Below are 230686 nucleotides of genomic sequence, written 5' to 3'. Positions count from 1 at the left end.
GTCGGTCAGCGCACCCTGCGACGGTTGTTCGCCAACACCGTGTTGGTCAACGGTCTCATCATGGCCGGGGAACCCGTCCTCGCCGTTCTGATGCTCGGCCAACTGAGCTTCCCGATGTGGCAATACGGTCTGGCGTTCTCATTGCCGTGCGTCGGCGGACTCATCGGATCGCGGCTGGCAGGCGCCGTCGTCCACCGGCTGGGCCAATCCAGGGCGTTGCTGGTCACCGGCGTGCTGCGCGCATGCTGGCCGATCGGTCTCGCGGTGGTGGGACCCGGCCTCGGCGGCCTGGCAGTCGTCATGGTCGTCGAGCTGGGTCTGATCGTCTGCTGCAGCGTGTTCAACCCGGTATACGTCACCTACCGACAACAACTCATCGAGACCGAGCAACTCTCTCGGGTGATCGCGGCGTGGTCGATCAGCACCAGCCTGTGCATCGCGGCGCTCACGGCCGCCGGCGGGCTGCTCGCGACGATCACCACTCCTCGCACAGCCTTGGTGGTGGCGGGAGTCGCCCTGCTCGCCACACCCGCCCTCCTGATCAGACGCTCCGCCGACGTCGCTGTGTCACCCGAGGCGCGGCCGGCCGAGGCCTCCGGAGTCCACTGACCGGAGTCACATCTCAGCTACGGCGGAACGCGAGGACCGGAATGGTGCGAACCCCGGCGGTCTTCTTCTCGTAGTCCGCGAATCCCGGGTAGCGCCGGGCCTGTTCTGCGTAGATACGATCGCGGTCTTCGCCGGTCACTTCGGTCACCGAGACCGCCTGCGTGTCGGTGCCGAGTTCGATCTGGGCCCGCCCGGCCGTGGTGGCGTTGTAGTACCAGGCCGGATTGCTCGGCGCGCCCGCCTTCGATGCGAAGACGTACATGGTGGCGTCATCCTTCTCATCGGGCAGGTACATCATCGGTGTGACGGTCTCCCGGCCGGATTTACGTCCGACGTGGTGGAGCAACAGCATCGGAGCTCCCTCGAAGTTGCCGCCGACCTTGCCTTCGTTCGCCCGGAACTCGTTGATTATCTGGGTGTTCCAGTCGTCGTATTCGCTCATGTGGCCGCTCGCTCACGTCGAAGGGATGGTGACGTCGAGCCTACGGGTGCGTGCCATGCACTGTCTTCGGTCCGCGACCGGCGTGCGAGATTCCGGTCGACGTCTCCGCGAGTAAAGAGTCGGGAACACAGGCCGCGCGGGCGGCATCCAATCCTGGTGGCGAGCATCATCTGACCGGCCGCGTCGAGTTCACCTGCCACGCAGGCGCTGTGAGCCCGCACGCCGGAGAGGCGTGCGGACTCACAGATGGTCATGCGAAGTGGTCGTCAGCCTCGTGCCGACTCCAGCGCCTCGTTGAAGGTCTTGCTCGGACGCATCACGGCAGCGGCCATCTCGGGGTCGGGTGCGTAATAGCCCCCGATGTCCACCGAGGCGCCCTGCACCTCGTTCAATTCCGCGACGATGGTGTCCTCGTTCTCGGCCAGCGTGTCGGCCAGCGGGCCGAAGCGCTTCCGGAGTTCCTCGTCGTCGGTCTGCGCGGCCAGCTCCTGCGCCCAGTACATCGCGAGGTAGTACTGGCTCCCACGATTGTCGAGTTCACCGGACGTACGCGACGGACCCTTGTCGTTCTCCAGCAGCTTGCCGGTCGCCGCGTCCAGTGTCTTCGCCAGGATCTCGGCGCGCTTGTCCCCGGTCTTCTTCCCGAGATCTTCCAGACTGACCGCCAGCGCCAGGAACTCACCGAGCGAATCCCAGCGCAGGTGGTTCTCCTCGAGGAGCTGCTTGACGTGCTTGGGTGCCGAACCACCGGCTCCGGTCTCGTACAGACCGCCACCGGCCATCAGTGGCACGATCGAGAGCATCTTGGCGCTGGTCCCCAGTTCGAGGATCGGGAACAGGTCGGTCAAGTAGTCGCGCAAGATGTTCCCGGTCGCGGCGATGGTGTCCATCCCGCGGATCACCCGTTCGAGCGTGTACCGCATCGCTCGGACCTGCGACATGATCTGGATGTCGAGACCGTCGGTGTCCTCGTCCTTCAGATAGGTGTTCACCTTGGCGATCAGCTCGTTCTCGTGCGGACGGTAAGGATCGAGCCAGAACAGCACCGGCATACCGGAATCCCGTGCACGCGTGACGGCAAGTTTGACCCAATCGCGGATCGGGGCATCCTTCACGATGCACAACCGCCAGATGTCCCCCTCCTCGACGTTCTGCGTCAGCAGGACTTCACCGGTCGCGATGTCGGTGATGTTTGCGACGCCCGTCTGGGGAACCTCGAACGTCTTGTCGTGGGACCCGTACTCCTCGGCCTTCTGTGCCATGAGGCCCACATTGGGCACGGTACCCATGGTCGTCGGATCGAACGCGCCGTTGGTCTTACAGAAGTTGATCATCTCCTGGTAGATGCGCGCGAAGGTCGACTCCGGATTGACGGCCTTGGTGTCCTTCATACGGCCGTCCGCGCCGTACATCTTGCCGCCCGCGCGGATCATCGCGGGCATCGAAGCGTCAACGATGACATCGCTGGGGGAGTGAAAGTTCGAGATGCCACGCGCCGAGTCGACCATCGCCAGCTCAGGACGGTGCTCGTGGCACTTGTGCAGGTCATCGATGATCTCTTCGCGCTGCGCACTCGGCAGCGACTCGATCTTGCTGTACAGATCCGACAAACCGTTGTTGACGTTGACGCCCAGTTCGTCGAACAGTTCACCGTGCTTGGCGAAGGCATCCTTGTAGAAAACCTTCACGGCGTGACCGAACACGATGGGATGCGAGACACGCATCATGGTCGCCTTGACGTGCAGGGAGAACATGACGCCGGTCTTGTAGGCGTCCTCGATCTGATCTTCGTAGAACTCGACCAGCGCCGTCTTGCTCATGAACATGCTGTCGATCACGTCGCCGTCGTCGAGTTTCACCTTCGGCTTGAGCACGAGTGTCTCGCCGCCCTCGGTGATCAGCTCCATCTTGACCTCGCGGTCGCCGTCGACGGTCATCGACTTCTCACCGTGGTAGAAGTCGCCTTCAGTCATATGCGCGACATGCGTCCGCGATGCCATCGACCACTCACCCATGCTGTGGGGATGCTTACGCGCGTACGCCTTGACGGCCTTGGGGGCGCGCCGGTCGGAATTGCCCTCACGCAGCACCGGATTCACGGCACTGCCCAAGCACTTGGTGTACCGATCCCGGATCCTTGCCTCGTCGTCGGTCTTCGGGTTCCCGGTGAAGTCGGGGATCGCGTACCCCTTCTCCTGGAGCTCCTTGATCGCGGCCAGCAACTGCGGAACCGAGGCGCTGATGTTCGGCAGCTTGATGATGTTGGTGGCCGGATCCTGAGTGAGGCGACCGAGCTCGCCCAGGTTGTCCGGTAGCCGCTGCTCCTCGGTGAGGTAGTCGGAGAACTCGGCGAGGATCCGGGCCGCCACCGAGATGTCACTGGTCTCGACGTTGATGTCGGCCGCATCGGCAAAAGCGCGGATGACCGGCAGAAAAGCCTGCGTCGCGAGCATCGGCGCCTCGTCGGTCAGTGTATAGATGATGGTCGGCTGCTCCGCGCTCATAATCCTGCCTTCGTCTTCAGTTTCGGTCACGCACCACATCGGTCTGCTTGCCTCAGCTTTACCAGTATCGCGCCGGATGAGGCTGGGTGCCCACCAATGCGAGCGATGGTGGGCATCGCTCGGTGATAGATCACCTACGGTCTTACAAGAACCGACAATCGCTTCGACAACCGGGGGAACAATGGCGAGTGATGACGAGGTGGACCGCCCGACTATCGCAGCGTTGCTCAACCGGGCGTCGCGGGAGTTCGGGGACGTCGACTACACCGTCTCACCCAGTGACCGCATGACCTATGCCGAGGCCGAGGAACGCTCTGCGCTGATTGCACGGTGGCTGCTCACCCGGCACGTCGGCAAAGGCTGCCGGGTCGGTCTGTTCTTCACCAGCGGCGTCGAATGGACCGTCTGGTGGCTGGCCGTCAGCCGGATCGGCGCGGTCGCCGTGCCGCTGAGCACCCTGTATCCGCCGGCCGAGCTGGCGCGGGTGCTGCGCCTCGCGGACGTACAGGTGCTGGTCGCGCCGACCGAGATCCTCGGCGTCGACATCCCCGACAAACTCAAGGCCGCACTGTCCGGTCTCGACGGTCAGCGCGCCGGTCGGATCCAGCTCACCGCCACTCCCTTCCTGCGCGACATCGTCCTCACCGGTCGATCCGATCGGTCGTGGGCGACCCACTGGCGGCCCGACGACACGTCGTTGGTCGAGCGGGCACTGCTCGACTCCGTCGAGAGCGAGGTCTCGCCCGCCGACGTCGCCCTGATGATCCACACATCGGGCTCCACCGCACTGCCCAAAGGGGTGGTGCACACCCACGGCACCGTGGTTCGGCAGACCTCACAGTGGGTCCAGATGCTGCAGGCGAGCAACGGCGGGGCTGCCATGCCGGTCGTGTTGTGCGCGATGCCGGTGTTCTGGATCGGCGGCATTCTTGCCGCCGCCGGAGCCCTGCACGCCCCGGCGACGGTGCTGACGATTCCTCGTCACGATCCCGGCCCCGCACTCGACCTCATCGAGCGAGAACAGGCCACCGGGTATGTCGGGTGGCCGGCGTTCCTCCAGCAGTTGCGGGGCGACCCGTCGTTCGACGATCGTGACCTGTCGCGCGCCCCGATCCTCCGCGAAGGCCCTGCCGACATCGCCATGATCAACTCACCGCGAGGGCATCCGATCCACCGCACCATGACCGAGACCGCAGGCGGTTGGGCGGCCACCGAGAAGCGGATCGTCGACGGCGACGGTGCTGCGGTCCCGGTGGGCGCGATCGGCGAGCTCTGGATCCGAGGCACCGGCGTGATGGCCGGTTACAACAAGCGGGAACGGTCGGAGGTCTTCGACCCAGACGGGTGGTTCCGCACCGGCGACCAGGTCTACGAACTCCCCGACGACCCGCGGCTCTTCTACGTGGGACGCGACACCGAGATGATCAAGGCGGCGGGTTCGAACGTGTCACCTCGTGAGGTCGAGGCCGTCATCGAGGAGTTCCCGGATGTGGCGCACTGCCTCGTCGTCGGAGTCGACCATCCGACCCGAGGCGAGGAGGTGGTTGCTCTCGTGGTGCCGGCCGGCGGCGCGGTCGATGCCGCCGACCTGGATCGTCGCACCCGCGACCAACTGTCCCGGTACAAGGTGCCGACCACCTGGTTCACCGCGCGTCTCGACGAGCTCCCGCTGTTCCCGACCGGCAAACCGGATCGGCGCGCCCTACGGGCGAAGATGACCGAGGGAACCCTCGGCCTGCGACTCTGAATCGCGAACCCCCATCTTCCCCCCAACCCCAAAAACCCAGCCGCGACGGTTTCCCTCATCCGCGACCCCGAAATGCCGTCGCGGATGACGGGAACCGTCGCGGCTGGGCGAGGTGGGTTGTGGGAGGGGAAGAGGGGAGGCCTACCGGAGTGCGTCGGCGATTCGCCGCCACTGCGCGCGTGGGACCGCCCGCTGGTCTGCCTGCAGCACCTGCAGGCAGACGTGGTCGGCGCCCGCGGCACGGTGTTGGTCGATCCGCGCGAGCACGGCCGACTCGTCTCCCCACGCGATGATCGCATCGAAGAGCCGATCGCTGACGGAGTCCAGATCGTCGTCGGAGAAGCCGAGGCGGCGTAAGTTGTTCGCGTAATTCGGCATTGCCAGATAGCCGCGCAGCCATGGGGTGCCGATCGAGCGAGCCTCGTCACGATCGGTGGTCAGGACCACGGTCTGTTCCGGTGCGAGCAGGGGACCGTCACCGAGAGACGTTCGGGCGATCGCGGTGTGCTCCGGCGTCACCAGGTACGGGTGCGCGCCACGGCTGCGCTCGGCCGACAGGGCGAGCATTTTGGGACCGAGGGCCGCCAGCACCCGACTGTCGGTCGGGACCGGATTCTCCGCGTCGTCGAGCCCGTCCAGGAAGGCCTTCGTGGTAGCCAACGGCTTTCGGTAGCGCCCGGCTTCCTGCGCGTCGATCAGGGGCGCGTGACTGATCCCGAGCCCGAGCAGGAACCGGGCGCCGTGCTCGGACGTCAGTCGCGCATGCGCCGCAGCCACCTCGTGCGGCTCGTGCATCCACATGTTGAGAATCCCGGTCGCGATGACGACGTTCGTGGTCGCGCCGAGCAGATTGGCGACCGAGTCGAGAACCGGACCACCCACATCGGGGATCCACAGGGCCGTGAAGCCCAGTTCGTCCAGTTCCGATGCAGCGTCCGCGGCTTCGCCCGGATCTCCGTAGCGCAATGGCGAACTCCAGATACCTACCCCGTTGAGATTCACGTACCCGACCCTACTGGTCGACGGAGCCCCATTCTGGACAGATTCTTCGATCACCGATCTGACAAAAGACTTGAAGATGAAGCCGACTTCAACTATATCTCATAGGACTCAGATCACAGTGTCCGGTTCCGCCGCATTGCGTCACACCCATCCGCCCCGGACGGTCGCGACGCGCTCATCAACGAAAGTGGTGTCCTTCGTGAGCTGTTCACGGATCGGTGCGCGACCGCACCATCGAGTCCCCGGCCAGGGGACGACTCGCGATCGGGTGTCGACGTGACCCCGCCCCGGGAGCCCGGGCAGGCCATGTCGCTCTTCGACGTCGCCGGGAAGTCTGTCGTCGTCACCGGCGGAACCCGCGGCATCGGGATGATGATCGCGCGGGGCTTCCTGCAGGCAGGAGCGCGCGTGATCATCTCGTCCCGCAAGGCAGAAGCCTGCGAGCAGGCGCTCACCGAATTGTCCGCCTCGGGCGATGTGGCGGCCCTGGCCGCCGATCTGTCGACCCCGGTCGGTGTCGAGGCGTTGTCCCGGTTCGTGGCAGACGAATTCGATCGCGTCGATGTCCTCGTCAACAATGCGGGCGCCACCTGGGGTGCGCCAGTCGACGAGTTCCCGCAGAACGGCTTCGAGAAGGTCCTCAATCTCAACATCACGTCTGTGTTCGAGATGACGCAGGCACTGCTGCCGCTGCTCCGTGCCGCCGCTTCCGACGGACCGGCACGGGTGATCAACATCGGATCCATCGACGGCATGGTCGTCTCCCACACCGACAACTTCTCCTACGGAGCGTCGAAGGCGGCCGTCCACATGCTCACCCGCAAGCTGGCGGCCACGCTGGCCCCGGAACAGATCACCGTCAACGCGATTGCGCCGGGACCGTTCCCGTCGAAGATGATGGCGTTCATGCTCGACGACCCGGACATGCGTTCCCAGGTCGAAGCCGGCGTGCCGCTCGGACGAGTCGGCACGCCCGACGACATCGCCGGTACGGCGATCTTCCTGTCCTCGCGGGCGGGGGCATACCTCACCGGAGTGGTCATACCGGTCGACGGAGGAATGAGCGGCACCCGATGACCCCCCTGACGCGCACCAGCTCGACCATCTCGACAACCACAGCCGGACAACAGGTTTCGCGGACCTGCCGGATATGACCGACCCAATTCGACCCTTGCAGACGGGAAATCGCGTGACACAGACCAATGCAGAACCAGACAAGGAACGAATCGCAGGCTCGCCGACAGGCGGTCTACACTCGCTCTGGGACCGCAAGCTCGATCACTATCCGCTCCCGGCGGCACGATACCGATACCTGGCCATCACGGTGCTGGCGACGGTCATCTTGTACTACCAGCTCTACATCCAGGGCGCCGTGGCGACAAAGATCATCGTGTCGTTCGGCATGACCTTCACCCAGTTCGTCGTCGTCTCGATCGTCGGGAACCTCCTGGGCGCCTTCGCATCTCTGGCGGCGGGCCTGGCGGATCGTTGGGGCCGCGCCAACCTGGTGGTCATCGGCCTGTTCATCACCGGCCTGCTGGTGCTGTTCGCGCTCCCACATGCGCCGAACACCTTGTGGTACATCATCTTCTTCGCTGTGCTGAGCATTGTCGAGGGCATGATCCTGGTGGCGACACCTGCGTTGATCCGGGACTTCTCGCCGCAGGTCGGACGTGCTCAAGCGATGGGATTCTGGACGATGGGCCCCGTGCTCGGCAGTCTCGTCGTGACCATGGTGTCGAGCAATACACTCGACAACCACCCGGATTGGCGGTTTCAGTTCTACGTCTGCGGGATCGCCGGTTTGATCGTCGCGGTGATCGCGCTGGTCGGCCTCCGCGAATTGTCGCCAGGGCTCCGTGACCAGTTGATGGTCAGCCTGAACGAACGGGCCCTGATCGAGGCGCGGGCCGGCGGTCTCGACACCGAGACCGCCCTGCGCGGGCATTGGCGCCAGATGATGCGGTTCGACATCGTCGGACCGGCGATCGCGATCAGCCTGTTCCTCATGTTCTATTACATCGCGGTCGGGTTCTTCGTCGTCTACTTCGCCACCACATTCGGCTACTCGGAGGCTCGTGCCAACGCCCTGGCGAACTGGTATTGGATCGCCAACGCGATCGCCCTCATCGTCGCCGGTGTGGTCTCCGACAAGATCCGGGTGCGCAAGCCGCTCATGGCCATCGGGACCGTGATCTCCGTGATCGGCACCGCGATCTTCGCGATGCTCAGCACCCATGCCGATACGAGCTATTACACCTTCGCACTGGTGCTCGTGGTCATCGCGGTGGGTGGCGGCATCGCCTACTGCGCATGGATGGCCAGTTTCACCGAGACCGTCGAGCGCCACAATCCGGCCGCCACTGCGACCGGTCTGGCGATCTGGGGATGGACTGTTCGCATAACGGTGACGCTGGCACTCATTGTGCTGACCTTTGTGGTGCCGGCCACCTCGACTCTGGTCGACCAGGGAACGCGGGTCTCCCACATCGTCGCCGAGTATCCGGAACAAGTCGCGACCGCGAGTGCCGTCGAGCCGGCGACCCTGAGCGCGCTGGCCGCGAATCCACGCGATGTGCGGGCAGGCGTGGCCGCCGTGGGGCAGTTGATGGGTGCGGGCCTCGCGGCGACCCCGCGGGAGGCAGCGGCTCGCCTGCAACAATTGAGCACCGACCCGATTCCGCCGGGGGATCAGGCGTACCTGGCCGAACATGCGGCCGATGTCCAACAAGCCCAGAAGGACAACCCGGGTCAGTGGAAGATCTGGTGGTGGATCTGCGTCGTCGCCCAGATCTTGTTCGTGCCGTTCATCTTTGTGCTGAGCGGGCGGTGGAATCCGCGCCGGGCCCGGGAGGACGCACTCGCCCACGAAGCGATGATCCAACGCGAACTCGCCGCGCTGCACCGCGGCTGACCGCGGCGACGAGGGGTCACCGGAGGGCGTCGAGCAGTGCGGTCCGGAACTCCGGGTTCCGGACCGCACCCAGGTGGTCACCGGGCACTCGGATCAGTGTGGCCGACAGCCTTTTCGCGAGGACCTCGGGCCGATTCGCGAGATCGTCGTCGACACCGGCGATCACCACGGCGATCTGGACCGAGATCTGTTCGAAGGCGATCGGCTCGGTGTTGACCGCCTCGGCCTGCGCCGCCAGCGCAAGCCGGTCGTTGTCCGATGCGTCGGCGAACAGCCGGAATCGGCGGGCGGCCGGGTCGGTCACGGTCGCCGGGTCGTCGGCACGCAGGGCGTCGGCGAGGGCACGCTGGTCGATCACCCTGGTGTCGACACCACCGAGGTCCACCACGCCCGCACCGACACCGCCCACGACGAGCCGCCGAATCCGATTGTCGTGCACCGCAGTCAGCAATGAGACGATCGCGCCCATCGAGTACCCGACCAGATCCACTTCGGTCAGGTCCAGCGAGTCGAACAACTCCACTAGGTCCCGCGCCATGCGGCTCTCGCCGTAACTGGCGGAATCATGCGGTTTATCCGATTCTCCGTGCCCACGCGCATCGACCACTATCACCTGACGGCCTTCGGCCACAAGAGCATCCACCAGTCCGGCCGCCATCCAGTTCTGTGCACCACTGGACGCGAATCCGTGCTGCAGGACGACCGGTGGTCGGCCGGAGGCATTCCCGCCAGAAGCGTCCCCGAACGTGCGGTAGGAGATGGCGACCTGGTCGCCGACGATGAATCGATGCGCTGCCGTGTTCACGCTTTGCACCCTAGCGAATGGTTGACGATGTGAACCATCGTCGACCGTCGGCAATCCATCCCGCCCGCGTAGGCGCGGATCATGATGCGTGCCGTCTTACTCGATGCACCGGGCCCGCCGGAATCTCTGACCATCCGCTCGGTTCCGCCTCCCACACCTGCGGTCGGCTGGGTTCTCATACGAATCAGGTCATTTGGCCTGAACCGATCAGAGTTGCATTTTCGGCGGGGGATGGGATCGTTCGGCAGTTTCTCGATGACGTTGCCGCCGGCCGTGCCACCGTCCCGATCGCTCATTTTTACAATTCGACGAGGTCGCCACGGCACACCGCGACATGGAAGACGGCACGCTGCTCGGCAAGGGCGTTGTGCTGACGGAATGACCGACACGTCGGGGCGCGGCCGACCCGACCACGGAGGGCTGCAGACCCGCCTCAGTCGGTGAGGGACACCCGCGTGATCTCGGAAAGCTCTCCACCTTCACGTGGCTGTTCGAAGACGACCCGCGCGGTACGCCCGTCGGTCATCAGGGTGGCGATGGTGTTGCCGAACAACGGACCCCCGACGTCGGACCAGTTGATGGGCAGCGGGGGAGATCCGAGGTGCCGGGCCCACGCGCGGGTCAGGCGAGCGGCTCGCGGCGACCACGCATGCTCCAGAACCGGCTTGACGTATCCGGGGACATGATTGTGCACAGGCGAGCACACCAGCTGGTGAACTGCGGTCGCCGTCGTACCGGGGTGGTCGGCCCGTGCCACATAGCTGTGATGTACGTCGCCGGAGAGAACGCAGACGGTGGCAGGAGCACGGCCGGACTGCGTGGCCACGCCGATGATCAGGTCGCTGAGCCTCCGGAACGACTCCATGAACGCCGGCCAATGCTCGAAATCGGTTGCCTGACGAATCTTTTCGGCAAGCCGTCCGCGGAGGCCGGTGCGGTTGGCCGCGATCTCGTTGATCGTCTGCAGGTCACCGAGCGCAGGGGGCAGCAGCCACGGCAGTGATGACCCCAGGATCAGGTGGTCGACTCGGTCGACACCGTCTGTCATCTGTTCCTCGAGCCAGGCGAACTCCCGATCACTCAACATCTTTCGGGAACCGCCCGACAGGATTCGACCGTTGCGCGAGTCGATCATGACGAGTCTGGCCGTTCCCAGATCCCATCGGTAACTGAACCGCAGACCCTTTTCTCCGTCGGCGTCGTCGTCGGCCCGGTCGGCGAGAGCGACCAGCAGCGGCCAGCAGTCACCGGTGGAGTCGACGACCTTTCGGTAATCGTCGTCGACGGCGAGTTCGGTGGGACTGAGATTGCCGAGATGCTGATACACCCAGTAGGAGGCGAGTCCCGCCCGAATCCGTTCCCGCCACCACGGCACGGAGCTCATCGAGGCACGCCACGCGGCGGAGGTGTTCCAGTCGTCGCGGATGTCGTGGTCGTCGAAGATCATCGCGATGGGCACTGTGGACATGAGCCATCGGATCTCCGGATCGCCCCACGTGTGCCGATAGAGCCCCTCGTACTCGGTGAAGCTCACAACCTCGTCGGGTGGACGTTTGGTACGAACCGAGCCGCTGCGGCGGCCGGCCAGGCGACGACGCGCCTCCGGGGTCAGCTCGTCGGCGTAGACCTGGTCGCCGAGCAGGATCACGACGTCGGGCAGCGCCGACACCGGTTGCCCGGTCAGTCGTGTGGCGTAGCAATCCAGTGCATCCGAACCGAGCTTTTCGTCCAGCGCGGCGTCGCCGGTCTTGGGGTAGCGACACGACCCGAAGACCACCCGAAGACTTTTGTCACGGTCGGCTCCGCGGGTCCGGATCACGCTCGGTGGGTAGCGGGACTTCTGGTGCGGCCACTCCTGCGTCCCGTTGACGTGAAGTCGGTACTCGGTGGTCGAGCCCGGCGTCAGACCGTCGACCACGACCAGCGCGTAGTGGCAGCCCCGAACCTCGAACGTCGACGCACGGCAGCCCAGTACCTCGACCTCGGCACGTTCGTCGGTCTGAACCCAGATCGTTGCGGTGGTCTCACCTACGTGACGCAAGATCGGACCGAGGACGAGAGCCATCGGTACAGCCTAGGTGGCGCCGGCGAGGCCGCCTCGTCGGCGCTCGACGGGTCACCGTGTGAAGAATGCGCACTTGTCACGTATCCGCGCAAGTCGCCACTTGCGCGGATACGTGGCAAGTGCGCGGGAGCGTTGCGGCGTGCGCACGTATGGCCTCGACGTGCAGGTCAGGCTGCATCTTCCACACCCCGACCGAAAACGTCACAGTGCCCGTACTCGCGCGTAGGGAATCGATTCGCCACAATCGTGCGAGGTGCGTCGCCGGCATCCAGCGCCGGCACGGAGCACACCGACCCCGTCCTCGGGCGTATCGGTCGAGACGGGCGCCGCGACCTCCGCGGCCGACACGTAGGAATCGAAGAGATTGGAGTCGGTGATGTTCACACGCATTGCCATCGTGAACCGCGGCGAGTCCGCCATGCGACTCATCCATGCCGTCCGCGGCCTGTCCGCGGAGACCGGCCGACCGATCGAGGTCGTCGCTCTTTACACCGATGCGGATCGCAACGCGACATTTGTGCGTGAAGCCGACATCGCCTACGACCTCGGGCCCGCTGCCGCGCGGCCCTATCTGAACCTCGAGGTCCTCGAGCGCGCACTCCTCGCGACCGGTGTCGACGCAGCCTGGGTCGGCTGGGGCTTCGTTGCGGAGGATCCGCTCTTCGCCGAACTGTGCGAGCGCATCGGCGTCACTTTCGTCGGGCCTTCGCCGGAGGCGATGCGCAAACTCGGCGACAAGATCGGCGCCAAGCTGATTGCCGAAGAGGTCGGCGTCCCGGTGGCGCCCTGGAGCCGTGGCGCCGTCGCGACCATCGACGACGCCGTGGCGGCGTCGGCCGAGATCGGGTACCCGCTGATGCTCAAGGCGACCGCGGGCGGCGGCGGCCGGGGTATTCGCGTCGTGACGAATGACGGCGATCTCCGCGAGGCCTACGAGCGCACCCGCGACGAGGCGGCCCGAGCCTTCGGCAGCGGCGTCGTGTTCCTCGAACGCCTCGTGACCGGTGCCCGCCACGTCGAGGTCCAGGTGATCGCCGATGGTCAGGGCACCGCCTGGGCGCTGGGCGTGCGTGATTGCTCGGTGCAGCGACGAAATCAGAAGGTCATCGAGGAGTCCGCGTCGCCGGTCCTCTCTGGCGCGCAGGTGGCCGAACTCAAGGTGTCCGCCGAACGACTCGCCGTCGCAGTCGGCTACCGGGGCGCGGCAACCGTCGAGTTCCTCTATCACCCCGGCGAGCAGCTGTTCGCGTTCCTGGAGGTCAACACTCGTCTGCAGGTCGAGCATCCGATCACCGAGGCCACCACCGGCTTCGACCTGGTCCGGGCGCAATTGCATGTGGCCTCCGGTGGCCGTCTCGAAGGCGAGCCACCGGCAGAACGCGGGCACGCCATCGAGGCCCGCCTCAATGCCGAGGATCCCGACCGCGACTTCGCGCCGTCTCCCGGCCGCATCGCGCGCCTCGAACTCCCCGCCGGGCCCGGCATCCGTGTCGACACCGGGGTCAGCGAGGGCGACACCATTCCCGCCGACTTCGACTCCATGATCGCCAAGATCATCGCCTACGGCCGCGACCGCGACGAGGCACTCGGACGTCTGCGCCGGGCGATGGTGCAGACGCGGGTGATCATCGAAGGCGGCGCGACCAACAAGAGCTTCGTCCTCGAATTGCTCAACCAGCCCGAGGTGATCGACGGCAGCGCCGACACCGGCTGGATCGATCGGGTGCGGGCCGAGGGGCGACTGGTCGCCCATCGTCACTCGGCGGTCGCGCTGGCCGCAGCGGCCATCGACGCCTACGAGGAAGGCGAGTCGGTGGAACGTCATCGGCTGCTGTCCACCGCGTCGGGTGGTCGGCCACAGGTGCAGCACGACAGCGGGCGTCCGCTCGATCTCAAGCTGCGGGGTGTCGGTTACCGGGTCCGCGTCGCGCGGATCGGCGCGCACCGTTTCCGTATCGGCATCGAAGCCGGCGAGCAGACCCGCACCGCCGACGTCGACCTCGAACGTTTTGACGAGCACACCGCTCAGATCGTCCTGAACGGCGTCCGCTACCGACTGGTGACCGACACCCACGGACCGATCCACCTCGTCGACGTCGACGGGGTCACTCATCGGGTCAGTCGCGACGAGGGCGGCGTGGTCCGCTCACCCGCCCCCGCGCTGGTCGTCGCCACTCCACTGGAGGTTGGCGCCGAGGTCGAGGCAGGCGCACCCGTACTGGTGCTGGAGAGCATGAAGATGGAGACGGTCCTGCGCGCGCCGGTCCGGAGCCGCTTGAAGGAAAGCCTGGTGTCGGTCGGCACGCAGGTGGAGACCGGTGTGCCGTTGCTGCGCCTGGAACCGCTCAGCGATGACGACGAGGCCGAGACGCCCGACGACGCGACCGCCGACGTCGACATCGAACTGCCCGACGAGCCCGTGGACGTGTCACCGCAGGAGCGCACCGGACGCAGCCTGGAGGATCTCCGCAGCCTGCTGCTGGGGTACGACGTGGACCCACACGATCGCACCCGACTGCTCGACGACTACCTCACCACCCGCCGCGTGGCGATCGAGAGCGGTCGTCGCCCGCTCGCCGACGAACTCGAACTGATCACCGTATTCGCCGACCTCGCCAAGCTGAGCCAGAATCGGCCGTCGGGGGAGGCCATCGGCGACGAGCGCGTGCACAGTTCACGCGAGAGCTTCCACACCTATCTGCAGAGCCTCGACGTCGAGCGCGACGGACTGCCGGAGGCGTTCCACGCGCAACTGGGCCGAGCGCTCGCACACTACGGGGTGACCGATCTCGATCGCACCCCAGAGCTCGAGGCCGCGGTCTTCCGGATCTTCCTGGCCTTGCAGAACCCCGGCGACTCGGCCACCGTGCTCACCACCCTGCTGCGCGAGTGGCTCGGGGAGCCGACCCCGCGCGATGAGCTGAGGGATTCCGTCGGCACGGCGCTCGATCGGCTGGTGGCCGCGACTCAGGTGCGGTTCCCCGTCATCGCCGACCTCGCGCGTGGACTCATCTACGCGTGGTACGGACAGGAGCTGCTGCGTCGCAATCGCGCACGGGTCTACGACAATGTCCGCGATCATCTGCGCTATCTCGACGACAACCCCGATGCCGCAGACCGCGCCAAGCGCATCTCGGAGATGGTCCGCAGCACCGAGCCCCTGGTGCGGCTCCTCGCGCAACAGGTGGTGCGCGGCAAGGCCGACAACACCGTGATGCTGGAGGTCCTGACCCGTCGCTACTACGGGAACAAGGGACTCGCCGATGTGCGGATCCAGCAGGCGGGCGGCGCCCGTTTCGTGGTCGCCGAGCGGGAGGGCGCGAAGCTGGCGTCGGCGGCGGTCAGCTTCGACAATCTGGGACCTGCTCTGGCCGGACTGGCCGAACTGGCTCGCGACACCCCGTCCATCGATGCCGACATCTACCTGAGTTGGGAACAACAACCCGAGGACTTCGACGCGATGGCGTCGACTCTGCACGAGGTCATCGCGGCGACCCCGATGCCCAGCCAGGTACACCGCATCACCACCACGGTTGCCGGCAGTGGTGATGCGCTGATGCATCACCACTTCACCTTCCGGCCGTCTGCGACCGGCATGGCAGAAGAACGTCTGATCCGTGGCCTGCATCCCCACATCGCGCAGCGCATGCAGATGGAGCGCCTGCACAAATTCGATCTCACCCGGCTGAGCTCGTCCGACGACGAGGAGGTCTACCTCTTCCGGTGCGTCGCCCGCGACAACCCGTCCGACGACCGCCTCATCGCGTTCGCACAGGTGCGCGACCTCACCGCGGTGCGCGAACACGACGGCCGACTGCTGGCTCTGCCGACCGCCGAGACGATCCTGGCGTCGTGTGTCGATTCGATCCGACGGGCGCAGCGCCCGTCCGGCCGGACCGCCGACACCAACCGCATCATCATGTACATCTGGCCGCCGATGGACGTCACCGCCGAGGAACTCGCAGCGATCGCCGGATACATCCGGGCCATCGCTGCCGGCGTCGGGCTCGAGGAGGTTCAGCTGATCGCGCGTCGACGCGACCACGACACCGGGATCTTGTCGAAGGTCGCCGTGCGATTCTCGATCAACGCCACGGGTAGCTTCGACGTCAGCGTCGGTGAGCCTTCCGACGAGCCGATCGAACCCGTCGACGGGTATCGCCAGAAGGTGCTGCGCGCGGCGAAGCGCAACACCGTCTACCCGTACGAGCTGGCCGGCCTACTGGGCGAGTTCTCCGAGTACGACCTGAATGCCGAGCAGGTACTGGAGCCGGTGGACCGTCCGAAGGGCGGCAACACCGCCGCCATGGTGGTCGGGGTGGTCACCACACCGACCGACAAGTACCCGCAGGGCGTCACCCGAGTGGTGCTGCTCGGCGATCCGACAAAATCGCTCGGTGCACTGTCGGAACCGGAGTGCAGCCGGGTGATCGGAGCGCTGGACCTCGCCGGACGGATGCAGGTGCCGCTCGAGTGGTTTGCGCTGTCGTCGGGTGCCCGGATCTCCATGGACTCGGGAACCGAGAACATGGACTGGGTGGCGCGCGCACTCAAGCGCGTCGTCGAGTTCACCCAGGCAGGCGGTGAGATCAACATCGTGGTGGCGGGTATCAACGTCGGCGCGCAGCCGTACTGGAATGCCGAGGCCACGATGCTGATGCACACCAAGGGCATCCTGGTGATGACCCCGCATTCCGCGATGGTGCTGACCGGCAAGCAGTCCCTCGACTTCTCCGGTGGTGTTTCGGCCGAGGACAACTTCGGCATCGGCGGATACGACCGCGTGATGGGCCCCAACGGGCAGGCGCAGTACTGGGTGCCGAACCTGGGTGCTGCCAAGGATCTGCTGATGAGCCACTACGACCACACCTACGTCGTGCCCGGTGAGCAGACGCCGCGGCGGTCACTGACAAGCGACCCGGCCGATCGGGACATCTCCGATTATCCGCACGTTCTGGCGGGTAGCGACTTCACCACGGTCGGCCACATCTTCTCGTCCGAGACAAATCCGGATCGCAAGAAGCCCTTCGACATCCGGACGGTGATGCGCGCGCTGGCCGACCAGGACCACGTGGTGCTGGAACGCTGGGCGGGCATGGCCGACGCCGAGACGGCCGTGGTCTGCGATGTCCACCTGGGCGGGATCCCGGTGTGCCTGCTCGGGATCGAATCGCGGGAGGTGCAACGCCGCGGCTACAAGCCGACCGACGGTCCGGACACCTACACCGCCGGCACACTGTTCCCGCAGTCGTCGAAGAAGGCCGCGCGGGCGATCAACGTTGCCAGCGGCAACCGTCCGCTCGTGGTGCTCGCCAACCTGTCCGGTTTCGACGGTTCGCCCGAGTCGTTGCGGAAACTGCAGCTGGAGTACGGCGCGGAGATCGGTCGCGCGATCGTGAACTTCCAAGGGCCCATTGTGTTCTGCGTGATCTCGCGGTATCACGGCGGCGCCTTTGTGGTGTTCTCCAAGGCACTGAACCCGAGTATGACCGTGCTGGCCATCGAAGGCTCGTACGCATCGGTGCTCGGCGGCGCCCCGGCCGCCGCGGTGGTGTTCGCCGGCGAGGTCGGCAAGCGCACCGCAGCCGACTCACGCATCCGCGAACTCGAGACGCGGGTGGCGGAGGCCTCCGGCACCGACCGATCGACGTTGAGCGCGGAGCTCGCGGAGATGCGCCAGTCCGTCCGAGCGGAGAAGATCGGCGAGGTGGCCGCGGAGTTCGACGCCGTCCACAGCATCCAGCGCGCCGTCGAGGTCGGCTCCGTCGATGCGGTGATCCGTGCCGCCGAGTTGCGGCCCCAGATCATCGGGGCGATCGAGGCGAGTACCGCTTGGTCGGGACAGGGTGCACAGGTAGGGGTTTCGTAACGCGACAGCCTGTCGACAGTGCCATGTCCCGGTAGAACGGGGCATGGCATCTGTTCGGCTGGCTATGTTGGGTTGCTGATCGGGAAAAGACGGGACATTCGGGTGCGCAGCTATCTGGCGCTCGACGATCGCGTCTCAACTGCCGGTCTTGCGCTCGTCGGGCGGTTCCCCGTCCTCCGTCCCGCCTTGACGCGGGCACCGCATCGAGGTAGCGACCGGTGGAACATCGTGGTGCGCAACCGCACTACCGGGCAACAAGCCACCGCCCACGGTGCCGGACAGTCGGCAACGACCGGAGAGCTGGCCGCGCGAGCCGCCGTCGCGGCTGCCACGTCGCCGTCGTCGGGGAGCGTGACCGTCGCCGACCTGGCGACACCTGACGATCTGCGTCCCACACCGGGCGTCTCGGAGATCGTTGTTGGATGACCACGGGAGGCATGAGGCTCGGCAACTGTGCTGCCTCAACTCAGGTCTCTACCAGATTCGACGACCGACCACGGCGAGCCGCGTCGCGTCCTACCGTGTAATCGAGGGCACCTCGCGAGGAACTCGAGGACCTCCGAACCGCTTCCGACCACCAGGAGATCGAACATGACCGTCACCACCGAGTCGACCAGTGACCTCGTGGCCGAGCCGATGCGCTCGCGCCGCAACCACTGGAACAACCAGGTGCGTCGGCATGCGTTCATGACGCCCGACCGCACCGCTGTGACATATCTCGGGAAGGCGACCACGTGGCGAGAGCTCGACGAACGGTCGCGTTCGTTCGCCGCCGCCCTGCATCGCCGCGGCGTGCGGTTCGGCGATCGTGTCCTGATGGCCTTGCTCAATCGCACCGAGTACATCGAAGCGGTGTTGGGCGCCAACCTGATCGGCGCCATCCCAGTCCCGGTGAACATCCGGATGAGCCCAGCCGAGGTGGCCTTCCTCGTCACCGACAGCGGCGCCAGGGTGATCGTCACCGAGAAGCTGCTCGCACCGGTGGCGGAGGCGGTCAGTACATCCACGGGCGCCATCGACACCACGATCGTCGTCGATGGCGGGGACAACGGCACCCAACTGGACTACGAAACGCTCATCGCCGAGGACCCGACCGATCTGCCCGAGATCGACGTCCCGGAGGACACCGTCGCCGTGATCATGTACACCTCGGGAACAACCGGAAAACCCAAGGGTGCCATGCTGACCCACACGAATCTCCAGGCGCAGGCGGTGACCACGATCAGTGCGGCGCAGGGGAGCACCGACGACGACGTCGCCTCGGTGGTACCGCCCATCTTCCACATCGCCGGCCTCGCCGCGTTCGCGCCGGTGTTCTATCGCGGCATCCGGTCGGTGATACATCCACTCGGCGCATTCGATCCCGAGACGATGCTCGACACACTCGAACGCGAGGGCACCACCTCGGTCTTCATGGTCCCGGCCCAATGGCAGGCCGTGTGCGCCGCGCAGCAGGCCCGTCCTCGCGATCTCAAGCTGCGGACGATCAGCTGGGGAGCCGCTCCGGCGTCGGACTCCGTGCTCAACGCGATGAACGAGAACTTCCCCGCCGCACTCAACATGACCGCGTTCGGCCAGACCGAGATGTCGCCTGTCACATGCATTCTCGAAGGCAAGGATGCGCTACGCAAGATCGGTTCGATCGGTAAGGTCGTGCCGGCGGTGACCGCTCGCGTCGTCGACCCGATGATGAACGACGTGAAACCCGGAGAGGTCGGCGAGATCGTCTACCGCGGGCCGAACATGATGAAGGGCTACTGGCAGAACCCGCAGGCCACCGCGGATGCGTTCCGCGGCGGATGGTTCCACTCCGGCGACCTGGTGCGCCAGGACGACGAGGGCTTCCTCTACGTGGTGGATCGCGCCAAGGACATGATCATCTCCGGCGGCGAGAACATCTACTGCGCCGAGGTCGAGAACGTGCTGTACGGCCATCCCAAGATCGCCGAGGCAGCCATCATCGGCCGCGCTGATGACCGATGGGGAGAAGTGCCGGTGGGGATCGTGGTCCTCGCCGACGGCGTCGACGATCTCACCCTCGCCGAACTCGAGCCCTACCTCAATGAGAATCTGGCGCGCTTCAAGCATCCGAAGGATCTGGTCGTCCTTGATGAACTGCCGCGGAACGCCGGCGGCAAGGTGGTGAAACCCCGGCTGCGCGAAGCATATGGGAGCAAGGACGCCGGGCTGGCCGACTGATCACACTGCGCGAGAGTCAGCGGCGGGCGTCGATCAGGTGCCGGGTCGAATGCGCGACGAATGGCCGGCCTGCACGCATGTCCGCGGCCATCTCGCACAACGTGTTCGCATACGTGCCGATCGAGAAGTCGGCCACCCACCACACGCACTTGCGGAGAATCCACACCACGGCGGGCGTTGCTCGGTTGCGCGGCCGTCCAGCCAATCGAAGCCCCACCCACTCACGTCGGCGGACGCGGCCTCCGCGACGAGCGACTCGAAGGACCGCATCCCCACACCGCGTCCGCTACTTCGAGTAGTCGTAGAACCCCTTGCCGGCCTTCTTGCCGAGATATCCGGCATCGACCATCCGCTGCAACAGCGGCGGGGGAGCGAGATGCGGTTCGCGGAACTCCTGATACAGCGATTCGGCGACGTCGAGGACCACGTCGAGACCGACGGTGTCGCTCAACGTGAGCGGCCCCATCGGGTGTGCGCAGCCGTTGATCATGCCGGCGTCGATGTCTTCCTTTGTCGCGTAACCGCTCTCGTACATACGAATCGCGCTGACGAGATACGGGATGAGCAAGGCGTTGACGACGAAGCCGCCGCGGTCACCGGCCTGGATGGTCCGCTTGCCCAGATGGTCGCGGGCATACGTGGTGACGGTGTCGATCGCCTCGGTCGAGCTGGCGAGACTCGCGATGATCTCGACCAGGGGCATCACCGGCACCGGATTGAAGAAATGCACGCCCACCACCCGGGACGGATCGGCGACATTCTTCGCCACCCGGATGATCGGGATGGACGAGGTGTTGGTCGCGAGAATCGCGTCGGCGGCCGTCACCTGATCGAGTTCGGCGAAGAAGCCGACCTTCAGGGACTCGATCTCGGGCAGGGCCTCGATCACCAGTTCCCGGTCACCGAAGTCGGCGATGGACGTGGTGGTCCGCAGTCGGGCGAGCGACTCCGTGGCCTGCTCCTCGGTGATCTTGCCCGCCTTCGCACCGCGTGCCAGCGACTTCTCGATCCGAGCGCGAGCGGCGTCGGCCGCGTCCTGGTCACGTTCGAGAACCAGAACCTCGTCGCCCGCGCGTGCGGCCACCTCGGCGATCCCGGCGCCCATCGTCCCGCCGCCCACTACTCCCAGGTGTGTCACGTGTAAAGCCTCCCGTGTCGAGATCGGATATCGGCCGTCGACGGCTCTGCGCCGTCGACGCACTCTGATGACAACCTAACGGGCTCGGCCCGGCACGTCTCGATCGGATCAGGCAACCGGCGGTCCTGACCGCGGAACTTTTCATCGCGTGGCCGCATCCAACCCAGTGTTCACACCGACCGGAAGCGACGCGAGGGGCCAGAAAATGACAGTCAGCAGCATGAATGACGAGCCGAGCACCGAGCTCGATCGCACAGACGACCCATGCGTGGTGCGCAGGCACCCGCTGGAACGGTTACGCAAGCTGGTGGTCGCGGCACTGACCATGACCGCGCTGCTGATGGGTCTGGGTCTGTCGACAGCAGCTCCGGCATCGGCGGGCCCGCCGGATTGCTCGTCGTTGCCGGCCCGGATAGCCGCCCACAATCAGGAGGTCGAGCAGCAGACCGCCTATGCGCGATCGGTGAATGCATCGGGCGGGGGCACGCCGGCGCAGGTCGCTCAGTACGAGGCGCAGAAGGCGCGCGACAACGCCGAACAGAGGGCCCTGGCCGAAGAGCAGGCTGGGTGTAGCCGACGGGCCGGTGGCCCGGCGCAGGAGAGGGGCCGTGAAGCGACTGTCCCGCGACCCGAATGGCCCGCGGCCGGTCACGCGAATCAGCTTCCCAAGTCGGGCAGTATGCCCTATGTTCCGCCGAAGAGTGCCCACAGCCGCCCCAAGTCGGTCCGGAACGGCGGATTCGTCGACAACAAGGGCCGCACGTGGACGTGGGACAAGTCTCGTCATGGTGGGGAACACTGGGACGTGGTGGATCGCAGCGGTCACCATGTGAACGTGTATCCCAACGGCCATGTCCGCGGTTAGGAGAGGCAGGAACAAGTGATGGAACTTCTGACAGGCGTGGATCCCGGCCTCCTTCCCGATTGGGCCGATCCGAGGCTGGTCGTACGGATCAGCGGGTACGGCGACGCCCTCTTCGCAATCGTGGGGAACCCCCACACCTTCCGCGGTCTCGTCGCAGTCAACGATCTCGCGGCCGGACAGAACATGTCGGTACGGCCATCACAGATCCTCGATGCCACCGAATATGCGGAAGGCTGGCTTCAGGGATACCTCAGCGGCAACGAACCCTCGCCGCCACCCAACGATGCGCTGGAAGAGTTGCGCTGGGATCGTGAACGGGCATTGTTCCACATGTATGAACGCGAAATGCCGCCATCATCTCAGGGCCGGTACGTCGTGGACGCCATCCGATCCTCCGACGGTATCCCCGAGATCGAGGCTTATCGGGCGGTCGCGACCATCTTCGCCGAACTGTCTGTCTCGCATGGACTATGGCGTCACAACAGTTGGCTCCCGGTGACCGCGGACCGCGCATCGCTACCCGCGGTCGGGATGATCACCGCCGACGAGGTCGCTGCCGCCTTCCGGTGTGTCAATCCCGCTTACGCGACCGACGGCACTATCGACACGTGGCAGAGCACGCTGCGCGTGATCAACGTTCACAGTGGCGCGGTCGCGGCGGGCCTGGTCGAAATCCTTATCGAGCTCGACACCAGCGGGTCGTCGGTCGACCGGCTTCACGTCGTGGTCAATGTGGAACGGCCAGACCGGATCGCGGCCGACGACCACACGACTTCCGAGAATCTGCTCGAAGACGTGTTGAGGGCGGTCATCGTCGGCGTCGACCCCGACGTAGCGTCTGTGGCCCACGGTGCCGCCCTCTACGAGGGGGAGCCGTTCTCGATTGATCCGCCTGACGAATCCGACGACCCCACACCGCCCATACTGCCAGGATTCCTGACCTACGTCGCCACGCGGCTGCAACCCGACCTGGATCCGATCGCCCCGCTGCCGTTCGATCGTCAACCGGTCGGTTCTGGAGTCCTCATCCGGCACCGAGGTGGCCTCACCATGACCGCCGAGACCGCGAACGAGCTTTCTCGGGCACTGAACTCGAGTACATCGGCACGGTGATGACGACACCGGGCGGACACGACTACTCGCAGACGACGACTCACAGACATAGCCTTCGAAGCGCATCGAGAGCACTCTCGGCGTCGGCGATCTCATCGGCCATACCGAATTCCCCGCGCAAATGTTCGAGCGTAGCCATCCACTCCGGGATCCGCTGCGCGACAATGGCACGGTCCGGAGATGCCGTGGAGACCGAACTCAGGGTGGTCGCGAACTGCATGACGTGATACGGCCAATGGGTGCTGGTATTCCATTGCGACACAGCGAGGTCAACCCCTCCAGGAGTGTCGAGGGTGGAGCCGGGGATGACATACCCCCCGTATGCCTGCGCGACCCGGCCGGACGGATGATCCTCGGCCGACCAGTCGGCGATCTCGGCGATCGGCATGGTCTTCACGCGCTGGCCGACGTTGTCGATCGGACGGTCGAGTACGCGGTAGGACAACCCCCGATCGGAGATGCAGAATCCACCGAGGACCCAGCCGACGTCGCGGCCGCTCCCCAAACGGCGGAAGGTCGTCTCGCGCCAGACCTCACCCTCCGGGGTGATCACCGTCGGAGGGTTTCCCCACGCCCACGCACCGTCGCGGTAACCCCATCCGATGTACGCGTTGCCGTTGCCGATGTCGGCGGGCCGAACGGCACGCAGGATCATTCCTGAGCCTGATTGGAACGCGGTGGAGATGACGTAGACCCATCCGTCGTCCGGATCGAAATCCCACGTCCACGACTGCGCCAGGCCGTCGTGCAGGTCTGCCGCGAAGGTGGCCTCGGGTCCCATGTGGCCCCACGTGACGCCGTTGTCCGACGATCGCCATATCTCGGTCCAGTGCACGGTGGGGAAACCTCGTACGACGATGGCGTGCAGGTAAAGGTCGTCTCCCACGCGAAGCAGATCGCTCGGGATCACCGTGGAGAAACCACCGCGATGCCACGGGGGAGAGTCGTGGATATAGGGCCAGAGCTGGCGTGCATAGGTCGGATCCGGTCCGCCGGCGCGCTCCCAGACCACCTGCCCCTCGGTGCTCCGGTTCCCGATCAACACCACCGGCGAACGCCAGTCCGCCGACCCCGCCCGCGCCTTGCGGTAGGTGTCGCCGAACACGGCGACGATGTCGCCGTTGGGAGCCTGCACCATCGCACCGAGATCGGCAGCGCCCACACCGAACTGGGTGGACAGGCCCGGACCGGTGAGGTCTCCGACCTTCATACTCCCAGCTGTTCGACGACCTCGTTTCCATCTCATCAGCGCTGCCTCGGTGTCTCCATACGGGTTCGGCTGCCATCTGGCCGCGAGCCTACGCCGCTCGCGGTATGTCGTTCCATGAATCGCACGAGGGTTGACATACAACCATATGGTTGTATGTTTGAAGGGTGACCGATGCGGACGAGGACAGGGCAGACGCCCTGTTCCACGCGCTCTCCGATCGCACACGACGGGACATCATGCGTCGTGTACTGACCGGCGAGCATTCGGTCTCGGTATTGGCGGCCGAGTACGACATGAGCTTTGCCGCCGTACAGAAGCATGTCGCCGTGCTCGAACGCGCCGGCCTGCTCACCAAACGTCGCCACGGCCGCGAGCAACTCGCGACCGGCGACGTCACCGCGGTGCGCGCGGTGGCGACCCTGCTCACCGAGCTCGAGGCGGTCTGGCGGGGCCGGATCGCGCGCATCGACGAACTCATCGCAACGGAATCATCACAGGAGGACTGATCAATGCCTGTCACCAATGTCACCCATGACATCGACTCCCGCACCCTCACCATCACCGCCGAGTTCGCCGCACCGGCGGCACGTATCTGGCAGTTGTACGCCGATCCGCGCCAGCTCGAAAAGATCTGGGGCCCACCGACGTATCCCGCGACGGTCGTCGAACACGACTTCACTCCCGGTGGTCGCGTCACGTACTACATGACGAGTCCCGAAGGGGAGAAGTTCGGCGGCTACTGGGTGCTCAAGACGATCGACGAACCGAACGGGTTCACCTTCGAGGACGGCTTCGCCGACGACGACTTCAGACCGATCGAGTCCATGCCGGTGTCGACGAACACCTATGCATTCGAAGAACGAGACGGTCAGACGGTCGCGACCTACGTCAGCGCTTACGAAACCGCCGAAGCGTTGGAGAAGGTGCTCGAGATGGGCATCGTCGAAGGGGCGTCCGGAGCCATCAATCAGATCGATACGTTGGTCGCCGGATAGAGACCCATGTGGTCGAGCACATCCGGCCGTCGGCCAACCACTTCAGAACGCCCCGATCGCGTGCCGATATCGGTCGGCGACCTCCGAAAGGCATTGCGCCAGTTCGTCAGATCGTTCGATGGTGAAGTCGCCGTCCAGCCGTGTGAGAGTGGCCGCGACGCCGACGACGGTCTGGCCACCCAGCACGGCACGGGACGTGTGGTCGTCGATCGGGGTCACCGTGCCCTCGGCAGAGGCGATTTTGTCCGTCAACTCGTCGGCGGGCGCATGCAAGGTCACTCATTTCGGCCCCATGGGCGGCCAACGCGATCGGAGCCGGCGCTCAGGTCGTGTAGTGGAGGCGACCGGCCAATCCGGCAACGCAACCCTCGACCCACAGATCCGATGACTTCGGCCCCCGCGATCAGTCTGTCCTGTACGGGCAACAACGATCAGGAGCACACAATGGCTGCAACCACGCGAATCATCAGCGTTTCCATCCCGGTCGGGGATCAGGACAAGGCGATCGACTTCTACACCCAGACACTGGGGTGCGAGTTGGTCAACGATATGGAGCTGTGGCCGGGTGCAAGACTTGTGGAGGTCCGTCCACCCGGTTCGACCGTTTCGCTGCTTCTCCTCCCACCGAACAGCGAGATCCCGGTGGCCGTCCGACTCGGTACGACCGATGCGGATGAGGCGCACGCTCGCCTGACGGCAGCGGGCGCCACCGTGCACAACGACGAGCCGCTTCGCTGGGAGGGTGTCCCGCCGATGTTCGCCTTTGCCGACGGTGACGGCAACACGCTCGTCTACCTCGAAGAGGGCGAGCCGACGGGCGCCTGAGATCCGCAATCATCATCGAACTCCGTGGCATGCTCCTCGCCGGACAAGGCGTCGACGGTCCGGAACCGTGTCAGTCGACCAGCAGCACGATCTTGCCTCGGCCGTGCCCTTTCTCGCCGAATCGGTGCGCCTCGGCGACCTCGGTCAACGGGAATGTCTGTACCGGCGGGAGATCGAAGCGCCCGGAGGCGATCAGGTCGGCGATCCCGGCGAGCGCGTGGTGGGCGCGTCCGGAGTCACCGCGGCTGAACCGCACGCCATGTTCCTGGGCTCCGGCGAAATCGGCGATGGTCACGACGTGGTCCGCACCACCGGTGAGCTCGACGAGCTCGGGCAGGACACCGCTCCCGGCCACGTCGAGCGCGAGGTCGACGCCGGTGGGTGAAATCGCACGAACCCGCTCGACGAGTCCGTCGCCGTAGGCGACCGGCTCGGCCCCTATCGACCGGAGGTACTCGTGACTGGCTGGACTCGCGGTGCCGATCACGCACGCGCCGCGGGCCGCGGCGAGTTGGACCGCAGCACTCCCAACGCTGCCGGAGGCCCCGCTGATGAGGACCGTGCTGCCGTCACCAGCGCCGAGTTGGTCGAGCGCGCGCGTGGCTGTCTCGACGGCAGCCGGTAGAGCCGCCGCACCGGCGAAATCCAGCGATGACGGGATGGGTGCATAGTGTGACAGCACAGCAAGTTCCGCTTGGCTCGCACCGTCATCGGAGAATCCATACACGCGATCGCCGTGGTTCGCGTTGTCGACGCCGACGCCGATCTCGTCGACAACGCCCGCCGCCTCGTAACCGATGGTCTGCGGCAGATCCGGATCCATCAGACCGCTGCGCTTCTTCCAATCACTCGCGCTCACACCGGCCGCACGCACCGCAATTCGAATCTGGCCCGGACCCGGATGGGGGTCCGGAAGATCTGCGATCTCCAGGACCTCGGGACCGCCGAACCTGCTGAAACGTGCTGCCTTCATCGCTCGCTCCGATCTGCCCCCGGCCGTCGCACCACCCGAGGCTCAACCGTACCGGCTCTCAAGGGGGTATCAGTCCGGACACAGCGGCGTCGACGGCGCCGAGATCGTCGTGGGCGATCGCACCGATGTAGCCATCCGGTCGGATGAGAAACACCGTGTCCGAGGTGATTCCGTAGGTCGTCGCGAAATCACCGGCGACGTCCGCGAGGACCACAGTCGAGGCGTCGCGTTCGACCTCGGCCGAATTGATCGCCACGGTGCGCAGTTGCGCACCGACACTCGGCCATCCGAGCTGGCCGAGATACTCGGCGGCGGTCGGCCCGTGGCCGACCAAGGTGAAGTGCGGGCCCGCATAGAGATCGAAGAGGCGCACCGGGCCGCCATCGTCGGCTCGCAACAGCCGGGAGTCGGGGGCGCGGTCGCCGACCCGCAGCGTGCGGGTGGACTCTGCGTGCGCCGGGGCCAGTGGCCCGCCCCGATACGTGATGTTCAACTGGCGCTCGTCGTCGCCCCGCTTGAGTGCTGACGGATCGAGCTTGTTGAGCTTTTCATAGTTCTTGGTGGACAGCCCGAGCACACGCGCGGCGATCGGTTGTCGTTCGGCCTCATAGGTATCGAGCAGACTTGCCGGTGCGCCGGCCAGTACCTGAGACAGTTTCCAACCGAGGTTGTAAGCATCTTGGGCGCCGGTGTTGAGGCCTTGGGCCCCGGCCGGGGTGTGGACGTGAGCGGCGTCGCCTGCGAGAAATATGCGCCGGTCACGATAGTGCTGTGCCAGCCGAATATTGGGACGAAACACCGATTTCCATGAGATCTCACCGAGCTGTATCCGTCCATTGCCGGTGCGGGTGCGGACGAGATCGGTGAGTGCGTCGTCGGCGAGATCGGCGGTGTCGTCGTCGCGGATGCGGATCATCCATTGGAATTGCCCGGAATTGGGCAATGGGCATGCGCCGGTGAATTTGCCTCCCAGCGCCGGCCAGATATGCCAGCGATCGCGCCTCAGCCCGTGTGTCACGGCGTCGAGGATGATCATCCGGTCCGCATCATCGGTGGTTCCCTCGAACGGGATCGACTGCGATTTCCGGACACTGCTACCGCCGCCGTCCGCACCCACCGCGAACCGCGCGCAGGTCTCTGTGGTGCCGTCGGCGCCGACGATGGTCGCCGTCACCGATTCATCGTTCTGGTGGATGCCGATGAGTTCGGAGCGATATTCGACGGTGGTACCGAGAGCGTCGAGTCGTGCATGAAGGGCGGCGACAGTGCTGTGCTGGGCAATGAGCCAGGTACTGGGGTAGGGCACGTCGGTGCTCGGGTCCTCGACCGCGACCATTCGCTTCGGAATGGTGAGTGGGCCGAGGTGGATTCCCATCGACGGGTAGGTACTGCCCGCGGCCTCGATCTCGTCGATGACACCGAGGTCGGCGAACACCTCGAGACTGCGCGGCTGAATCCCCTTGGCGCGCGAGCCTTCGAAGCCGGCGGGGGCTCGATCGATGATCCGGACTGTGTGGCCGCGGCGGACGAGATCGATCGCGAGCGTGGTGCCGGTCGGCCCTGCTCCGACGATCAGGACGTCGACGGGTTCGTTGGAGGTCATCAGGATTCAGTGCTCGGAGAGTGAGGTGAGGAATGTGGTGAAGACGTCGGCGACGTCGTCGGGCCGCTCGTAGGAAGCCATGTGTCCACAGTTGGGGATGACGTGGGTGCGCGCAGGTCCGAGTAGCGCCTCCACTTCGGGCAGTCGGCCGACCGGAGTGACAGCATCGTCGGCGCCCCAGACCGGCAGAGTGGGGATACCCGACGACTGCTGGCGACGGTACAGGTCGTGCCGATTGACGAGGGGGTAGTCGGCGACTGTCGAGAGGAGTACAGCGACCCGACCAGTTTGTCCATCAGCACACCGACGCTGGCGTACGGCAGCAGACCGACACCACGAGGCAACCGCTGTTCCATGCCGGCGGGACCGACCAAGCCCACCGAGTGCAGCGTCGGCGAGTGGTGACGGACGTACGACATCGCAATCAGCACCCCAGCGATGATCGATGATCCGACGACATGACGCGGCTGTACATCTTCTACCGATCACCGCGCTCGCGAGCCATCGCCAAGCCACCGTTTCGCCCGGAATCACAACCCCTTGTCGCCGAGCCACGTCAGCGCGGCGCTCGCAACCTCTTCCCATCCGTCGTCGATCGTGAGTGAGTGTCCGCGACCGTCGAACTCCTGATATTCGGTGACCGACGCGCCACCGGAATACATCGCGAACACCTCGCGAGTGACCTTTGCCGGGACAGTATGGTCGTCGGAGCCCGAGGTCAACAGCAGTGGTCCCCGAACGGCATCGTGGGTGTCGACGGCAGCGGGAGATCCACGATGGAAGTTTGCGGTGGCGTCCTCGAACAGCGGACGGCCCGGTCCCGGGATGGTCCATTTCTCGTGCAGCTCGTCCGATGCCTCCTCACTGAGGGTGTTCCCGAAGGCGTAGTGGAATTGCTTGGCCGTCAACGAGACAGCCTTCTTTCGGTTGCCCGGATTGGACAACACCGGGAATGCCGACTTCAACTGAGAGAAGGGGAGTGCCTTGACACCCTTGATGGGCGCCGGGTCGATCGCGACCGCCGCCGCGACCAGGTCGTTGGCGAGCAACTCCTGCGCGATCAGCCCTCCGAACGAGTGCCCGATCGCGATCGGCTTGACGTCGGGTGTGCCGATCAGGTCGGCATAGTGCTCACATATCTGCTGTATCCCAACGTCGTTCATTCCGTCGGGGTTGGCACGGGTCAGCTCAACCGTCTCACTGTCTCCTGGCCATCCGGGTGCCGTCGCGGCGTAGCCATGCTTGCCGAAGTAGTCGATCCAGGGGTTCCAGGCACTCGAGTGGATCCACAGGCCATGGATGAACAGAATCGAGTTGCTCTTGGTGACGCTGGCGCTCATGGGTCGGTCCGATCGTCGATGGGTTGGGCGAAGTGGTGAAGGGTCTTGTGAGCGGCGCGATCACAGCGTGGTGATCAAGCCGCCGTCGATCGTGAAGTCGGCGCCGGTCACGTTCGCCGACCTGTCGCTCGCCAGGTACACGACGAGGTCGGCTACTTCTTGCGGCGTGGTGAAGCGTCCCGTCACGGACTCTGCCGCCGCGTGCTGCGCAACGTCGTCGGCCGATCCGCCTGCGGCGCGTGCAATCGACTCGGCCACCCCGCCTTTCCCGAGCCAGAGCGCGGTCGAGACGGGGCCCGGGCTGATCGTGTTCACCCGAATATTCTGCGCGCCGTACTCTTTCGACAGAGATTTGCAGAGGTTTGTCACCGCAGCCTTGACAGCGCTGTAGTCGACCACGCCGGGATCCGGCAGGAATGCGTTGACCGAACCGATGGTGACCACCGATCCACCACCGCGCCTGATCATCTGGGGTATCGCGGCCCTGGTGGTTCGCACCGTTGCCATCACCCCGAGAGTCCAGGACGCCAGCCATTGTTCGTCTGTGACACTGATGAAACCATCGGGACGTGGTGTCACCGCGCCGGCATTGTTGACGAGGATGTCGACACCACCGACCTCTTCGGCGCGGTTGATCAGCGCGATCGGTCCCTCCGGCGTCGACAGATCCACCGCCACATGAGTGACGAGGCCGGTGTCCTCCAGGGTCGCCAATTCGGGTCCCCGGCTTCGTGAACCGGCGATGACATGAACCCCCTCTTCGGTCAACGCGGTTGTCACCGCCAGTCCGATGCCTTTGCTCGCACCGGTGACAACTGCGAGCCTTCCCGCAAGACCGAGGTCCATCCCATATCCACTCGTCGAAGGTGGTCGTACGGTAAGCCGCCCCGGTGTCGCAGCGACCAGGCATGGAGCGGTCGGCCGGGTGCCTGAACCCGTGATGGCGCGACTACGTACTTGGGGACTTTAGCGCTGTTCGGGCCGCGAGGAGAACCAACGAGAGAGATCACCCCCAACGGGCGGGGGGCAGCGGCATCTCGCACTCTCGCAGACGATTACGCAGCGGTCATCGGCCACATTGTTCATCGGCCACATTGCGAGGGTCGATTGCGCCCCATCCGTGTCGAACGCGGATGGGGCGCAATCTGCGTGAGATCGATCGGCTATTGCGGCGCCACCACGGTGCCGTTCACCGTGACTTCAACCTGATCGGTCGACTCGGTCCAGGTGATCTTGCCGTGTTCGAACGTCGACGTCTTGACGCCATCCGCATCGGTTTCGTCGCTGGTGGCGACGCCGAGCGGTCCTTGCGACCCGCCCTTGCCATCGGGCGCAGGCTTGCCCGTCTCATCGCGGGTAACGTTCCACGCATCACGGATCTTGCCCCACGTTATGTAGGCAGGTGTGCCGGCGTCGGCGTCCTTGGCGGTGATGACCCCGCCGTCGAACTGCTGGAACACCACACCGTTGTCCCCGGTGCCCGAGGCATCCGTACCGGTCTTCGGAGCGCCGAGATCGGCCTTCTGCTTCTCCGTGGCCGTCTGATATTTCGCCGCGATCGGGCCGGACAGCGTCACCTTGGTGCCGTCGGCAGCGGTCAGCTCGACGGATCCGTTCGCGCCGGAAGCCTCGCCGGACGCCTCCGCGGAGCCCGATGCACCTGACTCCGAACCCATCACCGCCGATGATGCCGCTGACGCTGTAGACGAATCACTGCTGCTGTCATCGCTACAACCTGCCACACCGAGCGTGGCGATCGAGGCAGCCGCGGCAATGGCGACGACCCGTCGAGTGGTCTGCTTCATGATGTCCCTTTCGGTTTCTCAGAGCACTTACCTGATGGGTCGACGCACGAAGCGCACCCGGGACGACCGTAACGAGAACAACGTCGGCAAATACAGTGTTTGCCAGAAAGAATTCTGGAGCTCCAGACAGGCGCGTGCCGCGCAGGATTGGTGTCGAGGAACGTCCGACACGCCCTCGTAGGCAGCGATCCGGCGAATGCCTCAGTCGCACAGACAGGTTCGAATGGACGTGCTACCCGCCGCCGGTGGGATGGAAATCGTAGGCGGACTCAGCATGCTGGCCGTCGTCGATTCCGTCGATCTCGTGCTCTCGGTCGGCCCGCAGTCCGATCGTGTACTTCAGGGCGAGCCCGATCACGCAGGTGACCGCGGCGGCGTACCCGAGTACCGCAACCACGGCAACGGCCTGCCGCCAGAGTTGATCGACACCGCCGCCGTAGAAGAGGCCATCGACGCCGGCGGGCGCCGAGTGCGAGGCGACGAGCCCGATCATCAACATGCCGACGACGCCGCTGACGAAATGCACCCCGACGACGTCAAGTGAGTCGTCATACCGCCAGCGGAACTTCAGTTCGATCGCGTACGAACTGATCGCACCAGCGACCACACCGACCGCCAGCGCGCCCAGGGGAGTCACCGCCGAGCACGAAGGTGTGATCGCGACGAGGCCCGCGATCACACCTGATGCCGCGCCGAAGGATGTCGGTCGGCCGTGGCGGACCTGCTCGACGACGAGCCACGCAACCATCGATGCGGCCCCGGCCCCCAGCGTGTTGACCGCGATCATCGCGGCCGAACCGTTGGCTTCCAGCGCCGAACCGGCATTGAAACCGAACCACCCGAACCACAGCAGGCCGGCACCGAGCATGACGAACGGGAGGTTGTGTGGGCGCATCGGGTCCTTGGGCCAGCCCCTTCGGCGGCCCAGCAGGAGTGCCAGGATCAGTGCAGACGCACCCGAGTTGATCTCGACCGCGGTACCCCCGGCGAAGTCGATCGCCTTGAGGTGGGAGACGATCCAGCCGCCGTTCTCCTCGGTCAGGCCGGGTGCACTGAACACCCAGTGGGCGACGGGGACATAGACGACCAATGACCAGACCGTGGTGAAAACCACCCATGAGATGAAACGCATACGGTCTGCGACGGCACCCGCGATCAGCGCGACGGTCACCATCGCGAAGCCGGCCTGGAAGGCGACGAAGAGGATCGCCGGGATCGTCCCGACAAGGGGGATACCGGCCTGGTGTGCGGGGTCGTGGCCGTAGGTGTGATGCAGGCCCGGGAACGAACCGAAGCTGCCGATCAGCCCGGCGTGATCGTCGCCGAACGCCAGTGAGTAACCCACCACGACCCAGATGATCCACACGATCGGGATCGCCGACAGACACATCATCATCATGTTCAGAACACTCTTGGACCTGACCATGCCGCCGTAGAACAAGGCGAGGGCAGGAGTCATGAGCAGCACGAGCGCGAACGCCGTGAGCATCCATGCCGTGTCGGCGCTGTCGGGGACACCGTACTTCGGGAACATGGCCGCCTTCCGTCGCGTGCGAGCGTCGAGAGTCTATCGGCTCGATGACGTTGCGCAGCAGAGGGTTAGATGATCGCGAACAGGACAATCAGGACATACCGGATGCGTGCGTGTCCTCGAGTCGGCCGGTCATACGCACGATCCGCAGTCACTCGAATGCCGTCACCGACACCGTCTGCCACAGTGAGTGGTCGCAGCCGGCCGGCACCTCGACCACATCTGGCCCCGCGTTGGCGGCCTCCACACAGAGGAACCCCCGCCAGTGCGATCCGACGTCGGCCATTCCCGACGCCACTTCCTCACCCGGATTCCACACCACGGCGGTTTGCCCGCCGCGGACCGACACCTCGATGGTCCGTTGCAGTCCCGGATCGACCAGACGGTAGTGGCCGCCGGCCCGCGGGTAGACCCGATCACTGCGTGGGTCATCGTTCTGTAGAACCCAATCGCCGTGCTGGATCTGGGATCGCAGGCCGTCGAACTTGTCCAGGTAGGTCGAGCCGTCGAGACCTTCGACGCGAACACGAGCCACATCGGAGACCTGGAAGTAGTTGTGGAACGCCTCGGTCATCGTGACGGTCTCGGCACCCGGGTTGTGGGTGTGCAGTCCCTGCTCCAGTGTGGTGCCGACACGAACCGTCATCCGCAGATTCAGATGTAGGTGATTCAGACCTTCGGGTGTCAGTTCCAGTTCGGTATCGCCGGATTCGGTCGTGCGTCCCGCGACCACCGACCAGCGCGCGGTGCGTGCGTAGCCGTGCGAGGGCACCTCATCGGTCTGTCCCTCGCGCGCGAAGTACGGCCAGCACACGGGTGTTCCACCGCGAATGGGGGTCGGCGGGGGAGCGACGAGTGGAGACACCCAGAGCACGTCGTCGACCATGCCTGCCGGCATGAATGACAGCACCTGACCGCCGAACACCGAGATGGCAGCCGTGGCACGCGGGGTCGACACGAGGATTGCATCGAATCCGTGGACCGAGCCGAACCGCACGCCGTCGAGACCATCTGGTGCCGTCACGAATCCCAGCATGGCACAGCATCGTCTGCCCGGCGCCCGTGTTCGCGCGGTATCGGCACGACTATTGCTCGTCGTCACCCTCATCGGCGTCGGATCGGTCGGCGTTGCCTTCGCCGTCGCGCCGATGTTCGGGCGAGCTACCGGAGGGAGGATTGTCGAAGGTCACGTCGATCTCCTGGAATCCCTTGCTGCGCTGGGCCTGCGCTTGCGCCGAGTAAGCTGCTTCGTCTCCGGGCATGAGGACGACGTTGTCGGTGAACGGGGTCAGGAGCGACCTCGGATAGAGGCCGTCGACCCGCACCGCGTTGAACTCGAGGCAGATGACCACCATCACCGCGGCGAGATAGAGGAATGCCAGGAGGCCGAGCACGACTGCGAAAACGCCATTGGTGGCGCTCGCATTGGCGATGACGCGCTGGACAAAGACACTCCCGAATGTCTGTAACACCTGCCACCCGACAGCTGCGGCCAACGCACCCGGGAGCACGTCCCGGATGCTCACCGGACGGGCTGTGCCGAACCGGAACCCGACGACGAACACAGCGGTGTAGAGGATCAGCGACCCGAGCATCGCGAGCACTCGACCGTCGCCCCCGAGGTCGATGGCGGCGGTCACGCCGTTGAGCACCGTCAAACCGATGACCGCCAGGCCCACCGTCGACAGCAGCAACGAGCCCTTGATCCGCACCCGGATCGGATTCGGTCGCTCGTTGCGGGGAACCGCCCATACGATGTTCATCGCGTTCTGAATCGCCACGGAGACGCCGAGGGCACCGTATATCGCGCTCACCACGCCGATGGTCACCGCGGTCGTACTGCCGCTCAGCTGACCCGATTCGCCCAACTGATCGCCCACGACCGGGATCTGAGAGAGTGCCGAGTCGACGATGCGCTCCTGGAGGTCCGGGTTGTCCTCGAGCAGGAAACCGAGCACCGACGTGAGTACCAGCAGCAGCGGAAACAGCGAGATGAATCCGTAGTAGGTGATGAGTGCGGCGAGATAGCCGCCCTGATCGTCGAAGAATTTGTAGGCGACGGCCAGCGGAAAACCGGACTTCGGGTACTTGCGCTGGAAATTGTCGATGCGGTCTGACAGCGACACCCGCGCCACCTTTCCGTCGAAACCAACGCGTTCACCGCCGCAGGCGCCGGCAATCGGGGGCCGTGGCGGCGCCGAGTCTACGGGGTTTGCGTCGCTGAACGCGCAGTACACGCCGGTGGTAGCGAGCCGACAACTCAACGGGGCAATGACGCCCAGCGATCACGTCACCCCGGTGACACGGGCGCGGTCCAGACGCCCACCAGCAAGTCGACGAGGCCGAGGGCGAGCTCGTCCCAGGTGGTTCGCGCTGTGGGGATTCCGGCGGCGCGTGCACGTTCGAAGTCCGCGCACATCCCGACGGTGAGGAAGAAAGCACACTCCGCGCGCTCGGCACGCAGCTGTGGCGGCAGAAACGGCAACGTCTCCACCAGTCCCTGATAAGTGAGTAGGTTGGTCGGAGACGACACCAGCGATTCGTCGAGCAGGATGCTGCGCAGCTCGGGGTCAGCAATGAGTTGGGCACAGAATCTGGCGAAATAGGACGTCGCCCCGAGCTCGTCGAACCCGCCGGTGAAGGGGAGCACCTGACATTCGATCCACTGGCGGATACCGGCGTGGCGATCCATTCGATCGACCATTGCCTCGCGCTCGACCTCGATGCGCAGGTTGAACCTCTCGACCAAGGCCCGAACCAGATCGAGTCGGCTGTCGAAGTAGTAGCCGACCACCGCCGGATTGCCCTGGCCGGCCGCGTCGGCTATCTGCCGGTTCGACACTGCGTATATTCCACGCTCGGCAAACAGCCGTTCTGCTGTGGCCAGGAGCAGTTCCGTCGTTGCCCGGGCCTTGCGACCGCGCGTCGTGGTTTGCCCCTCGGCGTCATTACCGCCGACCTCGACCGTGTCTGTCATCCATCTACGTTCCCATGCGAATCGTTCGGCGAGCCCCCAGAACCCCCAGAACCCCCAGAACACACCGTAGGCAGGCGCCGCCCGGGCCCCGACAGGTGGCACGGGCCGGATTCGGTGGGTGCGCCTGAGCCACGCGCGGACAGGCGCTGTCTACCGTTGTCACATGACCGAACCGCATGAGTGGTCCGCGGAGTTCACGGCCAGAGCCGCGCGCCGGACGGCAGAGCCCGAGCCCGACTGGACGCATGCATCCCGATTACACCCCGCGGTGGTGCGGAGCGTGCAGAAGTTTCAGGTCGGAGAAAGCGGCGACGGCGCCCACCTGATCGCCAACGCGGCGACCGTGAGCGATCGAGATTACGAAACCGCCATCCGACTGTTTGTCGCCGAGGAACAGAACCACGCACGAATGCTTGCCGGGATACTCGGGTCTGCCGGAGCTCCGACGAAACGGGCGCACTGGTCCGATACCGTGTTCGTCCACCTTCGCCGACTCCTGGGCTTGAGACTCGAACTGATGGTCCTGGCAATCGCGGAGATCGTCGCGCTGCGTTACTACCGTGCGCTTGCCGATGGTGGAGACGATGAGCTGCTGACAGACGTTTCCGAGCGGATCCTCGACGACGAGCGGCACCACGTCCCGTTCCAGTGCCGTCGGCTCAACGTGGCCTTCGACGGAATGCGGGCGCCGGCCAGGATTCTTGTCAAAAACGCATGGCGCACACTCGCACTGGGCGTCGTGGTGGTGGTGGCAGTCGACCACGGTTCCGCACTCCGCGCGTGCGGGGTCACCCGGCGAACCTTTGTTGTCGACACGATGCAGCTGTTCGACGCCGCCGCCGCGATGGTCTTCGACGGCGTCCCGATGAGGGCCTGGAGCTACGACGAGGGATCAGGTCGTCGTAGGTGACACGTCGGCGGCATGCGCCCTCGACAACACGGACCTCATGAATGTTGTTCAGCACCTGAGGCTTCCGTCCTTCGACTGGTCGCGCGGGTTGTGTGCGCGCTCGGTCGTCGGTTCCTCTGAGTAGCTGGGCGGAGTAAGGTCCGTAAGGAAGGCCGTCCTCGTCCGTCACCAGAATGGGACGGTTCCGTCGAGGAGGCAGCCATGTCCACCACCGATCCCGGGACAGCGACCTCGTTCGTCGACGTGACCGACTATGTGTCCGGCCCATACGCACCGGTCGCCGATGAGATCACTGCATTCGATCTTCCCGTCGACGGAGAGTTGCCTGCCGAGTTGAACGGACGGTACGTCCGCAACGGGCCGAACCCTACCGACATCAGATCCCTCGATCTTCGCGCGCATCATTGGTTTACCGGGGACGGCATGGTGCACGGAATCCGGCTACGCGACGGCAAGGCAGACTGGTATCGCAATCGTCTCGTCGGGTCGGCGAAGATCTCCGCTGCTCGCGGCCTTCCGGATATCTCTGGCCCCAATTGGAGCGGGAACCAGGTCGGGCCGAACACAAATGTTGCCGGGTTCGCCGGTACCACCTGGGCCGTGATGGAGGCCGGTAGCTGCCCGGTCGAGCTTGACTACGAGTTGCAGACCGTGGGCCGCAACGACTTCTACGGAACTCTTCCCGGCGCCTTCACCGCCCACCCGAAGCGGGATCCGAGCACCGGCGAGCTGCATGCGATGGTCTACGCGTGGGCGCAATGGATGGATCATGTCCAGTACGTCGTCGTGGGTGCCGATGGCAGAGTGCGTCATACGCTCGACATCCCGCTGCCGGGCATGACGATGCTCCACGACATGTCCCTGACCCCCAACTGGGCGATCGTCTACGACCAGCCCTGCACCGTTGACATCGATGTCGCCATGACCGGCCGGTTCCCCTTCCGGTGGAATCCCGACTACGGCAACCGGATCGGTTTGCTGCCGCGCATCGGTGATGGCGGTACGGGTGCCACCGCAGCAGACATCGTCTGGATCGACGTCCCGCTCGGCTATGTCTTCCACCCCATGAACGCGTTCGAACGCGTCGACGGCACCGTGGTGATCGACGTCTGCAACTACCAGAAGATGTTCGCAGCAGATGTTTTCGGCCCGTTCGGGGATGGACTCAGTCGGCTGGAGCGGTGGGAGATCAATCCACGGCAACGCTCCTGTTCGGTCACCGTGATCGATGAGACCCCCAACGAGTTCCCGGTGCACCGGGGATCTGTGGGGCTCCAGGAGAACCGGTACGGCTACTGCTCAGCGCCTTCACTCGATCGTTCGCAGGGCTGGCCCACCCTCAAGCATGACCTCCTGACCGGCGAACGGCGCGTATTCGACCACGGGCCGGGCAGAGCGGCAGGGGAGCCCGTCTTCGTGGGGCGGCCCGGCGGCGACGATTCCGAGGACGACGGCTGGCTCATCACGTTCGTCCACGACATCGAGGCGGCGACGGCGGAGTTCGTCGTCATGGATGCACAGGAGTTCGACCGCCGCGGGTATGTCGCACGAGTGGCGCTGCCACAACGCATTCCGTTCGGATTCCACGGCAATTGGATCAGCGACGAATCGGTTCCGCCGCCTGGGTGATACACCCGCGTTCGCCGTCCGTTGTCTCAGTCCGGGTCAGCGAAGTGGGCGCCTCGACGTTCCATACCGGCAGCGACCGCTTCGAGTTGGTTGACCGAACCCATCAGTCCGACCTGCAGCTCACTCTCCAGCATCAGTGCCGTTGCCCTGTCCGCCCCGTTCCATGTCTCGTCGTAGAGTCGTTTGGCCGAGCGGACGGCATGGGGCGACTTGCCGGCGATCTCGTGAGCCAGTTCGAGTGCCGCAGCCAGCGGGTCGCCGACGACGCGGGTGGCGAGCCCCAAGCCGTGGGCTTCGGTACCCGAGATGATGCGGCCGGTGAAGGTGAGCTCCTTGGCGACGTCGGCAGCTACCAGGCGGGGGAGTGTCTGCGTGATGCCCATGTCCGGCACCAGGCCCCATTTGACCTCCATGATCGACAGCCGCGCATCCGGCGTCACGTAACGGATGTCGGCACCCAGGGCGATCTGGAGGCCGCCACCGAAACAATTGCCGGTGATCGCGGCGATGACCGGCACCGGGATCCGTGCCCAATCAGTCGAGACTCGCTGCGCATGGTTGGCCAGATGACCGGGCTCGCGTGTCAGCAGCGATGCTGCTCCGCCGCCCTGGCCCAGCGCCGAGATATCCAATCCGGAGCAGAAGCTCTTGCCCGCACCGTGGAGGACCACTGCACGGACCCGACGATCAGTGGCCAGGGCCCCGGTCGTGTCCAAGATCGCATCGAACATCGCGGGATCCAGCGCGTTGTGCTTCTCGCCGCGATCCAAGGTCACCGTGGCGACGCCGTCATCGCCGACGTCGACGCGTACCCGGTGTTCGCCCATCGACAATTCTCCTCGTTGGTTCCGTCAAGCCGTGTGCAAATGTTGCGAAGCGTGCTCGGCCATTCTAAGGATCGCGGCTGCCGAACCGTCTGCAAATGCGCCGGCAGACCTGACAGGACCGGCCCACCCACTCGCCGTTCCGTCGGTCGGGCGTGGGTTCTGCCTGGTCATCACCCCCTTCCGTGACGACGTTCACGGTCTTACACGTGCCGCCGGACGGCACGACAGCGCGCGACAGCCTGGCGACAGCGTGCGGCAGGACCACGACAGAGCCGGTCCCTAGCGTTGGCCGCAATTCCGCTACCCCTCCGGGAAGGAGATCCCGATGACCACCACCACCACACGAACCGCGACGTCGACAACGTCGCGCACCTACACCTCGCTCGCTGCGGCGTGGATTCCGCTCGCCGCCCTGTGCCTGGCCTTCTTCGTCGAGATGGTCGACAACACATTGTTGTCGATTGCTTTGCCGACGATCGGGCGCGACCTGGGCGGTAGCACCACGGCGTTGCAGTGGGTGACCGGCGCATACTCATTGACCTTCGGCGGACTTCTACTGACCGCAGGGTCGATCGCCGACCGATTCGGACGTCGGCGGGTGCTATTGGCCGGGCTCGCCGCATTCGGAATTCTGAGCCTGCTCGTCGTGGCCGTGTCCACGACCGGCGAACTCATTGCGCTGCGCGCCGCGCTCGGTATCGCCGCCGCGGCGATGGCCCCGATCACGAACTCACTCGTGTTCCGTCTCTTCGACGACGAGAAGCTACGGATGCGTGCGATGACGGTGATGATCGTCGTGGGTATGGCCGGCTTCGTCCTCGGTCCGCTACTCGGTGGCACCGCGCTGGCACACGTGCGGTGGGAGTGGCTTCTGGTCGTGAATGCCCCGATCGCATTGATTGCCGCGATCGGCGTCCGATTGGGCGTGGCCGCCGACCGACCCGACGGCCTCACCAAGGATGCGCTCGACCTTCCCGGCGCACTCCTCAGCATCACCACGATCGGGCTCGCGTGCTGGTCGATGACCAGCGGTGTCGAGCACGGCTGGCTGTCCACGCTCACCATCGGCTCCATCGTCGGTGCCGTCATCGCCGGCGCGGCATTCGTCCGGCACGAGTTGCGGACCGCATCGCCGATGCTGGACGTGCGACTGTTCGCCAACGGCACGGTCCGCGGTGCCACCATCGCCCAGGCCGGGACCGCGATCGCGATGGCCGCCACCATGTTCGGACTCATCTTGCACTTCCAGTACGCCTACGGCTGGAGCCCCGTCAAAGCCGGCCTGGCAAACCTGCCGATCATCATCACGATGCTTCTCGCGTCACCGCTCTCGGAGTGGCTCGCCGCACGTTTCGGTCATCGCATCGCCTGCCTGATCGGTGCGCTCTGCCTGGCCGGCTCGATGGGCGGCCTCGCTTGGGGCGTCGAACACGGCTACGCCGCCATCGCCGTCTCGATGGTCGTGATGACCATCGGCCTGCGCACCGTGATGACCATCTGCGCCGTTGCGCTGGTCAACGCGATGCCGGCCAACCGCACGTCGATCGGCACCGCTCTCAACGACACCGCGCAGGAAGTCGGTACCAGCCTGGGCACCGCCATCGTCGGTACTCTCATCGCCGCACTGGTCACCACCCAGCTGCCCGCCGGCATCTGGAGCGGCGATCTCATCGAGTCCTTCTTCCACGGCGAACGGATCACCTACGCCGTATTGGCGATCGTCGTCGGGGTGATCACCGCGATTGGCGCTCTCACGCTGACCAATTCGCGTGCCACCGAAGAATGACGCTGTGACGAGAACGCGACATCGAGAGCCTCAGGACACGAGTTCAGCGCCTCGCCCGCAGGATTCGGCTCGCGCGCAATGCATGCGGCGGGTCGCTCTCGAACTCCGCTGACCCGTCGAGATAGCTGTCGATGAGCTCGGCCGCGGAATGGTCTTCGATGTCGGTGAAGCCACGAGCACGCAGGTGGCCCGCGATGTCTGCGGGAGTGAAGTAGCTGAACCACGGCTCGGCGGCCGCAGCCACGCGATTCGCACGGTCCTGTAACTGCGCTCGATCTCGTCGGTGTCGGCCGGCTGCAGGTAGTCGAAGATGACTTCGGTCGGCGGGGTCTGACCGGCGATGTAGTCGAGGGTGGCGTGCACGGTATCCGAGGTCAGATAGAACACGACGCCCAGCCACACGAACACGGCTGGGTCAGACCTGCTGAATCCGCCGGACTCCAATTCTGTTGACAACAGATCGGTTTCGAAGTCGACCGGAACGAAGGTCAGGGCCTGGGGAACATCGACTCGCGCCTCGACGAGGCGATCACGCTTCCATTTTTGCGTGGCGGGATGGTCGACCTCGAACATTCGCAGGCACGGGTAGGGGTTGCGGTACGCGAAGGTGTCCAGGCCTGCGCCCAGGATCACGACCTGCCGCACGCCCGCTGCGGCCGCGGCGCCCACCCGGTCTTCGGCAAATCGAGCACGCGCAGCAAAGAACAGGCGACGCGGTCGAAAGGTGGCGCCGCTCCCGGGACGATCCTCCGTGGGCTCGGCCAGACCGGTCAGCTCGTCGGCGGTCACTCCGACGAGGCGCGCCACGAGTGGATCGGTGAGGATTGTTGGCCGGTCGGCGATTTGGTGGTACGCGCGAGCGTACGCGGTCGCGAGCGCCGTTTGGCTGGGCTGCTCGTCATCCATGGTCACGAACCTACTCACGAACGTCGATTCCAGCGAACCACGGCACGTCGAGATGGACCCGCACGTGCAGCTCCTCGCGCCACTGTCGATCTCAGGTCGGCGTCGAGGAGATCTTCTCCAGGAACTCGACGGCGACCTGGTATTGCGGTTCACCACAATTGGGGCATTCGTTGCCACCACCGGGGATGTTGAGCCAGTATCCGGTGGCACCGGCGGTTTTCGCGGCGTTGTAGACCTCGATCATGTCGTCGGCGGTCACCTGCCGGCCGTTGGGGTTGGTGCTGACTCCTGCCAATACCGGTGCACCACTGGGGTTGGCAGCGTAGGCGGCCTGTACGGCTTCCTTGACGAACGAGGTCGCGTACTGGGTCGCCTCCGTGCGCTGCGCCTGGATCTCGAAGCCGTCGGCGATCGCAGCACCCGGGGTGACCAACCGGTCGATGAACGCCTGGTAGAGCGCATCCCCCGACAACCCGGGTTCGAGCACATTCATCAAGTTGATGGCGGGCGCGAAGATCACGCCCTTGCCGTAGCGATGGGCCACATCCTCGGCACGACGCAGCGCGCCGATCGGATCGCGCTGCTCCGGTTTCGGCGTCAACGACCACGCCTCCAGATCCAATAACAGCCAATGCATGGAATCCGGTACCTGTCCGGTGCTCAGTGCGGTCCCCAGGTCGGCCGCGCTGCGAAAGCTGAAGGTCGGGGTTCCGTTCGGCAGGTGACTGTTGGCGTGGACCTTCTGGACCAGCATCAGCGTCGAATGATTGTTCAGATTGTCGAGCTCCGACCTCGGCAGGCCGGCGTCGGCCAGGCCGGGTACCGACCCGGAGACCACGATCCAACGCGGGGAGGGCACCGACGGCGTCGACGGGGCGGCATCCGCACACGCCCAGACCGCGTTCGCCGCAAGGATCAGCACGAGCGCAGCCACCAGCAGACGCCACTTTCGTCGCACCTCATACTCCCAACGATATCCGGCGAATGTTCTGACCAGACGGTCATGACGCCCACATCGGTAGTGCCAGTGACCTTACCGGGCTCATCCGATCTGAGGTGTAGCGGCGACGGGCTGATCTGGTCGGGTTGTGGGTCGAGGTCCCCTGATGATGTGGGTTCCTACCGCGCCCAGGGCCGCGTACCGATGACCGCGGTGCGTTCCGGAACGGAGCCGATAAATCGTTGGTACAGTCTCTTGGCCCCAGAATGTATCGTTGATATATGGAGTCAGGTAAGGCGCGCCTGGTGGCGGCGGCGCAATCGCTGCTGGCTGAGCATCCGCATCGCGAGCCGAGCACGCGCGAACTGTATGAGGCGGCCGGGGTGGCCGCGCCCACGCTGTACCACCACTTCGGCGACAAAGACGGTCTGCTCCAGGTCGTCACGGAGGACGCCTTCACCGCGTACCTGGAGCGCAAGCGCGCCGTTCCTCGCTCCGGTGACCTGCTGGTCGACTTCGCGGCGGGCTGGGACATGCACATCGGTTTTGGCGTGGAACACCCGGTCTTGTACGCGCTCATGCACGACCGCGAGGAGGAGCGCAGTACACGGGCGGCGCAGATCGCTGAGGAGGAACTGCGCCGCGGGCTGGAGCGCCTCGCCGAAGCGGGACTGCTCCGGATGGACGTGGACGAGGCAACCGCGTTGACGATGGCGATGGCGATCGGGTGCGTCACCCAGCTCAATCACAGCGGCGGGTCGGCTACTGGGCCCCTGGCACGTTCGATGTGCAGGGCGTTGTTGTCCGAGCTCACCGGCCGCTCATCGGAACCCACCGACGCCGAGCAGGCCGCCCGGCTACTGCTCGCCAGACTCGGCTCCGCCGCCGTCCTGTTCACCCAGGCCGAGGAGGCCCTGCTGCGGCAGTGGTTGCGCGTCCTGACCGAAGGCTCGGCACCTGTGCGGAACATACGAGAGGACGGACCAGACGAATGACAGATTCCACCAATGAGGAGTTCACCGGCACCCATCCGCTGGGAGGTAAGGATCGCGTCCCGCGTCTTGGGTACGGTGCCCTGCAGTTGGCCGGGCCCGGAGTGATCGGCCTGCCAGATGACGTCACCGGTGCGATCGAGATTCTGCGCCAGGCCGTGGACAAGGGGGTACGGTTCTTCGACACCGCAAACGCCTACGGTCCTCGTACGGTCAATCAGCTCATCGGACGGGCATTGAGTCCGCTCGCCGACGAGATCGTGATCGGGAACAAGGTCGGAGCATTGCGCGGTCCCGCCGGCGAGTGGCTGACCGACAGCCGACCCGACACGGTGCGAACGCAGGTCGAAGACGCCCTGCTCGACATGCGTACCGAGTCCAGCTCCCTCACCTACCTCCGGCTGTGGGGCGACAGCCAGGCACCAGGAAACACACCGGCCGAGAACGTGCCGCTCGAGGAGTCGCTCGGCGCGCTCATCGAGCTGCGCGAGGAAGGCAGGATCCGCCACATCGGGCTGTCCGGTGCCTCTCCCGAGATGTTGGAGCGTGCCCAACAGATCACACCCATCGCTGCCGTCCAGAATCGCTTCAACCTGATCGACCGCAGCGGCATCGAGGTCCTGGCGGCCTGCGAACGCGACGGCATCGCGTTCGTGCCCTACTTCCCCCTCGCCACCGGCGCCCTCGGCGAGCCCGAGGCGCTCACGCGGCCGGCCCGCCGACTCGGCGTCCCAACGTCCACGGTCGCTCTGGCCTGGTTGCTTCGACGCTCGCCCGTGATCATCCCGATCCCCGGCACCAAGTCCTCCGAACATCTGGCCGACAACATCCACGCGACCGAGATCGCACCGCACCTCACCGATGACGAGATCCGGGTGCTGACCGCGGTCGAGGACGAGGACTCCGCGACACTGAACACGATGTCCACGCAAATGGTCGACGCCCTGACACGGCGCCGGAGCGCGCCGGTTTGAGCTGACAGCGAGAGCGTTCAGGAGCCTTTTCGCGTGAACACCCGCGATCAGTGACCTCGAATCGGCCCCGCGGCAGATGACTGTCTGAGGGGGCGTCTGGGATGGCTCGGCTGTGCTGTTCGGTGAACTAGGGGCACCGTCACCGTGTGTTTCGGCGATGGCTCCTGTGACTGCGCGAACATCATCGAGGCGACCAAGGGCCAGAGGTATTACTACGGCATCCGGCTCTACCGGCCCCGCGACGTCGACCAAGCTCGCGTCTTCATCGACGCGATACGCGCCAATCCCATTGTGGCAAAGGTCAGTTGAACACTTCGCGACAGCACGTGTGATCGACCTACGTGCTCACCGTGGGTGGTTCGTCGTCAGGGTCCGAGTCTCGTTGCTCTGCTGCGCGGCGTTGTTCGCGTGCAGCTTGGCGTTGCTGTTCGGCCCGATCTCGTAGTCGTTGCAGGAATTCACGATCGGCATCGGGGTCTTCGGGGATGTAGCGTCCGGGCCGGTCGTACTCGGGAAAGTCGCCGGCCGCACCGGGCCGGTCGCGGCGGGGAAGGTCGTCGGCAGTGGGCCTGCCGAAGGCCAGCCACAGCAACGCGCCGATCAGGGGCACGATCACAACCAGCAATGCCCATGCCGGTTTCGGCATACCGCGCACCATCACGCTGTCAGTGGTGAGGATGTCGACCATCGCGAGCACCAGAATGACCAGGTAGATCAGACCGAGATAGGGCATCTGCCTTCACCTCCCGGGCGCGAAGTCGTGACCGCGGTCCAACTGAACCGCGGGCCCCGACCTTTGTGCGCCTGCGTCGTCATTCGACGAACAGCCCCCGCAGCGCTGCCCACACCGTTCACGCACACCGTTCCTCCGCCGAGGCCTCCGCGCACGCACGCCGCTGGCCACCATCATCGTCTCCCCACCGAAATCGCCCGCGGGCGCCAGCGCGTTACCGCACGCTGCCTGGCACTATCAGATGTGGCGTCAATGACCTGGCCATCGGTGGACTGTGGCGTCTGAGTTCGCTTGCAGAGTCGGTGAATCGTCTGCGACGGATACGATCTGCGCCGGGGAGGCGCACAGCGGAGGCCATAGCGCGGCCGCGTATCAGCGCGTCGGTGCCCAAGTCGCGGGATACGCCCGATAGGTACCGAATGGCAGACGGGCGTCATAGACCATTTTGCCGGACGGCGTGAACTCGGAGATATGTGGCGCCATTCCCCAGCCGACGAGAGTGTTCCCGTTCGGAATCGGCTGAGCGTCTCCCATCGCGAAAGCCACCAGGTTGTCGGGGTGGGTCTGGTTGCGCACCAGGGTGGCCTGGTGGGTCGCGTGGTTGAGGTGGATCCACTGCACACTCGACAGGCCGTCGGTCTCGAAACCGCTCGAGTTGTTGTTGAACAGCCGAATGGTGTTCGGGCCTGCGAACTCGGCGTCGTGCTGGAAGGCGAACTGCACGCCGCGTCCCAGTGTGAAGGTCGAGTGCTTACCGCCGAGTCGCCACTTGATCGCGCCGCTCCGGACGTCGACGTCGTAGACCGTGGACGTGTCCCGCATCGAGATCACCAGGTCCCCGTCGGGATCGAGGGCGATCGAGTTGATGTGGTAGGGGTCGTAGGCGTCGCTACCAGGGGTCTTGCCGGTGACCGTCGAGTCCGTCAGCGGCACATGCTGGGCAGCGCTCCAACGCATCAGCACACGCTTGGTGGCCACGTCGACGACCGAGGCGACAGCGTCGTACATCTTGGCGGTCTTCGGGCCACCGATCGCGGTCAGATCGGCGTCGACCTCGTGGTAGGAGGTGACCAGCGCGCGGCCATCGGGGGTCAGCCGGAATTCGTGCACATCGGTGGGAGCGCCACCGGCATCGAGCTTTTCGATGACATGACCGTGCTCGTCGGCGATGTAGTCGGCACCCGAGCCATGTCCGCCGACCGTTTCGCCCTGCCACCAGGTCAGCACCCGTTTGCCATGGTAGGTCTGGGTGCGGAAATTGGAGACGTCCTGACCCGCAGGCGGGTCGTAGCGCCAGACCTCTCGCCCGGACTTGTCGACGACGATGTTGGCCGATTTGGCCGCCGGGATTCCCGAGGCCGCTTTGCCGACGCCGGGCACAAGCGCCGCTGCGCTGATGCCGCTGCTGTAGTAGATGTAGCCGGGCGTGGCGCCCGCGTTCACATCAACGGTGTACTTCGGCGCCCCGATGGGCAGAGTGGGCAGGGGTGCTGCCATCGCGGTTCCGGCAAGCGGGCCCGCGCTGATGCCGATCGACAGCGCCATAGCGGCGGTAGCGGTGCGACGGAGTCGTCGGGAGATCCGGGCCATGGTCGTTCCTCACTGGTTGTTCCGTGTGCGTCGCCATTCACGTGCGTGAGGTGGTCTGTACCAAGCCGGCACTGGGCGGTCGTACCATAAGAGTGATACCACGCGAATCTGAGAGCCCGACGCCGCGCTTATTGATCTCTGCTTCGGCGTCGTCGGGCGTGTACACCCTGTCGAGTGGATGGCGCCGTAAGCGACGAGGTCGACTTCGGTCGGGGAGAGGGCTTCTCCAACAATGCCATTCGCGCCGGATCTACTCGCCACACCTTGCCGGTCTTGTCGCAATTGGGAGGTTTGGGCAGTACGGGTTCCATGGAAATGGTTACGCCCGTTGGGCTGTCGACGTTCAGAATGCGTGTAGTCACGTCGGTGATCGTCAATCAGGCTTGGGTGAGTATCCGAGAATGGCGTAGACCGACGAGGAAACCCGTTCGGCCACTGCCGCATCGGACGACATGTCGAGCTTGCCGTCGAGGTGGAGGAAAGCCAGGCCGTGAACGAGTGCCCAGACCGCGGTAGCCATCGGCTCCGACGCCGCGTCGGCTAAGGCCTGCTCGACGATCGAACCCAGGTAATCGTGAACTGCCGCGACGGCAGTGACGCGGTCGGGGCTGGCGGTGCCACATCCTTCGGTGAACATCACCCGGAAGAGACCCGGTCGGCGCAGGGCGAAGTTCACGTACGCAATCGCAACCGCGGCCAGATCCGCAGATGTGATGGGTGCCGGGTTGGCCTTGTTCAAGTCCTGCGCGAGTTCGGTGTAGCCCACGGCTGCAACGGCTGACAACAAGGCGTTGCGGTCAGGGAAGTGGCGGTAGGGTGCCGCGGTGGACACTCCGGCACGACGTGCGGCAGCGCGCAGCGACAATGCCTGTGCACCATCCGTTTCGAGCAACTCGACAGCAGCCCGTATGAGTGCACTGGGCAGATCGCCATGGTGGTAACGGGTGTCGGATGTCATGGCGCAGTGGCCGCACTTGTCGATGGTTCTGCGGGAATCAGCAGGACCTTGCCCACCGAGGCGGGGGAGTCGAGCATTGCGTGGCCGCGTTCGGCGTCCGCGAGCGGCAGGGTTGCCGAGATGACCGAGCGGATCAGACCCTGTTCGACGAGCGGCAATTGACCTCGCCGGTAAACCCGCCCTGCATACCGATGATCACCAGTCGGCCGCACACGGCGAGCGCGTCAACGTTACTGGAGAGGTAGCTACCGCCCATGATGTCCAGGATCACTTCGGCCTGTCGGCGAGTTCGGTCGCAAAGTCCTGATCCCGGTAGTTGATGACGATGTCGGCACCCAGATCCCGGCAGCGTTGCCACTTCTCCTCGGAGCCAACAGTCACATCGACCTTCGCGCCGAGTGCCTTACCGACCTGGATGGCATGTGTACCGTTGCCCCTGCCGCCGCCATGCACGAGCAGTGTCTCGCCTGCTCGTAGGCCGGCGGACCAGACCGTGCTGGCGACCTCGGGCAAGGCGCCGCCTCGACCAGCGAGAGACCGGCCGGCACCGGGAGCAGTTGATCAGCCGGGACAACGACGTACGTGGCATAACCGCCGCCTGCGATCAACACGCAGACCGGTTGGCCCAGTGCGAGACCGTCGACTTCGTTGCCGAGCGTGACGATCGTGCCCGACACCTCCATGCCCATGATGTCGGTGATGCCGGGTGGCGGCGGATACAAGCCCCGCCGTTGCATCAGGGCGGCACAGTTGACACCCGCCGCCGCGACCTGGACGAGCACCTCGCCAGAAGCTGGGACGGGTGTGGGCACCTCGTCGAGGAGAAGGTTCTTGTCGTCGTCGACGACGATCGCGTTCATGGTGGCGGGAATGGCGGGTGCGTTCATGCGATCTCCTCGGCACTCACGTGTTGACACTGCTCGCATGACGGCAAAGCCGGGATGTGAGCAGTGTCAACACACAGATTCGCGACCGCTCTTCGTCGACTCGCACATCTGTGCGAACATGGTCAGCGTGAAGTCGCGCAAAACGACAGGACTGACTCCCGATGACCTGGAATCTCTGTCCGCAGGACTCGCCGCGGGAAAGCGGGTCACTGTTTACCTACGTGATCCGATGCCGTCGCTGAACCTCGACGCCGGGACGTCGGCACGCGTGATGACCATCGACGGCTCCACGCTGACGGTCAGCCCGAAGGGCGTCGACGATCAGTTGCCGTTCGAGGCGGACGAACTGCAGAAGACTCGTGTGGCAGCCACTCCCGTCACGCCCTCGCGTCGACCACCGCCGAAGGCGAATCCGTTACCTGTGGCCACCTCGAATGCATCCAGATCCATTGCGAAGCAGCCGAAGTCGGTGCCTGCAGAGACGGGGACTGCGGAACCGAAGCCCGTCCCGGCGAAGGCGCCGCGACGTACGAGAGCGCCGGCCGCAGCAGTTGGCGTCACCATCACGTCAGCCGGCGAGGGCACGTGGACGATATCGGTCTCACACGGCAGCAAGAGGCAAGGCAGGCCCACCGAGGTGGCCTCGGACAGGGTGGCCAGGGCGATGCGCGAACTCGGTGACGACACCGCGATCACAGCGGTGGACGGAGTGATCGAGTCGGCACGGGTCGCGGCCCAGAAACGGATCGACGAACTCAGCCACGAACTCGAAACCGCACGAGCAGCACTGGCTCATCTCGAGGGTCAGGGACGAGACAGCTGATCGCGATGTCGCGCGGCGGCATCGTTCGCGGCTACCGAAGCGACTGCCCGGAGTCGCATCCGCTCCGCATTCCGCCTGGCACTATTGGAATACGTCCATCCACCATGTAGGGGAAAGAATGAAGCGACTGTTGTCGGTACTCGGATCGGTCAGCGCGCTCGCCTGCGTGGTCGCAGCGCCCGCACATGCTGCCGGCCCACCAGACGCGGTCAAGATCGCGAATGGTGCGGTCGCCGTCGCGCGAGGCTCCACGATGCTTCACACCAACACCTTCGGTCGCTATGGGTGCGAAGATTTCGTGGACGCCGCGTATGGCCGGACCACCGCCAACGGGATACCACACGATGGTGCGATGGCCTTCTATCACCGCCTCGCTGCGCGCGGGGAGGGGCACAGCCGGCTCCCCGCTCCACTGGGGGCGCTGGTGTTCTCAAAAGGTGAGGACGGCGATCACGTGGACATCTCCATGGGCAACGGCCAGTACATGAGCGGCGGTGTACAGGGCTTCGGGCCTGGTTGGGGTGACGGCACCAACAACCAGATCCTGCCGTCAGCGAATCTGGGGAACTGGCACCTCGTGGGCTGGGCGTACGCACCATGGAGCGCGACAGGATTCTGATCCCGACCGGCCGCTCGGCTATACCGCGCTGGGTAGGAATCGCGCCCCGCGGGGTACTCCGCCCGCACCGAACTCAGCGCTCGGACTACAGCCGCAGCGCCCGCAGGGTCACCTCTGCCATCTGCCGCTCGCCGAGAGCGTTGGGATGAACGGGGACCGTCTGGACATCGGTGATCAGGGGCTCAATCCAGCGCACACCCTGCGGCTTACAGCTGTCGTGGCCGACCGATGCGGTAGCGGCGTCGACATACTTGATCCCGGTCAAGAACGCGGCCCGCCGGATGGCGTCGTTGAGGGTTGCCTGGATTCCGTGCATGTACGGAATGTCGCCGGGTGCGATGGGGAATCCGGCGCACTGCTGCACCTTGTTGGGCAGAATCCACGGATAGGCGACGACGGCCGTTCGGGCCAGGGGAGCCCGGGACCGGACCGCGGTGAAGGCACGGAACAGCTTGGGGAATGTCTGCCGACGGACCTCGGAGGCGATTGAATCTCCGTACATGGCGCGGCACGGCGATCCTTGGCCGGCCGTAGTAGCGGCTGCGGCAACACATTTGGCGACAGTCGAACCGAACACGTCGCCATCGTTGCCGCCGATCATGAAGGTGACCAGCCGTGTTCGGAGGCTCAGGGCATCGAGTTGCGGGCGGAGGCCGGGGTACTGCGACCCAAAGAAGTCGTTGGTCTTTGCGCCGCCGCAACTCACGTCGGTCAGTCGCGCGCCCGTCCGGCCGGCAACGAGATGCGCGTAGTTGATGCTCGACTGGGCGCACTGCGGGAGTGTGCCCGGTGCAGTGGGCACAACACCGGAGCCGGCTGAATAGCTGTCTCCGAGATTCACGTAGTCGAGCGTCGGCCCGGGCACTCGTGGCGCCGCGGACACCGAACCGGCCGGTACCGACAGAGCGATGGCGGCGGCTGTGAGAATCGAAGCCCCGAGAGTCAATGCAGATGCGCGCAAGTTCACGAATCGAGATATAACACAGATCACATTCACTGGAAGTGATTCTGAAATTCGGATTCCTGGCTCGTTTGGACGGATCAGGTGATTTTCGGAGAATTGCCGGTCTCCGGCGATGGAATTGGTGCTCAACGGAAGCTTGCGTCCTGCACACCCACCACAGGGCAGTGCTGCAACTTGTCGCGCCTAGATCGCCGACCTTCTGAGCCATCCGCCCAGTGACGCCGCGAGCACGACGGGCCGTCACTTCAAAGGGCGCTCGACGGTCCTTGCAAGAATACCGAGCGTCGCACGCAAAGCCGCCTCGGGGATTATGGGAAAGATATCCATCTCGCGGTAACGACCCTCGATCTGGCTCCAGTCATAGTAAGAAGTGACTTCGGTTCCGGCTTCGTTCGGCTGCAATCGGTAGCCATACAGGTGTTTGATCGGGGGTTGTATTTGACCCGAGATCGTCCACTCGATCACCGAGTCCTGTTCGTACGCGGTGATGATGACAGTGACGTCGTACTTGCCCATCGGCAGGTCGTTGAGTGACTCGCGGTCCATATGGACGACGAAGGTGTCGCCGACGGCGCGGACCTGCTCGCCGTCGGCCGACTGCAACATTCCCGAACTGTCGATCTCGACGTGCCCGTCAGGGCGGGTGAGGATGTCGAACACTGCAGAGGGTGGTGCGGCGATCTGGCGGGCGACCTCGAATCGTTCTATCGTCATCACGACGACCCTGCCAGACAAATGGTTCGGCTGGGCCCACATTCACGGACACCGGCCCTGCGACTGAATGGGCGGCGGATGATGACCCACAGTCTGCAAGTTGAGCGTCGAGCGCACTGTTCCGCGCGCATGTACTTCAACTCTCTGGGGCACTGCAGTACCTGTTGTTTGCGGTGGATCGTCACTCGGATTCGATGGCGGATCCCGCTGGAATGCGAGCACCTTCAGGAAGTGGCTTGGTGCTCAGCTCTCCGCCAAGTCGACTGATCAGAGTCGCTGACCTGAACCCGACGGATCCTTCGGCGCGACAACTCCCCTCGTGGCTTCGATCGGCGTCGAACTCGACGCCGTCTAGGGACAGTCGCACAACCCTGGTCAGTTCTGCAGGACTGCCGTGTCGAAAAGCAGGCATGCCGCCTCGGCTGGCGAGGAAAATCTGCGAACATTCGCTCGGGTTCGATCGGGCGCGTTGTCCGTCGACAGGGCGAAGTCGCGTGCCCGACCCGATTACGCGAGCGCGAAAACGCGGACGGCGTTGTCGTGCAAGTAGAGCCGGCGGGTGGCCTCGTCGAGGCCGAGTTCGTCGAGGCCGTCCAGGGCGGCCGAGTGGGTAATCATGGGGTAGTTGGTGCCGAACAGGACCTTGCGACTGCCTGATCGGGTCTTCATATAGGAGACCAGCTCAGTGGGAATTCGGCGGCTGGTGTAGGCGGAGGTGTCGATGTAGACGTTCTGGTGTTTGCGGGCCACCGCAATCATCTCCTCGGTCCAGGGGTAACCGATGTGCCCGGCAACGATGACCAATTCGGGGAAGTCCAGGGCGACCTGATCGATATACGGGATCGGGCGGCCGGTTTCCGACGGCCGCAGCGGCCCGGTGTGTCCGACCTGGGTGCAGAACGGGACACCGAGCTCGACACAGGCCGCATACAGCGGGTAGTAGCGCCGATCGGTGGGCTCCACTTCCCACAACCACGGCACCACGCGCAACCCTTTGAATCCGAGTTCGGTGACCGCTCGACGTAATTCGCGTACCGCGGGCATCGGTGTGGCCAGATCGACAGCGGCCAAGCCGGCGAACCGATCTGGGTGCGCAGCCACCCAGGAGGCGACCTCGTCGTTGGAGATCAGCGCACCCTCACGGGGCGCGTGCCAGGCGCTGAGTAACCCGAAATCCACGCCGGCCTGATCCATTGCGGCGAGGGTGAAGTCGATCGGCAGTTCGTCGGTGAGGGCTTGCTGACCGGTCCAGCGGCGCAGCGAATCGAACATGTCGTGTTGGGAGAAGCGCACGGTGGGGTGTTGCATCCAGACGTCAATTGTCATGGGGCTTCGATCCTTTCGTTGCACCTGGACAGCGTCGGCCAGGCGGCTTCGCCGAGGATTTCGGCGAAGCCGGCGGATATTTATCCAGGCGGTTTGCCGCCGCAACCGGCCGATCTCGCGTGTTGAAGTGGGACGAGCAAACTGGGAAAGTCTGGGTCCGCAGGCTCCGGCCCTGAAGTGCTATGCCTGATCGCGATCGCGATGACAGCGACGATGAGTCCGCCGGGCCGTCCTATCCGATTGAGCGCCGCCGGCAACCACTGACCACATCACCACCTGGACCGACTTCGCCCTGGGGCGCAATCACCTCAGGAGCGCATCCACTCGTTGGCAGCCGCGTACAGTGCGTCGACATTCTCGGGTCGGTCGATACCGAGCAGGTCCTGACTCACCTCGGTGCCGACAAGCGCTCGCGTATGCGCGAGGAAGCGGTACGAGTGTCGCAGACCCTTGAGCGCCTCCGGGTCGACGCTGAGGTCAGTCCCCGGCACGGCGGGTTCCAAAGTGTCGGACTCGTTGACCGCGTGCATCTCGCTGATGAGCCACACCCCGGCGCGCCGCTCAACACGATAGATCAAGCGCATGTACGACGTGAGTATGGCCTCAACCCCGTTCACCGGCATCCAGACGATGGTTGCGGATGGGTACTCGACAACGCCCCTTGATCCGTGGTAATTGACCGCGGGCGGTCCACACCGGTTGAGCAGCGGACCGAAGTCGATATAGGGGTCGTTGTCGCCTTGGTCGAAGGTCTGTGGGCTACCGTTCATCCAACTCGTCTCTATTGTTGCATCCTGCGTGTAACACGCGCGGTTTTCCTCGGCGAGACGCCGCACACGTGTCTGACGCTCCCGGATGACCAGCTCACTGATCTCACTGACAACATCCATGACTTTCCCTTCGGTCGCCGGAACTGTACGTGGAACACCATCTCTGAAACCAGCAGCAGCATTGGGGATCTCGGCGCCGTCGATCGTGTTTCTTCACGCGCCGTTGGCAGCGTCGTCCTCGTGGGCACTACCGGCAACAATATTGCACTCGATAACCCTTTTGGGGAGCTTCAGATCAAGACGTACTACCCGATGCCCAAAAGATCGATGGCGGCGAAGACCCCTTGTGCGCACCTTCCGTGCGGCGAGCCGTCCGGGGTGACTGGCGAGCCTTTGGTGCGAGTCGCCACTGTATGGGACACCCTGGCGGCCGCCCACAAGCTTGCTCAGTATTCACAGCTGAGGGGTTGGAACTGTTATCGTCGCGCACCAGACGCACCGAATGCTTACTGCCCCCGCACATCCTGGTCGATGTGTGGGGGCAGTAGGTGTGTCAGAGGGTGGGGGAGTTCAGGCGAGGACGTCGTGGTCGTGGCCGCTGTCGACGTCGTCGTGCGGTGCGGGCGGCTCGTGGTCGTAGCTGTCGTCGGGGCCGTCGCTGTAGGAGTCGAGCTGTCCGTCGCCGTCGGTGTCGGTGCCGACCAGATCGGTGTGACCGTCGAAATCGGTGTCGACGGCGTAGGTGTCGAGCTGTCCGTCGCCGTCGGTGTCGGTGCCTACCGCGTCGATGCTGCCGTCGGCGTTGGTGTCGACCGACAGGGTGTCGGGGCTGCCGTCACGGTCGGTGTCGCTCAGCACGGTGTCCGCGCGGCCGTCGGCGTTGGTGTCGAGGGTTTGGGCGACCAGGTGCCCGTCCTCGAGGGAGTCGACCTGGGTGATGTCGCCGCCGGCGTTGAGGTGCACGATCTGGTCGGCCTGGCCGTCCGCGTCGACGTCGGAGGCCACCAGCACCTCACCGTCAGAGCCCGGCGCGGCGACTGTGTCGACGGTGCCGTCGCCGTCGGTGTCGGCCGCCACGAGGGTCACGTTGCCCGCGTCGTCGTAATGCACCTCGACGTCATGGCCGGCGGAGTCGGTGGTGTGCTCCACGCTGCCGCCCTGATCGCCCCCGGATGCCGTAGGTGCCGGGGTGCTCGCATCGTCGCTGGGGGCCGCGGGAGCCGGTGCCGACGCCGCGGTCGGGGCGGCGGTGTCAGCGGCGGCCGGATGCTGGGCGGTCGGATCGTAGGGGGCATCGGGGCTGATGATCGGCTGATCCGGGGTGGCGGCGGTGTCGGGGGTGGGGTTGCCGGACATTGCGTGGGCCTTTCAACTCGGTGTGTGAGCGTGTCGGGAGTCTGATGCAGCCCGGTGTGCGGAATGTTCCCACCCGATCGGAGCCGCGCGCACAAATTCTGTCGTCCCCCGACGCACGTCTGCGGATATCTGCTGGGTTACACCACACCTTCGCCACCGGCACCGCCGCTGGTGGCGAGTGTCTTCTGGCCGTGAACAGGCCCGCAACGCCTGCGAGGACGCCGGTGAGCGGGGCGCCCGCCACGGCTTGTCGTCGTCAGTCTTAGAGAACTCGGTGTGTGTTTATGCTCCGTCCTCCAGCAGGTCCGATCGTCGGAGGCCCAGGTCCTGCACTACACTGCATTTGATTTTTGGGGTTGGCGTTGAGTCCGTGGCGCGCCGGGATGGCGCAGCGATCGATAGAGGGGAATCGAACAGAAATGAAGATTTGGCAGCCAGCGGTGCGCTGGATATGGGTTGCAGTCGCTGTCGCCGTCCTTGCGGCGTGTTCGACCGATACAGATTCGGGCGGCGATCAGTCCGCCGCCGCGTCAAGCCAGGCATCGGACCCGTCGATTGACGTGTCGGCACTGAACACGGGCAAATATCCGACCGAGCCGCGTGCGGCGTTCGGCAAGACCACCGACGACAACATCATCCAGTGGGAGGGACAACGGATGACGCAGTTCATGGTGGTGCCGTTCGAGGTCGACCCAGATATGACGGTCTCGCAGATGCCGGTCGAGGTCGTCGGCGGACCGAATAACATGTCTGCAGTCCTCAACGAGAAGGCCGCCCACGTTCCCGGCAACGATGCGATCATCAGTGGCTTCGTCACCTCCGCCACCACGTCGGAGAACAAGCGCAACGGGAATCCGCGGTCGCTGCAGAACATGGTCGTGCGGTACCTGACTCGCGCCGACGCCACGACCGCGGCCCAGCAGATGGCGCAGGCGACGGCCGCCAACAACGAGTCGTCCACCACCAACGCACCTGGCCTGGACGGCACCAAGGTCGTCAAGACCGACGCCAACGGCAACAAGCAGATCGCCGCATTCACCCCGCACGGCGTCTACGTGCTCTACCAGTGGTATGAGGTCACTCCCGCCCAGGAGAATCTCCTCGACCCCACAATCAATAAGGCCGTCAAACTGCAGGCCAAGCTCATCGATCAGTTCCCACGCTTGCTGACCACCGATGAAGCCAAAGAGAAGGGCATCACTCGCGAACCGTCCATCACCGACCAGAACCACGTCCTGATCTATGCGCTGCCCTACAGTGACGACGAGATGAAGAACGGCACAACTTCGCTTCCGTCGGGCCTCGTCCACGCTGTCTATGGTCCCCGCGGGCTCGCCCAGTTCTGGCCGAACCCTGAGTCCACCTTCAAGGTTCTTTCCGAGGTCGGCTCCACCGCCAATGCCGTGGAACGGTCCAACGTGTACCGGGCCGATGACAGTGCCGGGGCGAAGAGGATCGTCGACACCTTCACCGCCGACAACAAGTCGACGGGGTGGGCGGATGTCCCCGCCCCGCAGGCGTTGCCAATCGCCAAGTGTCAGACCATGAGTCAGGGCATTGAAGGCATCAACGACACGAATTACAATTGCTTTGTACAAAAGGGCCGCTACGTCGGCGAAGTCAGCGCCAAGCAAAAAGAGGACGCCTACCAGCAGATTTCGGCGCAGTACGTGATCCTCACCAAAGCTGACCAGGACGCTCACTAGCTATAATTCGATCTGCCAGAACGAGCCGGGACCACACTGGTAGGTGGTCCCGGCTTGCTTTGCGTTGCGACCCAGTTGCCGTGGGGATTTGAGGTTTCCCCGAGTAGTGGAGGGTGGTCACGCTGGCAGATTCCCGATAGTCGGTCCAGGTGATGTGTTCCCCACGGTTTGGCAGAGGACAGGGTGTGCTCGACAGGTTGACCGCCTCGAAGCTCGAGCGCAACCGCACGACGGTCTCGTCGAGCTTTGGTGGCTCCCAGGACCAGGCGAATCGAGTTCAGCGCGGCGAATCTCCTGAACAGTGTCGATTTTCCTTCCATCACTGGCAGCGACGCGCCGATGTTCCCAACCCGAGCACGGCGGTTCCGTAGCTGACGACGGCGACAGCCTCGAAGCTTACGTGTGGGTGTCTGCGACGTTGAGATCGCGATGGATTGCGCGACTGACTTCGACAACGCCGGGGGGTATGCGATGGACAGGTCACTCCTGTCGCCGAGTGGCGCGGTCAGTTCCAGCTTGCCTCCCCGGTGCGCCCGGAAGTCTTACTCGTTGGTGAGGTCTATTCCGGTCGAGCGGGGAACAGAGACTGTCATGTAGTGTCCTGATCCGACCGAAGGGGTGGTCGACGATGTGCCCGTCAGACTCCTGCGGGTGCGAGGATGATGTCGAAACACGCTCGCGCCCAGGCGCTGTCGCCGAGATCGCGACCGTCCGGTGTCGGTGTGCCGGGTGCCTGCCTCGCGAACTTTTTGATGAGGGTGTCTTTGACGCCGAAGACGCTGTCGCCGATCTCGATCTGCGGGTCGCCGTTGACGAAGATGTGGGTCACCAGGGTCCGCAGGCCGTCGGCGGCGACCATGAAGTGCAGGTGCGGGGCGCGCACCGGGGAACGACCGACGGCGTCGAGCATGCGGCCGACGGGGCCGTCGTGCGGGATGGGGTAGGGCACCGGCGTTAATGCCCAGAACCGGAGCATAGGCTGTTCCCGCTCGATCAGGACGGAACCCACTCCTAAATGTGAGTTAAAACTTACTTTTACCGCGCAGATCAAACAGTGATCGACCGCCCTGATCGTCCGTCGCTCATGCCGCGCCCCTTGGTGTCCGTGACTTCAAGAGCGTCGCTGGAATCGCACTGGGCTGTGGACTCTGACACCTCGCCGAGGCGTTCCTCGCCCGGGACGGCGCCAAGGAAGACAACAAGATCCACACTGGCGACGATTGCTACTGAGGAAGTTCTTCTGACTCACAATGCTCGTGGCAGGTGCAGCAGTCCCTACTGCGTCGATCGCCTACTCGTGGGCTATGCAGAGGTGGGTAGTCAGGGCCACACATGCCCACTCCTCCCAGGCGTCGGGGGACCAGCCCCGGTCGCGGACGAAGATCAGGTACAGCTCCGGACTGAGCAGCCCGTACAGCAGGTCGGCGGCACGGGCGGTATCGACGTCGGGGCGGGCGTCAGGCTTGGAGGTCAGCGCCTTCGCTACGGCGTGCTGGACGGTATAGCGCGGGTCGGGGCCGGCGGGCCATTGCGCGGCGATCTCCGGGTCCGTGGCGGCTGCGGCCGCGATCAACGGCATGATCGGGGCGACCCGGCCGAGGATGTCGCGTACACCCCGTACGTGGGTGCGCAGTTGCCCGGCCGCGGTGGGCTCGGCGCACGCGGCGCGGAACCAGCCGCGGTCCATCGTGGCGACCGGTTCGACGTCGCCCGCGATGGTCGTGTCGACGACGTCCTTGAACAGCGCACGCTTGTTTCGGAACACGAAGTACACGGTCTGGACGGCCACACCCGCGCGATCCGCCACCTCCTGAAGGCTTGTCGCACCGTACCCCTGCGCGACAAACAGCTCCCGCGCCGCCACAACGATCTTCTCGCGGGTACGCCGCGAGCGCTCGGCCCGCTTGTCGGGGCGCTTGACGTTCTGTCCGTCGGATCCCTTGACCGCATCCATGCCGGAAGTCTATATCTAGAGTCAGTCACTAGAGATTAACTCTAATTTCTTGGAGAGGCAGCGATGAGTGAGACTTGGACGGCTGTGGAGCTCGAGCAAGAGGGTTTTGTGCGCCGCGTGTTGGAGGACTTCTACCGGGACGGCAAGCCGCCGTGGGACAGCGGCATCACGCCGCCCGAGCTGGTGGCCCTGATAGAGGGACCCGATGCGCTGATGCCGGGCCAGGTCCTCGAACTCGGCTGCGGCACCGGGACCAACGCGGTGTACCTGGCCCGGCACGGCTGGCGAGTGGCGGCCGTCGACCTGGTCGACCGCGCGGTACAGCAGGCTCGGGAGAAGACCCACGCCGCAGGAGCCGACGTCACGGTGCTGTGCGGGGACGCCACCCGTCTCGACGAGGTGGGCGTGCCCGGTCCGTACGACCTGTTCTTCGACCTGAGCTGCTACTGCGGGATTCCACCGCACCGCCGCGACGCCTACGCAGCCGGCCTCACCAAGCGTGCCGCCCCCGGTGCGCGATTGCTGATGTTCGGGTACGGGCCCGGAGCGTTAGGCGACTCGTGGTCCGGCGTCACTGCCGACGAACTCAGCGCCAGGTTCGCTGGGTGGCAGCTGGACGACGTGACACCCGGCACGAACCCGGTCCCGACTTTCTGGTTCACGCTGCGCCGCGGCGCCGACTCTGCATGAGCTCAGTCGAGCCGGGCATCTTCGCGCTGCGGCTGTCGCGCGCGGCCGTTCTCATAAATGCAAATCTGTGAGAGTTCTGCGAGAGCTCCGGAAGTGATCACGTTTCCGCAGGTCCCTAGCTGACTGGCGAGCCTTCGGAGCGAGTCATTATTCAGATATCGGCGACATACTGGGCGTATATCGCCGCTGAGGCCACTGCGCGGCGCTCGATGGTGGCGGGGGAGTAACCCAACGTTGCCATGCATCCAGATCCATCTGGGACAGGTCGCTGATCGAGACCTCGCGGGCGGTGAGCCAGTTCAGGAATTCGATCGTGACGGTGACAGCGTGTTTGCTTCGAAGGAAAGTTCCCTGTGAGACCGACTCCATCGAGTGCATCTGCCGCAGGTGGTGCAGCGGATATACCGGGTGGCGACGTCACGATGCCTGGGCATTCGACAGGTTGATCCCACGCGACTTCAGCAACGGGATGAGTTCCCTTGTCCTCCAGAGGTTGTGATTATCTGGACGTGTGACGTGTCGAAGTAGGACGAGTCGCGCGAACGGCCTGATCGACGGGGCCTATCCCAGACCCCAATTGATCAACGCCCCGAGTAGGGCGATCACGCCGGCCGTTGCTCCAACCGCGAGCGAGTACGCTCGGCCAGCCCGGCGGGTGCGTACCGGGATCATGAACGCGATCCCGAGAGCGAGTAGCGCCGCCCACGCCAGCAACCACGGAACCCAGTACGTGGCGATAAGCGGCCTGTCCACCGGTGCATCCAGGGGTGCGGCGGTGGGTTCCGGTAATCCCAGCCAACTCCGCGCCAGATGGGCAAGCGGGACCACGGTGACTATTCCAACGACGAAGCCGACGATAACGGCGGTGACCACCTGGATCCTGGCTGCACGCGTTGCGGTGGAGGTGGACGTCATCGATTCAGCTTACGGTGAGTCCGGCTTACAGTATTGCTCAGCCAGAACGCCGGGATCTTCTGCCACGATGTGGTGATGGATGCGGTGGCCGATGTTTCGGTGGGGCAGTGGATCACTCAACGGCTCACGGGGCGATGGGGATCAGTGACAGGTGTCGTTCCAGCCGGTTTTGACGCCTACGTCCGGGTGCTACATCCGGCATCAGACGTCGAGGAGCGCGCGTGGCGGTGGCGTGATGTGGCCGCGGTGACCGGCAGATCTGTGCATCCGCTAGTGCAGTGGTGGCGGCTCGTCGACGCTGAGATTCCGCACGATCCTGTGAGCGAATTGTGGGGCGGCTATCCTCCGGAAGATGGTGCCTTGAGCGAGCCGGATCGAGGCACGCTCCTGGAGATCCTGGGAGCACATACGCAGACACCCGACGAGGTGATCTTCGGTGTGTGGGCCGGGTATGCCAGCCTGAATCCCAACGGCAGTAAACTGTTCACCCTCGGCAAGCACGGCTATTCGCACACCGAGCACGTGGAGCCCACGGCAATGGCGGCGCGCCTGGCCGCGGGGCCACGTCTGCGACATCCTGGTCGCGACTACGTCCTGATGCGGGGTGCGCTCACCGAGGCTGACATGATTCCGGCACTGCTCGACGACTACGGGCCAACTCTATGGGCCAACCTTGTCTGGCCGGACGATCGTGCGTGGTGTGTGGGCTCGGAGATCGACTTCGATTCCACGCTTGTCGCATGCAGCGACGAGACCGCCACCGCCATCGTCTCCAACGACCTTCTCGAAGCGTTCCTGGTACGTCCCGACGACTCACTACAATTCGACGCCGACGTCATCAACGGCAGGCGGTGAGATTCCGAGACGTAACCGGTCATTATCGGCGCAACGTCCCGGGACTGGGCCCTCCCAGTTCAGCGTTCGTGCGGTGACGGATCGCCAGGGCCCGCGAGCGTGAGGAGGACGGGGCCGAATATGGGACTGCCCCCGGGACTCCTCTGCCTCTCTACGCTGCCTTCCTAAGACCTGGAACCAGGTGTTGAATGCCGAGCCTGAAGATGCACATAAGAGGAAGCTGGTGAACGCAGCAGTACAGTGAGTCGGTGACGGGACTTCGACTTTCACACGTACTGTGCGTCACCGCTGTCGCGTGGATGTTTGCCTTGACCAGTTGTGACGTCGACGTCGTCCCGGCTGAGTCAGACCTGTCTGCGCGCCCCCTGGACGTGACCCAGGCCGACGATGCCTTGTCGGCGACCAGAATCGCTCTCCCCCCGCAGTATCGGTTTACTGCGGGATACTCCGTGCCACCCTCATTCTCGGGGAAGTCGGCCTACTTCCTCCGATACGATCAGGCGGAGAAAGTGGATCTGCGCGCGTTGGCCGAGATGAACTCCGATCGTGAGTTCGGTCCGGTCCTGCGGGCGACGTGCGGCAGTGAACTATCCAGATATTCGCTGGTGTCAGCGATGGGTCTGCACTGCGAGGGTGCAACGTCGCTGATGGTGATTCGCAACGACGGATTAGGCGCGGGCGACCGCCTTGCAGCCGGCCGCCAGGCCATAGCCGTACCTGTAGGCGATGATCCACATCAGATCTACATCTACTCGGAAGGGACGTAGTGGGTTGCGCGGATGATCCCGGATGTGGTCGGCCGTATTGCGTTTGGCCCGGCCGGGGTGTCGCTGTGGGGGCGCGCCTTCGGTGCGCGGTTTGAGCCGAGGATGGTGGCGCGACAGCTGGCGTGGACCAGGCCGGGCGATGACCGCCGTGGTCGCGGATATCGAGTACCAGCCGAGTGCGTACCAGTGATCGGTGCCGGACTGTCCTCTGGTCAGGATCGTCCAGTCCAGATCTCCGCCGCTGTTGACCGACATATAGCAGCGATAGGTCCCGAGAACCAGTGGTGGTTTCGGGACCTATCGCTGCTTGTGTGTTGTGTGTGTTGAGGGCGTCTAGCGTGCGGGGACGCTCTCGTGGTGCGGCATCCACCGGTTGCGTGTCCAGAAGGCGATGGCGCCGGCGAAGGGGACAGCCGACACAACCAGGGCCCAGGCGAGTCCTCGGCTTCGTCCCGTTGGTTCAGCGATGACCGACCAGAGCGCGATCGGCCACATCACTAGCCAGACCGCGACGAGGCCGAGGCCGAGACCGCTCAACACGAGTTCCGTTCCGAGACCAGCAAACTTGTTCTCGCACGCGTTGGTGCTGGTCGCGCAGTCGGCAAGGGATGTAGCACCGCTCATATCTGCCGACGGTACCCGACCGGAGTCGTCGCGGGCCCTCGTGTGGCCGGCTGATCACGCCTGGTACATCGCCTCTGATGCCTGCTGGCCCGGATCGGTGCAGGCGCGGACAAGATCGCTCGACTCCTCGCCCAGACGGATCTGCACATCCTCACTGCCGACCCCGATGCCGGCGCCTCCGCCCACTATGCGAGGGCGCCAATAGCGTCCGTCACTGACCTCGCTGCGCTGGAGCGCAGTCGAGGTCCACGGCCAGCGCATTCCATCGGATGTCGCACCCATTGTCGATGAGCCCCGCGTTCCGGTACATGACGGGCCCGAAGTAGCTGACACTGAACCAGCCGTGATGGCTTGTCGGGGTCAGAATTCTTTGCTGGACGAGATGTCCACGTCGGATGATGCGCAGAGTGCCCGCCGGCTGCGTGCGATAGTCGATCCAAAGATAGCGGTCCCAGACGAGGCACCCGCTCAAAGTCACCTCAGGGGGTGTCAGATGGTCTGTGTAAGTCCAGTGCTCATCAGTGAGAGGAAGATCTATGAGCATGGCGTTAGAGGACTGAGGTTCCCCCCGAACCGTAGAGGCATCGATAATGAGGAGCACGATGCCAGAGAGGCGCAAGAAGTACGACCGGGAGTTCCGTGATGGGGCGGTCCGGATCGTCGAAGAGACAGGTAAGCCGATCGCCGAGGTCGCGCGAGATATGGGGATCAACGAGGGCACGCTGGGCAACTGGGTCAACCGTGCGCGCGCCGAGCGTGAGGGCCGTGGGGAGATGACCCCTGACGATGCCGCCGAGCTCAAACGGTTGCGTGACGAGGTCGCGGAGCTACGCATGGAGCGTGATGTCCTCAAGCGATCAGTGGTCCTGTGGGTCAAGGAGGCGACGAAGTGAGCGTGGCACGCTTCGTCGCCGACCAGAGGACCAACTATCGGGTGCCACACGCGGTGACATGCCGCCTGCTCGAGGTCAGCCAGGCGTGGTTCTACAAATGGCATCAGCGAGCACAATTGCCCGGCGCAGCAACAGGTTTGCACACCACGCGTGATTACCGTCGTGACACCGTCGACCGGGCGGTGAAGGTGGCCTTCGACAAGTCCCGCGGCCTGCATGGGTCGCCGCGACTGCATGCGGATCTGCGTGCTGATGGGTGGACGGTATCGGAGAAAACGGTCGCTGATTCGATGAGCCGCCAAGGCCTCATAGCGCGGCGGGTCCGTCGCCGCAACGGGCTGACCCGCCAGGACAAGACCGCCCCGAAGTTCCCGGATCTGCTGTGTCGTGATTTCACTGCGCAATGCCCGGATCGGCGGTGGGTCGGTGACATGACCGAGATCCCGACCGCGGCGGGCAAACTGTATCTGGCCACCGTCGCGGGCAACAGGACTCTAAACCAAAACGGCCCCGATCACTGGGGACATGCCAATTTCGTCACTGTGACTAAATTATGTAATGGTTTGGCGGCACAGGGGACTAACCGGAAACGACACGTGGTGAAGTAGGACGAGTAGGCCCCTGGGGCCGGTGTGCTCAAAGGAGTCGACCACGATTCACGCCGACCACGGCCAGCAGGGTGCGCGAGAATCTCTCATCTGTTTATATAAACCGACGCTGATCTGCAGCTCGAGTCACGTCGCCGTGACGGGCGAGCAAGCATCCATGCTTCGTGGCCTGCAGTTTCGGTTGAGATACACACCGGGACGAGTCTCTCATCTGTTTCGACTCGTCTCACCTAAGTGCCGATAAGATACATTATGTAAAGTAATGCTTTACCTGAATCGTAACGGATAGGTTGACACATCCCCCGGTGACTGTCGGATGACAAGCTATCTGAGACTTTGACACCCTAGTTGAGACTCAGTGACATCGACCTGAGACAAGACAGCCGACCAAACATTTTGTCGCGCCGCAAACACGTCCTAGATGTAGATTGCAAGCGGTAGGACCTGGACCAGCGGTCCCGCGAGTTGGCTAGGAGGAAGCGGCCGTACGAAACTGTCGTCAAAGGCATTCAGCATCTCGGCGATTGCGTCATACATTCCTTCCACCCTTGCTGATGCACCCCGCCGAATCAGCGAAACAGACTCGCTTGGATCGGAGACCGCGGGCGGCGTTGGCCGCAGCCTCCGCGCCGCGGTACTCACGGCCGGCGACGGGGTCGGTGGTCGATGCGTTCGAGCCGCAGATCCGGGTGTTGCCCCAAGAGTATCCGACGATACCGGCGACGGACTCGCGATCCCAGAACACGTGACCTATCCACTCAGGAGCCTGTCGCACGTCTGATGTGTGGTGCCATCCGGCAGCCAAACCCACACTCGGGCCTGGGATCAATCGAACCGGGAGCTATCGACATGTCAGTTGCGCACTGTCGATCGTCGCCGGTGTCGGCGTGTGGATGCGACAGCCATGTGTGCCGGAAATGGTTACCGAACTTCCGGCGGCGGAGATCCTCAATTGGTTCTGGTGTCGCACGAAACGAACGATGCGGTTCGGGTGGGTGTCGAACCGATACCTGAAACCCCACAACTCTCCGCGAGCGGCAACGGTGTCGTTCACCCAGGTGCTCGGATTCTCCGGTACGGATGCGAAGAAGTTCCAGGCGATGGCGTCGCGCAATTCGCGCCGGAAGTTGGCGAAATCGTGGATACCCGCGTGCAATTGAGCTGCAACCGGTACTCCGGCCGCGCGCAACGCCCTGGTGTATGACTCGAATCCCGGGCGTATCAATCCGATTTCACCGGGGTAGTCGCTCACGATGTTGTTGTCGTTGGGTTCTCCGTCACTGGTCGGAGTGCCATCTCCGCTCGCGACGAACACGCGCGTGTTCGTCAGATTCGCAGCGAGTCGCACTGGATTGTGTCCATGCGCATAAAAGCCCTCGAAGGGTCCGTAGACCTGGGTCAGGTCGAATGGTTTGCGTGCGTTGACTTGAGAGACCAGGCCGGCCGCATTCGGCATACCAGGGACGAGTTCGAGGTCGGTGAGACCGGAGATCGTCGCGATCGAACCGAAGAAGCCGGGGAGGCGCCCGCCGAGGTAGGCAGCCCCTAGGCCACCCATCGAAACCCCTGCGAGCGCGTGCCACCGCCGCTCCTCGCGGATGGGATAACGCTTGAGGATCTCCGGAATGACCACGTCGAGGTAGTAACTCTCCCAGGACGGTTGACCCCTTCGGCCGCCATTCCACCAGTCGGTGTAGAAGCCGGTCGCTCCCTCCGGCATGACGATGATGCCGGGGAAACCGGCGGCGGTCGTCCTGATCCGGCCCAGTTCTGGGTCAGACCAGGTCCGGTAGTCGCTGCTGGCACCGGCCAGCAGGATCAGAAGCGGATACTTCTTGTCAGGCGTGTATCCGCTGGGCAGTAGAACTTTGGCTCGTGGAGGTCCCGGGTAAGGGGCTGCGTGTTCGGCATTGAGGACTGACCCCAGCCACACATCCGCTACCTGACCCGGTTGTCCCGGAATCGTGATCTCGACGAGGCGGTTCGACGGCGCGGCCATCGCAGTCGCTCCCCCATTGGCGATCACCGCCAGCAGGCTCGCGACCACGCATAACAGCGTGGCTCCAACACGTCGACGCCACGAGCGTGAATTGGGCGCCGCCACCCATCGATTCCCTACCACGATGCGTCTGTGTGCCATTTTCCTCAAGCCTTTTCGAATCCGTGGGCCATCATGGTGCCGAACAGGACGGCGGTTTGCTCGACGTCGAGCTCATTCGACTCGTCCAGAACAACCCGGACGGCCGCGTCGCAGGATGCCATGAACAGCTCGATCAGCGCCGGTAGCTTGCGATCGAGTTGCTCAGTGTGCCACCAACGCGCCATCGCGGGTGCGATCCACGCCGTTGCGGCATCGAATACAGTCTTGCGTCCGGCGGCCACTCGTCGACCGGCCGCGGACTCCGGGTGGGCGTCGAAGATGAGACGCCAAGCCGCCGGACGATTGTCGACCGCGGTCAACAGTGCTCGATATCCGTTGGCGAATACATCCACAGGATTGTCACCCCGTGCACCATGAAGGGCCGCAAGGGTTTCGTCCACGAGGACACCCTTCTCGCGATCCAGCAGGGCGTCGAGCAACTCTTCCCGACCAGGGAAGCACGCGTACACCACGGGACGCGTCGCACCCAGCCTCGCCGCCACCTCGGCGATGCTGACTGCGGGCAGGCCTTGTTCCAAGGCGATCTCGAGGGCGGCGTCGAGGACGAACGGGCGTCGACGCTCGGGGCCGAGGTGGGGAGCCCGTTGCCGCGGTGGGGTGGCTCGGTTTGCCATGTCGCGAAGTTCACTGACCTTTCCTGCGGAGTGGTACAGCCCTGTTACGAGATCGGGCGGTTGGTCGGAAGATTGATGAAGCTCGGTGAACGGGGATCGATGACGATGGTCTGCGGGCGCAGTTGCGATTCGAGGAGAAGTGCGGGGATCATCATTCCCTTCGGAAAGTTGGCGGCAAAGATGTCTACCCGCAGCCGATGGCCTGGCTGTAGGACGAGATCTGTTGGGTTCAAGGCGATGTCGAGGACTGTCGGATCACCGGGAACGATCGGTTGGCGGTCTGCGAGTGTCGTATACGGAACGGGTTTGGTGTAGTCACCACCCGCGGATCTCGTCGATCGCGCACCATCGATCGCACGCAAGGATGCGGTCAGCTGACCCGATGTCACGACGGTGGATTGCCCGTTCGGTGCGACATCATTCAGGGTGGCGGTGAAGTATCCGTCGGTGGTCTGCAGTCGGGTGTTCAGGTGCAGGCTCACCGGCCCCGAGATCAAAGTTGGCGCGGTCACCGGGCGTGACGTGAACGTTGCGGCGGCAACCTCGGACATCCGGGCGTCTTTGGCGCAACCGTCGATGAAGCCCGCCGCGCCGGCGGTGCCTTGAGCCGCATCGCGGGAACACACGGTGGACAATCCCGGTGATACGACCGCATGCGCGCGATGGCCGGGTTTCGTCGGCGAGAGCGATCCGTCGAATGAGACGATACCGACGGTCCTGCTCGGGGCGCCGGTCAGATACTGACGCCCATAGGTCATCCCCGGTCGCGGATAGCTCGAAGGACTCGTCCACGTACCGCCCTGCTGGTAGAGGGTGGCCGGGCTGAATCGGTCGATGCCGTTGTCAATACCCTTGAGCCACTTGTCGAACCATGCGCGCTGAAGGACATCCAGACGCGGAGGTGCGCCGGGGGAACCGAGGCCGGAGCCGATGGTCGAGTGGTACCAGTCGCCCATCAAGAGTTTCTTCTGTGCAGGTGGCAGTCCGATGGCCGCCACGATGTCGGGTTCGGAGTTGGTGAACAGATCATGCCACCCGCCGACCAGGAACGTGGGCACTCGGATCCGTTCCGGATGCCCGAGTATCCCCTGCCGGAAGGGACGATTCGGGTCGATGATGCGTTTGACGTCGGGTGGAATGTCCTTGACGCTCGCGGTGAAGAAGGCGCGCAGCAACGTATCGAAGAAGGTGATCGGACTCGACACGCGATCGGCAAGCCACCTCCAATCGAACTGTCCGGTCACGATCGACTGGAGATCGGGTAACCACTTGAGGGTGTTGACCGCGGCGACCCACATCGGAATGAAGCCGACAGCAATTCCGCCACCGGGTGCGATGACGTCCTGGAGAACATCACTGCCGGGCGCTGCTGCGAATACGGCCTTGATGGCCGAGTTCGGCTGCTCTGCACCTTGAAGTGCATTGATCGCTCCGTAGGAGAGGCCGGTGGCTCCTATCGTCCCCGTCGACCACCGTTGGCGTGCTGCCCATTGGCTGACCTCGGCCACATCTCGTTGCTCTCGCTCGCCGGCACCGGTCCACACTCCTTGTGAGAATCCCGTGCCACGGACGTCGATCACGACCTGCACATAACCCGATCTGACCAACTGACGATCCACTGCGACGGTGCGGGCCACACCGCCGGTGAGCACTCGAATCTGCTCACCGACCGCAGAAAGCGGCGTGCCGGAAAGGTTGAACAGGTCGAATCGGTTGATCACCTGGGTGATCGGGTCGTACAGACCAGGAATCGCCGTGGCCGATTCCATCAGCATATAGAGCAGCTTGGTATACGGCGTCATGTTGATCACGGTCGGCAGTCGCCGGGTGACGACACGTCCGGACGCATCCATCGGCCGATACACGTTGGCCTTCAATACGGTTCCGTCGCTCATCCGGATCGGCACATCCCAGTCGATGTGCACCCCCGGATACTGCTGTGGCCGGTCCGCGGTCGCGGTCCACTGGGCCGCGAGTGCCACATCGGTGGCCAGCGGTGCAGCCTGCGATGACGGGGCCAGCGCCGGTGGGATCATGATGAGACTGATCGCCACGAGGCCTATCCCTAGGAGGGCCGCGGCCCGCGACCGCCGCCCTACCCCAGCGTCGAGCCCATGCGTGGTGGCCACGGCATCATCGTAACTCGATTTCCTTCAGCCGCGAAGGAATTTCCTACAGTGGTGAAGGAATTGGGTTTGACCAGTTGCGCGGTATGTTTCACGTCGGCCTGGTCGTCGGGTTGTCGTTCGGACCAATCCTGTGCGTGTACGTTCCACGTCTTGCTTCTATCGTGCAGTGATCGGCCAAGCCAGAGGACCCACGTCACCGTGGTCGACTGGTTCGGCTGGTCTACTTCAACCCGGACGGCACGACCTTGCCGTTGACCGTCACAGTGACCTCACCGGTCTGAGTGTTCTCGGCGACTGTGCCGTGTTCGAAACTCACCTCTTGCAGGGCATCATCATTGGTCACGTCGCTGGTGGGAACTCCCAGAGGTCCGGGCGAGCCGTTCTTGCCGGCGAGCGACGGGGTGCCGTCAGGGGCACGCTCAGTGTTCCAAGCGTCCCGAATCTTGCCCGACGTGATGAGGTACGCCGGCGTCCCCGAATCGTCGTTCTTCGCGATGATCACACCGCCCTGGAACTGCTGAAACACGACCCCACTCTCACGGGTCCCCGCGTTGTGATCGCCGGTCAGCGGCGCGCCGAGAGCATCCTTCTGAGCGTCGGTCGCCGACGCGTACTTGACGGCGATCGGACCATCCAGGCTCACCTCAACGTCACGTTCCCCCGTGACTTTCACTGCGGCGGGTTCGGCCTCGGGCGTCGTCTCCACAGCGGTGTCGGTGGTCGCATCTTCGCTGGTTGCTGCCGCCGACTCCGAAACCGCAGGCGCGGTGGACGAGACTTGCGACGCAGCGTCGTCCGACGTAGTCCCGTTACCGCAGGCAGCGGCGATCAGCGCGACCGCAAACAGGCCGGCGACGAGTTCAATGCGGCGGGAAGCGATCTGCCTCATGTGTTCCTTTCGACTCTTTCGACACATCACCGGTTCCGCCGTACGCGATCCGGAACCGGACATGCTGTTCGACCCTATCGGTACGAGGGCGCGGAGGCGCACCATCGCGGGTTCAGCAAACGTGCCCCCGTGACACCCACTGCACCTGATCTCACTTGCGGTCCCGTGCTACTCGGCATCAATGCACACCCGCCTGGGTCCACTCCCTCACCGACAAGATCTGGACAGCGAACCGAGCAGTCCTCAACAGCAACCGGTGTTCGCACCCAGAACACTGCACAGCGCTTGTAGCGATTCGGGCCGAGCCTGGTAGTACACATTCATCCCGCGGCGTTCGGGTACGACCATCCCGGCCTTGCGCAGCTGACCCAGGTGGTGGCTGGTGGTGGCCTCGGTCAATCCGACCGCCGCTGCGAGGTCGCACGTGCAGATCCCCTCACCCGGTTCATCGGTGAGCAACATCGACAACAGTTTGATCCGTGCGGGATCACCCAAGGCCTTGAGCCGCAACGCAATCTCGAGTGCCGCCTCATCGTCGAGCGGCGCCGCCGACACGGGGGCGCAGCAGATCGGTGCGCTGATATCGATCGTCGGCAATGTCTTCGGCATCCATTTACCCTACCTGCGGAGTTGACATATGTCGAAAAGGTGGCAGTCTGGAGCTCGTCCGATGGTTCGATATATGTCTCACAGGTGAAGGCGGTTGGTCATGTCCCGTATGCAGCTTGCGCTCAACGTCGACGATCTCGACACGGCGGTCGAGTTCTACTCGAAACTGTTCAATGTGGCTCCGGCCAAACTGAAGCCGGGATATGCGAACTTCGCGGTGGCCGAGCCGCCGCTGAAGCTGGTGCTGCTGGAGAACCCCGGGCAGGGTGGCACCATCAACCACCTCGGGGTGGAAGTCGAGTCCAGCGACCAGGTGCACGCCGAGATCGCCCGACTCTCCGGCGCCGGCCTGTTCACCGAGGAGGAGATCAACTCCACCTGTTGCTTCGCCACCCAGGACAAAGTGTGGGTGACCGGCCCGGCGAACGAGAAGTGGGAGATCTACACCGTGCTCGCCGATTCCGAGACCTTCGGGACAAGCCCGACACTGTTGCAACAGAACGTAGCTGACGACGCAGACGGAGGTTCGGTGTGCTGCGGCGGAAGCACCGCCACCTCGGCCGACTCCCGCACGGCGTGCTGCTGAGCCGGCCACACCGCGTCCCCTTGCCAACTATTCCAGGCGGTCGGCGAGGGCACGGATTCGGTCGGTGATGTCGTCACGGACCAGCCGCATCCGCTCGATGCCGTCGATGCCACGATCCGAGGGTTCATCGGTGTTCCACACCTGCAGATCAACCCCGGCTGGTGCGGTGACGTCTGCGGTACCGACAACGATCACCAGATCCGCCGCCAGCATCAGGTCCTGGGTGAGTCGGCGAGGCTGATGATGGCCACCGTCGGCACCGACCTCGGCAAGCACTTGAGCTGACAGCTCATTGATCTGGGCACCGGTCTTGGCGCTGGTGCCGGCCGAGGATGCGGTGATGCGGTCGGTGAGCGTGGGCGTGAGGCGTTCGGCCATCACCGATTTGCCCCGGTTGCTCACGCACACGAACAACACCTTGGTGGGTTCAGGCATCGCGAACCGTGTCCCTCAACGGGTCAGCGGGTTGGGCGAATCGACGGCGTAGCGCCAGGGACACGTAGACCAGGGCGACGAGGACGGGCACCTCGATCAATGGACCGATGACCCCGGCCAGCGCTTGCCCAGAGGTGGCACCGTAGGTGGCGATCGCAACGGCGATCGCGAGTTCGAAGTTGTTGCCCGCCGCGGTAAAAGCCAACGTGGTGGTCCGCGCATAGCCCAACCCCATCAGCGCGCCCAGAGCGAATCCGCCGCCCCACATGACGGCGAAGTAGACGAGCAACGGCAATGCGATCCGCACGACATCCCACGGTTGTGAGGTGATCTGGTCACCCTGCAGCGCGAACAGGATCACGATGGTGAACAGCAACCCGTACAACGCCCACGGCCCGAGTCGCGGCAAGAATGTGGCTTCGTACCAGTCACGACTTTTCGCCCTCTCCCCCAGCCGACGGGTGAGATAGCCCGCAACGAGGGGGATGCCGAGGAAGATCAGCACCGACTTCGCGATCTGCCACGGCGAGGTATCGATCGTGGTTTGCTCGAGGCCGAGCCAGCCCGGCAGCACCGACAGATAGAACCAGCCCAGCACAGCGAACATGACGACCTGGAACACCGAGTTCAACGCGACCAACACCGCTGCCGCTTCCCGATCACCACAGGCCAGGTCGTTCCAGATGATCACCATTGCGATGCAGCGGGCCAAGCCGACGATGATCAGCCCGGTTCGATACTCCGGCAGATCCGGCAACAGCAGCCAGGCCAGGGTGAACATCAACGCCGGGCCGACAACCCAGTTCAACAGCAGCGACCCCACCAACAACCGGCGGTCACCGGTCACCGAGTCCAGCCGGTCATAGCGCACCTTCGCCAGCACCGGATACATCATGATCAACAGGCCCAACGCGATCGGCAACGAGATCCCATCGACCTCCACCGCCGCGAGCCCGTCACCCAGGCCGGGCACACCGCGACCCAACAGCAGACCGGCCGACATCGCCGCACCGATCCACACCGGCAGAAACCGGTCGAGAATCGAAAGTTTCCCTGCCACAGCGGTATCCGACGATGTGCTCATTCGGGCACCTCGCACGACCGCGAAACCCCCACCACCGACGCCAAACCGCCGAGCAGGTCGGCCAACCCGGCCAGAGCATCGGCGTTCACCCGGTAGTACACCCAGGTGGCGCGGCGTTCACTGGTCACCAGACCCGCCTGTCGCAGCACCTTCAGATGATGCGAGATCGTCGGCTGCGACAAATCGAACGGCCCCGAGATGTCACACACGCATGCCTCACCACCTGGATGCGCCGCCACCTCCGACAACAACCGCAAACGCACCGGATCAGCAAGCGCCTTCAACGCCGGCGCCAGTACTGTCGCATCTTCGGCACTCAACCCCAGGCCGACGTCGGGGACCAACAGGTTCTGCTTCGACATGCATCAATATTGACGTACGTCGAATCAAATGCACAAATGAACAGTCGGCTACACCGACCGACGAGCCGCGTAACGGCACGATCGCGAGCCAAGGCGCACCCACCACGTCCCACTCTCACCCGCCGATGGAAACCGTCATGCTGCGGTGTCAGTGAAGTAGTCGCCGGTCTCGAGGTCCTCGAGAAGTGTCGCGTGGATCGGGACCCAATCGAGCAATTCACGGGTTCGAGCGCTGGAGACCGGTGCGTCGACCCCATAGGCAACGCCGAGGAAAGGGTTGTCGAAGTGCTGTGGAGCGTCCTCGGGTGCCAGCGAGCACGTAGATACGCCGAGCATCGCGCCGACTTTCTCGGCGATGTGCTTGAATACCACGCCGTCCTCACCAGCGCCGTGCAAAACGCTTCCGGCCGGGGCGTTTTCGACTGCGAGACGGAACAACAGCGCGGCGTCCTGCCGATGAATCGCCGGCCACCGGTTCTGGCCTTCGCCGATGTAGGCGGACACCCCGGTTCTGCGAGCAGTCGCCACAAGCGTCGGGATGAAGCCGCGATCCCTGGGGCCGTGAACCGTCGGCGCCAGTCGGACGACACTCGACCGCACACCGCGCCCGGCAAATCCCAGACAAGCCTCTTCACCTGGAATGCGGTGCGCGCCCAGTGCCGAGCTGTCCGTCGGATCCAGCTCACTGCCGTCGCGGCCCGCCGGCATGACGAGGGTGCCCGAGGTACTCACAAATGGCTTGTTTGTTCCGACCAGCGCATCGCCGAGCGCGTCTGTGGCGGCGACATTACGTCGTGTGAGGTCATCGAGATCCGAGAAGTCACCCGCGATACCCATATGCACCACACCGTCTGCGCGAACTGCTCCTGCATGAAGTACGTCAGCATCGTCCAAAGACCCACTGAGTGGTTTCGCCCCAAGCGCTTCGAGGCGTGCGGCGCTGGCGGTAGAACGGGCCAGTCCAGTGACGGCGTGGCCCGCTGCAATCAGCTCGGCGACGATGGCGGGACCCGTTTGGCCAGAACCGCCGGTAACGAAGATATGCATGAGAACTCCCAATCGCGGTACTTCAACTGTCGTAGTGTCTGTCACTGACACTACCACTGTTCAGTCAGTGACTGACACAACGCGTATGATCAGTACATGCCTCGAAGCGGAGAAGCAGCCCGGCAACGACTTCAAGCGGCGGCCCTCGACCTCTACGGTGAGCACGGATTCGACTCGGTCACCGCGGCAGAGATCGCCGCCAGAGCTGGAGTCACCGAGCGCACGTATTTCCGGCATTTCGCCGACAAGCGCGAGGTGCTCTTCGACGGTGAAGAACCGCTCCGAGACGCCTTGTCCACTGCAGTACAACGCGCTCCACGTGATCTGCCACCACTACCCACACTCTTGAGTGCCCTGCTTGCGGCCGCAGTTCCAAGGCTTGAGGCGAACCGCGCCCTGACCGTGGCCAGGCATCAGGTCATCTCGGCATCCCCCGCGCTACGCGAGCGCGATCTGGCGAAGGGGGAATCCTTGACGTCCGCTCTCGCGGCGGCTCTCGAGCAACGGGGTGTCGGCGAACGCACGGCACGCCTGGCGGCCGAGGTCGGCATGGTTACTTGGGGCCAAGCAGTGAACGTCTGGCTGATCGAGCCGTTGATACCTCTAGAGACCCACCTCACGAATGAGTTCGATGCCCTCGCCGAACTGACCAGGCACATCAGCACCGAACGCGACAGCACTGAAGAACTCAGTACGCGTTCTTGATGACGAAGTACGATCCGCGAATTGTGCCCGCGAGCTTCGACTTCTGCCGTGCGAACTTGAAGGTCGAAGCGAGTTCCTCGGGGATCTCCATGCCGTCGGAGAGCTTGAACCCGACCGCCCGCTTCCCGCCGTCGTCGAGCGCATACATCACATTGATCGACAGACCGCTCTCGTAGAAGACGTAGGCCATCCGGATACCGTCGACCTCGAACTCAGTCGCCTCGAGAGGACGAGAGCCGATGACGAGGCCTCGCTCCTCCTTGAGGATCCGGTGTATCCAGTCCACAGTGGCAGTCGCCTCGTCCGCCGGCTCGACGGTGAAGACGTGGTCGTACTTGTTCTTGAAGTATCGCGCCTCGTTGGCCCGCAGGCCCGCCAGCGCCTCGGGCACCGGCGATGACTCGAGTCCGACGACTGAGACATCCTTGAAATCTACGGCGTATGCCATATTTGCTGCCTTCCTGTCCGGTGAGGTGCTGCTCAGCTTCAGTGAGTTGGGGTCGTTACTCCGCTTCAACTCAAAGCCTGCCAGTTCCGGCTCAAGGCCGCTGCGGGTCTGGGTGATCGAGATGTGGGGAGTGGCAACGCCTGCGCCTTCCTCGGTCATCGCCCCATCCGACAGCCGGCACCCACTCGCGTTCACGGACCAGCGGCCAGTACCGCCGCGAGGCCTTCTCGCAGATCCTTGACGAAGTACTCAGGGACTTCCAGCGACGGGAAATGTCCACCGTTCTCAGGCGAGTTCCATCGGACGATGCGTCGGTACCTCTCTTCGGCCCACGGACGCGGGCATTTCTCGATGTCGCGGGGATACATCGTGATTGCCGATGGGACGTCGACCCGAAGTTCGGGGTCGACCGAGTTGTGGCTTTCGTAGTAAATGCGCGCCGCCGATGCGCCGGTCCGCGTCAGCCAATACAGAGTGACGTCGTCGAGGACGCGGTCTCTGGAAATCGTCTCGAACGGACTGTCTTTCGTATCGGACCACTCAGCGAACTTGTCGAGGAGCCAGGCCAGCAGCCCGACCGGCGAATCGACGAGCGAGTAGCCGATCGTCTGCGGCCGGGTCGCCTGCTGCTTCGCATACGCCGCGCGGTGGCGCCAGAAATCGCGAGTGTCCTCGGTCCACTTGCGCTCGGCCGCCGTCAGCCCATCGGTTGTCAACCCGGGCGGCGCCTCGGCGAACAGTGTGTGGATACCGAGAACGTGCGTTGGGAACCTACCGCCGAGGACCGTGGTGATATTGCCTCCCCAATCGCCGCCGTGGGCCGTGAACTCGCGGTAGCCGAGCCTGTCCATCAGTTCTACCCACGCGGCCGCGATCTTTTCGGTCCCCCACCCGGTGGTGGTCGGTTTGTCGCTGTAGCCGAAGCCCGGCAGCGACGGGACCACGACGTGGAACGCCGGCGCGTCCACGTCTTCCGGATCCGCCAGTTCCTCAACTACATCGACGAACTCGGCAATACTGCCTGGCCAACCGTGCGTCAAGATCAGTGGAGTCGCGTCTGCGCGCGCAGATCGCCTGTGCAGGAAGTGGATTCCCAGACCATCGATCGTGGTGCGAAACTGCCCGATCCGGTTGAGCCGGTCTTCGAAGGACCGCCAGTCATACCCGGTGCGCCAGTAGTTCACGATCTCGACGAGGTCGGCGAGCGGAACGCCCTGTTCCCATCGACGTGGGTCGGGCGCGGCGCGGTAAACCGTCTCGGCCTCCGGTAGCCGGGCCGTGTCAAGACGCGCGCGCAGATCGTCGAGGTCAGCGGCGGTCGCGTGGGCTTCGAATGCCTGCACGTCGTTGGTCAGACGGGCCATGAAATCGGCACCTCCTCCGGATCATCGTGGAATCGGCCATGCGAGAGAGAACCAGCTACGACGGTTCCAGCATAGCGCACAACGACCGGTGGACACCAGCTAAGATGGTTCCATGCGAGCTGAGTTCCCTGACTTTCGCCTCGGTACCGAGCTGGCCACCAGTTTCACGGCAACGCTCACCGAGCGACAGGGCGATGCCCTGGAGCGCATTCCCACGCCCCAACGACTCGTCGACTGGCTGGCAGTCCACGGTCTCGCCGTCGAGTCCTGCAGCACGGCCCAGCTCGAACACGCCCGGGAACTGAGGGAATCCATTCACGGCGCCGCCACAGCGACCGCGACCCAAGCCACTCCCCCTGCGTCTGCCATCCGAATCATCAACGACTGCAGCGAACAAGGTCGGGCCGCGGCCATCCTGACGCCCGAGGGCAACCGTCAATGGCGGCTGAGCTCCGCTTCGTGCGTCGAAGATGCCCTCGGCGTGATCGCCGCCGACGCGATCAGCATCATCGCAGGCGAACGGGACGGAAGATTGGCATTGTGTGCATCGCCAACCTGCCGGGCAGCTTTCTTCGACACCAGTCAGAGCCGCACTCGCAGGTGGTGTGACATGAACACGTGCGGGAATCGTCAGAAGAAGGCACGCTTCAACGCCAACCAGCGCAAGAGCGCCAGGTCAGCGGAGTGATCGACTGCCGCCCGAGATCGCTCGACCAGAGTCAAGACATGGCCGAGCAAGCATCGATCACGGTGGTAACATCCGCCACCACGGGGACAGCCCGACAACACACCTTCGACGAGAGAAGCCGAATGTGGCCGCGGTCAACCGAATAGTACCCAACCTCGTCGTGTCCGACCTCCGTGAGGCAGTGACCGAACACCAAGCCGCACTGGACCTCACGGTCTTGATGGACCACGGTTGGATCGTGACTCTCGGCGATGACGACGGGCACCAACTCAGCCTCATGACCCGCGATGCAACCGGCCCGGTGAATCCATCGGTGTCGATCTTCGTCGACGATGTCGATGAAGCCCTCCGGCAGGTACAGGGTCGAGGCCTCGAGGTGGTATATCCACGTACGGACGAGCCCTGGGGCGTCACGAGATTCTTCTACCGAGACAGCAGCGGCAACGTGATCAACGTCGGAATGCACACACTCGTCCAGTAGCCCTCGGCAGAAACGCTTGAGAATCAGCCCTACCCGTGGCAGGCCGGTTGTGCGCAGGAGGAGTTACTCAAGTCCACCGCCGAACCATCTGGCCAGGCCAGTGTTCAACTCCGACTGCGTGTCCCCTACCCACGCCACATGCCCGTCCGGACGAAGCAGCACGGCCGGGAGGTCGAGTTCGGTGCTGGTGTCGACGACGTGGTCGACTCGATCATCCCATCCATCGACCGATAGCCCGCCCGTCTGATCGAGCAGCAGCCCACGGCCGGCGTGCATCAGATCGTAGAGGTCCCCGCGGCTCAAACCGATGTTCCGCAAACGCCGGCCCAGCAGATCGTCACCGGTACCGAAGTCGTACCGGACCGAGATCGCGGTGATCTTCTCAGTCAGGTACCGCGAGACATCGTCGAAATCCATCAGTTCAGAGATCAACCGCCGCACCGCTTGTGGCCCGGCCTCGGTGGAGACCAAGACTGCCTGTGCACGCGTGTTATCGAGTACGTCGGCGGCCACCGGCCGTCGTTCGGGTTCGTAGGTGTCGAGCAAATCGTGCGGCGCCCAGCCGTTGATGGCGGCGGCGAGCTTCCAACCGAGGTTGAACGCGTCCTGGACGCCGAGATTGAGACCCTGCCCTCCCATCGGCGGGTGGATGTGTGCTGTGTCGCCGGCGAGGAACACCCGGCCACGGCGGTAGTGCTCGGCCAACCGGGTGGCATCACCAAAGCGTGACAGCCATTGCGGCGAGTGGACGCCGAAGTCGGTGCCGGCGATCGCCCGCAGCTGTCGCTTGATGTCGTCGAGGGTCGTCGGGACCGCGCGATCCTCGACGACCTCGGCTGCCGGCACCACGAGACGATAACGGCCGTTTCCCGACGGGGAGGGTCCGATTCCGAACCGCTTCTGCGTTTCACGGATTTCGGCGACCCTGGCGGTCAGCTCCTCGTCCGGCATCGTGACGTCCACTTCGCCGATCAACGTGTCCGACCTCGACGGCTCGCCCGGGAATCCGACGCCGATCAGCTTGCGCACCGTACTGCGCCCGCCGTCGCACCCGATCAGAAAGCTCGCACGAACTGTTGTGCCATCGGATAATTCGGCGGTGACCCCATCCTCGTCCTGCTGGACCCCGACGACGCGCTTCCCGCGACGGATCTCCGCGCCGACTTCCGTGGCGTGCTCGGCAAGGATCTCGTCGATCTCGGGCTGCGGTATGCCCAGCACGTAACCATGGGCGGTATCCAGATCCGTGGGTGCCGGTTTGGCGATACCCGCGAAGAACCCACCAAGCGGATACTTACGTCCGCGCGCGAGAAATCTGTCCAGCAGACCGCGCTGCTCCATGATCTCGATCGTGCGCACGTGGATGCCGAGAGCACGGACCATCTGAGTGGGCTCGTCGTCCTCGTCGAGGACGACGACCTCGACGCCCTGCAGACGGAGCTCGCCGGCCAGCATCAACCCGGTAGGTCCGGCGCCGACGATGATGACGTCACTCATACAGATCCCTTCGCCGGGCAAGACGTGCGCTTGCTCGCAGCAGACGAGTCTGCACCATCACCGGGGCCTTGCCGCAAGCCCCGGACCACGCGATATGGTGAGAGTGGCGCAATCAACCAGCCTGCGCGGCGCAATGCGTCGCGGCGCGCGGCGAATTGTTCAGGATTCCCTGAATACAGATATCCCTGTACTATTGTCCGCATGGAATCGCACACCCTCGTCCATGGCGAGGCGCTGACCCGCTTCGGCTACGCATTGTCGGACGCGACCCGCACACAGGTCCTGCTGCGATTGCGGACCGGCCCCTCCTACCCCGCCGATCTGGCCGACTCCATCGGGGTGTCACGGCAGACCTTGTCGAATCACCTTGCATGCCTTCGTGGATGCGGATTGGTCGTCGCCGTGCCCGAAGGTCGGCGGTCTCGGTATGAATTGGCCCATCCGCGAATCCGTAACGCCCTCGACGACCTGATCGGACTTGTCCTGGCGGTCGATCCCGCGTGCTGCCCCGATACCCAGGCCGAAAGATGCTGCTGATGGACGTCGGCCTCGGTCTCCCCGAGCGGACCGTACCCGCCACCGAACGCAAGCGGATCCTCCAGCGGCGAATCCGCTGGCTCGTGGCAGCCACCATCACCTACAACGTCATCGAGGCCGCGATCGCATTGGCCGAAGGCGCACGGGTTTCCTCGACTGCGCTGATCGGATTCGGCCTCGACTCGGTCGTTGAGGTGTCGTCGGCGGCAGCGGTGGCGTGGCAGTTCTCCGGACGCGATCCAGAGGCCCGAGAGAAGACAGCCCTGCGGATCATCGCGCTCTCCTTCTTTGGCCTGGCGGTTTACGTCTCCACAGAATCCGTACGCGCACTGCTCGGCTGGGGTGCGGAGGCGTGCCAATCGACCATCGGAATCGGTTTGGCCGCGGCAAGTCTGGCAATCATGCCGATACTTTCGTGGTTGCAGCGGCGCGCCGGTCGTGAACTCGGTTCCAGGTCCTCGGTTGCCGATTCCAAGCAGACGCTCCTGTGCACCTACCTCTCGGCGGTCCTACTCGCCGGACTCGTCGTCAACACCCTCTGGGGCTGGTCGTGGGCCGACCCCATCGCCGCACTGGCCATCGCCGTCATCGCCATCCGCGAAGGGATCAGCGCGTGGCGCGGCCAACTCTGCTGCTCAATCAGACAGCCTGATGGCTATGTCGAACGCGACTGCCGCACCGGGGAATGACTGCACTTCCACGAATTCGTCCAAACCCCAAGGGATTTGTGGATCTGGCGACTCAACTCTCGAACACCGACCAGCAGATGTCGTTCCGCAGTCGCTGATCGTCGAGTACGAGCTCACGGATTGCATCCGGGAGTTGCGCACGCTGCCAACGGCATTCGAGGCGCCCCGCGGCCTCGTCCCGACCTTTCGGCGCTGCCGCACGCACTGCCTTGATCGCGTAGGCGGCCGCACCCAGGTCATGGGCGGCGACATGGGCGACCGCCCCAGCCTGCCCGGCGGCATACGCCGCGTGACGAGGTGCTCCACGCAAATCGCGCGCCGCTCCCATCGCGTGTCCACCCGCTGCGCGAGCATCCATCATCTTGACCTCGCCACGGACCCATGCGCGCGCGTGTTCGATGGCCTCGCGTGGACGCGGATCGTCGGGACGCGCCTGCTCGAAGAGGCTGAGGACGTGCTCGGCACATGCCGCTGCCCACAGCGCCAGGAGTCGATGATCGGCGTCGGTGAGAGTTCCCCCGCGGCGGAGGGTGATGAGGCGAGGATCGCGCTCCTTGGACAGGATCACGTTCCCACCGTCCCAGACCGTCGCCCCCGCGTGTCTGCTGCGATTCAAAGAAGTGCGCCCCAGCGGATCAGCTCCGCACCTCCTCGACGGTTCCCGACAGAAAGTCGACGAGCCCGTAGGGCGCGCTGTCGCCGAGGCAGAGGTCCAGGATCTCCCATGCGTCCACGGCGGTTGCCGCGCTGCGGTGGAACATCGCGGTCTCATACGCCGCGAGTGCCGCCTCGACATCGTTGGGATTCGCGGCGATCGCATTGCCGAGTTCCGAACCGTCGAACATCGCCAGGTTCGCGCCGTCACCGGACGGCGGCATCAGGTGCGCGGCATCCCCGAGCAGGGTCACCCCGGGAACGCGATCCCATCGATGGTCGTTCGGGAGCGCGTAGATCATGCGCGGCACCGGTGCGGTTTCACCGTCGGTGATCAGGGCCGTGAGTTCCGGTGCCCATCCTTCGAATTCGGCCGCAATAAGTGCAGTCGCACCCGGGTCGGTGAAGTCGATGCCGCCGACCCACTCGGCAGGACGATTCAACTGGACATACGTGTGCAGGACACCCCCCGACTCACGATGTGCAGTGATGCCGGTTCCGGGTGTGAGCGCATACATCGCGCCTTCCCCGACGGCGGCGGCCGATGCCGCATGGCGCTCGTCGGCGTCGTACAGGTACGTCTCGATGAAGGTCGTACCCACGTACTCGGGCGTCGCCGCCGACAGCAACCGGCGGACCTTCGACCATGCGCCGTCAGCGCCGACTAGGAGTTCCGTGACCACCGTCGTTGCGTCGTCGAAGGTCAGCTCGTGCCGCCCATCACCGAGTGCGCTGACGCCGGCCAGCTTCTTTCCCCACTGGACCGTCTCTGTGGGCAACGAGTCGAGCAAGATCTGACGAAGGTCTCCACGGAGTACCTCGGGACGCCCGGTTCCGTCGTCGGCGGGATGGTCGAGCAGGATCCCTCCCCTCTCATCGAGCATGCGGGTGGCGTCGCCCCCCACGTGGATGATCTCGCGGAACTCGTCGGTGAGTGCCGCCGCTTCGAGCGCGCGCTGTCCATCGTCTTCATGGATGTCGAGTTGACCGCCCTGCGTTCGCGCTGCGGCCGAAGGATCCGCCTCGTAGATCGTTGCGGGGATGCCGTGGACGTGCAGGACGCGGGCGAGGGTGAGGCCCCCCAGGCCCGCACCGATGATCGTGACTGGTGTCTTCATGGGAATTCTCCTTTCGAAGTACGTTGGAACGTCGTTCCATGTATCCATCTTGGAACATCGTTCCAACTATGTCAAGATGGACGCCATGGCCACCAAGACGCAGCGGAACGAACGACGCTCAGATGCTCTGTCTAAGGAGCGGATCGTCGAGGCCGCGATCGAGATCCTCGACACCGACGGCGAGAGTGCGTTGACGTTCCGCGCGCTCACAGCCCGCCTGGCCACCGGTAGTGGTGCGATCTACCACCACGTCGCGAACAAGAACGAACTGCTCGTCGCCGCCACCGACGACGTCATCGCCCGCGCGGTGACCGACATGGCCGAGGAGACGGAGCCACGAGAGGCAATCCGCGGTATCGCCTCAGGAGTGTTCGACGCGATCGATGCCCATCCATGGGTGGGAACCCAACTCGCCCGCGAGCCCTGGCAGTCTGCGATCATGCAGATCTTCGAGGGTATCGGTCAACAGCTGCAGGTTCTCGACGTTCCCGAACGGGCACAGTTCAATTCGGCGTCCGCGCTCGTCAGCTACATCCTCGGTCTCGCCGCACAGTACTCTGCGGGCGCGAGGCTCCTCGTGCGCGAGACCGATCGGTCGGCTTTTCTCGCCACCGTCACCGAGCGGTGGATGCAGGGCGATCCCGCGACGCATCCGTTCCTTCGGCAGGTGGCGACCCAGTTCCCCGAGCACGACGACCGCGAGCAATTCCTGGCCGGTATCGACCTATTCCTCGCCGGCGTGACGGCCGTCCGCTGACACGATCACTCAGGCGTCAGCCTCAGGGTGGCTCGGGCCGCAGAGTCCGACACCATCCTGTCGACAGTCGCGACGCCGTACCGGCCGTATTTCCGGCGATACGCCGCGTCGACGTCGGCGCGCAACTCAGACGAACCGACCCCGACGTCCTCGACGGTGACGTCGGCCTCGATCTCGCCGACGCGCACGCGAGCCCGGCGCGAGTCGAGAACGTGTCCGAAACATCCCGTCGTTCGCCGGTACCAGGTCCGGACAAACACCTGATCATCGACGCGCACAACCCAGATCGGCACCGAGCCGCGCAGATCTCCTTCTGCCCTTCGCACCGCGATCTCCAGTTCACCGGCGGAGTCGACGGCGCCCAGCTGTTCGGCTGACCATGTCGTGCTCATGAGGGCTCCCTGACCATTGGTCGCATTCCCAAATCAGGTTGCCTGCCTGCTCACCATCTCGGCGATCCAGACGGGCGCGAACGGTGACGTGCATCCTGGCGATGTCGGATAGTCTTTGAGCACTTCCAGTCGCTCCCCGATCTCGATTGCGCGACCGCGATATTCGGGGTCGGCGATGCCGATCTGGGCAAGACACACGTTCATGGTCCATTGGAGACGATCCGGCGCCCCTTTCATCTCGGCGTCGATGACGTCGAGCAGAGCACGGAGGTCGAGGGCTTGCGGCTCCTTCGCCACCCGCTGCGCGGTCAATGCCCAGCCGGCACTCGCCACCACCGGGTCCGGATCGGCCAGCCAGGCCCGTCGCAGTTCCTCACAGTGCGAGTTCTTCTTCACGACGTAGTTCACGAGCCAGTCGTGCACCTTGGGTGTGCGTGCGTCACGCACCATGGCGTCCAAATCGTCGCGGTCGAACGTCTTGGGACGGCAGATCAGGGTCGCCAGCAATCTCGCCTCGGTGTCCCCGGTCTCCCAGAGTCCATGAGCGAGTTCGTGCTGCGTCTTCAATCGCTTGGCGACCGCGCGCAACTTGGTGAGGTTCACGCCGTGATCGTCTCCGTGCCTCGAGTTCACTTCACGGACTTTCGGGTCCTCCAACTCGGCGAGCTCGGCCATCACGTCAGCTACCTGTGCCTCGACCATCGGCACACCTCCGTCCACCACTGTCACGTCTGTCCCCACCCGCGACGGTCCGCAACCGAGATAGGTCAACTCCGCGTGAGTGACGCCTATTCGGACAACGACCGCACATCACCGATGTCGTACTCGGCGACCGATGCCGACGATATCGCGGCGCTTTGATCCTCGCTCGGGCCCCCGCTACGGAACGCCTCGACGACCTCACGTGAGTCCCAGCGTTCGAAGATGTTGACGCGCCCGGAGTCGAGCAGATCGGGGTCGATGGCGAAGTCGAGACAGCCGGCCGTGCGACGCGCTTGTTCGACAACGCGGACGCAGCCCGCGAGGTAGGTCTCACGTAGGTCGGGATCGACTGTGATGTGCCCTGCGACGATGAGCATGGTTGCCTGCCGTTCCGGTGTGGGATTCTGCGAACCGATCACGGGTGTAGACCTCGCCGGCGTGCGCTTCTCATCGGAAGCGGTCGCTTCGGCGTAGGCATATACCGTGTCCGGGACGACGAAAATGCACAACACTGACTGGGGAATCTCATGAGACCTGTATGGCCACACCATCTTGTCACCGCGAGCGCAGGCGCTGTCGCGGCCAACGTGGTCCCACACCTCGCGCATGCACTCGCCGGTAGGCCATTCCCGACGCCGTTCTCCGATCCGCCCGGGGTTGGTGACTCGTCACCCGCCCAGAACATCGTCTGGGCATCGTTGAATGCCGGCGCGGCCGGTGCCATGGTCTACACACAACGATCCCGTCTGCGCAGCGCAGAGTTCTGGGGAGTCTTCGGCGTCAGCGCGACGGCAGCCGCGTTCGGTCTGCGATCCTATTTCGGACGGGTCCGTGCGTCGTCCTGACCACCGCGAGCGACTCGCGGCGCCGTCACTATCCGTGTGCGCGCAGGTGATCCGAGGTGTCGCCGACGAAGTCCAGGTATCCATAATCGCGTGAGCTGAAGATCCATCCTTCGTCGCATCGGGTCATGGTGTCGAGATGCCGGCCCGATGCGACGATCTCGATGCGACCGTCGCGCTCCTGAAGCACCGTGTAACAGGACCGGACATGCGCGTGATCTGGCCCGTCGAACTCGATGATCGGGTTCGTGACCAAGTGTCGGGTGCGCGGTGTGCCGTCTGGATGGACGATCACCATGGTCTCGAACATCGCGCGGACATGCGCGGCACCGCGTCCGGTGACCTCGCCGCGGAGTGCGATGTCCGCATCGGCGAACAACTCACCGACCGCGGCGAAGTCACCGCCGTCGAGGAGTTCGGCGTATCGATAGAGCAGCGTGCAGATCGCCTGATGGTCGGCGTGGTCGGTCATGACTGAACCGTAACCGGCAGTGTTCGCAGCCGCCGCACCATCAGGCTTCGCTCCCACTGCGGATCCGTGGTCTCGACGTCGAACGCGGTGGTGGAGTCGAGGAGGAACTCGATCGCGAGCTTGGCCTCGAGTCGAGCGAGTGGAGCACCAACGCACATGTGCAGACCTTTGCCGAATGCCATGTGCGGACGACGCTTTCCCGAGTCCAGGCAGACCTGTCCGGGATCGTCGACGGCTGCTGGATCCCGGTTGGCCGAACCCCACAGCAAATACAGGTGTGATCCCGCGGGTAGATCGATGTCACCGAGTGTGGTGTCCTCGACTACGTGACGATAGTGGCCACGGAATGGCGATTCCAGCCGCAACGCCTCCTCGATGAACAGCGGCACGTGGTCACGGTGAGACCGGAGTTCGCCCTCGATCTCGGGGTGCAGGCCGAGCATCCACACGGCGCTGCCGAGCAGGCTGACGGTCGATTCCGACCCTGCCGCGACGAGTTGGATCAGGATCATCACGGCACTGTCGTGGTCGAGTCGGTCCGCCGAGACGAGTCGCGCGAGGTCGCCCATCACGTTCTCGCCGGGGGCGACAAGCGAACGTTCGAAAGCCTCCGCCAGATATGCACTGAGCTCTTCCACGGCCTGGGTGGCATCGACCAGCTGACTCGCGGTGACCACTCCGTCGAGGAGGACGGTGCTCGAGAAGGCCCAGCGAACCAGGTCGTCGATGTCGTATGTCGGGAACCCGACCAGTTCCGCGACAACGGCCATCGGCAAGCGCTGGGCGATCGCGTGGACCCAGTCGATGTCAGAACCGTCGAGACCGTCGTCCCACAGTCGCCGGAGTTCCTGTGCGATGAACGGTTCGAGCCCGCGCACTCGCTTGGCGACCATCGACGGCATCACCATGGTGCGGTGTAGCCGATGCAGCGGTTCATCGGCGGTCGCCAACACGTGCAATGGCGAGCCCATCTCTGCGATCGGGTATTCCGATACCGTCCCGTCGTCGTTCCACACCATCGTCGCCGTGAGATTCGACGAGAAGTCCTCGGGACGTCCCACCGCCTCGGCCACCAGGTCCCATGAGCCGACCAGATAGAACGACGAATCCGCGAGCCGTGTCACCGCCCCCTGCCGGCGAAGCGATTCGAAGTAGGGATACGGGTTGTCGAGATCATGCATGTGACCAGCCTCGACGACGTCGGGTCCGCGACACAACCGGGTAGCCGCAAGTCGACACGGACGACACCACCACACCGGGCCCGGTCGTCTCATCCGAACGTTGCGACCTGCGAGGAGACTTGAGATACATCATCATTTTGTCTCACACTGAGATATGACGAACGACTGGTTGGTCGGCGGAAACCGCTCCGACTCTGCCCGTGACCGTCTGTATGCCGTCGCCACCGACCTCATCGCGCAGCGTGGGGTCGACGCGTTCGACATCAACGAACTCGCCGGGCGCGCTCACTGCTCACGCGCGACCGTCTACCGGCACGCAGGCGGCAAGGGCGAGATCGTCGAAGCCGTACTCGCCTCCACATCGGCCGACATCATCACCGAAGTACGTTCGGCGATCACCGACCTGTCCGGAGAGCACCGCGCGATCACCGCCATCACTGTCGCTCTCGAAGCGATCCGTGCGGACCGGGTCGCCCGCCAGTTTCTTCGGTCGCGCCATCTCGTCGGCGCGGCAGGCACCGTGATCGCCTCGGCGACCGTCACCGATCTGGCCGCCGAGCTGATCGGGATCGATCGGGACGACAACGCCGTCGCGGCATTCGCGGTGCGCACGATCCTGACGATTCTCATCTGGTCGCCCACCGACGCCGAACAGGAGGCCGACCTGATCCGCGCGATTGTCGCGGGGGTCTTTCGAGGCGATTCCTCGACCTGACACCCGTCGGCAGAGTATGCGCCGAACAAGAACCCTGATCGTGCGGCGCCGGTTCAGGACAGCTGCGCCAGATTCTGGATCGAGACGCGGCCATCCGATTCGATCACTCTTGCCACCAACCTCCCGAACGGACCGTTGAGCAGCCCACCCCGCAGCTCTGCCTGCAGGCCGGACCTCTACTGAGGGCTCGCGCCATCCCTCCATGACGAATCGCGCGCACCTCGTACGCCCTGCCGACCGTACGATGAAATGGTGATGTCCGCCGACTCGTCGACCACGGGGAAATCCGGGTTGCGGCTGCCGACGGTCGGCGTCGAAGAAGAGTTCATCCTGGTCGACCAGCTGACGGGGCACCCGGTCAGTCGAAACCGTGACGTCGCTGCGGCGGCGGCGCGGCGCGGCCTCGATCTGGACCTGGAGCTGACGTCCTGTCAGGTCGAGGTCGCCACGTCGGCATGTGCGACCGGCCAGGAGCTGCTCGCCGAGCTTCGGGAGCTACGTACCGTCGTCGCCGAGGCTGCCGACGAAGTCGGTGTTGCCGTGATCGCCGCCGGCGTTCCTCCCACAGTGCCCGACCACTTCCCCATCACCGACACCGACCGATACCGACACATCGGGCAGCGGTTCGGGATGCTGGCGCACGAGCAGGGTATCTCCGGATGTCACGTCCACGTCGGGGTTTCCGATCGGGACACCGCTGTGGCGGTCAGCAATCACCTGCGACACCGATTGCCGATCTTGCTTGCCCTGTCTGCCAATTCGCCGGTCTACCGCGACGCCGACACGGGGCATGCGAGTTGGCGCTCGGTGCTCTGGTCGCGCTGGCCGGCGTCAGGACCGCCTCCGCATCTACGCTCTCGCGAACACTTCGAGCAATTGGTGTCGATGTTCGTCGCCAGTGGCGCGATCCTCGACGACCACATGGTCTATTGGGACATCCGTCCGTCCGATCACCTGCCCACCGTCGAGATCCGGGTCGGCGACGTCCAGTCGCGGGCCGACGAAGCGGTCGTCGTCGCAACGCTCGTCCGCGCCCTGGTGATGACCGCTGTGCATGACATCGCGTCCGACCTCGCGCCGCCGATCGTCGATTCCGATGTTCTGGCCGCTGCGATGTGGAAGGCGGCCCACGATGGCATCGACGGAGATGGCATCGATGTCGTCACGCAACAACCGGTTTCGGCGATCGCGCAGATGGAGTCGCTCGTGACCGACATCCGCCCAGCACTCGACGCCCTCGGCGAGGCTGCATTGGTGGAGGCCGCTCTCGACCGTCTCCGCGCCGAGGGCAACGGCGCCACCAGGCGGCGAGACTGGTTCGCGCAGAAGGGCACCGGACGCGACATCGTCGAATCGGCCGCCCGCGAGTTCACCGGTTGAGCCGGCGGTACGGGACGCGGCAGCTCAGGTGCGCCGCAGGATAGGCCGCAGGTCGTCGAGCTTGTCAAACAGATGCCAGATGTATCCGGTCGTGCCGTTCTCCCGGAGCGGGTGGAGGTCGGCGAGTGCCGGATCATCTCGATAACTCTTGAACGCCTCGATCGAATCCCACTCGACCAGCACCATGACCTGCCGAGGAGCGACGTCACCGACCTCGGCACGCCGGAACGCGCCCAACGAGACGACTCGCCCACCGTGCGACTGCACCTCGGCCACCGACCGCCGCGAGTACGCGCGATAGTCCTCGTTGTCGGCCAGATCGAATAGGTTCAGTGCGTACACCGGACCATCGTCGTCAACCATCGGTCATCTCTCCTCTCGAGCGAACGGGCACGATCAGCGCAATGCTGCGCCGTAGACGCGACCGATACGGAGCACCATCAGGACACGACGATCCGCGACCATCACGTCTCGATACTCGGCCCAGTCAGGGTGTTCGCCTGCACCCTGCCGGTAGTAGTCCACGAGCGCATTCACCTCCGGACCGTCCGGATCGGTTCCCGGTCCGATGAGGGTCACGTCACCCTCGGCGGTCGCCCAGGTGTATCCGTCGGCACTGGTGTATTCGATCGACGCGCGCGGATCGCGCCGGAGGTTGGCCGTCTTGGCGCGTCCGTCGGTCATCGACACGTAGATGGTGTCGGTGTCGCGGTCGTAGACCGATGTCACCGGGGACATCTGCGGCAGACCATTCGACTTGATGGTGGCGAGGATGCCGAGCTTGCTGTCGGCGATCAGGGATCGTGGATCGAACTGTGCGTCGCTCATGCGCATGCCAACCCGACGGACCGGGTCACCATTCCAATTGGGTTTCTACCCTCCCGTGAGGGTAGAGTCACCGCTCGCGCCTGACGCCCACACGCCACCCTGGCCCGTGACCCCGTCACCTGCTCGTCGCGTCTGGGCCGAAGGAGTATTCGCATGTCCTCGACCGCCCCAGTGGTCTCCCCCGAACGCGAACAATCGGTACTCGCCGCGTTGCGTTCGCCCCGCCGGCTGCGCACCGAGGTTCTGGCCGGAGTCGTCGTCGCGCTCGCCCTGATCCCCGAGGCGATCTCGTTCTCGATCATCGCGGGGGTCGATCCCCGGGTCGGACTGTTCGCCTCGTTCACCATGGCGGTCACCATCGCCATCGTCGGCGGACGCCCCGCGATGATCTCCGCCGCCACCGGCGCGGTCGCGCTGGTGGTCGCGCCGCTGGTCAAGAGCCACGGCCTGGACTATCTGATCGCCGCCGTGATGCTCGCCGGCGTGTTCCAGATGATCCTGGGCGGCATCGGCCTCGCGAAACTGATGCGGTTCGTGCCGCGCAGCGTGATGACCGGCTTCGTCAATGCGCTGGCGATCCTCATCTTCACCGCACAGCTCCCGCACCTGATCGGCGTGCCGTGGCTGGTCTACCCGATGGTCGCGATCGGCATCCTGATCATCGTCGGGCTACCGAAACTGACCGCGGCCGTTCCCGCACCCCTCGTCGCGATCATTCTCCTGACCGCCGCCACCATCGTGTGCGGACTCTCCGTTCCCAATGTGGGTGACGAGGGCGAACTGCCAGACAGCCTCCCCTCGTTCCTGATCCCCGACGTCCCGTTCACGTGGCACACCCTCACCGTGATCGCTCCCTACGCCCTGACCATGGCACTGGTCGGGCTGCTGGAATCCTTGATGACGGCCAAGTTCGTGGACGATCTGACCGACACCCACTCCAACAAGTCCCGCGAGTCCGTCGGCCAAGGTGTCGCCAATATCGTCACCGGATTATTCGGCGGCATGGGCGGGTGCGCCATGATCGGTCAGACGATGATCAATGTCAGGGTGTCGGGTGCCCGCACTCGCATCTCCACCTTCCTCGCCGGGGTGTTCCTCCTGATCCTGGTGGTCGGCCTCGGCGATGTGGTGGCCCTGATCCCGATGGCCGCACTGGTCGCCGTGATGATCATGGTCTCGGTCGGCACCATGGACTGGCACAGCATCAATCCGAAGACGTTGCGGCGCATGCCCAAGAGCGAGACCACCGTCATGCTCGCGACGGTCGCCGTCACCGTCGCCACCCACAACCTCGCCTACGGCGTCATCGTCGGCGTCGTCACCGCGATGGTCCTCTTCGCCCGTCGCGTGGCCCATATGACCGATGTCGTCGAGGTCGCCCATCCCGACGACGACACCCGGATGTACGCGGTGCGCGGCGAACTGTTCTTTGCCTCCAGCAACGACCTCGTCTATCAGTTCGACTACGTCAACGACCCGCAACACGTGGTCATCGACATGAGTGAGTCCCATATCTGGGATGCCTCGACCGTCGCCGCACTCGATGCCATCACCACCAAATACGCGGCCAAGGGCAAGACCGTGACCATCGTCGGCCTCGACGACAGCAGCGCCGCCCGCCACGCACGCCTCAGCGGGCATCTCGGCGCCGACCACTGACTTCATTCCGGAAGGACGCGTCACGTGAGCACTCCCGCAGACAGCGATCACGGACATCTACAGATCGGCGAGGTCGCGACCGAAACCGAGCTGTCGATCAAGACCATTCGCCATTACGACGATGTCGGTCTTGTCGTCCCCTCGGCCCGATCGGCCGGCGGGTTCAGGCTCTACACCCGCAGCGACATCGACCGCCTGCTGGTGATCCGACGCATGAAGCCCCTCGGTTTCACCCTCGACGACATGCGGCAGCTGCTCGACGCCCAGGACGCGCTCGCCCGATCGGACGGTGCGACGGGCGCGACCGCCGCGGCCGCCACACTCGCCGAGTTCCACGAACGCGCCGAGCAGGCCTGTGCCAAACTGGCCCGCCAACTCGACTACGCACGCGAACTCACCGCACAACTCGCGGATCACGCCGACCGGCAATAGTGCGCCGACGGCACCGGCGATGGGAATGTGCCGCTGCCACCCGGCTTCCGACACGCGATCGGGTCATCTGAATCTCCGGGTCAGGCGACCGGCTGATGAGAGAATGAGCCCGTCCGATGCGTCGAGGGAGGTGAGGAGCCGTCACGATGAGCCCCGAAGACAGCAATCCCCAACCGCCGGAGGACTTCCGCGTCCCGGTAGGTCGGCTGATCGCCATGACTCCCGTCGGAATGGTGGTGGGCGCGGTCTGCGCCCTGCTGCTCTGGGGCATATCGGCGCTGGCCGAGTTGATCGAGCATCTGGTCTGGGATGATCTGACCGACGCACTCGGGATCTCTTCGGACACCTGGTGGTGGATCCTGGCTGTCCTCACCGCGACCGGCCTGCTCGTTGGGCTCGTCGTCCGGTATGTGCCGGGACACGCCGGGGACGATCCGGCCACCACGGAATTGGTGGCCGCGCCACTCGCGCCCAAGGTGGTTCCCGGGCTCGCGGTGGCCGCGATCCTCGGCCTGGCCGGTGGCATCAGCCTGGGACCCGAGAATCCGATCATGGCGATCAATGCGGCGCTGGTGGTGGCCATCGGCGCCCGATTCGTTCCCAAGGTGACCACACACGACTGGGTGGGGTTGTCGACGTCGGCCACCGTCGGTGCACTTTTCGGGACACCCGTCGCGGCCGCCCTCATGCTGTCCGAGGCGAACGAGGGCGACCAGCGCGTGCCCCTCTGGAACCGCCTCTACATACCGCTGGTCGCCGCGGCGACGGGCTCGTTCATCATCACTCACTTCACCGACCTCGACATGTCGCTCGGTCTGCCCGCCGACGACTTCGGCAGCGTGGCGGAGGTGTTTGTCGCGATCGGCGTCGCGATGGTTGCCGCTGCGATCGGGGTCGTCGCCTCACGTGTGTTCGACCCCTTGCACAAACTGCTTCACCGGATCGGAAATCCGGTCGTCCTGCTCACGGGAGCGGGCCTCTTGTTGGGACTGCTCGGTGCGGCCGGTGGCACCATCACGTTGTTCAAAGGCCTCGAGCAGATGAAGGAACTGCCCGATCGCATGGCGACGACGACCGCACTCGGGTTTCTCGCGTTGGCCGGCATCAAGCTGGTCGCGCTGCTCATCGCCAGCGCGGCGGGCTTCCGCGGTGGACGGATCTTCCCGGCCGTCTTCGTCGGCGCCGCATTCGGTTTCGCAATCCACGCCTTGTGGCCGGACCTTCCGGTGACGGTGACCGTGGCCGCTGCCACCGCCGGAATCGTGGTGGCCGCCACGCGCAACGGATGGATGAGCCTGTTCCTGGCGCTGGCCGTGGTTCCGCAGTTGGATCTGCTCATCCCGATGCTCTTCGCCACGCTCGCGGCATGGCTGGTCGTCGTGAACCGCGCCGAACTCCGTGCCACCCCGATCATGTCCCGGCCGATCGACGCATCAACCCCATCGACCTGACGACTACGACCGGCTCGACGACACGGTCGCTCGCCGCCCCTCGCCTGCTGCTCGGTCGACCCTGATCAGCGATCGGTCGAGCAGCGTGACGAGCACCAGCAACACCGCGGCGATCAACATGAACACGGCCAGTTCGTGGAGGCCGCCATCGGTCGCCTGCTCGCCGAACAAGGCACCGCTCGCACTCGATGCGAGCATCGCGCCGAGATACATGAACGTACGAAGGAGACCGGACGAGGCGCCCATTCGCTCCGGATCTGCCTGGTGATAGAGAGTGTTCTGGATCGCCAGATTGACCAATCCTTGTGGAACACCGACGATCACGGCGATCACGATCAGGAACCAGACCGCCGAGGTCTGGTGCACCAACAGCATCAGCACACAGGCCACCACCATGGCCGACGCACCGACGAGCAGCTTCCCACGGATCTGCGGTCGTCGGCCGGTCACCACCGCCACCACGATGCCGGTTGCGAAGGCGGGCATCAGGACGAGTCCGGCCTGCGAAGCCGACAACCCACGTCCGCCTTCGAGCCATTGCGTGAATCCGTAGAGGAACGCGTACGTCACCGTCGCCCCGAGGACCGAACGGAGGTAGGTGACGACCAACGGCACATTCCCACCGAGTACGCGCACGTCGATGAACGGGTCGCGGGCGCGCAGTTCACGAATCGCGAAGCCACCCGCGGCGACGAGAGCAACCGCGATCAGCCACACACGATCAATGCGGAAATCCATCAGCAGGACGAGGATCGAGATCATCATCCCGGAGAAGAGAACCACCCCGACCACATCGAACCTGGCGTCGGGGCCGGAACGCGCCGCCAAGGGAGTGCGACGCGGGAGGACCAGCAGTCCGAGGATCAGGCACGCCACCGACAATGGGATGTTGATGGCGAAAACCGCTCGCCATCCGCCGATTCCGATGAGGAGCCCACCGAGCGTCGGGCCCACCACGGCGATGGTCTGGGTGGTCACCGACAGCGCCGTCAATACGCCTGCCGGACTGGAGACGCCGGTTCTCCTCTCCTCGCTGCGGATCAGGTACATCGACGCCGGATAAGCCGCGCACGTGCCGAATCCCAGTACGACCCGAGCGGCGATGAGCATCCAGAGGCCGGGGGCGAACGTGCCCAACAGGCCCGCGATCCCGGTGAGCACCGCACCGATCAGATACAGCGGCCGGGGCCCGAAGATGTCGACCAGTCGACCGAACAGCGGCTGGCCGATGGACGTCGCGAGATACAACGCCGAAACCAGCCAGGCGGTCTCGGACGCCGGCGCACCGAAGGCCACCGCGATGGGCACCAGCGCGACCGCGATGATCGAGGAATTGATCGGATTGAGGATGGATCCGAGCATCATCGGCGCCAGAAGACGTCGATCGAACCGTTCGGAGCGGACGTTCGGGACGGTGGTGGGCGCGGTCATCGGCGGGACAGCTTCTCGAGGATCCCGGCGGCCCGGTGGAGATCCCCGAGCTCCGTTTCCGTGAGCGTCTCCTCGAGCGTGCGTGCGAGCCATTCATGCCGGGCATCGCGGTTCCCCGTCTCGGCGTCGCGGCCCGCATCGGTCAGGACCACGAGCTGGCGGCGACGATCGGTGGGATCCTGCGTCCGGCTGACGAGGCCGATGTCTTCGAGCGCCGAGATCGTCGCGGCCATCGATTGCGGTCGGACCCCTTCCAGCGCGGCGAGGGCGGACGCCGATGAGGCCTCCCCTTTACCGACCCTCGCCAGGACAGACGCCTGTGCTGCAGACAGTTCCTGGCCGTCGGAGACCTCGCGGAGGCGACGGATGAGGCGGCCGATCGCCACTCTGGTGTCGAGCGCGACCTGGAGTGCCGACGGGGCGGCCCGCGAGACCGCAGTGGGCGTGTTTTCGGACATAATCGACAGTCTAGACTGAGCAGTTTGAATTTAACAGTCCGGACTGTCTATTGTTTGCCGTATGACTCACTCACGATCGGTCCTGCTCGCGATGGATTTCCAGAACGGAATCGTCGATCGCCTCAGCTCACCCGGCGTTCTCGCACCCGCGGGCCGCGCCGTCGCGGCAGCGCGCACCGCCGACGTCCCCGTGTTCTTCGTCCGGGTGGCGTTCCGCACCGGATACCCGGAGATCGCGGAGACCAACCAGAGTTTCGCCGCCGCCAAGCAGCACGCCGGCGACACGATGATCGAGACCGGGCTCGGCACCCAGATCCACGAATCACTCGCACCGGGGGCCGGCGAACCGATCATCACCAAACGTCGGATCAGTGCATTCACCGGCAGCGACCTCGACGTCCTCCTCCGCGGCGCGGGCGCCGACACGCTGGTGCTGAGCGGCATCTCCACCAGTGGAGTCGTCCTGTCGACCCTGCGACAGGCCGCCGACCTCGACTACCGCATCATCGTTCTCGAGGACGCGTGCGCGGACACCAATGCCACCGTGCACCGCGTGCTGATGGACGAGGTGTTCCCGCGCCAGGCGACGGTGACCGATACCGACAGCTGGATCAGCTCGCTGTCGGCGTGATGCGCCTCGGGTGGATCAGTGCGTCGCGGTGCGACGGAGTTTGGTGTTGACGAACTCACCCATCCCCCATCGGCCCAGCTCGCGTCCATAGCCGGAGCGTTTCACGCCTCCGAATGGCAGGCCGGGCAACGTCGTACCGTGTTCGTTGATGTACGCCATCCCGACATCGAGGCGGTCTGCGACCTCTCCGGCCCTGGCGATGTCGGTACTCCAGACCGATCCGCTGAGACCGAAGGCGACGTCATTCGCCAGTGCCACGGCATCGTCGGCGGACTGCACCCGGTAGACCATGGCGACCGGACCGAAGATCTCCTCGGCATAGGCCTCCATCTTCGGCGTGACACCCGTGAGCACGGCGGGTCGCATGAACGCGCCGTCGCTGTCCACCGGTGTACCGCCGGTGTGCAGCGTCGCGCCCTGGTTCACCGCCGTCGTGACCTGCTCGACGACCGTGTCGCGCGCGGACACCGACGACAATGGTCCGACGTCGGTGTCCGGGTCGGTCGGATCCCCCACCACGGCCTGGTCGAACTCTCCCACCAGCCCATCGACGAAGTCGTCGAAGAGATCGTCCACGACGATGAAGCGTTTCGGGGAGTTACACGCCTGACCGGCATTTGAGAGACGGGCGCGCGCGGCGATCCGCGCCGTTCGAGCCATGTCGTCGGTGTCCAGCAGGACGAACGGATCCGAGCCGCCGAGTTCGAGGACGGACTTCTTCAGATTCTTGGCGGCCACCTCGGCCACCGACGCGCCGGCAGCCTCGCTGCCCGTGAGGGAGACCCCGCGAATGGCCGGATGCCTGAGGAGTTCGGCGACCTGATCGGCGCTCGCGTACGCGTTGATGTACACGTCCCGGGGCACCGATGCGTCATGCAACACATCGGCCATGAGCGCGGCCGAGGCAGCGCAGATGGATGCATGTTTGAGGATGATCGTGTTGCCCACCAACAGGTTCGGCGCGACGAACCGAGCCACCTGATAGTACGGGTAGTTCCACGGCATCACGCCGACGAGGGGGCCGATCGGCAAGGTCTGGACGAGCGATTCCGCCGCGCCCTGGGGATCGAGCGTCTCGGTCGCGAGCAGTTCGGGGCCGTGTTCGGCGTACCAGCGGTAGATGTCCGCCGCGAGCTGCACCTCCCCGGCCGCCTGCTTGGTCGGCTTGCCCATTTCCGTGGTGATGGCCTGCGCCAGTTCTGTCGAGCGTTTCTCGTACAGGTCGGCGGTTCTGGCGAGCGCTTCGGCACGTTCGGCCACCGATGCGTACCGCCAGGTCTCGAATCCGTTCGCGGATCGCTCGGCGATGTCGTTGATCTGGTCGTCCGGCAGGCCTGGGTATTCGTGCTCAGTCCTACCGGTCGTCGGGTTGGTCGTCACATAAGCACTCATGACCCGATGCTACGGGCTCCCTGCACGGCCATGGGGCGCCTTGTCGGTCTCATGCGAATCAGGGCGCTCGGACCCGCAACTGTCATCACGACGCCGCCGACGCATCTATCGTGACGGATATGGCCAATCGAACACCGGACTCTCCAGCCACCGACGTCGACATCAAGCCCAGGAGTCGAGACGTCACCGATGGTCTCGAGAAGACGGCAGCACGCGGCATGCTGCGCGCTGTCGGCATGGGCGACGACGACTGGGTGAAACCACAGATCGGCGTCGGCTCGTCGTGGAACGAGATAACCCCCTGCAACCTCTCGTTGGACCGCCTCGCGAAAGCCGTCAAGGAGGGTATCCACTCCGCAGGCGGATATCCCCTGGAGTTCGGCACCATCTCGGTGTCCGACGGCATCTCGATGGGGCACGAGGGCATGCATTTCTCGCTGGTCTCTCGTGAGGTGATCGCCGACAGCGTCGAGACCGTGATGAGCGCCGAACGCCTCGACGGCTCAGTGCTTCTCGCCGGTTGCGACAAGTCGCTCCCCGGAATGCTGATGGCGGCCGCCCGTCTCGACCTCGCCAATGTCTTCCTCTATGCCGGCTCCACCCTGCCGGGGTACGCGACCCTCTCGGACGGTTCGGAACGACAAGTGACGATCATCGATGCCTTCGAGGCGGTCGGAGCCTGCTCACGCGGATTGATGAGTCGTGAGGACGTCGACACCATCGAACGCGCGATCTGTCCCGGCGAAGGTGCGTGCGGCGGGATGTACACCGCCAACACGATGGCCAGCGCCGCGGAGGCGATCGGCATGTCGTTGCCGGGCAGTGCGGCGCCACCCGCACCTGACCGGAGGCGCGACCGGTATGCGCGCGAGAGCGGCGAGGCTGTGGTCGAACTCCTGCGGCGCGGCATCACCGCACGCGACATCATGACCCGGGAGGCATTCGAGAACGCGATCGCCGTCGTGATGGCCTTCGGTGGCTCCACCAACGCCGTCCTGCATCTCCTCGCGATCGCGAACGAGGCGGAGGTCGAGCTGTCGCTCGACGATTTCTCCCGGATCGGTTCGCGGGTACCGCATCTCGCCGACGTCAAGCCGTTCGGCAAGCACGTGATGACCGACGTCGACCGGATCGGCGGTGTCCCGGTCGTCATGAAGGCTCTGCTCGATGCCGGGCTGATGCACGGCGATTGCCTCACGGTCACCGGAAAGACGGTGGCCGAGAACCTGGCCGACATCGCACCACCCGATCCCGACGGTCTCGTCCTGAGAGCCACGACGAGACCGATCCACCCGACCGGGGGGATCACGATCCTGAAGGGCTCGCTCGCGCCTCAGGGTGCCGTCGTGAAGTCGGCCGGCTTTGATTCCGACGTCTTCGAAGGCGTTGCGCGAGTCTTCGACCGCGAGCGTGCCGCGATGGATGCCCTAGAAGACGGCACCATCATCGCCGGGGACGTCGTGGTGATCCGCTACGAGGGCCCCAAGGGCGGCCCCGGTATGCGCGAGATGCTGGCGATCACAGGTGCGATCAAGGGTGCCGGGCTGGGCAAGGACGTGCTCCTGATGACCGACGGCCGATTCTCCGGCGGGACCACCGGACTGTGTGTCGGGCACGTGGCTCCGGAGGCCGTCGACGGCGGCCCCATCGCACTCGTCGAGGACGGCGACCGGATACGCCTCGATGTCGGAACCGGAACTCTCGACCTGCTTGTCGACGAGCACGAACTCGACAAGCGCGCACAGGGATTCGCTCCCCTGCCACCGCGCTACACGCGTGGTGTCCTCGCGAAGTACGCGAAACTCGTCACTTCGGCGTCCGAGGGAGCGGTGTGCAGATAGGTCCTCTGGGAAAGGCGCCTCGATGAAACTGCTGGTCGCCAATCGCGGTGAGATCGCCGTCCGGATCCTGGCAACCGCGGCCTCCATGGGCATCCCGACGGTGGCCATCCACCCCGACGACGACGCCACGTGCGCCCACGTCAACCGCGCCGACGAGGCCGTCACACTGACGGGCGCCGGCGCCACCAGTTATCTCGACATCGGTGCGGTCGTCGACGCTGCCCGCACCACGGGCTGCACGCTGCTCCATCCCGGTTACGGATTTCTCGCGGAGAACCCCGCCCTGGCCCGCGCTTGCGCCGATGCCGGCATCGCGTTCGTCGGTCCGGCACCCGAACATCTGGAACGGTTCGGGAACAAGTCGTCTGCGCGTGACCATGCGGCCCGGTGCGGTGTACCGACGATCACGGCCACAGACTCCCCAGCCGATCTCACTGCGGCGCAATCGCTCTGGGACCAACTAGGTGACGGGGCATCGGTGATGGTGAAAGCGGTGGCGGGCGGCGGCGGACGCGGGATGCGTCACGTATCCCATCGAGATGACCTCGACTCGGCTCTCGAGCGCTGCTCGTCCGAGGCCCGCGCGGCATTCGGGGACTCGTCGGTCTACGTCGAGGAAGTGCTCGACGATGCCCGTCACGTCGAGGTGCAGGTGCTCGGCGACGGCGCAGATGTCGTCGTCCTCGGCGATCGCGATTGTTCGGTCCAGCGCCGGCGTCAGAAGCTCGTGGAGATCGCTCCGGCGCCCGCTCTCGATGCCGTTGTACGGGAGGAACTCCACAACGCCGCGCAGAAGCTCATGTCGGGGTATCGCGGACTCGCGACGGTCGAATTCCTCGTCGGCCGCGAGACATTCGCGTTTCTCGAGGTGAACCCTCGAATCCAGGTGGAACACACTGTGACCGAGGAGACCACCGGCCTCGATCTGGTCGAGCTGGCGCTGCGCGTCGCGAGCGGCGTGACCCTCGCCGACCTGGGCCTCACCTCGTGTCCGCCACCACGAGGTGTCGCCATCGAGGCACGGGTCAACACCGAGACCGTCGGCGCCGACGGCGAGGTGACCTCCGGCACGGGTCGGCTACACCGATATCAACCGCCCAGCGGACGCAACATCCGGGTCGACACCCACGGGTACGTGGGCTACGAGATCGGTCCTCGCTATGATTCGCTGCTCGCCAAGGTGATCGTGCGGGGCGTCGACACCAAATCCGCCGCCCGCGACTGCACCCGCGCCCTGGCCGCCTTCGACATCTCCGGCGTTCCCGTCAACACCTCTCTGCTGCAAGCCATCCTGGCGCGACCAGAACTCGGCGACGGTGGCATCGACACGACGTTCGTCGATCGCCACCTCGCCGAACTCGCCACCGCCACTGGCCTGTCGCTCCTGCCCACCGGCACAGCCGTCGCCGAGCTCGAGCCCGAGGTCGGTCAACCGCGCACGGCGACACAGCCTCCCGCGGGAGCGCATATGGTCCCGAGCCCGTTCCGCGGCGTTGTGGTGTCGCTTCCGGCCGCCGTGGGAGATGTGGTCACCACCAGAACCGAGATCGTCGTGCTCGAATCGATGAAGATGGAGCACGTCGTGCACAGCCCGGTCGTCGGGAAGGTCACCGCACTCAGCGTCCGCGTGGGTGACGCCGTGGAGATGGACGAACCGGTCGCGTTCGTGGTGACCGCCGACATCGATGACCGGGCCGACGACGCCGACGCCGAGATCGAACTCGACAGCATTCGGCCCGATCTCGCCGACGTGCTCGCACGGCACCACAAGACCCGCGACGAAGGCCGCCCCGAAGCGGTCGACAAACGTCACGCGAAGGACCGGATCACCGTCCGCGAAGGACTCGGAGCCCTCCTGGACGAGAACAGCTTCGTCGAGTACGGCGCGCTGACGATCGCGGCCCAGCGCCGCCGGCGCAGCGTCGACGAACTGATCGACCGAACCCCGGCCGACGGACTGATCACCGGAACGGGCCGGGTCGGCGGCATGCCCGTCGCCGTGATGTCCTACGACTACACCGTGCTCGCCGGAACACAGGGTCTGCACAACCATCAGAAGACCGATCGTCTGTTGGAGCTCGCACACCGCCGCGGTCTGCCACTCGTGCTGTTCGCCGAGGGCGGCGGCGGTCGGCCCGGCGACACGGACACCTCGGCGGTTGCCCAGCTCGACGTCACCACCTTCCGGCTGATGGCCCAGCTCAACGGCAGGGTTCCGACCGTCGCGGTTGTCGCAGGATATTGCTTCGCCGGGAACGCCGCGCTGGCCGGGAGTTGCGACATCATCGTCGCCACCGAGGGATCGAGTCTGGGTATGGGCGGACCGGCGATGATCGAAGGTGGCGGGCTCGGCCGGGTCGCGCCGGGCGAGGTCGGCCCGATGGATGTGCAGTGGGCCAACGGTGTGGTCGACCGCCTGGTCGCCGACGACGCCGCGGCTCTCGCCGACACCCGGCGGTACCTCTCCTACTTCCATTCGCCGACGGAATCCGGTGACCCTGACGCCGAAGACCAGCGACGGCTGCGCCACCTCGTTCCCGAGAACCGGCTGCGCGCGTATCCGATCCGGCCGGTCCTCGAGACGCTGTGTGACACCGACACTGTCTTCGAGCTCCGCGCCGGGTTCGGCCACGGCATCGTGACGGCACTCGCCCGTCTCGACGGCGTCGCGGTCGGCATCATCGCCAACAATTCACAGCATCTCGGGGGTGCGCTCGACGGCGACGCCGCCGACAAGGCAGTACGCTTCCTCGAACTCTGCGAGGCACACCGATTGCCGATCGTGTCCCTTTGCGACACACCGGGTTTCATGGTCGGTCCGGAGGCCGAGAAGACCGCGACGGTTCGGCGCTTCAGCGCTATGTTCCGGGCCGGCGCCCGACTGACCGTTCCTCTCATCATGGTGGTCCTCCGCAAGGCCTACGGCCTCGGGGCCATGGCGATGGCGGGCGGTGACCTCCATGCTCCGGTGGCGACGCTCTCGTGGCCGACCGGTGAGTTCGGCGGCATGGGCCTCGAAGGTGCCGTTCGTCTCGGCTACCGGGATCAACTGGAGGCCATCGACGATTCCGCCGAACGGCAGGCTCGCTATGAGGAACTCGTCGCGATGCACTACGAACACGGCAAGGCCCTCAATGTGGCAAGCGTGTTCGAGATAGATTCGGTGATCGACCCCGCGGAGACCCGGACGACGATCGCCCGCTGTCTGTCCGCCCACGGCCCGACCCGGGCAGACTGAGAATCCGGTCGTCTATCATCGCCGCATGCGCCTCGAGGACCTCATGACGACCGTGCCGACCACGACATCGGCGGCCCTGGAGTTGTTCGATTCCTCGGAACCGGTGGAGACCCACGCAATGCTCGGCACCTGGCGAGGTGCCGAACTGCCCACCGGCCACCCGATGGACGGCTTACTCGCCGCAAGCGGTTGGTGGGGAAAGCAATTCATCGACGCCGAGACGGTGCACCCATTGCTGTTCCCCGCGCGTGACGGATCGTCACTCTGGCCGATGAATCCGGTTCACGCCTTTCGCGGCGTTGGCCTGGCTCGTTTTCCGGTGGTGAAACGACTGTCGTTCGCGACTCCGATCGCCGTGCTGAGACCGATCGTCCGGGCCCGGAGTGCCAAGGCACGCCTGCGAACCACCGGGTATCGAGGGACCGAAACGGCCACGATGATGTACGACCAGCTACCGATCAACGATGTGTTCCGCCGGCTGTCCGACCGGTCGGTCCTCGGAGCGATGGACATGAAAGGCTCGGCGCAGCCGTATTTCTTCGTCCTGTGCCGTGACGACTCGCTGCCCGTTCGTTAGACGACCAGCAGGTCGACGCCCTTCGAACCGGGTCAGTCCAGACAGAACTCGTTTCCTTCGGGATCTGTCATCACGATGTGCCCGCCCTCGAGCGGCGGCGCGGGCTCATGGCGTGCCAGGCGACTCGCGCCGAGTCCGACCGTCCTCGTGCATTCCACTTCGAGGGCTGCCATCCGCTCGTCGCCGGTGAGCCCGGGAGCCGAGCGGACGTCGAGATGCAGGCGATTCTTTGCCGACTTGCCCTCGGGCACCCGTTGAAAGAACACCCGCGGGCCCACTCCGGCCGGATCGATCAGCGCCGAGGCGTCGTTTCTGTTCTCCGGGGGTATGCCCATCGCTTCGAGTGCGGCCTCCCAGCTGTCGAAACCTGGTGGCGGGTCCTGTATCCGATAGCCGAGAACCTCCGCCCAGAATCCGGCGAGTGCCGCCGGGTCGCCACAGTCGAAGGTCACCTGGAACTCGCGTGCCATCACTGTCTCCTCTCGATCGTGAGCTGCCGATACCGGTCACCCTGCCAGGTGATGCGGACAGGTTCGGTCCGTTACCTCGAATTGAACCCCTTTCGGTAGCGTTACCCGCATGAACATCCGTCGCGGCGCCCTCTTGTCGGTCACAGCTCTCGCATTGACGCTGACCGCCTGCAACTCGGGCACCGAGCCCACCACCGATTCCACCGACAGCGCGCCGACCAGCGCAGCCGCTGCCACGACGTGCCCCTCCGACGCCCCTCAGGGTTCGGTCGACCCCGAATGGACACTCCAGGGATCCACCGGCAGCGTCGAGGTGGTCGGGTCCACCGACACGGCCGCCCCGCGGATCGATGTCCAGACACCCTTCGCGGTCACCCAGACACAGGTCCACACCTTGACCGCCGGTGACGGCCCGGTTGTTCCCGACACGGCGTCGGTGTCCGTCTGCTACATGGGCGTCGACGGTCGAGACGGGAAGGTCTTCGACAACAGCTACGAACGCGGCACGCCCGCCGACTTCCCACTCGACGGAGTCGTGCCCGGTTTCAAGAAGGCGATCGCCGGCCAGAAGGTCGGTTCGACGGTGGCGGTTGCCATGGCGCCCGCCGACGGATACCCAGAAGGCATGCCGGATGCGGGGATCCAGAAGGGCGACACGTTGGTGTTCGCGATCAAGATCCTGTCCGCTCAGGGATGATGTCGAACGAGCGGAACCCTCGCGCCTCTCACCGCCCCTCGAGACCGGCGAGGAGCCGTCGAACGTGGTCGACCCGTGTCTGCAACTCGCTCAAAGCCTGTGCGGCACTCTGACCCTCATCGTCGGCGACCTTCAGCTGCCGCCGGGCGAAGCGTAATTCGGCGTCGCAGTGGGCGAGTTCCGCGCGCATTCGTTCGGCCTGTGCGGCCAGCTCATCCGCCCGCTGCGCCGCCTCGGCGCGCTGATCCGCCCGCTGCGCCACGTCCTCACGTGCACGATGTTCGTCCTCCTCCGCGGATCTCAGTGCCGCCGTGGCGGCCGCGATTCGCTCGTCGAGGTCGTCAGATGTCTCGGCCTCGGCGACCGGATCGTCATCGGGATGATCGTCGGTGTCCTGGTCGTGTTCGTCGGCCACCGGCTCCGGCACCGCGAACACCCCGGCCGGCCCGAAACCGCTGTACTCAGCCGCGGTGACGAGCCGCCCACGCTGCAGCGCCGCACCCACCTCGGGATCGGCGAGCGCGGCCCGCAGCGACTGTCCGACCTCGCGAATCGCGTTGTCGGATAGTGCCGCATCCATTTCCCGCGCTCGCTCGGCCACCGCCACAACCGTTTCGGCGATCAGCCGTTGGCGCCGGGTGGACAGGCCCCGCAGGCGTTCCGCCGCCGCACGCCGTTGGGCGGCCGCGAGTTCCGCGGCCAGATCAAGGATGGCGCCGACCCCGTCGGGGTCGTGTCTCGCCCACTGGTTCACCGCCCACGCAACCCGGGTGGGGCGCCGAAGGGCGGAGACCTCGGCAGCGAGGCTCGCGTGGCCCTCGCTCTTCGCCTCCTTCGACAGCACTTTCCGGCGCGGCACGAACTCGGCCGGCGGGAGGCCGTAGAGTTCGTCGATGATCTCGTCGAGGTTCATCAGTGACTCACGCTGTTGAGTAGAGCAGTCTGGCCATGTCAGGCCTCCTCACTGACCGCAGCGGTCGTCGCCATCTTCCCATCGTCGCCGGTCTGGAGACCCCGCGCCCAGGTTTCCCGTGGCCACCCCACTACCCTCGGGCGGTGCAGATCTCGACCTGGCTTGCGCTCCTGACGGCGTGCCTGCTCATCAGCTTCACACCCGGTGCCGGTGCGATCAACACGATGAGCAATTCACTCAACGTCGGGTTCCGCAGGGCGATCTGGGGCGTGCTGGGCCAACAGGCGGCACTCGTCATCCAACTTCTCGTGGTCGCAGCCGGACTCGGGGTGGTCGTCTCGCAATCACCAGCAACCTTCGCGGTGATCCGCTACGCCGGCGCCGCCTATCTCGTCTACCTCGGCTTTCGCCAGTTCCTCCGACGCCAGGACCCGGCATCCCAACCGGCCCTGACATCGGTTCAGGAATCGAGATGGTCGATGTTCCTGCGTGGCCTGTGGGTCAACTTGCTCAACCCCAAGGCGATCGTCTTCCTGCTGGCTTTCATCCCAGGGTTCGTGCACACAGATCAGTCGCTGGTTCGGCAGTATACGGTCATCGCAGCGACGATCGTCGTCGTCGACATCGTTGTGATGTGGCTGTTCTTCGCGCTGATCGCCCGCGGCTTCCGTAGGGTGACCACCGGCGAGCGCGGACAGCGGAACCTCAACCGCACATTCGGGTTGTTGTTCATCGGCGTCGGCGTGCTGCTCGCGACCGCCTGACCCCCGATCGGTGGGAGATCGACCGGTGCAAAGCCATCGGCGGGCCGACGATTGACACGATGCGGACCTCCGAGTACGCAGACGGAATGGGCATGGCGTCGAACTTTCGAGAAACCCGCTTCGACGACGTGACCGTGTTGGCGTCGAGTCACGGTGGCGCCTTCCCATACGGCAACACCGTGGTGGTGACCGGTTCGCAGGCGCGGTTGGTGATCGATCCCTCGCTCGACATCGACCACGATCCGGTGGGCGCCGATGCGGTGATGATCAGTCACGCCCACGAGGACCACATCGCCGGGCTGAAGCACTTCACCGGCGACAAGTATGCCCACCATGCGGACGTGGATGGTGTCCGCTCGCTGCAGGTGCTCCTCGACGGATACGGGCTGACATCCGAGGAACGTCACGCCGTCGACGCACAGATCGGAGATCAGTTCGCACTCCCCGACGGCTTCCCGGAAGCCATCGGCGTCGGCGACGGTCACGTGTTCGATCTCGGCGATGCGAGCGCCACCGTGATCCACCTGCCCGGCCACACCGCCGGGCACTGCGGGGTCCTGATCGAACCGGCGGGCTTTTTGTACGTTGCCGACATCGACCTCACCTCGTTCGGGCCGATGTACGGCGACGTCGGTAGCAGCGTCGAGGATTTCCTGATGTCGATCGAAAGCGTCCGCGCCATCGACGCCCGCTGGTACGGCACGTTCCATCAGAAGGGGGTCATCGACGGGTCGGCCGAGTTCCGACGCCGGCTCGACGCCTACGCAGCGGTGATCCATCGTCGAGAGGAACGACTCCTCGAATTCCTGGCTCGGCCGCGCACGATTCCCGACATCGTCGCCCACCGTCTGGTCTATCGACCACACGTCGAATTGCCGTTCGTCGACGCGGTCGAACGTCGCACCGCGCAACTCCATCTGGAACGTCTGGAAGCACACGATCAGATCATCTCGACCGACGGCGGTGGATTCGTCCGGAGGTGAACGCACGATGGGGCGGCGAGCCCGAACCCATCGCGATGGTTGGAATCGTTCTGATCAAAGCGACCCGACCTCCGCACGTCCCGTGGAAGTATCGGGTTCATGAGCGAGCACACATACCGAGTGATCGAAGTCGTCGGCTCCTCGCCGAACGGAATGGACGCGGCGATCGCCAACGCGATCGCCCGCGTCGCGGAGACCACCCGCAATCTCGAGTGGTTCGAGGTCGTCGGGACCCGTGGCCACCTCGTCGACGGAGCGATCGCCCACACCCAGGTCACGTTGAAGGTCGGTTTCCGCATCGAGGCGAACGACTCACTCGACTGACACACCGAGCGGCGAGCACTTTTCGCCGAAGACTTGACTCAGTCCAGAAAAGACGCCATATTTGTGTGCGTGCAGTCACACTCGGAGTACGCGAGCCAGTTGCGTGACGCCGATCTACGAGTCACCCGACCTCGGGTGGCCGTACTCGAAGCTGTGTGCGCGAGCCCCCATGCCGACACCGAGACCATTGTCGGCGCGGTTCGTGCCGGCCTGCCGGACGTCTCGCGTCAGGCGGTCTACGACATTCTTCGCGCCCTGACCGCTTCGGGCCTGGTGCGGCGCATTCAGCCGTCGGGTCACGTCGCTCGCTATGAGTCCAGGGTCGGCGACAATCACCACCACGTCGTATGCCGCTCCTGCGGGATCATCGCCGATGTCGACTGCGCCGTCGGGGAGGCACCATGCCTCGTCCCGTCGGACCACCAAGGTTTCGTCCTGGACGAGGCCGAGGTCATCTACTGGGGCCTGTGCGCAGAGTGCGCAGCCTCTCCCACTTCGGGATCACACCCGTGATCACAGCCCGAATCACCCACTCCCGAAAGGATTGTCGTGACTGAGGAAAATCCGGCCCACGCAACGGAGCACCCGCCGATAGCGGAGGCAAACACCGATGCGGACGACAAGGCCTGCCCGATGCGGATCAAGCCGCCTGCGGAGGGCGGCGGCAACCGCGATTGGTGGCCCAACCAGCTGAATCTCAAACTGCTGGCGCACAATCCGGATGTCGCCAATCCGGTGGGCTCCGACTTCGACTACGACTCCGCCCTGGCGGGTCTCGATGTCGACGCACTGAAGTCGGACCTCACCGACGTGATGACGAACTCTCAGTCCTGGTGGCCTGCCGACTTCGGGCACTACGGACCGCTCTTCATCCGGATGTCATGGCACGCCGCCGGCACCTACCGGGTCGAAGACGGCCGTGGCGGAGCGGGTTCCGGGATGCAGCGCTTCGCACCGCTGAACAGCTGGCCCGACAACGCGAGCCTCGACAAGGCGCGTCGTCTGCTGTGGCCGGTCAAGAAGAAGTACGGCAAGGCACTCTCCTGGGCCGACCTACTGGTCCTGGCCGGCAACGTCGCACTCGAATCGATGGGCTTCAAGACCGCAGGCTTCGCGTTCGGCCGCGTCGACGAATGGGAGCCGGAAGAGGTCTACTGGGGCCCCGAGGCCGAATGGCTCGGCGACAATCGCTACAGCGGAGAGCGCGATCTCACCAACCCGCTCGCAGCCGTCCAGATGGGCCTTATCTACGTGAATCCGGAAGGCCCGAACGGCAATCCGGACCCGATCGCGGCGGCCACCGACATCCGGGAGACGTTCGGCCGGATGGCGATGAACGATGTGGAGACCGCGGCACTCATCGTCGGCGGCCACACCTTCGGCAAGACCCACGGCAACGGCGACGCCGAACTCGTCGGGCCCGAGCCCGAAGCCTCCCCCATCGAGCAGCAGGGCTTGGGATGGGCCAACCCGCAAGGTACCGGTGTCGGCGCGGACGCGATCACCAGCGGCCTGGAGGTCATCTGGACCCACACGCCGACCAAGTGGGACAACAGCTTCCTGGAGATCCTGTACGGCAACGAGTGGGAGCTGACGAAGAGCCCCGCGGGCGCGAATCAGTGGCAGCCGAAGGGCGGCGGCTGGGCGAGTTCTGTGCCCGCGGCGCACGGATCCGGCAAGACGCATCCGTCGATGCTGACCACCGACCTGTCGATGCGGCTCGACCCGGTCTACGGCGAGATCACCCGTCGTTGGCTCGACCATCCGGAGGAACTCGCGGACGAGTTCGCCAAGGCCTGGTTCAAGCTGCTGCACCGTGACATGGGCCCGGCGGTCCGCTATCGCGGTCCGCTGGCGCCGTCCGAGACCTATCTGTGGCAGGACAATGTGCCCGCGCAGGAAGGGCCGGTCGTCTCCGATGCTGACGTCGATTCACTCAAGTCGCAGCTCCTGGAGTCGGGACTGACTGTCGCACAACTCGTTTCCACCGCATGGGCATCGGCATCGTCCTTCCGCGGCAGCGACAAGCGTGGCGGCGCCAACGGTGGCCGCATCCGTCTCCAGCCGCAGGTCGGCTGGGAGGTCAACGAACCCGACGAACTCGCCCAGGTCATCAGCAAGCTGGAGCAGATCCAGGAATCGTTCAACAGTGGTTCCGACGCGAAGGTGTCGTTCGCCGATCTCGTCGTGCTCGGCGGTGTCGCCGCAGTGGAGAAGGCCGCCAAGGACGCCGGTTTCGACGTCACTGTGCCCTTCACCGCAGGCCGCACGGACGCGACACAGGAATCGACCGATGTCGAGTCCTTCTCGTACCTGGAGCCCAAAGCGGACGGCTTCCGCAACTACGAGGGCAAGAGCAGCGAGTTGCCTGCCGAATACCGGCTTCTCGACAAGGCCAACCTGCTCACCCTGTCGGCCCCGGAGATGACCGTCCTCGTCGGCGGACTGCGGGTACTCGGCGCGAACCACAAGGATTCCGCGCTCGGCGTCCTGACCGACAAGCCGGGACAGTTGACGAACGATTTCTTCGTCAATCTGCTCGACATGGGCACCGAGTGGACGCCGTCACCGGCCGACGACGGCACCTACGTCGGCAAGGACCGCGACTCCGGCGCCCAGAAATGGACAAGCAGTCGGGCCGACCTCGTGTTCGGATCGAACTCGCAGCTCCGCGCACTCGCCGAGGTCTACGGCGAGGATGACGCGAAGGAGAAGTTCGTCAAGGACTTCGTCTCCGCGTGGGACAAGGTCATGAATCTCGACCGGTTCGACCTGGCCTGACAGTATGAAGGGCCCGTCCGGGCCAACGGGCAACGGCGCCTCTCCTGCTCATCTCGGGAGGGGCGCCGTTGCTTTCTGCGTGGAACGGGCACAGATCCGCCGATGGTCGCCCCATCGCCGGGTCGAATACGAAAGGCACTGTCCACAACGGGTTCTCGTAGACTCCGTCGATCGAGATGAATTCGGGCACGGCGATCATTGCCGGCCCTGGATACCGATTACTGTCGGCGATGTTGCACTGCCGACCCCACGGAGCCGGAGATATCATCGGTCTGCTCGCACGCACCGACCGAATGTGGTGACCCGAAGGTCTCCCGGTGCACGACATCCGACAACGACCGCCGCTCCCGCCAGCCGAATCGTTCGAGATCCGGCACGGTCTGCAACTTCGTGATCGGACCGACGCACAACCAGGCGATCACCTCGACCGCCGCGGGTACACCGACGAGCTCACGCAGAAACGGTTCCCGATAGAACGAGACCCAGCCGACGCCGAGTCCTTCCGCGGTCGCTGCGAGCCACAGATTCTCGATCGCCAGCCCTACGGAGAGCCGACCGGTCGAATCGATCGTGTGCCTGCCGAGGATGTGCCTGCCACCTCGGGCGGGGTCGTAGGTGACCACGATGCCGGTACCCGACTGCTCGATCCCCTCGACCACGATCGGCCCGAAGGTCGCCGCTCGATCGGCGGGCAGTGACCGCGCGAAATCGGCGCGGCAGTCGGCTACGTGCTCGGCGAACCGGGCCAGTATCTCGCGATCCTGAACGACGACGAAATCCCACGGCTGGGTGTTGCCGACACTCGGAGCGGCGTGCGCCGCCTCGAGAACCCGCGACAACCGAGCATCGTCGACCACATCGCCGCTGAATTCGTTCCGGACGTCGCGTCGCGCGCCGATCGCCTCGTAGACGTTCATCGAGCTTCCCCCATCATGCCGTTCACTTCCCCAAACAATCACGAACTCCGTCGGGCCGAGGACGACACACCGCGTGCCAGGATGAACCATGGGCACTCGATGGGAACAGACCGACGCACCGAAGGGCGATGCCTACGATGCCAGGTGGTCGCAGATGGCTGCGGCCGGGCAGGACATCCACGGCGAGGCCGACCTCGTGGGATCGCTGCTCGATCAGGTCGGCGGTGCACGTGTGCTCGATGCCGGATGCGGGACCGGCCGGGTCGCGATCGAGCTCCGTCGACGCGGCTTCGAGGTGGTGGGCGTCGACGCCGACACGACGATGCTCGACACCGCCCGACGCAACGACCCCGAGATCGAGTGGATACACGCTGATCTCGCCGATCTCGGATCACACCTCGTCGACCATCTCTTCGACGTCATCGCACTGCCCGGCAACGTGATGATCTTCGTTCATCCCGGCACCGAGAAGTCGGTGATCGCTCAGCTGGCGCGGCGTCTGCGGCCCGGTGGGCTGCTGGTCGCCGGGTTCGCGCTCCGACCGGATCGGATCTCGCTCGACGACTACGACCGGTATGCGTCGTCGGCAGGCCTCACGCCGGTCGATCGGTGGGCCACCTGGGAACGCGGGCCATTCGTCGGTGGTGACTACGCGGTGACGGTCCACGGACTCGAGAACTGAGATCGGGCTCCGATCGAGGTCCTCGCCGGATCCCATCACCCGGCATACGCTGGAGGTAATCGTTATGCTGGCGGTTTCCTCGGACGGCCAGGGCGAGCACCCGGTCGCCGGGGATGGACAGGAGCGACGATGACCGCAGATCTGAACGCGAACTCCGTGCCACCGACCAACCCCGGCGCCGTCGGTCACATTCGACTGACATCGCACAGCGGCGGCTCCGACGCCCTGCCCATCCGGTGGGGGGCGCGGACGGCCGCCGAACGCGGTCCTGTCGTCGGCACCACGTCGAGTCGCGCACATCGAAATGTCATCGGCACCCACAGTGGGTCCTACAGCGTCTATCGCGCGCTCGCCGTGGCGGCCGGAGCGCTCTCTCGCGAGCATCGTGCCGATCTCACCAACACTGCACCCACCGATGTGGTCGGCCCCTACCCACAGTGGTCGGAGCCCGGAGCGATCGTCAGCCTGGATCCATGGGGCGCGATGACTGCCGAGGCGTTCCGCACCGAGCTGGCCGCCGGCAACGACATCCGTCCCACCATCGCGATCACCAAAGCGCACGTGGTGCTCCCCGAGATCGCCGACGCCATCGCCAAAGGGCGACTGCACCCGGACGGGCGGTACCTCCTGCCCTCGGGCGCGGCGTCGGTCACCAAGGCTGCCATCGAACCGGTATGGCATCTACCCAGCGTGGCAGAGCGTTTCGGGTGCACAGAGGCCGAGCTGCGACGCGTTCTGTTCGAGGAGACCGGAGGCATGTATCCGGAACTGGTCACACGTTCCGACCTCGAGGTGTTCCTACCGCCGATCGGCGGGCAGACTGTCTACATCTTCGGCAGCGCAGGCGATCTCGCTGACCCCGAGGTCGAACTCACCGCCCGGGTCCACGACGAGTGCAACGGCTCCGACGTCTTCGGGTCCGACATCTGCACCTGCCGTCCCTACCTGACACACGCCATCGAGGAGTGCATCCGGGGCGCACAACGTGGAGGGGTCGGGCTGGTCTCCTACTCGCGCAAGGAGGGGCGTGCGCTCGGAGAGGTGACCAAGTTCCTCGTATACAACGCACGCAAACGCCAGGTCGGCGGCGACACCGCGGACCAGTACTTCGCGCGAACCGAATGTGTTGCCGGCGTGCAGGACATGCGATTCCAGGAGCTCATGCCAGACGTCCTGCACTGGCTCGGCATACGCAAGATCCACCGGCTCGTCTCGATGAGCAACATGAAGTACGACGCCATCACCGGATCCGGGATCGAGGTCGGTGAGCGGGTCAACATCCCCGACTACCTGGTCCCCGAGGACGCACAGGTGGAGATCGACGCCAAGATGGCGGCCGGCTACTTCACGCCGGGCCCGGTTCCGGATGCCGTCGAACTCGGCAAGGCCAAGGGACGAGGGCTGGACGGATGATCGCCGACACCGCGGGGAGTACCGCGCGGCAGGACACCGGCAACCCCTGTGACGGCGTCGCACTGCTCCGCACGACCGCATCCATCCGGGAACGCGCCACCGCTCTCGTCGAGCGCGCCAGGTGTGGTGACTCGAGGTGGTTCACCGTGCACGACGACGCGCGCACGGCCGCCGCAGACGAGGTCGCCTCGGTCACCCGACAGCGCTACCCGGATCTCGATATTCCATTCCACAGTCGGTGGCGGCATTTCGAGACCGGCGGCGTCGACCGCGTGGCGTCGATCGACGACCGACTTCCCACCGACCCGGCCGAGCGAGCCCGTTCATTGATCGACCTCGCGGTGATCAGCGTGCTCCTCGACGCCGGCGCGGGTCCCGACTGGACTTTCCACGAGAGTGCCACCGGACTCCGGATCGGGAGATCCGAAGGGCTCGCGGTCGCAAGCTGGTATGCGTTCGTGGCGGGCCTGTTCTCCAGCGACCCGCGACGACCCCTGCAGGTCGACGCGGGCGCACTGCAGCGGCTGTCGCCCGAGTCGCTCGGTGCGGCCTTCCAGGTGGGCGTGGCCAATCCACTGGTCGGTGTGGACGGACGCGTCGAGTTACTCTGTCGACTCGGCGCCGTCCTGGCGGAGCCGGAGGTGTTCGGTGACTCCGGCAGGCCGGGACACCTTCTCGACTTTGCCATCTCGTCGCCCCGATCATCGGTGGCCGCGACCGACATACTCGCCGCACTGCTCGGGTCTTTGTCCGGAATCTGGCTGTCCGACAACACCATCGACGGCCGCCCGCTCGGCGACTGCTGGCGCCACGACGCTGTGTCCGGACCTGGCGTGACCGCCGGGTGGATGCCGTTCCACAAGCTCTCGCAATGGCTGACCTTCTCACTCCTGGAGCCGCTGGCGTGGTCCGGCATCGACGTCACCGGCATCGACGACCTGACACCGCTCCCCGAGTACCGCAACGGCGGACTACTGCTCGACACCGGCGTCATCGAGCTGCGCGACCAGGACCTCGCACACCGGATCTGGTCACCCGGCGACGAACTCGTCGTGGAGTGGCGCGCACTCACCGTCGGCCTTATCGACGAGCTCGCACCCCTGGTCCGTGACGCCCTCGGGGTCGACCGGGCGAGGTTGCCGCTCGCATGTGTCCTCGAGGGAGGGACCTGGGCCGCCGGACGCGCGCTGGCCGGCCGGCTCCGCAACGGCCTGCCACCCCTGACCGTCGCAAGCGACGGCACCGTCTTCTAGCACGAAGGACACTGATGGACGACGTCGTTCTCATCGAACACCCACTGGTGCAGCACAAGTTGACCCTGATGCGCCGCAAGGACACCTCCACCAACGACTTCCGGCGCCTCCTGAACGAGATCTCCACGCTCATGGCATACGAGGTGCTGCACGACATGCCGATGCAGCCGATCACGATCGAGACGCCGTTGGAAACGATGACGGCGAATGTCATCGACGGCAAGAAGGTGGTGTTCGCATCGATCCTGCGCGCGGGCACCGGGATCGTCGACGGGATGCTGACCGTGGTGCCCGGCGCGCGCGTCGGCCATATCGGGCTCTACCGGGACCCGAAGACGCGGGTTGCCGTCGAGTACTACTTCAAGATGCCCGGCGAACTCACCGAACGTGACGTGGTGGTCGCCGATCCCATGCTGGCCACGGGACACTCGGCGGTCGCCGCGGTGGATCGGATCAAGGAGTACGCACCGCGATCGATCAAATTCGTGTGTCTGTTGACCTGTCCGGAGGGCATCGCCGCGCTGCACGCCGCTCATCCCGATGTCCCGGTCTTCACGGCCGCCGTCGACCGCGGACTCGACGACAACGGCTACATCGTGCCGGGCATCGGCGATGCCGGTGACCGGATCTTCGGTACGACGTGACGAATGCTTCAACGGGTGCCGACGGACGCGGCCACCGGGTCGACTGGAAAGCTCTTGTGGTGACTCAGGACGGCAGATGCCAGGCGACCGCCGCACCCACCGCGCCGATCGCATTGAGGGCCCAGTGCAGCGCGATCGGGGCCAACAGACTGTTCGCGCGATAGCGCAGCCAACCCAGCACCAACCCGGCCAGAGAGGTCGCCACGACAGCACCGAGAATACCGGCGATCTGACCGAGCGTGCCCGAGCCGAGAACTCCGCTGAGACCTGCGTTTCCCGACGTCAACCCGAGCGACGAACTGATGTGCCAGAACCCGAAAGCGATGGCACCGAGTCCCAGCGTCGCGCGCACCCCGAACAGGCGACCGAGCGATCCCTGGAGGACACCTCGGAACAACAACTCCTCGGGTAACACCGTTTGCAGCGGGATCACCACGAGCGCCGCCAGTGCCGCCTCCGAAGCGCTGTCGTAACGATCGGACAAGAAGAACTGCCGGGTGGCCGGGATCGCCACGGCCACCGTCACGACGGCGAACACGACCACCACTGCGGCCACCGCGTAGGGAACCCCGGCCCGCAGTTCCGAACGACTCAGACCCATCTCACGCCACTGGAGGCCGGCCACGCGGGTGCCGGTGACGAGCAGCACGGCCGCCACCGGCACCGCGAGCATTCCGGTCCATCGCCCGGTGAAATGCGCGACGACATTGGTGGCCACGAGGAATCCGACAACCGCGACCAGCATCCACACCGAACGTGTGTGGGACACCGTGACATCGGGATGCGGCGAGCCGTCTGACGAGCGTTCCGGTGTTGTCATCCGCTGCTCGACCGCCCGCCGTCCGACCATCGTCGACCACGGCACGCCGATACCGACATCTGCAGCAATCGGGCCATCGCGCATCCTCGTGTGGGTTCACTGTTCTGCCTGAAGGTACCCGGAATCGTCGGCGCCCCGGACAGCTCACCCGCGGGATGGGCGTCGCGGCACACATCGAGTCCGGTCACCTCCACCATCTGCTCACCTGTGGATCCCCCGCCGGATTCTGGCAGTCACATTCGTCCTGTTCATCGTCGACGAGCGGCCGGAGCCCCGAGCGGACCGGTGAGATAGCCCTGCACCACCGGGCCGATGAGTGCGGCGAGTTCGTCGGCTGTCGCATCCCGGATCGAGGGCACCTTGACGATGTATCGCATCAGCGCGAGGCCGAAGATCTGCGTGGCAACCAAGCCGTACCGAAGTTCGGGGTCGTCGTCGGCGACGATCCGGCTCAGCGCGGACCGCACCACACCGAGTTGCAATTCGCGCATCCCGTCGGCGATCTCATCGTGGGTGGTCGCCACCTTCATCAACGCGATCACGCGTGCACGCGCCTCCGGATGCCCCTCCCAGAAGCCGACGAGCCGTCGGACGAACTCGATCCCCGGCGTGTCCACGGCGTCGACGCCGGCGAACACGGCCTCCACGTCGATCTCGGGCCGTAACGCTTCGACCAGGAGCGCATCCTTCGTCCCGAAATAGTGGTGGATGAGGGCCGGGTCGACACCGGCCCGCTTTCCGATGGCACGCATCGTGGTTCGCTCGAAGCCGTTGGCCGAGAAGAGCTCACGTGCAGACACCACGATGGCCGCCCGATTGTCACCCGCCTCGTCGACGAGTCGCGGACGGCCACGACCGCGACCGCTCACCGGTCGGCCCCGCGGGCCAGAACCAGCATCCGCTCCTCGATCGTCGCACGTACCGGTTCCAGTCGGGCGTCGACGCCTGCCGAGGACAGCACATTCGAGAGCAGCCGCTCGTCCGGGTCCGGCACCCGGATCGCGCGCCCGGACAGGATCACCGGGATGCCGGCGTCGTTCAGGACCGCGAACGCGTGAGCCCAGTCGTCGGTCTGCACCGCGACTGCACGGGTACCTCCGATGATGTCGTCCTCACTTCCCTCCGCGACCAACTGTCCACCGGCCATGAGCAGCAGCCGATCACACTGCTGGGCCTCCTCCATGTAGTGGGTGGTCACCAGTACCCCGACACCGCTGTCCGCCTGTGCACGGATCGTGTCCCACAGCCCGGCCCGGGACAACGCGTCGACTCCCGAGGTCGGTTCGTCGAGCACCAGCACGGTCGGATCGTGGGCCAGCGCGACGATGAACGCCGTCTGTCGCTGGGCTCCGAGCGCGAGGTCGCCGACCAACGTGTCACCCACGTCCCCGAGTTGGTCCGGTACTGGCGGAACCGGCACCCCATAGGAGCCGGCGCTGAACGACAAGTTCTCCTGCACGGTGAGATCGCGGTACAGACCGAGGTTCTGGGGCACGTACCCGAGGCGTGCGCGGCGCGCACGGTCAGGCATGCCGCCGAGCAACTCGACCGACCCCTCCGAGGCCCCGAGCAAACCGAGAAGCATTCGGATCAGCGTGGTCTTCCCTGCTCCGTTCGCACCGAGAAGGCCCACCACCTCACCCGGTCCCACCGTCATCGACACGTCGTCCACCGCGGTGAAGTCACCGAATCTCCTTGTGACGGATCGCGCGCGCAGGACGTCGGCACTCATGAGGCGTGCCCCTCCTGACGACGCTTCAACGACAGCGCGATCACGATGTCCTCGAGATCGGGCGACACGGTCACGGTGTCGGCTCCCGCCGGTCGATCCGGCCAGTACTCGTGCCGCTCCCGACCCCGGCGCCATGACCACTCCGGCCGGACCGGGTCGGCGGTCCTGGTGATGGTGCCGGTGAACCCCGCCCGCACGTCGTCGTAGGAGCCGTGGACCAGGGCGCGCCCGTCGTCGAGGACCACGAGGTCGCCGGCGCGCTCCGCCTCATCGAGATACGTCGTCGACATCAGCACGGCAGCACCGTCCGCGGCCGCCTCGGACACCATGCGCCACAGATCGATCCGGCTCACCGGATCCACGCCCGTACTCGGTTCGTCCAGGAGCAACAGCTCTGGCCGGTGCAACATCGCCATCGCTGCGCCCAACTTGCGCCGCATACCGCCGGACAATGCGGACGCCAGACGGTCGGCCGCAACGCCCAGGCCCGATCGTTCGATCAGTTCCTCCCGCCGTCGTTTCAGCGTGTCGCCGCCGAGCCCGTAGATGCCACCGACGAAATCGAGGTTCTGCCGGACAGTGAGGGCTGCCCAGCTGCCCGGCCCCGCCGAGAGGAACCCCATCCCGTGCTTGTCGGGTGCGTGCACGGTTCCGGCATCCGGTGCGATCTCGCCCGCGAACACCCGCAGCAGCGTCGATTTCCCCGCACCGTCACCGCCGACGAGCGCCACCACCTGACCTGCCGGAACATCGACGGTCACACTATCGAGGGCCGTTCGGTCGCCGAATCGAACCGTGACGGAACGCGCTGAGGCGATCATGCCGCGCGGGCTCTCGAGGCATGCGACTTCGACGCATCAGGCGCGAGATCACGACGGAATCGCAGGGTTGCGCCCGTGAAGACGACGATCGCCATCACCGTCAACACCACGAGCGGCAACCACAACGATGTGATCGGGGCATCTCGCAGCATCACGCCCTGCGAGATCATCGTGAAGTAGGTCAGCGGGAGCAGGTACCCGATCCACCGAACGCCCGCGGCCATGGCGTCGAGTGGAAAGATCATCCCGGACAGCAGGATCTGCGGCAGCAGGAAGAAGAACGCCGTCTGGATCGCCTGCCCGGTGGTCTGCGAGATCGTTGAGATGAGCACCCCCAACCCGAGTACGACGAACAAGAAGATGGCCGCCCCGAGCGCGAACACGAACACGTTCCCGTTGAACGGCACACCGAACAACAGCATGCCCAGGACCGTCACCACGATCATGTCCAGCGCCGCGAGCAGGAAGTACGGCACGATCTTGCCGAGGATCACCTGACTTGGCCGGATGGGCATGACCGCCAGTTGTTCCAGGGTGCCGGCCTCGCGTTCCCGGACGAGGCCGATGCTGGTGACGATCGTGCCGATGAACGTCAGGATCAGGCCGATGATCGCGGGCACCATCACCCACGACGTCTTGAGGTCGGGATTGAACAACACCTGCGTGTCGACCCGCTCGCCCAACTTGTTGAGGATCGACACCGTTGACTGCGCCGCGAACAGATTCGACCCGTCCACCAGAGCCGTGACCTGCGTACCCGGATCCGACCCGGTGACCAGTGCGACGTCGACCTTGTTCTCCCGCAACAGATCCTGCGCCTGGTCACGTCCGTCATCGGGAGCGGTGACGGTGACGTCGAAATAGGAGGGCAGTGCCGACGCCACCTGTTGCGCGGACGGCCCGGTCACCGCGGTCGGCACCGACGAGACGTAGAAGTTCGCGGCGTATCCGAAGATCACCAACAGCAGCAGCGGCAACACGACAAGCATTGCCAGGGTGCGACGATCCCGTCGCAGTTCGCGGAATTCCTTGAGAATCATGGCGCGCATATCGAATGCTAGGCATGATCGACACCCGAGGTCAACAAGTGATGAATTAATTCTGACCCTCGTCGATCACGTGCCGGCGCCGTGACAGACAATGGTCGGATGTCCGAGCACGGCACCGTCACGCGCATGATGGAACGGCGCCAGGCGCCGATCTATGTCGGCGGGATGGGCATCGGAGCACTCGTCGGACTCGCCGCACCCGCTCTCTCGGCCGTGCTGGGCCACGGGATCAACCCGGCGATAGCCGCGCTGCTGTACGTGACGTTTCTTCAAGTGCCGGTCGCGAATGTGGGCGCCGCGCTCCGGGATACGCGGTTCATGGCGGTGCTGCTCGGGGTGAACTTCATCGTGGTCCCGGCGGTCGTTGCCGTGCTCTACCCACTGGTACCCGGGGATCCGGCCATCCGGGTCGGAGTCCTGCTCGTCCTGCTGTGCCCGTGCGTCGACTACGTGATCGTGTTCAGCGGGCTCGCCGGCGGGGACAATCTCCGGCTACTCGCCGCGACGCCGGTGTTGCTGATTCTCCAGATGGCGCTGCTACCACTGTTTCTCATGGCATTCATGGGCGGTGAGGTGACCGACCTGGTGGACGTGTCGCCGTTCGTCACGGCCTTCGTCGTGCTGATCGTCATCCCACTGGCGCTGGCCTGGGGCACCCAGGTGGCCGCGGCGCGATCGGCACCGGCACAACGGTTCCGGGACGGTCTCGGCATCACGATGGTGCCCCTGATGACCATCGTCCTCGCAGTCGTGGTTGCTTCCCAGATCCACACCCTCGACGGCCACGGACATGACGTGGCCGGCCTGATCCCCGTCTATGCGATGTTCTTGGTGGCGATGACCATCCTCGGACTGATGATCTCCCGGCTCGCACGGATGAACCTGCGGGGGCAACGGGCCATCGCATTCTCCGGGGCCACCCGCAACTCCCTCGTCGTGCTGCCACTGGCGCTGTCGCTGCCGCCGGGCTTCGAGGTCGCCGCCTCGGCGGTGGTCACCCAGACACTCGTCGAGGTCCTCGGAATGGTCGCACTCGTGGCGGTCATCCCGAGGACCACTCGTTGACGGACCGTCAGTTGTGCGGCACGTCTGCGGTCAGCCCACCGTCCATCACGAACTCGGCGCCGGTCGCATAGGACGACTCGTCGCTCGCCAGGAAGATGATGAAGGTCGACACCTCACTGGATTCGGCGGGCCGGCCCAACGGGGTCTTGATGATGTCATCCGGTAGCCCTTCGGTCATCGGCGTCCGGATCAGTCCCGGATGGATCGAGTTGACGCGGATGTTGTGCGGTGCCAGTTCGAGTGCGGCCGACTTCGCGAGTCCACGGACGCCCCACTTGGAGGCAACGTAACCGTGCGCCCACGGGCTGCCGCGCAGCCCCTCGACCGATGACACGTTGATGATGGACCCGCCACCCGCGGCGATCATCGGCTCGACCGCCACCTGCATGCCGAGGAAGGTTCCCGTCAGGTTGACGTCGATGATCTGCTTCCACTTGTCGAGACGGAACTTCTCCAGCGAACTCCCGTTCACGATGCCGGCGTTGTTCACGAGGACATTGAGCTTGCCGAAGTCGTCGACCGCCGTCGTGACCGCTGCCGCCCAGTCGTCCGGCGACGTCACATCCAGGTGTACGTACCGCGCAGCATCGCCGAGTTTGTCGGCGAGCGCCTTGCCCTCATCGTCGAGAATGTCGCCGATGACCACCTTGGCGCCCTCGTCGACGAGCATGCGCGCGTGCGACGCCCCCATTCCTCGTGAACCACCGCTGATCAGCGCGACCTTGTCATCTACACGTCCCATGGCGAGCCAGGTTACCTGGCCAAGCGTCAAATGAGAACAGGTTCTACCGACTCGTCGGCCGACGTGATCTACTGAGATGGACAGTAGTCCGGACAATTGTTCACCTGACCAGGACAAGGAGCATTCCATGCCGATCCGCGTGGCTCACGTAGGAACCGGAAATGTCGGCCGTCTGGCCCTTCGCCAGCTGATCGACGACCCTCGATTCGACCTCGTGGGGCTGGCCGTGTCGTCACCGGAGAAGGTCGGCAAAGATGCCGCCGAGCTGGCCGGGCTGGACCACGCGCCGACGGGCGTGGTCGCCACCGACGATCTGGACGCGATCATCGCCGCCGAACCCGACTGCGCGGTCTACTGCGCGATGGGCGACACACGTCCGGTCGAGTCACTCGACGACTGCGTGCGACTGCTGTCGGCAGGCATCGATGTGGTCGGGTCGGCGCCGGGGACCCTGCAATTCCCCTGGGGCGCGATGCCTTCCAAGGCCATCGCCAAGGTCGAGTCGGCTGCCGAGTCGAACAGATCGAGCATCTTCATCACCGGCGTCGACCCTGGATTCGCGAACGATCTGATCCCCCTGGCCTTCGCCGGGACGTGCCAGCACATCGAGCAGGTTCGGTGCATGGAGATCGCCGACTACGCGACCTACGACGGCGCGACGGTGATGTTCGACGTCATGGGGTTCGGCAAGCCGATGGACGAGACGCCGATGCTGTTCCTTCCCGGTGTGCTCGGATTGGCCTGGGGCACCACGATTCGCCAGCTCGCTGCCGGATTGGGCGTGGAGGTCGACGAGATCGTCGAGCGATACGAAGACCTCCCCGCCCCAGACGATTTCGATATCGCATCCGGACACATCGCCGCCGGGACGCGCGCCGCTGTCCGCTTCGAGATCATCGGGATGGTCGCGGGCAAGCCGTTCATCGTCATCGAGCACGTGACCCGTCTGCGTGACGATGTGGGTGACGACTGGGCGCGCCCGGCCCAGCCGGGCGGCTGCTATCGGGTCGAGATCGTCGGCGAGCCCTCGTATCGGGTCGACATCTGTCCGACCAGCCAGCACGGAGACCACAACCACGCGGCGATCGTCGCCGCGGCGGGGCGCATCGTCAACGCCATCCCCAACGTCCTCGACGGCCCACCGGGAATCCGCACCACACTCGACCTGCCGCTGGTGACCGCCGCGGGCACCGTCGCGTCCTGAACGATCTACCCGCCCGCGGCCGGATTCACCTCACCGGCTGAGGACCAATCCGGTCGCGGACAGGTAGCGGCGGTAGACGTCGGCGCCGAGACCCGAGTCGGTGGGCGTGCCATGGTGGTGCTCGGCCGCGAGATCCCAGGTGGGCAGTTGCCCGGTGAGCGCCCAGGCAGCCTGCCGCGCCGCGCCGCGTGCAACGTATTCGCCTGCCGCGGGCACCGTCACCGCACGGCCGAAGAGTCCAGGTGCCACCGCGAGCACCGCGGCCGAACGGACACCTCCGCCGACCATCACGATCCGGTCGATCCCGATCCCCTGCTCACCGATCAGGTCGAGGCAATAGGCGAGGGAACACAGGAGACCTTCCACGGAAGCACGCGCAACGTTGGCGGGAGTCCAGTTGTCGCCCGTGATCCCGACTATCGACCCCGTGGCGTCCGGGATGTTGGGTGAGCGCTCTCCGGACAGGTAAGGCACCATGACCAGGCCACCCGCGCCGGGTTCCGCGGTGAGCGCCAGCCGGCCGAACTCGTCGAGATCGACCCCGAGCATCCCCGCAGTAGACGCCAGCACGGGCGCCCCGTTGAGCGTGCACACCAGAGGTAGTTGTCTGCCGGTGGCGTCTGCGAAGCCGGCGACGAGCCCGGACCCGTCGCGCGGGGGCGTATCGGTGATGACACTCACCACACCTGAAGTCCCCAGGGACACAATGCAATCACCGAGTCCGGCGGCCAGTCCCAGCGCCGCGGAGGCGTTGTCCCCGGCGCCCACACCCAGCAGGCACCCACTGCTGGTGCGCCCCGCCGAAGCATCTGGCTCCAAGACGGTCGGCAGCACCGGCCGCCGACCACGGAAGGCCAATTCGAGGAGGTCCGGCTGATATGACCCGCCGGCCGCCGCGAAGTATCCCGTACCGGAGGCGTCGCTGCGATCGGTCGTCAGAGTGCCGATCCCGTCGGCGCCGCGCAGCCGCCAGGTCAGCCAGTCGTGCGGTAGGCAGACGGCGGCGGTCGTATCCGCGACGTCGGGCTCGTGATCGGCCACCCACCGCAGCTTGGCCGCGGTGATGGCAGCGACCGGGACCACACCGACCCGCGCAGCCCACTCGTCGGCGCCGAGCTCGTCGACCAGGGCGGCGGCGCACGCGGCCGACCGGGTGTCGTTCCACAGCAGCGCATCCCGGATCACCTGGCCGTTCCGGTCGAGACAGATCAGGCCGTGTTGTTGTCCGGAAACCGACACCGCGTCGACGTCGTCGAGCCCACCCGCTCCTCGGATCGCATCCTCGAGTGCGGTCCACCAGTGCTCGGGGTTCACCTCGGTACCCGCGGGATGTGCGGCCTTGCCCTCGCGGACGATCATTCCGGTGTCGGCGTCGCACACCACGACCTTGCACGATTGGGTCGACGAATCGACCCCCGCCACCAGGGTCATGCGAGCAACTCCTCCAGCGTCGCGCGTGCGCCGCGCGATCGCAGCGACGTCAGCGCTGCCAGATACGGTTTCGTGAATCGCTCGTCGGCGGCGAGGTCGCCGAACAGCGCCGCCTCGGCGACAAACGCCAGCGGCTCGGTGCGCGATCCGCGTGCGAGCGGCACGAGTCGGTCGGCCAGCGGATCGACCACCTCGATCGACTCCCCGTGCTCGTCGGTGCCCTCCGCATACCGGGTCCAACTGGCCACCACCGCTGCGGACAATGTGACGTCGCCGCCGGCGGCCAGGCGCTCACGAATGACCGGTACCAACCACTTGGGGATCCGGTCGGAGGAGTCCTGGCAGAGACGTGCGATCGTGTCCGCGATCGCCGGATTCGAGAATCGCGTGATCAGGGTCTCGGTGTAGTCGTCGAGGTCGACACCGGGAACCGCCCGCAGTGTCGGCCTGCCCTCCTCGGACATGTAGCGACGCAACAGAGTCGCGATCAACGGGTCCGAGGTCGCGTCGTGAACGTATCGATAGCCGAGGAGATACCCGAAGTAGCAGAGCGCCTGATGACTGGCGTTGAGCAGCCGGAGTTTCATCAGCTCGTAGGGCGTGACGTCGTCGACCACCTGCACCCCGACATCCTCCAAACGGGGCCGCCCCATCGAGAAGTCGTCCTCGAGCACCCACTGGGTGAACGGTTCGGCGACCACCGGCCAGCGGTCGTCGATCCCGGTACGGGACACCACCTCGGCACGCAGGTCCCGCGGAGTCGCCGGCGTGATGCGGTCAACCATGGAATTCGGGAAACGGGTGTGCTCGGCCATCCAGCCCGCGAGCTCTGGATCCTTGAGACGCGCGAAGGCGAGAAAAGTCGACTTCGCCACCTCGCCATTGCCCTGGATGTTGTCGCACGACATGACGGTGAACGACGGGATGCCGCGCGCACGCCGCCGCCGCAACGCCTCGGTCACCAACCCGAAAACCGTACGCGGAATGGCATTCTCGCCGAGTTCGGCGACGATCTCCGGATTCTCCGTGTCGAACTCGCCGGTCGACGGGGAGAAGTTGTAGCCACCTTCGGTCACCGTCAGCGAGACGATCTCGGTATCGGGCGAGGCGAGCCGCTCGATGACGCGGTCCGGATCGTCGGGTGCGAAGAGGTAGTCACCGAGCGATCCGATCACCGACGTCTCGACGTCGCCGTCCGGGTGTTTGAGCGTCAGGCTGTATAGGCCGTCCTGCGGGACCAGCGCGTCACGCATCGCCGCGTCGGCCGGCCGGACACCGACACCACAGATCCCCCAGGCGAGGGCATCCTCATCGCCAGTGGCGAGCAGACGGTCGAGGTACATGGCCTGATGCGCCCGATGAAATCCACCCACCCCGAAATGCACCACGCCCGTACGCAACCGTGTCCGGTCGTAATGCGGTGTGGGCGTCCCGACGACGGTCGGCAGCTGCGATTGACTCAACTCAACAGACCCGCTCACGTGACACGTCCCTTCATGGTGTCGGATGCCGGCCGGTTCGCCGACGACGATACGGACCGGGACATGCCCGGGTAGATGACCGCCTTGATACTGCCGGGAGTGCGGTCGGCGTCGAGGGCGGCTCGCGTGTCGTCGAGACCGAACCTGCCGGTGACCATCGCGTCGAGGTCCACACCTCCCGAGGTGATCAGCGAGATCGCGGTGGGCCAGGTGTTCGCATAGCGGAACACTCCGGTGAGGACGATCTCGCGATTCTGGATGACCGTGACAGGCAGCGTCATCGCATCCGCCCCCATCCCGACCAATACCGCCCGGCCGGCGGGTAACAGCGCCGAGATCCCCGCCACCACGGCGGCCTCGACACCGCTGGCGTCGATGAACGCGTCGACCGGCGACACGGGCGCGCCGGGCTCGATGATGTCGGTCGCCCCGAACAGGCCGGCCGCATCACGCCGGTCAGGGTCGGGCTCACTGATGACGATCCTGGTCACTCCCGCCGCGCGGCAGACCTGCGCACACATCAGACCGATCGGTCCGGCACCGGCGATCAGCACCGAATCACCCATCCCGACAGCTGCTTTACGGATGGCCGCGATCCCCACCGACAGCGGTTCACACAGAGCGGCGGCATCGTCGCTGACCGTGTCGGGCACATCGTGAGCAAAGGAAGCACCGATGGTGACGTATTCACAGAGTGCACCGTCGACGGGCGGGGTCGCGAAGAACCGCATGTGGGGACACAGGTTGTAGAGGCCACGCCGTGACTCGGAGCTCGTGGGGTCCGGCGTCTGCGGCTCGATCGAGACCCGCCGGCCGATCCGGGACCGCGCGACTCCGGGTCCCACCGCGACGATCTTCCCGGCCGCCTCGTGCCCCAGGATCAGCGGTGCCTCGACAACATGCGTCCCGATGCGTCCATGGCGCACGTAGTGGGCGTCGGACCCGCAGACCCCCACGGCACTGACCCGGATCAGCACTTCTGCAGGCCCGGGACTGGGGACGGGCCGCTCCTCGACGGTCATCTCGCCGCCCGGATACAGAACACTCGCGCGCATCGTGCTGATCACCAGATCACTGTCGGCATCGGTTGTTGCGTCCATCACACGAACGATGTTAGCGTACTGAGCATATTTCCGGCCAGTGAGCAGATGCTCACACGCGACCGTGAGGCATCTTGATGGCGACTCCCGCGAAGACCACCCCCGATGCAGGGCACGACCTGCGTCTTCTGGTGCGTGCGGCCACCATGTATCACCTCGAGGGCCTCACTCAGGCCGAGATCGCCACCCGGCTGGGCGTCTCTCGCCCGACCGCCGGTCGCCTCGTCGCCCGAGCGCGGGCGCAGGGTCTGGTCCAGGTCACGGTGACCGCTCCCGCACATCTCAGTGCATCGATCCACACCGATGTGGAACGCACTGTCGAGGAGGCGTTCGGACTCGACGAGGTCCTCGTCATCGATGAACGTGCCGACGGGACGACGTCGGGCAACGCGGCACTCGGTCGAGCCGGTGCCTCGGTGCTCGGCAGGCGCGTCCAGGCGACCGATGTCCTCGGCTTCACCTGGGGTCCCGAGCAGGTTGCGGTCGCCGACGCGATGCAAGCCAACTCGTCGTGCCGCCAGGTGGTTCAGATGGACGGATCGATGACCTCCGTCGAATACCACACCGGTGTGGACCATGCCCTGGCGCGCCTCTCCGATCGCCTGCACGCGCAGCCGATGCGACTCGTCGCACCGCTCTACGCCGACCCCGACACGGTCTCTGCACTGCAGCGGGATTCGATCCTCTCGCAGTCGTTGTCGGCGGCACGATCGGCGAATGTGATGCTCTTCGGGGTGGGTTCGGTCTCCACCTCCACGACCCTGTTCGAGGGCGCGTTCATCGACGCGATCGTGCTCGACGAACTCGAGGAACTCGGCGCGGTCGGCGAGATCGGTGGTCGGTTCTACGACGCGTACGGGGTGGCGGTGGCCTCGACACTCGTCGACCGGACTGTCTCGGTCCCCCTCGACTCCGTGCGCGCCTGCCCCACATCCATCCTCGTCTCCGGTGGCGAGCACCGACGCGACTCCATCCTCGGTGCACTCCGCGGTGGCTACGCGACGATTCTCGTCACCGACCTCTCGACCGCCGAATGGCTTGTCGCCCAGAAGAAAGGTGATCTCTGATGGCCGAAGATCCGATGCCTCCCCGGCGCATCGGCCGCGTCACGCGCCGTGCCCTGACATACGCGGTGTGTATCGCCGCAGCCCTCGCCATGGTGACGACGGCGTGCTCCGGGGCCGGCTCGCTGACCGACGGCGGCAGCGACGCGCTCACCATCGCCATGGTCTCGAATTCGCAGATGCAGGACGCCGTCAAGCTGTCCAGTCAGTTCGAGCAGCAGAATCCGGGCATCAAGCTCAAGTTCGTCACGCTGTCGGAGAACGAGGCACGCGCCAAGATCACGGCATCGGTGTCCACCGGGGGCGGCGAGTTCGACGTGGTGATGATCAGCAACTACGAGACACCGATGTGGGCGGAGAACGGGTGGCTGGTCAACCTCACCCCGTACATGGACGCCGATCCGTCGTACGCCGCGGACGACTTCGTCCCGACGCTCAAGACCGCACTCTCATACCAGGGTTCGATGTATTCCGCCCCGTTCTACGGGGAGTCCTCGTTCCTCATGTACAACAAGAAGATGTTCGCCGACGCGGGGGTGTCCCTGCCGGCGAAGCCCACCTGGCCACAGGTCGCCGACGCCGCGGCCAAGCTCACCAAGGGTGATGTCTCGGGGATCTGCCTGCGCGGCAAGCCCGGCTGGGGCGAGCTGCTGGCTCCGTTGAACACGGTCATCAACGCGTTCGGCGGCCGCTGGTACGACGAGAACTGGAACGCTCAGCTGACAAGCCCGGAAGTCGAAGCGGCAGTGAAGTTCTACGTCGACACCGTCCGGAAGTCGGGCGAGCCCGGCGCTGCGTCGTCGGGCTTCCAGGAGTGCGGCAATCTGCTGTCCCAGGGCCAGACGGCGATGTGGTACGACGCCACCTCGGCGGTCTCGGTGCTCGAGAGCCCGGACACGTCGACGATCGCCGGGAACGTGGGATACCTGCCTGCACCGTCGATGGCCAAGTCTGACAACGGATGGCTCTACACCTGGTCGCTGGGCATCCCGACCAGCAGCAAGAAGCGCGACGACGCATGGAAGTTCATCGACTGGATGACCAACCGCGCCTACATCCAGCACGTAGCCGACACCCTCGGCGCCAGTCACATCCCGCCCGGGAGCCGGATGTCGACCTACCAGCTCCCGGCCTACCAGGCCATCTCCAAGCCGTTCGCGGACGCGACATTGTCGGCGATGACCACGGCCGATCAGCTCAAGCCGACGCTGAAGCCGGTCCCGTACACCGGAATCCAGTTCCTTTCGATCCCGGAGTTCCAGGATCTCGGAACCCGTGTAAGCCAACAGATCTCGGCGGCGATCGCCGGACAGATCAGTGTCGACAAGGCACTCGAACAGAGTCAGAAGTATGCCGAGACGGTCGGCAAGACCTATCAGAAGGAGAGGTGAGACGTGGCCACCGCACTCGCCCAACCCGGGGCTGATCCACAACCACGGTCCGATCTGCCGACGAGATCACGGCGAGACCACATCTCGCGCGCCGAGGGATGGCGTCGACGGGGGCCGTTGCTGCCGGCACTGATCTTCATGCTCGTGGTGACGCAGATCCCCTTCCTCTTCACCCTCTTCTATTCGACGCAGTCCTGGAACCTGGTGCGTCCGGGCTCACGGAGTTTCGTCGGGCTCGACAACTACGTGGAGGTCTTCACCGACGCGCAGTTCTGGCGGGTCACCCTCAACACGATCCTGCTGATCGTGGGCACGGTGATCGCGTCGGTGATCCTGGGTCTGATCTTCGCGCTGCTCCTCGACCGTAAGTTCCTGGGCCGCGGGATCGTTCGGACGCTGCTGATCACCCCGTTCCTGGTCACGCCGGTCGCCGCGGCCTTGCTGTGGAAGACCAGTCTGCTCTCCCCCACCAACGGTCTGGTCAACTGGGCGTTGAGCCCGTTCGGTGTCCACACCGACTGGCTCAGCCAGTACCCGCTGATGAGCGTGATCGCCGAGTTGGTCTGGCAGTGGACACCGTTCATGATGCTGCTGATCCTCGCCGGCCTGCAATCGATGCCGAACGACATCAGCGAGGCGGCCAAGGTCGACGGCGCGACGAGCTTCCGGCTGTTCCGCGAGCTGACGCTCCCCCATCTGCGTCGGTTCATCGAGCTCGGCGCGGTGCTGGGTGCCATCTACCTGGTGAACACGTTCGATGCGGTGTACATGATGACCTCCGGCGGCCCCGGCGTCTCGAGCGCCAACCTGCCGTTCTACATCTATCAACGCGCCTTCCTCGGCTTCGACATCGGGCAGGCGGCCGCGATGGGCGTGGTCACCGTGATCGGCACGATCGTCGTCGCGTCGCTGGCGCTTCGCCTGATCTTCAAGAGCTTCACCGGGAACGAGGAGGCAGCCTGATGAGTACCGCAACCCCGTCTCGCGCGTCGTCGACGACCATCGACGGCGTGGAGATCGCCCGCAGGCGGAATCCACGCGGGCTCCTGCTCACGGTCTTCACCTGGATCCTGGCGCTGGGGTTCTTCTTCCCGGTGCTCTGGATGGTGTTGACGGCGTTCAAGAAAGAGAGCGACGCGGCCACCAACCCGCCGACCTTCATCTTCACCCCGACGCTCGAACAGTTCAGAGAGGTGTTCGACGCCGGCATCGGGACCCCATTGATGAACTCGTTGTTCGCGACCATCGTCTCGACGATCCTCGTTCTGGCGCTGGGTGTTCCGGCCGCCTTCGCGCTGTCACTGCGGCCGGTACGCAAAACCCAGGACGCGCTGTTCTTCTTCATCAGCACCAAGATGCTGCCCATCGTCGCGGCGATCATCCCGCTGTATGTGATCGTCGGACGCATCGGCATGCTCGACAACATCTGGACACTGATCATCCTGTACACCGCGATGAATCTGCCGATCGCCGTCTGGATGATGCGTTCGTTCTTCCTCGAGGTCCCCAGCGAACTGCTCGAAGCGGCCAGCATCGACGGTGCCGGCCTGTGGACATCGGTGCGCGAGGTGATCCTCCCGCTCATCTCACCCGGCATCGCGGCGACCGCATTGATCTGCGTGATCTTCTCGTGGAACGAATTCTTCTTCGCCGTCAACATGACCGCGGTGAACGCCCAGACGATGCCGGTGTTCCTCACCGGGTTCATGTCCGGGCAGGGCCTGTACTGGGCGCAACTGTCGGCCGCATCGGTCCTCGCCGCGCTCCCGGTGGTGATCTGCGGCTGGATCGCCCAGAACAAACTCGTCCGCGGCCTCTCGTTCGGCGCGATCAAGTAACCCCTACCCACTCCCCCCGAAACCAGGAGACCCACCATGGCTTCCATCAGCTACGACGACGCGTGCTGCGTCTACCCCGGCGCCGACAAACTCGCCGTCGACCGCCTCAACCTCGACATCGCCGACGGCGAGTTCGTCGTCCTCGTCGGCCCGTCGGGCTCCGGCAAATCGACCGCGCTTCGGATGCTCGCCGGACTCGAGGAGATCGACTCCGGCGCCATCCGCATCGGCGGACAGAACATGGTCGGCGTCGCACCCAAGGACCGCGACATCGCCATGGTCTTCCAGAACTACGCGCTCTACCCCAACAAAACCGTCGGGGAGAACATGGGATTCGCACTCAAGATGCGCGGCATCCCCACCGACGAACGCAAGAAGAAGGTCGCCGAAGCCGCGAAACTCCTCGACCTCACCGACTACCTGGACCGCAAACCGGCCAAACTGTCGGGCGGGCAACGCCAACGCGTCGCGATGGGCCGCGCCATCGTCCGTGAACCGCAGGTCTTCTGCATGGACGAGCCGCTGTCCAACCTCGACGCCAAACTCCGAGTACAGACCCGCACCCAGATCGCCGCGCTGCAACGACGTCTCGCCACCACCACCGTCTACGTCACCCACGACCAGGTCGAGGCCATGACCATGGGCGATCGGGTCGCCGTCCTGCGCGATGGTGCGCTACAGCAGTTCGCCACCCCGGCCGATCTCTACGACCGTCCGGTCAATGCCTTCGTCGCCGGTTTCATCGGTTCCCCCGCCATGAACCTGTTCACGGCACCGGTCACCGACGGCTCCGTCACGATCGCCGGCGCGACCGTCGACCTCGACAACGAGGCGCAGGGGTTGCTGCGCAAGTCCGGACTGGCGAAAGTCATCGTCGGAATCCGTCCCGAGCATCTGGCGATCGGCGGCGACCGCGGCATCAACGCGGACGTGGCACTCCTGGAGGAACTCGGGAGCGAGAGCTACCTCTATGCCAAGGTCGACGACCCGTCGATCGCCACTCTCGAGGGCGACCCCGTCACCCTCGTCGCGCGATCTCCCCACCGTGCACCGGCGAAGCTCGGCGATGCGGTGCGCCTGTACCAGTCCGATCACGCCGTGCACCTCTTCGACCCGGAAACGGGGAATCGCCTGAGCTGAGGTCGGTCACGCGCGTTGTCTGCGCTGATACTGTTACTGCTCCGACGACCTGCAGGAGCACATCCGGTGACACTCGAGCGCGAGACGACGACGGACGCGGACTCCGGACAGGACCAGCCTGCCGAACCCATCCCCGAACCCGCCCCCGCCCCCGCCCGGGGATGGTGGCACCGGCACCGCGAACGCTATGCGTTCACCGGCATGGTCGTGGCGGTCGTCTTCGTCTGGTTGTCGATGACGCCGTCGCTACTGCCGCGTGGCGCTCTGTTCCAAGGTCTCGTGAGTGGCGCGTCGGCGGCAGTGGGTTACTGCATCGGGGTGTTCTTCGCGTGGCTGGTGCGTTTCATGATCTCGCGCGACGAGCCGTGGCGGAGCGCGAGCCGTCGGTCGTGGCTGGTCCTCGCCGGCGTGGCGATCATCGGGACGGTGTTGATGCTCGTCTGGTTCTCCCAGTGGCAGTCCGACATCCGCGATCTGATGGGAGTCGGCCGGCTGACGTGGACGGCGTTCCCGGCGATCGCCGTGATCGCCGTGATCGTGTTCGTCTTGCTGATGTCACTCGGACAGGCCTTCGCCTTTGCCGTCCGCTGGTCGGTGCACCAGCTCAATCGCGTTGCTCCTCCTCGTATCTCGGCCGTGATCGGGGCAGGCCTGGTGGTCGTCCTGACGGTGTTCGTCCTCAACGGCGTGGTCGCGAAGTATTCGATGCAGTGGCTCAACGCGAGTTTCGCCGCTGCGAACGAAGAGACGAAGGCCGACAACTCCCCGCCGACCTCCGCGCTGCGCTCCGGCGGCCCGGGTTCCCTGGTCACCTGGGATTCATTGGGCCGCGAGGGTCGGGTTTTCATCTCCCGGGGACCGGATGTGGGCGCCCTGACCCAGTTCAACGGCTCCCCCGCAACCGAACCCATCCGGGTGTACGCGGGCCTCGAGTCCGGCGACAGCATCCGGGAGAACGCCGAATTGGCGGCCGACGAGCTGGTGCGCACCGGCGGCCTGCAACGCAAGATCGTCGCAGTCGGCTCGACGACCGGCAGCGGATGGGTGAACAAGGCCACCGTGGACTCGCTCGAGTACATGTACAACGGCGACACCGCGACCGTGAGCATGCAGTACTCGTATCTACCGAGCTGGCTTTCGTTCCTCGTCGACAAGGAACGGGCCCGACAGGCCGGTCGTGCGCTGTTCGAGGCGGTGTCCGAACGAGTCAGTGCCATCCCGGAGGCCGACCGACCCAAGCTGGTGGTGTTCGGTGAGAGTCTCGGCTCGTTTGCCGGTGAAGCCGCGTTCGGCAGCATCCCGGCGCTCGCGGCCCGCACGGACGGTGCGCTGTTCAGCGGTCCGACATTCAACAACACCCTGTGGAAGGACACCACCGCCGATCGCGATGCCGGGTCGCCGCAATGGCAACCGGTCTACGACAACGGTTCCCAGGTACGCTTCATCGCCGACCAGCAGGATCTGAGTCGTCCCGACGCGCCATGGAAACCGTCCCGGATCGTCTACCTGCAGCACGCCAGCGATCCGATCACCTGGTGGAATCCCGACCTGATACTCAACGAGCCGGACTGGCTCGCCGAGCCGCGGGGTCGCGACGTCCTGTCGTCGACGCGATGGGTACCGTTCGTGAGCTTCCTTCAGGTGTCGGCGGACATGGCCGTGGCGGTCAACGTCCCCGACGGGCACGGCCACGACTACATGTCGGCGATCCCCTACGCATGGGCGGCGATGCTGGAACCGCCGGGATGGACTGACGTCAAGACCGAGGCCTTGCTGCCGCGTCTGAACCGCGACTGACCGCAGCGCTTTCGACCGCCGATCCGGAGCGTCAGATCAGACCCGTGGCGTCGAACACCCAGCTCGTGTCCGCCTTCGCCAGATCGTCCATCCACGTCGCCGGGGCCGAATTGATCAAGGTGGCGGCGTCCCAGTAGTCCTTCCACAACGTCACCTTGCCGTCGACCACCCGGTGCACGGTGACGAACGGGAGAACGGCGACCTCACCGCTCGCCCATTCCCAGCGTTCGGAATGCTCGTAAATCACGTCGTCGCCGTCTGCAACCAGCACTCCGTCATGATTGGTGTACGCCGCCAGCGGCCCGAAACCGACCTTGATCCGCTTGACGATGTCGTCGGGTCCACGGGCCGCCAATGTCGGACCGTACGGCATGTCGACGTAGATGCACTCGTCGGCGAGGAAGGGCATGACCGCATCCCAATCCCGTTGCGCGAGAGCAGACCAGAGGCCGCGGACGATGGCTGCCGAGTCGCGCTCGGTGACGGCCTCAGCGGACATCGGCGAGCCCCGAACCGGTTGCGGGCACGGTCGGCATCGGCTGATCGGGCACCGCGGGCGCGCGCAGCCCGTGTCGGAGGAACTGTCCGGTCCTCGAAGCGCCGACGATGTCGGTCGGGACGCCGTGGTCGACGACCTTGCGACCGCTGACGAAAACGGCGACGACGGTGTCGTCGTTGCGGTTCACCATGCGCGAGAGCCCTCCGTAGGCCTCCACCGGCGCCTCTGCGTACTCGTCGAGTGACTCGTCGAGACGCTCTGGATCCACGATCATCAGATCCGCACGGTCGCCCGGACGCAGATGACCCGCGTCGATCCCATACCAATCGGCGAGTTCGCCGGTCATCCGGTGCACCGCGGCGGCGGTGTCGAGGAAGGATTCACCGGCCAGCTCCGCAGAGCGGACGTGCCTCAGCAGCCGCAGGCCGAAGTTGTAGAACGCCATGTTCCGTAGGTGGGCACCGGCATCGGAGAATCCGAGCTGAATGCCCGGTTCACGTGCCATCTGCTTCAGCACCTCGGGACGGTGATTGGAGATCGTCGTCCGCCACCGCAGGTCTGTGCCGTGTTCGAGAACGAGGTCCAAGAACGCGTCCACCGGGTGCAGACCGCCCCGGTCGAGTCCGACCTGCCCGAACGACTTCCCGATCACCGAATCGTCCGGACAGTCGACGATCTGGGCGTCGAAGAAGTCCCGATGCCATACGCGCACACCGTATTTGGATTCGTAGTCTTTTCGGAACCGCCGCCGGTACTCCTCGTCGCGCAGCAGTTCGTCGCGGGCCATCTCCTCCTTGAGGTGCAGCGCGGCCGCGCCCGAACCGAACTCCTCGAAGATCACCAGATCGATCCCGTCGGCGTAGACCTCGAACGGGACCGGCAGATGCTGCCAGCGGAAGTCACCGCCGAGCCGGTTGACCAGTGCGGCCAGCGGACCCATGATCTTGATCGCATACGGATTGGCCTTGATGTCGGCGGCCGACAGCAGGCTGGTCTTGAGATGCGGACGACCGATGCCGAGTGAGGTGAACGCCTGTGACCCGACATTCATCGGATTCGCTATGTCGGGTCCGGCCTGCAGGATGCGGCCGGACCTCCGCAACAGCGCCTTCAGCCTGCGGAGTTCGCGTGGCTTGGCATAGGTCGACGGCAACGTACGCGAACGGCAGGTCTCGCCATCGAGCTTGTCGAAAAGGAGCTGTTGTGAGGACATCCCGACGAACCCGACCTCGAGTGCGTCGGCGAGCCATCGTTCCATCTGCGCCTGCTCGGAGCCGGTCGGCCGCGTCGATTTCTGGGTTGCCCGGTCGAGTCCCATGACCGCCGAGCGCATATCCGAGTGGCCGATGAATGCCGCGACGTTCGGGCCGAGCGCCCGGGATTCGAGGGCGTCGATGTATTCCTTGGGGCCTGACCACGTCTTGTGCCGATCGACTGTGCCGATCACGTGCTCCCGGGGGATCGCCTCCACCCGACCGAACAGGTCGCCGGCATCCGTCCCGTCGACATGGATCGTCGACAACGAGCAAGATCCGAGCAACACCGTCGTGACCCCGTGCCGCAGCGATTCCGAGAGTGACGGTTCGGCAAGGACCTCCACGTCGTAGTGGGTGTGGATGTCCACCATGCCCGGCATCACCCACATCCCGTCGGCATCGATCACCTCGGGGCACCCGGCGGCTTCGATCGGATCCACGGAGACGACGGCCACGTGACCGTCCCGGATTCCGAGTGTGCGGATCGCCGCGGGCGCGCCGGTGCCGTCGAACCAGAGGCCATTGCGAATGATTGTGTCGTAGGTCACTCGACCATTAGAGACAGGGTCCGGAATCGATGTCAACGACCGAGTAGACAAATTCTCATTTCTGTACACACGACCAACTCCCTTCCTCGCACGATCGCCGGTGGCAGGCTGAGCAAGAACGGTCGGGCGCGACGACCGGCAGGCGACGGATACTGATCACATGACCGACACGGGCCGCGACCGGATCCGCGAGCTGCTCGATGCCGTACTCGCCGACGATCACCACACCCTCGACGACATGGCGACGGGCGCACACGCGTCTCCGTTCCACTTCAGTCGCCAGCTCGCGCGCCACACCGGTGAATCGCCCGTGGCCCTCCGCCGTCGCGTGATGCTCGAGCGTGCGGCATGGCATCTCCAGCGCGGCGAATCCGTCACCGACACCGCGTTCGCGTCGGGGTACGAGTCGGTCGAGGGCTTCGCACGTGCCTTCACCCGTGCCTTCGGCCACCCGCCGAGCCGTTCGGGATCACGTACCGAGCACGGCCATTGGCTGCCGTCGCCCAACGGCATTCATTTCCATTCCCCGACCGTCCTCTATGTCGACAGCGGTGGCGCGTCGGAGGAGTCCGCGGGCGATGTGGTGGCATTGATGGTGCGACACGACCTCGACGACATCGCTGCCTTGCTCGCCGCGGGAAAGGATATCGACGACGAGTCCTATGTGACCGTTCGGCTGCCGGGACACCGTGTGCTGCCGTGGGCCGGTCCCGACGAGACGATCGCCGACGTCCTCACCCACCTCGTCGTCGACAAGGCCCCGTGGATGGCCAGCATCGACGGCACCGACGAGTCCGATCTCGATGGTCCACACGGCGTGCAGGCACTGATCGAGATGCACGAGGAGATCGCACCGCGCTGGCTCGCGTTGACCCGCGACATCGAGAGACGTGGCGCGTGGCCCGACCGGATCGTCGACGCGATCTGCGATCCGCCGGAATCCTTTCTGCTGTCGCAGGTCTGGTCGCATGTGCTGACCTTCTCCGCGCATCGCCGTCAGCTGGTCCGGTGGATGCTCGCCGACGCCGGGATCGACGTGCACCGACTCGACCCCGACCCCATCATGTGGCATCGACATCAATCCGGAGGGTTCACATGAACACCACACCCAGATTCCGCTACTACACCGCGACCACCCTCGACGGCTATCTCGCCGACGAGAACGACTCCCTCGATTGGCTTCTCACACAGCCGATCGACGACGACGGCGCGATGAATTACGGAGCCTTCATCTCAGATGTCGGCTGCTTGGTGATGGGAGCGACCACCTACCGATGGCTACTCGATCACGAGGTGGTCGACGGGAAGCCCTGGCCCTACGACATGCCGTGCTTCGTGTTCACCCATCGCGAGCTCACCCCCGTCGCCGAATCGATCCGGATCGTCTCCGGCACACCGGAAGAACATCGTTCGACGCTCGTCGAGGCGGCGGCCGGAAAGGACATCTGGGTCGTCGGGGGTGGCGATCTGGCCGCACAGTTCGCCGATGCGGGGTTGCTCGACGAGGTCATGCTGTCCATCGCCCCGGTCACCCTCGGCGCCGGGCGCCCCCTGTTCCCGCGCCGGTTCGACCTGGAACTGCTCGAGGTGGAACGGAATCGAGCGTTCGTCTGCGCGCGCTATGGCGTTGTGGGACCGCGTAAGCCGCCGGAACAGTGACAGCGTCGCTGTGCGCGCGCGTGGGTTCAGTGGTCTCGATACGTCCCTCGCCTGGCGGCTCGGGACTACTCGACCAGCAATAGAGGAAAGCCGGGGACTACTCGACCAGCAGCAAGGGAAAGCTCGGGACTACTCGACCAGTAAAGACGCCGCTCGGGACTACTCCGCCAGCGGTAGGACTCGCGCTGTCACGCGTCGCCGACGCCCAACTGCTTGCTCGCGTCGAGACCGCGAGCCCATCGCGGCATGATGAAGATCCCCTCCGCCTCGGCACACAGACCGTCGGCGGTCGAGATCGTCCCGCTGGCAAATGATTTGTGCCCCTCGGTGCGGTCCAGCCGGCCCTCGACGCGGATCGGACCGAGAGCGGTCCCCTGCCGGTATCGGATCGTGAGCGTCCCGGTCATCCCGGGCGACCCGCCGTTCACAGCCGCATTTCCCAGGACCTGATCGAGGATGAGACCGATGACACCACCGTGCACCAGCCCGGGCGGACCCTCGTATTGCGGCCCGAGATCGAACTCGGCCCAGACGTGGTCGGTCTCGGCGTGCAACTCGACCGGAGGAGCAACGGGATTGCGGATGCCCTCGACCGCATTTCCCCAGTTCCGCAGCCGCCCATCGGAGTTGAAGCGCAAACCGAAGGACGAGCCGATCCGGCTGCGCTCCAGGATCTCTGTGGCCGCCTCGATGTGCCGTCGCGCTTCGGCCAGTTCGTTTGTGCCCACGTCGGTCACCACCGTGGCCGTGACGAGGCCACGCACGCTGTCGCCGATCTCCCTCGCCTGCTCGATCTGCCGCGTCAGTTCCTCGGCCGGGATCTCCTCGGTGATGTACCCGCTCATCGCTCACCTCACACTGTCGAAACGGCCCGAACGCCCACGCTATCCCACCGAAGAATCATGTGGCCGTTCCGGCGACGAACATCGCGAACAAACGAGAACACGTTCTCGTTCTTGTTAGGCTTGCGCAATGGCACGAATCGGCGGCTTCGCGGACGACGACATCGTCGGGTGGCTCGGGCTGTCACCGACGCTCGGGGGCGCCCTCGGCAACTACGCCGACGCCGTCTACACCAAGAGCCGCCTCGACCCCCGCACGCGCGAACTGGCCCGGATGGTGATCGCAGGTCACAACGAGTGTGCCGTCTGCCGCAACACGCGGGCGCAGGCCAGCGGCCTCGACGAGGAGTTCTACCTCCACGTCGACGACTGGGCCACCTGGCCCGGCTACGCCGACGGTGAACGCGTCGCCGCGGAGTTCGCCCATCGATTCGCCACCGATCACATCGGTTTGCGTGAGGACGACGAGTTCTGGGAGAGATGTCGAGCCGTCCTGTCCGACGAACTCGTCGTCGACCTGGCCCTGTCGTGCGCGTTGTGGCTGGGGCAGGGCCGCGCCCTTCGCGTCCTCGACGTGGGCCAGGCCTGCCGCTTGTCGATCTGAACCGCCCCGCCCACCGGGCGGTCCGCCCGGTAGCCTCACCACCATGAGCGATCAACAGTGGAATGCGTTCGAGGTCTCGATTTCCGACTTCGTCGCCGAGGTGACCCTCACCGGCCCGGGCAAGGGCAACGCGATGGGACCCGACTTCTGGCGCGAACTCCCCGAGATCTGTGCACAGCTCGACCGTGACGACGATGTGCGCGCGATCGTGTTGACCGGTTCCGGATCTCACTTCTCCTACGGGCTCGACCTGCCGGCGATGGCAGGCGACCTCGGGACCGTCCTGGCCGAAGGCGCGAAGGCGCGGCCACGTACCGAATTCCACGACATGGTGCGCCGCATGCAGGGCGCCGTCTCGGCGGTGGCCGACTGCCGCAAACCCGTCGTCGCGGCCGTATCCGGTTGGTGCATCGGTGGCGGCGTCGACCTGATCAGCGCCGCCGACATCCGTTTTGCCGCCGCCGACGCCAAGTTCAGCGTGCGCGAGGTCAAGGTGGCGATGGTCGCGGACGTCGGCAGCTTTGCCCGCCTGCCCCAGATCATCGGCGACGGCCACCTGCGTGAACTCGCGCTGACCGGCAAGGACATCGACGCCGATCGCGCTCTGCGGATCGGGCTGGTCAACGATATCCTGCCGGATCGTGACGGCATGCTGGCCGCGGCTCGGGCCACCGCCGTCGAGATCGCCGCGAACCCGCCGTTGGTGGTGCAGGGCGTGAAGTCGGTGCTCGATCACAGTCGGCGGGCGGCCGTCGACGACAGTCTGCGCTACGTCGCGGCGTGGAACTCCGCGTTCCTACCCAGCGATGACCTCACCGAAGCCATCAGTGCCGTGTTCGAGAAGCGTGCGCCGGAGTTCCGCGGGGCCTGATCGGAACCGTCGTCCGCTCGGGCCTCGACTCGCGCGGACCGTTCCCTGGTCCCTACTCAGACCAGGGCGATCGGCTCGAGCAGGAAGACCGGGATCTGACGTTCGGTCCGCGAGACATAGAGGTCGAAGTTCGGCCACACCTCGACCATCCTCGCCCACGCCTCACCGCGTTCGTCACCGTCGAGTTCCCGGAACGTGACGGTCTCGTACTCCCCGTGGTGGCCGACCTCGGCCGTGTCGGCGGCACGGAGATTGAAGACCCACTGCGGCATGCGCGGACCGCCGAAGTACGACCCGGCGATCAGCCAGCCCTTCTCCGTCGGTACCGCGAGAAGGCGGGTAGATCGCACGACACCACTGCGTCGTCCGGCAACCCGCAGCGTGATGTTGGGCAACCCACCGATGTCCAGCAGCCCGTACTTCTGGCCCGTGATCCGCTGTACCGCACTGTCGACGACGACGATCTGTGGCAGCAGTCGTGGCATCCAGCTGATCGAACCGATCTTGATCGCCAGTGGCGTGAGGGCGCCCATTCCCCAAGTGTGACATCCCATGGCCTCGCGTTCACCTCGGCGTGCGGGCCGGCCGTCGTATCCACAGGCCGAGAACCCCTGTGGATGGCCGAACTCACATCCGAGCCATCGGGGGAATGATCGCGACATGACACACGACAAGTCTCCGAGACCCGACGCCGGTACCGCCCACGACCCCATCCACTCGGCCGTGGATCTCCACCGACGATGGCGCCTGCTGATGGAGCCCCTCGGGTTCTCCGAGATCCTGCTCTGGTTCACCTTCGTCGACGCCGACCACCTACAGACCCCCGCGCTCAATCAACTACCGATTCCCGCGCGCCCCGATCCGTCCATCTCGGACCTCCTGATGTGCCGCCTCGGCGAGGCCGTCGCACAGCTCCCCGATCTGTCGGTCGCGCTGCTTCTGACGCGCCCCGGCAACGACGGTGTGACCGACGACGACATGGGCTGGGCCCGGATCCTGACCGCGGATGCCGCCCGTCACGGCCTGATCCTGCATCCGATCCACCGTGCGAACGATGTGGAGCTGATCGCGCTAACAGTTCCCACCGACGCGGCTGCCTGACGCCGGCCCACACCGTTGGAACCGGGTGGGTGGCCGGGTAGCTTGGCCCATGGGCGCCGGTGACAACGTGCCGGCGAGAAGCCACGGGAGATCGGACGGTCATGGCGCAACGCATCCTGCTCGACGGCGGTCAGACCGGGACGCGGGTGCGGATCGTCGGTCCGTCGTCGAGCAGCGACCACCGGACCCGACCCATCCGTACCGACCGCCCGGTGGTCCCGCAGATCGCCCGCGCGGCAAGCGAAGTCATCGCCGAAGCCGGCACCTCGGTCGACGAACTCGCGGCAGGCGTCTCGGGTCTCACCCCGGATGCGACCCGCCCGGAAGAGCTTCGGGAAGCGGTCCTTGATCTGGGTATCCGTTCGGTCGCGCTGACCCATGACTCGGTGTCGGCGTATCTCGCGGCCAATCGTCTCGCGTTCGGTGCCGTCACGGCGGTCGGCACCGGGGTCGTCACGCTGGGGGTGGGCACCGCGGGGACCGCGCGGGTGGACGGCTGGGGGCATCTGGTCGGCGACGCCGGCAGCGCCTATTGGATCGGGCGGGCGGGCCTCGAGGCCGCGCTGCGCTCGTTCGACGGCCGGGGTCCCGACACCGAACTCGAGTCGGCGGCGCTCGACCGGTTCGGACCCCTACCCGAGCTCTACATGGTGCTGCAGGGTGATCCCGGCCGCGTGAGCCGCACCGCCGGATTCGCGAGAGCGGTCGACGATGCGGCACGCGCGGGCGACCGGGTCGCGATCGAGATCAACGACCGGGCCGCCACCGAACTCGCCGCGTCGGTCGCGGCGGCACTGCGCCGCAGTGGACACCGGCCCGACGACGCCGCCCGGGTCAGCTGGATGGGCGAGGTGCTCACCCACAACGAGCGCATCCGGGAACGGTTCGTCGATGTGCTCGGCGCAGCAGCGCCCGGTGCCACCGTCGAGGCCCCCCACGGCGAGCCACTCGACGGCGTCGGACTGTTGCTCGATCTACCGTCGGAACACCCGCTGGCGGACCTGGTTCACCGCGCGTGACCGCGCCGCTCATGCCGGCCGATCCGAGCGCTCAGGAGTCGGAGCCGAGAGAATCGGTGAGCGTGCCGGCCAACAACTTGGCGAACTCGGCCGGATCGCCGAGCTCACCGCCCTCTGCGATCACCGCCATCCCGTAGATCAACTTCGCGGTCGCAGTGAGGGACGCGTGATCGTCGGAAGCCCGGAAGGCGTCGTTCAGACCGGCGATCAGCGGGTGGTCGGCGTTGATCTCGAGCGCACGCTTCGTCTTGGGCAACTCCTGTCCCGACGCCCGGTAGAGCTTCTCCAACTGCGGTGACATCGAGAACGTGTCGCCGACCAGGCACGCCGCCGACTCGGTGAGTCGCGACGACAGGCGCGCCTCGTTGACATCGTCGGTGAGGGTCTGCGCGAGCCAGTCCAGCAGGCCGGTGAACTCCTCGGTCCGCTTCTCCTTGTCCGCCTTGGCCTTTTCCGAGTCGGCGTCGTCGCCGGCCGACTCCGCGTCCACACCGTCGAGGTCGACTGCTCCCTTGGCGATCGAGGTGAACGATTTGCCCTCGAACTCCAGTCCGCTGCTCACCCACATCTCGTCCACCGGGTCGGTCAGCAGGAGAACCTCGACCTCCTTCGCACGGAAGGCCTCGATGTGGGGTGAGTTCTCGATCTGCTGACGGGTCTCGCCGGTCATGTAGTAGATGGTGTCCTGGCCGCTGCGCATCCGCGCGACATAGTCGGCCAGTGTGGTGAGTTCGTCGGCGGAGTCGGTCGACTCGAACGACGATGCCTTCAGCACGGCATCGCGATTGTCGATGTCGTTGACCAGACCTTCTTTCCAGACCCGGCCGAAGTTCTGCCAGAACGTCCGGTAGTCGTCCGGCCGCGAAGTGCGCATGTCTGCGACCGTCGAGATCACCCTCTTGGTGAGGCGACGCCGGATGGCCCGGATCTGGCGGTCCTGCTGCAGGATCTCGCGGGAGACGTTCAGCGACAGATCGGCCGCGTCGACGACACCCTTCACGAAACGCAGATACTCCGGGATGAGCTCTTCGCAGTCGTCCATGATGAAGACGCGCTTGACATAGAGCTGGACGCCCGAGTTGCGTTCACGCATGAACAGGTCGAACGGCGCCTGCGTCGGGATGAACAGCAGCGCTTGGTATTCGAAGGTGCCCTCTGCCTTGAGAGTGATGACCTCGAGCGGCTCGTCCCACGCGTGACTGACATGGCGGTAGAACTCGTGGTATTCGTCCTCGGTCACCTCGTCGGCGGACTTCGCCCACAACGCCTTCTGCGAGTTGATCGTCTCGCTGACGATCTCCGTTGTCGGCTCGGCCGCGGCGTCGTCGGTCTCCGTGTCGTCGGTCTCGGGTGCCGGGACGGCCTTCTCGACATCCATCCGGATCGGCCACGCGATGAAGTCCGAGTAGCGCTTCACCAGCGCACGCAGCTTGGTGGGGTCGGTGTAGTCGTACAGGTGATCGTCGGTGTCGACCGGCTTGAGTGCGAGCGTCACGGACGTCCCCTGGGGTGCGTCGGTCACCTCGTCGAGCGTGTATGTGCCGTCACCGGTCGATTCCCATCGCGTGCCGGTCTCGTCCCCGGCATGGCGGGTGACGAGGGTGACCCGGTCGGCGACCATGAAGGTCGAGTAGAAACCGATACCGAACTGTCCGATCAGCTCCTCGGACGCCGCCGCGTCCTTGACCTCCGCGAGTTTGCGCCGAAGCTCGGCAGTCCCGGATCGTGCGAGGGTGCCGATGAGGCCGATGACGTCGTCGCGGATCATGCCGATGCCGTTGTCGCGAACCGTCAGGGTGCGCGCATCCCGATCGGTGTCCAGTTGGATGTGCAGGTCTGAGGTGTCCACCTCGAGACTCTTGTCCTGGAGCGATTCCAGCCGCACCTTGTCCAGGGCATCGGATGCGTTGGAGATCAGCTCACGCAGGAAGCTGTCCTTGTTCGAGTAGACCGAATGGACCATGAGATCCAGCAACTGCCGGGTCTCGGCCTGGAACTCGCGAACCTCTGTTTGACCACTCACGATAACCTCCGCGTCAGAGTCATTGCCGGAGACGCATATTACCGATCCACCGATTGGCTACTCTGAAGTGGGTCGGCTTGTTCATCCGCCGTCCGCACACCGCCGAAAGTACCGCCACAGGAAGACAGGTGCATGTCTCCTCCTCGTCTGTTGTTCGTGCATGCGCACCCCGACGACGAATCGCTGTGGACCGGCGGCGCCATCGCCCGCCATATCGCCCGTGGCGGTGACGCCGACCTGGTCACGTGCACCTGGGCGGAGGGCACCGGGCGACATGCGGAACTGGTGGACGCGGTACGAGCACTCGGGCTGCCCCGGCCGCCGATCATGCTCGGCTATGCCGACGATCGCGTGCCGGAGTCGGCGCCGGAGGCGATGCGCTTCTGCTCCGCACCCCTCGACGACCCGGTCCGCATGCTGGTGGCTCACATCAGGCGGCTGCGCCCGGACGCGATCGTCACCTACGACGCCGTCGGCATCTACGGCCACCCCGACCACGTTCATGCTCATCGGCTGGCCACGGTGGCGGCCGATGCCGCCGCGTCCGGCGGGCTGTACCGATCGACCGGCGAGGCCTGGCAGGTCCGGTCGATGTACTTCATCACGATCGCCCAGTGGATGGTCGACGACGTGCAGCACGATCTGTTCGCGGACCTCCCGCCCGAATATCTACCGGGAACTCCCGAGGGCGATGTCGACCTGGTGCTCGACGTCGCGCAATGGCGCGACCGCAAGGCCGATGCGATCTTCTGCCACCGAACCGAACTCGATCGCAGCCGGACCATGAGGGCCCTGATGGGACTGCCGCCCGAACGGCGCAGTCGCCTGCTGGGGACCGAGTGCTTCCTCCGTCGTGATCTCGTACCCGGCGGCGTCGACCTCGGCTGATCGTTGCCGACCTCCGATCAGGTCCCCTCGGGCGGCTCCGCCACGCGGATCGGCGACCGAAGCCCGCTGGCGCGCTGGACACGACGCGCAACAGCGGCGGCCAGCACCTCCGGCGAGCCGACGATCCGCACCCGTCGCCGGGCGCGGGTGACGGCGGTGTAGAGCAACTCACGGGTGAGCAGTTCCGACCCCTCCGGCGGCAGGATCACGGTCACGCCGTCGAACTGACTGCCCTGGCTCCGGTGGATCGTCATCGCATACATCGGGATCGCGTCGGCGAGTTGGGTGGGGTGGAGTTCGAAGAGGTGTTCACCGCGCCGGAACACGACCTGCAGCCCGTCCCCCTCGGGATCGACGGTGTCCGATGCGCGGCCGGTGCGGACGACCACACCGCAGTCACCGTTGAACGTCCCGGTCTGCCGATCGTTTGCGGTGACGAGGAGCGGTTGACCGGCATGGCGCGACGTCGAGTCGACAAACAGCTGCGGTGGATGGTCCGGGAGTTCCGCCAGCCATTCGACGACGCGGCGCGACCATCCCTGAACGCCCCAGACGCCCTCCCGATGGGCGCAGAGAACGCGGTGACCGTCGAGCGCGTCGAGCGCCCCGGCGGCATCGCCCGCCTGCGCTGCCGCGCGAAGCGCGGTTCCCCAGGTCACGACGTCGGCACACACGTCGTCGAGGTCATCGGCGGCCACCAGCGTCACATCGGTCACCGATGGATCGCCGACCAGGTCGAGCACGGAATCGGCGTCCCCGCGGTTGATGGCCGCGGCCACCCGGGCGATGCCGCCACCGAAGCGATGTCCCCGGCGCAGCGTGACGACACCGCGTTCAACACGATCGCGGTCGGCGACGGTCGACATGACGTCGTCGAGCAGACCGGACGGGATCGGGGTGGGTGGCGTCGCATCCTCGCCGTCGACGAGATCGGCGAGGACCGCGCCCGCCTCGACCGATGCGAGTTGATGCGGGTCGCCGACCAGTATCACCCGGGCATCGGGTCGCACCGCGTCGAGGAGTTTGCTCATCGCCGTCATCGACAGCATCGACGTCTCGTCCACGACGACGACGTCGTGCGGAAGCTTGTTCCCTCTGCCGAATCGGGGTGCCGAACCCGGCCGCCAGCCCAGCAGCGAATGGACCGTGACTGCACGCACCGACCGCGGTGCGGCGTCGTCGGCCGACACCGCTGCCTGCAACTGCGCCGCCGCACGACCCGTCGGCGCACACAGTCCGATGCGGGCACCGCCCCCGGCGAGACGGTCGAGGACCGCCAGGATCCGGGCTACCGTGTACGTCTTGCCCGTTCCCGGTCCGCCCGCGACAACCAAAGTCCAACTGACCGCCGCCATCTGCGCGGCGATGCGCTGCAGATCCGCGTCTCCGGGGCCCGCCGGGCCGAACACGGCGTCGACCGCCGACGCCACCTCGGCGACGTCCACACCGGGCCGCGACGAGCGCCGCTCACCCAACACCGATCGGATCAGTTCTTCCTGACGAAAGTACTTGCGCAGGTAAAGCAACGGTCCGTCGTCGGAGCCGGCGAGAACCAGCGGCCGCAATGGCCCCGTTGCGCCTCCGCGGACCAGGACGCTGTCCGCCAGCGCCTGTTCCAGCTCGTCGGACGACGGCATCATCCCGGAGATCGCGGCGTCGTCGGCGACGAGCTCCGGGATCCGCGCGATGGCCAGGCAGGTCGACCCCTGACGCACCGCCCGCACGGCCAGCGCCGCCCCGATCTGCGCGGTCTCGCTCACCTGTCCCCCACTGAGCTGCACGAGGCGCCGGGTCACGTGGACGTCCGCCGCGTCTAGCAGCCCCAGTACGTTCAGGGAGCCCAGGGCGCCGTCGTGGGAGACGACCGCGCGGGGATCGAATTCCGCACGGACCGGCCACGAACCGTGCGCCTCCGATCCACCGGCGCCGCCCTGCCGCGTTGTGGTCATGGGGTCCCTTTCCCGAGCAGATCCGAGAGCTCCTCGACCAGCCCGGCGGGGACCTGCCATTCGAAGACACCGCAGCCGGGCGGGGTATCGGGACCGACCATCCCGCGGACGAAGTGGTATTGCACGGGACCGAGATGTTCCGTCGCCTCGTACCCGGGCAGCCGCCACCGCAGATATCGATGCAGCGCAACCGAATACAACAGGGCCTGAAGAGGATAATTGGCACTGATCATCTCAGCTGCCATCGACTCGCGGTCGAAGTCCTCGGCGGTCAGGTCGCCCGGTCGCAGTCGATTGGTCTTGTAGTCGACCACCACGAATCGGTTGTCGGGGGTACGCAGCACCGAGTCGATGCTCCCGGTGAGGAAACCGCGAATGCGTTGGGGTGGCAGCTCGCGCAGGCGTGCACCGAAGTCGACGAGCGGATCGTCGGCGGCGAGATGACGATCCATGAGATCGGCGATCGAACCCATCGTGACCGCTGCCGGGGGTGTCGCGTTCGGCGGTACGGCGGCGAGCGGGAATTCGAAGTCCAACTCGGCGAGTCGGCTTCCCGGGCGGACCTGCCACAGATCACCGAACCCCAACGGAGTGGTGAGCACGCCCACCAGCGCCGTCGTCAGGCGGTCGGCATCGACGTCCACCATCCGCCCTTCGATCGCGGTGGCGCAGAGCTCACGCACGTGCTCGGTGATTTCGGCGGAATCGGTGTCCACGTATTCGAGCACCTCGTGCACGAGGGTGCCGAACGCCGCGCCGAAGGGCATGCCGTTCATCAGCGACGGTGTGCCGTCGATCGGCGCCGTCGCGTCCGCGGCGTCATCCACCTCCTCGACGGGCTCGTCGACGATCAGACCGTCCGCCGCCTCGCTCCCGGATGCGAGCAGCGGCTGGTGGGCATGATGACCCGCCGCCGCGACGATCGCCGAATACGATGTGCGGCGCCAACTCTGGTCGATGACACGGTCGAACTGTGCGACGGACAATCCAACCCGCGCACGAGCGGGTGAGCGCTGTGCGGCGGAGTCGGCGCCGTCCCGCCCGGCGACCTCCACGCGGATCGGCCCGTCGGTGCTGCCGTAGCCGGTGAGCACACGACCACATGTGTCGTCGTCGGGGACGTCGAAACTCTCCGGCACGGCTGTTGTCCCCGGCTTCCGGCCGAACAGGAGTCGATGCAGAGCGGAGTTCTTGGTGTAGTACGCGGGTGCCCACCAGATCACCACCTGAGACTGGGCCCGGGTGAGCGCAACGTACAGAAGACGCAACTCTTCGCCGGCCGCCTCGCTCTCGTGTCGCCGCCACCGCGCCTGATATCCGGGCGCCTCCTTGCCGCCGACATCGAGGATGCGATCGCCGGAATCGTCATGGTAGGTGAAGGTCGCACGGTTCGAGTTGCGCGTGCCGTCCCACGCGAACGGCACGTACACGATCGGGAACTGCAATCCCTTGCTCCGGTGCACGGTCATGATCTGCACCGCCTGGGTGTCGCGGTCGAGCCGTCGGGTCTGGTCCTCGTGTCGTTGCCACCGGGTGGTGTCCGCGATGCGATCCGCGAGCCATTCGATCAGCGCGCTCAATCCGCAGTCGCTCTCCATCACCTCGGTGTTGCACAAGGAGGCCACCTGGACGAGGTCGGTCAGCGCACGTTCGCCGTCCGGGGTGGCGAGGACCCGTTCGGCAACCGCCATGCGACTCATCAGCCGTTGCGACATCGCGGCGAATCCCCCCTCGTCGAACACCCGGCCGAACGAGTGGAGGGTCTCGGCCAATGCTGCGATGCCGGAACCGTCGTCGGCGGCGAGGTCTGCGGGGGCGCGACCGATCAGCGGGCTCAGCGCGGCGAGCCGGACGAGATCTGCACGGGCGGGTTGTTCTACCGCCCGGATCACCGCGAGCCAGTGCCGCGCGGCCGCGGTGTGGAAGACACTGGTCCCCGACCCGATCACCGCCGCCACCCCATGACCCTGCAGGTGCCGCTGTAGAGGCTGGATCGTTTTGTTCAGGGTCACGAGCACCGCGACGTCGCCGGGCTCGACCGGGCGCACCACACCGCCGACCTCGATGGTCGTGCCCGACGCCAGCAGCCCCGCGATGTCCGCGGCGACGTCGACGATCACCCGGTCGCGCACCACGCCGACCGCCGCGAACCCGCTGCGACCGGTGACCGGAAATGCCTTGCGCGGAAACGCCCGCAGCCGGACCGGCGGTACTCCATCGATCCGACTGCCGGTGCGATCGGTACTCACCGGGCGCACCACGATCTCGTCGTGTCCGAGCTCGGCACCGCCGTACAGGCTGCCGAGGGCGTCGACCAGATCGCCGTCGGAGCGGCGGTTCACGTCGAGCGCGCGAAGAGTGCCGGCCGATCGGACCGCCTGCAGATAGCTCAGGATCTCGGCGCCGCGGAATCCGTAGATCGACTGCTTCGGATCGCCCACCAGCACCAGCGTCCGATGACCGTGGAAACAACGCCGGACGATTTCCCACTGCTGCGGGTCCGTGTCCTGGAACTCGTCGACCAGCACGGCGTCGAAGACCGCCCGAATCCGTTCACAGGCGGCCGGTCCCACCACCGGATCCGTGACGATCCGGAACAGGATCATCTGGAGATCGTCATAAGTACGTAGGCGCGACAACCGCTTACGGTCTTCGATGATCTGCCGGACCCGGGTCGCGAATCGCACGCGGCGGGCCGCGACGGTCGCGTCGTCACCGGTCATGGCATCGAGGTCATCGGCCGTCGGGGCGAGCGCGGCCGCCGGCTGGCGAACCGCGTCCCGTGCGATGGACGTCGCGTCGGCCAGCGAGATCTCCGGGCGGTCCGCCCCCGCATAGCCGCGGAGGTAGGTGTCGAGGGCCGCCTCGTCCACGAGATCGTCGACGTTCTCGACGATCTCGTGGACGAGGTCGCGTTCGCCGAGGAAACCGAGGGCGTCGAGCATGCGGTTGCAGAAGGTGTGGGTGGTCGCGATGGTGGAGGCGTCGAAGTCCGACAGCGCCCGGGCGAGACGCTCGCGACGCAGCGTCACCTCGTCGTCGGTGCCGCCACCCAGGTGACGGACAAGCGGGTCGTCATCGATACGACACCGATCCGGATCACCCAGTGCCGCTAGGAGTTCGGACACCCGATCGCGCATCCGCTCGCGCAGCTCCGCGGTTGCCGCCCGGCTGAAGGTGACGAGCAGCAACTTGTCGATCGGGACGCCCTCGGCGATGAACCGTGCACCCAGTCCGACGATCGCGTAGGTCTTCCCGGTCCCGGCGCTCGCCTCCAGAACCGTGGTACCGGTCGGCAGCGCCCCGGTCACGTCGAATGCTGTCGGTGCGTCGGTCATGTCATCGTCTCGTGGTCCATGAGGGGCTCCCACACCAGTCGGGCGAGTCCGGCGAACAACGGGTCGCCCACGTCACCCGGTAGCTCGAGACCGCAGAAACGGCGATCGTCGGGCATGGGCTCGTCGATCAGGGCATCGAAGCCGACGGCAGAGGTGACATCACCCGTGTATGCCAGCCGCAGGTAGCGGTCCCGTCCGGCGCCGAAGTCGCCCTCGAAGGCCTTGCGGGCGGCCGGCAGTGCCCGGTCGACGCGTCCGGTGCGACGGTGATGGTCGGCGAAGTCCGCGGCCGGATCCAGCGGTAGCGGCAACACGCGACGCAGTCCTGCGTCTCGCAGCGCGATCAAGTCGGCGAGGATGGCGAGCGGGTCGTCGGGGACGGCGAACAACGATCGGGCGACGCCACCCGAACGGCCGGTCCGGCGTGCCACCACCAGGGCCGCATGCATCTGGGTGGCGGACCCGTCGCCGTGGGCGACCGCCGCGAGGGCGAGGAGCCGTACCCAGGCGCCGAGCCGTTGCTTGGCCCGGAGTTTCGAATAGGTCGCGGTGACGGTGGTGCCGGCGAAGATGTCGCCGATGGTGCCGTGCAGGCGACGACCATCCGGCAGGGGCACCACCACGTCGGTTGTCTGCGACGAACCGGATCTCGCCGCCGATGCCGCCGCGAACACGTCCTCGACATCCGCGGAGATGACCTTGAGCTCTCGGGTCCCGAATGCAAACGGCGGCAACGTACCCCGCCGGAGCTCGGCGGCCTGGCAGCGGGCGAGATCGCTCCCGGCCAGCATCCGGGACAGGAACCGGTCTCCTATCCCCCATCGGTCCAGGGCCCCGAGCTCGACATCGAGCTGGTCGGAGTGCGGACGTTCCTCGTCGGGCACACGCGCGCCGAGTCGCTGACGGACAAAGCCTTCGACCGGGTTGGTCAGGAAGGACACCAATGCGTCGAGGGCGACGTCCTCGGGCTCCTCCGACGGCAGCGCGATACCCGAGATCAGCTGGGCGCTCACCGGCTCCGCGCCGAGGGCGCGCGCACCATCGAGGAGGGCTCGATCGTAGGAGAACGGCCCGTCCACACCGGTGATCGCACCCGGGACGAAATTGCGTTCGTCGAATCCGTGCAGTGTGTGCACGCGGGTGCAGGCGGGCCCGTCTCCGCGTGCGGAGCCAGAGGTGAGGGTGCGCACCGTGTCGATGAGCTCACTGACCACGACGGCGGGCGGAACCCGTTGTCCAGAAACGGGATCCGCACCGGTATAGAAGAGCAACAGGTTCTCCTGCGCAGCACAGATGGCGTCCAGGAACAGCTGCCGGTCCTCGTCGCGCGGATTCCGCTCGCCCACCAGGGGCGATCGGCCCAGGATGTTGTCCCCGTCGGTGCGTCGGGTCCGCGGGAACGCCTCGGCGTCGACACCGAGCAAGACGATCACCCGGTGCGGGACCGACCGCATCGGCACCATCGAGCAGACGGTGAGCTCGCCGGTACGGAAATTGGCGCGCGTGGGCGTGGCGGCCACCAGGCCGGTCATCAGATCGCGGACGTCACCGAGGCGCAGCGGCGTCGGCGCGGGCTCCCGACCGTCGCGCGGGTCGTCGAAGGCGGCCGTGATCGACCGGATCGCCTGCGCACGTTGCCATTCTTCGTCGAAGGCGGTCGCGACAAGGGTGTCGGCGATACCGATCAGGATCTCGGTCCACCGTCCCGGGTGGTGGATTCCGGTCAGATCGCCCAAGGTCGTCGACAACCGGGTGATGAACTCCGCGAAGCGACCGGAGAGATCGATCTCGGTGCTTTCCACCCCGGCGAGCGGAAGGGCGGTGTCGAGCCACTCGCCGTCGGCCTCCTCGGCGACCGCACCGAGCAGGATGCGGTCCAGTCCGGCCTCGAACGTCCCCTGCCCGAAGCCCGACAAACCGAATCGCGACCGTTGGGAGTCGTCGATCGCCCAGCGGACATTGCTGCCCACGAGCCACTCCCGGATGATCTCGAGATCGTCATCCGAGAGCGCGAACCGTTCCCGGACAGGTGGCCGGCCGAGCAGATCGAGCACGGCGCCCACCGAGACGCGCCCGGCGGCGAGCTCGACCACCGCAGCCACCACGTCGAGGACCGGGTTCGTGTGCCGCAGACCGCGGTCGGCGAGCCGCACCCGCAGCTCGAAGGCGGGGTGCCCCAGACCGGGCTGGCCGAAGGCACCGCGGATGATCGGCGCGAAGCGCTCCACGTCCGGGCACATGATCAGCACGTCGCGGGGCGCGAGCGTCGGATCGTCGGCGAAGAGGTGCAGCAGCCGATCCCGCAGGACTTCGACCTGACGTTCCGGTCCGTGACAGGAATGGATCTCCACCGAACTGTCGGCGGGCACGATCGCGGCGTCGAGTCGGTCGTCGCGGATACCGGCCTGGAGTGCCGTCAAGACCGTGTCCGCCCCGATGTCGGCGACCGGCGGATGGTGCAGAACACGACCGGCCACCGGCGCGACCCGGCGCTGCAATTCCTGGATGTCACGCGACAGGCTGGCGAGCAACGGGTGCGCGAGTACCGGCGGCCGGTGATCGGCACGTCGAAGGACCGTCGAGGGCGTGGCCGCGCCCTCGACCGCCGCCCACAGTGCGGGGCCCGGGTGCGGCACGAACAGGTGGACGTCGCGGTGGACGCCCAGCGCGTCGAGCACCATCAGGAGAGATTCGGTCACCCGGGTCGGTCCGAACACCGACACGCGTTCCGGGAGATCCGTTGCATCCGCGTGCTCGCGCAGCACCGCACAGACCTCTGTCAGCGATTCCGACGGATGGGGCTCGCCGACCTCTGCCCGCACCGCCCGCCAGAAATCGGGCTGCCAGGCGAGATCTGCCGGTATTTGCGCCCCCACCCCGTCGGTGTCGTCGCCCGCAGCCCAGGCGGCCGCCATCGCCGGACGCTGCCGCCCGTAGTCGTCGAACAGCTGCGCGATCTGCCGGGCCGTCGCGAACCGCCGTCCGCGCCGATGCTCGTCGGCCTCGGCACGGCCGTCGGCGCCGACATGCCGCGCGAGCACCGCGAGACGCGGATCGTCGATCATCTCGTCGAGCACCCGCAGAACCGGCCACGTCAGGGCTTCCGGACGCCATCGATCACCAGCAGTCGACCGCCCCCGCCTGCGGTCCCTCGCCTGCGCGATGCCGGCCCGGGCCAGCGCGTCGCCGACGGCCCGGTCGGTCAACATCGCCGGCGACGAGAAGTCGATGTTGGCCGCCACGCCGTCGCCGCGTCCCGAGGTCCCCAGTCTTGTGGCGAGGTGCTGCTGCAGCCACCGTTCCACCCCTTGCGCGGGCACCGACACGATCTCGGCGGCCATCGGGTCCGCCAGCGGAGTACCCAACAGATCGGCGAGCGCATCGGCGAGCGCGTCGGTGCGTTCGGCGCGGTGCAGGTGGAACATCGGGTCGCCCTCCAGCCTCCGGACGGGTCGCGGTCAGGAGCGGACGGGCAGCCCGGCTCCGACGACGAGTTGCGATTCGAGGATCGAGCGCACCGCGTCGGGGACCGGTGTGGGCCGCCCGGTCGCGGGGTCGACCGACACCATCGTGGTCTCCGCGACTGCGCAGGTCGTCCCGGCCGGATCGACCAGTGTCAGCGACAGCGTGAACGACGTCGTCCCGATGCGGCTCACACACGCGCGGACGGTCACGGGGTCGAGTGAGTACTCGAGGACCGCGGTGAACACGATGTCCTGCCGCGCAACGAGGAGCGAGAAATCCTTCGGCCGCTCCGGCAGCCAGGTTGCGAAGGACCGCACCCGGCTCTCCTCGAAGATCCGGGCGAACTGCACATTGTTGATGTGGTTGTTGATGTCCATGTCGCCGAAGCGCAGCTGGATGGGGACTTCGAGATATTCGTCGGCCACGATCGCAAACCCTAACGGGTGCCACCGACGCTGCGACCGATGGACAGACGTTTCGCCGGGCGAACACGCCCGTGCTCTGCGCCCATCGCGGCGCGGCGGGACCGTACACTCACCGATGGGCAAACGCAGGCGAGGGGGAGATCGTGATCCTGGAGACGGTTCGGCTACGGCTGCGTCCGGTCGCGATGCACGATGTCGATGCCCTGGTGGAGCTGGACAGCGACCCGGCAGTGATGCGCTACGTCAGCGGGGGTCTGCCCACACCGCGCGAGGTGGTCGAGGAGTGGGTTCTGCCCCGCGCCCAGGCCGAACACCGCGCCCACCGGACCGGGATCTGGACGGCGGTCGACCGGACCACGTCGGCCTTTCAGGGCTGGTTCGCACTCCGCACTCCGCGTCACAGCAATCAATCCGAGGTCGAACTGAGCTACCGTCTGCGTCGCGACGCCTGGGGTCGGGGGCTGGCGACCGAGGCCGCGCACGCACTGGTCACCATGTCGTTCCAGGAGATCGCCGCCGAGCGGGTCTTCGCCAGCACGATGGCGATGAACACCGCGTCGCGGCGCGTCATGGAGAAGGTGGGTATGCGCTTGTCCGCCATCCGGATGTCCGAGGACGGGGTGATGTTCCCGACGAGCGGCGGCGAGGTCGAGTACGAACTCCTGCGCAGTCATTGGGAAACGCTGACGATGCGCTGGTCAGAGCCCACCCACCGCTCGTGGTCGCCGACGGTGCCCGCGGGGTGGACGCACCGTCACGCCGGGGTCCGCGACCTGACGGCCTGACGACGTCGCCCGGTCGCGACGCGCCCCGGGGTCCTCGTCGCGACCCGGCACGGAAGATTGACTACCGTTGTAGGTGCGCGGCAGCAGCCGACCTCCCAGCGACAGGAGATGTTCTCTGATGAGCAGCCCCACTCCGACCTCGGCGCGACCCCACGTGGTCATCGTCGGCTCCGGCTTCGGCGGACTCTTCGCGGCCCAACGTCTGGCGAAGTCCGATGTCGACGTCACCCTGATCGCCCGGACCACGCATCACCTGTTCCAGCCGATGCTTTACCAGGTGGCGACCGGGATCGTGTCCGAAGGTGAGATCGCCCCGGCGACCCGCGTGATCCTGCGCAAGCAGAAGAACAGCAAGGTGTTGCTCGGCGATGTCTACGACATCAACCTCGAGGCGAAGACGGTGACCTCCCGGCTGCTGGAGCGGATCACGGTGACGCCGTTCGACAGCATCATCATCGCGGCCGGCGCCGACCAGTCCTACTTCGGCAACGATCATTTCGCCGAGTACGCGCCCGGCATGAAGACGATCGATCATGCCCTCGAATTGCGCGGTCGCATCCTGGGCGCGTTCGAGCAGGCCGAGCTGTCCGACGATCCCGAGGAACGGGCCCGCCTGCTCACGTTCGTCGTCGTCGGTGCAGGTCCTACCGGTGTGGAACTCGCCGGTCAGATCTCCGAAATGAGTGACAAGACCCTCAAGGGCACCTTCCGCAACATCGATCCCACCGAGGCACGGGTGATCCTCCTCGACGCGGCGCCGGCCGTGCTACCGCCGTTCGGCGAGAAGCTCGGCAAGAAGGCGGCCCGCCGACTGGAGGGGATGGGGGTCGAGATCCAGCTCAACGCGATGGTCGTCGACGTCGACTACGACGGTCTGGTCGTCAAGGACAAGGACGGCAGCACGCGTCGGATCGAATCCCAATGCAAGGTGTGGTCGGCCGGGGTGCAGGCGAGTCCGCTCGGCAAGCAGCTCGCCGAGCAGTCCCGGGTCGAACTCGACCGTGCGGGCCGGGTGAAGGTGCTGTCGGACCTCTCGATCCCCGGATATCCGTACGTATTCGTCGTCGGCGACATGATGGCCGTCGACGGTGTTCCCGGCGTCGCACAGGGCGCCATCCAGGGCGGACGATATGCGGCGGACGCCATCACGGCGGGACTGCGTGGGCAGACGCAGGAACAACGCAAGCCCTTCGGCTACTACGACAAGGGCTCGATGGCGACGGTGTCTCGCTTCAGCGCGGTGATGCAGGTGCCGATCCCGGGTACCAAGAAGATGTTCGAGACCGAGGGCTATTTCGCCTGGCTCGGCTGGCTCGCACTGCACCTCGTCTATCTGGTCGGTTTCCGCAACCGGCTGAACACCCTCATCAACTGGTTCTTCGCGTTCAGCACGCGGGGTCGGGCGCAGCTCGCGGTGACCGAACAACAGGTCTATGCGCGCACCGCGCTCGGCGCGTTGTCCGAGCTGGAGAAGAAGTCGATACCCGAGGTCGAGGCCGAGTCCGCAGATGTGGCCGCGGCCAAGGACTCCGAATCCACCACCGATCCCAAGGCCGAGGCCAGCTGACCACGATGCTCGGGTGGCCTGCTCAGAGGGCCACCGGGGCGAGGTCGAGCTCGTCGCACGACGTCCGCGCCCGGGTTGTGGTCGGTGCCAGCGCGGTGGTGAGTGTCGCACCGTTCACGCCGGGTGGTCGCGCGAGTTCGAGCCGCGCCGCATATGCGTCCGGGGACACGTCGGCCGGGCGCGTGTCCGGGTAGCGGAAGACGCTGCTCACAGCTCGATGACCGGTACCCCCGAGCGCCAGCCGATGTCGCAGGACCGGCCCGCCCCCGATGTCCACGCGCAGCGATCCCTCCCAGCGCGCTCGGGCGATGTGCTCGGGCAGCTCGGTGACACGACCGAGTTGCGCGTGCTCGGCGATGATCACCGTGGCGTCCGGGTGCGCGACGACACTGGTCGAAGTTCGGTGATGCGCGCCGCCGGCGACCACGATCGGCTCCGGATCCAGGTGCAGGCGGCCCCCGTCGGCGACCTGGATGAACCATTCCGAACTCGAATCGATACGTTCGGCCGACGGTAGCGCGATGGTCGCCGCGACCGTTCGCAGATGCAGTACCGCACCGGCCTCGACGGTCACGCGGACCGCGATCGTGTCCCCACCGAGCGGCGTGGCCGCGGTGCTGATCAGGTGCGCCGACTCGGGTCCGGTCCGACGCAGCGCAAGACCACCCGTCGCCGCCACCCGGGGTGAGCGACCGCATCGGGCCACGATCTCGATCTCCGTGTGCACCCCCGGGTCAGCCGGTCACGACGATCTCGGCGAGCTGCTCGCGAACCCACGCCAGGACGTCGGTCGCCGCCGGATCGTCGGTGAGCGAGATCATCGCGGTCGGCCGGCTCTCGCGAACCCGCTCGGCGTCGGTCCGCATCACCTCGAGGTCCGCGTGGACCTGATCGGCCAGATCGGTCTTGTTGATCACCAGCAGGTCGGAGAACGTGACGCCCGGGCCCCCCTTGCGCGGGACCTTGTCGCCGCCGGCGACGTCGATCACGAAGATCTGTACGTCGATCAGTCCGGTGGAGAACGTGGCCGTCAGGTTGTCGCCGCCCGACTCGACCAGGATCAGGTCCAACGGCGGGTTTGCTGCGACGAGATCGTCGATCGCGTCGAGGTTGGCGGTGATGTCGTCGCGGATCGCGGTGTGCGGGCATCCGCCGGTCTGCACTGCGGTGATCCGCTCGTCGGGGAGGACCGCGTTGCGCCGCAAGAAGTCGGCGTCCTCGGTCGTGTAGATGTCGTTCGTCAGGACGGCGACCGACAGCTCCTCCCGCAGTTGCCTGCACAACGCGGCGACGAGGGCGGTCTTTCCCGAGCCGACCGGACCGCCCACTCCGACGCGCAGTGCCTCGCCGGGTTCGCGATGACGACGCGGACGGGCGTGGTCGTGTCCGTGTGGTTCTCCGTCGATCAAATGCGGTGGCATGACTTCCTCTCGGTGGTGGTCGGTCTCGGTGTCCGGGGTCTGGTCCGGGACTGGTGATCGGTGCGGGCGTCGCGAAGTCCGGTTGGGGCCCTCACGACATGAACAGGGGCATGTCGCGCCGCTCGTGACGTTCGGCGAACACATCGAGCGTCGGGTCGGAGAGGTCGGCGAGTTCGACGGCCGCCGCGGCCGCGACCCGCTCGCATTCGGCGCCCAGATCAGCGATGACCACCGCCACGTCGGCCGGGTCGAGCGCCAGCAGTCGCTGTCCCGCGGTCGCCGAGCCGCTCATCGTCGTGTACGCGAGGATCAGCGCGGTGTGGAAGCCGGACAGGCGCGACACCCGGCCGATGGCGCCGCAGATCACCGGGAGATGGCTCTGCGGCGCATGGGCGCTCCAGTCCTCCTCCGGCCACATGCGACGTGCCAGCCGCAGCATTCCCCTGCCCTGCGCCAACGAGGCGCGGCGCGCAGCGGCCGACGGTGTCCGGGCGTCCGTTTCCCGTTCCGCCGCAGCCACATCGAGCGTGCCATCGGTCACCGCGGCAGCGATCGAGGCGGCCACCAGACCACTCGTCGTGACGCGCCGCCGGAGGAACCGCGCGAGGCTCTCCGCATCCACGACGACCCGATCGGCAACGGCCTGCTCGACCCCACCGGAATGCACGTGACCGCCGACCGGCAGCCGCGAATCGGCCAACGTCAGCATCATCGCCAGCTGGGAACGGGATCCGGATGACACGGGTATCAAATCGTCGTCGCCGTTCAGAACAGGAAGTATCGCTGTGCCATGGGCAATTCGGCTACCGGCCCGGAATCCCACACCTCGCCGTCGACGCGCACGGTGAACGTGTCCGGTTCCACCGAGATCTGCGGCATGGCCGAGTTGTTGGGCATGTCGGCCTTCCCGATGTGACGAGTGTCCCGGACCGCGACGAGCCTGCGATCGAGGCCGAGTGTCTCCTCGATCCCAGCGTCGAGCCCGCCCTGCGCGACGAAGCTGACCGAGGTGGCCGCCGCGGTTTTGGGAGCCGCCCCGAACATGGGTCGCGGCAACACCGGCTGGGGGGTCGGGATGCTCGCGTTGGCGTCACCCATGGCCGCCCAGGCGATCGCGCCGCCCTTGATCACGAGGTCGGGCCGCACACCGAAGAACGCCGGGTTCCAGAGCACGAGGTCGGCGAGCTTCCCGGTCTCCACCGATCCGAGCTCGTCGTCGAAGCCGTGGGCGATCGCCGGACAGATCGTGTACTTCGCGATGTATCTCCGTACCCGGTTGTTGTCCGCCGCACCGTCTCCCGGCAGCGATCCGCGTTTAGACTTGAGCACGTGCGCGGTCTGCCAGGTACGCAGCACCACCTCGCCGATCCGGCCCATCGCCTGGGAATCCGATCCGATCATCGAGATCGCCCCGAGGTCGTGCAGCAGGTCCTCGGCCGCGATCGTCGACGGCCGGATCCGGCTCTCGGCGAACGCGAGATCCTCGGGCACCGTCGGATTGAGGTGATGACAGACCATCAACATGTCGAGATGCTCGTCGAGGGTGTTGACGGTGTGCGGTCGGGTCGGATTGGTCGAACTCGGCAACACGTTCGGATACGCTGCGACCGTGATGATGTCGGGTGCGTGACCACCACCGGCGCCCTCGGTGTGGTACGCGTGGATGCTGCGTCCGGCGATCGCCCCGATCGTCTCTTCGACGAATCCGGCCTCGTTCAGCGTGTCCGAATGCAGCGCCACCTGCACGCCGGTCTCGTCGGCCACCCGCAGACAGGCGTCGATCGCGGCGGGGGTGCTCCCCCAGTCCTCGTGCAGCTTGAAACCGGAGGCACCCGCACGGATCTGCTCGTGCATGGCATCGGCACTGACGGTGTTGCCCTTGCCCAGCAGGGCGATGTTCATCGGCCAGTGGTCGGTGGCCGCGAGGATCGACTTCAGGTGCCACGCACCCGGTGTCACCGTGGTGGCCTTGCTTCCTTCGGCCGGGCCGGTACCGCCGCCGATCAGGGTCGTGATGCCGTTGCCCAGTGCCTCGTCCATGATCTGCGGACAGATGAAGTGGACATGGCAGTCGATCCCGCCCGCTGTCAGGATCTTCCCGTTGCCCGCGATGATCTCGGTGGACGGCCCGATCACGAGGTCCGGGTGGACCCCGTCCATCGTGTCGGGGTTGCCCGCCTTTCCCATCGCGGTGATCCGGCCATCGCGAATACCCAGGTCGGCCTTGATGATCCCCCAATGATCGACTATCACGACACCGGTGATCACGGTGTCCGGCGCGCCCTGCGCGCGGGTGGCCCGGCTCTGCCCCATCGATTCCCGGATCACCTTGCCGCCACCGAAGACGGCCTCGTCGCCTGCCCGTCCGGGCCCACCGGACCGGTCCTCGGTGACCTCGATGAACAGGTCGGTGTCCGCCAACCGGATCCGGTCGCCTGCGGTGGGCCCGAAGAGTTGTGCGTAACGGTTGCGGCCGAGCGTCGCCATCAGTCGTCCCCCTCGTGACGTTCGCCGGTATTCTCCTGCGGCCCCAACGATCCGGGTGCGTCCAGGGAGATGCCGTGGACCTCGCGGGTGCCGCCCAGTGGCACCAGCGCGACGGTCATCTCGATCCCCGGTTCGAACCGCACCGCGGTGCCGGCCGGGATGTCGAGCCGGCGCCCCCGGGCGGCGGCGCGGTCGAAGTCCAGCGCCGGGTTGGCCTGCGGAAAGTGCACGTGACTCCCGACCTGCACGGGCCGGTCGCCGGAGTTGACGACGGCCAGCGTCAGGACGTCGGCACCTTCGTTCAGCTCGATGGTGCCGTCCACGGTGATCACCTCGCCGGGCACAACGGATGACTGCGTGTGCGACATCGTGGTCCTCTCGCGCGGCTAATCGATGGGGTCGTGCACGGTGACCAACTTGGTCCCGTCGGGAAACGTGGCCTCGACCTGCACGTCATGGAGCATCTCCGGGATGCCGTCCATCACGTCCGCACGTCCGAGCACCTCCCGGCCCGACGACATCAGCTCGGCGACCGAGCGGCCATCGCGGGCACCCTCGAGGACATGGTCGGTGATGATCGCCACCACTTCGGGATGATTGAGCTTCAATCCACGGCCCTGCCGTCGACGTGCCAGCTCGGCGGCATACGAGATGAGCAACCGCTCCTGCTCATGTGGCGACAGACGCAACGGACCCTCTCCTGGCGAGACGAATACAGCCGGGACAGCGCACAGTTCGTGCGCCGGGCCGGGTAGCTGACATCCTGCCACGCCGCGGATCGCTCGGCGCGCCGAGCGACTATGGCCTCGTCACGACGGCAGCGCGCCACCACCGGCGCGCAGGGCGGCCAATCGTTGCGCCGTGCACGACGGAGCGATCTCGGTGACCTCGTCGGCGGTGAACGCCCCGGCCGCCGTGCCGCGCTGCAGGACCGACGCCAGCGACAGAGCCGTCGCGGGTTCGTCCACCACGTCGCCGGACCGACGGTCGAAATAGGACTCTAGGCGCCGGGCAGCAGTGGGCATCGCGGACCGGAAGAAGCCGATGACCGCCAGCCAGCGGGTGACGAGGTGCCCTGGGTGCATGTCCCACCCTTGATAGAACCCCCGTTCCACCGAACGCAGCACGAGGGCGTGGTGGCGCCGCAGCGCCGATTGGATCTGGTCGGGCGTGCCCACCGGGATCACCTGGGTCGAGCCGTCACTGATCCACACGCCGGTCTGTGCGGTGGCGGCCTGCATAACCGCCTTGGCATGGTCGGCTACCGGATGTGCCAGCGATTGCTGCGCCGACACGATCCCGCACGCCGCGCTGTAGTCGTAGGTCCCGTAGTGCAGTCCGGTGAGCCGGGGCATCCCCCGATGAATCGCTCCGGCCAAGGTCGCGCGACCGTCGGGTCCGAGCACCGCCTGGGGGATCTCGATCTGCAGCTCGAATCTCAGCATCCCCTCGGCGAGACCGTGGGCGCGCTCGAAGGCCTCGCACAGCACGTTGACCGCGTCGACCTGTCGAACGTCACGCAGCTTGGGGACCGTGAAGACGAATCCGTCCGGGACCCCGCCGGCACTGTCCAGGACGAGTTCCAACGTGCGCAGTCCGCGGCGACGTTCACGATCGCCGAGACCCTTCGCGCGGATGCCGGCACTGCGCGGGGCATGTGGTCTCATCTGCGTCCATCCGGCGAGGATCGCACCGGCACGTCGTGCATCCGCGTCCTCGACCGCGTCGTCGCGCCACCCGTAACCGTCCTCGAGGTCGATCCGAAGATCCTCGACGGGATTGTCCTGCAGACGTTTTCGTGCGAGGTCGGCGACCACCACGTCACCGGAGGCCAGCTCGATCACGACGTCGCGGGCGGCTTCGGCGATCTCGCCGGCCCGCTCACCCCACGACGCCGGGGTGTCGAAGTCGGTATCGGCAGCGCTCACATAGACGGTGTGCGCCGGTTGTCCCGTCGGACGGTCACCGGGATACCGCGCCGCCAGGTCGTCGTCGACCGGGCGCAGGATCTCCTCCAGACGGGCCCGTACCTCCGCCGGCAGTTCTCGGTCGGTCATGCGCCCGCCGGGATGACCGGGACCTCGACACCCTCCGGCAGTTCGATGTTCTGCAGCCGTACCTGCGAGGACGCGACGAGACGACCCTGGTCGTCGGTCATGGTGACCCGCCAGAGCTGTTGGCGACGTCCACGGTGGATCGGCGACGATTCGACGGTGATCGTCCCGGCGCTCACCGACTTGATGAAGTCGGTGTTGTTGTTCACACCCACCGCGGTGCCGCCGATACCGGTGACCTGCAGCCAGGTGAAGGCGCTGACGCTCGCGACGCTCTCGGCCACCGCGCAGTAGACGCCGCCGTGCACGATCCCGAACGGTTGGTGATGCTTGTCGCCGAGCTCCAGCACCGCGACGACACGGTCCCGCCCCACCTCCTGGAGACGAAGGCCCAGTGAGGTGTCGAAACCGCGGCCGAAGGTGTCCTTGATCAACTGTTCGTTCTCAACGCTCATACCCAAAGATTGGCACGAGATATCGGTGCGGGCGCGGGAAGGTCCCCTGATGCGAACCGCCGCAGGACTCGGTCGAACAGCTCACGAACGGCGGGCCCCGAGGAACCGATAGGCCCCACGCTGCGTTACAGCGTGGGGCCTACCGCGGCGTGGACCGGGGGTCTCTGCAGCCCTCAGGACTCTCGCCGGTCCGACGTGAGACTCAATGTAGGGTAGCCTTACCAATGTTGTCAAGTGGGTGCGCGAAACGGGTGTGACCAGGCATGGACACACGGGTGACGTCCCATGTGGGCGGACAGGAGAAGCGGAAGTAAAATGAGAAGAATGAACGGACTGGGCGACCTCGAGCGCGCCGTCATGGACACCCTGTGGGCGAGCCCGACCCCCCAGACCGTGCGGCAGGTGCACGAGACGCTGTCCCGGGACCGCTCGCTGGCCTACACCACGGTGATGACGGTGCTCCAGCGTCTGGCCAAGAAGAATCTCGTCACGCAGATCCGTGACGATCGGGCGCACAAGTACCAGCCCACGCATCCGCGGGAGGATCTGGTGGCGAGCCTCATGGTCGACGCGTTGTCGGAGGCCGAAGCGCCCGGATCACGGCATGCCGCTCTCGTCTCCTTCGTCGGCCGGGTCGGTGCCGACGAGGCCGCCGCCCTGCGACATGCACTCGATGAGCTCGAAGCCGTCCGGGGAACCGGGGAAACAGGATAGATTCGGCCCAGACGCCAGCAGCGACTCCACACAGCCCACGCAAGGACAGTTCCGATGACTGCGCTCTTCTTCGGCATCCTGACCCTGGTGCTCGTCGGCCCCGCGGCAGAAGCTCTGTCCCGCGCGTCCTGGCCGGTCAAGGCACCTCGGGCAGCGATGACACTGTGGCAGGCGATAGCTCTGGCCGGCGTGCTTTCCGCCTTCAGTTGCGGGCTGGCGATCGCCGCGAACCTGTTGACCCCGGGAGCCGACGGCGCCCCGACCACGAACCCCTTCGACGAGATCGACCGACTCGGCCTGCCGTTGTGGCTGACCCTCGTGGGGGTCTTCGCCCTGACGCTGATGGTCGGCGCACGACTCATGTACACGGTGATCCGCGTAGGTGTGCGCACTCGGGCCCGTCGCTACGCCCATCGCCAGTTGATCGACATCCTGGACCGGTGTGATCGCAGCGACGCCTCGCATCCGCTGTTCGCGAGCGACGTCCGAATGATCGATGTCGAGCAGCCCCTCGCCTACTGCCTGCCCGGTCTCCGGCAGCGCGTCGTGGTCAGCGAAGGTGTCGTCGCGCGACTCTCCCGCGCCGAACTGACCGCCGTTCTGACACATGAGCGTGCCCACCTACGCGCCCGCCACGACCTCGTCCTCGAAGCGTTCATCGCCGTGCACGAGGCCTTCCCCCGCGTCGTCCGCAGCAGTTCCGCACTCGGTGCGGTCGAACTGCTGGTCGAGGCGCTCGCCGACGACCAGGCCGTCCGCGCCACCGCGCCCACCACCCTCGGCCGTGCGCTCGTCGCCTGCGCAGATGCGGTGGCACCGCGCGGCGCGATGGCGGTAGGCGGGCCCACCACACTGGCGCGGATCCGCCGACTCCGTGACGAACGGCCGACCCGACTGCTCGCGCTGTCCGCCTACTCCGCGGCCGCGGCGATCCTGGTGGTCCCGACTCTGGCGGTGGCGATCCCGTGGCTCACCGAACTCAGCCGACTGATCTCGGCCACGTGAGTCACCCCACCCTCCCGCTCGTGGTGCGACCGTGGAGGCAATAGGCTTGAGGCCATGACAACTGCCGCGCAATCCAACCGGCCCGCCGGCTCCGATTCCACCGACTCGGCCATGGCCCAGATCGGTGTCACCGGTCTCGCCGTCATGGGTTCCAACATCGCCCGCAACTTCGCACACCACGGCCACACGGTCGCCCTGCACAACCGCAGCATCGCCAAGACCGACGCCCTGATCTCCGAACACGGCTCCGAGGGAACGTTCATCCGGACCGAGACGATGGAAGAGTTCGTCGCGGCGCTCGAGCGTCCGCGCCGGGTGCTGATCATGGTGAAGGCCGGTGACCCCACCGATGCCGTCATCGAGGAGCTCGCCGGCCTCATGGAAAAGGGCGACATCATCATCGACGGTGGCAACTCGCTCTACACCGACACCATCCGCCGCGAGGCGGCGATGTCCGAGCGCGGACTCAATTTCGTCGGCGCCGGGATCTCCGGTGGCGAGGAGGGCGCACTCAACGGCCCGTCGATCATGCCGGGTGGTCCGGTGGAGTCCTACAAGTCGGTGGGCCCGATGCTCGAGTCGATCTCCGCGCAGGTCGACGGCGAGCCGTGCTGCACCCACATCGGCCCGGACGGCAGCGGCCATTTCGTCAAGATGGTCCACAACGGCATCGAATACGCGGACATGCAGCTCATCGGTGAGGCCTACGACCTCATGCGCAAGGCACTCGACATGCCGGTCTCCGATATCGCCGACGTGTTCCGCGAATGGAACTCCGGCGACCTCGACAGCTACCTGGTCGAGATCACCGCGGAGGTGCTCTCACAGACCGACGCGGAGACCGGCAAGCCACTCGTCGACGTCATCGTCGATGCCGCCGGCCAGAAGGGCACCGGCCGCTGGACCGTCAAGTCGGCTCTCGACCTGGGCATCCCGACCACGGGTATCGCCGAGGCCGTGTTCGCCCGCGCGCTGTCGAGCGCCACCGACCAGCGCAAGCAGGCACAGGGGCTGGAATCGGGCACCCTGGCCGCGACGCCCACCGACACCGCGACCTTCATCGACGACATCAACAAGGCGCTCTATGCCTCCAAGGTCGTCGCGTACGCGCAAGGCTTCGACCAGATCGCCGCGGGCAGCGCCGAGTACGGCTGGAATGTCCATCCGGGTGACCTCGCCACCATCTGGCGCGGCGGTTGCATCATCCGCGCCAAGTTCCTCAACCGGATCCGCGACGCATACGCCGAGAATCCGGATCTGCCGAGCCTGCTGCTGGCCCCGTACTTCCGGAATGCGGTCGAGAACGCGGTGGACAGCTGGCGACGGGTCGTCTCGACGGCCACCCTGATGGGCATCCCGGTGCCCGCGTTCGCCTCCTCGCTGTCGTACTACGACGCGTTGCGCGCCGAGCGGCTGCCGGCCGCTCTGACACAGGGACTGCGCGACTTCTTCGGGGCGCACACCTACCAGCGCATCGACAAGCCGGGCACCTTCCACACACTGTGGAGCGGTGACCGGTCCGAAGTGACCGAATAGAATCGGCCGGGGGCGAGAGGAGTCCGCAACCAACCGTGCGATTTGTCGAGGGCCATCGGCCCACCCACGACCTGACCTACGACGACCTGTTCATCGTCCCGAATCGGTCCGATGTCGCTTCGCGATTCGACGTCGACATCTCGACCGTCGACGGCAGTGGCACGACGATCCCGATCGTGGTCGCCAACATGACCGCCGTCGCCGGGAAACGGATGGCCGAGACCGTGGCCCGACGCGGCGGACTGGTGGTGCTGCCCCAGGATCTCCCGATCCCGGTGGTCGCCGAGTCCATCGCCTACGTCAAGTCCCGGCACCTCGTCGCCGACACACCCGTCACGCTGACCGCCGACGACTCGGTGTCCGATGCCCTGGCCCTCATCCCCAAGCGCGCACACGGGGCGGCGGTCGTCATCGAGGACGGCCGTCCCATCGGCGTCGTCACCGAGAAGCGCTGTCGCGACGTCGATCGCTTCGCACGGGTGCGCGAGGTGCTCGATCCCGACATCGTCACGCTGCCGGTGGACACCGCATCCCGTGATGTCTTCGACCGGCTCGACGACCAGCACCTCGGTCTCGCCGTCCTCGTCGACGACGAGGGTCGGCTGGCCGGTGTGCTGTCGCGGGTCGGTGCGCTCCGGCACGGGGTGTACCAGCCGAATGTCGATGCGAACGGGCGCCTCCGGATCGCGGCGGCGGTCGGTATCAACGGCGACGTGGTCGGCAAGGCCAAGGCGCTGGCGGCGGCCGGTGCCGACCTGCTCGTGATCGACACCGCGCACGGACATCAGGAGAAGATGCTCACCGCCCTGGAGGCGGTGGCCACGGCGGATCCCGGAGTGCCGATCGCCGCGGGCAACGTCGTGTCGGCCCAAGGCGCCACGGATCTGATCGAGGCAGGCGCCTCGATCATCAAGGTCGGCGTCGGACCGGGCGCGATGTGCACCACCAGGATGATGACCGGCGTCGGTCGTCCCCAGTTCTCGGCAGTCGCCGAATGTGCCGAGATCGCCACCCGTCACGGTGCCCACGTCTGGGCCGACGGCGGGGTCCGCCACCCGCGTGACGTCGCGCTGGCACTGGCCGCCGGGGCGTCCAACGTGATGATCGGGTCATGGTTCGCCGGAACCTACGAGTCACCGGGCGATCTGCAGGAGGATGCCGTCGGGCCGTACAAAGTCAGTTTCGGGATGGCCTCCAAACGGGCCGTCGCGGCCCGATCGGCCAAGGACGGCGCCTACGACCGGGCGCGCAAGTCGCTGTTCGAGGAAGGCATCTCGAGCTCCCGGATCCGGCTCGATCCCGAGCGGCCCAGCGTCGAGGACCTGATCGACAACATCTGTTCGGGAGTGCGCAGCACCGCGACCTACACGGGTGCCCGGACGCTCGCCGAACTACACGAGAAGGTGGTGCTCGGGATCCAGTCCGCCGCCGGATTCGCCGAGGGGCGCCCGCTTCCCGGCGGGTGGTGAGGGGTGGAGACAGCCCTCCTCATCGCCGGTCTCGTCGGCTTCGTCGCGCTGACGCTCGGCACCGCGCTGTTCGTCGCCGCGGAGTTCTCGCTGACCGCGCTCGAACGATCTACCATCTCCGATGACGTCGCCACCAACGGCGACCGTCGATCCCGCCTGGTCCAGCGGGCGCACGCCACCTTGTCGTTCCAGCTGTCCGGTGCGCAGCTCGGCATCACCATCACCACGCTGATCACTGGTTACATCGCCGAGCCGGTGCTGGCGCGCATCTTCACGCCGGCACTCACCTCGGCGGGCGCGAGCGACTCGCTCGCGTCGGGAATCTCGCTGGCGCTCGCTCTGATCATCGCCACCTCGCTCTCGATGGTGCTGGGCGAACTGATCCCGAAGAACCTGGCCATCGCCAGGTCGCTGGCCGTCGCCCGCGCGACGTCGGGACCGATGACCGTTTTCTCCGCGACCTTCCGATGGGCGATCAACGGCCTGAATGGCTCGGCGAACTGGATCGTCCGCCGACTCGGCATCGAACCCGCCGAGGAGTTGCGGTCGGCCCGGTCGCCCCAGGAACTCGTGTCGCTCGTACGCAACTCGGCCCGCCAGGGGTCGATCGACGAGGACACCGCGGCGCTCGTCGACCGCTCCCTCAAGTTCGGTGAGCTCAGCGCCGAGGATCTGATGACCCCCCGGGTGACGGTCGACTGCCTCGACCGCGACGACAACATCCGCGACCTGGTGATGGCGTCGTCGCGCACGGGTCACTCCCGCTTTCCGGTCGTGATCGACGGTGATCTCGACGATCTCGTGGGTGTCGTGCACATCAAGCAGGCCTTCACCGTCGCGCCCGAACACGCCGCCGACACCACGGTCGCGTCCATCGCCCGACCGGTCCCCCGCGTCCCCACCAGCCTCGACGGCGACGCCCTGATGGAACGCATCCGCGCCGACGGCATGGAGCTGTGCGTGGTGATCGACGAGTACGGCGGTACCGCAGGCATCGTCACCACCGAGGATCTGATCGAGGAGATCCTCGGCGATGTGACCGACGAGCACGACCATGAGCGCGCCGACGTCGCCGTCGACGGCGACGGTTTTCTGTGCTCGGGACTGCTCCGCACCGACGAACTGACCGACGCCACCGGTTACCGCGCGCCGGAAGGGTCCTACGACACGCTCGGCGGCCTGGTGATGTTCTGCCTCGGACGGATACCCGAGGTCGGCGACGCGGTCGAGTTGCCGAGTCGATCTGCCGGCGGAGACGACGACGAGGACGACGACGAGGACGAGGCGCTGCCGGGCACCGAGATCACGTGGCGTGCGACCGTGACGCAGATGGACGGTCGCCGTATCGATGTCGTCTCGCTGCGACCCATCCGCGACGACATCCGGCCCGACAGCGCCCGACTCGACAGCGCCCGACTCGACAGCGCCCGACTCGACGACACCCCATCCGACCGCACCACCTCCCCCGACAACACCTCGCCCGACACCGCTTCCCGCGACGGCACCCCTCCCGACGACTCCCCGCTCAGCCGCGACGGAACGGATCGGGGCACGGAGTGAACGACTTCTGGGCCGTCCTCCTCACGGTCGTGCTGCTCGGCGGCAACGCGTTCTTCGTCGGTGCCGAGTTCTCGCTCATCTCCGCGCGCCGCGATCGCCTCGAAGCGCTCGAGGAAAGCGGCAAGAAGCGTGCCCGGACGGTGATCCGGGCCGGCGAACGCCTGTCGTTGATGCTGGCCGGTGCACAGCTGGGCATCACGATCTGCTCGATCCTGCTCGGTCGCGTCGGTGAGCCTGCGGTCGCACATCTGATCGAGAAGCCGCTGCATCTGGCCCACGTGCCGGAAACCCTGCTGCACCCGATCTCGTTCGCCGTCGCCTTGTCGCTCGTGGTGGTCCTGCACATCCTCATCGGTGAGATGGTGCCCAAGAACATCGCGCTGGCCGGCCCGGAGCGCTCCGCCATGCTCCTGGTGCCCGCGCATCTCGCGTTCATCCGCATGGCGCGCCCCCTGATCGCGTTCTACAACTGGCTGGCGAACTCGTCGCTGCGCCTGATGCGCGTGCAGCCCAAGGACGAGCTCGACTCGGCGGTCTCCACCGGGGAACTCGCACAGATGCTCGGTGAGTCGAAACAGGAAGGCCTCATCGACGCCGAAGAACACGAACGTCTGACCCGAGCGCTGCAGTCGGTGAGTCGCACCGTGAGCGAGGTGATGATCCCCCTCGACCAGATGCACAGTGTCGGCGTGGAGGTCGACGCCGAGACCGGCGGCACCGGCCCGACACTCGGGGCGGTCGAGCACGCGGTGGGCGACACCGGGTTCTCGCGCTTCCCGGTACGCGGTCCCGACGGGACGTTCACCGGCTATCTCCACCTCAAGGACGTGCTCGACGAGATCCTCGACGAGCGGATCGGTCCGGACACCATCATCGGCATCGACAAGATCCGTCCGCTGCCGGTGATCGCGTCGACCACACCCCTCGACGAGGCGACCGCGGCACTGCGACGCACCAGCGCCCACATCGGTGCGGTGGTCGACGACTCCGGACGGACGGTCGGCATCGTCGCCCTCGCCGACCTCGTCGAGGAGTTCGTCGGCAATGTCCGCGACGAGACCCATCGGGTGTGATCCGGTGACATCGACGGAGATACGCCGCTCGACCGGCCGCTGTCTGCAGTCGGCACAGTGGCGAGCCCTCCGCGACGATCACCGCGGACGGGTCGACGACCTGATCGGGCCGTATCTGCGGGCCCGCAAGAACGGCGCGAAGCATCCCGTCATCGACTTCCTCTTCACCTATTACTCGTCTCGTCCCGCGCACGTGACGAGATGGCATCCGGGATTCGGCGTGCTCCTCGAGGAGGCCGACGACTACCTGGTCCTTCGCGGGTATCAGCGCCTCGACGACACGGTGACCGTGGATCCTGGATTTCTCCGCAGCCGCGCAGGTGCCGTGGGTGCCACCGCCGCACTCCTGCGCGCGACCGCGTCCCGCCCCGCACGCCTCGGCTGCTTCGGCCTGCACGAATGGGCGATGGTCTACCGGACCACCGAGAAGCGCCACGACGCGCCGCTGCGTCTCGGACGGGCCGGGACCGATGCGGTCGTCGAGGAGATGCCGTTGCGCTGTACGCATTTCGATGCGTTCCGGTTCTTCACGCCGAAGGCACGGCCCCGAAACGAGGCCGAACTGACCCGGGACAGACAGATCCGCGACGAGCAGCCCGGATGTCTGCACACCACGATGGACCTCTATCGGGCGTGTTTCACGCTCGCGCCGCTGATCGACTCCGACCTCACCCTCGCGTGCTTCGGGTCCGCCTTGCGCGCACGGGAGCTCGACATGCGGGCGAGCCCCTACGACCTCACCGCGCTCGGTTACGATCCGGTGCCCGTCGAGACCGCGGCCGGCCGAGCGCAGTATGTGCGAGAACAGTCCACCATCGCCGAGGACGGCAGCGTGTTACGGGCGGCGCTGTCACAACGCCTCAGCGATCTACTCGCACTTTCGAACCGACTGTGAGCTGCGTCAACTGACCTTCTCGCCCGCCTCGGACCTGCCCGGATACCCGGTGTCGAGGCAGATTACCGACGAGTAGCATGGACGTGTCGATTCACCGCTGAGAAAGGCTGTCATGTCTGACCGGATCAACGTCAACGGGCTGCAGGTCGCTTCCGTCCTGTACGACTTCATCAACAACGAGGCGTTGGCCGGCACCGGTGTAGACCCCGACGCCTTCTGGACGGGTGCGGCCTCGGTGATCACCGACCTGGCGCCCCGCAACCGTGAACTGCTGTCCGTCCGCGACGATCTGCAGGCGAAGATCGACCAGTGGCACCGCGACCATCCCGCGACCGCCGGCGACCTGGACTTCGACGCGTACAAGGGCTTCCTCACCGAGATCGGCTACCTGGTCGATCCGCCTGCCGACTTCCAGATCGGCAGCGAGAACGTCGACCGCGAGATCGCCGAGACGGCGGGCCCGCAGCTGGTGGTCCCGATCCTCAACGCGCGCTTCGCACTCAACGCCTCCAACGCCCGGTGGGGCTCGCTCTACGACGCCCTGTACGGCACCGATGCCATCCCGGAGACCGACGGCGCCGAGAAGGGCTCGTCGTACAACAGGGTGCGCGGCGACAAGGTCATCGCGTACGCGAAGGACTTCCTGGACAACGCCGTCCCCCTCGAGCAGTGCAGCTACACGGATGTGACGAAGTTCGCCGTGGCGGACCAGGCCCTGCAAGTGACCCTGGCCGACGGCACCACCTCGACTCTCGCCGATCCGTCGGCGTTCGCCGGCTACCGGGGCGAGGCCGCCGCCCCGACGTCGATCCTGTTGCGCAACAACGGCCTCTACCTCGACATCGAGATCGACCCCTCGTCACCCATCGGCCAGACAGACCCGGCCGGGGTCAAGGACGTCGTCGTCGAGTCCGCGATCACCACCATCATGGACTTCGAGGACTCGGTTGCTGCGGTCGACGCCGACGACAAGGTGCTCGGCTACCGGAACTGGCTGGGACTCAACAAGGGTGACCTGGCCGAGGAGGTCGCCAAGGGCGGGAAGACCTTCACCCGCGTCCTCAACGGTAACCGCGAGTACATCGCACCCGACGGTTCCGATTTCGACCTGCACGGCCGCTCGTTGCTCTTCGTCCGCAACGTCGGGCACCTGATGACCAATAGCGCGATCCTCGACGCCGACGGCAACGAGGTCCCCGAAGGCATCCTCGACGGTTTGTTCACCTCGCTGATCGGCATCCACGGGATGAACGGCGCCGGGAGCAAAGCGAGCGGGCCGGGTGTCGCGGCCGAGGGCCTGCAGAACTCGCGGACCGGATCGATCTACATCGTCAAGCCGAAGATGCACGGACCCGATGAGGTCGCGTTCACCGTCGAACTGTTCGACCGTGTGGAGAAGGTTCTCGGCCTGCCGGAGAACACTCTCAAGGTCGGCATCATGGACGAGGAGCGCCGCACCACCGTGAACCTCAAGGCCTGCATCAAGGCCGCCGAGGATCGCGTGGTCTTCATCAACACCGGCTTCCTCGACCGCACCGGCGACGAGATCCACACCTCCATGGAAGCCGGCGCGATGATTCGCAAGGGCGACATGAAGCAGCAGAAGTGGATCAAGGCGTACGAGGACTTCAATGTCGATACCGGATTGCACGCCGGGCTGCAGCACAAGGCGCAGATCGGCAAGGGTATGTGGGCGATGCCGGATCTGATGCACGACATGCTCGAGCAGAAGATCGGTCACCCGAAGGCAGGCGCCACCACCGCATGGGTGCCCTCGCCCACCGCAGCGACCCTGCATGCGCTGCACTATCACCTCGTCGATGTCTTCGAGCGGCAGGACGAGATCGCCAAGCGCGATCCGGCGTCGGTCGACGACATCCTCACAATCCCGCTCGCGCCGAAGACCGACTGGTCGGCCGAGGAGAAGAAGGAAGAACTCGACAACAACTGCCAGTCCATCCTCGGCTACGTGGTCCGCTGGATCGATCAGGGCGTCGGCTGCTCCAAGGTGCCCGACATCCACGACATCGCGCTGATGGAGGACCGTGCCACCCTGCGGATCTCCAGCCAGCTGCTGGCCAACTGGCTGCATCACGGCATCGTGAGCGAATCCGACATCGTGGCCTCGCTCGAGCGGATGGCACCGGTGGTCGACCGACAGAACGCCGGCGACACCACATATCGCCCGATGGCACCCGATTTCGACTCCAACATCGCCTTCCAGGCGGCCAAGGAGCTCATCCTCGAAGGTGCGAAGCAACCGAGCGGCTACACCGAGCCGATCCTGCATCGCAAGCGGCGCGAGTTCAAGGCCGCCAACGCCTGACGGGCAGGCTGCCGAGCGTTCGCACGGCACCCGCCATGGTGCGGGCACCGCGATCTCCGCTATCGTCGTCCGATGTCACCCCGGTCAGACGGGACCGGGGTGGACGTCGGCCCGACGAGCGGAAGGCAGGGGGGCTTGGCACACCATCGAAGTACTGACGGTCGCACGGGGGTACGCGGTCGCGGTGTCAGTCGTGGCCTCGTCGGTTCCCTGCTGTCCATCATCCTGGTCGCCGCTCTGGTCCTGCTCTGGGCGCAACTCGGTGATCGGATAGATCGCCAAGGCGATCAGGCGGCGGCGAACTGCGTCGAGGGTACGACCAAGGTCCCGGTGATTGCGGATCCCGACATCGCCGGTCCACTCAAGACCCTCGCGCAGGACTACGCCAAGACCCGACCGGTGGTGCGCGATCACTGCGTGACCATCGAGGTCCGACCGGCCGATGCCAAGGTCACCCTCGACGGGCTGGCAGGCACGTGGGACCCCGCCTCGCTCGGCGCCTATCCGGCTGCCTGGGTTCCGCAATCGTCGATCTGGACCGCGGACCTGTCCGCCGCCAAGCCCGATGCGATCGACGGCAAACCCACGTCGTTGGTGTCGTCGCCCGTCGTGCTCGCCACCGCGCCACAGCTGGCCAAGGCCTTCGATGACAACCTCGACTGGCAGCAACTGCCCACCCTGCAGAAACGCAGCAGCAGTCTCGGCGACTACGGACTGGGCAGCTGGGGGTCGATTCGCCTCGCGATGCCCACCGGCGCGCAATCCGACGCCACCGCGCTATCGGCCCAGGCAGTCGCGATGCAGGTGACCCGGACCACCGGTGCGCTCACCGAGCAGGACGCGAGCTCGCCGCGCGTGGCATCGAGTGTCGACGCGATGTTGACGGGAGCCCCGCAGTCGCCGGACGGCTCGGCCGCCGGCGCGGCCCGCTCGATCGCCGACGCCGATGACCCGGCGACCTCTCCGATCCACGCGGTACCGATCACCGAGCAGTCGCTGTTCCAGCTCACCCGCTCGGACACCTCGGCGCGGCTCTCCGAAGTGGTGCCAGGCGGACCGACCCCGATCGCCGACTACCCGATCGTCCGGATGGCGGGTTCACAGGTCGCACCCGAGCAGACCGATGCGGTGTCCGAGTTCTTCGAGTTCGTCAGCAAGCCGGACCAGCTCGGCAAACTCACCGCACTCGGATTCCGCGGCGACGCCGCCATGCCGGAGCCGAACGCGACAGTGACGTTCCCGATCACCGACAATCCGATGCCGAACCCCGAGGACGCGGCGACGGTGACCATCAATCGCCTCGTCTACGGGCCCGACAGCGGTCCCACGACCGGCGGGAACTGACCCGCAGGTCACCCCCCGGGGTGTCCTTCAGCTGCTGAACGCCTCGATCGGCGGGCAGCTGCACACCAGGTTCCGGTCGCCGAAGGCGTTGTCGATCCGGCGCACCGCCGGCCACACCTTGGCCCGTCCGCCGGCCGACGGGAGGCCGAGCGGATAGACCGCGAGTTCCCGCGAGTAGGCATGATCCCACTCCCCGACCAGCGCTTCGGCGGTGTGCGGGGCTCCCCGCAACGGGTTGTCGTCGACGGACCATTCACCCGAGCCCACCCGGTCGATCTCGGCGCGAATGGCGATCATCGCCTCACAGAAGGCGTCGAGTTCATCGAGGTTCTCACTCTCGGTCGGCTCGACCATCAGCGTCCCGGCGACCGGGAAGCTCATCGTCGGGGCGTGGAAACCGTAGTCGGCCAGTCGTTTTGCCACGTCGTCGACAGTCACGCCGGTCGCCTTGGTCAGCGGCCGCAGATCCAGGATGCACTCGTGCGCGACGAATCCCTCACCGTCGGTTCGCGCTGCTTCGCTGCCGCGGCCCGTGTAGAGCACGGGGTAGTACTCGCGCAGCCGGCGGGCGATGTAGTTGGCCGACGCGATCGCGGTCAGCGTCGCGCGGCGCAGTCCGTCCGCGCCCATCATCGCGATGTAGGCGTAGGTGATCGGCAGGATCGACGCCGAACCGTACGGCGCGGCCGAGATCGTGCCCTCCGACGACAGTTCGTCGGCGAGCGGGTGACCCGGCAGGAAGGGCGCGAGATGCGCGCGGACGGCGACCGGCCCGACCCCCGGCCCGCCCCCACCGTGCGGGATGCAGAACGTCTTGTGCAGGTTCAGGTGGCTGACGTCACCGCCGAACCGGCCGGGACGGGCTACGCCGACAAGCGCATTGAGGTTGGCGCCGTCGACGTAGACCTGGCCGCCTGCGTCATGCACGGCCGCGCAGATCTCCTCGATGTCGTGCTCGAAGACACCATGAGTGGACGGATACGTGATCATGATGGCTGCCAGCGCATCGCGATGATTCTCGATCTTGACACGCAGATCGTCGACGTCGACGTCACCGTTCTCACGGCACCCGACAACCACCACGCGCATCCCCGCCATCACCGCCGATGCGGCGTTGGTGCCGTGTGCGCTCGACGGGATCAGGCAAACGTCGCGGTCCTCGTCGCCGCGGCCGCGGTGGTACCGCCGGATCGCCAGCAGGCCCGCGTATTCGCCCTGTGAGCCGGCGTTGGGCTGCAGGCTGATCCGGTCGTAGCCGGTGATCGTGACCAGCCAGTCCTCCAGCGTCGAGATGAGTTCACGGATCCCGGTGGTGTCGGACACGGGCGCGAACGGGTGTAGGCGTGCGAACCCGGGCCAGGTGACCGGTTCCATCTCTGCGGTCGCGTTGAGCTTCATCGTGCACGAGCCGAGCGGGATCATGCTCCGATCGAGTGCGATGTCCTTGTCGGACAGCGCACGCAGGTACCTCAGCATCGACGTCTCGGTGCGGTACCGGTTGAAAGCCGGGTGCGTGAGGAAGTCGCTCTGCCGCGTCTCGACGGGCTGCGCGAACGTATGACGCCGTACCCCTTCGGCGCTGAACGCACGCAACACGGCGGTCAGATCGGCGTCGGTGGTGGTCTCGTCGCAGGCGATGCCGACCGAGTCGGCGTCGATCCGCCGCAGGTTGATGTTGCCGTCGCGTTTGGCGTTCGCGACGATCGCGTCGGCCTGACCGGGTGCGCGCACCACGATCGTGTCGAAGAACGAGGAGTGCGCAATCGAGAAGCCGGCAACCGTCAGGCTGTCGGCCAGGAACACCGCGGCGTCGTGCACCCGCCGGGCGATCGCGCGCAGACCGTCGGCGCCGTGATACGAGGCGTACATGGCGGCCATGACGGCGAGCAGCACCTGGGCGGTGCAGATGTTGCTGGTGGCCTTCTCCCGGCGGATGTGCTGCTCACGCGTCTGCAGTGAGAGTCGGTAGGCGAGGTTGCCGTCGGCGTCCTTGGAGACGCCGACGAGCCGGCCCGGCAACTGTCGCGCATGGGCGGAGTGGACCGCCAGGTAGCCGGCGTGCGGACCTCCGAATCCCATGGGCACACCGAACCGTTGAGTCGTGCCGAAGCACACGTCGGCGCCCTGCTCACCCGGAGGCGTGATCAGGGTGAGCGCCAGCAGATCCGCCCCGACCGAGACCAATCCGCCGCGATCGTGCGCGGCCGCGATGATCGGCGCGAGGTCGAGGACACGACCGGATGCGCCCGGAACCTGGAGCACGACACCGAAGAAGTCACCGTCGGGCAAGCCGCATCCGGGCAGCGACGGATGCAACGACGCCTCGACCAACTCGATACCGAGCGGCTCGGCCCGCGTGTCGAGCAGGGCGCGTGTCTGGGGGAACAGATCGGCGTCGACCACCAGGCGCGCCGAGCGGGACTTGCCGGCGCGACGCATCAGGGTCATCGCCTCGGCGGCGGCGGTCGCCTCGTCGAGCATCGACGCGTTGGCGACCTCCATCGCGGTGAGGTCGGCGACCATGGTCTGAAAATTCAGCAGGGCCTCGAGACGTCCCTGGCTGATCTCCGGCTGGTAAGGCGTGTAGGCGGTGTACCAGGCCGGGTTCTCCAGCACGTTCCGCAGGATGACCGGCGGGGTGAAGGTGTCGTGGTAGCCGAGCCCGATCATCGACCGCGCGACGACGTTGCGGGACGCGAGCTCGGCGAGGCGGTCGTGCACGTCGTGTTCACCGATGGCCGGTGGCAATGCGTCTAGACCGTTCGCACCCGGGTCGTCGGCGATCACGGACGGGACCACCCGCTCGGCGAGTTCGTCGAGCGAGGACACCCCGATCTCGGCGAGGATGCGGTCGGTCTCGGCGGGATCGGGACCGACATGGCGGTCGATGAAGATCACCGGATCGGATGCGGAAGTGGCGGGCATGACAGGTCAACCTCTCGGCGGTCTGCGGCCCTCCCCCTCTGTCATATCCGGGATCCGCAGCACGGATGCCAGACGCCTGAGAGATTCGGCCGTTCCGGGACACCGGAGCGGCCTTTCACCGTGGGCGGGCCCGGGTCTCCCCGGGTCACTTTCCAGAGACGCCGTCTACACCACGGTCCTGGGTGCCTGAGAGTTTGACGAGGAGGTGTTGCTCCTTCGGCGGCCACCCCAACCCGATCGGTGGCGCTCTCCCGTGACGTAGCGACGCCCACCCAGTATACGGGTGGGCGACTGCTCTGCAGTTCAACCCCGCAGTGGGGCGGCCGGGACCGGCCGACGGTCAGCCGGTGCGGCGGGTCCGGTTCTTACGCCGCGCCGCGAGTTCGTCCTCCGGGGCGGTCTCGGTCACACCGCCATCGGCGCGTTCACCTGGGAAATCGGCGATGGTGCCGGACAATTCGCGCATCGCCCCGCTGACCGCGATCCCGAAGACACCCTGACCGCCCTGCAGCAGATCCACGACCTCCTCGGCAGAGGTGCACTCGTAGACGGTCGTGCCGTCGGAGAAGAGGGTGATCCGGGCGAGATCCTCGACGCCGCGCTTCCGGAGATGATCGACGGCGACGCGGATGTTCTGCAGTGAGATCCCGGTGTCGAGGAGACGCTTGACGATCTTCAGGACCAGGATGTCCTTGAACGAGTACAGTCGCTGGCTACCCGAACCGGCAGCGCCCCGAATCGACGGCACCACGAGCGAGGTGCGGGCCCAGTAGTCGAGCTGCCGATACGTGATACCGGCGATCTGGCACGCACTCGGCACCCGGTAGCCGACCAACTCGTCCGGCACTGTGTCGTTCGGGAAGAGGCCCGGAGCGATGTCTTCCAGGCTGCCCTGGGTCGCAGTTGGGGTACGGGCGCTCTCCGCGGCACCGTCTGGTGCCGCATCCGTCGGTGACGTCACTCCGTCGTCGAACGGCTTATCGCCCACTGCAGACTCCCTCGCAACGTCTGGACCGACTCGACAGGCACCGAACCTCGAAGAGCGGCCTCGAGGACTGCTTCAACAGTACGCGCCTGAAGGACGATCATCCTCCGTCCCCGCCGAAAACGGGCGACGTGTGAACGGTAGGTCGGGCGGGAGTCGCAAATCAACGCGACGCGCGGTGCAACCTCAACCTCAACTTGAGATCGAGCAAACGGTGACCGCGCAGTGTCCGTTCCGTGATCAAACGGGGCTCAGGTTCCGCCGCTCGCCTTGAAGTCATCCGGTGAGACGTTGTCGAGAAATTCCTTGAACTTCTCCACCTCGTCCTCTTTCGCATCGCCCGGTTCGCCGTCCGAGCCGTCCTCGTCCGGGATCAGCAACCCGGCCTCGGTCAGCACGTCCTCGTCGGCGACGATCGGCACTCCGGCCCGCATCGCCACGGCGATGGAATCCGACGGACGCGCCGACACCCTCAGGTCGTCCGCGAAGACCATCTCCGCGTAGAAGGTGCCCTCCTGCATGTCGACGATGCGAACCTCTTTGAGGGTTCGGCCGAATTCGCTGATCAGGTTGACGATCAGATCGTGTGTGAGCGGCCTCGGCGGTTCGATGCCCTTCTGCTGCAAGGCGATCGACGCCGCTTCACTCTGCCCGATCCAGATCGGCAGGTAGCGTTCGCCCTCGACCTCGCGCAGCAGCAGTACCGGCTGGCTCTGTGGCGGCTCGACCCGAATGCCCACGACTCGCATTTCGCCCATCTAGCACCCGCTTCCTCGTGATCGCCAGGACACTACTCGACGGCCCCGTTCGCCACGTCCCGGCGCCGTATGTCGATGTCAACGACGCTACACCGCGTCGCGCCGCCGCGACGGCAGTCGCGGACCGATCAGTCCAGCACGCCCCGCACCGCGGCCTTGACCAACTGGGTGTGCAGAGTCACCGACAACGCCGCGATCTCGCGGGCCAACTCCTCGGCCCGATCCCGGGCACCCGTGCCCTTGCCCTTGGCGATCGGATTCGCGATCTGCGCAACCAATCCGGCCTCACGATCGGCGGAGACCTTGAAGGCTCGCAGGTGACGGGTCTCCACGCCGTAATTCGCCAACGCGGCGGCGGCCTCCACCAGACGAACCGCATCCTCGTCGAAGAATCCCGCCGGCCCAGGTGTCAACAGCCCGTTGCGCAGCAACTCCGTCACGAACGCCGAGTCGACCCCGGTTCGTTCGATCAGCGTCTCCCGCGAGACCCGGCCGCCGCGCGAACCGAAATCGGTCGCCGGGGCGACCGCATTGCGGGCGGCGGACAACAACCGGGTACCCCCGGCACCTGCGCCTCCCTCACCACGATCGATCGCCTCGAGTTGCTCCTTGATCACCTTGAGCGGCAGATAGCGGTCACGCTGGGCGGTCAGGACAAACCGGAGCCGCTCACAGTCGTTCGTGCTGAACCGGCGATAGCCCGACGGCGCGCGTTCGGGCGTGATCAAGCCCTCGGACTCCAGGAATCGGATCTTCGAGATCGTCACGTCCGGGAAATCCTCACGCAGCAGCGCCAGGACAGAGCCGATCGACATCGACCCTTCTCCGTGCTGACCCGCCGACGACGCGGTCACGAGGTCAGGCGCCCGCTTGGCCGTCGCGCGGGCCGCTGAGGAAGACCAGGCGGAACTTGCCGATCTGCACCTCGTCCCCATTGCTCAGCTGCGCGGTGTCGACGGGTTCCCGGTTCACGTAGGTGCCGTTCAGGCTGCCCACGTCCACCACCTGGAATTCGTTGTCGCCCAGGCGGAATTCCGCGTGGCGGCGACTGACGGTCACGTCATCGAGGAAGATGTCGCTGTCCGGATGCCGACCCGCCGACGTGGTCGCCTGGTCGAGCAGGAATCGCGAGCCCGCGTTGGGACCACGCTTGACGACAAGCAGCGCCGTGCCGGGCGAGAGCCTCTCCACCCCGGTGTCGGCAGGTTCACTCGAGGCGGTCGCTCCGGAATCGAGTTCGGAGATGAACTCCTCCCGGAAAACCGAGGTGGTTTCCACCGGTGCCTCAAGATCCTTGTCGTTTTCGCTCACCACTTCTCCTTCGTCTGTCTCGGTGCCCGTAGGCGTCGTCGCGCCCACACCTACCGGCCCCGAACGGCCGCGCGAATCGCGCCACCGGGCTTTCGATGTCGATGCATCTTTCTTCTGCCTTCGAACGTCCGGCTCGCCGCGTTCATCGGCACTCGAACCGGTTCTGCTGCAGTAAACCGTACCGTGTTGCGGCCGCCACACGGGCGGTCGAGTCGACCAGGACACCGCCGATCATAGTCGCAGCGCCCCGATCCACCGGGCGCTTACGATCCGTGTTGTCGGCTTGTCGTGTTCGATCGGCCTCATCGGAGAATGCCTTTCGCAGTTCACGGCACCTCGCGTCCCGCGACGGTCAGCTCTCGGTGACGGCGCGGTAGCCGTCGGCGTCCAGGGTCTCCGCCAGTGCCGTGTCGAGGGCCGCCTCGTCGACGAGCGTGATCTCGACGAGCCAGCCCGACCCGTACGGATCGGAGTTCACCAGTTCGGGGGTGGTCTCCAACTCGGCATTCACGGCGGACACCGTTCCGTCGAGCGGTCCGTAGATGTCCGACACGCTCTTGGTGGACTCCACCTCGGCGAACGACTCGCCCTTCTCGACGGCGTCGTCGGCGCCGGGCAGCTGGACGAACACCACGTCGCCGAGCGCATCCTGCGCGAAGTCGGTGATCCCGACCCGCACCGTCGTGGGCCCGGTCCGCTCCACCCATTCGTGCTCGGCCGTGTAGCGCAGGGCAGGCGGCACATTGGTCTCGCTCACTGTCGCACCTTTCTTGTCGGAGGCGGCAAAAACATCGAACTACTTCAAACGGAGGACATTAGGGCATCGGCGGCCACTGCGTGGGCCGGGTGAGCGGATGTGCATCCGCTCACCCGGTGCGGGGCATCCGGCGGACGACCAGCACCGTCTGATAGGCGTACAGCAGAAACGACCACAGATAGAGGCCGACGCCCCAGATCATGAACGCCCAACCGATGGGATAGCAGATCGTCCCGATGACCGAATCCAACTGCCCGGCGAGCAGCCAGGGGAACGCACTCATCAGAGCGAAGGTGGCCGCCTTCCCGATGTAGAGGACCGGCAGCGCGAGCAGCCCTCGCGACCTCAGCAACGGCGCCGTCGCGAACAGCGCGACGTCCCGGGCGATGACGACCCCGATCAGCCACCACGGCAGGAACTCGCGCAGGCCGAACGCGATCGGGATGATCACGATGTAGAGCCGGTCGGCGGCCGGATCGAGCAGCGCCCCGATCCGCGACGACTGGTTGAGCCACCGGGCGAGCTTGCCGTCGGCCCAATCGGAGAACCCCGAGAACATCAGGACGGCGAATGCCCATCCGTCGGCCTTCTCGAACAGCAACAACCACACGAACACCGGGATCAGCGCCAACCTCAGCACGCTCAAGGCGTTCGGGACGGTCACCACCCGGTCCGACCCGTCGGACAGTTCCTCCGGCGGGTCCACCGGGTCGCGCTCCTCCGGCACCTCCGAGCGCTCGCCGGAGATCACCGGAAGATGCCGATGATGCCCTGGAGGGCTTTCGCTCCGCCCGACGAGAACAGGTTGTCGTGGACCATGTATGTCCAGGTCGTGGTCGAGCGATGCAGATCCGCGGTCCCGAGATCGACGCCCTCGTTGGTGATCGTCGCCTCCCGGAACGTCTTGCGGGCGTTCTCGACCGCCTCGCCGGGCAGCGTCGAGAACGCGTCGAGGATCAGCTTGTGGAACTCGTCGAGGGGGCTCTCCTTGCCCAATGAGCGGAGATGGATACTCGCCCGCACGTCGGACACGAACGCGAGATGATCGGCCCACGCCCGGTCCAGGTGGAAGAGCATGATCTCACGCGCCACCAGGACGAGGACCTCCTTGTCAACCGGGTCGGTGACCGGAGCCGGTGTCGTGGCGTCCTCGGTCTCCGTGGCAGTGGAACCATCGGCCGCGCCGGCTTCGGTGGTTTCGGTGGTTTCGGTGGTTTCGGTGTCTTCGGAGCCCGCCGGGTCGGCTTTCGTATCCTCTGCGTCGTCCGTTGCCCCCGCCGCGGTCCCGGTCAGCTCCGCGTAACGCGCGGGTTCTTCCGCGGCCAGCTCGTCGAGGGCCACTTCGCCGGTCAGGAGCGCCATCCGTCGCTTGACGACGATGTCGCGCTGCTGGTTCACCAACGTGTTGTAGCGCCACGTGTTGGCATGCAGTTCCAGCATCACGCCCTCGGCGATACGCTGCGCCTGCTCGATCAGATCGATGCCCTTGGCCCCCATCGAGCCGTCCTCGGCCTGCGACACCGGATCTCGCTTGAAGGCGAGATTCTTGGTGACCACCGGATCCTCGAGGCTGGAGAAGAACACCGAACGACCCGGATCGCCCTGGCGGCCCGCGCGGCCACGCAGCTGGTTGTCGAGACGTTCGGTTTCGTGTCGTCCGGTGCCGACCACGCAGAGACCGCCCAACGCCACGACGTCGTCTCTCGCCGACTCGTCGTCGGCCGACCCGCCGAGGCGGATGTCGGTACCGCGCCCGGCCATCTGGGTCGAGACCGTCACCGCGTCCCGGGCCCCGGCCTCGGCGATGATCTTCGCCTCCTCGGCGTCGTTCTTGGCGTTCAGCACCACCGACGAGACACCGGCCTTGTCGAGGAAGTACGCGAGCTCCTCGGATTCCGCGACGTCGTGGGTGCCGATGAGAATCGGCTGCCCGGTCTCATGGACCTCTTTGACGTACGCGACGATCGCCTCGACCTTGTTGGCCTTGATGTCGTAGACACGGTCGGCCTCGTCGATGCGGACGTTCGGGGTGTTCGGTGGGATCTGCGACACCAACAGGTCGTAGAACTGACGGAACTGTTCACCCGCGGCGAGCGCCGTACCGGTCATGCCGCAGACCCTGGGATACCTGCCGATGAGCGCCTGCACAGTCATCGTGTCGATCACCTCACCCGAATCCGTCTGGCTGAGGCCTTCCTTGATCTCGACTGCGGCCTGGACACCGTCCGGCCACCGCTGCAACTGTGCCACGCGCCCACGCGAAGCGTTGATCAGATGCACGCCGCCGTCCCGGACGATGTAGTGGATGTCGCGCTCGAGCAGGTACTGCGCATGCATGGCCACATTGACGTGGACGAGCGTGCTGCCGACATGATCCTCGTCGTACAGGTTGATGCCGCCGAGTTCTTCCTCGACGAACTCCGCACCGTCGTCGGTGAGGGTGACGTTGCGTCCCTCGGTGTCGATCTCGTAATGCTTGTTCTTCATCCGGGCCACCACGTCGTGGATCGCCTGATCGGGTACCTCGGCCTCGGTGGAACCGGCGAGCACCAGGGGCACCAATGCCTCGTCGACGAGCACCGAGTCGGCCTCGTCGATGATCGCCACATCGGGAGTCGGCGACACCAGATCGTCCTCGGAAAGCGCCAACTGATCGCGGAGCACGTCGAATCCGATCTCGTTGACCGAACCGTAGGTGACGTCGGCGGCATACGCGGCCTTGCGCTCGTCCCGGCTCGAGTTCTCCGACACTGGCTTCGCGACGATGCCGAAGGCGGTGAACAGCGGGCCCATCCACTCCGCGTCGCGGGTGGCGAGATAGTCGTTGACCGAGATCACGTGGACGCGGTGCCCCTGCAGGACGTGCCCGATCGCGCCGATCGCACCCGCGAGGGTCTTGCCCTCACCGGTGGCCATCTCGACGATGTCGCCCTCGAGCAGACGAAGCGCACCCTGCAACTGGACGTCGAACGGTCGCATGCCGAGCGTCCGGTCCGCGGCTTCGCGGGCGAGCGCCAGGAAGCGCGCGCGATCGTCACCATTCGTTCCGATGTCGAGCTTCTCCGCCTCGCCGGCGAACGCGTCGTCGTCGAGTCCGTCCGCCCACGCGCTGTGTGCGTCCGCATCCTTGATCAACGAGACGGACTTCGACTGATTACGTGACGACTGGGAGCCCAGGAGTCGCCACATGCTGTTCGTCAGCTTTCCCACCGAAACACTTCTCCTGACTCGCGCCTGTCGGGCATGCATGTGTACTGGTCGTGGCACCAATTCTCGCAGCACCGACGTCGGACTCCGGTCGTGCCGAAACGACCACGGTGCCCCGAGGTCGCCGTCCACGGTACGCGTCGCCGATCGTGCCACTGTGTCGAACCACCGTGCCGAACCACCTGCGTTGCGCGACGACGGCGCCGCGACCATCGGCACATCCCCCGAGTCGTGTTCCGCCCGTTCCGTCACTCGGCTACGTTTGGATCAAGGACCCCGTCCCAGGAGAAGTGGCCATGAATCAGATCGATCATCCCACCCCACGACGCGAGCCGGACCCCGGAGTCCGTGGTTCGGCGCAACCTCGCCCGATCCGTCCCCGCCGGTCCGTGATGCTGCTGCTCACCACCGTGCTGCTGACGTCGATGCTCTCCATATTCGGGATCGGCTCCGCGGCAGCCGCCCCCGCACCTGCACCGATGCCCCGCCCGCTTCCCGAATCCCTGCCCGGCATGCTCGTCGGCAAGTCGTACTCATCAGTCGCGGTCCTCGGCGGCGTCATACCGGGTGGTGGCCCGATGACCGTCCATTTCCAACGACCGGATCGGATAGCGCTGAGCGCCGGCTGCAACCGACACCTGGGAACCGCGAACATATCGAGTGAGCACGTGCGGATTCACACCCTCGTCTCGACGCGGATGGCCTGCCCGGGACCACGCGCGGGTGCCGATCAGTGGCTCGCCAGCTTCACATCGGTGCCGCTGACCTGGCGAGCGTTCGGCCCGGTGCTCGTCCTCTCGAGCCCGCGGCAGACGGTGGCCCTCGTCGAGCAGTCCGCGCTGCCCCGTTGAGCCCGTCCTCAGGCTGATCCCTCCCTCCACGCCCCCTACATGCCGCCGACACGCGAAGGTGCTCATGCCATCGACCCCTCCCGCCGTGGTGACCGTCACCGGCGCCGCGGGAAACATCGGTTACGCCGCGCTGTTCCGGATCGCCGCGGGCGCCATGCTCGGCCACCATCAACCGGTCCGGCTCCGATTGCTCGAACTACCACAGTCGTTGCCTGTCGCGGTCGGTACCGCGATGGAACTCGACGACGGCGCCTTCGAGCTGCTGAACTCGGTGGACATCTTCGACGATGCGCGGGCCGCCTTCGACGGCGCCGACCACGCGCTGCTGATCGGTGCCCGCCCTCGCGGCAAGGGTATGGAACGGGCCGACCTGCTGGCGGCCAACGCCGCGATCTTCGCCGAGCAGGGTGCAGTGCTGAACGACGTTGCCGCCGATGATCTCCGGGTCATCGTCGTGGGTAACCCGGCCAACACCAACGCCGCGATCGCCTCCGCGCACGCGCCCGACATTCCCTCCGAGAGGTTCACCGCCCTCACCCGCCTCGACCACAACCGTGCCATCGCCCAGCTGTCCCATCACACAACCTGCCCGGTTCGCGAGATCGGCCGGGTCTCGGTGTGGGGCAATCACTCGGCATCGCAATATCCCGACATCTTCCATGCTCGCGTCGGTGATCGCAGTGGTGCCGAGATCGCGGCCGACCGCACCTGGCTCGTCGACGATTTCATCCCGACCGTGGCGAGACGCGGAACGGCGATCATCGACACCAGGGGCGCCTCGTCGGCGGCGTCCGCCGCCAACGCCGCCATCGACCACGTGCACGACTGGGTGTTCGGTACCCCCGACGGCGACTGGACGTCGGCGGCGCTCCCCTCACCCGGCGTTTACGGCGTACCACCGGGACTCGTCTGTTCGTTTCCCGTCAGGTCGGTCGACGGGCGCTGGGAGATCGTCGAAGGTCTCGACATCAATGACTTCTCCAGGGCCCGGATCGACGCCTCGGTGGCCGAGCTCGCCGACGAGATCGCCGCAGTCGGAGATCTGTTACCCGCCTGAACGGATTCGCATACGCCCGGAGGCGCACCCTACCCACGGGTCGGTTGGTCTGCGGCACAACGCCGCCGAACCACGGTTAAGCTCCATCCATGGCGAAGAAGGCGAAAGAACACGAACGACCCGCGAAGATCCCCAACAAGGTCTACGAAGCCGAACTCTTCCGCCTGCAGACCGAGCTGGTCACGCTCCAGGAATGGGTTCGGAGCACCGGCGCCCGCGTCGTGGTGATCTTCGAGGGTCGCGACGCCGCGGGCAAGGGCGGCACCATCAAACGGATCACCGAGTACCTCAGCCCTCGGGTCAGCCGTGTGGCCGCATTGCCTGCGCCCACCGATCGCGAACGCGGGCAGTGGTACTACCAGCGCTATGTCGCGCAACTGCCCGCGCCTGGAGAGATCGTGCTCTTCGACCGTTCGTGGTACAACCGGGCCGGCGTGGAGAAGGTGATGGGGTTCTGCACCCCGGCCGAGCACACCCGATTCCTCCGCCAGACACCGATCTTCGAACAGATGCTGATCGACGACGGGATCCTGTTGCGCAAGTACTGGTTCTCGGTCTCCGACGATGAGCAGCTCAAGCGATTCCGCTCGCGTCTGAACGACCCTGTCCGCCAATGGAAACTCAGTCCGATGGACCTCGAGGCGGTCTACCGCTGGGAGGATTACTCGCGGGCCAAGGACGAGATGATGGTGCACACCGACACCGCGCTGAGCCCGTGGTACGTCGTCGAGTCCGACGTCAAGAAGCACGCTCGCCTCAACATGATCTCGCACCTGCTGTCCACCATCGACTACGAGGACGTTCCCCTGCACAAGGTCGAGCTCCCCAAGAAGCCCATCGACTCCGGCAACTATCGCCGCCCGTCGCGGTCGCTGTCCAAATACGTCCCGGACCACGTCGCCGCGCTGCTGGGCGGCGATCACTGACGTACGCCGGCCGCACGGACGAGGTCGGTGAGTAACATCCCCTGGGTGCAGATGCCCGGTCTTCCCTCGGCCCTCCGCGCTCGCTTCCGAAGCGAAGCACGCGACGAGGACGGCGACGACGAGATCATCTATCTCATCGCGCCGTCCGGACACCCGAATTACGGCGACGAGCTGATCGCACTCGCATGGTTGCGGTATCTGGCCCGGACGCGCCCGCACGCCCTGGTCGTCCTCGACTGCCACAGTCCGGGGCAGACCTCGCTGCTGCTCCGAGGCGTCCATCCCGGAGTGGTCTTCGTGGACACCCTGTGGCAGTTGGCGGCATACGCCGCCGACACCACGCGCACCGAGGGACCTGACCCCACCACACCGTGGACATGGGTGGCCCAGGCCGCCACGACATTCGGGCCGGCCCCTCGCCTCGCCGAAGGGGTCGACGTGTTCCGCCGGGCGTCGTCGGTCCACCTCCTGGGCGGGGGCTACGTCAATCAGGTCTGGCCGCACCATGTCTCGCTGGTCGCCGCCATCGCAGAACTCACCAGGGTCACGGGCGTCCCCGCGTACGCCACGGGGCAGGGGCTCATACCCCTGCTCGACGAGCCGGCGTGGTCGGTGCTGACCGATGCAGCACACGTGTTCACGGTGTTCGACGTCCGCGACGAGGCGTCGGCGCAGGCAATGTCAAGGATCGGGGCCCGGCGCCACACTGGCGACGACGCCTGGCTCGCCGTCGGCGAGGGCGGTGGCATCGACGTGGTCTCCGAAGCCGAGGACACGACCCGCCCACCCCGGCGTCCGGACGGTGTGACGCTGTGTCTGCAATCCGATCTCACCGACGAGTTCGTGGCGTTCGGGTCCACCGGTATCGACGCCCTGACCCGATTCATCCGTGCCACCCTCGACGCCTGGCAGGTCCCGGCCGAGGCCATCACCGTGGTCGAGGGCATTCCCGGTGGCGATCTGGAGGTCCCGACGAGACTCGGCGACCGACTCGACGGCGCCACCACGGTGCCGTTCATCGACGTGTGGCGCAAGGGTCTGACGGTCGGGCGGGGCGATACGTGGATCAGCACCAGATTCCACCCCCATCTGGTTGCGGCCGCCGCAGGCGATCCGGGCGTCGCGGTGGTCACGCGCCCCGATTACTACGCGACCAAACATGAATCGCTGGTGGCAGTGGGTTCGCGTTGGACCATCGTCAACCAGGCGGAGACGATCCCCGACCGTCCGGCCGCCGGCGGGTTCCCCGAGGACGCCCGAGACCGGGCAGTTGCATTGAAAAAAGCTCTGGCACAGAGGATCTATCCGAGTCGTGGTCGCCGGTCGGGAGATGTTCGTCCCCGTCGGTAGTATGGTCCGACAATGTGGATCGGTTTTGCGGAGTTCGATTACCTCCTCGGTGATGTGCACTCGCTGAAGCACAAGCGGTCCATCGTGCGCCCGATCGTCGCCGAGATCCGCAGGCGGTTCTCGGTCTCGACAGCGGAGGTGGGACATCTCGACGCCCACCGTCGCGCGGTGATCGGCGTGGCGGTGGTGGCGCCGGACCGCACACATGTGATGGACGTCCTCGATGAGGTCGAACGCTGCGCCGCGGGCCGACCCGAGGTGGAGTTGTTGTCGGTCCGCCGGCGCGTCATCGCATCCACCGATGTCTGAGTACCGCCGTCAGTTGAGCACGCCGGCTTCCCGGGCGGCACGCGCGTAGGCCTTCGCCAGCGATTCGACGGTCTCGTGGGCGTTCAACCCGCTGGGGTTGGGCACCACCCACACGGCCGCACCATCCCACGTCTCCGCCTGGCGCCCGGCGACCGCACGACGCAGACCGAATGCCGACCGATACGCGGTGATCCCCGCGACCGCCACGACGGGCGGCGCCACTCTGCGCACGGTGGCGCGCAGGCGCAGTCCGCCGGCTCGCAGTTCGTCGATGGACAACTCCGCGGCCGTCGCGGTCGCCCGATCCACCACGTTGGTGATCCCGATACCTCTGCTGCACAGCAGGTCCCGGTCGTCATCGGACATACCGGCCGACGCATCGATCAGCCGATCGACGATGCCCGCGCGGTAGAGCGCCGGATAGAACCGGTTACCCGGCCGGGCGAAGTGTGCCCCCACCGCCGCCGTCCACAGTCCCGGGTTGATGCCGACGAACAGCATCCGACATTCCTCGCCGATCAGATCGGGAACCATCACCCCACGACAGGCGAGCAACTCCTCCCGGGTGAAACCCATGTGGACCGTTGCCTCTCAAATCAGGATTCGGGCGCGGCACGTGCACCGGACACGCAGAACTGGTTGCCGTCCGGGTCGGCGAGGGTCACCCACTCGAGGCCGGGCATCGCGTGATCGGCGATCTTCGTTGCGCCGGAGGCGACCAATCGATCCACCTCGGCTCGGAGGTCGTCGGTGGACATGTCGAGGTGGAGCCGATTCTTGCCCGGCGTGGGGTCATCGACCTTCTGGAACCCCAGCAGCGGCTTGCCGACGCCCATGGAGACCACGACGAAGTAGCCCTCGTTCTCGGCGTGGATCGAACCGCCGATCTGCTCGGACCACCAGTTCGCCAGCGGAACCGGATCGGTCGTGTCGACGGTGATCATTTCCAGGGAGACGGCCACGTCACCAGGCTAGCCCGCACCCTCTCGATCCGGGGCGGCATGCCGTGATCCGGTTTACACTCTCGCTGATGGCCCGGCTCACGTATTCGGTACTGGGCGGCCTCGGCGCGCAGATCGATTCCGAGACCGTCGAACTCGGCACGCGCAAGCAGCGGGCGGTGCTGGCGCAGCTGGTTCTCGCCGACGGCGACCCGGTCAGCACGGATCGTCTCATCGACGGCATCTGGGGCTCGGCGGCTCCGGACCGTGCGGAAGTCTCTGTGCAGGCGTACATCTCCGGGTTGCGCAAGGCTCTCGAGCCGAACCGGAAACCGCGTACCCCGTCGATGGTGCTGGTGACCCGCGGCCCGGGATACGCCCTGGTTGCCGAGACCGATGACGTCGACATCCGACAACTCGTCGGCCGGATCGCCCGAGCACACGCCCTCCATCGCGGGGCCGAATCCGCGGCGGCGGCGGAAGTCCTGCGGACGGCGCTCGCCCAGTACCGTCCGCTGCTGCCGGAGTTCGAGGGATTCCCCTTTCGCGATGACGCGGCCGTCCATCTCGACCGCACGATCGGCGAGGCACAGAAATTCTCCTACGACGTCCGGCTCTCGCTCGGTGAGAATCGGTCACTCGTCACCGAACTCGAGCAGGCGGTCCTGCGCTCACCCCTCGATGAGGGTTTGTGGGTGCTGCTGGCCACTGCGCACTACCGGCTCGGCCGTCAATCCGAGGCCCTGGCGGCGCTCGCCGATGCACGCCGCATCCTCGCCGATGAGGTCGGTGTGGACCCCGGCCCCCGACTGCGAGCTCTCGAACGCGACATCCTCGATCACGCCCCGTCACTGGACCCACCCATCACGCTGCCCACGTCCGCCGCCCCGCCGGCCCCGGAGCAGAGTGCCGCTCCGGCCCAGCAGCGCGACACTCCCCTTCCCGAACCCCTGATCGGACGGATCGACGAACTGGCGGTACTCCATCGTGCGGTCCTCGGGTCACTGCACGGGCCGGGCGGAATCGTCGTGGTGGAAGGCGAGCCGGGCGCGGGCAAGACCGCGCTGCTCGACGCCGCCGCCCGGCGGGCGGCCGCGGCCGCCGACCTCACCGTGCTCTGGGGACGTTGCATCGAGGACGGCGCGGCACCGTCGATGTGGCCCTGGGTCCAGGTCCTCGGTGCCGTACTACCCGAACTCGACGACGGGCAGCGCGCGGAACTGCTCGACAGTGACCTCGGCCGAATGGTCACCCAGGGTGCGACCGTGATACCCCCACCACGCGAGATGCCTGACGCAACAGCCAGGTTCCGCTTCTACGATGAGGCCGCCGACCTGCTCGAGGGGGTCGCGCGATCACACCTGTTGATCATCGTCCTCGACGACCTCCAGTGGGCTGACAGCGCATCGCTCGAGCTCTTCGGCCACATGGCTGCCCGGCGTGCGCCCGGTGTGACCTTCTTCGCGTCGGTGCGTTCCGTACCCCGGCGCGCCGCGGTCACCAACGCCCTCGCCACGCTCGCCCGGCTCCCTGAACACCGCAGGATCGAGGTCGGACCGCACTCCACCGACGACATCTCGGAGATGGTGCGCCGAGAGACCCGGGAATGGCCGGCGGCGGGCACGGTGGTCTCGATCGCGACACGGAGCGGTGGCAACGCCTTCTTCGTTCGGGAGCTCTCGCGTATCCTCGCCGATCGCGGGACCATCGGCGACGGTGCCGTCCCTGCCGGGGTTCGAGATGTCGTCCGAGAGCGTCTGCGGACGTTGCCCGCGTCCACCACCGACCTCCTGGAAGTGGCCGCCGTGATCGGTCGGCGAGTGGACATCGCGCTTCTCGCCGCAGCCGCCGACCGGACCGTGGACGTGACGCTGGAGGCGCTCGACCCAGCGGTCGTCGCCGGTGTGGTCGACGTCGACCCGGCCGATCCGTTCGTCGTGATCTTCGACCATGACCTGATCCGCGAGACGATCGCCGATGACATCCCGACCACCCGGGCATACCGGCTCCATCTGTCGGTCGCCGACCAACTCGACACCGGTGGTCAGGCGGCCCGTCTCGCCGGCCATCTGTGGGCGGCCGGGCCACTCGCCGATCGTGTCCGAACTGCTCGAGCCCTGCTCGTTTCCGCTCGAATTGCACTGCGCAGCTTCAGTTTCGACACTGCCGAGCAGCAGCTTTCCGACGCTGCGGAACTCGCCCGGGTGGCCGGTGAGCACGATCTGGAACTCGACGCCATCACCACCCTGCTCGCCACCGACGTCGCCCGCAACGGCTACTTCGCCGCGGATGCCGAACTGCTCGCCCGGGCACGGGAGCTCGGTGAGGCGGCTGGAAACGCCGCGCTCCTCACCCATCTCGACTACGCGCGCTTCGCCGCCCACGCGCAGCTCGCCGACACCCGTAAGGCGCGCCGAGTCGCCGACGACCTGCACACCCGGGCCAGGAGGTCCGATGATCAGATCGTCCGGCACCTCGGTATGCAGGCCGCGGGCATCGATCTCTTCGACCGCGGGAACATCGGTGAATCGTTTCGGATACTCGAGGCATACGCACCGATCGACACACATGTCGACGGTCTGCAGAGCGACCAGATGATGATCGCCCGCGGCTTCCGCGCACTCTCCACGACGCTGCACATCGACGCGCGCACCGGACGCCTCGTGTTCGAGGAGATCGACACCGTTCCCGACGAACCGACGACTTATCTCGGGACCGCGATCTTCGCGGTGACGGCCGCTGCTCTCGCCGGTGACGTCGACTGGGCGCGCGACGCCGGTGAGCGACTGCTCTCCGCGCCGACCCACAGCGCGCTTGAGTACCTGCGGCACGGTGGCGAGCGACTGTATTGGTGGTCGCGCGCCCTCGGCGACGATCCCGGCGACGCGCTCGATCGCATCGAACGGCTGGCGCCGACTGCGCGCGGGCAGCGTACGGGACTCGGGCTCTGGTTCGCCCTGCACGCGGAGGCACTGGTCGCGGCAGGCCGGCTGGACGGTGTCCCGGTTCTGCTCGAACAGGCCGAGAACTTCGCCCGGACCACGGGGCAGCGCTATCCGGACGCGCATCGGCTTCTGGTATGCGCCGAGTATCAGCACGCCGCCGATCACCCGGCCACCACGGTCCAGGACATGCTCCGTGAGGCACGCCGAGTCGCCACGACTCAGGAGGCGACCGCCCTGATCACCCGGATCGACGCCTTCGCCACCGACCACGGCTACACCTCGACCCGTCGCTGAACCGACACCGACACAGCGCTGACCAGCCATGGCGGCCGCTCCGCCGGATCCAAGCCGGTTCCAAGTGACCTTCAAGCGCCGGGGACGAGAGTTCTTCACATCCGGTACGCCGGACCCCGACCGCGCCGGCGACGCCGGCAGACAGTGAGGAACCATCCATGACGATCCAGACCACCTCCCCGCACCCGACCGACGATTCCGGCCTGACCGTTCGCGCCCGCACCTCGGTGCTCGCCGACCTGGCCGACCGCATCTCCGGCGCCGTGCACGGCCCCGATGATCCCGGCTACGATGCGGCCCGCAGCGGGTTCAACCTCCTGTCGGATCACCGACCCGCGGTGATCGCCGTGCCGGCCAACCGCTTCGACGTCGCCGAAGCGGTGCGCTTCGCTGCCGCGGAGGGACTGCGGGTCGCGATCCAGGCGACGGGTCACGGCCCCGGACCGTCGGCCGATGGTGCACTGCTGATCAACACCTCGGAGATGACCGATGTGAGCATTGATCCCATCGCGCGGACCGCCACGGCCGGTGCCGGGGCGAAATGGGCCCCCGTGCTCGAGCAGGCACAGTGTCACGGCCTCGCCCCGCTTCTCGGGTCGACCACCGACGTCGGGGTGGTCGGCTACACCCTCGGAGGCGGATTCGGCTGGCTCGGACGCAAATACGGTTTGGCCTCGGATGCCGTGCGATCGTTCGACCTGGTGACCCCCGACGGCAATCCCCTGCGGGTCAGCGCCACCAGTCATCCCGACATCTTCTGGGCACTCAAGGGAGGTGGCGCCGGCAGTATCGGCGTGGTCACCGATGTGGTGATCGACCTGTTCCCGGTCACGACGGTCTACGCCGGCAATCTTTTCTACCCCGCCGAGGATGCCTCGGAGATCATGCGGAGATTCTCCGCGTGGGCACCCGATCAGTCCGAGGATCTGACCTCGGCGGTGACCCTGATGAACTTCCCGCCGCTCGACATCGTGCCGGAACCCTTCCGCGGCAAGAGTTTCACAATGATCCGCGGTTGCTGGGCAGGCGACCTGGAGATCGGTAGGGCGGTGATCGACGAATGGCGGAACTGGAAGACACCCGAGGTGGACATGTGGGGCGAGATGCCGTTCGCTGCTGCAGACGCGATCAGCATGGACCCGACCGATCCGGTACCCGCGATGGTGACGACCGAGTGGATGGACGAACTGACCGGCGAGGCCGTCGACATCATCGCGTCCCGGGTGCTCCCGAGTCCCGGGGCGATGCCGCTGATCCTGTTCGCCGAGATCCGCCACGCCGGTGGCGCCGTGTCACGTGGGGCCGCGTCCTCGCCGAACGACCGAGGACGGGACGGCACCTTCCTGCTGGAGGTCGCCTCGATCGTGCCCGACCCGCAGCTCGCACTGGCCGTCGAATCCGCGTTACGCCTGACCCGGGACTCGCTGTCTCCGTTCGTGACCGGTGCGGCCTACCTGAATTTCCTGGAGGGCGACGAGAAGTCGGAGCGTTCGGCGAGCGCGTTCAGCGACGCGAATCGGCGCCGGCTGGCCGCGATCAAGGCAGCGCTCGACCCGGAGAATCGGTTCTGCCACGGTGTCACCCTCGTCTGACGGCGTGCACTGTGGCTTGATGGAGTCATGACCTCGGCAACCCCTCGGATCCCGGTGATCATCGTCGATGCGGCCAACGTGGTCGGATCGGTCCCCGACGGCTGGTGGCGGGACCGGCGCGGAGCGACCGAACGGCTCCGGGACCGGCTGTCGGGGCTCGGGGCCGCCGGGATGACCGACGTCGACGGCCCGGTCGAGGTGGTGATGATCGTGGAAGGGCACGCGCGACAGGTGGCGTCGTCGGCCACGGTGACCACGATCTCGGCGGCCGGCTCCGGCGACGACCGCATCGTCGAATTCGTCGCCGATCATCCGGATCGGCGACGGATCGTGGTGACCGCCGATCGTGAGCTCCGCCGGCGGGTGCAAGCTCTCGGCGCCGAAATACTGGGCCCATCTGCGCTGTCGACGGAGGGGACCCGCTAAGTCGCGGATCTCGGGTCGCGCACCGGGGAGGTGCCCGGGCCCTTCGTGGCGAGGCGTCGCTTCAGCCGGTCGAGACCGGAGACGCGGACCCGTCCGGTGACGCGGATCTTGCCCGTCACCCTGAATGTGCCCACCTGCCATCACCTCGATCCGGCATCGTCGAGCCGACACCTATCACTGACCACCCAGGATAGTCACGTCAGGTGACCGGCGCCCCCGAATTGCTCGGGTAGCATCGGGACCGAGGGGGCCGTGACGGGGGTGAGGGAGAGGACGACCTATCGTCGTCGAGCTCCCTGCCGAAAGGACACACCATGGCGACAACCTTGGCGGACAACATCATCGAGTCGCTGAAGAACTCCGGGGTCAGCCGCGTATACGGCATTCCGGGCGATTCGCTCAACGGGTTCACCGACGCCCTGCGCCGTGACGGCACCATTTCCTGGCAGCACGCGCGTCACGAGGAGGGCGCGGCGTTCGCGGCAGCCGCGGATGCGGCCCTGACCGGCGATCTGGCGGTCTGTGCGGGCAGTTGCGGGCCGGGCAATCTACATCTCATCAACGGGTTGTTCGACGCGCACCGCAGTCGGGTGCCGGTATTGGCCATCGCGGCACACATCCCGGCACCCGAAATCGGCAGCACATATTTCCAGGAGACCCATCCGGAGCGGCTGTTCGTCGAGTGCAGCGCATTCTGCGAGATGGTCAGCACTCCCGAGCAATTGCCGCGCCTGCTCGACATCGCGATGCGCACGGCCGTCGAGACCAGCGATGTCGCCGTGCTGGTGATCCCCGGCGAGATCTTCTTGACAAAAGGCACGAATCGCCGTGCGGGAGCACCGATCCGCCGAGTCGACCGCGTCGTCGCCCCCACCGACGACGGGTTGGCCGCTGCCGCAGACATTCTCAACAAGGCGCAAGCCGTGACCATCCTCGCCGGAGCGGGTGTCGCCGGTGCGCACGACGAGGTGGTCGAGCTGGCGGGGGCGTTGCAGGCGCCGGTCGTCCACGCACTGCGCGGTAAGGAGTTCATCGAGTACGACAATCCGTACGACGTCGGGATGACCGGACTGCTGGGCTTCTCCTCCGGCTATCGGGCCATCGAGAAATGTGACGCCCTGCTGATGTTGGGGACCGATTTCCCCTACCAGCAGTTCTATCCGTCCAAGGCCACCATCATCCAGGTCGACATCCGGGGCGAGCAGATCGGTCGACGCACCCCGGTCGACCTCGGACTTGTGGGCAGCGTCGCCGACACCGTCCCACGGCTGGCGCCCTTGATCGACCGTAACCGTAGTTCCGAGCACCTCCGATCGGCGCGCCGGCACTACGTGAAGGCTCGCGAGAGCCTCGACGAACTCGCCGACAACGACCGCAACCGGCAGCCGATCCATCCGCAGTACTTGGCCCGGCTGATCAGTGACCTGGCGAGCGACGACGCGGTCTTCATCCCCGACGTCGGGTCACCGGTGGTGTGGGTCGCGCGATACCTGAGGATGAACGGGCGACGCCGGCTCATCGGCTCGTTCTCGCACGGCAGCATGGCCAATGCGGTGTCGCAGGCGGTCGGCGCGCAGTCGGCGTACCCGGGTCGACAGATCATCGCGCTGGCCGGCGACGGCGGGCTCACGATGTTGCTCGGTGAGCTGCTCACGATCACGCAGAACAAGCTGCCCGTGAAGATCGTGGTGTTCAACAACTCGTCACTGAACTTTGTCGAGGTGGAGATGAAGGCCGCCGGTTTCGTGAACTACGGGACACAGCTTGACAATCCGGACTTCGCCGAACTCGCCTCCGCGGTGGGCATCTTCGGGCGCCGGGTCGAACAGCCGGATGATCTGAGCGGTGCCGTCCGAGCATTCCTCGAGCACGACGGGCCGGCTCTGCTGGACGTCGTGACCGCCCGGCAGGAACTCTCGATCCCGCCGACGGTGACCGCCGCGCAGGCCAAGGGGTTCACCCTCTATGCTTTGCGCACCGTGATGTCCGGTCGCGGCGATGAACTCGTCGACCTGGCGGAGACCAACCTGTTCCGGCGACTGTTCGACTGAGGACCGCCGATCGCGGAGATCAGCGGTACGTCTGGACGAGCGGACATTTGAACGGGTCACGCTCACCGAGACCGGCCTGGTTCAGATAGCGGATCACGATCGCGTAGGAACCCACGAGTGACGTCTCCGTGTAGGTCACCCCGTGGCGCGCGCAGTGGGCGCGGACCAGCGGCTGCACCTTGGCCAGATTCGGCCGCGGCATACTCGGGAACAGATGGTGCTCGATCTGGTAGTTGAGTCCGCCCATCATGAAATCGGTGAATCGGCCACCCCGGATGTTGCGCGACATCAGGACCTGGCGGCGCAGGAAATCCACCCGCATATCCTTGGGCACCAACGGCATCCCCTTGTGGTTGGGTGCGAAGGAGCCGCCGAGCAGCAGGCCGAACAGGGCCAGATGGACGACGATGAACGCGGCGGCGATCGGCAACGGCATCAGCACCAGCGGCAAGACCATCCCGAACAACAGCCGGCCCACGATCAAGGCGAGTTCCAGCGCGCGATGTGCCACGGGCGCCCGGCCGATCAGCCCTTGAATACTGGAGATGTGCAGCGCGACACCCTCCAGTGTCACCAGCGGGAAGAAGAGCCATCCCTGGTGCCGGGTAAACCAGCCGGAGATGCCGGTGCGGTTCTCCGCGTCCGCCGGCACGAACGCGATCGCCCCGGATGCGATGTCGGGATCGACGCCGATCTGATTGGGCGCCTTGTGATGTCGATTGTGCTTGCCCCGCCACCAGTGCAGCGACAACCCGGCGAACGCACCTGCGACGATCCGGGCGGTCCACTCGTTGGCCGCCGCCGATGCGAACATCTGGCGATGCGCTCCGTCGTGACCGAGGAAGCCGAACTGCGTGCTGATCACGGCCAGCGCCGCTGCGAGCGCGAGCTGCCACCACGAATCCCCGATCATGACAACGCCCGCCCAGACCGCGACGAATGCGGCGATCGTGGCGGCGATCCGGATCACGTAATAGGTGCGCCGACGTTCGAGGAGTCCGGTGTCACGAACCTCGGCCACCAGGTCCGAGTACGAACTGACAAACCGGTTGCGGGCAAGGGTGGAACCGTTCGAGTCCGACACGATGCGCCTCGTTGCTTTCTGCTCGGAGCCTTGGCGCCACGGAGGGTCGGTCCGTGAAGGGGCGCGCTACGAGAGTCACGACCAGCTAAAAGCAATGCATCACGTCGGCACTCACAAGTGTGCCAGACGACCAGACCCCACGTCGCCCGGCGATGTCGGCAACTCGTCACGAGCGCGTGATGCGACGATGGCGCCATGAGCATTTCCGTCGCGGTCGATGTCGATGCCTATCTTCGGCGCATCGGGTATTCCGGTGACCGGACTGCCTCACTTCCGACGTTGTCGGGTCTGGTGGCAGCACACATTCGTCGAATCCCGTTCGAGAACCTCGATCCGCTGACCGGGACCGCAGTCGATCGGCTCGACGCCGAGAGCCTTCAGGACAAGCTCGTCCGCCGGCGCCGAGGCGGGTTCTGTCATGAGCACAACGGCCTGCTCCGGCACGTTCTCGACGCACTCGGCTATCGGGTCGATCCGCTGGCGGGGCGTGTCGTATGGATAAAGGAGCCGGGTCCGCTGCCCGCCGAGACGCATCAACTCCTCGTCGTCGAGACCCCCGACGACCCGCAGCGGTACCTCGTGGACGTCGGCTTCGGGGGCCAGACACCCACCGCTCCTTTGCGGTTCACGTTGGATGAACGTCAGGACACCGATCTCGAGCCGTTCCGGATCAGCGCCGGACCCGACGACCGGTTCCGCACGATGGAATCGATGGTCGGCGGCCACTGGCGGCCGCTGTACTTGTTCGATCCGCGCCCACGGCCCGAGATCGACAGCGTGGTCGGCAGCTGGTTCGCGTCCACCCACCCGGGCTCGCACTTCCGCACCGGGTTGACCGCGTGCATGATCGTCGACGACGCGCGATGGAATCTTCGCGGTCGCAACCTCGCGATCCACCGTCCCGACGGCTCGGGTGAGAAGCGCGCGCTCGCGACCACCCACGACGTGCTCGACCTGCTAGTCGACACCTTTGGCATCGATATCACCGGGATCGCGGGCCTCGAGGCCCGCGTCGCAGCGGTACTCGACACGTGACGAGCATCATCCCGCCTCACTCTGCCCGGGAGAACTCCGACGCTCGCACGACCTGTTCCCGGGTGATCGTGACCCCCGTGTAGCGCTCGAACTGTCGCGCGGCCTGGAGAGCGATCACCTCCGCTCCAGTGATGACTCGCTTGCCCTCTCCGCGGGCCGTGCGGATCAGAGGGGTGTCTGCCGGGAAGGCGACGACGTCGAACACCACGTCGGCGGCCGCGATCTGCTCGCGGCCGAACGACAGGGCTTCCCCGTCCGCTCCGTGCATTCCCAGCGGTGTCACATTCACCAGCACAGTGGTTCCCGACGAGGGTTCGTCCGCCGTGTGGACATAGCCGTACTTCTCGGCCAGCGCCGCGCCGGCGCGCCCATTGCGAGCGATCACCGTGACATCGTCGAATCCGGCTCCTCGAAACGCCGCCACCACGGCCTTGGCCATGCCACCGGACCCGCGGACGGCCACCGTCGCGCCCGGGTCGAGGCCGTGTTCGGCGATGAGCGTCGCGACCGCTTCGTAGTCGGTGTTCGAGGCGGTGAGCGTGCCGTCGTCGTTGACGATGGTGTTGACCGATTCGATCGCCGACGCGGATTCCTCCAGCACATCGACCAGCGGGATGACGGCCTCCTTGAAGGGCATCGACACCGAGCAGCCGCGAATGCCGAGAGCACGGACACCCCGCAAGGCCCCCTCGATGTCGTCCGTGGTGAACGCCTTGTAGATGTAGTTGAGCCCGAGTTCGTCGTAGAGGTGGTTGTGAAATCGCGTGCCAATGTTCGACGGGCGGCCGGCGAGTGAGATGCACACCGTCATGTCCTTGTTCAGGATGGGCATGAATCACACACTAATCCGGCGTTACGCTCTCGCCCATGAGCGAGATGCAGAGCCGGCACATGTCCGTCGTCATACCGGCGCCGGCAGCGGAGGTCTACGCGTTCGCGGCCGATCCGGCGAATCTCCCCACGTGGGCGGCGGGCCTGGCCGCAGGCGTCCGTCGCGAGGGCGATGCGCTGGTCGCCGCATCGCCGATGGGCGAGGTCATTGTGCGGTTCGCCCCGCCGAATCAGTACGGGATCCTCGATCACGACGTGACCCTCCCCGATGGCACGGTGGTCGCCAACCCGTTGCGGGTCACCGGTCATCCGGACGGCTCCGAGGTGGTCTTCACCGTCCGGCAGCGCGACCTGACCGAGGACGAGTTCACGGCCGACTGCATGGCCGTCGAGCGAGATCTCGTCGCCCTCCGCGCAGCCGTGACCGGTCTCGTCTGATCCCGACCGCCGCTGCGAGGCGATATCCGATCGTGACCGGCTCGTGGCGTGATCCTGAGTCACATGCGTCACAATTACCTCATCAGTCACATTGGTGACATCCATCGCTCCTGGAGGTAGACGTGCGGCGACGCCTCACGCAGAGTGTTCGGATTGTGCTCGTCGGTGCCCTGGCCGCCTCGGCATCGATACTGGCGATGACCCATGGCGCCGGCGCCGCCGACGCGGCTCCTTGCGGCAACGGTGGGTTCGGGTCGAGTCTTCTCGGCAACGGTTCGCTGGGCTCGAGTGGTTCCCTCGGGTCCAGCGGTTCCCTCGGGTCGAGCGGGTCGTCGGGCAGTTCGAATATTCCGAACATCGGCCCACAAGGCCCCCTGATCCCGTTCATCGGATCCAGCAGCCGCACGATCGGCTGGGTGACCGGACCGCTCAGCAGTAACCGCACGTTCAGTCGTTTCGGGATCAGCGGCACCGACCTCGGTATCAGCTGGGACAACGGACGTGGACAGACACTGATGGCGTTCGGCGACACGTTCGGGAACTGCAATGTCTCCGGTCAGCAGTGGCGCCACAACGTGCTCCTTCGCACCGACGACAATCAGCTCACCGACGGGATCCGCGTCCCGAACGGGGTGGCCGGGGATGCGTCCTCGGGGTCGGTCATCGCGCCCGGGCAGCCGAACTTCGCGCAGCAGCTCATCCCGGCGCTCGGGATCAGCAATGTCGAGGTGACCACCATCCCGACCGCCGCGATCGCACTGCCGCATGCCGGTGGGTTCCGCCAGTACATCAACTACATGTCGGTCCGCTCCTGGGGAACCGCCGGAAACTGGGTCACCAACTTCTCCGCGGTCGCCTACTCGGATGACAACGGACAGACCTGGACGACCGATCAGAGCACGATCCTGGTCAATGCGCCGGTCTCGCTCGCGCTGCCCGGAAATCTCGCCCCGGTCGAGTACAACAACGGCAAGTTCCAGCAGGGCGCGTACGTCCGCGGCCGGCCGGATTCGGTCGACGAGAACGGGTACGTCTACCAGTTCGGCACGCCCAACGGCAGATTCGGCGCCGCCTTCCTCGCCAGGTTCAAACCCGAGGACATCCTCGCCGTCGATCGATACCAGTACTGGGCCGGCGCGACCCGCAAGTGGGTCGACGACATCGCCCAGATCCCCGACGACGGATCGGCGATCGTCGTACCCGCCCCCGTGACGGAATTGTCGGTGGCCTGGAGCCCGTACCTGAAGAAGTACGTGATGCTCGACGGCCAGAACGACATCCGGCTCCGTACCGCCGACCATCCCGAGGGCCCGTGGAGCGCACCGCGCACTCTCGTCCCCACGGGCGCCGTGGTGCTGTACGGCCCGATGATGCTGCCCGACTCCCCTGCGCTACAGGGTAATTCCCCAGACCTGTACTTCAACGCATCGCGCTGGAGCGACTACAACGTGATGCTCCTGAAGACAAACCTCAGTCGAGTGCCCGGCGTGCGTCCCTGAAGCAGGTGTTCGGCTAGCGACCGAATCCGGCTTCGCGCAGCGCCTGGGCCATCGACCCGCTCGGCCGCTCACGCTGTCCTCGACCGGAGTTGTCGCGACGGCCGTTCTTCTGTGCCCGGTTCCCGCGCGGACCGCCGGGCTGTCCTGCGCGGTCGGGCTTCCGATCACCTCCGCCCGACTTTGCCTGCTGAGCACGTCCGCTCCCGCGGGCCTCGTCGTCGAGCCGCAGACTCAGACCGATACGTTGGCGATCCACGTCGACCTCGATGACCTTGACCCGCACCACCTGTCCGGAGCGGACCACCTCGTGCGGATCCGACACGAACCGATCCGACATCGCGGAGACATGAACCAGACCATCCTGATGGACACCGACGTCGACAAAGGCGCCGAACGCCGCGACGTTGGTGACCACACCTTCCAGCACCATCCCCGGTTCGAGGTGTGCGACCTTCTCCACGCCCGCGGCGAACGTCGCGGTGGCAAACGCGGGACGCGGATCACGCCCCGGCTTCTCGAGTTCGGCGAGGATGTCCGTCACGGTCGGGAGACCGAAGCGCTCGTCGGCGAAATCGGCCGGCCGTAGACCGCGTAGTGCGCGTTCGTCACCGATGAGTTCGGCAATCGCCAGGCCGGACCGATCCAGGATGCGCCGGACCACCGGGTACGACTCGGGGTGCACCCCCGACGAGTCCAGCGGATCGTCGCCGCCCCGGATCCGTAGGAAGCCCGCACATTGTTCGAATGCCTTCGGGCCCAAGCGCGATACGTCGAGCAATCCGGCTCGGCTGCGGAACGGCCCGATGCTGTCGCGGTGGGCGACGATCGCCGTGGCCAGTGTCGGGGTGACACCCGACACGCGGGACAGCAGGGGCACCGAGGCCGTGTTCAGGTCGACACCCACGGCGTTCACGGCGTCTTCCACGACGGCGTCGAGACTGCGGGCAAGGGTGCCCGGGGTGACGTCGTGCTGATACTGACCGACACCGATCGACTTGGGGTCGATCTTCACCAACTCCGCGAGCGGGTCCTGCAGGCGACGCGCGATGGACACCGCGCCGCGCAGCGACACGTCGAGCTGAGGCAGCTCGTGCGACGCGTACTCCGACGCGGAGTACACCGACGCACCGGCCTCGCTGACGATCGCCTTGGCCGGCGCCTGCGCGCCCGCCTTCCGGATGTCGTCTATCAGTTCGGTTGCCAGCGCATCGGTTTCACGCGAGGCCGTGCCGTTGCCGATCGCCACCAGCTCCACCCCGTGCCGCGCGACGAGTGCGGCGAGGGTGGCCTTGGACTGATCCCACTGCTTCTGCGGCTGATGGGGATAGATGGCACAGGTGTCGAGAACCTTCCCGGTACCGTCGACCACCGCCACCTTGACCCCGGTACGGAAGCCCGGATCCAAGCCGAGCGTCGGCCGGGTACCCGCGGGCGCGGCCAGCAGAAGATCCTTCAGATTGGTGGCGAACACCGTCACGGCGTCGGCCTCGGCACGCTGGCGCAGCCGGACCCTCGCCTCGATGGACGCGGACACCATCAGCTTGGTGCGCCACGCCCACCGCGCGGTACCCACCAGCCACGGCGTCGCCGGTCCCGGATTCGACCCGTCGATACCCAGGGTCGCCGCGACCATAGCCTGGTAGCCGTCGTCCTCACCGCCGTCGAGGGTCAGCGTCAGCGCATCCTCCTTCTCGCCACGGAGTACCGCGAGCACCCGGTGCGACGGCATCGACTCCAGCGGCTCGGCGAAATCGAAGTAGTCCCGGAACTTCTGGGCCGCGGGCGAGGTCGAGGCGGCCTCGGACCGCGCGGCGGTGCGCATGGAGCCGTCGGCCCAGAACCGCTCACGGATCGCACCCACCAGCTCGGCGTCTTCGGATGCGCGCTCGACCAGGATCTGTCGGGCGCCGTCGAGCGCAGCGGTCGCGTCGGCGACCCCCTCGCCCACGAACTCCGCCGCCGCCTCGTCGGGGACGTTGGACGGATCCGCCAGCAGCCGATCGGCGAGGGGCTCGAGGCCCGCTTCGCGCGCGATCTGTGCTTTTGTCCGTCGTTTCGGCTTGTACGGGAGGTAGATGTCCTCAACCCGAGCCTTGGTCTCGGCGGCCAACAGCGCGGATCGGAGTTCGTCGGTGAGCTTGCCCTGCTCGTCGATGGACGCGAGAACGGCGTCGCGTCGCTCGTCGAGTTCGCGCAGGTACCGCAGGCGCTCGTCGAGCGTCCGCAGCTGGGCGTCGTCGAGACTCCCGGTGACCTCCTTGCGATAGCGGGCGATGAACGGGACGGTCGAGCCGTCGTCGAGCAGCCGCACCGCGGCGGCGACCTGCCCCTCCCCGACCGACAATTCCTCGGCGAGGCGTGTGTTCACGGACTTCACAGCTGAGCTCGAATTCACTCGCAGGACCCTACCGAAGTCTTCGGACAACAATCCGCAGGCTCCACGGGGTGTGAGCCGAGTCGACCCCAGATGGGACAAACCGCCCGCGGACAGGTGCCGCGGGGCGATAATCGGTCTGCCGCTTCGATCCCCGGAGGTCAGGACAGATGGACGACGCCGACGTTCTCATCGCAGGCGCGGGACCGATCGGCCTGACGGCCGCGATCGAGTTGCGCAGACGTGGGGTACGGGTTCGCATCGTCGACCCACTGCTGGAACCACCGCAGTACGCGAAGGCCGTGGGGGTGCAGGCCCGCACGCTCGAGGTGTTCGAGGGCATGGGCGTTCTCCGGGAGATCCTCGACGCCGGCGTCGAGATGCGCGGACAGATCGTCTTCGTCAACGGCACCGAGGTGATGCGGGTCGACCTCACGCTGCCTGCCGACGTGCCGTTCCGGTTCCACTCGATCCCGCAGTACGAGACCGAGCGAGTCCTCCGAGCGCGGCTGACCGCACTCGACACGCGGATCGAACGCGGGCTCCGCCTCACCGGCTTCGAGCAGGACCCCGACGGGGTCACGGCGACGCTGACCGGGCCCGGCGGCGACGAGACCACGCGGGCCTCCTACCTCATCGGAGCCGACGGGGCGCACAGCATCGTGCGCAAGACCCTCGGTCTCACCTTCGATGGGGCGGCGTTCGACGAGCAGTACATGCTGGGAGACGTGGTGGTGGACTGGTCGCAGCCGCGCGGGTACAGCGTCCGGTCCATGCACCAGACCGATGGCGTCACCGACGATCTGCTCGTCTGTATCCCCCTCCCGGGCCGCGGACGGTATCGCCTGTCGATGCTGGTCCCCGATGAATTGTCGACCGGCCCCTCGTCGTCGGCAGACGGTGTGGCGCACGGGTTCGAGGGCACTCGTACACCGGAGTTGTCGCACATCCAGGCCGTCGTCGACCGCCTCTCGCCCGAACCGGCGACGGTATCCGACCTCCGATGGTCCTCGGTCTTCCGGATCAGCCACCGGATCGTCGATGCCTACTCCCGGGGAAGGGCGTTCGTCGCCGGCGATGCCGCGCACATCCACCCGCCCACCGGTGCCCAGGGGATGAACACCGGAATCCAGGACGCCCACAACCTCGCCTGGAAGCTCGCACTGGCGATCGATGGTGTCGCGGCCGACGGGCTCCTGGACAGCTATGACGCAGAACGCCGGCCGATCGGCGAGGAAGTGGTGGGCCGGACGGTCCGCAGCGCGCGTGATGGCATCGGCACCGATTCTTCGGATCCCGGCTACGTCATGCGTCGTGAGGCGCAGTTGCTCCTGAGCTATGCGGACAGCCCGATCGTCGCGGTCGCGGTGGCCGATGCCACCGGGCCGCAACCCGGCGAACGCGCGCCGGATGCGGCCGGGCTCGCGCGCGAGGTGGTCAACTTCCCGATCCGCCTCTACTCGCTCCTCGGCCGACTGGACCACACCGCGATCCTCTACGCGGGAGACACCGCCGGTCCCGCCGACGTAGCGGTGTTCGAGACATTGGCCGCCGACGCCACCGGCGCGACCCGCGGGCACCTCGATGTGTACCTGGTGGCTTCCCCCGAGGCCCAGGTGGCCAGTACGGAACTGCCTCTCATCCGGGACGTCGACGGGCGGTTCGCCGCGGCCTACCGGCCCGACGGCGACACCGTGTTCATCGTCCGCCCCGACGGATACCTCGGCTATCGCGGTCCGGTGAGTGACTGTACGTCGATGACCAAACACCTCGGTCGCACGTTCGGCTGATCGACCGTCGGGTCAGCTGACGGCGATGGCCCCGCCGGTCGGCCGAGACGACGTCGACGAACCTCCGCCGATGTCACGCCCGATCCACACGCCCGGGGTGAGCTGTCGGTACTCGTGGATGCTGATCGGGACACCCGCGAAATCCCGGGAGAAGTCCGCGGTCCAGACCGGTTTGCGGTCCAGCCGTGAAAGACCCGAGGTGAGCGGGCCGCCGGCGTCGCGTCCCCAGATGTAGTTCTTGTACACCCACGGCTTGCCACCGGGTCCGGTCGTGAAGGTCAGGGAGTCACCGAGCGTGCTCTGCGCAGTGGTCATGGTGCGGGCGACGCCATACGGCAGGAGCCGTCCGCCGGCCTGGAAAGCGGGCAGGAGCGCGATCGCCTTCCGCCCGGTCGGCACATCGCCGACCTTCGCCGAGGCGAACAGATCGAGGATCTGCCGACTCGTGCACCGATGTTGCAGTGCATCGACTGTTGCCTGGGGATCGTCTTTCTCGACGACACATCGCCCGTCCGGTGCGGTCCGGTTGGGTGTCAATGGATTCGATGGAGCGGCGGAGGCGGGGGCGGCGGAGGCGGGGGCGAAAGCGGAGCCGAGCAGGGCGGCGAGCACGCTCGCGGCCACGACTCCCCGAAGTCGGGTCATGATCACCCCTGCAGTGAACCCGGCTCCCGATCCGATCGCAAACCTGCTCCGAGTCGACGGTCCCCGACCGACACTCTTCACCACGAGGCTCGGCGACGGCCAGAAATCCCACATCCACCGTGTGTTCTTGCGACACTGGGACGGTCAACCTGCCGACGACGCGAGGACTGCCGATGACGAATGGACCTGCGGCGACCACCGGGCCCGGCGAGGCTCCTGCCGGCGAGCTCGATCAACGCAAGATCTGGTCGATCTTCGGCGGACTGATGCTGGCGATGTTGTTGGCAGCACTCGATCAGACGATCGTGGCGACAGCGCTCCCGACGATCGTCAACGATCTCGGTGGCGCCGAACATCTGACCTGGGTCGTCACCGCATACATGTTGGCGACCACGGCCACCACGCCGCTCTGGGGAAAGCTCGGCGACCTCTACGGCCGCAAGTATCTTTTCATCGGCTGCGTGGTGATCTTCCTCGTCGGCTCGGCGCTCTGTGGCACCGCGATGTCGATGGGCGAACTGATCGGTTACCGAGCACTCCAGGGTGTCGGGGCCGGCGGCCTGATGGTGTTGGCGCAGGCGATCATCGGCGACGTCGTCCCACCGCGTGAACGCGGCCGTTATCAGGGTTTCTTCGGCGCGGTCTTCGGCGTCGCCAGCGTCGCCGGACCACTGCTCGGCGGCTTCTTCGTCGACAACCTCAGCTGGCGCTGGGTGTTCTACATCAACCTGCCCATCGGCATCGTCGCCTTGATCGCGGTGATCTTGGTACTGCCGTCCACGGTGGCCAACGCCAAACCCAAGATCGACTACCTCGGGATCTTCCTGCTGGCGCTGATCGCGACGTGCATCGTGCTCGCCACGAGCTTCGGTTCACTGTGGGGCTGGGGATCCCCCAAGATCATCGGTCTGGTCATCCTCGCGATCCTCGCGATCATCGCCTTCGTCGTCGTCGAGAAGCGCGCGCCCGAACCTGTTCTGCCCGTTCGGCTGCTCACGAACCGTGTCTTCGCCATCGCGTCCTCGATCGGCTTCGTCGTCGGGTTCGCCATGTTCGGTGCGATCACCTTCCTCCCGCTGTTCCTGCAGACGGTGCAGGGCGCGTCGGCCACCTCGTCCGGCCTTCGGATGGTCCCGATGATGATCGGTCTCTTGCTGACCTCGATCGCCAGCGGTCAACTCATCAGCCGCAACGGCAGATACAAGATCTATCCGATCATCGGCACCGCCGTCTTCACCGTCGGGCTGTATCTGCTGTCGACGATGGACGAGTCCACCTCGGACGTGATGACCAGCGTCTATCTGTTCGTCCTTGGTGTCGGTCTCGGTCTGGTCATGCAGGTTCTGGTACTCGCGGTGCAGAACGCGGTGGAATACCGGGATCTGGGGACCGGTACCAGCGGCGCCACCTTCTTCCGCACCATCGGCGCGTCGGTCGGTGTGGCGGTCTTCGGCGCCGTCTTCAACAGTCAATTGGACTCGCACCTGACCAGTGGCCCACCGCCGGGCGCGAGAGGCCCCTGTTCGGCCGAGGTCCTCGAGGCGTCGTCGCTGAGCCTGCCGTCGTGCCCGCCGGACGTCCAGTCCTGGTTCCTCGGCGGATTCACCGATGCGTTCCAGGTCGTGTTCCTGGTCGCGATCCCGGTCGGCATCATCGCCTTCGCACTGGCATGGCTGCTCCCCGAAGTCGAGTTGCGCAAGGTCACCCGCACGCCCGATCCCGGCGAGTCGTTCGGGATACCCACCGAACGGACATCGCTGGAAGAACTGCGATTGCAGGTCTGGCGCACCCTCGCCCGCGAGGATCGCCTGCACATCTGGGAACTCGTGGTGGAAACCGCCGACAGTTCGCTGTCCCGCGGCGAGGCCTGGATGGTAAGTCGGGTCGCCGAGGAGACGTCCCGCGACATGTACGCGATGGCCTCGGTGTCGGAGACACCGTTCTCGAGCGTCGAGGAGACGGCTCGCTCACTGGCACGCCGTGGCATGGTCACCATCGACCACGATCTGGTCAGCATCACCCCGGAAGGCTCCGCCGAGGCCGATCGACTACTCGAAGCACAGCGCGAGCAGCTGAGGACATTCGTCGCCGACTATCCGGGCAGCAATGACGCCGACGTCGATCAGATGCTCGACGAGATCGCCCGCCGACTGCACGGAGAGGTTCCGGACAGGGGGCTGGTCGCCCACCGCGACTGACCGCGGGACCAGTGCTCGAATGCGAACGGCGCGGTCGTGGTAGCCGACGGATACCGGGCTCGATGCGGGACTCCCGTCGATCGGCCGAACGAATGTCGAACGCGTGTCAGACAACTCGGCTTCGATCATCAGCCCGCCCGGCGTCACGATCCGGGTGATGCTGTCGACCTTCGCGCCCTCCGGTCCCACTCCGTCGACCTTGCCGGCGACCATGCCGGCCGCGGCAACCACCGTCGCCGGCATCGCGACCAACGGCGTCGTGAGGTCGCGTCGGTCACCGGGGACCCGGCTACCCTTCTCGCCATCGACGGGCGGTCAGGTGGGACAGATCCAGGTGCAGCGCCTGATGCGCATCGAGTAGGTGCCGCAGCCCGGTGTCCAGCGGCCAGGGATAGGTGAGTTCGTGACCGAACCGGTCGTCGACCGCCGCCACCGACCTCTGCTCCAGCGACGCCGCATCGACGCGCCCGACGATGGACTCGAAGAGCTCGATCGGCGTGGCGAGGTAGTACCGGTGCGTCTGCACCCCCGGAGCGCTCATGCCCGCGGCGTACACCAGTCCGTGTGAGGTGATCACGAGGCGATCCGACGCGATCGCGACCTCGCCGACGATCTCGGTCCGCCCCCACTCCATCGCGGCGTTGCGGGCCTCCTCCACTCGTCGCCGGGTGTCGTCGGTCAGCAACCGCTCGACGTCCTGATGATCCATGCTCGCGGCAGACTTGTACTCCGGGCCGAAGTGTCGTCGCAAGATCTCATCGACGAAATCCGACAACGGATCGCTCGCCGCATGCCCCTCGGTCGCCTGCTCCTCGCTCATGGACGCACCTCCGTCCGAATCACGCGCTCACCGTTCGACGCGCCTCCGACCCTACCGCGCGCTGGACTCACCGCACCGAAATCTCATATCACCCATGTCTCAAATCACCGTCGTCGCATAACTCGAAACACATATATTTCACTTATCCTGCACTGGTCATGGTGGTCGAACACAGAACTCTCACAATCACGTCGTGGCGCAACGCCGTTTTGCGACATTATGAGATACGGTATTCGCCATGCAGCCGTCCACCGCGAGCAGATACGTGGGCATGACTCTCGGCTACGCCCGCGCGGGCGCCGGAAGCCAGACGCTCGAAGACCAGATCGACGCCCTGACCGCCGACGGGATCGAACCCGGCCGGATCTACAGCGACGGGTTCGTCTCGGTCTCCACGCAACCACGCCCCGGATTGACTGCCCTGCTGGATTACGCACGTCCCGGCGACACCGCCGTAGTCGTCGGACTCGATCGACTCGGCCGCACCACCCCGGAGGTCCTGGCGACCGCTCGCGACCTCGCCACTCGGCAGATCGGACTGCGGTCACTACGCGAGGGCATCGACTCCGACGACCCCACCGGTGCAATGATCGTCGGGGTTCTCGCTTCCCTGGCCGAACTCGAGGAAGAACTCGGACAGGCACGGCGAAAGGCGACCGCCGGGAGCGGGCCGAACAGCGTGTCGTCCGTCGGCCGGCCGCGGGCACTCGACGACGATCAGGTCGCCGTCGCCCAACAGATGCGCGCCGATGGCCAGCGCGTGCCGACAATCGCCTCCGCCCTGGGAGTCAGCCGCGCGACACTTTACCGCTCGCTAGCCGAAAGGCGCTCGGTCCGTTGACAACCACCACGCCAGGACCACATGGGCTGGACATCGTGACGCCCGGTGGCGTCGTCACCCGGCTGCCCACGTCGTTCCCGATCGTCGACCCCGAACTCGACGGCCACCTCGACCCGGACCTGTTTCAGCAAGGATTCGACGACGCCAACGCCCGACTCTGCGCCTTCCCGCGGGCGTGGGCACGACATCTCGCGGACTCGACGATGGCGACTCCCCCGGAACCCGAGGACGAGGAACCGAGCTACACCCGCGGCTACCGCGCTGCCCTGTATGGCTATCTCCGTCACTCGAGCGACTGAGCACTCCGACCCGACTCCCGGCCGGCGACGACGCACTGCCTCTGGCAACGAAAAAGTCCCGAAAACCCATTGGGTTCCCGGGACCATTCGGTCGGGCTGACAGGATTTGAACCTGCGACCACTTGACCCCCAGTCAAGTGCGCTACCAAACTGCGCCACAGCCCGTTGCCCCGCAAGCGGGGCGTTGATGAGCGTAGCCGACGAGCCTCGGTTCGATCCAATCGCCTGGTCAGGCACCGGGCCCGGCGGCCGAGTGCTCAGTTCGCAGGCGAACGCTTCTTGTACCAGATCCAACCGCCGGTCACGAGGAGCGCACCGACGATGGACCCGATGATGCCGCTGGCGCGGAAATTGATCCCGTCACCCGAGAGCAGGCTGATCAACAGCCCACCGACGAAGGAGCCGACAAGGCCGGCGACGATCGCCAGACCCCAGTCGATACTCCACATGTTCTTGCCGCCGATGATCAGCTGTGCAAGAGCGCCGATGACCATTCCGAACACGATGATTCCCAAGATGAGCACGAGTGGAAGTATCGCACGACCGATCTCAGGGGACGGACACACGGTCGCCCGCGCGTCCCGGATTCGCTGCGATCGACGTCAGCGCTTGCGGCGCTGCTCCCGCTTGTCGCGGACGCGCACATTCACTCGCACCGGCGACCCGTCGAAGTTGAACTCCTCACGCAGCCGGCGTTCGATGAATCGGCGGTATCCGGCCTCCAGGAAGCCCGTCGTGAACAGGACGAACGTCGGCGGTCTGGTGGCGGCCTGCGTGGCGAACATGACGCGCGGCTGGCGACCACCACGCAGCGGTGGCGGCGTGGCGGCAATGACCTCTTTGAGCCAGTTGTTGAGACGGCCGGTGCCGACGCGTTTGTCCCACGACTCCAGCGCACCCTCGATTGCGGGCACCAGCTTCTGCACCGACCGACCGGTACTCGCCGAGATGTTGACCCGACGCGCCCAGGGCACCCGCGCGAGATCACGGTCGATCTCCTTGTCGAGCTGATAACGACGATCCTCGTCGACCAGGTCCCACTTGTTGAAGGCGATCACCAGTGCGCGGCCGCTCTCGATGATCATGGACAACACGCGGAGATCCTGTTCGGTGACCGGCTCGGACGAGTCGATGAGCAGGATCGCGACCTCGGCGGCATCGAGCGCGGCGCGCGTACGCAGCGACGCGTAATACTCGTGCCCGCTCGCCGTCCGCACCTTGCGGCGCAGACCGGCCGTGTCGACGAACTGCCATGTGGTGCCATCGATCTCGATGAGCTCGTCGACCGGGTCCACGGTGGTACCGGCAACATTGTCGACCACCGACCGATGCGTACCGGCCAGCTTGTTCAGCAGGGAGCTCTTCCCGACGTTGGGTTTGCCCACCAGCGCGACGCGACGCGGGCCGCCGAGTGACGGCGCCTCACGAGGCGTCTCCGGGAGCACGTCGAGAATCACGTCGAGCAGGTCGCCGGCACCGCGGCCATGCGCGGCCGAGACCGGATACGGCTCACCGAGTCCCAGCGACCACAGGGTGGCCGTCTCGGCCTCCGCACGCTCACTGTCGACCTTGTTGGCGGCCAGGATGACCGGCGTCTTGGAGCGACGCAGCACCCGGGCGACGGCCTCGTCGGTGGTGGTGGACCCGACTGTCGCATCGACCACCAGGACGATGGCGTCGGCAGTGCGCATGGCTTGTTCGGCCTGCGCGGCCACGGCCTGCTGCAAGCCCTTCGCGTCCGGTTCCCATCCGCCGGTGTCGACGACGCTGAACCGGCGACCAGACCAGCTCGCAGAGTACGAGACACGGTCGCGGGTGACGCCGGGGATGTCCTCGACCACGGCTTCGCGGCGCCCGAGAATTCGGTTGACGAGCGTCGACTTCCCGACGTTCGGCCGGCCCACGATGGCGAGCACCGGCATCGGGGTGCCGTCGATGGGCTCTCCATCGACGTCGAAATCGGCCAACTGCCAATCGGCTTCGTCCGACCACGTACCGTCACCCGGCAGGGCGAGTTCGTCCCCGCCGGTGATGTTCTGCTCGCTCACGACTGCACTCCGATCCGGTCGCGGACCAGGGCGCCGAGGGTCTCGACGACCTGGTCGCGGGTCAGGTCACTGGTGTCGACGATCACCGCGTCGTGGGCGGGTCGCAGTGGCGACACCGCCCGCGTCGAGTCGAGATGGTCACGTCGATTGACGCCGGCCAGCACGTCGCCGAGGCCGCTCGGGCGCCCCGCCGCGACGTTCTGCTGATGCCGACGCGCCGCCCGCGCCTCGGGTGTCGCGGTGAGGAACACCTTGAGGTCGGCGTCCGGGAACACCACGGTCCCGATATCGCGACCCTCCACCACGACAAACGAGCCCTGCGCCGCACGACGCTGGACCGCAACGAGTTTGGTGCGCACCGACGGCACCGCCGAGACCGCCGAGACCGCATCGGTCACCGCATCGGTCCGGATCTCGGCGGAGACGTCGACGCCGTCGAGGCGGGTCGTCGAGCCGCCCGCGAGCACGTCCAGACCGATGTCGGCCTTGGTCACCACTGCGCCGATCGCGTCTGTGTCGTCGAGCGCGACACCGGCGTTCAGCACGGCGAGGGTCGCCGCCCGGTACATGGCTCCGGTGTCCAGGAAGCGGGCCCCGACGCGGTCGGCGAGAATCCGCGACACCGTCGACTTTCCGGTGCCGGCGGGACCGTCGATGGCGATGACATGCGTGCCGACGGCATCGTCGTGGCTCACAGCCCCACCGCCTTGTACAACGCGCCGATCTCGTTGTTACCCAGTACGCGCAGGCTTCCGGGACGCTGCTCACCGAGGGAGACCGCGCCGATGTTGGTGCGCACCAGGCTGGTCACCGGGAAGCCGACCTCTTCCATCATGCGCCGGACGATCCGGTTGCGGCCTTCGTGCAACGTGATGCGCACCAGCGACTGGCCCTCGTGAACCCCGACCACGGTGAACCCGTCGACGGCCACCGGCCCGTCCTCGAGTTCGATCCCGTCCTTGAGGGTGCGACCGACCGAGCGCGGCACCTCACCGCGGAGTTCGGCCATGTAGGTCTTCGGCACCTCGAACGAGGGATGCATCAGCCGGTGGGCGAGCTCACCGTCGTTGGTCAGCAGCAGCAATCCCTCGGTGTCGGCGTCGAGCCTGCCCACGTGGAAGAGTCGCTGCCCGGCCATCACACGCTCGGCGACGATGTCGCCGATGCACGGCCGGCCCTGGTCATCGGCCATCGTGGACTGCCAGCCCTTGGGTTTGTTGAGGGCGAGATACTGCCGGGTCTCGTCGATGACGACCCGCGCACCGTCTACTCGGATCACCGCGGTGTCGGGGTTGATGCGCATGCCCTGCTCGGTGACGATCTGCCCGTCGACGTCGACGCGACCGGCGGCGATGAGCTCCTCGGCACCACGACGCGATGCCACACCGGCCGAGGCGAGCACCTTCTGCAACCGCACGCCGTCCTCGACGTAGGTGGCGCCGGTTGCACCCGGACCCTGGGCCGGGGTCTGGTGACGAGCCGGTTTCGCGTTGTTCAGACGCACCTTGCCCGACGTCACGTTCGGCTTCGATGAGCCTTTGCGATGAGTCTTCTTGGACGACCGGCCATCGCTCACGGCACTTGCGCCACCGTGACCTTTGTTGCCCGTCTTGGGTGTGTTCTTGCCTGTCTTCTGGGCGCGCGACGTCTTCTTGCGCGGGCCCGGTGTGCCGTCTCGGCTAGCGGATGCCATGTCATCAGTCCTGGTCGTCGGGTTCCGGGACGGACGTCGATGAGTCCTGTGCGTCCGTTCCGGGTGAATCGTTCTCTGTCGAGTCTGACCGGTGACCACCGAGTTTGGCGAATCGCGGGTCTGCCGAGATCTCCTCGTCGAGGTCGTCGATCACGTCGACGTCGGGCAACAACGGCGCCAGATCGGGCAATTCGGTCAGGGATGCGAGGCCGAGGCGCTCGAGGAACATCTCCGTGGTGGCGTAGGTGATGGCCGAGGTCTGGGGCTCGGTGCCGACCTCGTTGATCAGGCCGCGGGCCACCAGGGTGCGGATCACGCCGTCGACGTTGACGCCGCGGATGGCACTGACGCGTGCACGGGTGACCGGTTGACGGTAGGCGATCACCGCCAGCGTCTCCAGCGCCGCCCGGGTCAGCTTCGACCGGGCACCGTCGAGCAACAGGCGCTCGACGTAGGGGGCGAACTCCGCCCGCGTGTAGAACCGCCAGCCGTCGCCGGCGTACCGAAGGTCGATACCGCTGCCGGACTCGGTGAGTTCCGCCGCCATCCGCGTCAGCATCGTGCGCACCCGCAGCCGATCCTGATCGACCGCGGTGGCCAGTTCGTCCGTGGTCGCCGGCGTGTCGACCACCAGCAGGACCGCCTCGAGCGCCGACCGCAACCGGCCGTCGTCGAGGACGATCTCCTCCTCCACCTCGAGGGCGGTCTGCTCGGCGTCGAGAGTCGTCGGCCCAGCCGTCGGCCCTGGGAGTCCCGTGGGTTCTGCCGCGAGATCCGGCTCGTCGGTCATCCGTAGTCCTCCGCCCTGTCGATGTTGACATCGTCCACGTCTCGGTCTCCCGTCCAGTTCACCCGCAACTCCCCCAATGCCTCGGGCTGTTCGAAGGTGACGGCCTGCTCGCGGAAGAGCTCCAGCAGTCCGAGGAACCGGCCGATGACCTCGAGGCCGGTCTCACATTCGGCGACGAGTTCACCGAAGCTCAGCCAGTCACCGGGTCGCATGGCAAGCATCGCGGCGAGGCGACGGGCCTGCTCGGGGACCGAGACCTCCGAAGCATGCAGGTGGTCCAGGCCGACGGTCGGTGTCGGGCGCGGAGTCATCGCCGTCGCTGCAACCTGGGCGAATCCTCGGGCATCGACTCCGAGGGTCACCTCGGGCAGAAGATCCTCGAATTGCTGTTCCAGCGAGACAGCTCGCGGATAGCGCTGCAGTGCAGCCGCTTCCAACTCCCCGAACAACGCGGCCACCTGTTTGTAGGCTCGGTACTGGAGCAGCCGCGCGAACAACAGGTCCCTCGCCTCGAGCAGCGCCAGATCCTCGGGGTCGTCGACGTCCCCCGACGGCAGCAGCCGCGCGGCCTTCAGGTCGAGCAGCGTCGCCGCGACGACGAGGAATTCGGTGGTCTGCTCCAGGCCCATCTCGGGCCCGAGGTCACGTGTGTACGCGATGAAGTCATCGGTCACCTCGTGCAGCGCGACCTCGGTCACATCGAGGCGATGCTGGCTGATGAGGTTCAGTAGCAGGTCGAACGGACCCTCGAAGTTCCGCAGCCGGACCTGGAAACCCGTCGGCTTCTCGTCGGTCGCCGCCGGCGTGTCCGGCACCGATTGGGCCGTGTCACCACCGGCGACCACCGACTGGGCCAGTCCGCTGTCTGCCAGTGACCTGGCTCCCAGTGCCCTGTCGGCCAGTGCGTTGTCGGCCAATGCGTTGTCGGACACCGGGTCGCCGTCGGTCATGCTTGACGGGAGTCGCGCGCGATCACCTCGCGCGCCAGAGCCCGGTAGGCCTTGGCCCCCGCCGACTTCGGTGCCCACGACGTGATCGGTTCGCCCGCGACACTCGTCTCGGGGAAGCGCACCGTCCGGCTGATCACGGTGTCGTAGACGGCGTCGCCGAACACCTCGACCACGCGGGACATGACCTCCCGCGAATGCAATGTGCGTGCGTCGAACATGGTGACCAGGATCCCGCCCAGATTCAGACGCGGGTTGAGACGGTCACGGACCTTGTCGATGGTGTCTGTGAGCAGAGCCAGCCCGCGCAGACTGAAGTATTCGCATTCCATCGGGATGACGACGGTGTCCGAGCAGGCGAGCGCGTTCACGGTGAGCAAACCCAGTGACGGCTGGCAGTCGATCAACACGAAGTCGTAGCGATCGAGCACCGGGTGGAGCGCGCGGGCCAGCGATTGCTCGCGGCCGACCTCGGTGACCAGCTGGATCTCGGCGGCCGACAGGTCGATGTTGCTGGGTAGCAGATCGAGGCCGTCGACCCTGGTGCGCATCAACACGTCGTCGGTGGCTGCCTGCGGCGGCACCAGCAGGTTGTAGACGGTCTGGTCGAGATCGTGATGTGGAACGCCCAGACCCGCCGACAACGCACCCTGTGGATCCAGATCCACGAGCAGCACTCGCCTGCCGTATTCGGCCAGCGCCGCACCGAGGTTGATCGTCGACGTGGTCTTGCCCACGCCACCCTTCTGGTTGCACACGGCCACCACGGTGGCCGGGCCGTGCCGGTCCAGCGGGACCGGTTCGGGGATGTCGCGATAGGGCCTGCCGGTCGGACCTATCTCGGTTTCGTGCTCGGTCTCCTCGTCGGCGTCGTGCGACGGCGCGACAGAGATCCGGTACTGGTCTTCGGCAGCGGACCGCGGGGCCCCCGGGGTGCTCACGTGTCCGCCGCTCCCATCTCTCGTCTCGACCTCGAACAGGACCCAGCCTAGTGGGTCACCTGGCCGATTCGGCGGAGCATCGCCGACAACCGACCCGGGACCGTTTCCGTGAGTGCTCACCGCGCCCGTGGATGGGCCGTGGCGTAGACCTCGCGCATGGTGTTCACCGTCACCAGGGTGTAGACCTGCGTGGTGGTCACCGATGCGTGGCCGAGTAGTTCCTGCACGACGCGAACGTCGGCACCGCCGTCGAGCAGATGTGTGGCAAAGCTGTGCCGCAAGGTGTGCGGCGACACCGACTTGTCGAGGCCGGCCCGCGCAGCGGCATCCGCCAACACCTGCCACGCACTCTGCCGGGACAGTCGGCCACCGCGCGCGTTGAGGAACAGCGCCGGGTTCGCCCGGCTCGCGAGGGCCGGTCGACCGCGCACGAGGTATGCCTCCAATGCGTCGATCGCCGGTCCCCCGACCGGGACGACGCGTTCCTTCCCGCCCTTGCCGCACAGTCGAACCGCGCGCGTGGTCGCGTCGATGTCGTCCACGTCGAGGGCGATCGCCTCGGAGATCCGCGCGCCGCAGCTGTAAAGCAGTTCGAGCAGGCCGCGGTCCCGCAGTGCCCGGGGATGATCTGCTGCCCCCGCCGATTCGAGAATGGCGAGAACCTCGTCGACCGGCAACGATTTCGGGAGACGACGGGCCGGACGCGGCGGGCGGACGGCGTGGGCGACGTCGGCCGCGACGACGCCTTCGGCCGCCGCGAACTTGTGGAAGCCCCGAACGGCGACGAGTGTCCGCGCGATCGAGCTGTCGGCCAGTGGCGCCGACCCGGTGTCGGGGTCACCACGGCGAAGCTGCACGAGGAACTCCCGGACGTCGTTCTCGGTCACCTCGGCGAGTGCACCGATCCCCCGTGATTGCAGGTAGTGCGCATATCGTCCGAGGTCCCGCCGGTACGAGCTGACGGTGTTCACGGCGGCGCCGCGCTCGACGGTGAGGTGATCGAGGTAACGGGTCACGTGCTCCGCCGCGCTGTCGGCCGATACCGCGGGACCCGTCATCGCCGGTCCCGGCGCTCGCGCAGCGCCGCTGGTTCGTCGGTCCAGGGTGCGGTCACCGCCCGCAGCGGCATCCCCCGCGCATCGGCCGCCGCCAGCGCGAGGATGCCGGACACACTCGTCGCGTTGACGATCTCGCCGGAGAGGGTTCGAGCGACCGCGTCCTCGAGCGCCACCCACTCGACGGACATGTCGGCCTCCTCGTCGTGCCGTTCGGCGGCATCGAGGCCGCGGAGGTCTTCCGCGAGGTACAGCCGAAGGGCCTCGTCGGTGAAGCCCGGCGACAGGTCGAGATCGACCAGCACCTGCCAGCGCTCGGCGGCGAGATCGACCTCCTCGGCGAGCTCACGCTTCGCTGCCGCGAGCGGGGTCTCTCCGGGATCTCCATCGAGCAGGCCGGCCGGCAACTCGAGTAACCGCCGGCCGATCGGATGCCGATACTGCCGGACCATCGCGATCCGCCCCCGCTCGTCACGGGCGACCACCGCGACAGCGCCGAAATGTTCGACGACCTCACGTTCGGCGACGCGCCCGCCGGGCATCTCGACCTCGTCGACCCGCAAGGTGAGGATCGCACCGTCGTACACGGTGCGGGTCCCCTGGACGGTGAATGCGTGCTGCGTGCCGGCTGCCTCGTCACCTGCCCGCACGTCGGGATCGGGCCCGCTCAAGCGCCGCGTTCCTCGGCGCCGTCCGCATCCTCGACCGCTGCTGTGACGGGACGCTCGTAGTCCCCGATGTCCACCGGGAGGCGTTCGGCCGCCTTGTATTTCAGCGCCGCATCGATGAACGAGCGGAACAGCGGGTGTGGTCGGGTCGGTCGGCTCTTCAGTTCCGGATGCGCCTGGGTGGCGACCAGGAACGGATGCACCGACGTCGGGTACTCCACGAACTCCACGAGATGACCGTCGGGCGAGGTGCCCGAGAACACCAGCCCGGAGGCAGCGATCTTGTCCCGGTACCCGTTGTTGACCTCGAAGCGGTGTCGGTGTCGCTCGGAGACATGGGTCGTCCCGTACGCCTCTGCGACCACGCTGTCCGGTTCGAGAGTGGCGGGGTACGCACCGAGCCGCATGGTTCCGCCCAGATCGGCCTCGCCGGCCACCGCGTCGGCCTGGTCGGCCATCGTCGAGATGACGGGGTAGGGCGTGTCCGGATCGAACTCGGTCGAACTCGCATCGTCGAGACCGGCGGCGCGAGCCGCCTCGATCACCACGCACTGCAATCCGAGGCAGAGGCCCAGCAACGGGATCCCGCGTTTACGGGCATAGCCGATCGCGCCGACCTTGCCCTCGATACCGCGGATCCCGAAACCACCGGGAATGAGCACCGCATGCACGTCGCCGAGCGCGGCTTGGGCGCCCTCGAGGGTGGCACAGTCGTCGGACGGGACCCATTTGATCTCGGTACGCGCCCGCCACGCGAAGCCACCGGCGCGGATCGCCTCGGTGACCGACAGATATGCGTCGGGGAGGTCGACGTACTTCCCGACCAGCGCGACGGTCACCGTCTCCCGCGGATCGTGGACTCGCTTGAGGAGCTCACCCCATTCGGTCCAGTCCACATCTCGGAACGGCAGGCCCAGCTTGCGCACCACGTAGGCATCGAGCTGCTCGCGGTGCAGAACCTTCGGGATGTCGTAGATCGATGGCGCGTCCGGCGTGGAGATGACCCCCTCGAGCTCGACGTCACACATGAGGGCGATCTTCTTCTTGAGGCCTTCGGGAACCTCACGATCGCATCGGAGGATGAGCGCGTCGGGCTGGATACCGACATTGCGCAGCGCGGCCACCGAGTGCTGAGTCGGCTTGGTCTTGAGTTCGCCGGAGGGGGCGAGATACGGAACCAGCGAGACGTGCAGGAAGAACACGTTGTCGCGGCCGACGTCGTGGCGGATCTGTCGTGCCGCTTCGATGAACGGCTGCGACTCGATGTCGCCGACGGTGCCGCCGATCTCGGTGATCACCACATCGGGTGCCTCACCGTCTTCGCCAGGCTCGCGCATCGCGAGGACTCGGGACTTGAGTTCGTCGGTGATGTGCGGGATCACCTGGACCGTCTCACCCAGATACTCGCCGCGGCGTTCCTTGGCGATCACCGTCGAATAGACCTGCCCGGTGGTCACATTGGCGGACTGCGAGAGGTTGCGGTCCAGGAAGCGCTCGTAATGCCCGACATCGAGGTCGGTTTCGGCGCCGTCCTCGGTGACGAACACCTCACCGTGCTGGAAGGGGTTCATGGTGCCGGGGTCGACATTGAGATAGGGATCGAGCTTCTGCATCGTGACGCGGAGGCCACGAGAGGTCAGAAGTTGTCCCAGGCTCGATGCTGTCAATCCCTTTCCAAGGGACGACGCAACACCGCCCGTCACAAAGATGTGTTTGGTGTCATGCACGTGGCGAAGTGGTCGCAATGCGTCTCCCGTCGGCCGATCCAGGCCAGAAAAACCCTGATTACCTACGGGACTCCAGGGTAACACCTCTGTGCCGCTTCGACGGACGCCACACCGTGGACGGCGCCCGGGTCGCGTCAGGCGGCCGGGCCCGACTCGGCACCGACGGTGATCGCCTTGGCGCCGGGCCCCGTGCCGTAGGCACCCGTACGACCGTCTGCCTCGTCCGCCAAGGCCAGCACGGCCGTGATCCGGCCGGTCTGCTGGTCGACGTTGTCGACCGTGGACACCGCGTTGCCGAGGCCGGGGTCCGAACGCACCACGGCGATCGGCGACCCGCCCGTCGCCGAACCGGTGCGGCCCACCAGAGCGCCGCCCTGACCGCGGGCCGACATCGAGCCGGCGAGTCGCGCCGTCAACTGGCCCTGCGCGCCGGCGTCGGCGCCCAGCGGGTCGCCCGTCACGACCACGACGAGGTCGGCCGGCGAGACCGCACCGTCGGCGTAGTCGATGAATCCGCCTTCCCGCAGGGCCTGCAATCCCAGCCGGGTGTCGCCGGCCGACGCTGCCGACTGACCGTCCCGGTGGAGGGTCAGCGCACCGATCAGGTCACCGACCCGACCGCCAGAATCCGTGAGCTCGGTGCGCAGCGTTGCGCCCGGCGGGATCGTCTGGTCGACGATAGTGCGTACCTGTTCCGCGTTCTGGTCGCGTACCAGCGAGTCGGTCAGGGCGATCTGCCCGGCGAAGCGGCCACCCGCCGACGCGATGGACTCCTTGACGGCGTCCACATCCGCGTCCGCTGCGCTCGGAGCGCTGACGACCAGCACCGACTGCCCCTTCAAGGTGCCGGCGATCAGACGCGCTCCGACCGCGGCGTCAAAACTGTTGGCCGCGTTGACCTGCTCGTTGAGCTGGTCACGCTGCTTCTCGAGATCGCCGATCCGGTCCCGCGACGTCCCGGTGACCGAGTTGACCCGATCCCCGATGAAGCCGGATCCGAGGAACAGACCGACCGCGAGCGCGAGGAAGACCGCGACGAGCGAGATCGCGTGCTGCCTGAGAGAGATCATCGATCACCTGTTCCAGACGTCTCGCGCCCACTCGACGGCATGGTGATACTGCGCGACGGCCCAATCACTCACCTCGGGCCCCATGTTCGACAGCATGATCGCGGCGATGACCGCGATCAGCGCGGCCAGGACCACACAGGCGATCGCAGCACCCGAGACCCGACTCCGATACAGCGTGGCGACCGCCTTGGCATCCACCAGCTTCGGGCCCACCTTGAGACGGGTCAGGAAGGTCGACGGATTGCTCTCGCGCCGTGAGCGATCGAAGAAGTCATCGAGTGTCCCGCCGTAACCGACCGTCACGATGAGGTCCGCGCCGTGGTAATCGGCGAGCAACAGGGCGAGGTCGGCCGCGGCTCCCGCCGCCGGGAACGTCGTCGCCCCGATCCCCAGATCCTGAATCCGGGCCAAGCCCTGGGCGTGGCCGTCGGTGTCGGCCGGAAGTACCAGCTGTGCACCGCATTTGAGGGTCGCCGCCTTCATGTCGTCGGGATCGCCGACGATCACCGCAGGCTTGTACCCGGCTTTCAGCAAGGTGTCCGCGCCGGCCCCGACGCCGATGAGGACCGGCGAGTACTCCTTGATGAAGGGCTTCAGCGCCCGCAGGTCCGTGCCCCGATCCGCCCCGTCGGCGACGATCACCACGTGCCGCGCCGCGAGATCTGCGTCGATGTCGGGCACCCCGACTCCGTCGATCAGCAGCGGCGACTCGCTTCGGATGAACTCGATCGTGTTGCCCGAGAATGCTTCCAGGTGATCGACCAGCCCTGTCTTCGCCTCGATCATCAGGTCCGCGATGTCACGTTCCTCGAGTTGCTGCCCCAACGCGAGACGTCGTTCCCCGACGTACAGACGATCGTTGTCGATGCGGAGCTTGGCCCCGTCCTTGACCCGCTTGAAGACCTCGTCACCCACGTCGTCGAGCAGGACGATGCCCGATGCGACGAGCACCTCCGGACCGAGATTCGGATACCGGCCGGAGATCGACCGGGACGAATTGACCACTGCGACGACGTTGGCCTGTACCAGGGCGTCGGCGGTCATCCGGTCCAGGTCCACCTCGTCGAGAATGGCGATGTCGCCGGGGCCGATCCGATCGAGCAATCGGCGAGTGTTCTTGTCGATCCTGGCTATTCCGGAGACACCAGGGAGTTCATCGGCCGTACGGGCAAGCAGGGCAGGCATCTTCATGACGCCCATGATCACCATGCGGCCGCGACAGCACGGGGAGGCGCGCCGTAACAACTGCAACTTTTGTCACATGAGTAACACGCAAAAGGGGAGACCTAAGCGTCGTCGCGGGCCTGCTTCTCGCCTTCTGCGGTGGCCAGGAGTTCCTCCGCGTGCGCTCGCCCGGTGTCCGAGTCACCGAGTCCCGCAAGCATCCGCGCGAGTTCGGCAACGCGTTCGTCACGGTCGAGCGTGCGCACGGTGCTCGTGTGCTGTCGACGACCACGTCCGCCACCCGAGTTCTTTCCGATCACCAGGTGGTTGTCGGCGAACGCCGCCACCTGGGGCAGGTGCGTCACGACGATCACCTGATGAGCACGGGCCAGGCCGGCCAGCCGGCGTCCGATCTCGACGGCGGCACGTCCGCCCACGCCGGCATCGACCTCATCGAAGACCATGATCGATCCGCTGGTCGGTTCGGCGAGGACCACCTCGAGCGCGAGCATCACCCGCGACAGTTCACCGCCCGATGCCGACCGGGCGATGGGCAGCGGTGTGGCACCTTTGTGCGCCAGCAGCGCGAACTCGACCCGGTCGGCGCCGGCGCTGCCCGCGTGCGCCCGGTGCCCGTCGAGCTCGATCGCCAGCCGATCGTCGTCGGCGGCAGGCTCGACGGCGACGTCGACCGCGAGCGAGGTGTCCCCCATCGCCAGTCCGCCGAGTTCCGCGGACACCTTCGACGCCATCGATTTCGCCGCCGTCTTCCGACGGCGATGAAGGGTGGCGGCGGTGTCCTGCACCTTCTCCCGCGCTGCTGCGGCGGCGTTTTCGAGCTCGGTGATGGATTGTTGAGGGTCGTCGATCTCGATCAGCCGACTCTCGGCTGAGGTCCGCCACGCGATCACCCCGTCGATGTCGGGGGCGTACTTCCGTACCAGCGCCTTCAACTCCGCCTGGCGGGTGAGCAGTTTGTCCAGTTCGTCGGCGTCGGCCGGGAGACCTGCCAGGAAGGAGGTCAGCTCCTCCCCCACGTCGGTGATCACGGTCAGTGCCTCGGACACCCGCGGCAGCAGATCGCGCAGCGAGTCGTCGGCGGCCGTCTCGAGGATGGTCCGCACCTGCCCGAGTCCCTCGACGACCGATCCGGCGTCACCCGCGACGATCTCGCGCGACTCGGCGCCTGCGGCGCGGATCGTCTCCAGATCGGAGAGCCGACGGATCGTCGCAGCCAACTCGACGTCCTCGCCGGGCCGGGGGTCGACGGCCGCGATCTCGTCCACGCCGAAGCGCAGGCGATCGACCTCCTGCGCCAGCTCACGATGATTGGTCCGGCGGGCGTCGAGTTCGTCGAGCACCTCGATCCAGGAGTCGCGCGCACCGCGGTAGGCGTCGGCCGGCCCGGCGACAGATGACCCGGCGAAGGTGTCGAGCGCGGCCCGCTGGTGTTCGGGCTTCAGCAGCCGGAGTTGATCGTTCTGACCATGGATGGCCAGCAGCTGGTTGGTGAGTCGGCCCATCACGCCGACGGGCACCGAGCGGCCCCCGAGATGTGCCCGGGACCGCCCGTCGGCGTTCACCGATCGCACGGCGATCACCGTGCCGTCCTCGTCGACGTCGGCGCCGGACGCCTCCAGGATCTCTTCGACGACCGGGTCACCGAGGTGCCCGGACGGCGACGAGCCTCCGTCGGTGAGACGGAATCGTCCTTCGACCGTCGCCTTGGTGTCGCCCGAGCGGACCCGGGTGGCATCCGCACGAGCACCCGAGAGCAGGTGCAGGCTCGTGACGATCATGGTCTTGCCCGCGCCGGTCTCACCGGTCAGCACAGTGAACCCGGGATGGAATTGAGCAGAGGCCTGCTCGATGACCCCCAGGCCTTCGATCGACAGTTCTTCCAGCACGTCTAGGTCTGCCTCCCCCGCCAGCCCGTCACCGGTAGATCGAATTTCGTCACCAATCTGTCGGTGAAGGGATCCGAGTCGATACGTACCCACAGCACCGATCGGTCGCTGCGGACCACTTCCACACGCGCCCCGGCCGGGACGTCGATGCGCCTTCGCCCGTCACACAGTGCCACAGCCGACCGGCCGCCCTTGTCGATCTCCACCGCGATACGTGACCGCGGGCTGGTGACCAGGGGACGCGCGAACAGCGCATGTGCGTTGCTGGGCACCACGAGCATGGCCTCCAGGTCCGGCCACATGACCGGCCCGCCTGCGGAGAACGCGTAGGCGGTCGACCCCGTCGGCGTGGATACCAGGACGCCGTCGGCACCGAATGCCGAGACCGGCCGGCCGTCGACCTCGGTGACGAGCTCGAGAACACCGTTGTTGGTCTTGTTCAGGATCGCGACCTCGTTCAGAGCCCAGCTGTGCACCGATGGGCGATCCGGCTGCGCCGGATCGATCACCGTGACGTCAAGGGTCATCCGCGGCTCGACGCGATAGTCGCGATCGATCAACTGCTGCATGACCTCGTCGATGCGATTGGCCTCCGCCTCGGCCAGGAATCCGATGCGGCCCAGGTTGATGCCCAGGACCGGTACCTGCGCAGGATAGGCGAGTTCGGCGGCACGCAGGAAGGTTCCGTCGCCACCGAGGACGATCACCACCTCGCATCCCTCCGCGGACGCCGGTACCGCCGACGTGACCTCGACCGCGGCGCCGATGCGACGCAGATGCTCGGGGTCGACCGGATGACTCTCGGGCGGGCTGTGCTCGGGGGCCACCTCGACGACATCGATCTGTGGTTCGCGGGCCTTGGTGTCGTGATCGACCACCCGCAGCCTCACCCCGGCGGGGGCGCAATGGCGCGCGATGGCGTCCATCGTCTGCGTGACGACTTCCCGCCCGGTATGGGCGACCACCAAGAATTCTCGATGACCCGCCCGATCGGCGGCCGCGTCGATGGCCACAATGGTCCCTTCGTGTGTCAGCGAGGCCCGTTCTCGACGGCCCGGGTGATCATCTCGATCAGCGCCGGATCGTCGGACGTCCCCGGGACGGGAGCGGAGCCTTCGGCCGCGCCACCCGTCGCGTCCGTTCGGTCTTCGAGCCTATCCGGCCACGCCGGCGCCGCGCCGGGCCGGGCGTTCACGACATCGTCGTCGACGGCATCGGTCTCGGGGGGCCGCGCATCGCCGACCTTGCGCAACCACAAGAAGTATTCGACGTTTCCCGATGGCCCGGGCAGCGGGCTGGCCACCACGCCGCGCGTCTCGAGATCGAACTGACGCGCTCGGCGCGCCACCGCCAGCACTGCATCGATCCGCTGGCCCGGATCTCGCACCACCCCGCCGGAACCGACACGGTCTTTGCCCACCTCGAACTGGGGTTTGACCATGGGCACGAGGTCGCCACCGGTCCTGGTGCACGCCGACAGGGCGCCCAGGACCAACGCCAACGAGATGAAGGACAGATCCGCGACCACCAGATCGACTGGTCCGCCGATCTCTTCGGGGGTGAGACGCCGTACATTCGTTCGGTCGTGCACAGCGACCCGCGGGTCGTTCTGGAGCCGCCAGACCAGCTGACCGTAACCGACATCCACCGCGACCACAGCGGCCACCTCGCGCCGCAACAGTACGTCTGTGAACCCGCCGGTCGACGCCCCCGCGTCCAGACAGCGGCGACCACCGACCATCAGTCCCTGCGGCTCGAACTCCTCGAGCGCACCGAGCAGCTTGTGCGCGCCGCGCGACGCCCAGTCGTCGGAAACCCTCTCCAGCACGACGATCGGGGTGTCGCGACCAACATTGGTAGCCGGTTTTGCCGCGACCACGCCGTTGATCTTGACCAGCCCGTCGGCGACCAACGACCGGGCATGCTCACGCGACCGGGCCAGGCCCCGACGGACGAGTTCGGCATCGAGGCGCGCTCGTGGGGCCACCCGTCAGCAGCCCGTCATCGAGGATCGACATCTTCGAGTGCCGTGGTCAACGCATCGTGCGCACGTTCGAGGAGTTCGGTCTGCCGGGCCAGGGCACCGAGATCGAAGGCGTCGCCTGCGGCCTGCCGTATCGAATCAACCTCGACGAGCAGCTGCGCGACCGTATCCGTGACCGTCCCGGGATCGACGGGCACGGGCGGTTCGCCTTCGGCGCCCTCCGACGCCGTCTGACCCCCGGCCGAGCGAGGCATCAGATGTGGTCCTGGTCGTGGGGGGCCGGGGACCGGTCCGGTCGACGACGAGCCGACCGGCGGGGGGCCGGTCGTCTGCTCGTCGCGTGCTGGTTGGCCCGGTTCGGTCATGGTGTGACCAACGCTAGCGCACTCGACCGACGCCGACGGACTCCAGGACCTCACGGACTTCGGTGTCGGAACCGGACACCGACAGGTCGGCCGGATCAAGCGCACCTTCGTCGATGGCGAACCACACTGCCGAAGCGAGAGCCGGGAGCAGACTTTCCGTTTTGGCAGACCCGTCGCGGCGCACCGTGGCCGCCGGACCGTCGAGTTCGACGTGCCAGCCGTCGTGGGCGCCGGCCCGCACGGCGTCCGCGTCGTGGTAGAGACCCGTGAGATCCGAGATCACATAGGTGGGCCGCTGTTCGGGAGGCGCCACCAGCAGATCCGTCACCGAGCTCACCCCGGTCAGGACCAACACACTGTCGACACCCACCGAGTGCGCCCCTTCGATGTCAGTGTCGAGCCGATCGCCGACGACGAGTGGTCGCGAGGCACGACTGCGCGAGATGGCATCAGCCATCAACGGCGCCGCCGGTTTCCCTGCCACGAGTGGCTGCTGACCGGTGGCGTGGGCGACCGCGGCCACCATCGAGCCGTTCCCGACCAGCTTTCCGCGCTCGGACGGCAAGGTCGCGTCGGTGTTGCAGGCAATCCACAGCGCCCCCGCGTTGATGGCCAGTGCCGCCTCCGACAGCTGAGCCCAGCCGGTATCGGGTGAATGCCCCTGGATGACCGCAGCCGGCCGGTCGTCGGCGCTCCGCGTCACGCCGATACCCACCTCGCGAACCTCCTGGGCGAGGCCATCGGTCCCGATCACCAGCGCACGTGAACCCGGTTCGAGGTGTTCTGAGAGCAGCCGCGCAGCCGACTGGGCGCTGGTGACCACCTGTTCCTCGGTGGCTTCGAAACCGAGTTCCACGAGGTGCGCCACCACCTCCGATGGACGGCGACTCGCATTGTTGGTGACGAAATACCGCGCGGTCCCGACGGTCTCGAGAGTCTCGCGGGCACCCGGCAGGGCCCGATGCCCGGCGAACACGGTGCCGTCGAGATCGAGCAGCAGTGCGTCGTAGCGAGAAGCGAGCGATACGGGGTCGGACGTGACAGGCGCCGTCGTGTCGCCTCCACGTGTGCCAGCGGTCGGAGCCTGATGTGTCTGCTCCGAGGCGACAGCTGCCACCGCGACGCCGTCCACGGTGTCGTCGCGAGCCACGGTGTCCTCGCGAGCCACGGTGTCCCCCGGCGTTGGTACGTCGACCGCCGTCTCGTCGATGCCGCCGGTGTCGAAGGCGCCGGTGTCGAAGGCGGCAGCCCGTGCAGCCCGTGAGGTCGTGACGTCGGAGGTCCCCGCGTCGGTGATGTCGTTCATGACCGCGGCACCAACCGCCTCGTCGACCAAAACCTCGCCGGGCAGGGCCGCATCGTCGACCGGAATCGAGTCCTCATCCGGCTCGTCCGAGCTCAGCTCCACGAGTCGCAGCTCGGCATCGGTGACGTCATCGACATCCGCCGATGCGGCGTTCATGAACCAGGTGATCGACTCGTCGGTTCGGCCGGTAGCGTGCAAAGCGGATGCGTACGCGTAGTACAGGCGGGCCGGTCCGGTACCCGAGCGGCCCGGGGACAGGTCCTCGGACTGCAAGGTGACCACAGCCTTGCCGGGTTCACCCAGATCGATTCGGGCGCCGGATTCGACGATCCGCATCTCCGTGGCCTCTTCTCCCGTGAGCGCTCGCCCGTCCTCGCTGCGGGCGATCTCCACCGCACGAGCAGGCCGTCCGAGACCACGCTCGGCGTCCGCGATCAGCGGGAGCAGAGCAGTGTTACCCGTGATCCGGCGAGCGGCACGCAGTTCCGACAGGGCTTCCTGCCACTCACCCGCGTTGTACGCGGCGATGCCCATGGTCTCCCGAACCAGACCCACCCGACCTGCCCGGCGCCGTGCTGCACGGGCATGTTCGAGCGCAAGCGAAGGATCCTCGTCGAGCAGCCGAGTCACCATCACAAGATGACGGGCCACATTCTCGGCATTCGCCTTGTCGAGGGTCAACAGATCCCGACGGACGTCAGTGTCCAGATCGGACGCGGCAACGTCGACCGGCAGCGCCGGTTCGTCGGGCCGGCCTGCGGATCCGGTGCCCCTCGTGGGCCGATTGGGTCGCCCTGGACCCGCATCGCGTCGACGGGGACGGTCACGATCACTCATAGCAGCCAATCTATGCCTCGAAGCCAGAAGTACGGAATCGAATGGTCTCCCCGGACGGACGTCGGACCCGAGACAGAATATCGACGTCGTGCAGAAGACATGGCAACGGCCCCGTATCCGATTCTTTCGAATGAATACGAGGCCGTTGCTCGAGTTGTGTTCGGCGGTGTCCTACTCTCCCACACTGGTTAGGGTGCAGTACCATTGGCGCTGGAGGGCTTAGCTTCC

The 230686-nt window shown here is 66.1% G+C and carries 213 protein-coding genes, 1 tRNA gene, 4 pseudogenes and 1 riboswitch (1 of these 219 cut by a window edge); of the genes and pseudogenes, 94 read left to right on the top strand and 124 right to left on the bottom strand.

Annotated elements, in window-relative coordinates; all coding sequences use genetic code 11:
* Positions 1–609, top strand: the 3' end of a protein-coding gene (locus ACLQ3I_RS18655) for an MFS transporter (protein ID WP_425803871.1). It extends 642 nt beyond the left edge of the window; the window shows 609 of its 1251 coding nt (coding positions 643–1251); its start codon lies beyond the left edge, outside the window; its stop codon occupies positions 607–609.
* A 13-nt stretch (positions 610–622) separates the two neighbouring features.
* Here ACLQ3I_RS18655 and ACLQ3I_RS18650 read toward each other — a convergent pair whose 3' ends face one another.
* Both ACLQ3I_RS18650 and ACLQ3I_RS18645 read right to left on the bottom strand, forming a co-directional pair.
* On the bottom strand, positions 623–1051 hold the full coding sequence (locus tag ACLQ3I_RS18650) for a nitroreductase/quinone reductase family protein (protein WP_425794338.1): 429 nt from the start codon (positions 1049–1051) through the stop codon (positions 623–625).
* Positions 1052–1317: 266 nt separating this feature from the next.
* Positions 1318–3555: an NADP-dependent isocitrate dehydrogenase gene (locus ACLQ3I_RS18645; RefSeq protein WP_425803868.1), complete on the bottom strand. Its 2238-nt coding sequence runs from the start codon at positions 3553–3555 to the stop codon at positions 1318–1320.
* 181 nt (positions 3556–3736) lie between these two features.
* Between ACLQ3I_RS18645 and ACLQ3I_RS18640 the strand changes: the two genes are divergently transcribed.
* Positions 3737–5302, top strand: a complete 1566-nt coding sequence (locus tag ACLQ3I_RS18640; RefSeq protein ID WP_425803866.1) for a class I adenylate-forming enzyme family protein — start codon at positions 3737–3739, stop codon at positions 5300–5302.
* 141 nt (positions 5303–5443) lie between these two features.
* On the opposite strand, the gene ACLQ3I_RS18635 is transcribed toward ACLQ3I_RS18640, so the two are convergent.
* Positions 5444–6304, bottom strand: coding sequence for an LLM class F420-dependent oxidoreductase (locus ACLQ3I_RS18635; RefSeq protein WP_425803863.1), 861 nt, complete (start codon positions 6302–6304; stop codon positions 5444–5446).
* Positions 6305–6610: 306 nt separating this feature from the next.
* Here ACLQ3I_RS18635 and ACLQ3I_RS18630 point away from each other — a divergent pair, with 306 nt between their 5' ends.
* Together ACLQ3I_RS18630 and ACLQ3I_RS18625 are read left to right on the top strand one after the other, a co-directional pair.
* Entirely contained in the window at positions 6611–7381 is a 771-nt protein-coding gene (locus tag ACLQ3I_RS18630; RefSeq protein WP_425794517.1) for a glucose 1-dehydrogenase, read from the top strand.
* A gap of 112 nt (positions 7382–7493) precedes the next feature.
* Entirely contained in the window at positions 7494–9218 is a 1725-nt protein-coding gene (locus tag ACLQ3I_RS18625; protein ID WP_425794333.1) for an MFS transporter, read from the top strand.
* Between the two features lie 16 nt (positions 9219–9234).
* Here ACLQ3I_RS18625 and ACLQ3I_RS18620 read toward each other — a convergent pair whose 3' ends face one another.
* Entirely contained in the window at positions 9235–10023 is a 789-nt protein-coding gene (locus tag ACLQ3I_RS18620; RefSeq protein WP_425803861.1) for an alpha/beta fold hydrolase, read from the bottom strand.
* Positions 10024–10456: 433 nt separating this feature from the next.
* A complete protein-coding gene (locus ACLQ3I_RS18615) occupies positions 10457–12088 on the bottom strand; it encodes an alkaline phosphatase D family protein (RefSeq protein WP_425803859.1) in 1632 nt (543 codons plus the stop codon).
* A gap of 376 nt (positions 12089–12464) precedes the next feature.
* Here ACLQ3I_RS18615 and ACLQ3I_RS18610 point away from each other — a divergent pair, with 376 nt between their 5' ends.
* From ACLQ3I_RS18610 to fadD5, 3 genes are all read left to right on the top strand, one after another.
* Positions 12465–17957 carry a carboxyl transferase domain-containing protein gene (locus ACLQ3I_RS18610; RefSeq protein ID WP_425803857.1) on the top strand — a complete coding sequence of 1831 codons (5493 nt, stop codon included), beginning with the start codon at positions 12465–12467 and terminating at the stop codon, positions 17955–17957.
* 102 nt (positions 17958–18059) lie between these two features.
* The gene (locus ACLQ3I_RS18605) at positions 18060–18383 is read left to right on the top strand and encodes a hypothetical protein (RefSeq protein WP_425803854.1); all 324 of its coding nucleotides are present in this window, start codon (positions 18060–18062) and stop codon (positions 18381–18383) included.
* Between the two features lie 165 nt (positions 18384–18548).
* Positions 18549–20156 (top strand): fatty-acid--CoA ligase FadD5, encoded by a 1608-nt coding sequence (gene fadD5, locus ACLQ3I_RS18600; protein WP_425803851.1) that lies wholly within the window; start codon positions 18549–18551, stop codon positions 20154–20156.
* A 16-nt stretch (positions 20157–20172) separates the two neighbouring features.
* Here the strand turns inward: fadD5 and ACLQ3I_RS18595 are convergent, their stop codons facing one another.
* The 3 genes and pseudogenes from ACLQ3I_RS18595 to ACLQ3I_RS18585 form a co-directional block, all read right to left on the bottom strand.
* Positions 20173–20373, bottom strand: a complete 201-nt coding sequence (locus ACLQ3I_RS18595; RefSeq protein WP_425804068.1) for a hypothetical protein — start codon at positions 20371–20373, stop codon at positions 20173–20175.
* A pseudogene (locus ACLQ3I_RS18590) lies at positions 20322–20426 on the bottom strand (class I SAM-dependent methyltransferase); the annotation flags it as partial. The gene ACLQ3I_RS18595 and the pseudogene ACLQ3I_RS18590, both read right to left, overlap by 52 nt.
* 16 nt (positions 20427–20442) lie before the next feature.
* Complete coding sequence (locus ACLQ3I_RS18585; RefSeq protein WP_425803849.1) at positions 20443–21294, bottom strand: 3-hydroxybutyryl-CoA dehydrogenase; 852 nt, start codon at positions 21292–21294, stop codon at positions 20443–20445.
* Positions 21295–21514: 220 nt separating this feature from the next.
* Here ACLQ3I_RS18585 and ACLQ3I_RS18580 point away from each other — a divergent pair, with 220 nt between their 5' ends.
* Both ACLQ3I_RS18580 and ACLQ3I_RS18575 read left to right on the top strand, forming a co-directional pair.
* Complete coding sequence (locus ACLQ3I_RS18580; RefSeq protein WP_425794324.1) at positions 21515–22159, top strand: hypothetical protein; 645 nt, start codon at positions 21515–21517, stop codon at positions 22157–22159.
* Positions 22160–22177: 18 nt separating this feature from the next.
* The gene (locus ACLQ3I_RS18575) at positions 22178–23272 is read left to right on the top strand and encodes a hypothetical protein (RefSeq protein ID WP_425794323.1); all 1095 of its coding nucleotides are present in this window, start codon (positions 22178–22180) and stop codon (positions 23270–23272) included.
* 40 nt (positions 23273–23312) lie between these two features.
* On the opposite strand, the gene ACLQ3I_RS18570 is transcribed toward ACLQ3I_RS18575, so the two are convergent.
* Positions 23313–24482 carry a DUF4185 domain-containing protein gene (locus tag ACLQ3I_RS18570; RefSeq protein ID WP_425803847.1) on the bottom strand — a complete coding sequence of 390 codons (1170 nt, stop codon included), beginning with the start codon at positions 24480–24482 and terminating at the stop codon, positions 23313–23315.
* A gap of 164 nt (positions 24483–24646) precedes the next feature.
* Here ACLQ3I_RS18570 and ACLQ3I_RS18565 point away from each other — a divergent pair, with 164 nt between their 5' ends.
* Positions 24647–24988 carry an ArsR/SmtB family transcription factor gene (locus tag ACLQ3I_RS18565; protein ID WP_425803844.1) on the top strand — a complete coding sequence of 114 codons (342 nt, stop codon included), beginning with the start codon at positions 24647–24649 and terminating at the stop codon, positions 24986–24988.
* 3 nt (positions 24989–24991) lie between these two features.
* Positions 24992–25477, top strand: coding sequence for an SRPBCC family protein (locus ACLQ3I_RS18560; RefSeq protein ID WP_425794320.1), 486 nt, complete (start codon positions 24992–24994; stop codon positions 25475–25477).
* A gap of 42 nt (positions 25478–25519) precedes the next feature.
* On the opposite strand, the gene ACLQ3I_RS18555 is transcribed toward ACLQ3I_RS18560, so the two are convergent.
* Positions 25520–25750, bottom strand: a complete 231-nt coding sequence (locus tag ACLQ3I_RS18555; RefSeq protein WP_425803841.1) for a hypothetical protein — start codon at positions 25748–25750, stop codon at positions 25520–25522.
* A 171-nt stretch (positions 25751–25921) separates the two neighbouring features.
* On the opposite strand from ACLQ3I_RS18555, the gene ACLQ3I_RS18550 reads away from it, so the two are divergent.
* Complete coding sequence (locus tag ACLQ3I_RS18550) at positions 25922–26302, top strand: VOC family protein (RefSeq protein ID WP_425794318.1); 381 nt, start codon at positions 25922–25924, stop codon at positions 26300–26302.
* A 70-nt stretch (positions 26303–26372) separates the two neighbouring features.
* Here ACLQ3I_RS18550 and ACLQ3I_RS18545 read toward each other — a convergent pair whose 3' ends face one another.
* The 10 genes from ACLQ3I_RS18545 to ACLQ3I_RS18500 all read right to left on the bottom strand — a co-directional run bounded on the left by ACLQ3I_RS18545 (position 26373) and on the right by ACLQ3I_RS18500 (position 36531).
* Entirely contained in the window at positions 26373–27275 is a 903-nt protein-coding gene (locus tag ACLQ3I_RS18545; RefSeq protein WP_425803839.1) for an NADP-dependent oxidoreductase, read from the bottom strand.
* A gap of 58 nt (positions 27276–27333) precedes the next feature.
* A complete protein-coding gene (locus ACLQ3I_RS18540; protein WP_425803837.1) occupies positions 27334–28878 on the bottom strand; it encodes an FAD-dependent monooxygenase in 1545 nt (514 codons plus the stop codon).
* A gap of 6 nt (positions 28879–28884) precedes the next feature.
* Positions 28885–29013, bottom strand: a complete 129-nt coding sequence (locus ACLQ3I_RS18535; protein WP_425794313.1) for an alpha/beta fold hydrolase — start codon at positions 29011–29013, stop codon at positions 28885–28887.
* Positions 29014–29408: 395 nt separating this feature from the next.
* Positions 29409–30218 carry an alpha/beta hydrolase gene (locus tag ACLQ3I_RS18530; RefSeq protein WP_425803835.1) on the bottom strand — a complete coding sequence of 270 codons (810 nt, stop codon included), beginning with the start codon at positions 30216–30218 and terminating at the stop codon, positions 29409–29411.
* A gap of 60 nt (positions 30219–30278) precedes the next feature.
* The gene (locus ACLQ3I_RS18525) at positions 30279–31064 is read right to left on the bottom strand and encodes an SDR family NAD(P)-dependent oxidoreductase (protein WP_425803833.1); all 786 of its coding nucleotides are present in this window, start codon (positions 31062–31064) and stop codon (positions 30279–30281) included.
* A gap of 317 nt (positions 31065–31381) precedes the next feature.
* A complete protein-coding gene (locus tag ACLQ3I_RS18520; RefSeq protein WP_425803831.1) occupies positions 31382–32023 on the bottom strand; it encodes an LGFP repeat-containing protein in 642 nt (213 codons plus the stop codon).
* 232 nt (positions 32024–32255) lie between these two features.
* Positions 32256–33557, bottom strand: coding sequence for an ammonium transporter (locus ACLQ3I_RS18515; protein WP_425803827.1), 1302 nt, complete (start codon positions 33555–33557; stop codon positions 32256–32258).
* Positions 33558–33705: 148 nt separating this feature from the next.
* Positions 33706–34578 (bottom strand): D-hexose-6-phosphate mutarotase, encoded by an 873-nt coding sequence (locus ACLQ3I_RS18510; RefSeq protein WP_425803824.1) that lies wholly within the window; start codon positions 34576–34578, stop codon positions 33706–33708.
* A 61-nt stretch (positions 34579–34639) separates the two neighbouring features.
* Positions 34640–35680, bottom strand: a complete 1041-nt coding sequence (locus ACLQ3I_RS18505; RefSeq protein WP_425794307.1) for a YihY/virulence factor BrkB family protein — start codon at positions 35678–35680, stop codon at positions 34640–34642.
* A 164-nt stretch (positions 35681–35844) separates the two neighbouring features.
* Positions 35845–36531 (bottom strand): TetR/AcrR family transcriptional regulator, encoded by a 687-nt coding sequence (locus tag ACLQ3I_RS18500; RefSeq protein WP_425803821.1) that lies wholly within the window; start codon positions 36529–36531, stop codon positions 35845–35847.
* Between the two features lie 163 nt (positions 36532–36694).
* Here ACLQ3I_RS18500 and ACLQ3I_RS18495 point away from each other — a divergent pair, with 163 nt between their 5' ends.
* Together ACLQ3I_RS18495 and ACLQ3I_RS18490 are read left to right on the top strand one after the other, a co-directional pair.
* Positions 36695–37441 carry a ferritin-like domain-containing protein gene (locus tag ACLQ3I_RS18495; protein ID WP_425794305.1) on the top strand — a complete coding sequence of 249 codons (747 nt, stop codon included), beginning with the start codon at positions 36695–36697 and terminating at the stop codon, positions 37439–37441.
* Positions 37442–37642: 201 nt separating this feature from the next.
* Positions 37643–39070, top strand: coding sequence for a carotenoid oxygenase family protein (locus tag ACLQ3I_RS18490; protein WP_425794304.1), 1428 nt, complete (start codon positions 37643–37645; stop codon positions 39068–39070).
* A gap of 26 nt (positions 39071–39096) precedes the next feature.
* On the opposite strand, the gene ACLQ3I_RS18485 is transcribed toward ACLQ3I_RS18490, so the two are convergent.
* Positions 39097–39897, bottom strand: a complete 801-nt coding sequence (locus ACLQ3I_RS18485; protein WP_425803819.1) for a crotonase/enoyl-CoA hydratase family protein — start codon at positions 39895–39897, stop codon at positions 39097–39099.
* Between the two features lie 325 nt (positions 39898–40222).
* Between ACLQ3I_RS18485 and ACLQ3I_RS18480 the strand changes: the two genes are divergently transcribed.
* The gene (locus tag ACLQ3I_RS18480) at positions 40223–41683 is read left to right on the top strand and encodes an MFS transporter (protein ID WP_425803816.1); all 1461 of its coding nucleotides are present in this window, start codon (positions 40223–40225) and stop codon (positions 41681–41683) included.
* Positions 41684–41726: 43 nt separating this feature from the next.
* Here the strand turns inward: ACLQ3I_RS18480 and ACLQ3I_RS18475 are convergent.
* Both ACLQ3I_RS18475 and ACLQ3I_RS18470 read right to left on the bottom strand, forming a co-directional pair.
* Positions 41727–42589: pseudogene (locus ACLQ3I_RS18475) on the bottom strand (class I SAM-dependent methyltransferase).
* A 91-nt stretch (positions 42590–42680) separates the two neighbouring features.
* Complete coding sequence (locus ACLQ3I_RS18470) at positions 42681–43547, bottom strand: hypothetical protein (protein WP_425803813.1); 867 nt, start codon at positions 43545–43547, stop codon at positions 42681–42683.
* Between the two features lie 263 nt (positions 43548–43810).
* Here ACLQ3I_RS18470 and ACLQ3I_RS18465 point away from each other — a divergent pair, with 263 nt between their 5' ends.
* The 3 genes from ACLQ3I_RS18465 to ACLQ3I_RS18455 all read left to right on the top strand — a co-directional run bounded on the left by ACLQ3I_RS18465 (position 43811) and on the right by ACLQ3I_RS18455 (position 45804).
* Entirely contained in the window at positions 43811–44524 is a 714-nt protein-coding gene (locus ACLQ3I_RS18465; protein WP_425803810.1) for a TetR/AcrR family transcriptional regulator, read from the top strand.
* Positions 44521–45495, top strand: coding sequence for an aldo/keto reductase (locus ACLQ3I_RS18460; RefSeq protein ID WP_425803808.1), 975 nt, complete (start codon positions 44521–44523; stop codon positions 45493–45495). Before ACLQ3I_RS18465 ends, ACLQ3I_RS18460 begins: the two co-directional genes overlap by 4 nt.
* 144 nt (positions 45496–45639) lie before the next feature.
* Positions 45640–45804 carry a hypothetical protein gene (locus tag ACLQ3I_RS18455; RefSeq protein WP_425803805.1) on the top strand — a complete coding sequence of 55 codons (165 nt, stop codon included), beginning with the start codon at positions 45640–45642 and terminating at the stop codon, positions 45802–45804.
* Positions 45805–45832: 28 nt separating this feature from the next.
* Here the strand turns inward: ACLQ3I_RS18455 and ACLQ3I_RS18450 are convergent, their stop codons facing one another.
* From ACLQ3I_RS18450 to ACLQ3I_RS18435, 4 genes and pseudogenes are all read right to left on the bottom strand, one after another.
* Entirely contained in the window at positions 45833–46228 is a 396-nt protein-coding gene (locus ACLQ3I_RS18450) for a PLD nuclease N-terminal domain-containing protein (protein ID WP_425794295.1), read from the bottom strand.
* Positions 46229–46600: 372 nt separating this feature from the next.
* Positions 46601–47818, bottom strand: a complete 1218-nt coding sequence (locus ACLQ3I_RS18445) for an arylsulfotransferase family protein (RefSeq protein WP_425803802.1) — start codon at positions 47816–47818, stop codon at positions 46601–46603.
* A gap of 373 nt (positions 47819–48191) precedes the next feature.
* Positions 48192–48776 (bottom strand): TetR/AcrR family transcriptional regulator, encoded by a 585-nt coding sequence (locus tag ACLQ3I_RS18440; RefSeq protein WP_425794293.1) that lies wholly within the window; start codon positions 48774–48776, stop codon positions 48192–48194.
* Positions 48773–49636: pseudogene (locus ACLQ3I_RS18435) on the bottom strand (NAD(P)H-quinone oxidoreductase). Before ACLQ3I_RS18435 ends, ACLQ3I_RS18440 begins: the two are co-directional and overlap by 4 nt.
* Before the next feature lie 145 nt (positions 49637–49781).
* Between ACLQ3I_RS18435 and ACLQ3I_RS18430 the strand changes: the two are divergent.
* Positions 49782–50486, top strand: a complete 705-nt coding sequence (locus ACLQ3I_RS18430) for a DUF6319 family protein (RefSeq protein WP_425804047.1) — start codon at positions 49782–49784, stop codon at positions 50484–50486.
* Between the two features lie 118 nt (positions 50487–50604).
* On the top strand, positions 50605–51105 hold the full coding sequence (locus ACLQ3I_RS18425) for a hypothetical protein (protein WP_425803800.1): 501 nt from the start codon (positions 50605–50607) through the stop codon (positions 51103–51105).
* 85 nt (positions 51106–51190) lie between these two features.
* Here ACLQ3I_RS18425 and ACLQ3I_RS18420 read toward each other — a convergent pair whose 3' ends face one another.
* The 5 genes from ACLQ3I_RS18420 to ACLQ3I_RS18400 all read right to left on the bottom strand — a co-directional run bounded on the left by ACLQ3I_RS18420 (position 51191) and on the right by ACLQ3I_RS18400 (position 56235).
* On the bottom strand, positions 51191–51946 hold the full coding sequence (locus ACLQ3I_RS18420) for an SGNH/GDSL hydrolase family protein (protein WP_425794886.1): 756 nt from the start codon (positions 51944–51946) through the stop codon (positions 51191–51193).
* 363 nt (positions 51947–52309) lie between these two features.
* Positions 52310–52783: an SRPBCC family protein gene (locus ACLQ3I_RS18415; protein ID WP_425794884.1), complete on the bottom strand. Its 474-nt coding sequence runs from the start codon at positions 52781–52783 to the stop codon at positions 52310–52312.
* 507 nt (positions 52784–53290) lie between these two features.
* Complete coding sequence (locus ACLQ3I_RS18410; protein WP_425803798.1) at positions 53291–54109, bottom strand: amidohydrolase family protein; 819 nt, start codon at positions 54107–54109, stop codon at positions 53291–53293.
* Positions 54110–54417: 308 nt separating this feature from the next.
* The gene (locus tag ACLQ3I_RS18405) at positions 54418–54999 is read right to left on the bottom strand and encodes a hypothetical protein (RefSeq protein ID WP_425803795.1); all 582 of its coding nucleotides are present in this window, start codon (positions 54997–54999) and stop codon (positions 54418–54420) included.
* Between the two features lie 450 nt (positions 55000–55449).
* Entirely contained in the window at positions 55450–56235 is a 786-nt protein-coding gene (locus tag ACLQ3I_RS18400; RefSeq protein ID WP_425803793.1) for a hypothetical protein, read from the bottom strand.
* Positions 56236–56654: 419 nt separating this feature from the next.
* Here ACLQ3I_RS18400 and ACLQ3I_RS18395 point away from each other — a divergent pair, with 419 nt between their 5' ends.
* Positions 56655–57941: a DUF7373 family lipoprotein gene (locus tag ACLQ3I_RS18395; protein ID WP_425803791.1), complete on the top strand. Its 1287-nt coding sequence runs from the start codon at positions 56655–56657 to the stop codon at positions 57939–57941.
* 637 nt (positions 57942–58578) lie between these two features.
* Here the strand turns inward: ACLQ3I_RS18395 and ACLQ3I_RS18390 are convergent.
* Complete coding sequence (locus ACLQ3I_RS18390; protein WP_425803788.1) at positions 58579–58950, bottom strand: hypothetical protein; 372 nt, start codon at positions 58948–58950, stop codon at positions 58579–58581.
* 282 nt (positions 58951–59232) lie between these two features.
* Complete coding sequence (locus ACLQ3I_RS18385) at positions 59233–59895, bottom strand: TetR/AcrR family transcriptional regulator (protein ID WP_425803785.1); 663 nt, start codon at positions 59893–59895, stop codon at positions 59233–59235.
* A 63-nt stretch (positions 59896–59958) separates the two neighbouring features.
* Between ACLQ3I_RS18385 and ACLQ3I_RS18380 the strand changes: the two genes are divergently transcribed.
* A complete protein-coding gene (locus ACLQ3I_RS18380; protein ID WP_425803782.1) occupies positions 59959–60585 on the top strand; it encodes a class I SAM-dependent methyltransferase in 627 nt (208 codons plus the stop codon).
* Positions 60586–61146: 561 nt separating this feature from the next.
* Here ACLQ3I_RS18380 and ACLQ3I_RS18375 read toward each other — a convergent pair.
* Positions 61147–61500, bottom strand: coding sequence for a hypothetical protein (locus ACLQ3I_RS18375; RefSeq protein ID WP_425794876.1), 354 nt, complete (start codon positions 61498–61500; stop codon positions 61147–61149).
* A 360-nt stretch (positions 61501–61860) separates the two neighbouring features.
* Here ACLQ3I_RS18375 and ACLQ3I_RS18370 point away from each other — a divergent pair, with 360 nt between their 5' ends.
* A complete protein-coding gene (locus ACLQ3I_RS18370; protein ID WP_425794875.1) occupies positions 61861–62355 on the top strand; it encodes a hypothetical protein in 495 nt (164 codons plus the stop codon).
* A gap of 668 nt (positions 62356–63023) precedes the next feature.
* On the opposite strand, the gene ACLQ3I_RS18365 is transcribed toward ACLQ3I_RS18370, so the two are convergent.
* Together ACLQ3I_RS18365 and ACLQ3I_RS18360 are read right to left on the bottom strand one after the other, a co-directional pair.
* Positions 63024–63377: a hypothetical protein gene (locus ACLQ3I_RS18365; RefSeq protein ID WP_425803779.1), complete on the bottom strand. Its 354-nt coding sequence runs from the start codon at positions 63375–63377 to the stop codon at positions 63024–63026.
* A gap of 423 nt (positions 63378–63800) precedes the next feature.
* On the bottom strand, positions 63801–64028 hold the full coding sequence (locus tag ACLQ3I_RS18360; RefSeq protein WP_425803776.1) for a hypothetical protein: 228 nt from the start codon (positions 64026–64028) through the stop codon (positions 63801–63803).
* 320 nt (positions 64029–64348) lie between these two features.
* On the opposite strand from ACLQ3I_RS18360, the gene ACLQ3I_RS18355 reads away from it, so the two are divergent.
* A complete protein-coding gene (locus ACLQ3I_RS18355; protein ID WP_425803774.1) occupies positions 64349–64639 on the top strand; it encodes a transposase in 291 nt (96 codons plus the stop codon).
* Positions 64636–65118 (top strand): annotated as a pseudogene (locus ACLQ3I_RS18350) (IS3 family transposase); the annotation flags it as partial. The gene ACLQ3I_RS18355 and the pseudogene ACLQ3I_RS18350, both read left to right, overlap by 4 nt.
* Before the next feature lie 970 nt (positions 65119–66088).
* Here ACLQ3I_RS18350 and ACLQ3I_RS18345 read toward each other — a convergent pair.
* From ACLQ3I_RS18345 to ACLQ3I_RS18325, 5 genes are all read right to left on the bottom strand, one after another.
* Positions 66089–67294, bottom strand: coding sequence for an alpha/beta hydrolase (locus tag ACLQ3I_RS18345; RefSeq protein ID WP_425803772.1), 1206 nt, complete (start codon positions 67292–67294; stop codon positions 66089–66091).
* A gap of 98 nt (positions 67295–67392) precedes the next feature.
* Entirely contained in the window at positions 67393–68022 is a 630-nt protein-coding gene (locus ACLQ3I_RS18340; RefSeq protein WP_425803770.1) for a TetR/AcrR family transcriptional regulator, read from the bottom strand.
* A 44-nt stretch (positions 68023–68066) separates the two neighbouring features.
* Positions 68067–70076, bottom strand: coding sequence for a CocE/NonD family hydrolase (locus ACLQ3I_RS18335; RefSeq protein ID WP_425803767.1), 2010 nt, complete (start codon positions 70074–70076; stop codon positions 68067–68069).
* Between the two features lie 295 nt (positions 70077–70371).
* Positions 70372–71040 carry an LGFP repeat-containing protein gene (locus ACLQ3I_RS18330; protein ID WP_425803764.1) on the bottom strand — a complete coding sequence of 223 codons (669 nt, stop codon included), beginning with the start codon at positions 71038–71040 and terminating at the stop codon, positions 70372–70374.
* Positions 71041–71283: 243 nt separating this feature from the next.
* A complete protein-coding gene (locus tag ACLQ3I_RS18325) occupies positions 71284–71649 on the bottom strand; it encodes an Rv2640c family ArsR-like transcriptional regulator (protein WP_425794183.1) in 366 nt (121 codons plus the stop codon).
* 100 nt (positions 71650–71749) lie between these two features.
* Between ACLQ3I_RS18325 and ACLQ3I_RS18320 the strand changes: the two genes are divergently transcribed.
* Complete coding sequence (locus ACLQ3I_RS18320; protein ID WP_425794182.1) at positions 71750–72235, top strand: ArsI/CadI family heavy metal resistance metalloenzyme; 486 nt, start codon at positions 71750–71752, stop codon at positions 72233–72235.
* Between the two features lie 27 nt (positions 72236–72262).
* Here ACLQ3I_RS18320 and ACLQ3I_RS18315 read toward each other — a convergent pair whose 3' ends face one another.
* The 4 genes from ACLQ3I_RS18315 to ACLQ3I_RS18300 all read right to left on the bottom strand — a co-directional run bounded on the left by ACLQ3I_RS18315 (position 72263) and on the right by ACLQ3I_RS18300 (position 75163).
* The gene (locus tag ACLQ3I_RS18315) at positions 72263–72670 is read right to left on the bottom strand and encodes a low molecular weight phosphatase family protein (RefSeq protein WP_425794181.1); all 408 of its coding nucleotides are present in this window, start codon (positions 72668–72670) and stop codon (positions 72263–72265) included.
* Positions 72663–73754 (bottom strand): ACR3 family arsenite efflux transporter, encoded by a 1092-nt coding sequence (gene arsB, locus ACLQ3I_RS18310; RefSeq protein ID WP_425803761.1) that lies wholly within the window; start codon positions 73752–73754, stop codon positions 72663–72665. The genes ACLQ3I_RS18315 and arsB overlap by 8 nt, the downstream gene beginning before the upstream one ends.
* Complete coding sequence (locus ACLQ3I_RS18305; RefSeq protein ID WP_425794179.1) at positions 73751–74116, bottom strand: ArsR/SmtB family transcription factor; 366 nt, start codon at positions 74114–74116, stop codon at positions 73751–73753. Before ACLQ3I_RS18305 ends, arsB begins: the two co-directional genes overlap by 4 nt.
* A gap of 135 nt (positions 74117–74251) precedes the next feature.
* Positions 74252–75163, bottom strand: a complete 912-nt coding sequence (locus ACLQ3I_RS18300; protein WP_425803759.1) for an SDR family oxidoreductase — start codon at positions 75161–75163, stop codon at positions 74252–74254.
* Positions 75164–75259: 96 nt separating this feature from the next.
* On the opposite strand from ACLQ3I_RS18300, the gene ACLQ3I_RS18295 reads away from it, so the two are divergent.
* A complete protein-coding gene (locus tag ACLQ3I_RS18295; protein ID WP_425794177.1) occupies positions 75260–75868 on the top strand; it encodes a helix-turn-helix domain-containing protein in 609 nt (202 codons plus the stop codon).
* Here the strand turns inward: ACLQ3I_RS18295 and ACLQ3I_RS18290 are convergent.
* Positions 75852–76475 carry a phage tail protein gene (locus tag ACLQ3I_RS18290; RefSeq protein ID WP_425794176.1) on the bottom strand — a complete coding sequence of 208 codons (624 nt, stop codon included), beginning with the start codon at positions 76473–76475 and terminating at the stop codon, positions 75852–75854. The genes ACLQ3I_RS18295 and ACLQ3I_RS18290 overlap by 17 nt on opposite strands.
* Before the next feature lie 32 nt (positions 76476–76507).
* Entirely contained in the window at positions 76508–77680 is a 1173-nt protein-coding gene (locus ACLQ3I_RS18285; protein WP_425803756.1) for an epoxide hydrolase family protein, read from the bottom strand.
* 112 nt (positions 77681–77792) lie between these two features.
* Between ACLQ3I_RS18285 and ACLQ3I_RS18280 the strand changes: the two genes are divergently transcribed.
* Together ACLQ3I_RS18280 and ACLQ3I_RS18275 are read left to right on the top strand one after the other, a co-directional pair.
* Positions 77793–78368: a CGNR zinc finger domain-containing protein gene (locus tag ACLQ3I_RS18280; RefSeq protein ID WP_425803754.1), complete on the top strand. Its 576-nt coding sequence runs from the start codon at positions 77793–77795 to the stop codon at positions 78366–78368.
* A 160-nt stretch (positions 78369–78528) separates the two neighbouring features.
* A complete protein-coding gene (locus ACLQ3I_RS18275; protein WP_425803751.1) occupies positions 78529–78849 on the top strand; it encodes a VOC family protein in 321 nt (106 codons plus the stop codon).
* Positions 78850–78912: 63 nt separating this feature from the next.
* Here the strand turns inward: ACLQ3I_RS18275 and rox are convergent, their stop codons facing one another.
* Positions 78913–80346 carry a rifampin monooxygenase gene (rox, locus tag ACLQ3I_RS18270; protein WP_425803748.1) on the bottom strand — a complete coding sequence of 478 codons (1434 nt, stop codon included), beginning with the start codon at positions 80344–80346 and terminating at the stop codon, positions 78913–78915.
* Positions 80347–80547: 201 nt separating this feature from the next.
* On the opposite strand from rox, the gene ACLQ3I_RS18265 reads away from it, so the two are divergent.
* On the top strand, positions 80548–80883 hold the full coding sequence (locus ACLQ3I_RS18265; protein ID WP_425803745.1) for an ArsR/SmtB family transcription factor: 336 nt from the start codon (positions 80548–80550) through the stop codon (positions 80881–80883).
* On the top strand, positions 80874–81572 hold the full coding sequence (locus ACLQ3I_RS18260) for a cation transporter (RefSeq protein ID WP_425803742.1): 699 nt from the start codon (positions 80874–80876) through the stop codon (positions 81570–81572). The genes ACLQ3I_RS18265 and ACLQ3I_RS18260 overlap by 10 nt, the downstream gene beginning before the upstream one ends.
* A 52-nt stretch (positions 81573–81624) precedes the next feature.
* Here the strand turns inward: ACLQ3I_RS18260 and ACLQ3I_RS18255 are convergent, their stop codons facing one another.
* Both ACLQ3I_RS18255 and ACLQ3I_RS18250 read right to left on the bottom strand, forming a co-directional pair.
* Positions 81625–82140: a putative immunity protein gene (locus tag ACLQ3I_RS18255; protein WP_425803738.1), complete on the bottom strand. Its 516-nt coding sequence runs from the start codon at positions 82138–82140 to the stop codon at positions 81625–81627.
* Between the two features lie 67 nt (positions 82141–82207).
* A complete protein-coding gene (locus ACLQ3I_RS18250; protein WP_425803736.1) occupies positions 82208–83344 on the bottom strand; it encodes an FAD-dependent oxidoreductase in 1137 nt (378 codons plus the stop codon).
* An 85-nt stretch (positions 83345–83429) separates the two neighbouring features.
* Here ACLQ3I_RS18250 and ACLQ3I_RS18245 point away from each other — a divergent pair, with 85 nt between their 5' ends.
* Positions 83430–84101: a TetR/AcrR family transcriptional regulator gene (locus ACLQ3I_RS18245; RefSeq protein WP_425794168.1), complete on the top strand. Its 672-nt coding sequence runs from the start codon at positions 83430–83432 to the stop codon at positions 84099–84101.
* Between the two features lie 5 nt (positions 84102–84106).
* Here the strand turns inward: ACLQ3I_RS18245 and ACLQ3I_RS18240 are convergent, their stop codons facing one another.
* From ACLQ3I_RS18240 to ACLQ3I_RS18230, 3 genes are all read right to left on the bottom strand, one after another.
* Complete coding sequence (locus tag ACLQ3I_RS18240; RefSeq protein WP_425803733.1) at positions 84107–84493, bottom strand: DUF2255 family protein; 387 nt, start codon at positions 84491–84493, stop codon at positions 84107–84109.
* Positions 84494–84526: 33 nt separating this feature from the next.
* Complete coding sequence (locus ACLQ3I_RS18235) at positions 84527–85195, bottom strand: DNA alkylation repair protein (protein WP_425803731.1); 669 nt, start codon at positions 85193–85195, stop codon at positions 84527–84529.
* An 86-nt stretch (positions 85196–85281) separates the two neighbouring features.
* On the bottom strand, positions 85282–85572 hold the full coding sequence (locus ACLQ3I_RS18230; RefSeq protein WP_425794284.1) for a putative quinol monooxygenase: 291 nt from the start codon (positions 85570–85572) through the stop codon (positions 85282–85284).
* A gap of 150 nt (positions 85573–85722) precedes the next feature.
* Here ACLQ3I_RS18230 and ACLQ3I_RS18225 point away from each other — a divergent pair, with 150 nt between their 5' ends.
* Positions 85723–86040 (top strand): hypothetical protein, encoded by a 318-nt coding sequence (locus tag ACLQ3I_RS18225; protein ID WP_425794165.1) that lies wholly within the window; start codon positions 85723–85725, stop codon positions 86038–86040.
* A 28-nt stretch (positions 86041–86068) separates the two neighbouring features.
* On the opposite strand, the gene ACLQ3I_RS18220 is transcribed toward ACLQ3I_RS18225, so the two are convergent.
* Together ACLQ3I_RS18220 and ACLQ3I_RS18215 are read right to left on the bottom strand one after the other, a co-directional pair.
* Positions 86069–86509 carry a nuclear transport factor 2 family protein gene (locus ACLQ3I_RS18220; RefSeq protein WP_425803728.1) on the bottom strand — a complete coding sequence of 147 codons (441 nt, stop codon included), beginning with the start codon at positions 86507–86509 and terminating at the stop codon, positions 86069–86071.
* Entirely contained in the window at positions 86506–87690 is a 1185-nt protein-coding gene (locus ACLQ3I_RS18215) for a cytochrome P450 (RefSeq protein WP_425803726.1), read from the bottom strand. The genes ACLQ3I_RS18220 and ACLQ3I_RS18215 overlap by 4 nt, the downstream gene beginning before the upstream one ends.
* Before the next feature lie 154 nt (positions 87691–87844).
* Here ACLQ3I_RS18215 and ACLQ3I_RS18210 point away from each other — a divergent pair, with 154 nt between their 5' ends.
* Both ACLQ3I_RS18210 and ACLQ3I_RS18205 read left to right on the top strand, forming a co-directional pair.
* Positions 87845–88405, top strand: coding sequence for a TetR/AcrR family transcriptional regulator (locus ACLQ3I_RS18210; RefSeq protein WP_425794161.1), 561 nt, complete (start codon positions 87845–87847; stop codon positions 88403–88405).
* A gap of 255 nt (positions 88406–88660) precedes the next feature.
* Positions 88661–89785 (top strand): carboxylate-amine ligase, encoded by a 1125-nt coding sequence (locus ACLQ3I_RS18205; protein ID WP_425803724.1) that lies wholly within the window; start codon positions 88661–88663, stop codon positions 89783–89785.
* Between the two features lie 24 nt (positions 89786–89809).
* Here the strand turns inward: ACLQ3I_RS18205 and ACLQ3I_RS18200 are convergent, their stop codons facing one another.
* Entirely contained in the window at positions 89810–90148 is a 339-nt protein-coding gene (locus ACLQ3I_RS18200; protein WP_425803722.1) for a DUF1330 domain-containing protein, read from the bottom strand.
* 33 nt (positions 90149–90181) lie between these two features.
* Positions 90182–90613: a PPOX class F420-dependent oxidoreductase gene (locus tag ACLQ3I_RS18195; RefSeq protein ID WP_425794156.1), complete on the bottom strand. Its 432-nt coding sequence runs from the start codon at positions 90611–90613 to the stop codon at positions 90182–90184.
* Positions 90614–90766: 153 nt separating this feature from the next.
* Here ACLQ3I_RS18195 and ACLQ3I_RS18190 point away from each other — a divergent pair, with 153 nt between their 5' ends.
* From ACLQ3I_RS18190 to ACLQ3I_RS18180, 3 genes are all read left to right on the top strand, one after another.
* A complete protein-coding gene (locus ACLQ3I_RS18190; protein ID WP_425803720.1) occupies positions 90767–92272 on the top strand; it encodes a SulP family inorganic anion transporter in 1506 nt (501 codons plus the stop codon).
* Between the two features lie 24 nt (positions 92273–92296).
* The gene (locus ACLQ3I_RS18185) at positions 92297–92704 is read left to right on the top strand and encodes a MerR family transcriptional regulator (RefSeq protein WP_425794154.1); all 408 of its coding nucleotides are present in this window, start codon (positions 92297–92299) and stop codon (positions 92702–92704) included.
* A gap of 146 nt (positions 92705–92850) precedes the next feature.
* On the top strand, positions 92851–94155 hold the full coding sequence (locus tag ACLQ3I_RS18180) for an ion channel protein (RefSeq protein WP_425794153.1): 1305 nt from the start codon (positions 92851–92853) through the stop codon (positions 94153–94155).
* Positions 94156–94158: 3 nt separating this feature from the next.
* Here the strand turns inward: ACLQ3I_RS18180 and ACLQ3I_RS18175 are convergent, their stop codons facing one another.
* Complete coding sequence (locus ACLQ3I_RS18175) at positions 94159–95586, bottom strand: MFS transporter (protein WP_425803718.1); 1428 nt, start codon at positions 95584–95586, stop codon at positions 94159–94161.
* Positions 95583–96044, bottom strand: a complete 462-nt coding sequence (locus ACLQ3I_RS18170; protein ID WP_425794151.1) for a MarR family winged helix-turn-helix transcriptional regulator — start codon at positions 96042–96044, stop codon at positions 95583–95585. The genes ACLQ3I_RS18175 and ACLQ3I_RS18170 overlap by 4 nt, the downstream gene beginning before the upstream one ends.
* A gap of 61 nt (positions 96045–96105) precedes the next feature.
* Between ACLQ3I_RS18170 and ACLQ3I_RS18165 the strand changes: the two genes are divergently transcribed.
* A complete protein-coding gene (locus tag ACLQ3I_RS18165) occupies positions 96106–96675 on the top strand; it encodes a cysteine hydrolase family protein (protein WP_425803715.1) in 570 nt (189 codons plus the stop codon).
* Between the two features lie 15 nt (positions 96676–96690).
* Here ACLQ3I_RS18165 and ACLQ3I_RS18160 read toward each other — a convergent pair whose 3' ends face one another.
* Positions 96691–98067, bottom strand: a complete 1377-nt coding sequence (locus ACLQ3I_RS18160; protein ID WP_425803713.1) for an NAD-dependent succinate-semialdehyde dehydrogenase — start codon at positions 98065–98067, stop codon at positions 96691–96693.
* A gap of 119 nt (positions 98068–98186) precedes the next feature.
* On the opposite strand from ACLQ3I_RS18160, the gene ilvD reads away from it, so the two are divergent.
* From ilvD to ACLQ3I_RS18145, 3 genes are read left to right on the top strand one after another with little or no spacing between them, the layout of a single operon-like run.
* The gene (gene ilvD, locus ACLQ3I_RS18155) at positions 98187–99908 is read left to right on the top strand and encodes a dihydroxy-acid dehydratase (protein ID WP_425803711.1); all 1722 of its coding nucleotides are present in this window, start codon (positions 98187–98189) and stop codon (positions 99906–99908) included.
* 22 nt (positions 99909–99930) lie between these two features.
* Positions 99931–103146 carry a carboxyl transferase domain-containing protein gene (locus tag ACLQ3I_RS18150; RefSeq protein ID WP_425803709.1) on the top strand — a complete coding sequence of 1072 codons (3216 nt, stop codon included), beginning with the start codon at positions 99931–99933 and terminating at the stop codon, positions 103144–103146.
* A 25-nt stretch (positions 103147–103171) separates the two neighbouring features.
* Complete coding sequence (locus ACLQ3I_RS18145; protein ID WP_425794145.1) at positions 103172–103723, top strand: DUF4334 domain-containing protein; 552 nt, start codon at positions 103172–103174, stop codon at positions 103721–103723.
* A gap of 32 nt (positions 103724–103755) precedes the next feature.
* Here the strand turns inward: ACLQ3I_RS18145 and ACLQ3I_RS18140 are convergent, their stop codons facing one another.
* Positions 103756–104193, bottom strand: coding sequence for a VOC family protein (locus ACLQ3I_RS18140; protein WP_425794143.1), 438 nt, complete (start codon positions 104191–104193; stop codon positions 103756–103758).
* 109 nt (positions 104194–104302) lie between these two features.
* Here ACLQ3I_RS18140 and ACLQ3I_RS18135 point away from each other — a divergent pair, with 109 nt between their 5' ends.
* A complete protein-coding gene (locus ACLQ3I_RS18135) occupies positions 104303–104890 on the top strand; it encodes an FKBP-type peptidyl-prolyl cis-trans isomerase (RefSeq protein WP_425794142.1) in 588 nt (195 codons plus the stop codon).
* Positions 104891–104918: 28 nt separating this feature from the next.
* Here ACLQ3I_RS18135 and ACLQ3I_RS18130 read toward each other — a convergent pair whose 3' ends face one another.
* On the bottom strand, positions 104919–105803 hold the full coding sequence (locus ACLQ3I_RS18130; protein WP_425803707.1) for a hypothetical protein: 885 nt from the start codon (positions 105801–105803) through the stop codon (positions 104919–104921).
* A gap of 143 nt (positions 105804–105946) precedes the next feature.
* On the opposite strand from ACLQ3I_RS18130, the gene ACLQ3I_RS18125 reads away from it, so the two are divergent.
* The 5 genes from ACLQ3I_RS18125 (at position 105947) to katG (ending at position 110655) form a co-directional block, all read left to right on the top strand.
* A complete protein-coding gene (locus tag ACLQ3I_RS18125; RefSeq protein ID WP_425794140.1) occupies positions 105947–106567 on the top strand; it encodes a LysE family transporter in 621 nt (206 codons plus the stop codon).
* A gap of 86 nt (positions 106568–106653) precedes the next feature.
* Positions 106654–107550, top strand: a complete 897-nt coding sequence (locus tag ACLQ3I_RS18120) for an MBL fold metallo-hydrolase (protein ID WP_425804045.1) — start codon at positions 106654–106656, stop codon at positions 107548–107550.
* Between the two features lie 99 nt (positions 107551–107649).
* Positions 107650–107874: a dodecin gene (locus ACLQ3I_RS18115; protein WP_425794139.1), complete on the top strand. Its 225-nt coding sequence runs from the start codon at positions 107650–107652 to the stop codon at positions 107872–107874.
* Between the two features lie 69 nt (positions 107875–107943).
* Entirely contained in the window at positions 107944–108387 is a 444-nt protein-coding gene (locus ACLQ3I_RS18110; protein WP_425794138.1) for a Fur family transcriptional regulator, read from the top strand.
* A gap of 120 nt (positions 108388–108507) precedes the next feature.
* The gene (katG, locus tag ACLQ3I_RS18105; RefSeq protein WP_425804043.1) at positions 108508–110655 is read left to right on the top strand and encodes a catalase/peroxidase HPI; all 2148 of its coding nucleotides are present in this window, start codon (positions 108508–108510) and stop codon (positions 110653–110655) included.
* A 218-nt stretch (positions 110656–110873) separates the two neighbouring features.
* Here katG and bluB read toward each other — a convergent pair whose 3' ends face one another.
* On the bottom strand, positions 110874–111572 hold the full coding sequence (bluB, locus tag ACLQ3I_RS18100; RefSeq protein ID WP_425794137.1) for a 5,6-dimethylbenzimidazole synthase: 699 nt from the start codon (positions 111570–111572) through the stop codon (positions 110874–110876).
* Positions 111573–111660: 88 nt separating this feature from the next.
* On the opposite strand from bluB, the gene ACLQ3I_RS18095 reads away from it, so the two are divergent.
* The 4 genes from ACLQ3I_RS18095 to upp all read left to right on the top strand — a co-directional run bounded on the left by ACLQ3I_RS18095 (position 111661) and on the right by upp (position 115564).
* The gene (locus ACLQ3I_RS18095) at positions 111661–112254 is read left to right on the top strand and encodes a class I SAM-dependent DNA methyltransferase (RefSeq protein ID WP_425803704.1); all 594 of its coding nucleotides are present in this window, start codon (positions 111661–111663) and stop codon (positions 112252–112254) included.
* Positions 112255–112383: 129 nt separating this feature from the next.
* The gene (locus ACLQ3I_RS18090; RefSeq protein ID WP_425803702.1) at positions 112384–113667 is read left to right on the top strand and encodes a GTP cyclohydrolase II; all 1284 of its coding nucleotides are present in this window, start codon (positions 112384–112386) and stop codon (positions 113665–113667) included.
* On the top strand, positions 113664–114920 hold the full coding sequence (locus ACLQ3I_RS18085) for a URC4/urg3 family protein (protein ID WP_425794134.1): 1257 nt from the start codon (positions 113664–113666) through the stop codon (positions 114918–114920). Before ACLQ3I_RS18090 ends, ACLQ3I_RS18085 begins: the two co-directional genes overlap by 4 nt.
* A gap of 14 nt (positions 114921–114934) precedes the next feature.
* Complete coding sequence (gene upp, locus ACLQ3I_RS18080; protein WP_425794133.1) at positions 114935–115564, top strand: uracil phosphoribosyltransferase; 630 nt, start codon at positions 114935–114937, stop codon at positions 115562–115564.
* Between the two features lie 64 nt (positions 115565–115628).
* On the opposite strand, the gene ACLQ3I_RS18075 is transcribed toward upp, so the two are convergent.
* From ACLQ3I_RS18075 to ACLQ3I_RS18055, 5 genes are all read right to left on the bottom strand, one after another.
* The gene (locus ACLQ3I_RS18075; RefSeq protein ID WP_425794279.1) at positions 115629–116384 is read right to left on the bottom strand and encodes a CPBP family intramembrane glutamic endopeptidase; all 756 of its coding nucleotides are present in this window, start codon (positions 116382–116384) and stop codon (positions 115629–115631) included.
* A gap of 248 nt (positions 116385–116632) precedes the next feature.
* Positions 116633–117253, bottom strand: a complete 621-nt coding sequence (locus ACLQ3I_RS18070) for a TetR family transcriptional regulator (protein ID WP_425794132.1) — start codon at positions 117251–117253, stop codon at positions 116633–116635.
* Complete coding sequence (locus ACLQ3I_RS18065; RefSeq protein WP_425794131.1) at positions 117250–118116, bottom strand: ABC transporter ATP-binding protein; 867 nt, start codon at positions 118114–118116, stop codon at positions 117250–117252. Before ACLQ3I_RS18065 ends, ACLQ3I_RS18070 begins: the two co-directional genes overlap by 4 nt.
* A complete protein-coding gene (locus ACLQ3I_RS18060) occupies positions 118113–118937 on the bottom strand; it encodes an ABC transporter ATP-binding protein (protein WP_425794130.1) in 825 nt (274 codons plus the stop codon). The genes ACLQ3I_RS18065 and ACLQ3I_RS18060 overlap by 4 nt, the downstream gene beginning before the upstream one ends.
* Positions 118934–119986: an ABC transporter permease gene (locus ACLQ3I_RS18055; protein ID WP_425794129.1), complete on the bottom strand. Its 1053-nt coding sequence runs from the start codon at positions 119984–119986 to the stop codon at positions 118934–118936. Before ACLQ3I_RS18055 ends, ACLQ3I_RS18060 begins: the two co-directional genes overlap by 4 nt.
* 99 nt (positions 119987–120085) lie before the next feature.
* Between ACLQ3I_RS18055 and ACLQ3I_RS18050 the strand changes: the two genes are divergently transcribed.
* On the top strand, positions 120086–121051 hold the full coding sequence (locus tag ACLQ3I_RS18050; RefSeq protein WP_425803700.1) for an arsenic resistance protein: 966 nt from the start codon (positions 120086–120088) through the stop codon (positions 121049–121051).
* Between the two features lie 7 nt (positions 121052–121058).
* Here ACLQ3I_RS18050 and ACLQ3I_RS18045 read toward each other — a convergent pair whose 3' ends face one another.
* Positions 121059–121793 (bottom strand): glucose 1-dehydrogenase, encoded by a 735-nt coding sequence (locus ACLQ3I_RS18045; protein WP_425803698.1) that lies wholly within the window; start codon positions 121791–121793, stop codon positions 121059–121061.
* Positions 121794–121920: 127 nt separating this feature from the next.
* Between ACLQ3I_RS18045 and ACLQ3I_RS18040 the strand changes: the two genes are divergently transcribed.
* Positions 121921–122997 (top strand): diacylglycerol kinase, encoded by a 1077-nt coding sequence (locus tag ACLQ3I_RS18040; protein WP_425803696.1) that lies wholly within the window; start codon positions 121921–121923, stop codon positions 122995–122997.
* Positions 122998–123027: 30 nt separating this feature from the next.
* Here the strand turns inward: ACLQ3I_RS18040 and ACLQ3I_RS18035 are convergent, their stop codons facing one another.
* Genes ACLQ3I_RS18035 through ACLQ3I_RS18025 form a run of 3 tightly spaced genes read right to left on the bottom strand, consistent with a single transcriptional unit; the run spans position 123028 to position 127009 of the window.
* Entirely contained in the window at positions 123028–124428 is a 1401-nt protein-coding gene (locus ACLQ3I_RS18035; protein ID WP_425803693.1) for a xylulokinase, read from the bottom strand.
* Positions 124425–125909, bottom strand: a complete 1485-nt coding sequence (locus ACLQ3I_RS18030) for a mannitol dehydrogenase family protein (protein WP_425803690.1) — start codon at positions 125907–125909, stop codon at positions 124425–124427. Before ACLQ3I_RS18030 ends, ACLQ3I_RS18035 begins: the two co-directional genes overlap by 4 nt.
* Positions 125906–127009, bottom strand: a complete 1104-nt coding sequence (locus tag ACLQ3I_RS18025) for an NAD(P)-dependent alcohol dehydrogenase (protein ID WP_425794123.1) — start codon at positions 127007–127009, stop codon at positions 125906–125908. Before ACLQ3I_RS18025 ends, ACLQ3I_RS18030 begins: the two co-directional genes overlap by 4 nt.
* 77 nt (positions 127010–127086) lie before the next feature.
* On the opposite strand from ACLQ3I_RS18025, the gene ACLQ3I_RS18020 reads away from it, so the two are divergent.
* The 6 genes from ACLQ3I_RS18020 (at position 127087) to ACLQ3I_RS17995 (ending at position 134239) form a co-directional block, all read left to right on the top strand.
* Positions 127087–128076, top strand: a complete 990-nt coding sequence (locus ACLQ3I_RS18020; protein WP_425794122.1) for a sugar-binding transcriptional regulator — start codon at positions 127087–127089, stop codon at positions 128074–128076.
* Positions 128077–128165: 89 nt separating this feature from the next.
* A complete protein-coding gene (locus tag ACLQ3I_RS18015) occupies positions 128166–129464 on the top strand; it encodes an ABC transporter substrate-binding protein (protein WP_425804041.1) in 1299 nt (432 codons plus the stop codon).
* Between the two features lie 54 nt (positions 129465–129518).
* Positions 129519–130427 carry a carbohydrate ABC transporter permease gene (locus ACLQ3I_RS18010; RefSeq protein ID WP_425794275.1) on the top strand — a complete coding sequence of 303 codons (909 nt, stop codon included), beginning with the start codon at positions 129519–129521 and terminating at the stop codon, positions 130425–130427.
* On the top strand, positions 130427–131302 hold the full coding sequence (locus tag ACLQ3I_RS18005; protein WP_425794121.1) for a carbohydrate ABC transporter permease: 876 nt from the start codon (positions 130427–130429) through the stop codon (positions 131300–131302). The genes ACLQ3I_RS18010 and ACLQ3I_RS18005 overlap by 1 nt, the downstream gene beginning before the upstream one ends.
* Before the next feature lie 36 nt (positions 131303–131338).
* Complete coding sequence (locus ACLQ3I_RS18000; RefSeq protein WP_425794120.1) at positions 131339–132442, top strand: ABC transporter ATP-binding protein; 1104 nt, start codon at positions 131339–131341, stop codon at positions 132440–132442.
* Positions 132443–132508: 66 nt separating this feature from the next.
* Positions 132509–134239: an alpha/beta hydrolase gene (locus tag ACLQ3I_RS17995; RefSeq protein ID WP_425803688.1), complete on the top strand. Its 1731-nt coding sequence runs from the start codon at positions 132509–132511 to the stop codon at positions 134237–134239.
* A gap of 31 nt (positions 134240–134270) precedes the next feature.
* Here ACLQ3I_RS17995 and ACLQ3I_RS17990 read toward each other — a convergent pair whose 3' ends face one another.
* Entirely contained in the window at positions 134271–134738 is a 468-nt protein-coding gene (locus ACLQ3I_RS17990) for a nuclear transport factor 2 family protein (RefSeq protein ID WP_425794118.1), read from the bottom strand.
* Positions 134728–136542, bottom strand: coding sequence for an N-acyl-D-amino-acid deacylase family protein (locus ACLQ3I_RS17985; RefSeq protein ID WP_425803685.1), 1815 nt, complete (start codon positions 136540–136542; stop codon positions 134728–134730). Before ACLQ3I_RS17985 ends, ACLQ3I_RS17990 begins: the two co-directional genes overlap by 11 nt.
* Positions 136543–136702: 160 nt before the next feature.
* Between ACLQ3I_RS17985 and ACLQ3I_RS17980 the strand changes: the two genes are divergently transcribed.
* Together ACLQ3I_RS17980 and ACLQ3I_RS17975 are read left to right on the top strand one after the other, a co-directional pair.
* Entirely contained in the window at positions 136703–137641 is a 939-nt protein-coding gene (locus ACLQ3I_RS17980) for a helix-turn-helix domain-containing protein (protein WP_425803683.1), read from the top strand.
* Complete coding sequence (locus tag ACLQ3I_RS17975; RefSeq protein WP_425794114.1) at positions 137638–138201, top strand: dihydrofolate reductase family protein; 564 nt, start codon at positions 137638–137640, stop codon at positions 138199–138201. Before ACLQ3I_RS17980 ends, ACLQ3I_RS17975 begins: the two co-directional genes overlap by 4 nt.
* A gap of 188 nt (positions 138202–138389) precedes the next feature.
* On the opposite strand, the gene ACLQ3I_RS17970 is transcribed toward ACLQ3I_RS17975, so the two are convergent.
* The gene (locus tag ACLQ3I_RS17970) at positions 138390–139046 is read right to left on the bottom strand and encodes a PaaI family thioesterase (protein WP_425794113.1); all 657 of its coding nucleotides are present in this window, start codon (positions 139044–139046) and stop codon (positions 138390–138392) included.
* 127 nt (positions 139047–139173) lie between these two features.
* On the opposite strand from ACLQ3I_RS17970, the gene ACLQ3I_RS17965 reads away from it, so the two are divergent.
* On the top strand, positions 139174–139647 hold the full coding sequence (locus ACLQ3I_RS17965) for a carboxymuconolactone decarboxylase family protein (RefSeq protein ID WP_425803681.1): 474 nt from the start codon (positions 139174–139176) through the stop codon (positions 139645–139647).
* 43 nt (positions 139648–139690) lie between these two features.
* On the top strand, positions 139691–140518 hold the full coding sequence (locus tag ACLQ3I_RS17960; protein WP_425803678.1) for a crotonase/enoyl-CoA hydratase family protein: 828 nt from the start codon (positions 139691–139693) through the stop codon (positions 140516–140518).
* A gap of 56 nt (positions 140519–140574) precedes the next feature.
* Here the strand turns inward: ACLQ3I_RS17960 and ACLQ3I_RS17955 are convergent, their stop codons facing one another.
* Entirely contained in the window at positions 140575–141051 is a 477-nt protein-coding gene (locus ACLQ3I_RS17955; protein WP_425794109.1) for a nitroreductase family deazaflavin-dependent oxidoreductase, read from the bottom strand.
* Between the two features lie 127 nt (positions 141052–141178).
* Between ACLQ3I_RS17955 and ACLQ3I_RS17950 the strand changes: the two genes are divergently transcribed.
* Complete coding sequence (locus ACLQ3I_RS17950; protein ID WP_425803675.1) at positions 141179–141619, top strand: hypothetical protein; 441 nt, start codon at positions 141179–141181, stop codon at positions 141617–141619.
* 101 nt (positions 141620–141720) lie between these two features.
* The gene (locus ACLQ3I_RS17945) at positions 141721–142638 is read left to right on the top strand and encodes an N-acetylglucosamine kinase (protein WP_425794107.1); all 918 of its coding nucleotides are present in this window, start codon (positions 141721–141723) and stop codon (positions 142636–142638) included.
* Between the two features lie 31 nt (positions 142639–142669).
* On the opposite strand, the gene htpG is transcribed toward ACLQ3I_RS17945, so the two are convergent.
* Complete coding sequence (gene htpG / locus ACLQ3I_RS17940; RefSeq protein ID WP_425803672.1) at positions 142670–144661, bottom strand: molecular chaperone HtpG; 1992 nt, start codon at positions 144659–144661, stop codon at positions 142670–142672.
* A 132-nt stretch (positions 144662–144793) separates the two neighbouring features.
* Between htpG and ACLQ3I_RS17935 the strand changes: the two genes are divergently transcribed.
* Positions 144794–145549, top strand: a complete 756-nt coding sequence (locus ACLQ3I_RS17935) for a PIG-L family deacetylase (protein ID WP_425794104.1) — start codon at positions 144794–144796, stop codon at positions 145547–145549.
* 17 nt (positions 145550–145566) lie between these two features.
* Here ACLQ3I_RS17935 and recD read toward each other — a convergent pair whose 3' ends face one another.
* Genes recD through ACLQ3I_RS17915 form a run of 4 tightly spaced genes read right to left on the bottom strand, consistent with a single transcriptional unit; the run spans position 145567 to position 154726 of the window.
* Positions 145567–147498 (bottom strand): exodeoxyribonuclease V subunit alpha, encoded by a 1932-nt coding sequence (gene recD, locus ACLQ3I_RS17930; protein WP_425803670.1) that lies wholly within the window; start codon positions 147496–147498, stop codon positions 145567–145569.
* Positions 147495–150836, bottom strand: coding sequence for a UvrD-helicase domain-containing protein (locus ACLQ3I_RS17925; protein ID WP_425803668.1), 3342 nt, complete (start codon positions 150834–150836; stop codon positions 147495–147497). The genes recD and ACLQ3I_RS17925 overlap by 4 nt, the downstream gene beginning before the upstream one ends.
* On the bottom strand, positions 150833–154261 hold the full coding sequence (gene recC / locus ACLQ3I_RS17920) for an exodeoxyribonuclease V subunit gamma (RefSeq protein ID WP_425803666.1): 3429 nt from the start codon (positions 154259–154261) through the stop codon (positions 150833–150835). Before recC ends, ACLQ3I_RS17925 begins: the two co-directional genes overlap by 4 nt.
* A gap of 33 nt (positions 154262–154294) precedes the next feature.
* Complete coding sequence (locus ACLQ3I_RS17915; protein WP_425803664.1) at positions 154295–154726, bottom strand: acyl-CoA thioesterase; 432 nt, start codon at positions 154724–154726, stop codon at positions 154295–154297.
* A 143-nt stretch (positions 154727–154869) separates the two neighbouring features.
* Here ACLQ3I_RS17915 and ACLQ3I_RS17910 point away from each other — a divergent pair, with 143 nt between their 5' ends.
* Both ACLQ3I_RS17910 and ACLQ3I_RS17905 read left to right on the top strand, forming a co-directional pair.
* Positions 154870–155511 carry a GNAT family N-acetyltransferase gene (locus ACLQ3I_RS17910; protein WP_425794098.1) on the top strand — a complete coding sequence of 214 codons (642 nt, stop codon included), beginning with the start codon at positions 154870–154872 and terminating at the stop codon, positions 155509–155511.
* A 118-nt stretch (positions 155512–155629) separates the two neighbouring features.
* Entirely contained in the window at positions 155630–157078 is a 1449-nt protein-coding gene (locus tag ACLQ3I_RS17905) for an NAD(P)/FAD-dependent oxidoreductase (protein ID WP_425803661.1), read from the top strand.
* 22 nt (positions 157079–157100) lie between these two features.
* Here the strand turns inward: ACLQ3I_RS17905 and ACLQ3I_RS17900 are convergent, their stop codons facing one another.
* The 8 genes from ACLQ3I_RS17900 to ACLQ3I_RS17865 form a co-directional block, all read right to left on the bottom strand.
* Positions 157101–157805 carry an urease accessory protein UreD gene (locus ACLQ3I_RS17900; RefSeq protein ID WP_425803659.1) on the bottom strand — a complete coding sequence of 235 codons (705 nt, stop codon included), beginning with the start codon at positions 157803–157805 and terminating at the stop codon, positions 157101–157103.
* Positions 157806–157812: 7 nt separating this feature from the next.
* The gene (gene ureG, locus ACLQ3I_RS17895; RefSeq protein WP_425794094.1) at positions 157813–158499 is read right to left on the bottom strand and encodes an urease accessory protein UreG; all 687 of its coding nucleotides are present in this window, start codon (positions 158497–158499) and stop codon (positions 157813–157815) included.
* Positions 158500–158590: 91 nt separating this feature from the next.
* The gene (locus ACLQ3I_RS17890) at positions 158591–159211 is read right to left on the bottom strand and encodes an urease accessory protein UreF (RefSeq protein ID WP_425804038.1); all 621 of its coding nucleotides are present in this window, start codon (positions 159209–159211) and stop codon (positions 158591–158593) included.
* 53 nt (positions 159212–159264) lie between these two features.
* A complete protein-coding gene (locus tag ACLQ3I_RS17885) occupies positions 159265–160986 on the bottom strand; it encodes an urease subunit alpha (protein ID WP_425803656.1) in 1722 nt (573 codons plus the stop codon).
* Positions 160986–161354, bottom strand: a complete 369-nt coding sequence (locus tag ACLQ3I_RS17880; RefSeq protein WP_425794092.1) for an urease subunit beta — start codon at positions 161352–161354, stop codon at positions 160986–160988. Before ACLQ3I_RS17880 ends, ACLQ3I_RS17885 begins: the two co-directional genes overlap by 1 nt.
* 18 nt (positions 161355–161372) lie before the next feature.
* Positions 161373–161675, bottom strand: a complete 303-nt coding sequence (locus ACLQ3I_RS17875; RefSeq protein WP_425803654.1) for an urease subunit gamma — start codon at positions 161673–161675, stop codon at positions 161373–161375.
* 120 nt (positions 161676–161795) lie between these two features.
* Positions 161796–163043, bottom strand: coding sequence for a DUF6986 family protein (locus ACLQ3I_RS17870; RefSeq protein WP_425803652.1), 1248 nt, complete (start codon positions 163041–163043; stop codon positions 161796–161798).
* Positions 163040–163495: a PaaI family thioesterase gene (locus ACLQ3I_RS17865; protein ID WP_425794090.1), complete on the bottom strand. Its 456-nt coding sequence runs from the start codon at positions 163493–163495 to the stop codon at positions 163040–163042. Before ACLQ3I_RS17865 ends, ACLQ3I_RS17870 begins: the two co-directional genes overlap by 4 nt.
* Before the next feature lie 315 nt (positions 163496–163810).
* On the opposite strand from ACLQ3I_RS17865, the gene ACLQ3I_RS17860 reads away from it, so the two are divergent.
* The 9 genes from ACLQ3I_RS17860 (at position 163811) to ACLQ3I_RS17820 (ending at position 175417) form a co-directional block, all read left to right on the top strand.
* Positions 163811–164209 (top strand): BlaI/MecI/CopY family transcriptional regulator, encoded by a 399-nt coding sequence (locus ACLQ3I_RS17860; RefSeq protein ID WP_425794089.1) that lies wholly within the window; start codon positions 163811–163813, stop codon positions 164207–164209.
* 54 nt (positions 164210–164263) lie between these two features.
* Positions 164264–165214, top strand: a complete 951-nt coding sequence (locus ACLQ3I_RS17855; RefSeq protein WP_425794088.1) for a M56 family metallopeptidase — start codon at positions 164264–164266, stop codon at positions 165212–165214.
* Between the two features lie 54 nt (positions 165215–165268).
* Positions 165269–166750 (top strand): NADP-dependent phosphogluconate dehydrogenase, encoded by a 1482-nt coding sequence (gene gndA / locus ACLQ3I_RS17850; protein ID WP_425803649.1) that lies wholly within the window; start codon positions 165269–165271, stop codon positions 166748–166750.
* Positions 166751–166785: 35 nt separating this feature from the next.
* Entirely contained in the window at positions 166786–168219 is a 1434-nt protein-coding gene (locus ACLQ3I_RS17845) for a GuaB1 family IMP dehydrogenase-related protein (RefSeq protein ID WP_425794086.1), read from the top strand.
* A gap of 3 nt (positions 168220–168222) precedes the next feature.
* A complete protein-coding gene (locus tag ACLQ3I_RS17840) occupies positions 168223–169779 on the top strand; it encodes a hemolysin family protein (protein ID WP_425803647.1) in 1557 nt (518 codons plus the stop codon).
* Entirely contained in the window at positions 169776–170852 is a 1077-nt protein-coding gene (locus ACLQ3I_RS17835; RefSeq protein WP_425794083.1) for a hemolysin family protein, read from the top strand. Before ACLQ3I_RS17840 ends, ACLQ3I_RS17835 begins: the two co-directional genes overlap by 4 nt.
* On the top strand, positions 170824–171747 hold the full coding sequence (locus ACLQ3I_RS17830; RefSeq protein ID WP_425803645.1) for a 3-methyladenine DNA glycosylase: 924 nt from the start codon (positions 170824–170826) through the stop codon (positions 171745–171747). Before ACLQ3I_RS17835 ends, ACLQ3I_RS17830 begins: the two co-directional genes overlap by 29 nt.
* Before the next feature lie 112 nt (positions 171748–171859).
* Positions 171860–174073: a malate synthase G gene (locus ACLQ3I_RS17825; RefSeq protein ID WP_425794081.1), complete on the top strand. Its 2214-nt coding sequence runs from the start codon at positions 171860–171862 to the stop codon at positions 174071–174073.
* Between the two features lie 135 nt (positions 174074–174208).
* The gene (locus ACLQ3I_RS17820; RefSeq protein WP_425804035.1) at positions 174209–175417 is read left to right on the top strand and encodes a hypothetical protein; all 1209 of its coding nucleotides are present in this window, start codon (positions 174209–174211) and stop codon (positions 175415–175417) included.
* A 27-nt stretch (positions 175418–175444) separates the two neighbouring features.
* Here the strand turns inward: ACLQ3I_RS17820 and gcvP are convergent, their stop codons facing one another.
* The 8 genes from gcvP to secA2 all read right to left on the bottom strand — a co-directional run bounded on the left by gcvP (position 175445) and on the right by secA2 (position 185363).
* Entirely contained in the window at positions 175445–178342 is a 2898-nt protein-coding gene (gcvP, locus tag ACLQ3I_RS17815) for an aminomethyl-transferring glycine dehydrogenase (RefSeq protein ID WP_425803643.1), read from the bottom strand.
* 163 nt (positions 178343–178505) lie between these two features.
* Positions 178506–178606: riboswitch (glycine riboswitch) on the bottom strand.
* Between the two features lie 76 nt (positions 178607–178682).
* Positions 178683–179330: a MerR family transcriptional regulator gene (locus ACLQ3I_RS17810; RefSeq protein ID WP_425794079.1), complete on the bottom strand. Its 648-nt coding sequence runs from the start codon at positions 179328–179330 to the stop codon at positions 178683–178685.
* 248 nt (positions 179331–179578) lie between these two features.
* Complete coding sequence (locus tag ACLQ3I_RS17805; protein WP_425794078.1) at positions 179579–180085, bottom strand: bifunctional nuclease family protein; 507 nt, start codon at positions 180083–180085, stop codon at positions 179579–179581.
* Between the two features lie 128 nt (positions 180086–180213).
* Positions 180214–180900, bottom strand: coding sequence for a MerR family transcriptional regulator (locus tag ACLQ3I_RS17800; protein WP_164309900.1), 687 nt, complete (start codon positions 180898–180900; stop codon positions 180214–180216).
* A gap of 43 nt (positions 180901–180943) precedes the next feature.
* Positions 180944–181399: a glycogen accumulation regulator GarA gene (gene garA, locus ACLQ3I_RS17795; RefSeq protein WP_164309949.1), complete on the bottom strand. Its 456-nt coding sequence runs from the start codon at positions 181397–181399 to the stop codon at positions 180944–180946.
* 349 nt (positions 181400–181748) lie between these two features.
* On the bottom strand, positions 181749–182153 hold the full coding sequence (gene gcvH / locus ACLQ3I_RS17790; protein WP_425794076.1) for a glycine cleavage system protein GcvH: 405 nt from the start codon (positions 182151–182153) through the stop codon (positions 181749–181751).
* 109 nt (positions 182154–182262) lie between these two features.
* On the bottom strand, positions 182263–182859 hold the full coding sequence (locus ACLQ3I_RS17785) for a CDP-alcohol phosphatidyltransferase family protein (RefSeq protein ID WP_425794269.1): 597 nt from the start codon (positions 182857–182859) through the stop codon (positions 182263–182265).
* A 41-nt stretch (positions 182860–182900) separates the two neighbouring features.
* Complete coding sequence (gene secA2, locus ACLQ3I_RS17780; protein ID WP_425803641.1) at positions 182901–185363, bottom strand: accessory Sec system translocase SecA2; 2463 nt, start codon at positions 185361–185363, stop codon at positions 182901–182903.
* Between the two features lie 293 nt (positions 185364–185656).
* Here secA2 and ACLQ3I_RS17775 point away from each other — a divergent pair, with 293 nt between their 5' ends.
* From ACLQ3I_RS17775 to ACLQ3I_RS17755, 5 genes are all read left to right on the top strand, one after another.
* The gene (locus ACLQ3I_RS17775; protein WP_425803639.1) at positions 185657–186211 is read left to right on the top strand and encodes an META domain-containing protein; all 555 of its coding nucleotides are present in this window, start codon (positions 185657–185659) and stop codon (positions 186209–186211) included.
* Positions 186212–186275: 64 nt separating this feature from the next.
* Entirely contained in the window at positions 186276–187268 is a 993-nt protein-coding gene (locus tag ACLQ3I_RS17770) for a malate dehydrogenase (protein WP_425803637.1), read from the top strand.
* An 89-nt stretch (positions 187269–187357) separates the two neighbouring features.
* Entirely contained in the window at positions 187358–188194 is an 837-nt protein-coding gene (ppk2, locus tag ACLQ3I_RS17765) for a polyphosphate kinase 2 (RefSeq protein ID WP_425803634.1), read from the top strand.
* A 27-nt stretch (positions 188195–188221) separates the two neighbouring features.
* On the top strand, positions 188222–189544 hold the full coding sequence (locus tag ACLQ3I_RS17760; protein ID WP_425803631.1) for a polysaccharide pyruvyl transferase family protein: 1323 nt from the start codon (positions 188222–188224) through the stop codon (positions 189542–189544).
* Positions 189545–189556: 12 nt separating this feature from the next.
* Positions 189557–189853 (top strand): DUF503 domain-containing protein, encoded by a 297-nt coding sequence (locus ACLQ3I_RS17755; RefSeq protein ID WP_425794069.1) that lies wholly within the window; start codon positions 189557–189559, stop codon positions 189851–189853.
* A gap of 9 nt (positions 189854–189862) precedes the next feature.
* On the opposite strand, the gene ACLQ3I_RS17750 is transcribed toward ACLQ3I_RS17755, so the two are convergent.
* Together ACLQ3I_RS17750 and ACLQ3I_RS17745 are read right to left on the bottom strand one after the other, a co-directional pair.
* Entirely contained in the window at positions 189863–190429 is a 567-nt protein-coding gene (locus ACLQ3I_RS17750; protein WP_425803629.1) for a mismatch-specific DNA-glycosylase, read from the bottom strand.
* 20 nt (positions 190430–190449) lie between these two features.
* Entirely contained in the window at positions 190450–190815 is a 366-nt protein-coding gene (locus ACLQ3I_RS17745; protein ID WP_425794067.1) for a VOC family protein, read from the bottom strand.
* Between the two features lie 68 nt (positions 190816–190883).
* On the opposite strand from ACLQ3I_RS17745, the gene ACLQ3I_RS17740 reads away from it, so the two are divergent.
* The 3 genes from ACLQ3I_RS17740 (at position 190884) to ACLQ3I_RS17730 (ending at position 196051) form a co-directional block, all read left to right on the top strand.
* The gene (locus tag ACLQ3I_RS17740; protein WP_425803626.1) at positions 190884–194033 is read left to right on the top strand and encodes a BTAD domain-containing putative transcriptional regulator; all 3150 of its coding nucleotides are present in this window, start codon (positions 190884–190886) and stop codon (positions 194031–194033) included.
* Positions 194034–194191: 158 nt separating this feature from the next.
* Positions 194192–195625, top strand: a complete 1434-nt coding sequence (locus tag ACLQ3I_RS17735) for an FAD-binding protein (RefSeq protein WP_425794065.1) — start codon at positions 194192–194194, stop codon at positions 195623–195625.
* A 27-nt stretch (positions 195626–195652) separates the two neighbouring features.
* Positions 195653–196051, top strand: a complete 399-nt coding sequence (locus tag ACLQ3I_RS17730; protein ID WP_425803623.1) for a hypothetical protein — start codon at positions 195653–195655, stop codon at positions 196049–196051.
* On the opposite strand, the gene ACLQ3I_RS17725 is transcribed toward ACLQ3I_RS17730, so the two are convergent.
* Positions 196048–196185, bottom strand: coding sequence for a hypothetical protein (locus tag ACLQ3I_RS17725; RefSeq protein WP_425794063.1), 138 nt, complete (start codon positions 196183–196185; stop codon positions 196048–196050). The genes ACLQ3I_RS17730 and ACLQ3I_RS17725 overlap by 4 nt on opposite strands.
* Positions 196186–196365: 180 nt before the next feature.
* Here ACLQ3I_RS17725 and poxB point away from each other — a divergent pair, with 180 nt between their 5' ends.
* A complete protein-coding gene (gene poxB, locus ACLQ3I_RS17720; protein ID WP_425803621.1) occupies positions 196366–198102 on the top strand; it encodes a ubiquinone-dependent pyruvate dehydrogenase in 1737 nt (578 codons plus the stop codon).
* A gap of 19 nt (positions 198103–198121) precedes the next feature.
* Here poxB and ACLQ3I_RS17715 read toward each other — a convergent pair whose 3' ends face one another.
* Complete coding sequence (locus ACLQ3I_RS17715; protein WP_425794061.1) at positions 198122–199186, bottom strand: fatty acid desaturase family protein; 1065 nt, start codon at positions 199184–199186, stop codon at positions 198122–198124.
* Positions 199187–199381: 195 nt separating this feature from the next.
* Here ACLQ3I_RS17715 and ACLQ3I_RS17710 point away from each other — a divergent pair, with 195 nt between their 5' ends.
* Positions 199382–200221, top strand: coding sequence for an arylamine N-acetyltransferase family protein (locus tag ACLQ3I_RS17710; protein WP_425803619.1), 840 nt, complete (start codon positions 199382–199384; stop codon positions 200219–200221).
* Between the two features lie 16 nt (positions 200222–200237).
* On the opposite strand, the gene ACLQ3I_RS17705 is transcribed toward ACLQ3I_RS17710, so the two are convergent.
* The gene (locus ACLQ3I_RS17705; protein ID WP_425794059.1) at positions 200238–201053 is read right to left on the bottom strand and encodes a shikimate 5-dehydrogenase; all 816 of its coding nucleotides are present in this window, start codon (positions 201051–201053) and stop codon (positions 200238–200240) included.
* Positions 201054–201088: 35 nt separating this feature from the next.
* Between ACLQ3I_RS17705 and ACLQ3I_RS17700 the strand changes: the two genes are divergently transcribed.
* Both ACLQ3I_RS17700 and ACLQ3I_RS17695 read left to right on the top strand, forming a co-directional pair.
* Positions 201089–201490: an SRPBCC family protein gene (locus ACLQ3I_RS17700; protein WP_425794057.1), complete on the top strand. Its 402-nt coding sequence runs from the start codon at positions 201089–201091 to the stop codon at positions 201488–201490.
* A 122-nt stretch (positions 201491–201612) separates the two neighbouring features.
* On the top strand, positions 201613–202989 hold the full coding sequence (locus ACLQ3I_RS17695; RefSeq protein WP_425803616.1) for a DUF4185 domain-containing protein: 1377 nt from the start codon (positions 201613–201615) through the stop codon (positions 202987–202989).
* Between the two features lie 13 nt (positions 202990–203002).
* Here the strand turns inward: ACLQ3I_RS17695 and ACLQ3I_RS17690 are convergent, their stop codons facing one another.
* Entirely contained in the window at positions 203003–205366 is a 2364-nt protein-coding gene (locus ACLQ3I_RS17690) for a Tex family protein (RefSeq protein ID WP_425804033.1), read from the bottom strand.
* Positions 205367–205533: 167 nt separating this feature from the next.
* Here ACLQ3I_RS17690 and ACLQ3I_RS17685 point away from each other — a divergent pair, with 167 nt between their 5' ends.
* A complete protein-coding gene (locus ACLQ3I_RS17685; protein ID WP_425803614.1) occupies positions 205534–207153 on the top strand; it encodes an FAD-dependent monooxygenase in 1620 nt (539 codons plus the stop codon).
* A 12-nt stretch (positions 207154–207165) separates the two neighbouring features.
* Here the strand turns inward: ACLQ3I_RS17685 and ACLQ3I_RS17680 are convergent, their stop codons facing one another.
* Positions 207166–207798, bottom strand: a complete 633-nt coding sequence (locus tag ACLQ3I_RS17680; protein ID WP_425794054.1) for a hypothetical protein — start codon at positions 207796–207798, stop codon at positions 207166–207168.
* 173 nt (positions 207799–207971) lie between these two features.
* Here ACLQ3I_RS17680 and ACLQ3I_RS17675 point away from each other — a divergent pair, with 173 nt between their 5' ends.
* Positions 207972–209996 (top strand): DHA2 family efflux MFS transporter permease subunit, encoded by a 2025-nt coding sequence (locus ACLQ3I_RS17675; RefSeq protein WP_425803612.1) that lies wholly within the window; start codon positions 207972–207974, stop codon positions 209994–209996.
* A 289-nt stretch (positions 209997–210285) separates the two neighbouring features.
* On the opposite strand, the gene ACLQ3I_RS17670 is transcribed toward ACLQ3I_RS17675, so the two are convergent.
* Positions 210286–210816 (bottom strand): glucose-6-phosphate dehydrogenase, encoded by a 531-nt coding sequence (locus ACLQ3I_RS17670; protein WP_425803610.1) that lies wholly within the window; start codon positions 210814–210816, stop codon positions 210286–210288.
* 271 nt (positions 210817–211087) lie between these two features.
* On the opposite strand from ACLQ3I_RS17670, the gene ACLQ3I_RS17665 reads away from it, so the two are divergent.
* Entirely contained in the window at positions 211088–211657 is a 570-nt protein-coding gene (locus ACLQ3I_RS17665; protein ID WP_425794265.1) for a recombinase family protein, read from the top strand.
* Positions 211654–211956, top strand: a complete 303-nt coding sequence (locus ACLQ3I_RS17660; RefSeq protein ID WP_425794050.1) for a hypothetical protein — start codon at positions 211654–211656, stop codon at positions 211954–211956. The genes ACLQ3I_RS17665 and ACLQ3I_RS17660 overlap by 4 nt, the downstream gene beginning before the upstream one ends.
* A gap of 91 nt (positions 211957–212047) precedes the next feature.
* Here ACLQ3I_RS17660 and ACLQ3I_RS17655 read toward each other — a convergent pair.
* The 18 genes from ACLQ3I_RS17655 to ACLQ3I_RS17570 all read right to left on the bottom strand — a co-directional run bounded on the left by ACLQ3I_RS17655 (position 212048) and on the right by ACLQ3I_RS17570 (position 230458).
* Positions 212048–212121: transfer RNA gene (locus ACLQ3I_RS17655), tRNA-Pro, on the bottom strand.
* A gap of 92 nt (positions 212122–212213) precedes the next feature.
* The gene (locus tag ACLQ3I_RS17650; protein ID WP_425794049.1) at positions 212214–212480 is read right to left on the bottom strand and encodes a GlsB/YeaQ/YmgE family stress response membrane protein; all 267 of its coding nucleotides are present in this window, start codon (positions 212478–212480) and stop codon (positions 212214–212216) included.
* Between the two features lie 78 nt (positions 212481–212558).
* Positions 212559–214004 carry a ribosome biogenesis GTPase Der gene (der, locus tag ACLQ3I_RS17645; RefSeq protein ID WP_425794047.1) on the bottom strand — a complete coding sequence of 482 codons (1446 nt, stop codon included), beginning with the start codon at positions 214002–214004 and terminating at the stop codon, positions 212559–212561.
* Entirely contained in the window at positions 214001–214699 is a 699-nt protein-coding gene (gene cmk / locus ACLQ3I_RS17640; protein ID WP_425803608.1) for a (d)CMP kinase, read from the bottom strand. Before cmk ends, der begins: the two co-directional genes overlap by 4 nt.
* Positions 214696–215697: a pseudouridine synthase gene (locus ACLQ3I_RS17635; RefSeq protein ID WP_425794045.1), complete on the bottom strand. Its 1002-nt coding sequence runs from the start codon at positions 215695–215697 to the stop codon at positions 214696–214698. The genes cmk and ACLQ3I_RS17635 overlap by 4 nt, the downstream gene beginning before the upstream one ends.
* A gap of 4 nt (positions 215698–215701) precedes the next feature.
* Positions 215702–216487 (bottom strand): SMC-Scp complex subunit ScpB, encoded by a 786-nt coding sequence (gene scpB / locus ACLQ3I_RS17630; RefSeq protein WP_425803606.1) that lies wholly within the window; start codon positions 216485–216487, stop codon positions 215702–215704.
* Positions 216484–217437, bottom strand: a complete 954-nt coding sequence (locus ACLQ3I_RS17625) for a segregation and condensation protein A (RefSeq protein WP_425803604.1) — start codon at positions 217435–217437, stop codon at positions 216484–216486. Before ACLQ3I_RS17625 ends, scpB begins: the two co-directional genes overlap by 4 nt.
* Positions 217434–218375, bottom strand: coding sequence for a ParA family protein (locus ACLQ3I_RS17620; RefSeq protein WP_425794043.1), 942 nt, complete (start codon positions 218373–218375; stop codon positions 217434–217436). The genes ACLQ3I_RS17625 and ACLQ3I_RS17620 overlap by 4 nt, the downstream gene beginning before the upstream one ends.
* A 116-nt stretch (positions 218376–218491) precedes the next feature.
* On the bottom strand, positions 218492–219433 hold the full coding sequence (gene xerD, locus ACLQ3I_RS17615; protein WP_425794042.1) for a site-specific tyrosine recombinase XerD: 942 nt from the start codon (positions 219431–219433) through the stop codon (positions 218492–218494).
* The gene (locus ACLQ3I_RS17610; protein ID WP_425804031.1) at positions 219430–220080 is read right to left on the bottom strand and encodes an NUDIX domain-containing protein; all 651 of its coding nucleotides are present in this window, start codon (positions 220078–220080) and stop codon (positions 219430–219432) included. The genes xerD and ACLQ3I_RS17610 overlap by 4 nt, the downstream gene beginning before the upstream one ends.
* Before the next feature lie 17 nt (positions 220081–220097).
* Positions 220098–221843 carry a CTP synthase gene (locus tag ACLQ3I_RS17605; protein WP_425794041.1) on the bottom strand — a complete coding sequence of 582 codons (1746 nt, stop codon included), beginning with the start codon at positions 221841–221843 and terminating at the stop codon, positions 220098–220100.
* A 116-nt stretch (positions 221844–221959) separates the two neighbouring features.
* Positions 221960–222895 carry a copper transporter gene (locus ACLQ3I_RS17600; RefSeq protein WP_425794039.1) on the bottom strand — a complete coding sequence of 312 codons (936 nt, stop codon included), beginning with the start codon at positions 222893–222895 and terminating at the stop codon, positions 221960–221962.
* 3 nt (positions 222896–222898) lie between these two features.
* Positions 222899–224086, bottom strand: a complete 1188-nt coding sequence (steA, locus tag ACLQ3I_RS17595; protein WP_425803602.1) for a putative cytokinetic ring protein SteA — start codon at positions 224084–224086, stop codon at positions 222899–222901.
* A gap of 95 nt (positions 224087–224181) precedes the next feature.
* Positions 224182–225966 carry a DNA repair protein RecN gene (recN, locus tag ACLQ3I_RS17590; RefSeq protein WP_425803600.1) on the bottom strand — a complete coding sequence of 595 codons (1785 nt, stop codon included), beginning with the start codon at positions 225964–225966 and terminating at the stop codon, positions 224182–224184.
* Positions 225967–225968: 2 nt separating this feature from the next.
* The gene (locus tag ACLQ3I_RS17585) at positions 225969–226979 is read right to left on the bottom strand and encodes an NAD kinase (protein ID WP_425794036.1); all 1011 of its coding nucleotides are present in this window, start codon (positions 226977–226979) and stop codon (positions 225969–225971) included.
* Between the two features lie 17 nt (positions 226980–226996).
* Entirely contained in the window at positions 226997–227953 is a 957-nt protein-coding gene (locus tag ACLQ3I_RS17580; RefSeq protein WP_425803598.1) for a TlyA family RNA methyltransferase, read from the bottom strand.
* Between the two features lie 14 nt (positions 227954–227967).
* Positions 227968–228204 carry a hypothetical protein gene (locus ACLQ3I_RS17575; RefSeq protein WP_425803596.1) on the bottom strand — a complete coding sequence of 79 codons (237 nt, stop codon included), beginning with the start codon at positions 228202–228204 and terminating at the stop codon, positions 227968–227970.
* Between the two features lie 124 nt (positions 228205–228328).
* Positions 228329–230458 carry an HAD-IIA family hydrolase gene (locus ACLQ3I_RS17570; RefSeq protein WP_425803594.1) on the bottom strand — a complete coding sequence of 710 codons (2130 nt, stop codon included), beginning with the start codon at positions 230456–230458 and terminating at the stop codon, positions 228329–228331.
* Between the last annotated feature and the right edge of the window lie 228 nt (positions 230459–230686).

The sequence above is a fragment of the Gordonia sp. DT101 genome (genome assembly GCF_049844895.1).
Lineage (GTDB): Bacteria > Actinomycetota > Actinomycetes > Mycobacteriales > Mycobacteriaceae > Gordonia.
The sequence above is the reverse complement of the archived record's forward strand: the minus strand, read 5'-3'. Positions and strand labels throughout refer to the sequence as shown.

Bases quoted from the DNA above. Each gene is read 5' to 3' on its own strand.
- ACLQ3I_RS18485 (WP_425803819.1), bottom strand. From the start codon at position 39,897: ATGGGCGAACACCGGGTACGCGTCGACGTCGGCGATGACGGCGTCGCC.
- ACLQ3I_RS18055 (WP_425794129.1), bottom strand. From the start codon at position 119,986: ATGCGCGCCATGATTCTCAAGGAATTCCGCGAACTGCGACGGGATCGT.
- ACLQ3I_RS18015 (WP_425804041.1), top strand. From the start codon at position 128,166: ATGGTGACGACGGCGTGCTCCGGGGCCGGCTCGCTGACCGACGGCGGC.
- ACLQ3I_RS17570 (WP_425803594.1), bottom strand. From the start codon at position 230,458: ATGAGTGATCGTGACCGTCCCCGTCGACGCGATGCGGGTCCAGGGCGA.
- ACLQ3I_RS18195 (WP_425794156.1), bottom strand. From the start codon at position 90,613: ATGAGCGACGCACAGTTCGATCCACGATCCCTGATCGCCGACAGCAAG.
- ACLQ3I_RS18025 (WP_425794123.1), bottom strand. From the start codon at position 127,009: ATGGACGCAACAACCGATGCCGACAGTGATCTGGTGATCAGCACGATG.
- ACLQ3I_RS17770 (WP_425803637.1), top strand. From the start codon at position 186,276: ATGCCATCGACCCCTCCCGCCGTGGTGACCGTCACCGGCGCCGCGGGA.
- ACLQ3I_RS18260 (WP_425803742.1), top strand. From the start codon at position 80,874: ATGCTGCTGATGGACGTCGGCCTCGGTCTCCCCGAGCGGACCGTACCC.
- ACLQ3I_RS18170 (WP_425794151.1), bottom strand. From the start codon at position 96,044: ATGTCCGAAAACACGCCCACTGCGGTCTCGCGGGCCGCCCCGTCGGCA.
- arsB (WP_425803761.1), bottom strand. From the start codon at position 73,754: ATGAGCACATCGTCGGATACCGCTGTGGCAGGGAAACTTTCGATTCTC.
- gndA (WP_425803649.1), top strand. From the start codon at position 165,269: ATGACAACTGCCGCGCAATCCAACCGGCCCGCCGGCTCCGATTCCACC.
- ACLQ3I_RS18285 (WP_425803756.1), bottom strand. From the start codon at position 77,680: ATGGCCCGTCTGACCAACGACGTGCAGGCATTCGAAGCCCACGCGACC.
- steA (WP_425803602.1), bottom strand. From the start codon at position 224,086: ATGAAGATGCCTGCCCTGCTTGCCCGTACGGCCGATGAACTCCCTGGT.
- ACLQ3I_RS18040 (WP_425803696.1), top strand. From the start codon at position 121,921: ATGCCGATCCGCGTGGCTCACGTAGGAACCGGAAATGTCGGCCGTCTG.
- rox (WP_425803748.1), bottom strand. From the start codon at position 80,346: ATGAGTGACGTCATCATCGTCGGCGCCGGACCTACCGGGTTGATGCTG.
- ACLQ3I_RS17800 (WP_164309900.1), bottom strand. From the start codon at position 180,900: ATGTCGATCGGCTCTGTCCTGGCGCTGCTGCGTGAGGATTTCCCGGAC.
- ACLQ3I_RS17870 (WP_425803652.1), bottom strand. From the start codon at position 163,043: ATGACCGACCGAGAACTGCCGGCGGAGGTACGGGCCCGTCTGGAGGAG.
- ACLQ3I_RS18490 (WP_425794304.1), top strand. From the start codon at position 37,643: ATGTCCACCACCGATCCCGGGACAGCGACCTCGTTCGTCGACGTGACC.
- ACLQ3I_RS18650 (WP_425794338.1), bottom strand. From the start codon at position 1,051: ATGAGCGAATACGACGACTGGAACACCCAGATAATCAACGAGTTCCGG.
- ACLQ3I_RS17740 (WP_425803626.1), top strand. From the start codon at position 190,884: ATGGCCCGGCTCACGTATTCGGTACTGGGCGGCCTCGGCGCGCAGATC.
- ACLQ3I_RS17980 (WP_425803683.1), top strand. From the start codon at position 136,703: ATGACCGACACGGGCCGCGACCGGATCCGCGAGCTGCTCGATGCCGTA.
- ACLQ3I_RS18645 (WP_425803868.1), bottom strand. From the start codon at position 3,555: ATGAGCGCGGAGCAGCCGACCATCATCTATACACTGACCGACGAGGCG.
- ACLQ3I_RS18215 (WP_425803726.1), bottom strand. From the start codon at position 87,690: ATGCATGATCTCGACAACCCGTATCCCTACTTCGAATCGCTTCGCCGG.
- ACLQ3I_RS18445 (WP_425803802.1), bottom strand. From the start codon at position 47,818: ATGGCCCGGATCTCCCGACGACTCCGTCGCACCGCTACCGCCGCTATG.
- ACLQ3I_RS18575 (WP_425794323.1), top strand. From the start codon at position 22,178: ATGGAACTTCTGACAGGCGTGGATCCCGGCCTCCTTCCCGATTGGGCC.
- ACLQ3I_RS18280 (WP_425803754.1), top strand. From the start codon at position 77,793: ATGCGAGCTGAGTTCCCTGACTTTCGCCTCGGTACCGAGCTGGCCACC.
- ACLQ3I_RS18380 (WP_425803782.1), top strand. From the start codon at position 59,959: ATGAGTGAGACTTGGACGGCTGTGGAGCTCGAGCAAGAGGGTTTTGTG.
- ACLQ3I_RS18385 (WP_425803785.1), bottom strand. From the start codon at position 59,895: ATGGATGCGGTCAAGGGATCCGACGGACAGAACGTCAAGCGCCCCGAC.
- ACLQ3I_RS17955 (WP_425794109.1), bottom strand. From the start codon at position 141,051: ATGGGCGCCCTCACGCCACTGGCGATCAAGATCGGTTCGATCAGCTGG.
- ACLQ3I_RS17860 (WP_425794089.1), top strand. From the start codon at position 163,811: ATGAGAAGAATGAACGGACTGGGCGACCTCGAGCGCGCCGTCATGGAC.
- ACLQ3I_RS18000 (WP_425794120.1), top strand. From the start codon at position 131,339: ATGGCTTCCATCAGCTACGACGACGCGTGCTGCGTCTACCCCGGCGCC.
- ACLQ3I_RS18405 (WP_425803795.1), bottom strand. From the start codon at position 54,999: ATGGATGTTGTCAGTGAGATCAGTGAGCTGGTCATCCGGGAGCGTCAG.
- ACLQ3I_RS18175 (WP_425803718.1), bottom strand. From the start codon at position 95,586: ATGACCGCGCCCACCACCGTCCCGAACGTCCGCTCCGAACGGTTCGAT.
- ACLQ3I_RS18430 (WP_425804047.1), top strand. From the start codon at position 49,782: ATGGTCAGCGTGAAGTCGCGCAAAACGACAGGACTGACTCCCGATGAC.
- ACLQ3I_RS17755 (WP_425794069.1), top strand. From the start codon at position 189,557: ATGTGGATCGGTTTTGCGGAGTTCGATTACCTCCTCGGTGATGTGCAC.
- ACLQ3I_RS18360 (WP_425803776.1), bottom strand. From the start codon at position 64,028: ATGGGTGCGACATCCGATGGAATGCGCTGGCCGTGGACCTCGACTGCG.
- ACLQ3I_RS18570 (WP_425803847.1), bottom strand. From the start codon at position 24,482: ATGAAGGTCGGAGACCTCACCGGTCCGGGCCTGTCCACCCAGTTCGGT.
- ACLQ3I_RS18075 (WP_425794279.1), bottom strand. From the start codon at position 116,384: ATGACAACACCGGAACGCTCGTCAGACGGCTCGCCGCATCCCGATGTC.
- ACLQ3I_RS18375 (WP_425794876.1), bottom strand. From the start codon at position 61,500: ATGACGTCCACCTCCACCGCAACGCGTGCAGCCAGGATCCAGGTGGTC.
- ACLQ3I_RS18630 (WP_425794517.1), top strand. From the start codon at position 6,611: ATGTCGCTCTTCGACGTCGCCGGGAAGTCTGTCGTCGTCACCGGCGGA.
- ACLQ3I_RS18160 (WP_425803713.1), bottom strand. From the start codon at position 98,067: ATGAGTGCTTATGTGACGACCAACCCGACGACCGGTAGGACTGAGCAC.
- ACLQ3I_RS18340 (WP_425803770.1), bottom strand. From the start codon at position 68,022: ATGGCAAACCGAGCCACCCCACCGCGGCAACGGGCTCCCCACCTCGGC.
- recC (WP_425803666.1), bottom strand. From the start codon at position 154,261: ATGTTCCACCTGCACCGCGCCGAACGCACCGACGCGCTCGCCGATGCG.
- ACLQ3I_RS17730 (WP_425803623.1), top strand. From the start codon at position 195,653: ATGACCTCGGCAACCCCTCGGATCCCGGTGATCATCGTCGATGCGGCC.
- ACLQ3I_RS17775 (WP_425803639.1), top strand. From the start codon at position 185,657: ATGAATCAGATCGATCATCCCACCCCACGACGCGAGCCGGACCCCGGA.
- ACLQ3I_RS17890 (WP_425804038.1), bottom strand. From the start codon at position 159,211: ATGATGCTGACGTTGGCCGATTCGCGGCTGCCGGTCGGCGGTCACGTG.
- ACLQ3I_RS18060 (WP_425794130.1), bottom strand. From the start codon at position 118,937: ATGATCGCCTCAGCGCGTTCCGTCACGGTTCGATTCGGCGACCGAACG.
- ACLQ3I_RS18085 (WP_425794134.1), top strand. From the start codon at position 113,664: ATGATCGCCGACACCGCGGGGAGTACCGCGCGGCAGGACACCGGCAAC.
- ACLQ3I_RS17705 (WP_425794059.1), bottom strand. From the start codon at position 201,053: ATGCCCATCCTGAACAAGGACATGACGGTGTGCATCTCACTCGCCGGC.
- ACLQ3I_RS18560 (WP_425794320.1), top strand. From the start codon at position 24,992: ATGCCTGTCACCAATGTCACCCATGACATCGACTCCCGCACCCTCACC.
- ACLQ3I_RS17750 (WP_425803629.1), bottom strand. From the start codon at position 190,429: ATGGGTTTCACCCGGGAGGAGTTGCTCGCCTGTCGTGGGGTGATGGTT.
- ppk2 (WP_425803634.1), top strand. From the start codon at position 187,358: ATGGCGAAGAAGGCGAAAGAACACGAACGACCCGCGAAGATCCCCAAC.
- ACLQ3I_RS18465 (WP_425803810.1), top strand. From the start codon at position 43,811: ATGGAGTCAGGTAAGGCGCGCCTGGTGGCGGCGGCGCAATCGCTGCTG.
- ACLQ3I_RS17675 (WP_425803612.1), top strand. From the start codon at position 207,972: ATGACGAATGGACCTGCGGCGACCACCGGGCCCGGCGAGGCTCCTGCC.
- ACLQ3I_RS18135 (WP_425794142.1), top strand. From the start codon at position 104,303: ATGAACATCCGTCGCGGCGCCCTCTTGTCGGTCACAGCTCTCGCATTG.
- ACLQ3I_RS17945 (WP_425794107.1), top strand. From the start codon at position 141,721: ATGGCGCAACGCATCCTGCTCGACGGCGGTCAGACCGGGACGCGGGTG.
- ACLQ3I_RS18130 (WP_425803707.1), bottom strand. From the start codon at position 105,803: ATGAACCTCGACGAGATCATCGACGAACTCTACGGCCTCCCGCCGGCC.
- ACLQ3I_RS18050 (WP_425803700.1), top strand. From the start codon at position 120,086: ATGTCCGAGCACGGCACCGTCACGCGCATGATGGAACGGCGCCAGGCG.
- ACLQ3I_RS18640 (WP_425803866.1), top strand. From the start codon at position 3,737: ATGGCGAGTGATGACGAGGTGGACCGCCCGACTATCGCAGCGTTGCTC.
- gcvP (WP_425803643.1), bottom strand. From the start codon at position 178,342: ATGCCCGCCACTTCCGCATCCGATCCGGTGATCTTCATCGACCGCCAT.
- ACLQ3I_RS17685 (WP_425803614.1), top strand. From the start codon at position 205,534: ATGGACGACGCCGACGTTCTCATCGCAGGCGCGGGACCGATCGGCCTG.
- ACLQ3I_RS17885 (WP_425803656.1), bottom strand. From the start codon at position 160,986: ATGGCGACGCTCGGCCGCAACCGTTACGCACAACTCTTCGGGCCCACC.
- ACLQ3I_RS18330 (WP_425803764.1), bottom strand. From the start codon at position 71,040: ATGAGGCAGATCGCTTCCCGCCGCATTGAACTCGTCGCCGGCCTGTTT.
- ACLQ3I_RS18230 (WP_425794284.1), bottom strand. From the start codon at position 85,572: ATGCTCATCGTCGCAGGGCACATCACAGTCGATCCCGACCTACGTGAG.
- upp (WP_425794133.1), top strand. From the start codon at position 114,935: ATGGACGACGTCGTTCTCATCGAACACCCACTGGTGCAGCACAAGTTG.
- ACLQ3I_RS18355 (WP_425803774.1), top strand. From the start codon at position 64,349: ATGCCAGAGAGGCGCAAGAAGTACGACCGGGAGTTCCGTGATGGGGCG.
- ACLQ3I_RS18180 (WP_425794153.1), top strand. From the start codon at position 92,851: ATGAGCCCCGAAGACAGCAATCCCCAACCGCCGGAGGACTTCCGCGTC.
- ACLQ3I_RS18425 (WP_425803800.1), top strand. From the start codon at position 50,605: ATGAAGCGACTGTTGTCGGTACTCGGATCGGTCAGCGCGCTCGCCTGC.
- ACLQ3I_RS17975 (WP_425794114.1), top strand. From the start codon at position 137,638: ATGAACACCACACCCAGATTCCGCTACTACACCGCGACCACCCTCGAC.
- ACLQ3I_RS17855 (WP_425794088.1), top strand. From the start codon at position 164,264: ATGACTGCGCTCTTCTTCGGCATCCTGACCCTGGTGCTCGTCGGCCCC.
- ACLQ3I_RS18140 (WP_425794143.1), bottom strand. From the start codon at position 104,193: ATGGCACGCGAGTTCCAGGTGACCTTCGACTGTGGCGACCCGGCGGCA.
- ACLQ3I_RS18190 (WP_425803720.1), top strand. From the start codon at position 90,767: ATGTCCTCGACCGCCCCAGTGGTCTCCCCCGAACGCGAACAATCGGTA.
- ACLQ3I_RS18235 (WP_425803731.1), bottom strand. From the start codon at position 85,195: ATGGTCGAGGCACAGGTAGCTGACGTGATGGCCGAGCTCGCCGAGTTG.
- ureG (WP_425794094.1), bottom strand. From the start codon at position 158,499: ATGCCACCGCATTTGATCGACGGAGAACCACACGGACACGACCACGCC.
- ACLQ3I_RS18240 (WP_425803733.1), bottom strand. From the start codon at position 84,493: ATGAGCACGACATGGTCAGCCGAACAGCTGGGCGCCGTCGACTCCGCC.
- ACLQ3I_RS17935 (WP_425794104.1), top strand. From the start codon at position 144,794: ATGTCTCCTCCTCGTCTGTTGTTCGTGCATGCGCACCCCGACGACGAA.
- ACLQ3I_RS17600 (WP_425794039.1), bottom strand. From the start codon at position 222,895: ATGATCTCTCTCAGGCAGCACGCGATCTCGCTCGTCGCGGTCTTCCTC.
- ACLQ3I_RS18200 (WP_425803722.1), bottom strand. From the start codon at position 90,148: ATGGTTGACGACGATGGTCCGGTGTACGCACTGAACCTATTCGATCTG.
- ACLQ3I_RS17825 (WP_425794081.1), top strand. From the start codon at position 171,860: ATGTCTGACCGGATCAACGTCAACGGGCTGCAGGTCGCTTCCGTCCTG.
- ACLQ3I_RS17905 (WP_425803661.1), top strand. From the start codon at position 155,630: ATGAGCAGCCCCACTCCGACCTCGGCGCGACCCCACGTGGTCATCGTC.
- ACLQ3I_RS18460 (WP_425803808.1), top strand. From the start codon at position 44,521: ATGACAGATTCCACCAATGAGGAGTTCACCGGCACCCATCCGCTGGGA.
- ACLQ3I_RS18530 (WP_425803835.1), bottom strand. From the start codon at position 30,218: ATGAGCGCCAGCGTCACCAAGAGCAACTCGATTCTGTTCATCCATGGC.
- ACLQ3I_RS18395 (WP_425803791.1), top strand. From the start codon at position 56,655: ATGAAGATTTGGCAGCCAGCGGTGCGCTGGATATGGGTTGCAGTCGCT.
- ACLQ3I_RS18415 (WP_425794884.1), bottom strand. From the start codon at position 52,783: ATGACGATAGAACGATTCGAGGTCGCCCGCCAGATCGCCGCACCACCC.
- ACLQ3I_RS18500 (WP_425803821.1), bottom strand. From the start codon at position 36,531: ATGACAGACACGGTCGAGGTCGGCGGTAATGACGCCGAGGGGCAAACC.
- katG (WP_425804043.1), top strand. From the start codon at position 108,508: ATGCGGATCAAGCCGCCTGCGGAGGGCGGCGGCAACCGCGATTGGTGG.
- ACLQ3I_RS17635 (WP_425794045.1), bottom strand. From the start codon at position 215,697: ATGGCATCCGCTAGCCGAGACGGCACACCGGGCCCGCGCAAGAAGACG.
- ACLQ3I_RS18250 (WP_425803736.1), bottom strand. From the start codon at position 83,344: ATGAAGACACCAGTCACGATCATCGGTGCGGGCCTGGGGGGCCTCACC.
- ACLQ3I_RS18450 (WP_425794295.1), bottom strand. From the start codon at position 46,228: ATGCCCTATCTCGGTCTGATCTACCTGGTCATTCTGGTGCTCGCGATG.
- ACLQ3I_RS18065 (WP_425794131.1), bottom strand. From the start codon at position 118,116: ATGAGTGCCGACGTCCTGCGCGCGCGATCCGTCACAAGGAGATTCGGT.
- ACLQ3I_RS18545 (WP_425803839.1), bottom strand. From the start codon at position 27,275: ATGAAGGCAGCACGTTTCAGCAGGTTCGGCGGTCCCGAGGTCCTGGAG.
- ACLQ3I_RS18300 (WP_425803759.1), bottom strand. From the start codon at position 75,163: ATGCATATCTTCGTTACCGGCGGTTCTGGCCAAACGGGTCCCGCCATC.
- ACLQ3I_RS17670 (WP_425803610.1), bottom strand. From the start codon at position 210,816: ATGAGCGAGGAGCAGGCGACCGAGGGGCATGCGGCGAGCGATCCGTTG.
- ACLQ3I_RS17880 (WP_425794092.1), bottom strand. From the start codon at position 161,354: ATGTCGCACACGCAGTCATCCGTTGTGCCCGGCGAGGTGATCACCGTG.
- ACLQ3I_RS17925 (WP_425803668.1), bottom strand. From the start codon at position 150,836: ATGACCGACGCACCGACAGCATTCGACGTGACCGGGGCGCTGCCGACC.
- ACLQ3I_RS18440 (WP_425794293.1), bottom strand. From the start codon at position 48,776: ATGACATCCGACACCCGTTACCACCATGGCGATCTGCCCAGTGCACTC.
- ACLQ3I_RS18265 (WP_425803745.1), top strand. From the start codon at position 80,548: ATGGAATCGCACACCCTCGTCCATGGCGAGGCGCTGACCCGCTTCGGC.
- ACLQ3I_RS18095 (WP_425803704.1), top strand. From the start codon at position 111,661: ATGGGCACTCGATGGGAACAGACCGACGCACCGAAGGGCGATGCCTAC.
- fadD5 (WP_425803851.1), top strand. From the start codon at position 18,549: ATGACCGTCACCACCGAGTCGACCAGTGACCTCGTGGCCGAGCCGATG.
- ACLQ3I_RS18410 (WP_425803798.1), bottom strand. From the start codon at position 54,109: ATGACAATTGACGTCTGGATGCAACACCCCACCGTGCGCTTCTCCCAA.
- ACLQ3I_RS18220 (WP_425803728.1), bottom strand. From the start codon at position 86,509: ATGACCGACCACGCCGACCATCAGGCGATCTGCACGCTGCTCTATCGA.
- ACLQ3I_RS18615 (WP_425803859.1), bottom strand. From the start codon at position 12,088: ATGGCTCTCGTCCTCGGTCCGATCTTGCGTCACGTAGGTGAGACCACC.
- scpB (WP_425803606.1), bottom strand. From the start codon at position 216,487: ATGACCGACGAGCCGGATCTCGCGGCAGAACCCACGGGACTCCCAGGG.
- ACLQ3I_RS18115 (WP_425794139.1), top strand. From the start codon at position 107,650: ATGAGCGAGCACACATACCGAGTGATCGAAGTCGTCGGCTCCTCGCCG.
- ACLQ3I_RS18305 (WP_425794179.1), bottom strand. From the start codon at position 74,116: ATGTCGAAGCAGAACCTGTTGGTCCCCGACGTCGGCCTGGGGTTGAGT.
- ACLQ3I_RS18210 (WP_425794161.1), top strand. From the start codon at position 87,845: ATGACGAACGACTGGTTGGTCGGCGGAAACCGCTCCGACTCTGCCCGT.
- ACLQ3I_RS17575 (WP_425803596.1), bottom strand. From the start codon at position 228,204: ATGCCTCGCTCGGCCGGGGGTCAGACGGCGTCGGAGGGCGCCGAAGGC.
- ACLQ3I_RS18610 (WP_425803857.1), top strand. From the start codon at position 12,465: ATGTTCACACGCATTGCCATCGTGAACCGCGGCGAGTCCGCCATGCGA.
- xerD (WP_425794042.1), bottom strand. From the start codon at position 219,433: ATGACGGGTCCCGCGGTATCGGCCGACAGCGCGGCGGAGCACGTGACC.
- ACLQ3I_RS18245 (WP_425794168.1), top strand. From the start codon at position 83,430: ATGGCCACCAAGACGCAGCGGAACGAACGACGCTCAGATGCTCTGTCT.
- ACLQ3I_RS17805 (WP_425794078.1), bottom strand. From the start codon at position 180,085: ATGGGCGAAATGCGAGTCGTGGGCATTCGGGTCGAGCCGCCACAGAGC.
- ACLQ3I_RS17970 (WP_425794113.1), bottom strand. From the start codon at position 139,046: ATGAGCGGGTACATCACCGAGGAGATCCCGGCCGAGGAACTGACGCGG.
- ACLQ3I_RS17735 (WP_425794065.1), top strand. From the start codon at position 194,192: ATGACGATCCAGACCACCTCCCCGCACCCGACCGACGATTCCGGCCTG.
- bluB (WP_425794137.1), bottom strand. From the start codon at position 111,572: ATGAACGTCTACGAGGCGATCGGCGCGCGACGCGACGTCCGGAACGAA.
- ACLQ3I_RS18520 (WP_425803831.1), bottom strand. From the start codon at position 32,023: ATGAAGCAGACCACTCGACGGGTCGTCGCCATTGCCGCGGCTGCCTCG.
- ACLQ3I_RS18550 (WP_425794318.1), top strand. From the start codon at position 25,922: ATGGCTGCAACCACGCGAATCATCAGCGTTTCCATCCCGGTCGGGGAT.
- ACLQ3I_RS17680 (WP_425794054.1), bottom strand. From the start codon at position 207,798: ATGACCCGACTTCGGGGAGTCGTGGCCGCGAGCGTGCTCGCCGCCCTG.
- ACLQ3I_RS18580 (WP_425794324.1), top strand. From the start codon at position 21,515: ATGAATGACGAGCCGAGCACCGAGCTCGATCGCACAGACGACCCATGC.
- ACLQ3I_RS17625 (WP_425803604.1), bottom strand. From the start codon at position 217,437: ATGACCGACGGCGACCCGGTGTCCGACAACGCATTGGCCGACAACGCA.
- ACLQ3I_RS18540 (WP_425803837.1), bottom strand. From the start codon at position 28,878: ATGACCTCCAACGAACCCGTCGACGTCCTGATCGTCGGAGCAGGGCCG.
- ACLQ3I_RS18205 (WP_425803724.1), top strand. From the start codon at position 88,661: ATGTCCGCCGACTCGTCGACCACGGGGAAATCCGGGTTGCGGCTGCCG.
- ACLQ3I_RS18480 (WP_425803816.1), top strand. From the start codon at position 40,223: ATGACCACCACCACCACACGAACCGCGACGTCGACAACGTCGCGCACC.
- ACLQ3I_RS18495 (WP_425794305.1), top strand. From the start codon at position 36,695: ATGACCGAACCGCATGAGTGGTCCGCGGAGTTCACGGCCAGAGCCGCG.
- ACLQ3I_RS17665 (WP_425794265.1), top strand. From the start codon at position 211,088: ATGACTCTCGGCTACGCCCGCGCGGGCGCCGGAAGCCAGACGCTCGAA.
- ACLQ3I_RS17700 (WP_425794057.1), top strand. From the start codon at position 201,089: ATGAGCGAGATGCAGAGCCGGCACATGTCCGTCGTCATACCGGCGCCG.
- ACLQ3I_RS18325 (WP_425794183.1), bottom strand. From the start codon at position 71,649: ATGCCGAAGACATTGCCGACGATCGATATCAGCGCACCGATCTGCTGC.
- ACLQ3I_RS17710 (WP_425803619.1), top strand. From the start codon at position 199,382: ATGAGCATTTCCGTCGCGGTCGATGTCGATGCCTATCTTCGGCGCATC.
- ACLQ3I_RS17830 (WP_425803645.1), top strand. From the start codon at position 170,824: ATGTCCGCGACGAGACCCATCGGGTGTGATCCGGTGACATCGACGGAG.
- ACLQ3I_RS18400 (WP_425803793.1), bottom strand. From the start codon at position 56,235: ATGTCCGGCAACCCCACCCCCGACACCGCCGCCACCCCGGATCAGCCG.
- ACLQ3I_RS18120 (WP_425804045.1), top strand. From the start codon at position 106,654: ATGGGCATGGCGTCGAACTTTCGAGAAACCCGCTTCGACGACGTGACC.
- ACLQ3I_RS18005 (WP_425794121.1), top strand. From the start codon at position 130,427: ATGAGTACCGCAACCCCGTCTCGCGCGTCGTCGACGACCATCGACGGC.
- ACLQ3I_RS17950 (WP_425803675.1), top strand. From the start codon at position 141,179: ATGACACACGACAAGTCTCCGAGACCCGACGCCGGTACCGCCCACGAC.
- ACLQ3I_RS18295 (WP_425794177.1), top strand. From the start codon at position 75,260: ATGCCTCGAAGCGGAGAAGCAGCCCGGCAACGACTTCAAGCGGCGGCC.
- ACLQ3I_RS18165 (WP_425803715.1), top strand. From the start codon at position 96,106: ATGACTCACTCACGATCGGTCCTGCTCGCGATGGATTTCCAGAACGGA.
- ACLQ3I_RS18525 (WP_425803833.1), bottom strand. From the start codon at position 31,064: ATGGACCTCGGTCTTGCGGGAAGGCTCGCAGTTGTCACCGGTGCGAGC.
- ACLQ3I_RS18365 (WP_425803779.1), bottom strand. From the start codon at position 63,377: ATGTCGGTCAACAGCGGCGGAGATCTGGACTGGACGATCCTGACCAGA.
- ACLQ3I_RS18515 (WP_425803827.1), bottom strand. From the start codon at position 33,557: ATGTTCCCGAAGTACGGTGTCCCCGACAGCGCCGACACGGCATGGATG.
- ACLQ3I_RS18320 (WP_425794182.1), top strand. From the start codon at position 71,750: ATGTCCCGTATGCAGCTTGCGCTCAACGTCGACGATCTCGACACGGCG.
- ACLQ3I_RS18225 (WP_425794165.1), top strand. From the start codon at position 85,723: ATGAGACCTGTATGGCCACACCATCTTGTCACCGCGAGCGCAGGCGCT.
- ACLQ3I_RS18145 (WP_425794145.1), top strand. From the start codon at position 103,172: ATGCGCCTCGAGGACCTCATGACGACCGTGCCGACCACGACATCGGCG.
- ilvD (WP_425803711.1), top strand. From the start codon at position 98,187: ATGGCCAATCGAACACCGGACTCTCCAGCCACCGACGTCGACATCAAG.
- ACLQ3I_RS18290 (WP_425794176.1), bottom strand. From the start codon at position 76,475: ATGACCGAGGAAGGCGCAGGCGTTGCCACTCCCCACATCTCGATCACC.
- recD (WP_425803670.1), bottom strand. From the start codon at position 147,498: ATGACCACAACGCGGCAGGGCGGCGCCGGTGGATCGGAGGCGCACGGT.
- ACLQ3I_RS17990 (WP_425794118.1), bottom strand. From the start codon at position 134,738: ATGTCCGCTGAGGCCGTCACCGAGCGCGACTCGGCAGCCATCGTCCGC.
- ACLQ3I_RS18150 (WP_425803709.1), top strand. From the start codon at position 99,931: ATGAAACTGCTGGTCGCCAATCGCGGTGAGATCGCCGTCCGGATCCTG.
- ACLQ3I_RS17865 (WP_425794090.1), bottom strand. From the start codon at position 163,495: ATGAGCGTTGAGAACGAACAGTTGATCAAGGACACCTTCGGCCGCGGT.
- ACLQ3I_RS18035 (WP_425803693.1), bottom strand. From the start codon at position 124,428: ATGACCCTGGTGGCGGGGGTCGATTCGTCGACCCAATCGTGCAAGGTC.
- ACLQ3I_RS18020 (WP_425794122.1), top strand. From the start codon at position 127,087: ATGGCGACTCCCGCGAAGACCACCCCCGATGCAGGGCACGACCTGCGT.
- ACLQ3I_RS17965 (WP_425803681.1), top strand. From the start codon at position 139,174: ATGGCACGAATCGGCGGCTTCGCGGACGACGACATCGTCGGGTGGCTC.
- poxB (WP_425803621.1), top strand. From the start codon at position 196,366: ATGGCGACAACCTTGGCGGACAACATCATCGAGTCGCTGAAGAACTCC.
- ACLQ3I_RS17960 (WP_425803678.1), top strand. From the start codon at position 139,691: ATGAGCGATCAACAGTGGAATGCGTTCGAGGTCTCGATTTCCGACTTC.
- ACLQ3I_RS18090 (WP_425803702.1), top strand. From the start codon at position 112,384: ATGACCGCAGATCTGAACGCGAACTCCGTGCCACCGACCAACCCCGGC.
- ACLQ3I_RS18315 (WP_425794181.1), bottom strand. From the start codon at position 72,670: ATGCCTGAACCCACCAAGGTGTTGTTCGTGTGCGTGAGCAACCGGGGC.
- ACLQ3I_RS18045 (WP_425803698.1), bottom strand. From the start codon at position 121,793: ATGGGACGTGTAGATGACAAGGTCGCGCTGATCAGCGGTGGTTCACGA.